The following is a 177,573-nucleotide window of genomic DNA, read 5'->3' as shown; positions in this document are numbered from 1 at the left end:
AGGTCGGCCCAGTCGGCGCGGATGGTCATCTCCGCGATCCCGGTATGACCGATCGACCTCTCATCGAGGGTGACGTGGCGGTGTTCGAGGGCTTCGAGGGATTCTGCTTCGACTTGTTCGGCGTGCAGGAGGAGCATCGCTTCGTCGATGAGGCGGTCGAGGGTGATCAACCCTGCGGTGTCGGCGAGGGGGGCGATGGCACGGTCGACGTGGGCGATGACGTCTCTGGGTGCGCCGAGGACGGCGCCCGCGATGCGCCGGGCCCGCCACACCGGGACCTTCCCGGCCACTACTTTTGCGTGGACCCTCGGCATGCGGTGTCGGATCACGAGGCAGTCCCGCAGGAACGCCTTCCCGGCTGCGGTGGACATCGCGTTCGCTGTGGCGAAGGGTGCGGCGGCGGACCAGGTGATGGGGGGGATCCCGAACCACTGCACCTCATCGAGGTCACCGATGACCGGGGACCCGTCGCCCATCGGCTCACCCGGGACATAGGAAGCTCGTGGCGCCTTCCAGGACTGGTCGCCGGGGGTCTCGGGGTGGGCGTGGGCCCACGCGATCGCGAGGTGGAACATCCGCAACCCGGCGGCGTTCTCTGCAGCTTTGGTGGCCCGGATCTGGTCGATCAGGTTGGTGGGTGTGGGCGCGTCATCGCCGACCTGATGGGGGTCGATGATGGCGCCGGCTGTCATGCATCTAGTGTAGTCGAAGAGACGTTCGCTTGACAAGCGCGGGAAGTAGGGCGGGACGCCGGTCTCGATGCGGAGCTGGGCGGGTTGGGCCATCTCGGAGCCGCGGTCCCAGGTGATCGACCTACGCAGGCTTAGCGGCAGCGTCGCGATCATCTCGGTCAGGCTCGTCCGAGCCATCTGAGCGGTGTGACGCCCCGGCGCCGCACCGTCCTCGACCTCAGCAGGGCGTGCCCGAATCGTGATGGCCGCGGTGATGCCCAACGTGGCGCGTTTCGCCCGCCCTGTCTGGGGTTTACGCGCCTGGCGGCCACTGCGTAGGTGCGCGGTCAGCTCCCGTTTGAGCTCACCCTCGGTCTGGATGAACAACGACTGGCAGATCGCCTCGTGACACACGCGCATCCGCCGGTTCCTCGCGAACAGTCCGGGCAGCTTCTTCGAGGTCTGCTCCGGCGAGTGGTCCAGGCGCCGCGCCTTCGGCCGGCGTGCCTTCACCGTTGTAGGGCCGCTGGTAACCCTGACCGCCACCACGCGCGATCCTCGCCTGTGGGGACCGCGTCCCAGGCGCGGAGAAGCTCCGCGCCAGCTCACCCTCATCCTGAGGACGACTGACGACCTATCCCGGCCACGCTGTGCAGTGTGCACAGGTGACGTGTCCCATTACTGGGCGTCGTTCCCTTTTGGACGGGCGTGACGCCTGTCACTCTTGGGGCAGCGTGTCGCACGTACCTCGGGGTCCACCTCGAGGCGACGCGCATCCATGGGGTGTACATGTCTTTCTCATCGTTCGACAACGCGCACAGCACGCCCGACACCGCGACGGCCGCTGCCGGTCTCGGGCGTCGATCGTTCCTGGGCTACGTCTTGGCGGGCAGCACGCTCGTCGTGGCCGCCGACCTGACGCTCGCGCGCCCGGCGCGCGGCGCCGTTCCCTCCGGGGTGCAGATCCCGGAGCTCTACGACCTCGAGGACCTGCAGACCGACTCCGCAGCCCCGACCTCGCAGCTCATCACGGTCACCATCAACCGTGACGGCACGGCGTCCTTCGCCCTGCCTCGCAGCGAGGTCGGTCAGGGCATCCTCACCTCCACGACGATGATCCTGGCCGAGGAGCTCGACCTGCCGATGAACAAGGTCAAGGTCACCTTGGCGCCGGCCCGGCCCGAGCTGCTGCTCAACCAGCTGACCGGTGGATCGAACTCGACGTTCTCGACCTACACGCCCATCCGCGTCGCCGGTGCGCTCGCGCGGCAGAAGCTGCTCGAGGCGGCCGCGATCCTCTTCGGCACCACCGCCGACCGGTTGACCACGACCGGCGGCGTGATCAGTGACGGTCTCGGCAACAACGCGACGTACGGCGAGCTCGCCTCGTCTGCGGCCAGCCAGGTCGTCGAGGCGGTGGAGGTGGTGCTGCGCCCGCCGAGCGACTTCACGGTCATCGGGAAGCCGAAGAACCGGCTCGACGCCCGCGACGCGGTCACCGGCAAGAAGAAGTTCACCACCGACCTCGACGTGCCCGGTGCCCTGCCGACGATGGTCTGCCGTGCCCCGGAGCACCAGGGCACGCCCAAGAAGCTCAACAACTTGGCGCGCATCCTGAAGATGGACGGCGTCACCCACGTCGCCGTCGTCCCCACGGGCGTGGCCGTCCGGGCGCGCACCTTCGGTCAGTGCATCGACGCCATCCGTGAGATGGACGTCGAGTGGAACCCCGGCACCGTGTCGGGCGAGTCCGACAGCACCATCCTGGCCAAGCTGCGCGGGCAGGAGCTGCCCATGGTCGTGCCCAACGTGCCGATCCTGGCCGAGACGGTCGAGACCAACGTCGCGTTCGCGTTCCGCAGCAGCGCTGCGCTCGAGACCTACTCCGCGATTGCGGACGTCCGTGACGATCGCGCCACTATCTGGGCAGGCCTGAAGGTCCCGATCCTGGCCCAGCAGCGCGTGGCCGAGGCGGTCGGCCTGGCCCAGGACCAGGTCAAGGTCAACGTGATCACGTCCGGCGGCTCGTTCGGCCACAAGCTGTTCGGCGACCACGCCATCGAGGCTGCGACCATCTCCAAGGCGATGGGCAAGCCGGTCAAGCTGATGTGGCACCGCGCCGACGAGCCACGCCAGGGCAGGCTGCACCCGATGGCGACCTCGCGGGTGCGGGCCACGGTCCTCAACGGCCAGGTGCTCAGCTTCGAGCAGCGCCACACCAGCGTGACGTCCGACTTCAGCCACGGCCTCGGCGAGATGATCACCTCCCAGGCCGACGAGCTCGATCCCCTCGGGCTGGGCGGGCTCAGCTTCGCCGAGTCGATCTTCACCCTCACCCAGGAGCTGCCCTACAACTTCGGCGTCTTGACCCAGCTGCTCAACGAGCCCCTGGAGTTCGAGGACAAGTTCAGCACCGGCTCCATGCGCAACATCTACTCACCCGACGTGTGCACCGCCGCCGAGCTGACGATCGACCAGATCGCCAAGAAGGTCGGCAAGGACCCGTTGGAGTTCCGCATGGAGTTCCTCAAGAGCGAGCGGGTCAAGACGGCGCTGCGCAAGGTCGCCAAGGAGGGCAACTGGGGCCGCCCGATGCCCAAGGGCACGGCCCAGGGCATCGCCATCCACAAGGAGTACAAGGGTTGCACCGCGGTGCTCGTCGAGATCGACTGCCGCCCTCAGACCGTCAACCGCGACCTCGGCAAGGAGACGGTCACCGGGCCCCGCGTCACGAAGGTCGTCGTCGCCGTCGACACCGGGCTGGTCATCAACCCGCGTGGTCTCGAGGCCCAGATGCAGGGCGGGGCTATGGACGGCATCGCCATGACGTTGACCGCGTCGTGCCACCTGCGCGACGGCCGCTTCCTCGAGGCCAGCTGGGACAACTACTTCTACACGCGCCAGTGGAACGTGCCGAAGGACATCGAGGTGCACATCATCAAGTCCGACTCCGACACCCCCGGTGGGGCCGGAGAGGCGGCGGTGGGTTCCACGGCTGCTGCCGTGGCATGCGCCTACGTGCGGGCCACCGGGAAGATGCCGGCGTACTTCCCGATCAACCACGGCCAGATCTCGTTCAAGCCCAAGTCGTTCATCCCTCCCGTGCCGCCCTCGCCGACCAACGGCCTCAAGCTCACCCGCTGAGGAAGAAGAGAGACAGACCATGCCCAAGCAGACCTTCATCCTCAACGGCAAGCCCGTCACCGTCAACGTCAACGACGACGTCCGCGTCCTGTGGGTCCTGCGTGACCTGCTCGGTGTCACCGGCCCCAAGTACGGCTGCGGCATCAACGTGTGCAAGGCGTGCACGTCCCACATCAACGGCAAGGCCTTCAACCCCTGCGCCGTCCGGGTCGGCGACCTCAAGCCCAAGGACCGCGTCACCACCATCGAGGGCCTCAACGAGACCGTCGGCAAGGACCTGCACCCGATGCAGAAGGCTTGGCTCGACCAGGATGTGTCCCAGTGCGGCTACTGCCAGCCCGGCCAGATCATGGCCGCGGTGGCGCTGGTCAAGAAGGTCCGTCGGGAAGGCCGCGAGATCCGCGACTCCGACCTCGACCAGATCCGCAACATCTGTCGCTGCGGGACCTATTTCCGCATCCGCGAAGCCATCGAGCAGGGCGCCCGCAACATGCGCTGACCTGCGCGACCCCCTAAGCCGCCTGTTCGCCTTAAGTCACTACAAACAGTAGACTTGGGGAGTGGCTACCTCCTCACCGACCTCACCCACTTCACTCTCCGCCCCTCACGCGCCCGCGACCCGGGTCGCGGTGATCGGTGGGGGAGCGAGTGGGGTCCTCACCGCGATCAACCTGCTCACCATCCCTGGTGGTGAGCAGGTCGCGGTGACGATCCACGAGGCCAGCGGCATCCTCGGCCGTGGGATCGCCTACGGCACGTGCGACCCCCGGCACCTGCTCAACGTCCGGGCACGGCACATGAGCGCGTGGACCGACGTACCCTCCGACCTGCTGGAGTGGGCCGCCCGCACGGGTCGCGACGTCGACCCGCAGGGCTTCCTGCCCCGTCGTGACTTCGCCGCCTACCTCCAGGACACCCTGGCCTCGGTGGCCGACCACCGACTCACCGTCCGGGCCGGACGCGTCGACGACATCGTGCCGCTCGACGGCGGGGGCTACGAGGTCCACGCCTCCGGCACGGTGTCGGTGACCGACTCGGTGGTGCTCGCCTACGGCAACCAGGAGCCCCGCGCCCTGGTCGTCGACGGTGACGTGCTGCCGCCGGCCTCCTGGCACGTGGCCAACCCGTGGGACCTCGCGGCGCTGCACCTGCTGCCCGGCGACTCCACCGCCGTCTTCGTGGGGACCGGTCTGACGGCGATCGACACCGCGATCACCTTCCTCGAGGAACACCCCTCGCGCCGCGTGGTGATGGTGAGCCGTCACGGCTTCCTGCCCGAGACCCACGTGGGCCAGCAGTCCACGGCCTGGGTCAGCCCCACGATCACGGGTCCTCTCGACGCGGACAGGCTGGCCGCCTTCTTCGGTGAGCAGGTCGTGGCCGCGCAGGCCCAGGGTGTCGACTGGCGCGCGGTGGTGGACGGACTGCGCCCCCAGACGCAGGCGGCCTGGCAACTGCTCGACCTCGACGAGCGACGTCGGTTCCTGGAGAAGCACGCGCGCCACTGGGAGGTTCGCCGGCACCGGATGGCGCCCGAGGTGGCGGCCCGGCTCGAGGACTACCAGGCGGAGGGGCGCCTCGTTGTCCTCGCCGGAGGCGTCCACCGGGTGGTCGACCGCGGCGAGCGTTGCGAGGTCCACATCGGCCAGGGCCACGCCCCCGTCGTGGCCGACGCGCTGGTCAACTGCACCGGGCCGTCCACCGATATCAGCCGCAGCGGGGACCCTTTGCTGCTCGCGCTGCGCGAGCGGGGGATCGCCTCGCCGGACCCGCTCTGCCTGGGCCTCTCGACGACGACCGACGGCGCGCTCCTGGACCCGCACGGCCAGCTCGTTGCGGGGTTCTACGCCGTGGGACCACCGCGCAAGGGCACCTTGTGGGAGTCGACGGCCATTCCGGAGATCCGCACGCAGGCGGCCGAGGTGGCGCGGGCTCAGGTGGCCTTGCTGCCGCTCAGGGTGTTCGCGACCGGGAGGTAGACCCGCACGGTCGTCCCCACGAGGTACGACGACTCGAGCTCGATCCTGCCCCCGTCCTTCGGTCCTGGCCGGTCCGCTCAGGCGGCGGCCGGGAGCCGCACGGTGAACGTGCTGCCGTGACCGAGCTCGGAGGTCACGGTGATGCTGCCGTGGTGACGCTCGACGATCCTGGCCGCGATGGCCAGTCCGAGCCCCGTGCCCGGCTGGGCGCGGGCGTTGGGGTCGGCCGACCGGAAGAACTCGGTGAACAGCTGTTCCTGGTCCTCGGCGGAGATGCCGATGCCCTGGTCGCGGCAGGTGAGGACGATCTCGGCGCCGTCGCGGTGGACCGAGAGCGAGACCGTCGTGTCCGCGGGGCTGTACTTCACGGCGTTGCTGAGCAGGTTGGTCAACAGGCAGTCGATCTCCTCGGCGTCGCCGTCAGCGACCATCGCCTCGAGGGGCAGATCGAGCTCGACGCGAACCCGGCCGCGGCTGGCGGAGATGGCGGTGAGGTCGCGCACGTCCTCCACGATCGGCTGGAGGTGGACCGGCGCGGGGACGATCGGCTGGTCGGGGTCGCCGACCTTGGAGAGCAGCAACAGGTCGTCGATCACGCGCTGGAGGCGTCGGGCAGCACGGCCGATCGCGGACACCGAGTTGTGGCTCGCCGGGCTGAGCTCCGGGGCGCCGTCGAGCATCTCGAGGTGTCCGACGATGGCCGTGAGCGGGTTCTTCAGCTCGTGCGACACCGTCGCGATCAGCTGCCCCTTGTAGAGGTCGAGCGCGGTGAGCTCGGCCACCAGCCGGTGCTCGTGGGCGAAGGTGCGTGCGTTGAGGATCGCGCGACCGAGATCGTGGCCGATGTCGAGAGCGGCGGCGGCCTCGGTCGATGTCCAGGCCGGCTGGCCCTCGTTGCGGGTCAGCACCAGGTTGCCGACGCAGGTGGAGCCGGCCCCGAGAGGAACGAAGAGGAGGTAGTCCACCCCGATGCGCTCCATGAAGGGGGTGATCTGGTCGTACTGCTCCTGGGTCAGCACCCCGAGCGAGGTGGGGTGGCGCTCGAGCACGACCGACTGCTGCAGCGCCCACAGCTGGTGCGCGGACGTCTCGGCCATCTCGATCAGCCCGTCCGGGAGCCAGATGTCGGCACCCTGGGCACTGTGCAGGGCGCCGGTGCTCAGGCCCGCCTCGTCGAAGGTCTGGACCCAGCTCCCGCCAGCGCGGAACCCGTGGGTGAGCGCCTCGCCGCACTGGGCCAGGAGGTCGTCGACGTGCAGCTGCACGCTGGCGTTGCGCACGATCTCGCGCGCCGCCGTGGCCAGTCGGATCTGCTCCGAGAGAGCCTGCCGCTCGAGCGCGACCAGGACGGCGCGCTCGGCCTGCGCGGCATAGCGCTCCAGCAGCGTGCGCTGGTCGCTATCGGGCCGCCGGCCGTTGACCGGCAGGTCGATCGAGAGCAGGCCTACGATCTCGCCGGAGGCGTCGCGCAGCGGGGCGACGAGGAGGTCCAGGGCCTGCCAGGCGTCGGGATCGTCGCTGGGTTCGAGGTCGGGCACCCAGCCCCAGTCGGCGGTGTCGGCCGGCGCGCGCTCGCTGGGCACGAACTTGAAGCGTCCCCAGTCGTCCGCGACGGCGAGTTCCTGGTGGATGACCTCCATGGGCGTCACCGCGTTGATGAGACGCTCACGGGCTGACTCGCTGCCCGCGACCGCGACCGCGCGGAGGCTGTCGTCGCGCACCACGCTGAGGATCGCGACCTGGAAGCCGACCATCTCGGTGACGCCCTCGGCGATCAGCTGGAGGGCGTCGCGGGAGAGGGCATCGGCCCACGCCGCGCGGACGTCGATCACGGGGACCTGCTGGGCCTCGAGAGCCATCTCACCTCGCAGTCTTTACTTTGGCTCCGGTCACCTTACGACCGGCGTCACCCATCGGGGCGGGGATCTTCTAGAATCATCGCGTGCCCTACCTCAGCAGCAGTGGCCAGAGACGCGGCGGTGACGGGCGTCTGACCGCGGCGCTCGACCCGCACGACCAGGGACCGCAGGACGCCTGCGGCGTCTTCGGCGTCTGGGCGCCCGGTGAGGACGTCGCCAAGCTGACCTACTTCGGGCTCTATGCCCTCCAGCACCGTGGTCAGGAGTCGGCCGGCATCGCGGTGAGCAACGGCCGTCAGATCCTGGTCTACAAGGACATGGGCCTGGTCTCCCAGGTCTTCGACGAGACCACCCTCGACTCGCTCAAGGGCCACCTCGCGATCGGCCACTCGCGCTACTCCACGACCGGGGCGAGCACCTGGCAGAACGCCCAGCCGACCTTCCGCCCGACCGTCGACGGCTCGATCGCCCTGGGACACAACGGCAACCTGATCAACACCCACGACCTGGCTGCGCTCGTCGATGCGCTCCCCGCCGACCCCGGCGAGCTGGACCTGCACGCCCGCAACGTGGAGTCCTCCACCAACGACACCGGCCTCGTGACGGCCCTCCTGGCCCACCACCCCGACACCAGCCTCGAGCAGCGCGCGCTCGAGGTGCTGCCGCTGCTCCAGGGCGCGTTCTCGTTCGTCTGGATGAACGAGAACACCCTCTACGCCGCCCGCGACCCGCAGGGCATCCGACCGCTCGTGCTCGGTCGCCTCGACCGCGGCTGGGTGGTCGCCTCCGAGGACGCCGCGCTCGCCACCATCGGCGCCAGCGTGGTGCGCGAGGTCGAGCCCGGCGAGATGCTCGTCATCGACGACCAGGGCCTGCGCTCCCACACCTTCGCCCAGCCCGACCCCAAGGGCTGCGTGTTCGAGTACGTCTACCTCGCCCGCCCCGACGCGACGATCGCCGGTCGCAGCGTGCACGAGACGCGCGTCGAGATGGGTCGCGAGCTGGCCCGGCAGTTCCGCGTCGAGGCCGACCTGGTGATCCCGGTTCCCGAGTCCGGCACCCCGGCCGCTGCCGGCTACGCCGAGGAGAGCGGGATCCCCTTCGGTCAGGGCTTCGTCAAGAACGCCTACGTCGGTCGCACGTTCATCCAGCCCAGCCAGACGTTGCGCCAGCTCGGCATCCGGCTCAAGCTCAATGCCCTGGACCACATGATCCGGGGCAAGAAGATCGTCGTGGTCGACGACTCCATCGTGCGCGGCAACACCCAGCGCGCCCAGGTGCGGATGCTGCGCGAGGCCGGAGCCCTGGAGGTCCACGTCCGGATCTCCAGCCCGCCGGTCAAGTGGCCCTGCTTCTACGGCATCGACTTCGCGACCCGGGCCGAGCTGATCGCCAACGGGCTCACCCCCGAGGAGATCGCCGCCAGTGTCGGCGCCGACAGCCTCGGCTACATCTCCCTCGACGGGATGATCGAGTCCACCAAGCAGGAGAAGACCAGGCTCTGCACCGCCTGCTTCACCGGCGACTACCCCATCGAGCTGCCCGACGAGAGCCTCCTCGGCAAGCACCTGCTCGAGGCGACGTTGAAGTCGCCGACGCTGGGCAAGGCGCTGCCCGTCCTCAACAACCCCTGATCGGGAGCAACCTGTGAGCGAGACCCCCTCCACCCACGTCGGCAACGCCTACGCCGCGGCCGGCGTGAGCATCGAAGCGGCCGACACCGCGATCGAGCTGATGAAGGTCTGGGTCGAGAAGGCCCGCCGGCCCGAGATGATCGGCGGGCTCGGCGGCTTCGCCGGGCTCTTCGACGCCAGCGCCCTGACGTCGTACAAGCGACCCCTGCTGGCGACCTCGACCGACGGGGTCGGCACCAAGGTCGCCATCGCGCAGGCGATGGACGTCCACGACACCATCGGTTACGACCTGGTCGGCATGGTCGTCGACGACCTCGTCGTGTGCGGGGCCGAGCCGCTCTTCATGACCGACTACATCGCCTGCGGCCGGGTGGTCCCCGAGCGCATCGCGGCCATCGTCAAGGGCATCGCCGAGGCCTGTGTCGAGGCCGGCTGCGCGCTCATCGGCGGTGAGACCGCCGAGCACCCCGGCCTGCTGGAGCCCGACGACTACGACGTCGCCGGCGCCACCACCGGCGTCGTCGAGGCCGACAAGCTGCTCGGCCCCGGCCGGGTGCGGCCCGGGGACGCGGTCATCGCGATGGAGGCGAGCGGGCTGCACTCCAACGGCTTCTCGCTGGTGCGTCACGTGCTCCTCAAGACCGCCGGGTGGGAGCTGGACCGCGACGTCCCCGAGCTGGGCCGCACCCTCGGCGCGGAGCTGCTCGAGCCGACCCGGATCTACGCCAAGGCCTGCCTGGCCCTCGCCGACCAGGTCGAGGTCCATGCCATGTCGCACGTGACCGGCGGTGGCCTCGCCGCCAACCTCGCCAGGGTCATGCCCGAGGAGCTCATGGCGACCCTCGAGCGCGGCACCTGGACGCCCCAGCCCATCTTCGACGTCGTACGCCGCGTGGGTGCGCTCTCGCAGGCCGACCTGGAGATGACGCTCAACTGCGGCGTCGGCATGGTCGCGATCACTGCGCCGGCCGCGATGGACCGCGCCATCGAGGTGCTGGCCGGCTTCGGCATCCGCGCCTGGGTGGTCGGGGAGGTCTCCGTCGACCCCGAGCAGCGGGGTCGGGTCGTGCTGGAGGGCCAGCACCCGGGCTGGTGAGAGGCGATTTCGCCCAGGGCGTACCCCGAAACGCCGCGATATTGACCCTCGACGTGCGGGAACACCCAGCCAGCAGGTAGCGTTGCCCTCACGAGAAATCTTTGAGACAGCCCGGGAGCCATGGTGCCCCGGCCGACTTGCGAGGGGGCTGACCCTATGGGGCGCGGCCGAGCTAAAGCCAAGCAGACCAAGGTCGCTCGCGACCTGAAGTACCGGACGCACGACACGGACTTCGGGGCGCTGGCCAGCGAACTGCACGGCGGTGAGAACAGTCAGACCGACGAAGTCGATCCCGAGGTGCTCGAGAAGTGGTCCGACGTCATCGAGCCGACACGACGAGACTGAACCTCCGCTGACACACGGGGGCCCCCCGGCCAGGCCGGGGGACCCTCTGTGTCTGTTTGCGGGCTCGGGCCGAACCGGTGCTCAGGCGCCCAGCCAGATCCCCCGGAGGCGACCCACGTCGCGCATCCGCCGCTCGGCCAACCGGTCCGCAGCGATGGCGGGCGGCACGCCGTCGGAGGCGGCGAGCTCGAAGACGCGCAGCGTCGTGTCGAAGATGCCCCCCGCGCGTTGCTGGGCCCGGTCGAAGGAGAAGCCCTCGAGCTCGTCGGCGACCTGGATCAACCCGCCGGCGTTGACGCAGTAGTCCGGCGCGTAGAGCACCCCGCGGTCCTCCAGCGACTTCTCGATGCCGGGATGGGCGAGCTGGTTGTTGGAGGCGCCGCACACGATGCGGGCAGACAGGACATCGAGCACGGCATCGTCGAGCGCGCCACCCATCGCGCACGGGGCGTAGACGTCGAGCGCACTCGTGACCAGGTCCTGCGTGGAGCCGACCACGGTGACGCCGGGCAGCTCGTCGCGCACGCGCTCGAGTGCGGCGGTGGCGACGTCGGTCACGACCACCTGGGCGCCGTCCTCGACGAGGTGGCGCGCGAGGTGGCGTCCGACCTTCCCGACGCCGGCGATCCCGACGGTGCGACCGGCCAGCGAGTCGGAGCCCCACGCGACGGTGGAGGCGGCCCGCATGCCCTGGAACACGCCGTACGCCGTGAGGACCGAGCTGTCGCCTGCCCCACCGTGGGCGGTGGTGCGGCCCGTGACGAAGTCGCACTCGCGGGCGATGTGGTCCATGTCGGCCGAGAACGTGCCGACGTCGCAGGCGGTGTAGTAACGGCCGCCGAGCGACTGGACGAAGCGGCCGTAGGCGCGCAGCAGGGCCTCACCCTTGAGCGCGGCGGGGTCGCCGATGATGACGGCCTTGCCGCCGCCGAGGTCCAGGCCCGCGAGCGCGGCCTTGTAGGACATGCCGCGTGACAGGTCGAGCACGTCGCGCACAGCATCGGCCGTGCTGGCGTAGGGGAAGAAGCGGGTGCCGCCGAGAGCCGGGCCGAGGGCCGTCGAGTGAATCGCGATGATCGCTCGGAGGCCGGTCGCCGCGTCGCGTGCAAAGACGACCTGCTCGTGCTCGGAGCCGAGGTCGAAGACGTCGACCGAGGGGGCTGCAGACATGGGTGATGTCCTCATTCGTGTGTCGCGGGCCGCGTGGGTGTGGCGGCCCTGGGGCGGTGAGCCACAGGGGTGGCGCGGCTCACAGCCAGCGTAACGCTGGTGGTGCGCTTCTCCGTGGTCGTCGGGTGTCGGGGTGGTGGCGCGGGTGGCTGTTCGGGCGGCGGGGTGGTGGCGCGCGCCGAAGGACGCTCAGACCAGCGTGGTGATCACGTAGGCGACACCGAAGGCGGCGACGAAGGCGAGCAGGCTGATCAAGGCGGTCGTCCAGGTCGTCCCGCGGCTGGCCGGGACCACCTCGCGGGGGCGGTCGGGAAGCTGCCAGAGAGTCAGCTGCTCCTGGGCGCCGGCGGGGGCAGGGACGGCGGCGCGGAGGGCGGCGACGTAGGAAGCGACGTCGGGCCACCGGTCCTCGGGGTCGGGCTCGAGGGCCCGGAGCAGGACGTCGTCGACCGCGGTCGGCAGGTCGACGAGCGTGGAGGGCGCCGGGGGCAGGGTGGCGTGCATGAGCTCACCGAGGGTGCCGGTGCGGACCAGGCGGCCGGTGAGCAGCTGGTAGGTGACGGCTGCGAGCGCGTGCACGTCGGCGCGCACGTCCACGCCGATCCCGGTGGCCTGCTCGGGCGCCATGTAGGACGGGGTGCCGACCACCTGGGTCAGCCCCGAAGCGTGCAGCAGTGCCTTGGCGACGCCGAGGTCGGCCACCAGGATCCGGTCGCCGGCGCTGCCGCCGCTGCGGACCAGGAGGTTCTGCGGCTTGATGTCGCGGTGGACCACCCCGTGCTCGTGCAGCACCGAGAGGCCGGCGCCGGCCTGGCGCACCATGTCGACGGCGGTGGCCAGTGGGGGAAGGCTGTCGCGCTCGAGCACGTCGCCGAGCGAGCCGAGGTCGGCATAGGTCATGACGAAGTAGGGCGTCCCGTCGGCCTCGCCGACGTCGTAGACCCGCACGATGTGGTCGGAGTCGGCGCGTCGCAGGATCCGCGCCTCCTCGAGGAAGCGTTCGCGGACGTCGAGCCGCTGCGCCCAGTTCTCCGCGAGCGCCTTCACCGCGACGTCGGACTGCAGCTCCTCGTCGTGGTAGAGCCAGACCGTGGCGAACCCGCCCACCCCGAGCCGCTCCACCTGCTGGAGTCGTCCGAGACGTTCCGGGAGGGCCATGGTGGGTAGTGTGCCGCAGGTGATCTCGGAGGACGGTGGCCCCACGCTCGAGGAGCTCGCCACGCGTGCGGCAGCGGGCGACCGCGCCGCCCTCGAGGAGCTGCTGGCCGAGATCCAGCCTCGCGTACGACGGATCTGCGGGCGGATGCTCATCTATCCGGAGGACGCGGAGGAGGCGACCCAGGACGCGCTGCTCCTCGTGGCGACCAAGATCGGGGGGTTCGCCGGACGGAGCAAGTTCACCACGTGGCTGCACGCGGTCGCGTCCAACAGCGCCCGGTCGACCTACCGCACCCTCAAGCGACGGGCCGCGGAGCGGCCCACCGACGACCTGCCGGCCACGCCCGACCCGCGCACCACCAGCGTGATCGCGGGCAGCCGGCTCGACCTGCTCGACGCGTTGGAGATCCTCGGGGCCGACCGCCCCGAGCTGGTGGAGCCGTTGGTGCTGCGCGACGTGCAGCAGCTGGACTACAACGAGATCGCCCGGCTGCTCGACGTGCCGCTCGGCACGGTCAAGTCCCGCATCCACTCCGCCCGCCACGCGGTGCGACCGTTGCTCGCCGTCCACGACTGACGCCGGCACCCGGAGCGCGAGGCACGTCAGGTCCCGACGCGGACCAGGGCGTCGACGCCGGCCACGACGGCTTGGGCGAGCCCGTCGACCAGCGAGCCGATGCCCTCGACCGAGCCGGTCTCGGCGTAGGCCTCGATCGCGGCGGCGGCGGCCCCCACCTGGGTGAGGCCCAGGTTGAGCGCGCTGCCCTTGAGCTGGTGGGCGCTGGCCATCGCCCGCTCGGCGTCGCTGTCCGCGACCGCCGTGCGGATCTCGGCGAGGGTCAGGTCGATGCGGGACAGGAAGGACAGCCGGGTGCGCTCGAAGAAGGTCACCCCGTCCTTGACGAGCTCGGTGAGCATCTCGACCCGCTCCAGGTCCAGCACGGGGTCGACCGTCGGGGCCGAGCTGTCGGACTCGGCCACGGGAGTGCTGCTGGAGCGGGTGGCCGGGACCCAGCGGAAGATCGCCCGGGCCAGCTGGGGCGGGTCGACCGGCTTGGTGAGGAAGTCGTCCATGCCGGCGGCCAGGCAGCGCTCACGTTCGCCCTCGAGCGCGGAGGCGGTCATCGCGATGATCGGCACGCGCATGTCGCTCTCGCGGGCCCGGATCGCCCGGGTGGCGTCGTAGCCGTCGAGCAGCGGCATCCGGCAGTCCATCAGCACGACGTCGAAGCCGTGCTCGCCCTCGAGTCGGTCGACCGCCTCGACGCCGTTGCCGGCGACCTCCACCCGGCAGCCCAGGCTCTCGAGCAGGCCGGTGGCCACGAGCTGGTTGACCGCGTTGTCCTCCACGACGAGCACGCTCACGCCCATCGGGGGCGCGCTGCGCGTGTGCCGCGGAGCACGCGCCGGGGCCTCGCCCACGACGGCGAGCAGCAGCGCGTCGTAGAGGTCGGAGTGCTTGATCGGCTTGGTCAGCGTGGCGGTGATGCCGGCCGCGCGAGCCTGCGACTCCGAGACCGGTTGGTCGCGGGTCAGCAGCAGGAGGGGCGGCGGGCTGTCCAGGCTCGCTCGCAGGCGGGCCGCGAGCGCCAGTCCGTCGACGGCGTCGAGCGTGAGGTCGAGCAGCACCACGTCGAAGGGCAGGCGGGCTGCGGCGGCGGACAGCGCCTGCGCCAGTGCCTCCTCGGCGGTCGCGACGGCGACGACGGAGCCCTGCCAGGCGACCAGCTGCTCGCGCAGCACGGTGCGCGAGGTGGTGTTGTCGTCGACGACGAGGATGCGGCGCCCGCGCAGCGGGTACGTCGACGCGGACACCTGGTCGGGCTGGTCGGACCGGGCGTGGCCCAGGCGTGCGGTGAACCAGAAGGTACTGCCTTCCCCGGGGGTGCTCTCCAGGCCGATCTCGCCGCCCAGTGCGTGCACCAGCTGCTGGGAGATCGCGAGCCCGAGGCCCGTGCCGCCGTGCTGCCGGGTGGTGGAGCGGTCGGCCTGGGTGAAGGCGTCGAAGAGCCCGACGCGCTCGGCCTCGGAGATGCCGAGGCCCGTGTCATTGACCTCGACGCGGAGCACCAGGCCGTCGTCGTCCTCCTCGACGACGCGGGCCTGGATCGCCACCTCTCCGGAGTCGGTGAACTTCACGGCGTTGGAGCCGAGGTTCGTGAGGATCTGCCCGAGACGCACCGAGTCGCCGCTGACCAGCACCGGGACGTCGGGGTGGCAGGCCACCACGAGCTCGAGGCCCTTCTCGTGCGCGGGGCCGGCGAGGACGGCGGCCGTCTGCTCGAAGACCGAGCGGATGTCGATGTCCTCGGCCTCCAGCTCGAGCTTGCCGCTCTCGATCTTGGACAGGTCGAGGATGTCGTTGATGAGCCCGAGCAGGGTGAGCCCCGCGCCGCGCAGCGCCTCGGCCAGGCGACGCTGACGGTCGTCGAGGTCGGTGCGCAGCAGCAGGTCGTTGAGGCCGATGACGCCGTTCATCGGGGTGCGGATCTCGTGGCTCATCGTCGCGAGGAACTCCGACTTGAGCCGCGAGGCCTCCATGGCGGCATCACGCGCGGCGGCGAGCTCCTCGGCGTTGCGCTCGCGCTCGGCGACCCGGCTCAGCTGGTCGACGATCTGGAGGATGAGCTCCTGGGACTCTTCATCGGGGGGCACCTCGTCGGCGAGGAGCTGGATGACGCACACGCACTCCTCCCCGACCAGGACCGGGACGGCGACGACGGTGTGGGTGTCCTCGCGGGTGGGAGCCGGGGCGAGCTGGACGGTTCCTGACGTGCAGCACCTCTCGGCCAGCGCGAGGTCGGGCTCGGGCAACCAGGTGTCGCTCTGCAGGGGCAGGGCCAGGGGGACGAGGTCTCCGGTCGCCTCGTCACGCACCATGACGCAGATGGGGTCCCAGCCGCTGTTGCCCGTGAGCGTCCCGGCCGCGCTCTCGAGCGCCTCGGCCAGGTTGGACGAGCTGTTGGCTGCCTCGGCCATCTGCTGGAGCAGGTGCAGTCGACGGGTGGCCTCGGCGGCCACTTGGTCGGCCCGGATCAGGTCGGTGATGTCCTGCGCGGTGCCGTTCATCCGCAGCGGCGCCCCGTCGAGCCCGCGGTGCACGATGCCGAGCCCGCGCAGCCAGCGGTGCTCCCCGTCCTGGCGCACGATCCGCCCCTCCCAGGCGAAGTCGTCGCCCTGCGCGAAGCACGCGCGGATCGTCTCCTCGACCCGCGGCCGGTCCTCGGGGTGCAAGAAGTCGAGGAACGTGTCGTACGTCGCGGCGAACTCGCCCGCGACCAGGCCGTAGATGCGGTAGAGCTCGTCGGACCACCAGATCGTGTCGGTGCCGACGGTCCACTCCCAGCTGCCGAGGTGGGCGAGCGACTGGGCGGCGGCGAGCTGGTGCTCGCGGTCCTGGAGGGTGTCGAGGAGCAGCTTGCGCTGGGTGTACTCGGAGATGCGGTGCAGCCAGCTGCGCACCTCCCCGTCCGGGTCACGCAGCGGGGTCCAGCTGACCAGGACCCAGACGGGGGTCCCGTCGGGCCGCAGCATCAGCGCCTCGAGGTTCTGCTGGCCCGGGTGACCGGACCTCATGTCGTCGAGGTGGGCCGCCAGCTGGACGCGGCCGTCGTCGTCGAGCACGTCCGCGCAGAGGAGGCCGACCAGCTCCGGCTCGCGACGTCCGAGGATCGTGGCTAGCCGGGCATTGCCGAAGAGGGTGCGACCCTCGGCGTCGAGGATCCACAGACCGTCCGGGCTTTGCTCGACGATGCTGCGATGCAGCGACCCCGTGTCGTGCATGGCTCCCCTCCCGTCGCTCCCGGTCAGCCCGACGACGAGCCTGCGCGGCGGCGGTGCCGAGTCGCTGTCAGGCCTTGCTGGTCGGCCTTGGTGACATTACGGGAAGCCGCAGGACGAAGGTGGCACCTTGACCGAGGTCGGAGTCGACCGACACGGTGCCACCGTGCCGCTCGACGATCTGCCGCACGATCGCCAGCCCGAGGCCCACCCCGGGCGCGGCGGCAGTCCCCGGCGCGCGGTGGAAGGGCGCGAAGATGGCCGCGTGCTGCTCCGGAGCGATGCCCGGACCGTGGTCGGAGACTGACAGGACCACGGTCGGTCCCTCGTCCACGACGGCGATCTCGACCTGCTCACCCTCAGGGGAGAACTTGAGGGCGTTGGTGACGAGGTTGTCGAGCATGCGCTCGAGCTTGATGGCGTCGCCGTCGACCTTGACGGCCGGTGTGTTCCTGTCGAAGGACACGGCGTTGCCGAGGAGCCGGTAGCGCGAGCTCACCGAGTCGACCAGGGCGACGAGATCGACCGGCGCCAGGACCAAGGAGGACGCCCCGACGTCCATGCTCTGGAGCAGCTCGTCGGTCAGACCCGTCATCATCTCCGCCGAGTGGGCGATGCGATCGACGAGGTGGCGCTGCTGCTCGGTGAGGTTGGGCTCGTCGAGCAGGAACTCGGCGAAGCCCGCGACCGCCTGGAGCGGCGTGAGGAGGTCGTGGGCCACCATCCCCAGGACGTTCTGGGTCTCCGCCAGCTCGTGGCGGGTGCGCGCCAACGCCTGGGCCGTGCGCCGCTGGAGGACACCGTAGTCGTTGTTGATGCGACTCATCTCGTCCAGGAGAGCCTGCTCCTGTGCCCCCTCAGTGGGCGGCATCGTGTGCTCCCACGAGGCGCTCGCACAGCGCGACGGTGCTGCGGGCGTCGCTCGCCGTGCCGTCGGCACCGACCGCCTTCCCCAGGGCAGGGGCGACGAGGAACGGGCGGCCGCCGACGATGATCCGGGCGTGGGCAGAACGCGGGTCGGCGCGGAGGTGGCCGATCATGGACCGGACCGCGGAGACCTGGCCGGGCATCGAGGCGGAGATGGCCACGATGTCGGCGTGCTGCTCGGCCACGTTCGCGAGGAGGTCCTCGACGGAGCTCGCCGCGCCCAGGTAGGTCGTCCCCCAGCCCTCGTGCTCGAGGAGGTCGACGACCATGCGCAGACCGACCTCGTGCAGGCTGCCCGGCGCGTGGACGGCGACGAGGTGACGTCGGCGGTCACGACCGGTGAAGAGGTAGGGGTAGAGGTCGGCCATCACCATCTGGGTCACGGCAGTGCAGTAGTGCTCCTGGGCGACCGAGATCTCACCGAGCTCCCAGAGTCGTCCGACCTCTCGCTGGGCGGCCTCGAGCACGTCGACCAGGATGTCGCCGAGGTCGGTCCCGTCGCTGAGGGCGGACGCGACCAGCTCGCGCGCCTGCTCCCGGTCGACGGCGAGCACGCGGCCGAGGTAGGCGCGGGCCAGCGGGCACAGCGGTGTGGGGCCGACGCCGTGGGTGTCCTCGTCGCCGGCTCGGCGCGCCAGGCAACGGTCCACCAGGTCTTCGACGGCGCCCGGGGACGCACCCTGCGCTGCGACCTGACGACCGATGGCGTGAGCAACGTCGCGGGTGTCGACGTGCGACACCTTCAGGGCCGACAACCGTGCCGTCTGGAAGCCCAGGAAGTCCTCGAACAGCTCGTCGTGACCGCTGGTCAGCGCCACCTCCAGGGCGCTGAGCCCGCCTGCGACGAGGTCGGTCAGCTCCGCGCTGGGCTCGAGGCCCAGGGCCTCGAGGACCATCCGGGCCAGGCGTGCGTCGAGCCCCAGGTCGACCAAGCCGGGGATGTGCCTTGGGGTCATGACCTGACAATAGTCGCCGCTGGAGGGGAACACCCGAGGCAAACGTCCCGGCCGGGCAGGGGTGCTCAGCGCGGCGCGCGGGCGAACACGACCCGGCCGTGACTGCCGTAGCCCACCAACCGCCCACCGTGGGGCCGGCCATCGAAACCGATCATCAGCCAGCCGTCGTCCTCCTCGAGGAGGGTGGGCCACGGGATGTTGGCGGGGTACGGCGCGTCCAGCGCGCCGACCTCGGCGAGCCGTCGGTCGGCCGGCAGGTCGGGGTGGAGGTCGAGCACGGGATAGCGCCGACGTTGGCCTGCCCGGCCGTCTCGTCCATCGCTCGCGAGGACCTGCCAGCGCCCGTCCGCGCCGTCGAGCCGGGCCAGGACCGGCCCCTCGGTCGCACGCCGGTCGGATGCGGCGCCCAGCAGCGTGAGGTCGTCGAGGCTGGGACCGCCCGCGAGGACGGGGTGGAACCGGAAGAACCGGCGGGCGCTGACGTAGGCGACCAACCAGCCCTCGTCGGTGCGCACCAGGTGCGGGTCCCAGACCCCCACCGAGCGCAGCCCGGTGGTCGGCAGGGCCAAGGCCCGCGTGTCGAGGACGTGCCTGCCGCGGGTGAGGTCGACCCTGGTCTCGGCGAGCGTGACCCCGACGGAGGCGTCGGGTGCGCTCTTGTCGAAGTCTCCCCACGTGCTGGTCGTCAGGAGCCACCGGCTGTGGTCGCCACGGGTGTCGCGGAGCAGGTGGCTGGCGTGGTCCCCGAAGACCCCCGGTCGGTCGGGTCGTCGGAAGAACAGGTCGCTGCGGTGCTCGAGGGCGAGGGTGCGCGGGTCGAGCGACCAGACCGAGGTGTGGGCGGTGTCGAAGAAGCCCGGCCCGGCGCTGGTCGCGGTCAGCAGGACGTGCTCGCCGTCGGGACCGTCCTCGCGCCACGGTGACCCGTCGGCGTGGCTGACCACGCGCAGGTCACGCAGCCCGAGCTGGCCGAAGGCGCCGGCGCGCACCTCGCCGACGGTGCCGGTGACGTGGTGGACCAGCCCGGCGAGCCAGGCCTCGTCGCGGGTGTCGACACGGTCCAGGAGGTCCAGGCGGCCCCGCACCGTCCACCCGGAGTCCGGCGCCCCTCCCTCCCGGGTGAGGACCGACAGGTGGGTGCCCGTCAGCGCCAGGCCCACGGTCGTCACCGGAGCCTCGGGGTGGCTGCTGCGCCGACTCTGGTGCCGGGTGGTCCGTGACCCGGTGGTCACCGTCAGGCCCAGTGTGCCGTCGTACGTGCCGGTGAGGGTGACCTCGCCACTGACCAGGCTCAGGCTCACGGGACTGGTGCCGGTCACGTTGGCCTCGACGGCGACCGAGGGGGCGAGCGGCGCGGTGAGGTCGGTGCCCGGCTGGACCAGCGCGACGGGGCGCGCGTGGCCGACCGTCTCGAAGCGCTGCATCACCCGCTCATCCTGTCGGACACATCAACCTGTCCGCTCGGCGCGGCCGGGTCACGTGAGCCGCGACGCACCCTGCGAGCGCTTACCGTGGGGGGCGTCGGGGCACCGGGCTGGTGGTCGCGCGTGCGGCCGCGACGAACGGGGTGGGACATGCAGGTGCTCGTGACCGGAGCGACGGGCTTCGTGGGGTCGGCGCTGACGCAGGCGCTGGTCGACGGGGGTCACCAGGTGCAGGCGATGACGCGCCGTCCCGACGACTACGAGGGCCCCGGCACGCCGGTAGCCGGCGACATGTCGGACGAGACCAGCCTGCGTCAGGCCCTCGCGGGCGTCGACGTGGCCTACTACCTGATCCACTCGCTGTCCTCGAAGGACTTCGAGGAGGAGGACGCGGCCGGTGCTACCGCCTTCGGTGCGGCTGCCGCGGCTCAGGGCGTGGGGCAGATCGTCTATCTCGGGGGTCTCGGTGACGAGGCGGACGGCCTGTCGCCGCACCTGCGGTCGCGCCGCGAGGTCGAGGCGCTGCTGGGGGCGGACGGGGTGCCGGTCACCGTGCTGCGTGCCGCGATCGTCGTCGGCCGCGGGGGGATCTCGTGGGAGATGACCCGACAGCTCGTGGACCGGCTGCCGCTGCTCGTGGCCCCCTCGTGGGCCCAGACGCGCACGCAGCCGATCGCCCTGGCCGACGCCGTGACCTACCTCGTCGGTGTGCTCGACGAGCCCCGGGCTCTGGGTCGGGTCTTCGAGATCGGCGGCGCCGACGTCGTGACCTACGAGGACATGCTGGTCCGCGCGGCGAAGATCCAGAACGGCGCCGACGTGGCCCTCGTGTCCGTGCCCCTGCCGGAGAACGACCTGGTGGACGCCGTGGTGGCCAGGGCGTCGTCGTACGGGCTGGCGGCGCTGACGGAGGTCGACGTCGACACGGCCAAGAACCTCATCGAGTCGATGAGCACCGAGGTCGTGGTCTCTGACGACGCGATCTCCGGGGTCGTCGACCTCCAGCCGATGGGCTACGACGAGATGGTGCGCGTCGCGCTCGGCGACCGGGGGCGCGAGGGCCAGGCCGTTTGAGCGACCTACATCTCTTCCTTGGGGCAGTCGGGCACCCCGGAGGTCGACTGGTAGACGTGGCCGTAGGCGTGGCCTACCACTCCGGCCATGCAGAGGAGTGGTCCGAGAGTGTGCTGACAGGTGGGTGCTCTCATGGGGTGCCTCCGTGGGGGGAACGTGTCCTTCCCATCGGCAGACGGGCTCGGCTCCTGAGCCGCTGAGGGTCGCCGTCAGCCGGCCCGCACCTGCGCCACGGCGATCGGGTGGTCGGTGATGCGGCGCACCTCGGAGTCCTCGAGGTAGCCGAAACCGGTCCAGGTCAGCGCCGGCGACCCGAAGATCCAGTCGATGCGGGCGCGCGGTGGGCGGCAGCCGCCGACGACCGAGCCGCCGTTGGCGGCGGTGAGGCCGGTGCCGAGGGCGAGGTCGCAGAAGATCTCGCCCTTCTCGTTCATGTCGCCGGTGACGACCACCGGCAGACCGGTGGTCTGGAGGTCACGGATCTGCGCGACCAGCAGCGCCGTGGCTGCGTTGCGCTCGCCCTCCGCGTCGCGCCTGGGGCGTCGCGGGGAGAGGTGCACGTTGATGAACCAGACCTGCTGGCCCGAGGCCTTGTGCTGGAGCAGGACCACCGCCTGGGCGCGCTGCTGGCCGACGAACGGGATCGTGAAGGTCGTGGCTGCCAGGACGTCCCAGGTGTCCACGCGCCACATGATCGCCTGGGGCACCGAGGTCCCGCGCTGGCCCAGGGGTGGGTACGACGTGAACGCGCCGCCGGTCGCCGCCATCACGGTCGCCAGCTGGTCGACCTGGATCTCCTGGAGCCCCACCACGTCGAAGCCACGTCGCACCACCAGCTCGCTGGCCCACCGGGCACGGGTCACCCCGTCGGCCCAGCCGGAGCCGCGCGGGGTGTGGTTGGAGCCGAGCACGTTGAAGGACGCGACGGTGAAGTCGGCAGCCGCCGGCAGCGGTGTCGGAGGGAGCACGGGGAGTGCTGCCGGCGGCGGTTGGACGACCTGCTCGATGAGTGGCTGGAGAAGCGCGGGCTCGACGGGCTCGACGACGGGCGGGGTCGGCGGCGTTGCTCGTCGGCTGGAGCGCGAGGGCTGGGCCGCACGGTCGTCCTGCTCCGCCCGCTCCGCCCGCTCCGCCCGCTCCGCCGGCTCCGCGCCGAGGTGCAGGGTCGCCCCGGTGCCACCCGGCTCGACCGGGAGGGTGCCGGCGGTCGCCGCGGGCGGGCCCGCGACCCCCACGACCCCCACGAGGAGCGCGAGGAGGCACCCGGCCGCCGCCGTACGTCGCCCGGCACCCAGCACCCGCCACCCCCACCACCATCGTCCTCGGATCTCTCGTCAGGACCCTCGATCGGCCGCGGCGCCCGGCTCCTGAGCACTCCGAGGTGGGGAGAAGCGCTCATCCGCTGGGGTCGTCGGGTTAGCGTCGGGGTCGCCCCGTCCTGTCCGCCTGTCCCTTCGAAGGTCCCGAGGAGGTGCGTGTGTCGCGTCGCGAGCCCCACGAGAACGTCGCCACCGTGCTGGTCGACCCGGCAGCGCTGCGTGACCTCGAGCTCGACCTGGTGACGCTGGACCTGTGGGTGTGGCCGGTCGCCACGGCGCCGATCTACCCCGACGGCCCACGTGCGGCCTTCCAGCTGCGACGTCGCCTCGTCGAGGCGCGCCTCGGCGCCTGGGACCTCGCTGCCGACTGGACGCCGGTGTGGATCTCCTTCGGGGACGGCTGGCGCCGCGGCGACGAGCCCCTGCCCTGGGCCGCGCACGTCGCCCTCTACGACACCCTCGAGCACCATGCGGACCACGTCCGCTACCGCCGCGGCCTCGGCGGCGTCCCGCGGCTCTCGGTCGCCCACGAGACCGAGCCGCGCTAGTGGACCCCGAGGTGGGTGCCGCCCCCACCCAGCCCGACCGCCCCTTCAACCTGCGCCCGAGCCGTCGCCCGACCTTGGTGCGGGTGTTGCTTGCGCTGCTGCTCGGCGGCGGGATGCTGGTCGTCCTGAACGCACCTGTCTGGTTCTTCATGCACGCGTCCGCGTCGAGGTGGCAGGACGACCGTGAGGTCGTTGTGTCGGTCGCCGAGGACACTCGCTGCCGCGTCGGACCTCCACCGGGCGAGCCGACGACGTGCACGGGCGCTTGGTCCGGGGGCGACGGCGACGTCAGCAACCGCTACGGCGGTCCGCCGCCGGTTCCCGGCGAGCGGGTCGAGGCACGCGAGGTCGGTGACGACCTGGCCCTGACCGGCTATCACCCGGTGCTGCTCGGCTGGGCCCTCGTGGCGCCCTACCTCGCCGTGGTGGGCGCCGGGGGTGCCGCCGTGGCCGTTGCCGGGCTGCGGGTGCTGGACCCGCGCTGGTGGAGCCTGCGGACCGATCTGCCGTCGGCCTGAGACCGGGTGTCAGCGACCCGTGGGCACCAGCCCGCTACGGTCGAGGACGTCGTGACCCACCCGATCCTGGAGGCCCCGTGCCCGACCGTCGTGCCCCTCGCGGGGTCCGCTCCCTGCCCAACGCGCTGGCCCGCGGCCGCGAGCGCGTGACCGGTGTCCTCGGGCAGCGCTTCCCGACGGTCGCGGTCACCGGCATGACCGGGGTGGGCAAGACCGAGCTCGTCGACCACCTGTGCGGCCGCCCGTCCGGGAGCGGTACGCCGGAGGCCGGCTCGGCGGTCCTCGAGCGGCGCGTGCGCCGCGGGGCACGACTGACGGGATTCCGCTTCCGGGTCGTGCCCGGGGACAATGCCGCGACCCGGCTCGGGGCGCTCGACGACGTCTTCCACGACGACCCCGTCGACGGGGTGCTGCACGTGGTGGCCAACGGTCACGCCACGGGGCGGCGACCGGCCGGCACGAGCGGGCGCGCCGACGTCACCCGGGAGCAGCAGCTCGCTGCCGAGCTCGAGGACTGGACGGTCACGGCCCACCGGATCGCCTCGATGGCCGTGCGCCGCTCGCGCCCCACGTGGCTGGTCGTGGTCGTCACCAAGGTCGATCTCTACGCCGACGACATCGACGCGGTCGTGCGCTCCTACTCACCCGGCAGCGGCACGCCCTTCGGGGACCGGCTCGACGAGCTCCGTGCGCTGGCGGGCGGTGCCAACCTCTCGATCGACGTGCTGCCTGCGTGCAGCCACCTCGACAGCGACGCGGGCGGGGTGACCCGCAAGGACCGCGACCGCTACCTCGCGGCACTCGAGACGCGGATGGCGCAGCTCTCCGGCCACGTCTGAGGGGGTGCGCACGTGACCGTGGACACGTGGATCCGTTGTGCTCCAGAGGCCTCCGGCACGCAGTAAGCCCCTTCTCGAGAGGTCACCGATGAGACTGCGACGCCCCACGATCCTGGCCGCCGGCATCGCTGCTGCCGGCCCACTGCGCGTCGACCTGACCTCCCACGGTTGCGGGGTCGAGGTCCCCACGCTGGGCAAGCGCAACTCGGCGGGCCCGCGACCGGTGCCGTGGGTGTCGGTGGTGCAGGAGGTGACCGGCACGAAGCGGCTGCCCCGGGCGCAGCTGCTGAGCGGTGACCTGCGCAACGTCAGGAGCCTGCGCGTCGACGCCGGCGCGGCGTGCCTGCGACCTGGCATGTCCTACCGCATCCGAAGCGACGGACCCGCCGTCCTCCGCCTCCCGACCGTCGGCGTGGTCGCGCTGCGCCGAGGGATGAACACCGGCACGGTCTGATCACAGAGAGCGGCGTGACTGGTCAGGAGACGCGGTGGTCGAGGATCGAGTCGGGTAGGCCCTCGCCGTCGAAGCAAAGCGCCCCGGTCTCGTCGCCGCGCTCGTTCGCTGCGCCGACGCAGTAGGTCTTGCCCTCCACCTGCACGCTGAGCGAGGTCGTTCCCGGGCTGAGCACGACATCCTGGCCGCCGAGGACCTGACGGCCGTCCTCGGTCAGGGCGAACTCCAAGGGCGCGCCCGCGAGCTGGATCTGCTCCCACTCCAGCTGTGCCACGGCAAGCACGTCCTCATACATGGGGCGTTGCCAGTCTGTACGACGATCGAGCGCCGCGGCAACGAGGCCGAGGGCGACCATGAGGCCCAGCGCCAGGACGACGACGCCGAGTGCGGCCGCGCGTGCGTTCGCGGGGCTGGGTGGTGGCCTGGTCTCCGGATCGAGGTCGTCCATGGCAGGGAGTCTGACAAACCTGTCCGTGACGGCTCGACGGGCCCGCGTCAGACCGCCTCGCGGTGGTCGACCGCCCACGCGTGGACGAGCGCGAGGTACTCCGCGGGCGCCTCCATCATCAGCGCGTGCCGCCGGTCGTCGAGGACGTGGCCGCACCAGTCGCGACGACGGGCGAGCACCTGGCGCAGCACCTTCGCGGGCACGAGTGCGTCGGCGGTCCCGCCGAGGATCAAGGTGGGTGCCTCGACGGCGTCGATCGCCCGCAGCACCCGACCGGGGGACGCCCAGAGGACGGCGATGGAGCGCAGCGCGCTCAGCAGCGCCTTGCGACGTGACGCCACGACGACCTGGTCGTCGTCGGCGTACTCCTGCGCCATCAGGTCGATGAGCTCCGGACGCACCCCGTCGGGCTCGGAGAAGATCAGCCGCATCAGGTGCCGGTTGCGGCGCTCGTCGAGAAGACCACCGGCGCCGACCACCCCCAGGGCCGCGGCCGACACCGACGACACGGCGATCGGCACCATGCCCTCGAGGGTCGCCCGGGCCGGCATGAGCAGCTTCAGCGGCGAGGTCGGAGGCAGGGCGGGGGAGACCAGCACCAGGAGGGACACCCGCTCGGGTTGTTGCGCGGCGAGGAGCGTCGCGACCAGCCCGCCCATCGAGTTGCCGTGCAGGGCGAAGCTCGTCCAGCCGAGCGCGTCGGCGACGTCGAGCACGAACCGCACGTAGGCGTCCACGGTCAGCGGCTCGTCCTCCAGGGCGGTCGTCCGGCCGAAGCCGGGCAGGTCCACGGCCACGACGGGCCCGGTCGCGCTGAGCCCGCTCATCACCTCGACCCAGGTCACGGCCGAGGCACCGAGCCCGTGGACGAGCAGCTGCGGCTCGGTCCCGGCGGCTACGGAAGGGCCCGGAGCCCGCAGGATCCGCACCTCGCGACCGCGCACCTCGAGCACCTCGTCGACCACGCCGGGCCACGTGGGACCGATCCCTGCATCATGTTCCATACCTTCAGTATGGGGCGGGAGCGGCGGGAGACCTCCACCCCGCAGGGTGGCCGGCTCGAGCCAGCGGAGGGACACGGCGAAGGCCCCCGCCGGACTCCGGCGAGGGCCTTCTTGCAGGTCGAGGACCTGCGGTGCTGGTGGGCAGGGGCGGGATCGAACCGCCGACCTATCACTTTTCAGGCGATCGCTCATACCAACTGAGCTACCTGCCCAAGCGTCGCACAGCCTACAGGAGCCCCAGGGGGCCCACGAAAGCGAGGCGACGCGTGACGCGCGTCACTTCAGGGCCGCTGGGACGTTGAGCATCCCATGAGCCAACCGCGCGGCCGTCGTACGACGCTGCTCCCTGTCCTCGTGCTCCTCCTAGTCGGCGTCCTGGCCGCGTGTGGGTCGCGGATCCATCCCGAGACGGTCGCCCAGCTCGAGGGCGGGTCGGTGGCCGTGCCCGGGCAGGCCGAGGGCGGGACCGCGGCCGGCGCCGTGGGGGGCGACACGACCGGCACGCCCGGGTCCTCGCCGCTCCCGGGCGCGCCCGGGGCCGTGCCGGAGGCCGGAGCTCCGCTCGCCGAGACCGACCGCACCGGCGGCGGCGAGACCGGGAGCGACGGCGGGGCGACTGCTCCCACGGGGGAGAACGCGGCTGGCGGCGGGGGAGCGGCGGGGGGCTGCGAGGGCTTCGCCAACCAGACCGGCATCACCGACACCACGATCACCATCGCCAACGCCTCGGACATCTCGGGCCCCGTCCCGGGTCTGTTCCAGGCCGGCCAGGACGCGGTGCGCGCCTACGCGGCCTACTTCAACGCCACGTCCGACGTCTGCGGGCGCAAGCTCGAGGTGCTGCAGCTCGACAGCCGCACCGACGCGGCGGCCGATCAGCTGGCCTACACGAAGGCGTGCGACGAGGCCTTCGCCGCGGTCGGGTCGATGTCGGCCTTCGACTCCGGGGGCGCCGCGACCGCGCAGGGCTGCGGCCTGCCGGACCTCCGGGCGGCCGCCGCCTCCCTGGAGCGCTCGCGGTGCGCCACCTGCTTCGGCGCGCTCTCGCTCAAGGCCAACGAGTTCGAGAATGCCGTTCCCGACTGGGTGATGGCCAACTACCCCGATGCGGCGAAGAAGGCTGCCTACGTCTGGATCAACGCCGGCGCCGTGCCCGCCAACGCCAACTACCAGGCCGACGCGATGGAGAAGCGCGGCCTGGACTTCATCATCCGTCAGGGCATCGACATCTCGGAGTTCAACTACGCCCCCTACGTCCAGGAGCTGAAGGACGCCGGGGTCGAGTACGTCCAGTTCCTCGGCTCGTCGTCCCACTCGGTGCGGATGGCCCAGGCCATGCAGCAGCAGGGCTACAAGCCGGACCTGTTCATGATGTCGCAGCCGATGTACGAGCAGGGCTACATCTCCCAGGCGGGCGAGGCCGCGGAGGGCACCCACATCTTCATCACCCACGTGCCGTTCGAGGAGGCCTCGACCAACCCCGAGGTGTCGCTCTACCTCGCCTGGCTCCAGCAGGCCAGTCCGGGCGCCGAGCCCACGTCGTACGGCCTCTTCGCCTGGTCGGCCGCACGCCTCTTCGTCGAGCAGGCCACCGCCCTCGGCGGCAAGCTCACGCGCCCGGCGCTGATCGCGAGCCTCAAGCAGGTGAAGGACTGGACGGCCAACGACGCGCACGGGCCGCAGAACGTGGGCGCCAAGCGCACCGGGGAGTGCTGGCGCTTCATCAAGGTCGAGGGTGGGCGCTGGACGGCTGCCGGCGCACGGGACTACTCCTGCCGCGGCACCACCGTCGTGCCCGAGTGACGCCCGCCCCGGAGCAGGGCCGGGGGATCCGGCTTTGGAGCGCGCTCGCGCTCGGCCCTATGCTGTCCCGGCAGTCTGGCCCCCATCGTCTAGCGGCCTAGGACGTCGCCCTTTCACGGCGGTAGCACGGGTTCGAATCCCGTTGGGGGTGCTCCACCCGCACCAGTCGCTGGATCCGATCCCGGATTGGGAGGTGCCGAGGGGGATGGGTTAGAGTTCCAGCGCTCCGGCAGTGCCGGACAAAACGCATCATCTAGGCCCCGTAGCGCAGTTGGTTAGCGCGCCGCCCTGTCACGGCGGAGGCCGCGGGTTCGAGTCCCGTCGGGGTCGCAGAGTAGTTCCAGAGAAAGCGCAGGTCAGCGGCCTGCGCTTCTCTGCATTTCGGGCCAGAATGGGCGTTCTGGTCACAGAGTGGTCACGAGAGGTCTGGGCACTCACGTTGCGACCTCCGAAGCGGCCTTGCGCATCGCCGCCAGCAGGGCGGCCGCGCTGGCCTGCATCTTCTGGTCCACGTGGCTGTAGATCCCAAGCGTGACCGACACGTGGCTGTGGCCGAGCGCCTCCTGGACCACCTTCGGGTTGATGCCCGCTTCGAGCGCCAGCGTGGCGTAGGTGTGGCGGAGGTCGTGCAGACGGATGTGGGGAAGTCCTGCTCGGCGGAAGATTCGGCCGAACTGCTCGGTGATGCGAGTCGGACTGACGGACTGCCCGTCCTCCTGGGCCGTCACCAGGTCGTCGTCCACGTAGCCGGCGCCCAGGGCCAGCTTCTCCTCGTTCTGGCGTGCCTTGTGGCTGCGGAGGAGCGCCACGGTCTCGGTGTCGATGGAGACGACGCGCTTGCCGGCCTTCGTCTTGGGAGAGGACCACATCTTGCCGCCCTCGCCGGTGAGGAGAGCGCGCTGGACCTTGACCTGCTGCTTCTCGAGGTCGATGTCGGACCATCGCAGCCCGAGGGCCTCGCCGCGGCGCATGCCGGTGGTGCCGAGGATCCACCACGCTGCGGCGTGGCGGTGGTCGCGGGCGACCTCGAGGAAGGTGTGGAGCTGGCCCGCGGTCCAGGTGTTCATCTCGGGCGAGACGCTGGGCCTGGGCGGGTCCGATGCCTCGACCGGGTTGCGGGAGACGGCCTGCCAGCGCATGGCGTCGCGGAAGGCGCGGTGCAAGATGGTGGCGATGTTCCTCACGGTCGTCGCGCCGAGGGCCTCGTACGTGCCGTCACCGGCCAGGAGGAGTGCGTAGTGGATGTTCAACGCCGGACCGTCCACCTGCTGCAGCTTCATCCCTCCGATCGCGCGCTCGATGATGTGGCGACGCAGCATTCGCCGGTACGCCTGGAAGGTCAGAGGCTTGATGGTGTGCTCGATGGCCGGCAGCCAGGTCGTGGTGAGGAACTCGGCCAGGGTTTGGTTCTGCGGGGCGACGTACGTCAGCGTGCCGAGCGTGCCGAGGGTGCGGGTCAGCTCGGCCTGGGCCTCGCGCCTGGTCTTGAAGCCGCGCCGGCGGGTCTGCTTCCGCTTCACCTTGCCGTTGGCGTCGAGGTCGCGGCTGGGGACGTCAATGATGAAGAACCAGCTGCCGTTCGCTGACTGCTTGACGCTGCCGCGTCGTCCGGTGGTGCTCACGGTGTCTCCTTCTCCTTGAAGCGGTCGAGCTCGGCCTGGGCCGCCTCGATGAGGTGCTGCTTGCCGGTGGCCTTGGCCCGTGACAGGCGCATGGCCAGGCGGCGATACTCGCGCCGATCGGGCCTCTGCTGGTAGGACTCCCGGGCGAGGTCCGCGCAGTCGAAGCCGGGGCAGCGGCGCGATGGCCGGCCCGCCCGCACGGGGACGAAGAGGCGCTCGCAGACGTCGCACCGGACGAGGCCCGGGCGCCCTTGGGTGTAGGCCGACACCGCCTCCATGTCGGCGCGGCTGAACGGGTTGCTGAAGGTGTGGACCGCGAGTCTCAGACGCTGTTTGTCGTCCCAGCGGTGCTGGAAATCGACACCGTCGAGCCGGATAGCGGTGCTCTGCGTGTCCTTCTGTTTGGCATGCGTATCGACGAGCTGCTCGATCCGAGCGCGCAGCTGTTCCGTAGCGCTATCGAGCGACCCCGCCAGCCCGCTCTCATCGAGCCGACGGGCGAGGTCCTCGATGTCGACCCTCGTTGCTCGGCCCCGTTGCCAGCGCTCCGACGCCGGCCCAGCGAAGGGTGACTCGGGCATGCCTAGGGGGTAAATCTGCTGGGCTTGCGCGAAGGCCTCCTCGTCCGTCTGGAATCCCGCGTCTGCCTTCAACTGGGCTCTGATCGCCGGCTCGAGCACCGCGCCGACCGTGTTCGCGTCACGTGAGAAGGCGTAGAGGCTCTCTGCCGAACCCCAGTCCACCCGCAACAGGATCGGGAGCACGCCCTCGACCGTGCCCTGCGTGCCCCGGAGCTGCAGATCGGGCAGCACGATCGTGAGCTGCGGTGCCGTGAAATCAAAAGTCATGGGGTTTCCCTGTAGACGCGGGGTTAGCCGAGTGAGATCGTGTACTAGATAGTTCAAGAGCAACAGTTACACGGAGGAACCATGACACCAACGAGGGCCCGGGTCAAGCGCCAGGTCGACGACGATCGTTCTTTGATCCTCCGCCTGACCAGCCGCCCCTCCGTGACGCTGAGCGACATCGCGCGAGAAGCCAGGTGCTCGCCGACCTTCGTCAGTGCCTGCGCCCACGGGAGAAGCCGGGCGACCCCCCGCGTTCGCGAGGCAGCAGAGCGTCTTCTTGGCGTGCCGGCCGACGAGCTCTTCCCCGCGTGGCCGCGCTCATGACCAACGAACCGCTTCGCATCCCCGACCCGCGCGACAAGCCGTGGCTGACCGTCGCTGAACTCTGCGCGATCACCGGCGAGGGAGAGAAGACGATCCGGGCCGCGCTTGCGGCTGGCCAGCTCCCCTGTCTCGACGTCGGTCGCTTCAAGCGGATCCCCACCGCTGCGCTGCTGGCCGTGCTCGGCATCGAGCCCACGGCGCCCACGAGCGCACCGGAGGCGTGGGCCTCGGTGCACCCCCTGCCGGGTGTCGGCGGTCCCTAACACTTCGCGGCCGGGTCGATCTGCCCTCGACCTTGGACCCGGCCGCGGAAACCAGCGTGGGCGCCTCTCGCCAGAGACGCCCACGGACAGATCGAAGCCCTCACCACGAAGGAGATCCACATCCCATGATGGATGAAGCAAGGTCGACCATCAACGCATCACCCGAGGTCACGCGGTGACCGGCCAGATCCCAGGCCACCCAACGGCAGCGAGCAGCGAGCACGACGCGCGAGGCATCGCCACCGAAGCTCTGGTCGCGCGGTTCCGCGTAATGCTCGACCAACAGGACCGCAAGCCGCTGAAGACGCTGAGCCCTACGGGCAATGACTGCGCCGGCGGGCAGATGCTCCTGCAGCACCGTGCTCGGATCGAGGCCAACGACCTCACTGCCTGCCCTCACATCGAGGTGAAAGGTCAGGAGTCCTACTTCTGGATGGCCAGCATCCCCACCGCCTACCTGTGCGCCGGGTGCCTCACGACAGCTCCGCGCCCGATCGACTGCGACCACTGCCACGGACGCTCCGGCGCGCTCGAGCGCTACACCCTCAACGTGGGCGGTCGCGCGGTGCACGTCTCCTTCCTCTGCCCCACCTGCGCCACGGCCGAAGAGGCGGCGAAGTCGTCGTGACCACCACGCCTCGCCTCGTCGAGCCGGCCGCGCGCACCGCCTGCCCTCACCCGGTGTCAGGGGACTGCGACGTCCACGGGTGCCCGTTCTGCAGGGACCTCGCCGAGCAGCTCCCCTGGATCGACCCGTGCCAGACCTGCGTCCAGCTGCGTGACGCCTCGACGCAGGCCTTCATCGCCGCCAACCCGCCGCTGGCCTGCGAGCTCGCCAACTGCCTGCACTGCCGCACCTGCGGGGCCTGCTCCGAGAGCGGCAAGGTCTGCGGAGTCTGCGGGCTCTGCTCACACCACAACGATGAGGCCGACGAGTGCGTCACCTGGCGCGAGAACGGCGCCGGCGGCGACGTGCCCGTCTTCGCGCACACCTACCTCGACCCGCGCTCGCGTCGATGGTTCCGCGCCGAGCAGGCGCTCCCACCGCACGTCGCGGCCTACTACGCCGCCCTCCAGGAGGGGCCCTTGCCGACGCCGGCCATGACGCGCACCGACCACCTCGAGCGCACGGCGTGCCTGATCTTCCCCGGGGAACGCTGCTTCGCCTGCGGCCCCGACGCCCACCGCCACCTCGACCTGGTGCTCACCCACCTCGAGCGAGTGCGCACGTGGTGAGCCTGCTCGAGACCGCGCTGGCCTTCCACGCCGCCGGCTGCTGCGTCATCCCGGCTGCCGTCGACGGAACCAAGCGGCCAGCGATCGGCTGGAAGCAGTTCCAAGCACAGCGCCCCGACCCTGAGCAGCTCAGCACCTGGTTCTCCGGTCCGTCGTACGACGGTCTCGGCGTCGTGACGGGCTCGATCTCCGGTGGCCTGGAGATGCTCGAGCTCGAAGGGCGCGCCGTGCCGCTGCTCCAGGCGCTCAGCGACGCCATGGACGCCGCGGGCCTTGCGCTCGTGTGGCGCCGCATCACGGCTGGCTATCTCGAGCAGTCTCCCTCCGGAGGGCTCCACTGGCTCTACCGCGTCGCCGATGGCCCAGTGGCTGGCAACGCGAAGCTGGCGCGCCGGCCGGGGGAGGTCCCCGGCACCGTCGCTGTGCTCATCGAGACGCGCGGCCAGGGCGGGTTCACCGTCGTCGCACCGTCGTACGGGCGCACCCACCCCACTGGACAGCCGTGGGCGGTCCTGGCCGGCACCCCAGGCTCGATCCCCACGGTCACGGCTCAGGAGCGCGACGCCATCCACGCTGTCGCGGCGTCGCTCGACCAGATGCCCGCGCCCGTCGCCGCTCAGCCGCGCGCACCGGCTGGCGTGGTCGGGGGCAGACCGGGCGACGACTTCAACGCCCGCACGACGTGGGAGGAACTGCTGGAGCCTCACGGGTGGCAGCGGGGCTCCGCCTTCCCCGACGGAGGGTGGGAATGGACACGGCCTGGCAAGGATCGGCGTGACGGAGCGTCAGCGACCACGGGGCGCAACGACGCGGACAACCTCTACGTCTTCTCGAGCTCGACGATCTTCGAGACCGAGAAGGCCTACGACAAGTTCGGCGCCTACGCGCTGCTCGAGCACGGTGGCGACCTCAGGGCCGCCGCCCGTGCGCTCGGGGCTCAGGGGTACGGCGACCCGATCGACGAGCACGCCGCGAGCCGCCGCGAGGCCGACGGGTGGGCCGCGCTCGGTCTGTCGCCGCCATCCGGTGGCACGTCCCTCGACCAGCTCTACGTCGCCCCGCCGACCGGGGAGTACTTCAGCGCCAAGGGCGCGCTCCAGGCGGCGACCCTCGCTACCGACGTCATCGGCGGCGGGCCGCTGCGGATCGGGCGCGACGACCTCATGTGGTCCTACGCCCAGGGCGTCTGGGTGGCGGACAAGCACGCCGTGCGCAACCGCTCCACCGTGCTGCTCGGCGAGCGCTTCCGCACCGGGCACGCGAGCACTGCCGAGGCCATCGTGCGCGCCCGTGTCGACGCCATCGCATGCGACCCGGTCCCGGAGTTCGTCAACTTCGCCAACGGGCTGCTCGACTGGCGCTCGGGGCAACTCTTCGCCCACACGCCGGACGTGCCGACCACGGTGCAGTTGCCCATCGCCTACGACGCCGACGCGCAGTGTCCTGCCTTCGAGGCCTTCGTCGAGCAGATCGTCCCGCCTGACGTCGTCAGCACGGTGTGGGAGCTCGTCGGATACCTCATGTACTCCGGCAACCCGCTGCATAAGGCGGTCATGCTCACGGGCACTGGCCGCAACGGCAAGGGCACCTTCCTGCGAGCGCTCCTGGCGCTGCTGGGTCGCCGCAACGTCACCACCGTCGGCCTCCACGACCTGGTCAACACCCGCTTCGCCACCGCCTCGCTCTACGGCAAGCTGGCCAACATCGCGGGCGACATCGACGCCGGTTACCTCGAGAACACCGCGACCTTCAAGGCCATCACCGGCGGCGACACGATCTCGGCCGAGCACAAGGGCCGCGACCGCTTCGACTTCACGCCCTGGGCCGTGCCCGTCTTCAGCGCCAACAAGATCCCGGCCAGCGCAGACACCACCGTCGGCTACCTGTCGCGCTGGCTCGTGGTGCCGTTCCCCAACAGCTTCGCGGGGCGCGAGGACCGCCGTCTCGACACCACTCTGACCAGCCCCGCCGAGCTGCAGGGCATCGCGGCCCGCGGCCTTCGCGCGCTGCCCGGGCTGCTCAGCCGCGGCAACTTCGAGGTGACCGAGTCCGGCCAGGCAGCACACCAGGAGTTCGAGCGCCGCGTCGACCAGGTCCGCACCTGGCTCTCGGACTGCTGCGAGGTCCAGGCCGACCTCCCACACGTGGCACGCGCCGACCTCTACGAGGCGTACAAGCGCTGGGCCGCGCGCGACGGGCACCGCCCGGTCCGGGCGACCGACTTCTACGACCGCCTCCAGAGCGCCGGCCCCGTGCCGGCGACCATCAAGGGGTCCCGCGGGTTCAAGGGCGTGCGGGTCATCGACAGCGGCTGGGCGGTCCTTCACACCGGCGTCGTCCAACTGCCCCGCGCTGGGGTGCAGGTCGGATGAGCGTGGCCGTCGACGAGACCCGGCTGGGGTGCAGAGGGTGCAGGCCGGAGCAACTGCGATCGGGGGCTATGGGCAAAATCGGGGCTCCGAGGCCCGTACCTGCACCCCGTACCTGCACCCCAGCGAAATGGGGTCTGACCTGCACGGATGCAACTGTGACCGGTTCTCAGGGTGCAGAGGGTGCAGGTAAACCCCAACCCCCTACATACGCGCGCGCCCGCGTATGCGCAGGTATGGGGGTAGCCAGACCTGCACCCTCTGCACCCCAGGGGCGGCTGCCCGTCCGGGCATCGTGCCCTCAGTCGGCGTCGTCCCTGTGCCCGGCCATGGCCCTGCCTGCTGGCGAATCCTCCGTCGGCGGCGACACCCACCAGGCCGAGGAGGCCCCCAGATGACACAGCGACCGAGCGAGGAGGCCATGCAGTCAGGGCCGCCCGAGCGACCCCATGCGATTGTCCGTGACGGCCACGTACGACAGTGCGCCGCTCGGACCCGGTCGGGGGCACGCTGCCGGTCCTTCGCTGTGGAGGGCATGCGGGTGTGCCGGATGCACGGCGGGTCGTCCCCGCAGGCGCGCGCAGCCGCCGCACGTCGCCGGGCCGAAGCCCAAGCCGAAGCGCTGCTGGCCGTGGTCTGGGATCCCGAGGCCGCGCCGGTCACCAATCCCGTTGAGGCCCTCCTACTGCTGGCCGGCAAGCTGCGCCATGCCACGGACGTGCTGGGCGCCCGGCTCGACGGGGAGCTCGACGGCACTACCGCCCTGGCCTGGGTGCGGGTTATGCGCGAGCTGCGCCAGGCCTTGGAGGGCATCGAGCGTCTCGACCTCCACTCGAAGCAGATCGCCATCGCGGAGGATCAGGGCCGCCTCCTGGCCGGCGTCGTTCGGGCGGTGCTCGATCGGCTCGGACTGAGCGACGAGCAACGGGCCCTCTCGCTCGTCGTGGTGCCGCAGGAGTTCCGTGCCCTGGGCGAGCCGCAGAGCGGGCAGGGTCGGTGAGCGCGTGATGGGCGAGGGCGCCGCGCAGGAGCAGGAGACCGCCGCCATCGTGCTGCAGGCCTACGACCTCCTCGAAATGTCCATGACCGCGCCGACGGGGCCCGATGCGATCCGCGCCGTCCGGTCCGAGCTCGAGGTCTTGCCACGGGAGAAGCTGCTGCAGGTCGCGCTGGCCATCACCGTGGAGGCGACCAACGTGCTGACGCACAGCGCCGACCGACCTCGCTTCCTCCGCCGTCTGCAGCACTTCCGGCTCGAGGCCAGGTGGAGGGCGTCATGAGGTTGAAGGCGTGTGACCAGGCTGTGACCATCAAGCCGCTGACCTGCGGCAATGGGTCGTCCACGGGGCTTGTAGTCCCGTCGGGGTGGGTCCTGTGAGGGGCGTCCCGACGCAGGGCGTCAGCCTTCTCGGGCTGCGCCGCGGCGACCAGTGGCCGAGGCACCGGCACCGCGCCCGGCTGCAGCGACAGGTCCGCGCTCACCTTGCGCGTGAGCGGGCCCGTGCTCGGCGTCGTCGCGCCTCGGTGAAGGGCGACTCGTCGTGACCGGAGTGCTGGAGGGGTCAGCCGCCGAGCTGCTTCAGCGCCTCAGCGGCCAACACCTCGCCGCCTCCGCTGGCCGTACCTCCGAGGAAGCCGATCATGAGCTGGAACGCGGCGGCTCGCCAGCGGCCGGCTCGCTCGGTGTCTCCCCGCTGCTGAGCCCGACCCGCCTGCATGGCCATCGCGCCGCCGAGCTCGAGCGCCACCTGCCGCACAGCCTCGTGCCCGTACTTCTCGACGTTGTCCACCACCATGCGCGCCTTCAGCAGCAAGGTGTGGAGGTACTGCCTGACGTCGGCCGGAAGGTCGCTGCTGGCGTCGTCGACCAGTTCGATGGCCTGTTCGAGGACGTCGGACAGGTTGCGTCGGTCGGCTTCGGTGAGTGCGACGTGGCCGGTGGTGTTGATGATCAGGCCGAGCGCCTCGAGAAGGTTGATGTCTCCGTCGGTGCAGACCTGGCGGGTCCCGTTCCCTTGAGTCACCTTGCCCCAGGGGATGGTGGCGAAGTTGACGCCGGCGTACCACCGGGGCAGTGCAGCCGTGAACATGTCGACGTTGATGCGGACGGCATCCATGCCCTGCAGCGTGTAGTCGACGGTCCTGACGAGGTCGCAGACCCGACTGTGCTCACGCCAGGCGTCGAGGTCCTCTTGGCCGCTGAACCCCCGTCGAGCTTCGGGCGTTTCTGCGGAGGGCGTCGCGAATTCGCGCAGCGCGGAGGCGAGCAGGTAGGCCGCGTTGGTCATGGGTGCTCCAGGTGGTCGAGGTGAGCGTCACCGTAGCCGCGGCGGCCGACACCGGCGGCCGGTTCCTTGCAGGCACCGGCGATTGGCCGTCGTGGGTGGTGCCGAGGCGGGCGCTGGGGGAGTGGGCTGACCTGCAGGACGCCGTCAGCGTCCTGGTCGGCGGGCCGGCGTGTCGACGCGAGCCGGAGTTGTGGTGGGCGACCCCGCGGACGAGCGAGGGGGTCGATGCCCAAGCGGAGGCAGCGGCGGCGTGCTCGTGGTGTCCCGCGCGGCTCGAGTGCCTGTCGTACGCCCTGGCCGCTAACGAGCGCGAGGGCGTCTGGGGTGGTCGCACGGCCGCCGAGCGGAGGTGTGCGGCGTGACCTACCGCCCGAGGCCCTACCTGCCGGCCGTGATCGGCCCACGCGTCAGCTTGCGCATCGTCAGGCACTTCGGGATCGAGCTCGAGCACCTCGCACGAGAACTCGCGCGGAGCCCCGACCCGGACGCGCGCGACGACGCAGCCGAGATCCATGCAGGGATTGCCCAGATGGTCGAGTCGGCGCGGCAGTGGCGAGAGCGACAGGCCCCGACTTCCGTCGACGGAAGTGCGGAAGTTCCGTCGACGTCGGGTGGGTCAGAGTCGACTCGTCCTCCTGGATCCGGTGTCACCACCGGTGAGGTGGCCGAGCAGTTCGGCATCACGGCGAGACAGGTGCGGTACCTGGTCGCGGCGGGTCGTCTGGTCGGCCACCGGCGGGGGAGGACGTGGGTCATCGACGAGGCGTCGGTGGCGTTGTACATCGAGGCCAGGAGACCGGCATGACGGACAAGAAGACCCCCTTCGGCAGAGTCGTGACCCAGCAGGACCTCGACGAGGCCCAGGGCATCACGACTAGGACCCCGTGGGGCCGTCCCCTGCAAGAGGCCGGCGCGGCGATGACCATGGCCGGCGGCGCTGTCGCACCCAAGCCGCCGCTCGTGAAGCCGACCGTCGAAGACTTTCGTGCCGTCGGCCTCAACGCGATCGACGCCGCCGGGGCCGCGGCGGGGCTGAGCGAGGGGAAGTTCCTGTCTTTCGAGGACGCGTGCCTGTCGACGGTGATCTTCAAGCCGTCGTCGAAGTCGCGCACCCTCGACGAGTCCGCGATGCGTGATCGGGCCCGCCGCTTCATGGCGCCTGCCGGCGACTGACCGGACGGCGCGGACATGCTGAGCGAGACCTGGAGGCGCCGCCGACGCGACGTCCTCCGCTTCGTCACCAGGGCTCCGGCCCCAGGCTTCGTGCGCGTCGACAAGGACGACCACATCCACACGCTGACCGCTGCTCTGCGAGCCACTGAGCTCGAGGCCGAGCGCGACACCCAGGAGGCCAGCCTTCGTGGTCTCCATGCCGAGGCTGCTGCCCGGGCCAGGGGGCTGCGTGCGGCGGCGCTGCTGGTCGAGAGGACCCGCGGGACCGAGGTCGTCTTCAACGAGCTCGAGGTGGCCGGTCTCATGGCGGATCTGCCGGCCAGGGCTGACGCCCTGCTCGACCAGGACGCGTTCCTCGCTGCCCTCGACGAGCACATCTGGACCCGGCGCCTGAGCGCCATCACCACCAACGCCTGAGGAGGCGCCCGACCATGAGCACCGACACCATCACCCTGGATCAGATCGACAGCGTCGCTCCCGAGGAGGCCGTGACGGCCGCTGCAGCCGCTGTTCAGGACGCCCGCCGCGTCCAGGCCCAGTGGGAGGCCAAGGAGTCGGCTGCACGGGCCGAGCTCGAGAGCGTCCAGGCCCAGGCCGCTGAGGCCCTGCTCGAGGACCCCAGTGCGGAGGAAGCCCTCGCGACATCGATCACGCAGTTGACGGCCCGGGTCGAGATCGTGCACCGGGCCGCGGTGGCGCACCGCCCCCGGGTCGCGGCCGCGGAGACGGCGTGGCTCCAGGCGCAGGCCGCCTTGTTCGCGACGGCGATCCCGCCCCTCGAAGACGAGCTGCGCCAGCACGAGACCAAGACCGCCCGGCTGCTGAAGCAGCTCGAGGACCACGAGGGCGTCTACGTCCCGGAGGCCGATCTGCGTTGGGCCCTTGCCCCGGTGGATCGGCCGAAGTCGTGGAAGGTCCCGAAGAGCCGGCCGATCCACGCGTCGCTCACCCTGGCGCGTCGGCAGCACCGGATCCTGTGCGAGCTCGCGGCCGGCGTAGATCCCGCCCCGCTCCTCGTCGAGTGGCGCGTGGGCTCGGAGATCTACCCCGAGTGCATCATGGGGCCCGACGCCCTGGTCCCGGTGCCGGCGTTCCTGCAGCGGGTCCAGCAGCGGGTCCAGCAGGCCCAGGACGTGATCGTGGGGCTCGAGCAGGCCCGCGACGAGCTGCCCGGTCGGATCGCTGACCTCGAGCGGCAAGAGGCGCAGATGCAGCCCCGTGAGGGGAAGTTCGTGGTGCTGCCTCAACTGCGCGAGCGACTGCGGGCCATCGACGACGAGATCTCCGCGGCGCGCGAGCACCTCGACGCTCTCGCGCCGGCACCGGCGTCCGTGAAGGACTGAGGCGCGCCGTGGGCATCAGCATCGACACCTCCGAGCTACGGGAGCTCGCGGTCACCCTGCGCGCTTCCTCAGGACGCGTCGGCGCTCAGGCCGCATCCGCGCTGCGGCGTACGGCGTACGCCATCGAGGCCGACGCCAAGGCCTTGGCGCCCGTCGACACGGGCAACCTGCGCAGCAGCATCGACACCGACATCGTCGGCGACGGCCGCCACGGGGCCATGACCGCCGAGATCGGCCCTTCGGCCGACTACGCCCCCTACGTCGAGTTCGGCACCAGTGTCTCGGCCGGTCAGGCGTTCATGGGGCCGGCGTTCGAGCGCCAGGTGCCCGGCTTCGAGAAGGCGATCGAGCAGATCGTCGACAACATCCTGTGACCCAGGGCAGTGAGGATCTGAGATGAGCGCACAAGCACGCTCCGTCGTCGTGAAGCTCTCCATGGAGAGCTCGCAGCTGATCGCGGGCATGAAAGCCGCAGAGGCAGCCGTGGTGTCCGGGACCAAGGGCATGGAGCGGGCGACGATGTCGCAGGCCCGGGCCGTGGAGAACCTCGGGAACAAGGCCGGGATGATCGGCGCTGGTGCCGCGCTGGCGCTTGGTGCGTCCGCGAAGGCGGCCATGGACTGGGAGTCCCAGTTCGCTGGGGTCGAGAAGACCGTGGATGGCACGGTCGAGCAGATTTCGCAGCTCGAGGGTGAGTTGCGGAACCTGGCGAAGACGATGCCCGCCACTCACGAGGAGATTGCCGGCGTCGCGGAGGCCGCGGGTCAGCTCGGTGTGGCTCGTGAGGACATCGCGGACTTCACCGACACGATGATCCAGCTCGGCGAGGCCACTGGCGGCCTGCTGACCGCTGAGCAGGCGGCAACGGACATCGCGCAGATCGCCAACGTCATGGGCACGAGCACGGCCGAGGTGGACAACTTCGGGTCGGCCCTCGTCGCGCTCGGCAACGACGGTGCCTCCACCGAGGCGCAGATCCTGTCCATGGCGCAGCGCATCGCCGGTGCTGGTGCGCAGATCGGGCTCGCGGAGTCCGACATTCTCGCGATCGCGAACGCCGCGGCGTCCATGGGCATCGAGGCGGAGGCCGGCGGGTCGGCGATCTCGCGGGTCTTCACCGACATGGCTAAGGCCACCAAGCAGGGTGGCGCGGACCTGGAGCAGTTCGCGGGTGTGGCTGGGATGAGCGCCTCTGAGTTCGTACGGGCTTTCGGGGAGGACCCGGCTCAGGCGTTCGCGGCGTTCACGGCTGGTCTGAACGAGATAAATGCGTCGGGTGGGGACGTGTTCACGACCCTCGACGGGCTTGGCCTGTCGGATGTCCGTGTGTCTCAGGCGTTGCTCGGCATGGCTGCCTCGGGTGACCTGCTGACCGACTCTCTGGCTCTGGGTGCTGACGCGTGGTCGGAGAACAGTGCGCTGGCGGACGAGTTCGCGAAGCGGATGGACACGACGGGTGCTGATGTCCAGAAGGCGTGGAACAACGTGCGTGACGCCGGGATCGACGCCGGTGCGGCTCTGCTGCCGGTGCTGTCCGAGGTCTCGGACAAGGTCTCGACCGTGGCCCAGGCGTTCGGGTCCCTGCCCGACCCCGTGCAGGGGGTCGTGACGAAGATGCTCGCGCTGACCGCGATCACCGGCGGCGGACTGTGGTTCGGTGCAAAGGTCATCGGAGCGGTCACCGACACCCGCGAGGCCATCAAGGGTCTCGGCACCGAGTCCGGCACCGCCGGCTCCAAGCTGCGGGCCCTGTCGATCGCTACCACGGTCGCGGTTGGGCTCTACGCCCTCGACGAAGCCCTAGACGCGATCGCGGAGTCCACCGACCGGGCGGTACCCGGCGTGGAAGGCCTGACGAACAACCTCCTCAACATGGGCAAGGCCGAGGCTATGAAGGCCCTCGCCCAGGACTTTGGTGACCTCGGCGCCGCGATCAGCGCCCTCGACGACCCGGGGATCATGGCGGACATCGCCGGGTTCTACGACTCGATCCCCCTCGGCCTCGGTGGCCTGGCTGACAACGTGATCCCTGGTCTGCAGTCCACGAAGCAGGAGTCCAGGGAGGCCGCGGCCTCCATCAAGGCCCTCGACGAGGCCCTCGCCGGGATCGTGGCCGCAGGGGCACCGGATCAGGCTGCTGACGCGCTCGAGGGGCTGGCTGGCGCCTACCAGCTCACCGAGTCTGAGCAGGCCAACCTCCTGAAGCTGCTCCCGGACTACCGCGAGGCCCTCGACGCAGAGGCGAACGCATTGATCTTGGCCGGGGACGCCGCAGGCGGAGCGACCGCGCCTACCGGTGAGCTCGCTGACGTGACCGCCGCGCTCGGCAACGAGGCGGGGCTCACCAAGGACGAGATCAAGGGCCTGGTCGACCAGATGGAACGCCAGCGTGACGCTGCCCTGGCTGCGTTCGATGCCGAGACGCAGTATCGCGAGGCGCTGAAGGCGGCTCGAGAGCAGGCTGACAAGAACCAGGCTGGGATCAAGGGCTCCTCGGAGGCCGCGTTGGAGAACCGCCGGCAGCTGTCGGGGCTGGCCGCGGCGTGGAACAACCAGTCGGCGGCGGTGAAGAACAACCGGCAGGAGTTCCACCAGGCCCGCGAGGCTTTCATCGACACCGCCATGGACATGGGGGTCTCCGAGGACGCAGCGCGGCGCCTGGCCAAGAGCGTCCTAGACATCCCGAAGGCCCGCGCGATCGCGATCGAAGCGAAGACCGAAGCCGCTGAGGCCAGGGTCGCAGCGCTCAAGGCGAAGATCGAGGCGCTACGCGACAAGACCGTCACGGTCACCGTGCGGCACCAGGAGTCGGGCACTGCCGACAACGCCCCCTTCGTGTCCGGAGCCGGCGTACGGCCGCGGTCGCAGCTCGCTGCCGGTGGGCCCATCGCGGGCCCGGTCCGTGAAGCCCCCCTCCCTCTCGAGCTGGAAGAAGCCACACTGTGACCCTCATCGGATTCGCCACCTACGGCGACCGCGCCGAGCTGATCACCGACACGCTGTCGTACGCCTCCAACCTCAGCTCGCTGGGGTACTGCACCAAGCACCACACCATCCCGCACCTCGACGCAGTCGTCATGACGCGCGGTGACAGTGCCTTCAGCACCTACGCCACCACCGGCACCCTGACCGTGTCCCAGGACGTCGACGACTTCGACCAGCTCGTCGAGCAGGCTCCAGCCCTCCTCCGCGCCCTGTGGGGTCACCACACCGATGACGAGCACCTGCGCATGGCGTCCTCCACGCTGTACCTGATGGGCTACTCGCCGGAGCAGAAGAAGTTCACGGCGCACATGTTCTTCTCTGACCAGGACTTCAAGCACGTGCGGGTCCACGGCTCTCTCGTCATGCCGAGCCCCTGGGACTTCGCGCCGTCTGGCTATGAGATGCGTCTGCTGAAGGACTCGACCAGACCCCATCGTCAGTCCCTCGAGTCGCGACTGGTGCTGGCGGAGCGGTGGCGGGTGAAGCCCGTGCTGCCGAGACCCTCGTCGGTCGACGAGTGGCGCGCCCTGGCGATCTCCGTGCGCGAGCAGCGCACCCTCAACCCCTTCTTCACGATCCTCGTCGGCGGCCAGGTGATGCACTGCCTCGTCGAGCGCGGCCGATCAGTCACGACCTCGATCCATACCTTCGACGACACCGGCGACGAACTCGGCAAGATGGTCAACGGCACGTGCCACCCTGCGTCCCAGAAGGCCCCCTGCTGGTGCGGAAGCGGGCTGTCGTTCCGTGACTGCCATCTGGCTGCGTACTTCGCCGAGGGTCACACCTGCGACTGCCAGAGCGGTCGCAGCTTCGAGGACTGCTGCAGGGTGCCCGACTCCGAGATGCCGAACGCCAACGCGTAGGGGGCCCGGCCCGGCTCAGTCATCGAGGCCGGGTTCTCGCGTGGCCGCCGACACTCAGGCCGGGCGTGCGCTGCGCGCGTAGGCCAGAGCCTCGTCGGCGCCCCGAGCCGTGGTCATCTCCTGGGCCGCCAAAGCGACGGCGGCACGCAGAACGCCCGGAAGCCGCGTTAGGTCCAGGTCCGCCAACGCGCGCTCCAGGTCGTCACCGCGGTCCTCCAGGACCATCGTGACGAGCTCGAACGCAGTGAAGGTGTTCTCGATCATGAATTGCGCGGGATCGTAATTCTCGGCCATGCGCGCATCATGCCCCACGCCCCGGCGGATCAGGAGGCGGCCGAGTCCCCGTCGATAGTCCGGCCGCCCGAGTGGGTTGACATCCCGTGATGGAATCGGACCTTCGCAAGGGCTGCCCGGAATGGGGTAGTCCGTGGCATTCTTGGGAGAGGTGGCGCCAGTGCCGTACTGGCAACGTCACCCGAAGAAGGAGATCGAAGCTCTACTCGGTGAGTTCCACGAGTCGGGATGGAAGATCCTGAATCCTCCGAGGTACTACACAGTGAGGTGTCCCTGCGGTGATCACCAGAGATCGATTCACCTCACGCCCAGCGACCCGAACTACGTCAAGAACGCCTACCGGTGGCTCCGCCGCCAGGACTGCATGAAGGGAGAAGCGACATGATGATCGGAACCGAATCTAAGTGGCGAATGGTTGCTCTCCCCGGGGAGACGCGTGACGACATCCGCGACTCCTGCGACCGCGTCATGGAGGCACTGCTGGACATCGAAGAGCAGGAAGGGCGTGTTCACAGCGCCGCTGTGTCCCTAGACCTCGGTCAGATGCGACTCACGATCGAGATCGCGGTAGACGCCGAGACGATCGACGAGGCCGTAGCGATCGTTGATGACGCCACCTCTCGAGCGATGAGCGCAGGCGGACACCGACCTGGCGATCCGGCGGAGTACCCGGAGCTTGTCGAGAAGCACGCAGAGGTCCTCGTCCCGGCCTAGGCCGCCCTGCCGCGCGAGTGGTCGGTGGCGTCGGGGCGGATGTCGTCGCCGGTGAAGGTGCCGTTGCGGCGCTTCCCGGGGCCCCACCCGGCGCGTGGCCAGGTGGGGCGGTGTCCCCCGTTCGGTAGCGGGCTGGCTACGTCTCGCCGGGGGCATCCCAGAGATCCCACAGCGTCAGCCCCAGCAGGTGCACCGCGAGGTGGTCGGCCGTCCACACGGTGACCGTGCCGTCCTCGCGTGCCCGCTCCAGGGCTTTCTGGGCGGCTGACCCATGCTCGACCCCGCAGGCGGCGTCTCCGCCCCGCAGAGCGATCTGGCGGAGCAGGGGTTCGGCAGACACCCGGCGTGGGCCGGCGGTCCGCCGCCGGATGCCGGGCCGCCGTGGCTGCGCCAGGTACGCGTCGAGCGAGGCGCCGTCGATCAGCCACCGGCCATCGACCTGCACGGCCTCGACCCGTCCGGTTCGGGCTAGCTCGAGGATCCGTGACTTCACCCGTCCGGCGTAGGCCACCGCCTCGCTGATCGTGAGGGTCACCGGGGTCCTGGCCGCCGCCCACCCGGCGTTGGTGAGCGCGTAGTCGATCGGCTGCTCGTCCTCCCAGGTGCTCATCTGAGCATCCCCTCGACGTCGGCACCGTTCGGCAGGAGCCACACCAAGAACTCGTTGGTCCCCTCCGTGACCCGCGCGTCGGGCTGCAGCTTGTACCCCTTCACCCCGACCCGCTCGGCGGCGTACACCGCCCCGCACGACACCATCCAGCCCGCGTTCTCCATCACCCGCCGCTCCTGAGCAGCCGACTGCCCAGCGAACATCACCAGACTGCCGCCCTCGTCGTCCGTGGTGCTGTTCCAGGCCAACAGTCCGCCGATCTCGTGGTCAGCCATGCAGGCCTGTCGGAGGTCCTTGGACGCGAACGGAATGCGGGGGCGAGCGGCGTCGTACAGGCGTACGTCGCGCAGCAGGGACGCCTCGGCGGCCAGGTCGCGCCACGTGTGGCTCGCCATGACCGCGGCGGCCGGCGCACCCTCGACGGTCCCGAGGAGCTCCTGGATCGTGTCCGCGAGGTGCCGTGCCGATCCCAGCTCGATGCCCTCCTCCAGCTGGGAGAGGCCGTACAGGTAGGGCTGGCCGCTGCGGGTGCCGGTGGTGACCGCGATGTCGGCGCCGTCGACGTCGACGACGCGGGTGGCGCACCAGCCGCCATCTCCGTCGGGGTCCTGGTGCCGCTCGCACCACGGCGTGCACGGGGTCTGCTTGACCTGGGCGACCAGGTCGTCGATGCCGGAGCGGATGGTCTCGCGCAGCGTGGCCCACTGCTCCTCGCCGAGGCCGTCGGGTCGGGGGACGCGGATCGCGTCGCCCTCGTCGACGGTGGCCGGGTCGACCCGCGTTGCGGGCCAGGTGATGGTGCGCTTCGGAAGCGGCTCGTCACCGTCGCGGTGGCCGACGTGGCGGTCGTGACGCCACGGGTTCTTCACCAGGGCGCACGTGACCGCCTCGCTCGGATGCTCGGCACCACACAGCTCGTGATCGACACCCCCGAGCGAGATGGTGCTCGGGGTAGCGCTCTTGGGCGCACGGGTAGTACGTTCTGTCTCAGACATTGCTTTCCCTTCCGGGAACCTGACCCTCTGGAGCGCCAACTCCAGGGGGTTTCTTCATGTCCGGGGAGAGCGCCAACCCTCCGCGCGGACCTGGTGAACGGTGCGGGACGCGTCCCGTCGCGAGCGCCGAACTAGCCCAGGTGCCCCTCGCTCTCGTCGTCGACAACAGCTCGTCGTCGGGTGGGACCACCTACGCCTCGGCGTGTGAGGCGCAGATGGTGGTCGCGGTCCAGGAGGTCCTGGAGCTCGGCGCCTTCAAGGTGCGCGCTCGGCAGGCCCCGACCGAGCCGGATGAGGTCTTCGAGCTCGTCGACGCTAAAGGGGGCGCCGGGATGCCAGGCGGCTTCGGCCTGCTCGCGAGGGGTCATCTGTGCGATGGCCATCTGAGAGAAGGCCAAGGCCTGGCCGGCGGCGTCGATGCACTCGTCTCGGGTCGGCATCACCAACCCGCCCAGCCGTACGTCGTGCTGAAGACCGCCCCGCGCGCGAGCTCGACGCGCTCCCGGTGCGGGTGCTTGTTGTCGACGTACGTGACCGGGTTGAAGCACGACGCGCCGACCGCCGCCCAGCAGCGCTCGCACTCCACGTCGAGCGGCGTGGCCACCGGGCCCTCATCGACAGCGTCGGGGTGCGTCAGGGAATTGATGAGGTCCGACTCCCACGATCCGGGCCGGGCGTCGGTCAGCGCCATGCCCCGCGGCAGCCGGCGCGTCGCCTCGGTGCACGCGGCGCCGAGAAGGTCGCCGATGTCCACACCGCCACGGGCAGCGTTGGCCAGGAGGCCGGCGAGGACCTCGACGAGGTCGGTGGCCACGAGGTGGTCGACGGCCTGGCCGAGCTGCTGCCACGCGGCTGCGTCCATCGAGGTGGGACGCAGGATGACGATGGTCTCGACCTCCTGGCCACCTGCTTCGAGGTGCGCGCCCCGCTCGACGCTCGGCCTGGTGACCGCGGCCTCGGCTGAGAGCGGGTCGTGGGTGGTGGCGCTCATGTGGGTGGTCCCTTCCGGTTGGAGATGACGCCGAACGGTTGTCCCGGCGCTGGTCACGCAAGTGGTCACGGCCCGGGGGCTATCGGCGGAAGCGCGGGGCTACGAACCCTCTTCGTGTTGGGGTCGTCCACGCCTGGGCGGCACCTCAAGGGGGCCGGGGGCACCTGGCGGCTACGTGCGCCGCCGAAGTTCGAGTCCCGTCGGGGTCGCACAAGCAGCAGAGACAGCACGTCCCGGACCACCAGGTCCGGGACGTGCTGTCGTTTCCGGGCCTGCCCGGGTGGCGGGCACAATGGCCGGATGCCCGTCGAGATGGACCCCGAGCGCTTCGACGAGCTCGTCGACCGTGCGCTCGACGGCATCCCCGAGGAGCTGGCCGCGCTGGTCCACAACGTCGTGGTCCTCGTCGAGGACGAGCCGCCGGCTCACGAGCCGGCCGACCTCCTGGGTCTCTACGACGGCGTCGCGCTGACCGCGCGCGACGGGACGATGGGCGTCGAGCTCCCTGACCGGATCTTCATCTTCCGCGGCCCCCTGCTCGACATGTGCGCCGACGAGGCCGAGCTGGTCGAGGAGGTCCGGATCACCGTCGTGCACGAGGTGGCCCACCACTTCGGCATCGACGACGAGCGGCTGCACCAGCTCGGCTACGCCTGACCGACCCAGAAGCCCAGCCCGCACGCGCCGAGGGACACCAGCACCGTCACAGCGGCGTAGAGCGCGCCGCGGCGGCCCAGGGTGTGCGTCTGCACAGCGAAGGCGCTGTAGGTCGTCAGGCCGCCGCAGAAGCCCGTCCCCAGCAACGCCAGCAGCGGCTCGGTCAAGGACAGGGCTGTGAAGAGGCCGAGCAGGAACGAGCCCACCACGTTGACCAGGAAGGTGCCGAAGGGCAGGGCGCGGTCGAGGTGGTGGCCGACCAGGAACCGCAGGGTCGCGCCGACGGCGCCACCCACGGCGACCAGCAACACGGTCACCGGTCACCGTCCTCGACGGCGATCGCCCGCTGCTCGGCTGCGGTCGACCAGTGCCCGGCGATCGCCACCGCCACCAGCGCGGTCCCCAGCGTCCCCAGGAGGTACGCCGCTGCGAGGGCGGGGCGCCCCTGGTCCAGCAGGCTGCGTCCCTGCTCGGAGGTCGCGGAGAGGGTCGTGTAGCCGCCGAGGACGCCCGGCCCGAGGGCGACCGCGAGCGTCCGGGACCGTCGGACGGGAGCGAGCGCGGGCAGCAGGGCCAGCGCGAAGGCCCCGGAGACATTGATGGCGAAGGTCGTCCACGGGAAGCCGTCGCCGTCGGGGACCAGCTCGCCCAGGGCGTAGCGGAGCACGACGCCCACCGCCCCGCCGAGCGCCACCGCACCGATCAGGCGCGGCGGCAGGGGAGTCACGAGACGCTAGTCTGCCTGAGCTGCTGCGCGCTGGGCTCGCGCCACGGCAGGGGGTCCTCGCCGCTGGTCTGGCGGACGAGCTCACCGAGGAACCACTCCTGGAAGCGTTGCTGGTCCGGGGTGCGGGCCAGCGAGAGCAGGCGTTCCTCGCGGCAGAAGGCGTCGGCGAGGTCGAGCAACTCGATGAAGCGCCCCACGGTCGTCGCTGACTCGGTGTCCATCACGACATGGATGTCGGTGCTCGTCTGGCCGACCGCGAGCGCCGCCTCGATCTGCCCCGCACCCATCCCCTCGCGCAGGGGCTGCTCCAGGCTGCCGAACAGGTCGGAGAGGTTCTTGGCGAGCGGGTAGTCGGACTCGTGGGCCAGCGCGAGCAGCCGGACCTCGCGGCGCAGCTCACGGTAGTGGCGCTGGAAGGCGATGTAGGAGGTGAGCGGGACCTCGTGGATGTCGAACTCGACGAGGTCCTGGCCCGCGAGCTGCTCGCGCGGGCCCTCGAGGATGCCGGTGATGGTGCCCTCGATGCCGTCACCGTCGGCGAAGCCGGTCGCGGGGTTGAACCAGACGACCTTGCCGTCGTCCTCGAGCTCGGCTCCCCAGGCGTCGGCGCTGCGGGCGACGATGCTCAGCCCTCGCCCGAAGGTCAGCAGCAGGTCGTCCTCGTCGATCGGCTCGGTGCTGGACGGGAGCGTCGGCGGGGTCGTCGACCCGTCGCGGACCTCGACGCGAGGATGCTCCAGGGTGCCGCGCACGCGCACCTGGATCGGCGAGGCTCCGTGGAGGAGGGCGTTGGTGACCAGCTCCGAGACGCCGAGCTCCGCGCACTCGATGAGGTCGTCGCGGCCGATGTCAGCACATGTGTCGACCACCCAGCGGCGTGCATCTTGCACGCCCCGGGGCCCAGTGCCCAAGGACAGGGCTGGCCGGTTCAACGGCAACGAATTCTCCGACGTCAACGGGACAGGGTGGAGCAACTGTCGGCTGATTACCCCGGGCGTCGTGGGACCAAACCTGATGTCGTTGAATTTTCCTCACTCCACCCAGGTGGTCCAGCCATGTGACACAGACGACGGAAGCCGGGATTGGTCAGTGTTGTTGCGTCACTGGACAATGACTACGAGGACCCACCGACCCCCGGGAGCAGCCCATGAGCACCGAGACCAGCAGTGCACGCCACCAGGTCGTGGTGATCGGGTCCGGCTTCGGGGGGCTGTTCGGCACCAAGGCCCTGCGGCGCACCGACGTGGACGTCACGATGGTCGCCAAGACGACCCATCACCTCTTCCAGCCCCTGCTCTACCAGGTGGCCACGGGCATCCTCTCCGAGGGCGAGATCGCCCCCCCGACCCGCGAGGTCCTCAGCAGTCAGAAGAACGTCCAGGTGCTCCTGGGCGAGGTCACCGGCATCGACCTGCAGAAGCGCGTCGTCACTTCGCACGTCCTCGGTCGCGAGCACGTCCACCCCTACGACTCGCTGATCGTCGCCGCCGGCGCGGGCCAGTCCTACTTCGGCAACGACCAGTTCGCTGAATACGCCCCCGGCATGAAGAGCATCGACGACGCCCTCGAGCTGCGCGGCCGCATCTTCGGCGCCTTCGAGATGGCCGAGCTCGGCGCCAAGCGTGGCGACAACGTCGACCACCTCCTGACGTTCGTGGTCGTCGGCGCCGGCCCGACCGGCGTGGAGATGGCCGGCCAGATCGCCGAGCTCGCCCACCGCACCCTCAAGCGCGACTTCCGTGCCATCAACACCCGCACCGCCCGCGTCGTCCTCCTCGACGCCGCCCCGCAGGTGCTGCCGCCGTTCGGCGCCAAGCTCGGCGACTGGACCGCTCGCGAGCTCGAGAAGCTCGGCGTCGAGGTGCAGCTCGGCGCGATGGTGACCGATGTCGACGAGCGCGGCCTCGAGGTGAAATACAAGGACGGCCGCGTCGAGCGCCTCAACACCGTCACCAAGATCTGGGCCGCGGGCGTGCAGGCCAGCTCGCTCGGGCAGACCCTGGCGGAGCAGACCGGTGCTCCCCTCGACCGCGCCGGCCGGATCGGCGTCAACCCCGACCTGACGCTGCCCGGTCACCCCGAGGTGTTCGTCGTCGGCGACATGATCGCCCTCGACAACCTCCCCGGCGTGGCCCAGGTGGCCATCCAGGGCGCCAAGTACGCCGCCAAGGAGATCGACAACCGACTCAAGGGCAAGCCCGCCCAGGCGCCGTTCCGCTACTTCGACAAGGGCTCCATGGCGATCATCAGCCGCTTCCGCGCGGTCGCGATGGTCGGCCGGCTGCGTCTGACGGGCGTCACCGCCTGGCTGATGTGGCTCGCCGTGCACCTCGTCTACATCACCGGCTTCAAGAACCGCGTCACCGCGGTCCTGCACTGGTTCGTCTCGTTCCTGGGGCGCGGTCGCTCCGAGCGCACGACGACCGAGCAGCAGATCTTCGCCCGGGCAGCCCTCAGCCGGCTCCGAGGGGGCGCGACCGACCTCGTGTCCGCGCCTGGGGCCTACGACACCGCACGCCAGGTGCTCGACGAGAGCCGCCGCCACGAGCTGGAGGTGCAGGCCCTCGAAGAGGCCCGGCTCACCGACTCGGGTGCGCGTGGGGTCAAGCACCCCGCCAGCAGCTGAGCCGGACGGCTCGAAGTCCCCGGGCTACTCGAAGTAGCTGGGGGTCGGCTTGTCGGGGTCCTGGCGCTCAAGCGCTGCTCGGGCCCACCGCGGCAGGATGAAGACCCCCTCCGCCTCGACCGTCACGCCCTCGGGGCCGATGATGTGGCCCTTGGCCCAGGTCTTGATGCCCTCGCTGCGCTCGATCCAGGACTCCGCCCGCAGGTCGCCCAGCGGCGTGCCCCGGCGGTAGACCAGCGTCAAGGTCCCGGTCATGCCCGGTTTGCCGCCGGCGCCGGCCGCCTCGCCGAGCATCTGGTCCAGGAGCAGCGCCGAGACGCCGCCGTGCACGAGCCCGGGCGGACCCTCGTAGGCCGCGCCCAGGTGGAAGTCCGACCAGGCCCGGCCGGTGTCGTCGTGGTCGATCACCAGCGGGGGAGCCGCGCCGTTGCGCAGCCCCACGACCGTGTTGCCCCACGGCCGTCCGCGGCCCTCGGCGCCGAACCGCACGCCGTACGGGCCGTCCAGCTGGCTGGTGCGCAGGCGGGACACGATCGCCTCGATCTCGCCCTGCGCTCGTCGGATCTCGTCGTCGTCGACGGTGGTGCGGATGGCCACGTCCACCAGCTCACGCACCGACTGGGCGAAGGGGCCGTAGAGCGCCTTCTGGCGTTCCACCTCCTCGAGGTCGAGGTCGTCCTTGACGTATCCGGTCACGGGCGGAGTCTAGAACACGTTCCAGTTTTTCGTGGTGCACAGAATCCGGTGGCCAGTGCCCCGGGGCGGTTTGGTGCAATCAGGACATGACCGAGCTCGTCACCCCCGATGTCCGCTGGCACGCCTCCTGGGCGGCGGCGATGCTGGAGTTCGGCACCGACTACCCGCACGGCTCCGGCCTCGGCGACCCCGCGCCGGCGTACGACGAGCAGGGCTGTGCCGCCTACGCCGCGTGGTTGCGCTCCGCGGCCGGCACCCCGATCCGCCAGGACTGGGTGGCCTGCTCGTTCTCCTGGATCACCGACGGTCGCGAGGTCGTCGGGTTCCTGGCGCTGCGCCACGTGCTCAACGACTGGTTGCTCCAGGAGGGAGGCCACATCGGCTACTCCGTGCGGCCCTCGCGGCGACGGGAGGGGCACGCCTCACGGGCGCTGGTGCTCGCCCTGGACGAGGCGGCCGCACTCGGCATCGAGCATGCCCTGGTCACCTGCGACGAGGACAACGAGGGCTCACGGGGCACGATCGAGGGCGCCGGTGGGCGCCACGAGGACTCCCGCAACGGCAAGCGACGCTATTGGCTGCCGACCGACGACGTCAGTCGGTCCGCTCCGGACGGTGGCGACGCAGCACGGTCGTGAACTCGGCCGGGTCGACCATGGAGGAGTCGATCACGAACGGCGACATCCCTCGGCGCAGGAAGAGCACCTTCCAGCCGCGCTTGCCGGCCGTGCCGACCACCTCGATCGGGGTGTAGGGGCTGTCCAGGTCGAAGACGAAGCGCCCCGCGGGCCCGAGCACCTCGAGCTGGCCGTTGGTCACGCTGAGCCGCGGCGCGGACGAGCCGGCCCGCAGGGCCCACAGCACGAGGGTGAGCGCGCCGAGGGTGGCGGCGACGGCGATCGTGTTGGTCGTGCGGACGTCGTAGGCCTCGTAGCCGGCAAGGGCCGTCGCGGCGAGGGACGCGAGCAGCAGGAGCCCGACCAAGCGGCGAGCGCCCGTGCGGGGTTTGAACACCACGTTGCCGCTGCCGTTGCCGCCCGTGAACGCCGTCCCGGGTGTCGCCGGGGTCGCGGGAGTCGCCGGCGGGGGAGTGGTCGGGGGTGGGGTGCGCACGGCGGGGATGCTGGCCTGCACGAGCGTGACCCGGGGTGGGGAGGAGTCCTCCCCGGTGGTGGGCGCGGGCGCGGGCCTCGCCCGGCGCAGGCGTCGGGCAAGGCGGATGACCGGCGAGCCGCTCGACCAGCTCAAGGGCTCCTCGGGCGGTGCCGCGGGTGCCCCGGGTGCCGCGGGTGCCCCGGGTGCCCCGGGTGCCCCGGGTGCCCCGGGTGCCTCGGGTGTCGTGACGGCGACGGCGACGGTGCTGGCGACCGCGGCGGTGGCCTGGTGCGCCACGCGCGCTTCCTCGGCGAGCCGCACGGCCAGGGCCACCTGCTCGGCCTCGAGCGCCGCGTCGGGGGTGGCCGGGCCGACCGCCGGCCGGGTCTCGGTGGCGCCGCCCTCGTGGTGGGAGAGCCATCGGTCGAACAGCTCGCCGGCAGGCTCGCCACTCGACGGTGTCGGGTCCTCCATGGCAGTCAAAACTACGCCTCCGATCGGGTTCGCGAGGGACTTTGCGCAGCTCGGAGGCGTAGTGGGCCCAGGGCAGTGCTGCGGGTGACGCGGCTCCGACGTGCGACGAGCCCCGGCCTCGGGCCGGGGCTCGTCGTGGGTCGGAGGGCGATCAGCTGGTGTAGTCCTTGACGCACTGGTCGAACGGGTCGTCGCTCTTGAGGATGTTGTCGACGTAGCCGTCGAGGGTGCACTGGACGATCGCTTGGGCGAGGGTGAGGATGTTGTCGACGGGCTCGACCTGGGTCGAGGGCAGCGGGGGGACGCTGACCGAGGGCAGCGGGACCGGGTTCTCCTCGGGGACGGGGAGCGGGTTGTCGCCGCCGCCGTTGTCGCCGCCGGTGCTGCCGCCGTTGTCGGGGGCGGGTTGGTCGGTCTCGGGTGCGGAGGGGGTGGTGGACCCGCCGGAGGGCTCGGGCTTGATGTTGCCGGTGTTGCCGCCGCCGTTGCCGCCGCCATTGCCGGGTGCGGTGTAGCCGGGGTCGGGGACGATGTAGCCGGCCGCGGTGGTGGAGTTGGGCACCGAGGTGTAGTCGCCGGACATGTAGTTCTCCATGATGGAGAGCACGAGGTCGACGTAGGACTGGGAGTGGTTGTACCGGTAGACCGAGGCGCGCTGGCCGGTCAGGGTCGCAAGGTCGTCGTTGCCGGAGCAGAGGTAGACCGCGGTCGCCAGGGCGGCGTCGTCGATGTCCTGGGGGTTGCGTTGGGCGTCGCCGTCGGCGTCCACGCCGACGACCGACCAGGTCGAGGGGATGAACTGCATCGGGCCGACGGCGCGGTCGAAGACCTGGTCGTTGTCGTAGAGGCCGGCGTCGGTGTCGCGGATGACGGCGGTGTTGTTCTTGCCGTTGAGCGCGATGCCGTAGATGCCGGGGGTGGCGATGCCGTCGTTGTTCAGGGCGTTGCCGGCGTAGCGGCCGTGGTCGGACTCGACGCGGCCGATGGCGGCGACGAGCTGCCAGGACAGGTTGCAGGTCTTGTCGGCGGAGTTGATGACCGTCTCGGCGCGCTGGTAGGCGGCGAGCGCGGCGGAGGGGATGCCGTTGGTGGAGGAGGTCGCGATGATCTGTGCGGTGTTGCCGCCGGCCCCGCCGCCGAGCTGGCCACCGCTGACGGAGGCCGGAGCCTCGATCGCCTCGGTCGGCACGCTCGTGCCGTCGGGCAGCGAGGTGGACTCGGTGGTGGTCGGTGCAGAGACCGTGGTGGTCGGACCGACGCCGGCGAGGCTGGCGGTCCAGGCGGCCGACAGCAGTGCGAGCGGCAGGATCGCCGTTGCTTTCTGCGTGCGGCCAAAGCGTTTGGCGGACATGGACATCTCCCCTGTAGTTGCAGCCATGCTTCCCACCGGCCGGCTGTGCTAACCCAACGAATCGTGTCACGGTCAAGTTACGGCCGGAGGGTAAATCGTCGTGCTGGAACGCGAAGGTAGTAGGCGTGACCCATGGTACGTGACCGTGGTGTGCGTCACACGATCGCGCTCAGCAGTCGGGCGCGGATGCTGCCCGCTGGGGTCCCTCGGCGACAATGATCCGGTGACCACGGCCGACCCTGCACCCACGTCCGGCGCCCTCTTCGCGAGGGCCAAGGCGGTGACGCCCGGCGGGGTCAACTCCCCGGTCCGGGCCTTCGATGCGGTCGGCGGGACCCCGCGCTTCATCCGCTCCGCGACCGGCGCCTGGCTGACCGACGTCGACGGCGTCGACTACGTCGACCTGATCTGCTCCTGGGGGCCGATGCTCCTGGGCCACGCGCACCCCGAGGTCGTGGCAGCCGTGACCGCCGCGGTCGCGCGGGGCACGTCGTACGGCACCCCGACGGAGCCCGAGGTCATGCTGGCCGAGGAGATCGTCGACCGCACCCCGGTCGACAAGGTCCGCTTCGTCTCCTCCGGCACCGAGGCCACCATGTCGGCGATCCGGCTGGCGCGTGGCTTCACCGGGCGCGACGTCGTGGTGAAGTTCGCCGGTTGCTACCACGGTCACGTCGACTCGCTGCTGGCCTCCGCCGGCTCGGGCCTGGCGACCTTCGCGGTGCCCGGCACGCCCGGTGTGCCGGAGTCGTCGACCGCCCTGACGCTGGTCCTGCCCTACAACGACCGGGCTGCGGTCGAGGCCGCGTTCGCCGAGCACGGTGATCGGATCGCCTGCCTCATCACCGAGGCCGCCGCCGGCAACATGGGTGTCGTCCCTCCCGGGCCCGGCTTCAACGGCTTCCTCGCCGACATCTGCACCCGGCACGGGGCGCTGTTCGTCACCGACGAGGTGATGACCGGCTTCCGGGCCTCGCGCACCGGCTACTGGGGAATCGACGGCGCCGTCGAGGGCTGGACCCCCGACCTGATGACCTTCGGCAAGGTGATGGGCGGTGGCTTCCCGGCCGCGGCCTTCGGCGGTCGCGCCGACGTGATGTCCCACCTGGCGCCCGAAGGCCCCGTCTACCAGGCCGGCACCCTCTCGGGGAACCCGATCGCCACCACGGCCGGCCTCACGACGCTGCGCCTGGCGACCGACGAGGTCTACACCCACATCACGTCCGTGGGCGACGTCATCAAGCAGGCGACCACCGACGCGCTGACGGCTGCAGGCGCGCCGCACGTCGTGCAGTCCGCCGGCACGATGTTCTCCGTCTTCTTCACCGACCCCGCCGACGGCCCGGTGCGTGACTTCGCGGCCGCCTCCCGCACCGACGGTGTGGCCTACGCCGCCTTCTTCCACGCGATGCTGGAGCGAGGTGTCTACCTGCCGCCGTCGGCGTACGAGGCGTGGTTCCTGTCCTCCGCCCATGACGACCGGGCGATCCAGACCGTCCTGGACGCCCTGCCCCACGCCGCGAGCGCAGCCGCTGCTGCCGGAGGAGCCCGATGAGCCAGATCCCCGACACGATCGTCCACCTCATGCGCCACGGCGAGGTGCACAACCCTGACGGCGTGCTCTATGGCCGTCGTGACGGCTTCCACCTCTCCGAGCTCGGCAAGCAGATGGCCGAGAAGGTCGCCGACACGATCAAGGACCGCGACATCGTGCACCTGCGCGTCTCGCCGCTCGAACGGGCGCAGGAGACCGCTGCGCCGCTGGCGCTCCTGCGGGGACTCGACATGACCATCGACGAGCGGATCATCGAGTCGACGAACGTCTTCGAGGGCAAGCGCTTCGGGCAGGGCGACGGCACGCTGAAGAAGCCGAAGAACTGGAAGTACCTCTACAACCCGTGGAAGCCCTCGTGGGGAGAGCCCTACGCCGACATCGTGGCCAGGATGATGGCCGGGGTGCACGACGCGCGCATCGCCGCGACCGGCCACGAGGCCGTGCTGGTCTCGCACCAGCTGCCCATCTGGACCACGCGCCTGCACGTCGAGAAGCGCTCGTTCCTCCATGACCCGCGCAAGCGTCAGTGCACGCTGACCTCGCTCACGTCCTTCCACTTCGTCGGCGACCGGCTGACCCAGGTCTCCTACAGCGAGCCCGCGGGTGACCTGATCCCGACCGGGGACAAGAAGGCGCCGTTCTCCGCCGGGGGAGCGCCCGAGGAGAAGCGGCCCTGACATGACGCCTCCGACGGCCCCTGCCCACGCTGCGCGCCCCGTCCAACGACGGGCAGCGGTGCTGCTCGTCGTCCTGCTGGTGGCCTCCGGCTGCTCGAGCTTGCGCGGGACCGGGGACGGCGGCTACGTCGAGCAGAGCGGTGCCATCGCGCAGATCGCGGTCGAGGACCGTGAGGAGCCGATCGAGCTGGCCGGCGACACCCTCGAGGGGGAGCCGCTCGACGTGGCCGACCTGCGGGGCGAGGTTGTCGTCGTGAACGTCTGGGGCTCCTGGTGCCCGCCGTGCCGCACGGAGGTGCCGTTCCTCGTCGAGGCGGACGAGGAGCTCGACGTGCCGTTCGTGGGGGTCAACATCCGCGAGGAGGTCGCGCCCGCGCTGGCCTTCGAGCGGAAGTCCGGCATCGAGTACCCCTCGATCCACGACCAGGCGAGCGAGGCCCTGCTGGGCCTGGGGCGCTTCGCGCCGCGCTCCCCTCCCGTCACGATCGTGCTCGACCGCGAGGGCCGCGTCGCCGCGGTCGTCGCCGGCGCCCTCACCTCGGCCCTGACACTGACCGAGCTGGTCGAGGAGGTGCAGGCCGAGGATGGGTGACTGGTTCCAGACCCAGGCCGCGAGCGGCTCCCTCGCGCTGGCCGTGCCCGTCGCGCTGGTCGCGGGGCTGGTGTCGTTCTTCTCGCCGTGCGTGATCCCGCTGCTGCCCGGCTACCTCTCCTACGCCACCGGGCTCTCCGGCGCCGACCTCGCCTCCGGTGAGGGCGACGCCCACCGGGGCCGGATGTTCCTCGGCTCGGTGCTGTTCGTGCTCGGCTTCGCGCTGGTCTTCGTCAGCATCGGTGCGGCCACGGGGGCGGTCGGCTTCTGGCTGCGCACCTGGCAGCGCGAGATCACCGTGGTGCTCGGCGTGCTCACCATCGTCTTCGGGCTGGCCTTCGCAGGTCTGATCCCGTTCCTCCAGCGCGAGTGGCGGGTGCACAAGGTCCCAGCCGTCGGGCTGGCTGCGGCCCCCTTCCTCGGCATTCTCTTCGGCCTCGGCTGGACGCCCTGCATCGGCCCCACGCTGGGCGCCATCTCGACCCTGTCGATCAACGAGGCGACCGCCGGTCGTGGCGCGCTGCTCGCGGCGATCTACGCACTCGGCCTCGGCTTGCCGTTCATCCTGCTGGGTCTGGCGTACACCCGTGCCCTGGGCGCGATCGCCTTCGTCCGGCGGCACCAGGCGTGGGTCACCCGCTTCGGTGGACTCATGCTGGTCGTGGTCGGCCTCCTGCTCGTGAGCGGGCTCTGGGACAGCGCCGTGACCTGGATCCAGGTCCGGCTGATCAGCGACTTCGAGGTGAGTGTGTGAGCGCCGACAAGCCCACCGGCGCCGACCTGAACCCGCGTGAGCTGGGTCGTTGGCTGTGGCGCCAGCTCACCTCGATGCGCACGGCGCTGATCCTGCTGCTGATGCTCGCACTGGCGGCCGTGCCCGGCTCGGTGATCCCGCAGGAGGGCGTCGACTCCCTCAAGACCTCGCGCTGGCAAGCCGACCACCCGACGCTGACGCCGGTCTACGAGAAGCTCAGCCTCTTCTCGGTCTACGACTCGCCGTGGTTCAGCGCGATCTACATCCTGCTGATGGTCTCGCTCGTGGGCTGCATCATCCCGCGGACCTTCGTCTACCTCCGCGCCATCCGGACCCCCCCGCCCATTGCCCCCCGCAACCTGACCCGCCTGCCCGACCACGCGTCGTACGACAGCGACGCGAGCGTGGAGGAGGTGCTCCAGCGCGCACGCGAGGTGCTCAAGGGGCGCGGCTACCGGCTGCGGCCGGCCGAGAACGGCTCCGACTACGTCAGCGCCGAGCGCGGCTACCTGCGCGAGGTCGGCAACCTGGTCTTCCACCTGTCGGTCGTGGTGGTGCTGGTGGGCTTCGCGCTGGGCAGCCTCTTCGGCTTCCGAGGCGGTGCCGTGATCGCGCAGGGCTCGACCTTCGCCAACACCATCAGCCAGTACGACGACTTCGAGCCGGGCTCGCTGTTCTCGGCCGACCAGATGGACCCGTTCGTCTTCTCCTTCGACTCCTTCGACGTCGAGTGGCAGCGCACCAACCGTGGCGTCCTGGCGCGGGCGTTCGACGCCGGACTGACCTACACCGACGAGCCGGGCGCCGAGGAGCAGTTCTACGACCTGCGGGTCAACCACCCGCTGAGCATCGGCGACACCGACGTCTTCCTGATCGGCCACGGTTATGCCCCGGTCATCACCGTGACCGACGGTGACGGCAACGAGGTCTACAGCGGGCCCACGCCGTTCCTTCCCCAGGACCAGAGCTTCCTGTCCTTCGGCGTCGTGAAGTCACCCGACGCGCAGCCCGGGCAGATCGGCCTCGAAGGGCTCCTCTACCCGACCTTCGAGCTGGTCGAGGGCAACCCGCTGACGATCTACCCCGACGACCTCAACCCGTTGCTGTCGTTGTCGGTCTACACCGGCGACCTCGGCCTCGACGTGCCGACGTCCCAGTCGGTCTACGTGCTCGACAAGGCCAACGCGACGCAGGTGCTCGACAACGAGGGGAAGCCTCTGCGGCTGGACCTGTCGATCGGGGAGACCGCGACCCTGCCCGACGGTCTCGGCACCGTCACCTTCGACAGCGTCCAGCCCTGGACCCGCATCCAGTTCAGCCAGACGCCCGGCAAGGAGATCGCCCTGGTCGGCGTCGTGCTGGCGCTGATCGGCATGTGCGGGTCGCTGTTCATCCGGCCCCGCCGGGTCTGGGTGCGGGCTCGGGCCGGCTCCCACCAGGACGGCAGTGTCACCATGGTCGAGGTTGCAGCCCTCGACCGCTCCGGCGGCGGGGGCGACGTGGCCCCGGTGCTGGAGGAGATCGTGGACGAGCTGCGCTCCGCACCACCCCGAGTCGAGGAGAAGCAATGACCAACGCCGCGTGGGAGACCCTCAGCGACCAGGCGATCGGCGTGAGCGGGGTCGTCTACTTCCTCGCCCTGCTGGCGCACCTCGTCGAGTGGTCGTCGCTGCGGGGCACCGTCCCGGTCGACGCCGCCGCGGCGTCCTCCACCCGCTCCCGTGCGGCGGTCGGCGCCGTCGCCGTCGCCACCGGGCCCACGGAGGGAGCCGGCAGCGGCACGGAGGAGTCCCGCCAGCGGGTCGCCCTCTTCGGCCGCCTGGGGCTGCTGCTCACGATGATCGCGGCCGTGGTCCACCTGACCTCCCTCGTGGGTCGCGGCATGGCCGCCGACCCCAACCGGGTGCCCTGGGGCAACATGTATGAGTTCACCCTCTCCGGCACGTTCGTCGTGACGCTGATGTACCTCGTGCTCTACCGCCGCTTCGCGCTGTCGTGGATGGCTCCGATCGTGGTGGCCTTCGTGCTGTCGATGCTGATGGTCGCGGTGATCTGGCTGCACAGTGCGGTCACCCCGCTGACCGAGGCACTCAACTCGTACTGGCTCGTGATCCACGTCGTCGCGGCCGTGATCGCCACCGGTGCGTTCACGCTGGGCGGCATGACCTCGGCGATGTGGCTGGTCAAGAACCGCAAGGGTGACATCGCCACCGGGCCGCTCGCGCGGGTGCCCTCGCTCGCCACCCTGGACCGGGTCTCCTACCGGATCCACGCCTTCGGCTTCCCTGTCTGGACCTTTGCGGTCCTGATCACCGGACCGATCTGGGCGCACGAGGCGTGGTCGTCCTACTGGAACTGGGACCCCAAGGAGGTGTGGGCATTCATCACCTGGGTGGTCTACGCCGCCTACCTGCACGCCCGCTCGACCGCGGGGTGGAAGGGCAAGAACGCCGCGATCCTGGCCCTCGTCGGGCTGGCGACGTTGTGGTTCAACTTCATCGGGATCAACTTCTTCTCCACCACCAGCCAGCACTCCTACGCCGACAGCGCCCCGTCGGTCGTGCAGCCGGTCGGCCAGCCGGTCGGCCAGCCGGTCGGCCAGCGCTAGCTGGTGGAGGGACCCGTCTCGGGGTCGTCGGCGTCCTTGCGACGGCGCTTGCGCTCCAGGTCGCGCAGGAAGTCCTCGTCGTCGTCGGGCGCGACCATGCGCGGTGGTGGCTGGGGGCGACGCGGACGCTTCACCTGCGGTCGCCCGCCACCACCCCCGGCGCTGCGCTGCTGCAGGAGACGGACGACGTAGTAGGTCGCCAGGGCGAACACGACGACGAAGAGCAGGAACTTGAGCACCCCTCCAGAGTAGGGGCCTAGTGGTCACGAACTACCCTGGCGGTGTGAAGGAGTTCCTCGTCTACACCGCCCTGCGTCTCGCCCTCTTCGTCGGATCGTTCGCGATCGTCTTCGGGGTGTGGGCCGCGCTGTCCGACCAGGTGAACGTCACGTGGGTCGTCGTGATCGCTTTCGTCGCCAGTGGGATCGGTTCCTACTTCCTCCTCAACCGCCAGCGCGAGGCCTTTGCCCGCCGCGTCGACGACCGGGCACGGGCGGCCTCGACCCGGCTCGCCGAGATGAAGGCCAAGGAGGACGCCGAGGACGCCCAGGACGAGGCGTCCGCCGACCGTCCCTGAGGAGCACCCCGCGAGGCTCAGTCCTTGCGACGGTTGAGCTGGCGGTTCACCCGCCCCTCGGACTGGCCGAGGATCCTGGCGAGGAGTGGCACGCGCATCTTGTAGGCGACGAACGCGGCGGCCACGAGCAGGACGAGGATCAGGAACCACATGTCCTCGACCCTACGTCGGGCCCCGCAGTGCCGCTCGGCTCAGCTGCGGAGGACGAGTGCGGCCGCGACGAGTGCGGCCCAGACCAGCTCGGCGAGGCCGGTCTGCTGCAGCACCGGGATCAGGTCGGGCCCGGTGGCGCCGTCCGTCACGGTGCGCACCGCGGGCAGCGCCACGGCGAGGAATGCCAGCGCGACCAGTGCCCACCAGGTCGTGGCGCCCGCGACCGCCACCACGGCGACCGCGGCGGCGAGGACGAGCAGCAGGTAGAGCGCGCGGGTGCGGCCGTCGCCGAGCCGTACGGCGAGCGTGCGCTTGCCCGCTGCGGTGTCGGTGGGGATGTCGCGCAGGTTGTTGACGACGAGGATCGCGCAGGCCAGCGCCCCGACGCCGATCCCGGCGTAGAGGGCCGGCCAGACCCAGGTCTCGGTCTGGACGTAGGTCGTGCCGATGACGGCGACCAGTCCGAAGAACACGAAGACCATGACCTCGCCCAGGCCGAGGTAGCCGTAGGGAGTGGACCCGCCGGTGTAGTACCAGGCGGCGACCACGGACACCGCGCCCACGGCGACCAGCCACCAGGCGGTGCTGGCGGCGAGGACCAGCCCGGCCACGCCCGCGACACCGAACGCGAGGAACGCGGCCCGCTTGACCGCGGCCGGGGTCGCGGCGCCCGAGCCGACTAGGCGCATCGGGCCGACCCGGTCGTCGTCGGTGCCGCGGATGCCGTCGGAGTAGTCATTGGCGTAGTTGACGGCCACCTGGAGCGCGAGGCTCACCACCAGGGCGAGGAGGGCCTTCCACCAGACGCCTTGCCACTCGTCCCACGCTCCGGCGTACGCCGCCACGCCGGTGCCGGCGAGGACGGGCGCGACCGCAGCGGGGAGGGTGCGCGGGCGCGCGCCGGCGAGCCAGTCAGCGGAGGTAGCCACGGGGAACGATTCTGCCTTGGGCGGGCGCGGGTCAGCGGCTCGGGTCGAGGTCGTGCTTCACGAGGAAGCGCTGGGCGGCACGGCTGGCCGGGTGGATGCCGATCGTGGCAGCGATGACGATGCCGGCGATCACCAGCCAGCCGTAGGAGCCCCAGCTGATCGCGAGGAACGTGTAGAGGGCGGGCGCCCAGACGTAGCCGAGCGTGCCGCCGAGGTTGCCGGCGCCCTGGTACTCGCCCCTCCGGTCAGGGTCGGAGAGCTCGGACTCGAAGGCCCAGCTGGCCGCCGAGAGGTAGAGCTCCGCACCGGTCACGGTGATGTGGCCCAGCCAGATCAGCGCGATCGTGAGCGCCCCGACGGTGTCGTGGGTGATCAGCGTGATGACGCACGAGGCGACGAAGAAGACCGAGCTGATGCGGGCGGCCTTCAGGGCCGTCGCCACGTCCTTGACGCCCCGGGACGCCGCCATCGGCAGGAAGATGCACATGACGGTGTTGGTGCCGAAGAGCAGCGCGAGCAGCACCCGCGGAGCATCGGTCTCCTCGACCAGCCACAGCGGGATGACGATCTGGAGCAGCACCTGGTTGGTGCTCAGGACGCCGGTGAAGAACGACGTGGCCAGGAACCCGCGGTTGCGCAGCGCGCCGGGCACCTCGCCGGGGGCGTCGCCCTCGAGCGCTCCCTCGACGGCCACCTCGAGCACGTTGGGGCGCTCACGGTGGGCCGCCTTTGGCAGGCGCGAGATCCAGAACGCGTTGACGGCGATGAGAGCAGCGGTCAGCCAGGGCAGCGCCCGGATCACGGTGTCGTTGTCGAAGGCGAGCGCGAAGCCGCCGAGGGCGGCGCCGAGGGTGAAACCGAGGTTGAGGGCGGAGTACATGTAGGCCTGCGACTGCACCCGCTCCAGGCGCGGCAGCACGTCGAGGATGTAGGCGCCCCTCCCGGCGCCGCCGGCACTGTTGACGACCTCGAGCACGATGCTCATGGCGAGGAAGGCGGCGAAGCCGTCGATGAAGGGCCAGACGGTGTACATCGCCGCGGTGCCCACGGCGCCCAGGCACCAGGTGTTCTGCGGTCCGATCCGGTCGGCCAGCTTGCCCGCGGGGACGGCGACGACGAACGACACGACCCCGGCCAGGGTGATGCCGAGCCCGACCTGGGCGGCCGAGAGCCCGACGATCTGGGTGAAGAAGACGGCGCTCGCCGTCATGAACGTGCCGTCGCCGATCGCGTAGAGCACCGACTGGACCGACAGCTTGCCGGCCAGGGGCGAGGGGGGCTTCAACGTCGCGATCACCGAGGACACGACCAGCATGGAATCACGCCGGACTAGCGTGGGCCACATGGTTAACGGCGAGGCCACGGTCTCCGCGCAGGTTGCGGCACAGGTCGCCGCTTTGGGGAGGTGGCTGGACGCGCCGGAGGAGCCCGCTCCCTGGGTCGTCGAGACCTCCGGGTCGACGGGGCGACCCAAGCGCGTGCAGCTCTCCCGCCGGGCGGTCCTGGCCTCCGTGCAGGCCACCGAGCGCCGCCTCGGGGGGCGTGGACGGTGGGTGCTGGCGCTGCCCCCGTCGTACGTCGCGGGGTTGCAGGTCATCTGCCGGTCGTTGGTGGCAGGTCACTGGCCCCTGCTGCTCGACGCGACGGCGCCGCGGTGGCCGCACGACGACACCTGGTTCACCTCGTTGGTGCCCACCCAGCTCCTGAGGGTGCTCGAGGACCCCGAGCAGGTGGCCGCGCTGCGCACCGCCCACACCGTGCTGCTCGGCGGCGGCCCGATGGATCCTGCGCTGCGCGCTCGTGCCGAGGCCGAGGGGCTGCGGGTCGTGGCGACCTACGGCATGGCGGAGACCGCCGGCGGTTGCGTCTACGACGGGATGCCGCTCGACGAGGTGGCGCTCGCCCTCGGTGACGGCGGACGGATCAGGATCGGCGGACCGACGGTGTTCGACGGCTACGAGGACGATCCCGTGCAGACCGCCGAGGTGCTGGTGGACGGCTGGTTCCTCACCTCCGACGCGGGCCGCATCGACCAGGACGGACGGCTCCGCGTGCTCGGTCGACTCGACGACATGGTGGTCAGCGGCGGCGTCAACGTCCCGGCGGCCGCGGTGGCCGCACGGCTGCGGTCGCACCCGGAGGTCGCTGCCGCGGAGGTGCTCGGCGTGCCCGACGAGGAGTGGGGCTCGAGGGTCGTGGCCTTCGTGGTCGGCCGCGTCTCCGTGGCGGACGTCCGCGACTTCGTGGCCGCCGTGCATCCGCGCTCGTGGGCCCCCCGACAGGTCGTCGCGCTCGACGCGCTGCCGCTGCTGCCCAATGGCAAGACCGACCGCCTCGCGCTGCGGGAGCTGGCCGGTGCTTGAGGTCTTCAGCATCCCGATGCGCACCCGCTTCCGCGGGATCACCGTCCGCGAGGGCGTGCTGGTGCGCGACCCGGAGGGGTCCGGGGCGTGGGGCGAGTGGAGCCCCTTCCTGGACTACGGCGCGGAGGTCGCGGAGCCGTGGCTGCGCTGCGCCGAGGAGGCCGCTGCCGGGGACTGGCCCGCGCCGGTGCGGCACCTGGTGCCGGTCAACGTGACCGTTCCCGCTGTCGGACCCGAGCAGGCCCACGCGATCGTGAAGGCCGGTGGATGCACGACGGCCAAGGTCAAGGTCGCGGAGCCGGGCCAGACGTTGGCCGACGACGAGGCCAGGTTGGAGGCGGTGCGCGACGCGCTCGGTCCCTCCGGTGCGGTGCGCATCGATGCCAACGGCGCCTGGTCGGTCGACGAGGCCGTCACAGCCATCGGGCTGCTGGACCGGGCGTCCGGCGGTCTCGAGTACGCCGAGCAGCCGGTCGCGAGCGTCGAGGACCTCGCACTCGTGAGACGGCGGGTCGGTGTCCTGATCGCCGCCGACGAGTCGATCCGGCGCGCTGCCGACCCTTACCGGGTGCGCGACCTCGAGGCCGCGGACATCGCCGTCCTCAAGGTGCAGCCGCTGGGCGGTGTGCGGGCCTGCCTGCGGATCGCCGAGGACATCGGGCTGCCGGTCGTGGTCTCGTCGGCCCTCGAGACCTCGGTCGGCATCGCCGCCGGCGTCGCCCTGGCGGCCGCGCTGCCCGCGCTGCCCTACGCCTGTGGGCTCGCGACCGTCCAGCTCTTCCACGGTGACGTCGTGGTCGACTCCTTGCTCCCGGTCGGTGGCAACTTGTCGGTGGGGGCGCCGCTGGTCGACGAAGGCCTGCTCGCGGGCCTCCGAGCCGAGCCGGAGCGCGTGGCCTGCTGGGAGGCCCGCCTCGCCGAGGTCCGTGCGCTGCGGCAGGATCGCCCGTCGTGAACCCCTCGACCCAGCTGGCGCGTGCCGTCGTCTCGGCCCTGGTCAGGGCGGGGGTCTGCGAAGTCGTGGTCTCGCCGGGCTCGCGCAACGCCCCACTGTCCTTCGCCGCCCTCGCCGCGGCGTCGGCGGGTGCCGTGCGGCTGCACACCCGCATCGACGAGCGCAGCGCCGGCTTCCTGGCCCTGGGCCTGACCCGCAGCCACGCCCGCGCCGCCGTCGTGTGCACGTCGGGCACCGCCGTCGCCAACCTGCACCCCGCGGTCCTCGAGGCCGCCCACGCCGGGGTGCCGATCGTCGTCGTCACCGCCGACCGACCCGGGCGCCTCCGCGGCACCGATGCCAACCAGACCACCGACCAGGTCGGCATCTTCGGCCGACTGGTCCCGACCCACGACCTGGCGGCTGGTGGCGCGCTGCCGGAGCTCGACGTCGACGGGCCGTTGCACCTCAACCTCCAGCTCGACGACCCGTTGCTGCCTGACGACGACCGCGCCGACGACGGCTGGGTGCCGGCCGCCGTGGCTCCGGCCGGGCGCCGGGCGCAGGGGGCCGAGGTCACGCCGGTTGAGCTGCCGCTCGGTCCGCGCACGGTCGTCGTGGCCGGTGACGACGCCGCCCAGGGCGCCCGTCGGGTCGCCGAGGCCGCGAGGTGGCCGTTGCTCGCCGAGCCCACGAGCGGCTCCCGCACCGGTGAGAACGCCCTGCGCTGCTACCGCCTGCTCCTGGACTCCGACCTGGGTCGCAGCATCGAACGTGTGGTCGTGCTAGGTCACCCGACGCTCTCGCGGCCGGTGACCCGGCTGCTGGGGAGAGCCGAGGTGGAAGTGGTCTCGGTGCGCTCGCGGGGGGTGTGGGCACAGCGGCCCTACGCGGTGGCGCTCGAGGTGGGCGGAGTCTCGGTGACGGGCGTGGACGACCCTGCCTGGCTGGCGCGCTGGCTCGAGGCGGATCGCGACGTCGCGCGAAGGCTCGACGCGCTGCTGGTCGCCGAGGCCGATCTCACGCCCTACGAGGTGGCGGGGGTGGTGAGCCGCGCCCTCGCCCCGGGAGACCAGCTCGTCGTCGGCGCCTCCAGCCCGATCCGCGACCTCGACCTGATGGTCCGGCCCTACCCGGTCGGCAGCCGGCGCAAGACCATCGCCAACCGCGGCCTCGCCGGCATCGACGGGACGATCTCCACCGCGATCGGAGCGGCGTTGGGCCGGGAGACGCCCGGCCGGACGATCGCGCTTATGGGCGACGTGACCTTCCTGCACGACAGCAACGGGCTGGTCCTCGGGCCCCACGAGCCGCGACCCGACCTCACGATCGTGGTCGTCAACGACGACGGCGGCTCGATCTTCACCATGCTCGAGCAGGGGGCGCCCGAGCATGCGGCCGGCTTCGAGCGCCTCTTCGGGACCCCCCACGGCGTGGACCTCGCCTCGCTCTGTGCCGCCACCCGCACGCCGCACTGGCGCGTCGAGAGCCTGCCCGAGCTCGAGCAGGCGCTCTCCTCGCCGAACGGCGGGATCGAGGTCGTCGAGGTGCGCGTGAGACGCGACAACCGGCGCGAGCTCGATGCCCGGATCCGCGCGCTCGGGGACTGAGGGCTCGGGGCTGAGCGGGGCCCACCTGAGCCGCCACCGCGGTCGATCGGGAATCAATCCGGCCCCGTCGGCGATGATGGCCGTGTGGAGATTGCCTTCTTCCTCGTCGCGCTGAGCGTCGGGGTCCTCGCCGTGACGGCGCTCGCGGAACGGATCGACGTGCCGCCACCCCTGCTGCTGATCGCGGTGGGCGTCGCGGCGTCGTACGCCCCGGGCATGCCGGAGGTGCACCTCGAGGCCGAGGTGGTGCTCCTGGGCCTGCTGCCGCCGCTGCTCTACGCGACCGCGATCCAGACGTCACTGGTCGACTTCAACGCCAACCGTCGCTCGATCCTGTTGCTCTCGGTCGGCCTGGTCGTCTTCACCACCGCCGGGATCGGGGCGCTCGTGCACGTCCTGATCCCCGGCATCGGCTGGCCGGCGGCGTTCGCGATCGGTGCCGTGGTCGCGCCGCCCGACGCCGTGGCCGCGACCGCCATCGCGCGTCGCATCGGGCTGCCGCGCAGGATCGTCACGATCCTGGAGGGCGAGTCGCTGCTCAACGACGCGACCGCGTTGGTGTCGCTGCGCACGGCCATCGCCGCGGGCGGGCTGGGCATCAGCACCATGGAGGTCGCCGAGGACTTCCTGGTCGCCGCCGGTGGCGGGGTGCTGGTCGGCTTCGGCCTCTTCGTGCTGGTGGCCAAGCTGCGCAAGCAGGTCACCGATCCGCTGATGGACACCGCGATCTCGCTCGTCGTGCCGTTCGCGGCCTACATCCTCGCCGAGGAGATCCACGCCTCCGGCGTCATCTCCGTCGTCATCGTGGGCCTCCTGCTCGGCCACCAGGCGCCTGTCCTCCAGACCGCGCAGTCGCGCATCGCCGAGCGGATGAACTGGCGGACGATCGCCTTCGTCCTGGAGAACACCGTCTTCCTGCTCATCGGTCTCCAGGCCAAGTGGCTCTTCGAGGACGTGGGGGAGAGCGAGCTCAGCACCGGTCGGATCGTCGCGGTCTGTGCGGCCACTCTCGCCGGCGTCATCGTGCTGCGGATGGTCTGGGTCTTCATGGCCCGCTACCTGCTGGTGCGCCCCGGACCGGACCGCGCCACCGGCCAGGTCCCGCCATGGCCCTACACCTTCATCCTCGGCTGGGCCGGCATGCGGGGAGTGGTCACGCTCGCGGCCGCGTTCATCATCGACGAGGACACCGAGCACCGCGAGGTGCTGCTGCTCATCGCCTTTACCGTCGTGGCCGGCACGCTCTTCATCCAGGGCCTGACCCTGCCGTGGCTGGCCCGGCGCTTCCGGGTGCCCTCGCCCGACCCGATGGACGACGCGCTGGCCCGCGCGACCCTGCTGCAGCAGGCGTCCAAGGCAGGGTTCGAGGCCGTCGAGAAGCTGGATTACGACGACCCGCACGGCATCGTCGACCTGGTCCGGCAGCGCATCGACCAGCGCAACTTCGCGGCCTGGGAGCGCCTCGGCACGACCGCGGAGGAGGAGACACCCAGCGAGCTCTACGCCCGCATCCGGTTGGCGATGCTCGCGGCCGAGCGGAGCCGGATCCTGGAGATCCGCTCGTCGGGCACCGTCGCCTCCGAGGTCGTTGCCGACGTGCTCGCGATGCTGGACATCGAGGAGTCGATGATCGACAACGCCATCCACGAGCGCGAGGACATCCGCGGCGTCAGCGTGCCGCGCGCTCCCGGCGACCAGTGCGACGAGCTGCTCGCCCACCCGGTCGCCGAGACCGTCCACGACGGCACCTGCGCCCGCTGCCTGGAGGACGGGACCCGGTGGGTGGCCCTGCGCCAGTGCCTCGAGTGCGGGCACGTCGGGTGCTGCGACTCCTCCCCGGGCCAGCACGCCACCGAGCACTTCCACGAGACCACCCACCCGGTCATGCAGTCCGGAGAGCCGGGCGAGGACTGGCGCTGGTGCTTCCTGCACCACCTCACCGCCTGAGGAGCTAGCGGCCGGCGAGCACGTGCTCCAGGGTGCGGGGCTCGTGCCCGGCCACCTGTCGTACGTCGTCGGAGAGGGCGGCCAGCGACCCGTCCGCGATCGCGGTGTAGGTGCTCACCCACGCGTCGAGCTGCCACTGCGCAGCGCCGTACTGCTCACGCCGCCAGGCGTAGGCCGCCTCCACGGACTCGTCCTCGAAGCGCATCTCCGTGCCGGTCGCTGGCCCCACCCGGGCGGCGACCTCGGTCAGGGTCAGGGCCTCCGGCCCGCAGAGGGTGTACGTCGCCCCGGCATGTGCGCCCGGATCGCGGAGGACGGCGGCGGCCACGTCGGCGACGTCCGCGCGGGCGACCGCGGCGACGGCGCCCGAGCCGGCGGGGCCGCGGATGACCCCGTCCTCGTCGGCGAAGAGGGGCAGCACGTCGAGGTAGAAGTTGTCGCGGAGCAGGGTGAACGCCATGCCCGACGCGCGGACCGCGGCCTCGGCGTCGTGGTGGTCGCGGCCGAGCGTGAACACGGCGTCGGGGGAGGCCCCGGCAAACGACGTGTAGACCACGTGGCCGACCCCTGCGTCGGCGGCGGCGCCGATGAACGTGTGGTGCTGCTCGCGCCGGACCTCGGACTCGGCCGCCGAGACCATGAAGAGCACCTCGACGCCCTCCAGCGCCGACCGGGCCGCCGGGGCGTCGTCGTAGGCGCAGGTACGCACCTCGCACCCCAGGTCAGGGGCCCGCGACGGGTCGCGCACGACGAGGCGCGGCGTGAGGTCCGCCAGCTGGCGCGCGACGAGGCCACCGAGCGCGCCGGTCGACCCCGTCACGGCCAGCCGGGTGCTCACGTGCCGGCCCTCAGCATGCGCACGTGGAGCCCCTCGTCGTGCTCGTCGCGGGTGCCGTCGAGACGGAAGCCCTGGCGCTCGTAGAACCGGATCGACCGCTCGTTGCCGGCCAGCACCCACAGGTAGGCGGCGCGGTCGCCGATGGCCTCGCTGAACAGCGCGTAGCCCAGACCGCTGCCCCACAGCCGGGCCCGCACGTAGAGCGCCCACAGCTCGAGCTCGGTGTCGACGTCGGCGTCGCGCCCCGGCCCGGAGGAGGCGAAGCCGACCAGCCCCTCGCCGTCCTCCGCCACGAGCGTGTCGTGGTTGTCGGTGAGGATCGTGCGCCACCGCTCGACGCGGTCCTCGACCTCGTCGTGGCGGTCGTCGAGGATCGACTGCGGCATCAGGCCGGTGTAGGCGTCGTCCCAGACGTCGAGGTGCAGGTGTGCCAGCGCCTCGGCGTCCGCCGGTGTCGCACGGCGTACGACGGGCGGGCTCGAGGTGGTCATGGCGCGAGTCTAGGTACGGGGGTCGGGGTGCGGGGGCTGGGTAGTGTGCCGGGCATGCGGATCACGAAGCTCGGGCATGCCTGCGTGCGCATCGAGCACGACGGCGCGGTCGTCGTCCTCGACCCCGGCGTCTTCACCGAGGCGGAGGCCGTGGACGGCGCGACCGCCGTGCTGATCACCCACGAGCACCCCGACCACTACCTGCCCGCCCACCTGCGCGCCTGCGACGCCCCGGTCTTCACCGTCGCCGCCGTCGCGGCCCGCATCCGCGAGGACGCGCCCGACCTGCTCGAGCGCGTCACGGTCGTCGGGCCCGAGGAACGCTTCGACGTCGGGGTGCCCGTTCGGGCCGTCGGCGAGCTCCACGCGGTCATCCATCCGGACTACCCGCGGTTCTCCAACAGCGGCTACGTGTTGAGCCTCGGCGACACCTCGGTCTACCACCCGGGCGACGCGCTGACCCTGCCCGGTCAGCCGGTCGACCTGCTCCTCGCACCGGTCTCCGCCCCCTGGCTCAAGATGTCCGAGGCAGTCGACTTCGTCCGCGCCGTCGGCGCCCCGCGCTCGCTCGGCATCCACGACCGTGTCTACTCCGAGGCGGGGCTCGCCATGGTCCAGACGCACATGGGCAACCTGCTGCCCGAGGTCCAGGAGTTCCTCCGGCTCGCGGACGGCGCCGACCTGTAGGTCGTCGACCGGGGGGTCAGACGGGGTCAGACCCCGCCCAACGCGTCACGCACCGGCACGAACTTCGCCTGGGCCTCCGCCAGCTCGGCCTCGGGGTCGGAGTCGGCGACGATGCCGCACCCGGCGAAGAGCCGGATGCCGTCCTCCTCGACAGAGGCCGCGCGCAGGGCGATGCCCCACTCGCCGTCGCCCCGGGCGTCCATCCAGCCGACCGGTCCGGCGTAGCGCCCGCGATCCATGCCCTCGATCTCGGTGATCAGCCGGGTCGCCACGTCGGTGGGGGTGCCGCCGACTGCGGCGGAGGGATGGAGGGCCTCGGCCAGCCGCAGCGAGGAGACGGTCGCGGCGTCGTGGACCACGCCGTTGACGTCGGTCGCGAGGTGCATGACGTTGGGCAGGTGCAGGACGAACGGCGCCTCGGGCACGTTCATCGACGAGCAGTGCGGCTCGAGGGCGTCGGCGACCGACCGGACGGCGTACTCGTGCTCCTCGAGGTCCTTCGACGAGCGCGCCAGCGTCGCGGCGAGCGCGAGGTCGCGCTCGTCGTCACCCGTGCGCCGGATGGTCCCGGCCAGCACCCGCGAGGTGACCAGGCCGCGCTCGCGGCGCAGCAGCATCTCGGGGGTCGCGCCGAACATGCCGTCGACGTGGAAGGTCCAGCACATCGGGTAGGACTCGGTGAGGCGGTGCATCGGCCAGCGCACGTCGATGGGCTCGCTGGCGCGAGCCAGGAGGTCGCGCGCGAGGACGACCTTCTCCAGGTCGCCGGCACTGATCCGGGCGACGGCGTCCGCCACCGCCGACATCCACTCCTCGCTGTTGAGGGCCCCGTCGGAGAAGCTGACGGTGACCGGCGCCCGTGGGGGTTCGGCGACCGCGATCCTGGGCGCCTCGGCGGGGAGCCCGGTCGTCGAGATCGTCGTCAGCCAGGCACGGTCGCCTCGCCGACCGACCACGACCGACGGCAGCACCAGGACCGAGTCGCCGGGCAGCTCGCCGAACGCGAAGGTGCCGAAGCAGACCGGACCGGTCCCGGGTTCACCGACCTCGTCGAGGACCTCGGCGCGGACGATCGTCTCGCTCCACCACTTGTCGGCGTCAGAGAAGCGGGTCGGCCCGCTGGTGCGCAGCACGGCGGCCTCACCCCAGCCGACCAGCCCCTCACCGCGACGCAACCACGCGACCGGGTGGTCGGGGGGGAGGAGCGACACCAGGGACGTCGCGGCGTCCAGGTCGATCGAGACGGTGCGCGCGACCAGCGAGGGGGTCGGCCCACCCGGGGTCGCAGCGTTCGTCACGCCACGAGCCTACCGAGCGCATTGGCCTGCCGAGCCGGACCGTGGGTAACGTCACCGCGTGACCGCGACCTCATCTCGTCCCTCGTCCTCCCCGTCCCCGGCCGTGCTGGGGGTCCTCGTCGGCCTCGTGCTCCTCGTCGCCGTGGTGGCCTTCGCCGTGCTGCTGCCGCGCGCGCACGGCAGCGTCGACACCGACCTGCCCAGGACCCTCCCGGGCGGACTGACCGCCACGGACGTCCTCGACGACTCCCAGGCAGACCCCGCGGCGGCCCAGGAGTTCGCTGACCAGCAGCGCGAACTCATGGCCTCCGCCGAGGACCGGCTGGAGGCCGTCTACGACGTCCCCGCCCACGCCCGCACCTACCAGGACCCCGAGCGCGGGGCACAGGTGACGGTGATGGTCGTCGAGCAGGCGGCCGGGCCGTTCGTGCCCGACGGCCCGCCGGTCGACCCCTCGCTGCTGGGCAACGCCCGCAACCAGACCGACCTCGTCGAGGTCGGCGACGGCACCTGCTCCCTGATCTGGCAGCAGCCCGTCCCGGCGGGCGAGCCGATCACGGAGCCGGACCCGCAGGCGGTCAAGTGCCAGGTGGGGGGCGAGGACAGCACCTACCAGCTGATCGGCGTCGGGATCACCGCCCAGGAAGCCGTCGAGCTCCTCGAGGGCCTCCTCGGCTGACGCCCACGACAGGCTCAGGAGCGGTAGACGATCACGACGTCGCCGACCTCGACCTGGTCGTAGAGCCAGGCGATCGCGTCGTAGTCGCGCACGTTGACGCAGCCGTGCGAGGCGCCGGCGTAGCCGACCGCGGCGAAGTCGGGGGAGTAGTGCACGGCCTGCCCGCCCGAGAAGAACATCGCGAACGGCATCGAGGTGTCGAAGAGGCTGGACACGTGGTCGCGGCTCTTCGACTGCACCGAGAACGTGCCCTCCCGGGTCGGGGTCGCCGAGCCGCCGAAGCGGGTGTCGGCGGTGCGCAGCACCTCGCCGTCGACGACCCAGCGCAGCGTGCTGCTGGTCTTGTCGACGCACAGCGCGCGCCCGGTCAGGCACCGCGGGTCCAGGGCTCCCGGCACGTTCCCACCGAGCTGGTTGGTCAGCTCTGCCTCGATCGGCTCGCTCGTCATCCCCAGCAACCGGTCGATGGTGCGCCGGTCGACCTCGCCGGTGACCGGGACCTCCCGCTTGGCCTGGAAACCGCGCACGGCCTCGGTGGTGAGGTCGCCGTAGAAGCCGGTCACGTCGGCGCCGAACCAGTCGATCTGGCGCAGCCGGGCCTGCAAGTCGCGCACCTCGTCGCTCTCGTCGCCGGGGGACAGCAGGGCCGGGCCCGGCTGGAGCTCGGGCTCGGGGGTCGGCTCCACCGGCTCGGTCGGCTCGGTCGGTCCGGTCGGCTCGGTCGGCTCCACGGGCACGATCGGTGCGGTTACAGCCGGGGTCGGCGCTGAGGAGTCCGACCAGCGGTGGGTGGCCCAGGCGACGCCGTACGCCGCTCCGGAGAGCAGGGCGGCGACGACCACGATCAGCGTGAGGCGGCGGACGAGTGACATGGCGTTTCCCTTGGTCTGTGGGTGGTTCGACACCCAGGTGACGCCGTCCGGGCCCTCCGGGTTGCGACGACGCGCGGGGAATCTCGAGCCGAGACCAGGTCGTGACCGGCTCCAGGACACGACCGAGGCCCCCGTACGCTCTGCGCGTGGCCCGTGCTGAGCTCGACAAGCAACCGACCGACGTCCGTCGGATGTTCGACGCGGTCGCGCGCCGCTATGACGTCACCAACGACGTCCTCTCCCTCGGCCAGGACCGCCGCTGGCGCCGCGACGTCATCGACGCCGTCGACCCGCAGTTCGGCGAGATGGTTCTCGACCTCGCCGCCGGCACCGGGACGTCGAGCCAGCCCTTCGCCGACCGCGGTGCGCGCGTCGTGCCCTGCGACTTCTCGCTCGGCATGCTCCGCGTCGGCAAGCAGTCCTTCCCGCACCTGCCGTTCACGGCCGGCGACGGCACGCAGCTGCCGTTCGCCGACGACACCTTCGACGCGGTGACGATCTCCTTCGGACTGCGCAACATCGTCGACCCTGCCGCGGGCCTCGCCGAGATGCGTCGCGTCACCAAGCCCGGTGGTCGACTGGTCGTCTGCGAGTTCAGCCACCCGACGTGGTCGCCGTTCCGCACGGTCTACATCGAGTACCTCATGAAGGCGCTGCCCCCGGTCGCCCGCGCGGTCTCGTCGTCACCGGACGCCTACGTCTACCTCGCCGAGTCGATCCGCGCCTGGCCCGACCAGGAGGCCCTGGCCACCATGATCGGCGAGGCCGGTTGGCTCGCGCCCGAGTGGCGCAACGTCACGGGCGGCATCGTCGCGCTGCACCGCGCCACCGCCTGAGGTCGGCCCGGGGTCGGCCCGAGTCAGGTCGACGCGAGCAGCAGCAGCGCGAGGCTGACCTCGACGGCGGCGCCGAACACGTCGCCCGCGACCCCGCCGAAACGCTTCGCCGCCCGGCGGACGAGCCAGGCCACCGCGAGCAGCGCCACCGCGGCGCAGACGACGGCGCGCCACCAGGGCAGGTCGTTCACCTCCATGACGACCCCGAGCACGGCGGTAAGCACCACCCAGCAGGCCACGGCGACGCCCGGCGCGATCGTGCCGACGTACGTCGCCGCCAGGCCGGTGTCCCGTGCCGCCGGGACGCCGCGCACCGACATCACCACGGTGACGCCGCGGGAGACGCAGACCAGCGTGCCGGCGAGCAACGGCCCCCACGCGAGCCCCAGGAGCGCGGTCAGCGCACCGATCTGGATGCCGAGGACGAGCACGAGGGCGGACGCCCCGGCGGGCCCTGCGTCGCCCCGCTTCATCACCTCCAGCGACCGCTCGGCGTCGTAGGAGCAGGTCAGGGCGTCGGCGGTGTCGGAGAGCCCGTCGAGGTGGAAGGCGCGGCTGCCGAGGGCCAGGGCGGCGATGGCGGTCGCCGCCACCGCGATCGGCGCCAGGTCGAGCTCGCGCCCGCCCCAGCACACCAGGGCGACCATCAGGCCGAGCGGCAGGACGGCGAGCGGCGCCACGATCATGCCCGGCACGGTGACCGAGCGGTCGACCTTGCTGGGCGGTCGGACCGGGATGGCGGTGAGCGTGCCGACCGAGAAGCGCACCACGTCCATGATCACGGCGTGAGGCTAGCGACCCACTCCGACGCCTGCACGTCGGGCCCGAATTAGGGGACGCCTTCATGACATAAATGCCCGGGCGGGAAGGGGTCTCGCGGGTCCCGGACCTGGGTGTGACCTGGCTGCCGTGGAGTGGCAGGATGTGGGCTGCGCCACCTCGTGATTCGCTTCACAAAGTCACAATCGCGGAGTCCGACGGCGCCGAGACACGGAAGGAGCGCTGGGATGGAGCTCTACACACCAGTGCTGGCACTGGCCCTCCTCGCGGCGTTGTTCGCCGTCGGGTCCGTCGCCATGAGTGCGTTCATCGGGCCCGCGCGCTACAACCGCGCCAAGCTCGACTCCTACGAGTGCGGCATCGAGCCCACGCCGCAGCCCGTCGGCGGCGGCCGCTTCCCGGTGAAGTACTTCATCACCGCGATGCTCTTCATCGTCTTCGACATCGAGATCATCTTCCTCTACCCGTGGGCGGTCCACTTCGACGCGATGGAGATCTTCGGGCTCGTCGAGATGGTCATCTTCATCGCCACCGTCTTCGTCGCCTACGCCTACGTATGGCGACGCGGCGGCCTCGAATGGGATTGAACGCCGCCATGCACGCACATTGCCTGCGTTGTCGTCGGTCGACGGCCGCTCCGCTGCGCTCCGCCGATGGCCGCCTTCCCTCCTCCGCCTTGGAACTGCACGCGCCTGACGACGTTCAACCGCTGGTCCAGAGAGGAACGACCTGATGGGTATCGAAGAGAAGCTCCCGAGTGGTGTCCTGCTGACGACCGTCGAGGGCGTCGCCGGCTACATGCGCAAGGCGTCGTTCTGGCCCGCCACCTTCGGCCTGGCCTGCTGCGCCATCGAGATGATGACCAGCGGTGGCCCCAAGTACGACCTCGCGCGCTTCGGCATGGAGGTCTTCCGCGCCAGCCCGCGCCAGGCCGACCTGATGATCGTCGCGGGCCGCGTCAGCAACAAGATGGCGCCCGTCCTGCGCCAGATCTACGACCAGATGGCCGAGCCCAAGTGGGTGCTGGCGATGGGCGTCTGCGCCAGCAGCGGCGGCATGTTCAACAACTACGCGATCGTGCAGGGCGTCGACCACGTCGTGCCCGTCGACATGTACCTTCCGGGCTGCCCGCCGCGCCCTGAGATGCTCATCGACGCGATCCTCAAGCTCCACGACCAGGTGCAGGCCACCAAGCTGGGCGCCAACCGACTGGCCCAGATCGAGGACCTCGAGTCCGAGGCGCTGCGTGCACTCCCGACGTCCGACATGAGAGGGCAGCTGCGGTGAGCGAGACTCCTCAGAACCAGTCCGGCCCCGACCAGCCCGCCGTCGAGCAGTCCCCCGAGAACGTCCCGGCCGAGACCGGTGAGGTCACCGCGGTCGGTGCCCGCACCGGCATGTTCGGCGCCACCGGCACCGGCGACACCAGCGGCTACGGCGGCCTCGTCGCCCCGATCGTCTATCCCGCCCCGGCCCAGCGCCCCTTCGGTGGGTGGTACGACGAGGTGGCCGACGCCCTCGAGGGCACGGTCGGCAACGTCGTCATCCACCGTGGCGAGATCACCTTCCACGTCCGCCGGGAGGATCTCGTCTCGGTCGCCCAGCACCTGCGCGACGCACCACAGCTGCGCTTCGAGCTGTGCACCGGCGTGAGCGGCGTGCACTACCCCGACGACCGGGGCAACGAGATGCACGCGGTCTACCACCTGCTCTCGATGACCCACAACCGTCGGATCCGCCTCGAGGTCAGCGTTGCCGACGCCGACGCGCACATCCCCTCGCTGGTGGCGATCTACCCCACCAACGACTGGCACGAGCGCGAGACCTACGACATGTTCGGGATCATCTTCGACGGTCATCCCGCACTCACGCGCATCCTCATGCCCGACGACTGGCCGGGCCACCCGCAGCGCAAGGACTACCCCTTGGGCGGCATCCCCGTGGAGTACAAGGGCGGCAGCATCCCGCCTCCCGACGAGCGGAGGTCTTACAGCTAATGACACACGACATGTACGCCGGCACCAGCGAGACGACCGAGGGCAAGGTCTTCACCGTCACCGGCCAGGACTGGGACTCGATCGTCGAGGGTCTCGCCGAGGACGTCGACGAGCGCATCGTCGTCAACATGGGTCCGCAGCACCCCTCCACGCACGGGGTGCTGCGCCTGATCCTGGAGCTCGATGGTGAGACGGTCACCGAGGCCCGCTGCGGCATCGGCTACCTCCACACCGGCATCGAGAAGAACATGGAGTACCGCTCCTGGGTGCAGGGCACCACCTTCGTCACCCGGATGGACTACCTCAGCCCGTTCTTCAACGAGGCAACCTACTGCCTGGGCGTCGAGCGGCTCCTGGACATCGAGGACCAGGTCCCCGAGAAGGCCAACGTCATGCGGGTGCTCCTCATGGAGCTCAACCGCATCTCCTCCCACCTGGTCTGCATCGCGACCGGAGGCATGGAGATCGGCGCCCTGACGGTCATGACGATCGGTTTCCGCGAGCGCGAGCTGGTGCTCGACCTCTTCGAGCTCATCACCGGGCTGCGCATGAACCACGCGTTCATCCGCCCCGGTGGCGTCGCGCAGGACCTGCCCCCCGGTGCGCTCGACGAGATCCGCGCGTTCGTCGCGCTGATGAAGAAGCGGCTGCCCGAATACGCAGCGCTCTGCAACGCCAACCCGATCTTCCGGGCCCGGCTCGACGGCGTCGGCCACCTCGACCTCGAGGGCGTCATGGCACTGGGCATCACCGGCCCCGTGCTCCGCAGCACCGGCTATCCCTGGGACTTGCGCAAGACCCAGCCCTACTGCGGCTACGAGGACTACGACTTCGACGTCCAGACGTGGGACACGTGCGATGCCTACGGACGCTTCCGCATCCGCCTCGCCGAGATGTGGGAGTCGCTCAAGCTCGTGGAGCAGGCCGCCGAGCGGCTCGCCGGCCTCGAGGGGGCGCCGGTCATGGTCGCCGACAAGAAGATCGCCTGGCCCAGCCAGCTCGCGATCGGCAGCGACGGAATGGGCAACAGCCTCGACCACATCCGCCACATCATGGGCGAGTCCATGGAGGGCCTGATCCACCACTTCAAGCTGGTGACCGAAGGTTTTCGGGTCCCCCCCGGGCAGGCCTACGTGCCGATCGAGTCGCCGCGCGGCGAGCTCGGCGCCCACGTGGTCTCCGACGGCGGCACGAGACCCTTCCGCACGCACTTCCGCGACCCGTCCTTCACCAACCTCCAGGCGACCAGCGTGATGAGCGAGGGCGGCATGATCGCGGACGTCATCGTGGCCATCGCCTCCATCGATCCCGTGATGGGAGGCGTCGACCGATGATCGACGAGACCACCTACGCCGAGCTCCGCGAGATCGCGGCCCGCTACCCCGAGAAGCGATCGGGGCTGCTGCCGATGCTTCACCTCGTGCAGTCGGCCAGCGGCCGTGTGACACCCGAGGGCATCGAGGCCTGTGCCGAGATCCTCGACATCACCGCCGCCGAGGTGAGCGGCGTCGCGACCTTCTACACGATGTACAAGCGCAAGCCGGTCGGCGACTACCACGTCGGCGTCTGCACCAACACGCTCTGCGCGGTCATGGGCGGCGACCTGATCTTCGACCGGCTCAAGCAGCACCTGGACGTCGGCAACGACGAGACCACGCAGCGACGCCCGGAGGACCAGGCCAGCATCACCCTCGAGCACGTCGAGTGCAACGCGGCCTGCGACTACGCCCCGGTGATGATGGTCAACTGGGAGTTCATGGACAACATGACCGTCCAGTCCGCCACGCAGCTCGTCGACGACCTGCGCGCCGGCACCGAGGTCCACTCCACCCGCGGCCCCAAGCTGTGCACCTGGCGCGAGGCCGAGCGGGTGCTGGCCGGCTTCCCCGACGGACTCGCCGACGAGGGCCCTTCGGCGGGTCCCGCCAGCCTGGTCGGTCGCGAGATCGCCCGCCAGCGCGGCTGGACCGCCCCGTCCTCCGACGCCTCGGGCTCCGCGCCCGCCGTCGCCCAGACCAAGGTCGAGGCGGTCCAGCAGGCCGACACCTCGCGCGCCGAGACCGAGACCGAGCAGGAGAAGGCCGATGACTGATGTGTTGACGCCCGTCCTCACGAACAACTGGGGCGACGAGCGCAGCTGGACGCTCGAGGCCTACGAGGCCCAGGGCGGCTACGGCGCGCTGACGAAGGCGCTCGCCATGGCGCCCGGCGACGTCATCACCGCGGTCAAGGACTCCGGCCTGCGCGGTCGCGGTGGTGCCGGCTTCCCGACCGGGATGAAGTGGAGCTTCATCCCGCAGGACAACCCCAAGCCGAAGTACCTCGTCGTCAACGCCGACGAGTCGGAGCCGGGCACCTGCAAGGACATGCCGCTGATGATGGCGACGCCCCACACGCTCGTCGAGGGCGTGATCATCAGCTCCTACGCCATCCGGGCCCACACCGCCTTCATCTACATCCGCGGCGAGGTCCTCCACGTCATCCGCCGGGTGCAGGCCGCCGTGACCGAGGCCTACGCCGCCGGCCACCTCGGCAAGGACATCCACGGCACCGGCTACGACCTCGACGTCGTCGTCCACGCCGGAGCCGGCGCCTACATCTGTGGCGAGGAGACCGCCCTGCTGGAGGGTCTCGAGGGGCGTCGCGGCCAACCGCGCCTGCGCCCGCCGTTCCCTGCGGTCGCCGGCCTCTACGCGAGCCCGACGGTCATCAACAACGTCGAGTCCATCGCCTCCGTGCCCAGCATCATCGAGCACGGCGCCGAGTGGTTCGCCTCGATGGGCACCGAGAAGTCCAAGGGCTATGGCATCTTCTCGCTCTCGGGACATGTCAAGACCCCGGGCCAGTACGAAGCCCCGCTCGGCATCACGCTGCGAGAGCTGATCGACCTGGCCGGCGGCATGCGCGACGGCCACGAGCTGAAGTTCTGGACCCCCGGCGGGTCCAGCACGCCGCTGCTGACCAAGGAGCACCTCGACGTCCCGCTCGACTTCGAGGGTGTCGGTGCCGCGGGCTCGATGCTCGGCACGCGCGCGCTCCAGCTCTTCGACGAGACGACGTGCGTGCTGCGCGCCGTGCTGCGTTGGACCGAGTTCTACAAGCACGAGTCCTGCGGCAAGTGCACCCCGTGCCGGGAGGGCACGTGGTGGCTGGTGCAGACCCTCGCCGCCCTCGAGAAGGGCCAGGGGAGCGAGAGCGACCTGGAGCTGCTCCTCGACCAGTGCGACAACATCCTCGGCCGCTCCTTCTGCGCCCTCGCCGACGGGGCGACGAGCCCCATCTCCAGCTCGATCCAGTACTTCCGCGACGAGTACCTCGCCCACCTCACCCACGGTGGCTGCCCGTTCGACCCGGCCGCCTCGACCCTCTTCGCCGCTGAGGGAGCCTCCGCATGACGCAGACCAACCACCGGGCCAACGACAGGACCCCCGAGAAGGTGGAGGTCGAGCTGGTCTCGGTCACCATCGACGGCATCCAGGTCAGCGTCCCCAAGGACACCCTGGTGATCCGGGCCGCCGAGCAGGTCGGCGTCCAGATCCCGCGGTTCTGTGACCACCCGTTGCTCGCGCCCGTCGGCGCGTGCCGCCAGTGCCTGGTCGAGGTGCCCGACGCGGGCAACGGCCGCGGCTTCCCCAAGCCGCAGGCCTCATGCACGCTGCCGGTCGCCGAGGGCATGGTCGTCAGCACCCAGGCGACCAGCGAGGTGGCCGACAAGGCGCAGCAGGGCATCATGGAGTTCCTGCTCATCAACCACCCGCTCGACTGCCCGGTCTGCGACAAGGGTGGCGAGTGCCCCCTGCAGAACCAGGCGATGTCCAACGGGCGCGGTGAGTCCCGCTTCTCGGCGGCCGGTGGCATCAAGCGCACCTACCCCAAGCCGATCAACATCTCCGCCCAGGTCCTGCTCGACCGCGAACGCTGCGTCCTGTGCGCCCGCTGCACGCGGTTCTCCGAGCAGATCGCCGGGGACCCCTTCATCGCGCTGATCGAGCGCGGCGCCCTCCAGCAGGTCGGGATCTACGAGAAGGAGCCACTGCAGAGCTACTTCTCGGGCAACACCATCCAGATCTGCCCGGTCGGCGCCCTCACCTCCGCCGAATACCGCTTCCGCTCGCGCCCCTTCGACCTGGTCTCGACGCCCTCCGTCGCGGAGCACGACTCCTGTGGCTCGGCCATCCGCGTCGACCACCGCCGTGGCAAGGTCATGCGTCGCCTCGCGGGCAACGACCCCGAGGTCAACGAGGAGTGGATCACCGACAAGGACCGCTTCGCGTTCACCTACGCCACCGAGGCCGACCGGCTCACCTACCCGCAGGTGCGTGACGAGGACGGCTCGCTGCGACCCGCGTCCTGGCCCGAGGCCTTCGCCGTCGCGGCCCGCGGCCTGCGAGCTGCCGGCCCTGCGGCCGTGCTGCTGGGTGGACGGCACACGGCCGAGGATGCCTACGCCTACAGCAAGTTCGCCCGTGTCGCGCTCGGCACCAACGACATCGACTTCCGCGCGCGCCCGCACTCCGCCGAGGAGGCACAGTTCCTCGCCTCCCAGGTGGTGCTCACCGCGCCCGGGGGCGGCGGGGTCACGTACGCCGACCTGGAGACCGCCCCCACGGTCGTGCTGGTCGGCCTCGAGCCCGAGGACGAGGCCGGCGCGATCTTCCTGCGTCTGCGCAAGGCCGCCGAGGCCGGTCGCAGCCGGGTGCTCGCCATCGCGCCCTTCAGCACGCGCGGCCTGCACAAGATGCGCGGGACGCTGATCCCGACCGTGCCCGGCCAGGAGCCGGCCGCACTGGACTCCCTGCTCGGCCACGCCGACCACGGCATCGACGCGGCCAGCGTGATCCTGGTGGGTGAGCGCCTCGCCACCGTGCCCGGTGCCCTGTCCGCTGCTGCCGCTCTCGCCGGCAAGTCCGGTGCCCGGCTGGCCTGGGTCCCGCGACGCGCGGGAGACCGCGGTGCGGTCGAGACCGGCTGCCTGCCCAACCTGCTGCCCGGTGGCCGCCCGGTCGCCGACGCGTCCGCACGCGTCGACGTCGCCACCTCGTGGGGCGTCGACTCGCTGCCCGACAGCGAGGGACGCGACGCGTCCGCCATCGTCACGGCGCTCGTCGCCGGTGAGCTCGGCGGCCTGGTCGTCGGGGGCGTCGACCCTGACGACACCGCTGACCCCGATGCCACGCGAGCGGCGATCGAGGCAGCCGGCTTCGTCGTGGCCCTCGAGCTGCGCGAGACCGAGGTGACCCGGGCCGCCGACGTCGTCTTCCCGGTCTCCACCGTCACCGACAAGGCCGGCATGTTCGTCACCTGGGAGGGCCGTCCGCGGACCTTCGACGCGGTGTTCAGCAACCCCAAGGCGTTGCCCGACCTGCGCGTCCTCGCCGGCATCGCCGAGGAGCTGGGCGCACCGCTCGGCTTCCGCAACGTCGCCGAGGCGCGCGTCCAGATGACCGACCTCGGCCCCTGGGACGGTGCCCGCGCGGCCGCCCCGACCGTCGCCGCGACCGTTGCGACGACCGGTGACCTGGACACCGGCCTCGCGCTGGCGTCCTGGAAGCAGATGCTTGACCGCGGCTCGCTCCAGGACGGCGACAAGCACCTGGCCGCCACGGCGCGGCCGACGGTCGCCCGCGTCGGGCGGACGGTCTTCGACGCCATCGGTCCGACGATCACCGTGACCGGTGACCGTGGGTCCGTCACGTTGCCGGCCGTGGTGGCCGACGACATCGTCGACGGGGTCGTGTGGCTGCCGGCCAACTCGTTCGGCAACGGTGTCCTGGCCGACGTGGCCTCGCCCGGATCCCGCGTCACCGTCAAGGGAGGCACCCCGTGACCAGCACCATCCTCGGCCAACTCGTCCCACTGGCGGCTGACGACCTCAGCGCCTTCGGCCAGGACCCGTGGTGGCTCGTCGTCATCAAGGCGGTGCTGATCTTCGTGGTCCTGGTGCTCCTGACGTTGTTCAACATCTGGTGGGAGCGTCGCGTCGTGGCCCGGATGCAGCACCGCATCGGCCCCAACGTCAATGGCCCCTTCGGTCTCCTGCAGTCCCTGGCCGACGGCGTGAAGCTGGCCCTGAAGGAGGACCTCGTCCCGAAGGCCGCCGACAAGGTGGTCTTCCTCCTCGCACCGATCCTCGCGGTCGTGCCGGCCTTCGTGACGTTCAGCGTGATCCCCTTCGGCCCCGAGGTCGGGGTGCCGTTCTCCGACCGGACGACTCCCCTGCAGCTCACCGACATGCCCGTCGCGGTGCTGTTCGTGATGGCGATCGCCTCGATCGGCATCTATGGCATCGTCCTCGGTGGCTGGTCCAGCGGATCGACGTACTCGCTCCTGGGCGGTCTGCGCTCGAGCGCCCAGATGATCTCCTACGAGGTCGCGATGGGTCTCGCGCTGGTCGCGGTGTTCCTCTACGCGGGCTCGATGTCGACCTCGGCCATCGTCGATGCCCAGAAGGACCTCTGGTTCGGGCTGATCCTGGTGCCGTCCTTCGTCATCTACCTCATCGCGATGGTGGGGGAGACCAACCGTGCGCCCTTCGACCTCCCCGAGGCCGAGGGAGAGCTCGTCGGAGGCTTCCACACCGAGTACTCCTCGCTGAAGTTCGCGCTGTTCTTCCTCGCCGAGTACATCAACATGGCGACCGTCTCTGCGCTCGCCACGACCCTGTTCCTCGGTGGGTGGCGTGCACCGTTCTGGATCGACGAGGTCTGGGCAGGCGCCAACGAGGGCTACGTCCCGCTGATCTGGTTCTTCGGCAAGATGCTCTTCTTCGTCTTCGGGTTCATCTGGCTGCGGGGATCGCTGCCGCGGTTGCGCTACGACCAGTTCATGGCCTTCGGGTGGAAGCGACTCATCCCGATCGCCCTCGTGTGGATCATCGCCGTGGCGACGATCCGCGTCGTCTCGCTCAACGACGGCGTCGACCGCCGCTACCTGCTGATCGGCATCGGCGTGCTCGCGGCCGGCTTCCTGCTGCTCTTCCTCTTCGGTGCGGCCGACGAAGCCGACGAGGACCAGCCCTACACGCAGCCCGAGGCGACACCCGGTGGCTTCCCGGTGCCGACCATGCCGGCCGGCGGACCCGTGCGCGGCGCCGCAGCCCCCCTCACCTTCGACACCCCGATCTCGAGCCCCGCCGGAGCCGGCGCGGGCAAGGAGGCACACGCTGATGGCTGAGTCCAAAGGCATGAAGGAACAGTTCTGGGACCCCGTCGCGGGTTTCGGCGTCACCTTCCGCACCATGTTCAGGAAGGTGGTCACCGAGCAGTACCCCTTCGAGAAGATGCCCACGGCTCCTCGTTTCCACGGCCGTCACCAGCTCAACCGGTGGCCCGACGGGTTGGAGAAGTGCATCGGCTGCGAGCTGTGCGCCTGGGCCTGCCCGGCGGACGCGATCTACGTCGAGGGCGACGCCAACTCCGATGCTCCCGACGGGGAGCGGTTCAGCCCCGGTGAGCGCTACGGCCGCGTCTACCAGATCAACTACCTGCGCTGCATCCTCTGCGGCCTCTGCATCGAGGCGTGTCCGACCCGCGCCCTGACGATGACCAACGAGTACGAGCTGGCCGACAACAACCGTGCCGACCTGATCTACGAGAAGAGCGACCTCCTCGCGCCCCTGCTGCCGGGCATGGAGCAGCCGCCGCACGCGATGCTCCTCGGCGACGACGCGGAGACCTACTACCGCGGCGAGTTCGCGGCCCCCGCCCCGGGTGCCGGCTCCGCCGCGCCGTCCGGCGACGAGGTGTCGTCGTGATCGCCTTCTGGGTGCTGGCCCCTGTCATGGTCCTCGCCGCCCTCGGCATCCTCTTCGTGCGCAAGGCGGTGCACGCGGCCCTGCTCCTGGCGGTCGTGATGATCAGCCTCGCCATCCTCTACGCCGTGCTCGAGGCGCCGTTCCTGTTCGCGGTGCAGATCATCGTCTACACCGGCGCCATCTTGATGCTCTTCCTCTTCGTCGTGATGCTCGTTGGTGTCGACGCCTCCGACTCGGTCGTCGAGACCATCCGGGGCCAGCGCGTCATGGCGGTCGTCGGCGGCCTGCTGCTCGGGCTGGTGCTGGTCATCGGCCTGGGCCAGATCACGCTCGGCACGGCCGTGGGCCTCGACGAGGCCAACGACGGTGGCAACATCCAGGGTCTTGCCAACATTCTCTTCTCCCGCTACGTCTTCGCCTTCGAGACCACCAGTGCGTTGCTCATCACCGCAGCCGTGGGCGCGATGGTGCTGGCGCACCGTGAGCGGCTCACCCCCAAGGCCGGGCAGGCCGAGACGGCCGCCCAGCGCGTGCGCGACTACGCCGACAAGGGCCTGCACCTCGGGCCCCTGCCCGCGCCCGGTGTGTTCGCCCGTCACAACGCGGTCGACACCCCGGCCCTGCTGCCCGACGGCACGGCCTCGTCCGCCTCGATCTCGCGCGTCCTCGCCGCCCGCGGCACGGTGCGGTCCGCTCCGGCGCTCGCCCACGACATCGAGGGCGTGCAGCGCTCGTTGGCCGGCGAGACCGAGCGGCACGACCTGCACAGCAACGACGACCAGCCGAGGGAGCCCGGGCATGAATGAATACATCGTCCTCTCGGCGATCCTGTTCACCATCGGCTGCGTCGGGGTCCTGACCCGGCGCAACGCCATCGTGGTCTTCATGTGCGTCGAGCTCATGCTCAACGCCTCCAACCTGGCGCTCGTGACCTTCGCCAAGCAGCACGGCAACCTCGACGGGCAGATCGCGGCCTTCTTCGTCATGGTCGTCGCCGCCGCCGAGGTCGTGGTCGGGCTCGCGATCATCATGTCCATCTTCCGGACCCGCCGGTCGGCCTCGGTCGATGACGCCAGCCTGCTGAAGCTCTGAGAGGCTCGACAACCAGATGTACGCATTGACTGAGTCCGTCCACATCCCGGTGGTCGACCCCGCGCAGGCCGACGGGATCTTCTCCCTGATGTGGTTGGTCATCGGGCTGCCGCTCCTCGGCGCCGTGATCCTCCTGCTCGGCGGTCGCCGCACCGACCGCTGGGGACACCTGCTCGGCACCGCCACGGCGCTCGGCTCCTTCGTCGTCAGCCTCCTGATGTTCATCACGCTCCTCGGACGCGGCGAGGAGGAGCGACAGATCGGCCAGCACCTCTACGACTGGATCCAGGTCGGCGGCCTCGACGTCGGCATGGACCTGCTCTACGACCCGCTGTCAGCGCTGTTCCTGCTGCTGATCACGGGGGTCGGCACGCTGATCCACGTCTATTCCATCGGCTACATGGAGCACGACCCCCGCCGCCGCCGGTTCTTCGCCTACCTCAACCTCTTCGTCGCAGCGATGCTGATGCTGGTCCTCTCGGAGAACTATGTCGGCCTCTTCCTCGGCTGGGAGGGCGTGGGTCTCGCCTCCTACCTGCTGATCGGGTTCTGGCAGCACAAGCCCAGCGCGGCTGCTGCCGCCAAGAAGGCGTTCGTCATGAACCGGGTCGGCGACATGGGGTTGTCGTTGGCGATCTTCCTGATGTTCCTCACCTTCGGCACGACGAGCTTCTCGGGCATCAGCGCGGCCTCCTCCGGCGCGACCGAGAGCACCCTCAACGCCGTCGGACTCCTCCTCCTCCTCGGCGCCTGCGGCAAGTCCGCCCAGGTCCCGCTGCAGGCGTGGCTCCTCGACGCCATGGAGGGCCCGACCCCGGTCTCGGCGCTGATCCACGCAGCCACCATGGTCACCGCCGGTGTCTATCTCGTGGTGCGCTCCAACTTCATCTTCGAGCTTGCGCCTGTCGCCCAGACCACCGTCGTGGTCGTCGCGGTCGTGACGCTGCTCTGGGGTGCGGTGCTCGGCTGCGCCAAGGACGACATCAAGAAGGCGCTCGCCGGCTCCACGATGAGCCAGATCGGCTACATGATGCTGGGTGCGGGTCTGGGAGGCGTCGGCTACGCGTTCGCGATCTTCCACCTCCTCACGCACGGCTTCTTCAAGGCCAACATGTTCCTCGGCGCCGGATCGGTCATGCACGGCATGAACGACGACGTCGACATGCGTCGCTACGGCGCGGTGCGTCACGCGATGCCGGTGACGTTCCTGACCTTCGCCATGGGCTACCTCGCCATCATCGGGTTCCCCGGCTTCTCGGGCTTCTGGTCCAAGGACAAGCTCATCGAGACGGCCCTCGCCGAGAACGTCTTCGTCGGCCTCGCCGCCCTCGTGGGAGCCGGCGTCACGGGCTTCTACATGACCCGGCTGATGCTGATGACCTTCTTCACCGAGAAGCGCTGGAAGGCCGACGTGCACCCGCACGAGTCACCGTCCACCATGACGATCCCGCTGGTCGTGCTCGCCGCGCTCTCGGTCCTCGGCGGCGTCCTGCTGCTGGGTGACTGGATCGTGGAGTGGCTCGTCCCGGTCGTCGGTGAGGGCGAGCACCACGAGCCCCCGATCCCGGCGCTGGCGGTCACCGTCCTCGCGACCCTCACGGCCGCCATCGGTGTCGCCACCGCGTGGTTCCTCGTCGGCAAGCGCGAGATCGCGCTCACGCCGCCCCAGGACGTCTCCTTCGCCACCCGCGCTGCGCGCGCCGACCTCTACGGCGACGCCATCAACGAGGCTGTCGTCGTCAACCCCGGCCGACGTCTCGTGCGCGGCCTGCTCACCTTCGACCGATCCGGCGCCGATGGCGTCTTCACCGGCGGCGCCTCGGCGGTGTCGGGGATCGGTGGCCAGCTCCGGAAGATCCAGAACGGTTTCGTGCGCTCCTATGCCCTCTCTGTCCTCGCCGGCGTCCTGCTGGTCGTCCTCGCGCTGCTGGCGGTGAACCTGTCGTGAACGAGTTCCCCTGGCTCACCCTGCTGGTCGTCGCCCCGCTCGTCGGAGCCCTGGTCGTCGCCTTCGCGCCCGCCACGCTGACCAAGCAGCTCGCGATCGGCTTCGGCCTGCTCACGCTCGCACTCGGCGTCGCCATCGCCGTCCAGTACGACGTGGACGGCGGCATGCAGCTCCAGGAGCAGCACACCTGGATCGAGGCGTTCGGCGTCAACTACGCCCTCGGCGTCGACGGCCTCGGCCTGCTGATGATCCTGCTGACCGTGCTGCTGGTCCCTGTCGTCATGGTCGCCGGCTGGTTCGACGGCGACGACGGCGACACCAAGGCGTTCTTCGCCTGGGCGCTGGCGCTGGAGGCCATGTCCCTCGCGGTCTTCTGCGCCACGGACGTGTTCCTCTTCTACGTCGTCTTCGAGGTCACGCTGATCCCGGCCTACTTCCTCATCGGCGGCTTCGGTCGCGCGGGCCGGGCCGCGGCCGCGGTCAAGTTCCTCATGTTCCAGCTGGCCGGTGGGCTGATCCTGCTGGCCTCGGTCATCGGGCTCTACGTCGTCTCCGCCCAGCAGGGCGAGCCGTCCTACCTGCTCTCGGACCTCTCTCAGCTCGAGATGTCCCAGAACGCCGAGCGCTGGCTCTTCGCCGGCTTCTTCATCGCCTTCGCGATCAAGGCACCGCTCTTCCCGGTGCACACCTGGCTCGCGGACACCACCGAGAAGGCCACCCCGGGCACGAGCGTGCTGCTGGTCTGCATCCTCGACAAGATCGGCACCTTCGGGATGCTGCGCTTCTGCCTCGGGATGTTCCCCGAGGCCTCGCAGTGGGCCACACCGCTGGTCATGGTCCTGGCGCTCGTCTCGATCGTCTACGGCGCCCTGGTCGCGATCGGCCAGGACGACGTCCTGCGCCTTATCGGCCTCACCTCGCTGAGCCACTTCGGCTTCATCACCCTCGGCATCTTCGCGCTGAGCAGCCAGGGCGGCACCGGCTCGATCCTCTACATGGTCAACCACGGCCTCGGCACCGCCGCGCTCTTCCTGCTCGCGGGTTACGTGATCCGTCGCCGGGGCACGACGCTGATCAGCGAGATGGCGGGCATCGAGAAGGCCACCCCGATCCTCGCCGGTCTGTTCCTGGTCGCGGGTCTCGCGACCCTCGGACTGCCAGGCTTGAGCCCGTTCGTCTCCGAGTTCCTCGTGCTGCTCTCGGCCTTCGACTACCACTGGTACGTCGGCGCGATCGCCGTCACGGGCATCGTGCTGTCCGCCATCTACGTCCTCTGGATGTACCAGCGCGTGATGACCGGTCCGACGCCGACCGGCGTCGAGGGAACCCCCGACATCGGCAAGCGCGAGCTGGGCGCGATCGCTCCGCTGATGCTGGCGCTGGTGCTCTTCGGCTTCTACCCGATGCCGCTGCTCGACGTCGCCAACCCGACGATCGACTCGCTGATGGCCTACGTCGGCGTCAGCGACGCGCCGCCCGACGTACCTGCGGGCTCCGTCCCTGACCACGCTGCCACGGAAGGAGGCGAGGGCTGATGGACTTCGTCAAGCCCACCATCGAGTACGCCGAGCTCTGGCCGCTGCTCCTCGTCTTCGGCGTCGCGGCGGCGGGGGTCCTCGTCGAGGCCTTCCTGCCTCGTGAGCGTCGCCGCGTCGTCCAGGTCGTCCTCGCCCTCGGGGGTCTCGCGGCGGCGCTCGTCGGCACCGTCGTGGTCGGCACCGGCCTGACCTCCCTCGGCGACGGAGCCGCGCGCGGCCTCCTCGGGGTCGAGGGAACCCTGGTCATCGACGGTCCGACCGTCTACCTGTGGGGCCTGGTCCTCGTGTTCTCGATCGCCGGCGTCGCGCTCTTCGCCGAGCGTCGGCTCGAGGGAGGGGTCTCGGCGTTCGCCGGCCAGGCGGCTGCGCTGCCCGGCACCGAGGCAGAGCGTCAGGCCTCCACCCAGGGCCTGGACCACACCGAGGTCTACCCCCTGATGATGTTCGCGGTGGGCGGCATGATGCTGTTCCCGGCTTCCAACGACCTGCTGACGATGTTCGTCGCGCTCGAGGTGCTCTCGCTCCCGCTCTACCTGCTCTGCGGGCTGGCGCGTCGTCGTCGGCTGCTCAGCCAGGAGGCGGCGCTGAAGTACTTCCTGCTCGGCGCGTTCTCGTCCGGCTTCTTCCTCTACGGGGTCGCCCTGGTCTACGGCTTCGCCGGCTCGATGCAGTTCGGCGCGATCAACGAGGCGGTCCGCAACGACGCCGACAACGAGGCGCTGCTGCTCATCGGCATGGGCATGCTGGCCGTCGGCCTGTTCTTCAAGGTCGGTGCGGTGCCGTTCCAGTCGTGGGTGCCGGACGTCTACCAGGGCGCGCCCACCGCGGTCACCGCCTGGATGTCGGCCGCCACCAAGGTCGCTGCCTTCGGCGCCCTGCTGCGCCTCTTCTACGTCGCCTTCGGTTCCGACCGCTGGTCGTGGCAGCCGATGCTCTGGGTCGTCGCGATCCTGACGATGCTGATCGGCGCCGTTCTCGCGGTCGTCCAGACCGACGTCAAGCGGATGCTGGCCTACTCCTCGATCGCGCACACGGGCTTCGTGCTCACGGGGGTCCTCGGGCTGCAGGCGAGCAGCGACCTCGCCGTCGGACAGGTGACCTCGCTCGAGGCCGTGCTGTTCTACCTCACCACCTACGGCTTCGCGAGCGTCGGTGCCTTCGCGATCGTCACGATGGTCCGTGACTCCGGGGGCGAGTCCACCTCGTTCCCGCGCTGGGCGGGGCTGGGCCGTCGCTCGCCGCTGGTCGCCGCCGCCTTCGCGTTCTTCCTGCTCTCGATGGCCGGCATCCCGCTGACCGCCGGGTTCGTGGGCAAGTGGGCGGTCTTCACCGTGGCGATGTCGGCCGGCGCCTGGCCGGTCGTGCTGGTCGCCATCGCGTCGAGCATCATCGCGGTCTACTTCTACATCCGCCACATCCGACTGATGTTCTTCTCCGAGCCGGACGGCGAGGTGGCCTCGGTCACCACGCCGTCGCTGCTGACCTCGGTCACGGTGGGGGTGTGCGTGCTCGCGACCTTGTTCCTGGGCGTCCTGCCCGGCCCGGTGCTCGACCTCGTGACCCAGGCAGGACAATTCATCAGGTGAGGTCGATCCTGCCCAGTCCCGCAGAGCTGGCGCTGCCCATCACCGACGAGGGGTTGGCGGCCCGGCTGCGTGAGCGCATGACCGTCGTCGAGAGCGCCCTGTTCGAGCACTCCCAGAGCCGTGCGCCCTACGTCACCGAGGCCGCGCGCCACCTGCTGTCCGCGGGCGGCAAGCGGTTCCGGCCGCTCCTGGTCCTGCTCGCGGCGGAGGCAGGTGACCACCCGGAGAGCGACGAGGTGGTCACGGCGGCCTGCGTTGTGGAGATCACCCACGTCGGCTCGCTCTACCACGACGACGTCATGGACGAGGCCGACCTGCGCCGTGGTGCCGACTCGGCCAACTCCCGCTTCGACAACCTGGTCGCGATCCTCACCGGGGACTTCCTCTTCGCCAAGTCCTCCGAGCTGACGGCGCGCCTCGGGGCCGACGCGGTCCGCATCCAGGCCGAGACCTTCACGCGCCTGGTCGAGGGACAGATCCTCGAGACGGTCCCTCCGGCACCCGGCGACGACCCGCTTCAGCACTACCTGGACGTGGTGGCCGGCAAGACGGGCTCCCTGATCGCCACGTCGGCGCGCTACGGAGCCCGCTTCGGTGGTGCCAGCCGCGAGGTCGAGGACGCGTTGACCGCCTACGGCGAGATCGTCGGGTCGGCCTTCCAGCTCTCCGACGACATCCTCGACGTCGCCTCCGAGTCCGACGAGTCCGGCAAGACCCCGGGCACCGACCTGCGCGAGGGCGTGCCCACCCTGCCCAGCCTGATGGCCCGTGCGTCGACCGACCCGGCCGACGCGCGCCTGATCGAGCTGTTGGACGCCGACCTCACCGACGACGTCCTCCACGCGGAGGCGCTGGACCTCCTGCGCAGGCATCCTGCGATGGAGGAGGCTCGCGCCTACGTCGTGGCCCAGGCGGAGGAGGCCAAGAGCCACCTGGCGGTCCTGCCCGAGGGCTCGGTCCGCAGTGCCCTCGAGGCCTTCGCCGACATCGTGGCCGTGCGCTCCGCCTGAGGGTCCGCCACCTCAGGCGGCGGTCGCGCCGGCCACGCTGAGGACAAGCTGGCGACGACGGTGGCGCAGGGCGTCCCAGGTGAACATCGCCAAGGCGACCCACACCAGCGCGAAGCCGATCCACCGACCCGTCGGCATGTCCTCGCCGAAGTAGAAGACGCCGAAGCCGAACTGCAGCACCGGCGCGAGGTACTGCAGCAGCCCGATCGTCACCATCGGGATGCGGGTGGCCGCCGCGCCGAAGCAGATGAGCGGCACCGCGGTGACCAGGCCGGTCGTGACCAGGAGGGCCGCGTGGCCCGCTCCCTCGGTGCCGAAGCTGGAGGCGCCCGTGGCGACCAGCCATCCGACGTACGCGAGGGCGAACGGTGTGACCAGCATGGTCTCGAAGGCGAGACCCTCGACAGCGCCGACGTCGGCTGTCTTCTTGGCCAGGCCGTAGGTGCCGAACGAGAAGGCCAGGGCCAGGGCGAGCCAGGGCAACCGGCCGTAGTCGAGGGTCAGCACCACGACGGCGATCAGCCCGACGCCCATGGCCGCCCACTGGGGTCGTCGCAGCCGCTCGCCGAGGAGGACGACGCCCATGAGGACTGTGACCAACGGGTTGATGAAGTAGCCCAGGGAGGTCTCGACGACCCGGCCGTTGTTGACGCCCCAGATGTAGAGCGCCCAGTTGGACGTCACGGTCACGGCCGAGAGGGCGAGGAGCCCGAGCAGGCGCCGATTCGTCAGGAAGGCCCGCAGGTGCGTCGTACGCCGCAGCACGAGCACCAGCAAGCCCATGGTGATTGACGACCAGAGGACGCGATGGGCCAGGATCTCGGCGGCTCCGGCGGGCTCCAGGAGCGGCCAGTAGAGCGGGAAGAGTCCCCAGAGCAGGTAGGCCGAGGCGCCGAGCAGCAATCCCTTCCGCGACTCCGGCACCCGGCGAGCATAGGCTGCGGTCCATGGCGACTTGGCAGGCGATGACGGTGCTCGGCCTGGCGATGCTCCTCTCGATGGGACTATCGGGCCCCACGGGAGCAGCAGAGCCGCAGACCTTCACCGAGCAGGCCCGTCGGGTCGACGGGAGCAACTACCTCGTCGGGCGCGTGACCCCCGACGCCTCGGAGCGGCTGGTCCGCTACCAGCGCCGGCTCTGCGCGACCTGTGCCTGGAAGCCCTACGAGACCGTGCGCACCGACGCCGACGGCCGCTTCCGGATCCGCATCGCGTTCCCCCGCACGGTCAAGCCCACGTGGCGCTACCGGGGCTACGTCGCCGGCACGGCGACGCACGACCGGACCGAGGGACGCGTGTGGCTCGCGTGTGCCCGCGAGACATGTCGTCCCTAGCGGTTTAGCAGTGGGTCCGGGGGGATAGGTAATGAGCGTCGGTCCCCATCCCTAGGAGAATCCCCCATGCGGTCATCGTCCCGCCTCATCGCCTCGTTCCTTGCCATCTTCGCGCTCGGCGCCCTGTCCCTCGCGGGCACCGCCTCCGCCGACGTGTCCGAGAAGGCCCGCCAGCCGCACAAGATCATCAACCTGAAGGCCGGCGAGTACGGCAACACCGGCAAGTTCTTCGCCAAGGGTCAGGTCACGACCTACAAGAACAAGTTCGTCAAGCTCCAGAAGAAGAAGTGCGACAAGTGCTCCTACAAGCCGGTCTCGCAGAAGAAGACCACGGGCACCGGCAAGTTCCTCTTCAACTTCGATGGTCCGCGTGGCAGCTGCTTCCGCGTCCTCGTCCCCGGCACCTCGCAGTACAAGCCGGCCTACCGTCCCGTGGGTTGCATCGTCCCTGCCTGACCGACACCACCCCCTGACACCGCACGAGGGCCCTGCCGTCCGGCAGGGCCCTCGTACGTCGTCGTGCAGGTGGGTGCGAGCCTCAGACGATGGTCCAGGTGTCGCCGCCGTTGACGAGGGCGGTGAGGCGCTCGGTGGGGTCGCCGGGGGCGGCGTCCTTGGCGGAGCTGATCTGGGCACGGGTCTGGTCGTCGTAGGTCGGGCGCTCGACCTGGCGGAAGATCCCGATGGGTGACTGGTTGAGGTAGCCGGAGTCGGTGAGTCGGCTGATCGCGAACGCGGTGGAGGGGTCGGGGTTGTGGGCGTCGTGGACCAGCAGGGCGTCGGGGGCGACGTCGGCGGTCAGGACCACCTTGACGCCACCGGTCTCGTGGTCGCGGATCAGGCCCTTGGCGCCGTGGCCCTCGTCGTCGCGGGTGCCGAAGGTGATGGCCTTCCCGTGCTCGAGCGGGATGATCGCGTCGGCCTTGGTGTCGTTGTCCTTGATCGCGTCGAACGCGCCGTCGTTGAAGATCGGGCAGTTCTGGTAGATCTCGACGAACGAGGTGCCGCGGTGGGCGGCGGCGGCCGACAGCACGGCGGTGAGGTGCTTGCGGTCGGAGTCGATGGTGCGGGCCACGAAGGACCCTTCGGCGCCGAGGGCGAGCGAGACGGGGTTGAAGGGGTGGTCGACCGATCCCATGGGGGTCGACTTGGTGATCTTGCCTGCTTCGGAGGTGGGGGAGTACTGGCCCTTGGTGAGGCCGTAGATCCGGTTGTTGAACAGCAGGATCGTCATGTTGACGTTGCGGCGCAGCGCGTGGATGAGGTGGTTGCCGCCGATGGAGAGCGCGTCCCCGTCGCCGGTGACGACCCACACGGAGAGGTCTTCGCGAGCGGTGGCGATGCCGGTCGCGATCGAGGGCGCACGTCCGTGGATGGAGTGCATGCCGTAGGTGTCGAGGTAGTAGGGGAAGCGTGAGGAGCAGCCGATGCCGGAGACGAAGACGATGTTCTCGCGGCGCAGGCCGAGCTGGGGCAGGAAGCCCTGCACGGCCTTGAGGACGGCGTAGTCGCCGCAGCCGGGGCACCAGCGGACCTCCTGGTCGGAGGTGTACTCCTTGCCGGTCTGGGGGGTGTCGTTGGTGGGGACCAGGTCAACGCCGGAGCGCAGCCCCGGGAACGGCAGCTTCTCGGTCGTGCTCACGAGCTCGCCTCCTCGGCGATCGGGGTCAGGTCGACGGTGATGCCCTCGGCGTCGGCGACGAGCGCGCCGATGGCGTCGGCGAGGTCGGCGGCCTTGAGGGGCAGCCCGCGGACCATGTTGTAGCCGACGGCGTCGACGAGGTACTTGCCGCGCAGCAGCAGGGAGAGCTGGCCGAGGTTCATCTCGGGGACGAGGACCTTGTCGTAGCGGGCGAGGATCTCGCCGAGGTCCTTCGGGAACGGGTTGAGGTGGCGCAGGTGGACCTGGGCCACGTGGTAGCCGGCCTTGCGCACGCGGCGGCAGCCGGCACCGATCGGGCCGTAGGTCGAGCCCCAGCCGATGACGAGGACCTTGGCCTCACCGGTGGGGTCGTCGACCTGCAGCGGGGGCAGGGACTCAGCGATCCGGTCGACCTTGGCCTGGCGGGTGCGGACCATGAGGTCGTGGTTGGCCGGCTCGTAGGAGATGTTGCCGTGACCGTCGCCCTTCTCGAGGCCGCCGATGCGGTGCTCGAGACCGGGGGTGCCGGGGATCGCCCAGGGGCGCGCGAGGGTCTCCTCGTCGCGCAGGTAGGGCCAGAACTCCTCGGTCGTGGTGTCCTCGGCGCCGTCCTTGCCCTTCTTGGTCACCGTCTTGTTGCGCTCGGTGGCGAACTTCGGGTCGATGGTGGGGAGGTCCTCGATGTCGGGGATCCGCCAGGGCTCGGATCCGTTGGCGAGGTAGCCGTCGGAGAGGAGCATGACGGGGGTGCGGTAGGTGATCGCGATCCGCGCTGCCTCGACAGCGGCGTCGAAGCAGTCTCCCGGCGACTGCGGCGCGATGATCGGGACCGGGGCCTCGCCGTTGCGGCCGTACATGGCCTGGAGCAGGTCGGACTGCTCGGTCTTGGTGGGCAGCCCCGTCGAGGGACCACCGCGCTGGACGTTGATGACGAGCAGCGGCAGCTCGGTCATCACGGCCAGGCCGATGAACTCACCCTTGAGCGCGATGCCCGGCCCCGAGGTCGTGGTGATGCCGAGCTGGCCGGAGAAGGACGCGCCGATGGCGGCGCCGATCCCCGAGATCTCGTCCTCGGCCTGGAACGTCGTGACGCCGAAGGACTTGTGCTTGCTGAGCTCGTGGAGGATGTCGGAGGCCGGGGTGATCGGGTAGGACCCGAGGAACAACGGCAGCCCGGACTGCACGCCGGCGGCGACGAGGCCGTAGGACAGGGCGAGGTTGCCGGTGATGTTGCGGTAGGTGCCCGGCGCCATGGGGGCGGGCTTGATCTCGTACTGGACCACGAACGTCTCGGTGGTCTCCCCGAAGTTCCAGCCGGACTTGAACGCCGTGATGTTGGCGTCGCGGATGGCCGGGACCTTCGCGAACCGCTTGGACAAGAACGCGGTGGTGGACTCGGTGGGGCGCCCGTACATCCAGGACAGCAACCCGAGGGCGAACATGTTCTTCGCGCGGGCGGCGTCCTTGCGGGACAGGCCGAACTCCTTGACGGCCTCGACGGTCATGCCGGTGAGGTCGAGCGGGAACACCGAGAACTCACCCAACGCGTCGTTCGCGTCGCCGAGGAAGTCGAGCGGGTTGGTGTCGTAGCCGGCCTTGGTGAGGTTGCGGGCGGTGAAGTCGTGGGTGTCCACGATGATCTGCGCACCCTTGGGCAGGTCGCCCAAGTTGGCCCTCAACGCAGCCGGGTTCATCGCGACCAGCACGTCGGGGGCATCGCCCGCGGTGAGGATGTCGTGGTCGGCGAAGTGGACCTGGAACGACGAGACGCCCGGCAGCGTGCCCTGAGGGGCGCGGATCTCGGCGGGGAAGTTGGGCAGCGTCACCAGGTCGTTGCCGAACACCGCTGACTCCTGGGTGAACCGGTCACCCGTGAGCTGCATCCCGTCACCGGAGTCGCCCGCGAACCGGATGATCACCCGATCGAGCTGCTTGACCTGCTTGGACACCCTCGCCCACCTTCGTCACGTCGTTCGTTGCTGCCCCGGATCGTATCCGGAGGATCGCCAAAACTGGAACACGTTCCAGTTTGACCGGTAGTCCGGTCGCGACCTTCACGATAGTCCGCCCTCGTGGGCAGCGCGGGCCGTCTCCCCGTCTGGACCAGTGAGTCGCGACACGGCCCGGATATTCGCTTTTAAGCACTTAACCTGATTATTCTGCTCGACATTAGTGACAACGATGCCGGCAACCTCGTCCGGCAGCCAACGAAAGAGTGAAGTCATGAAGAAGACGATCAAGGCCGCGGTGGCTGCTTCTGTCACCGGGGTGCTGGCCTTGACCGGGTGCTCTGTTGCGGGTGGCAGCAGCGATTCCGGTGAGACGGTCACTGTCAATGCGTTCTCCGTGATGGAGGCGGCCAACGAGCCCGTCTTCGACGATTTCGAGGGCACCGCCGACGGTGCCGACGTGACGTTCCAGACGTCGTACGGCGCCTCGGGTGACCAGAGCCGCGCGGTCGTCGCCGGCGCGGACGCCGACGTCGTCCACTACAGCCTCGAGACTGATGTCACGCGCCTCGTGGGTGAGGGACTGGTCGCCGAGGACTGGAAGGACAACGCCACCAACGGCATCGCCACGTCCTCGGTCGTGGTGTTCGTGGTCCGCAAGGGAAACCCCGACGGCATCGAGACGTGGGACGACATCGTCGAGCCCGGCGTCGAGATCATCACGCCCAACCCCGGTTCGTCCGGCTCGGCCCGCTGGAACATTCTGGCGGCCTGGGCGCACATCACCGGCAACGGTGGCAGCGAGGAGGAGGCCCGTGCCTTCACCACCTCCCTGCTCAACAACACGATCGCCCTGCCCGGCAGCGGTCGCGAGGCGACCACCGCCTTCACCGACGGCTCCGGCGACGTCCTCCTCTCCTACGAGAACGAGGCGATCCTGGCCAAGCAGAACGGTGCCGACATCGACTACGTCGTCCCGCCGGACACGCTCCTCATCGAGAACCCGGCCACCGTCACGGTCGACGCGGACGAGACCGCGCAGGCGTTCCTCGAGTTCATGACCTCGCCCGAGGCCCAGGCCGACTACGCCCAGTCGGGCTTCCGTCCGGTCGTCGACGGCGTCGAGATCGAGGACGTCGAGGGCGCCAACGACCCGGCCGACCCGTTCCCGACCCCACAGACGCTGTTCACGATCGACGACACCTTCAACGGGTGGGGCGAGGCCGCGGACCTCTACTTCGGTGACGGCGAGGAGGACAACCCGCTCGGCATCATCACCGAGCTCCAGCAGACGACCGGTCAGGTCGGCGAGGAATGACCTCCGCCCTGATCGGTGCGAGTGCTGCAGCCGGGCCGGCGTCCCCCGAGGGACGCCGGCCGCGGCGTGTCCGCCGCACGACGCCACACAACACGCTGACCAGGGGCGCCGGCCTCGGGCTCGGCGTGGCCATGATCTGGTTCAGCCTGCTGGTCCTGATCCCGCTCACCGCCGTCATTGCCGCCGCCGGGCAGGGTGGCTGGTCGGGCTACTTCGACGTCCTGCGCAACGACCAGACGTGGGCCGCGGTCACGCTGACGGTCTCCCAGGCCCTGGTCGTGACCCTGGTCAACATCGTGATCGGCTCGATCATCGCCTGGGTGCTGGTGCGCGACGACTTCTGGGGGAAGCGGCTGCTCGACGTCATCATCGACGTGCCGTTCGCCCTGCCGACGATCGTGGCGGGACTGGTGCTGCTCTCGCTCTACGGGCCCAACAGCCCATTGGGGCTGCACTGGGCCTTCACGCCCAACGCCGTGACCCTGGCGCTGGCCTTCGTGACGTTGCCCTTCATCGTGCGCACGGTCCAGCCGGTCCTCGAGGAGCTGGAGGCCGACGTCGAGGAGGCCGCCGCCTCCCTGGGCGCGAGCCGCGCCACCATCGTGCGCCGGATCATCCTGCCGAGCCTGGCGCCGGCCATCGCGGCGGGTGCGGCGCTGTCCTTCGCGCGCGCGATCTCGGAGTATGGCTCGCTGGTGCTGCTGAGCGGCAACCGGCCCTTCCAGACCGAGGTCGTCTCGGTGCGGGTGCTGACCTTCATCGAGAACGGCAACAACCAGTCAGCCGCCGCGCTCGCCTCGATCATGCTCGCGGTCGCGCTGGTCGTGATCGTCGCGCTCGACGTCGTCCAGCGGAGGGTGGCCCGCCGTGGTTGACGTCTCCACCCCCACCAAGTGGCTGCTGCGGCTGGTGGCCGTCGGCTACGTCTTCTTCCTCGTGGCCTGGCCGGTCGGCCTGGTCGTGCAGCAGACCTTCAGCAACGGCCTCACCAACCTGACCGATGCCCTGAGTGACGAGCAGGTCATCGGGGCCCTCCAGCTGACGCTCATGGTCGCCCTGTGGGCCGTGGTCATCAACCTGGTCTTCGGTGTGGGGATCTCGCTGTTGCTGGTGCGCTTCGAGTTCCCTGGCAAGAGGGTGCTCTCGGCGCTCATCGACCTCCCCCTCTCGGTGTCGCCGGTCGTGGTCGGCCTTGCGCTGCTCCTGGTCTACAACGGGCGCGACGGCTGGATCGGGCCCGCTGCTGAGAGTCGTGGCCTCCAGATCATCTTCGACTCGCCCGGCATGATCATGGCGACCTGCTTCGTGGCCCTGCCGCTGATCATCCGCGAGGTCGTCCCCGTCCTCCACGAGATCGGTGACGACCAGGAGCAGGCGGCACGCAGCCTCGGCGCCAGCACCCGGCAGACCTTCTGGCGGATCACCCTGCCCAGCATCAAGTGGGCGGTCGTCTACGGCGTCGTGCTGAGCCTGGCGCGCAGCCTCGGCGAGTTCGGCGCCGTGAAGATCGTCTCCGGCAACATCACCGGGCAGACCCAGACCGCGACGCTCGTGGTCGAGGCGAAATACCAGAACTTCCAGCAGGAGACGGCCTACGCGACGTCGTTCCTGCTGATCGTGGTGAGCATCGCCGCGTTGGTCGTCGTCGCCTTCCTGCGCCCCAAGCGCGCTCACTGACCCTCTCCCACCACGAACCGACCACCAAGGAACCCCTCATGAGCATCGATGTCTCAGGTGTCACCAAGAAGTTCGGCGACTTCGTCGCCCTCGACGACGTGTCCGTCTCCCTGCCCACCGGCCAGCTGACGGCCCTGCTCGGCCCGTCGGGGGGTGGCAAGTCGACCCTCCTGCGGATCATCGCCGGCCTCGACCGCGCCGACACCGGCACGGTCAGCATCGAGGGCACCGACGCCACCCGGCTGCCGGCCCAGAAACGCAACGTCGGCTTCGTCTTCCAGCACTACGCGGTCTTCAAGCACATGACCGTGGCCAAGAACGTCGCCTTCGGCCTCGAGATCCGCAAGCGGCCCAAGGCCGAGATCGAGCACCGGGTCGATGAGCTGCTCAAGCTCGTCCATCTCTCGCAGTTCTCCCACCGGCTGCCCTCGCAGCTCTCCGGCGGCCAGCGCCAGCGCATGGCCCTCGCGCGGGCGCTGGCCGTCGAGCCGAAGGTGCTCCTGCTCGACGAGCCCTTCGGCGCTCTCGACGCCAAGGTGCGCAAGGAGCTGCGTGACTGGTTGCGGCGCCTGCATGACGAGGTGCACGTGACCACGGTGTTCGTCACCCACGACCAGGAGGAGGCCCTCGAGGTCGCCGACGAGATCGTGGTGATCAACGAGGGCCGCGTCGAACAGATCGGCAGCCCCGACCAGCTCTACGATGAGCCGGCCAACGACTTCGTCATGGGCTTCCTCGGCGAGGTCACCCAGCTCGGCGACATCCGCCTGCGCCCCCACGACATCGAGGTGTCGGCCACGCCGGGCAGCGCCGGCGCGCTCTCCGGGCGGATCACGCGCTTGCTGCGCGTCGGCTTCGAGGTGCGCCTCACGGTGAGCACTGCGGGCGGTGAGGTGACCGTCGTACTCACGAGGACGCACGCGCGCCAGCTCGGTCTGGTCGAGGGCTCCCACGTCTGGCTCACGGCCGCATCGGGCGCCACCACGGTGCCGGCGATGGTGGCCGTCTGAGTCGTAGGAGTGCTCGGGCTCTGGCTGTCGTGTCGCGGGCGTACGACGGCGGCGGCCGTAGCCGCGGCCACCTCAGCGGTAGTTGGTGAACTGGACCGCGAAGTCCCAGTCCTCGCCGCGCACCAGCGCCTGGACGGCCTGGAGGTCGTCGCGCTTCTTGGAGGAGACGCGCAGCTCGTCGCCCTGGATCTGCGCCTTGACGCCCTTGGGACCCTCGTCACGGATCAGCTTGGAGATCTTCTTGGCGTCCTCGGTGGTGATGCCCTCCTTGAGGGTGATGCCGATCTTGGAGACCGTGCCCGACTGGCGTGGCTCGGAGGGATCGATCACCTTCAGGCTGACATCACGCTTGATCAGCTTGCCCTGGAAGACGTCGAGGACGGCCGAGGCGCGGTCGTCGGCCGAGGCGGTGATCTCGATCGCCTCGTCGCCCTGCCACTCGATCGTCGCTCCGGTGCCCTTGAAGTCGAACCGGGTCGCGATCTCCCGCGCCGTCTGGCCCAGCGCGTTGTCGACCTCCTGGCGGTCGTACTTGCTCACGATGTCGAAGGACGAGTCGCCCATCTGAGATCACCTGCTCCTAAGTCTGTGCGCTTTTTCGCGAGCGGATGTCGCTGCGCTATTGTTTCGCCTCGTTGCCGCCCGACCAAACACCGGGCGCGCGACGACCCCGGCAGGTTGCCCGAGCGGCCAATGGGAACGGACTGTAAATCCGTCGGCTTATGCCTACGCAGGTTCGAATCCTGCACCTGCCACTGACGCCCCAGCATCGCGATCCGATGCGGGGGCGTCTGTCGTGAGGGACGAAGCCGGCTTTGGGTTCAGTGTGATCTACATCAAATCCGGGCCGGGCGCGACACCGAATAGGGAGTGGCGGCCACCGGTGGTCGCCTGCTCCCTCTCCCGGAAGGCTCTCCCATGCGACTCCCATCTCCCTCGATGTTCGTGTCGATCGCGGCACTCGTCGTGGCCGCCAGCGGCACCTCCTACGCCGTCGCCACGATCGGCTCCGCCGACATCCGCAACGGCTCGATCCTGCCGGTGGACATCAAGGACAACCGGCTCAAGACCAACGACATCATGGACGGCGGACTCCTGGCCCGCGACTTCCGCGAGGGCCAGTTGCCCCAGGGTGCGCAGGGTGTTCCCGGCGTTCAGGGCCCCGCGGGTGCCGATGGTGCAGGTCGTTGGCTCCTCGTCGACCGCAACGGTGCGATCGTGGCCCAGTCGGGGGGCTTCGAGATCCACACCGCCTACGACATCGTCAACAACTCCGGTGCTCCGGTCCCGGCCGGTGCGCTGGGCAATGTCTACATCGAGTCCAACGAGGACCTCAGCAACAACGGGATCGTCGTCTCGATAGCACTGCAGAACCAGTTCGAGCAGAACAACAACGCCAACGTGAACGGCCGCGCGCTTGGTCCTGACGCCAACCCGGAGTTCTCCGGTGAGATCACCGGCAGCCAGTGCGCCGTCGCGGGTGCGGTCGCGTGTGCCCCTGCCGGGGCCAACATGCCTGAATACCTTGTGGTGAGCCCCCGCATGAGTGACGGCAGCGTGACCCAGACGGGCGCGATCCCGGCGGACCCGGCCAACCCCAACACGCACAAGCGCTTCTACGTCATCATCACCGGCGACTCGAGCGACTTCGTGGCTCCCACGAACTGAGACATCCAGCGTCCTCACGACGCCCCGGACCGCTCGCGGTCCGGGGCCGTCTGCTGTTCCAGGACGCCGGTGAGTCTCAGGCGTGCGGCTTGTGGCTCTCGCCGTCGATGTTGAACGGCGAGTTCTTGCGCGACAGGAGCTCGCGGCGCTCCTCGGGGCTCAGCGCCTCGACCTGGGCGATCACGTCCGAGGGGTAGCCCTGGATCTCGGGCGCCTGCGCGAGCGGCACGATCGTGTGCACGACCCGATCGGCGTAGAGGTGCATCATCGTGAACGCCTGGTGCCCGTCGACGCCCGACACGAAGCGCTGCACCGGTGCCGGGTCGGAGGTGTAGCAGGAGGCCGACGCCACGCTGACCGGGACGCCGGCGAACTGCGAGTAGGTCGAGAAGTGGAAGTGACCACCGACGATCGAGCGGACGTCGGTGCCGCGGACGACCTCGGCGAGACGGTCCTGCTCCACCAGCTCGATGATCTCGGCGGCGCGCAGCATCGGCAGCGGGATCGGCGGGTGGTGCATGGCGAGCACGGTGCCGTGCTCGGCCGGGGTGGCCAGGACGTCGCGCAGCCAGGCGAGCTGGCTGTCCTCGAGCTCGCCGTGGTGGTAGCCGGGCACGCTGGTGTCGAGCGCGACGACGCGGAGCCCCGCGACGTCGTAGACCCGGTCCTGCGGGGCGTCGGAAGCCTGGCCGAACAGCCCCTCGGCGTACTCCGCTCGCTCGTCGTGGTTGCCCATCACCCAGACCACCTGCGCGCCCATGGCCGCAGCGGCCGGCTCCACGAGCTCGCGCAACCGGGCGTACGCCGCCGGCTCGGCCTTGTCGGCCAGGTCTCCGGTGAAGACCAGCACCTGCGGCGGCGGGTCGACGTGGGTGAGCCGATCGAGGGCCAGCACGAGCCCAGCCTCGGGGTCCACGACGCCGTACTGGAGCACACCACCGGCCAGGAGGTGAGGGTCGCTGAGGTGAGCGATGACGTGGGTCGGTGGCGCGTGCTGTCCGAGCTGGAGGTGCATCCGGTCAGGGTAGGGCCGCGGCGACGCGCGTCAGGTGCGTTCGAGGTAGAACACCGGGATCAGTCGCGTCGTGCGCTCCTCGTACTTGGCGAAGTTGGGCCACGTGGCCAGCATGACCTGCCAGACCCTGGCCCGCTCCTCGCCCTCGACCTCGCGCGCAGTGACCTCCTGCTCGCGGCCGGTGTAGCGGATCGTCGCGGTCGCGGTGGCCCGCAGGTTGTTGACCCACAACGGCATGTCCGGCCCGCCGAAGTAGGAGCCGGCGATCAGCCAGCCGCCGGCGTGGGGGACGCACAGCAGTGGCGTCGTGCGGGGGATGCCGCTCTTGCGGCCGGCCACGGTGAGCATCAGGTTGGGCAGACCAGCGATGTCGAGGATCGTCACCCGACCCTGGGTCGCGCGCTGCAGCGTCTTGTCGGTCCAGACGACCTGGGGGAGCAGCTTCGGCATCCAAGTGAGGGCGCCGATGCGCACGGCGAGCGGAGTGAGGAGACCCATGGGGAAAATGTAGGGCAGCCGCGGCGTCGCCGATGGTTCGTCTGCGGTTCAGGAGCACGCCGCCGTCTCCTCGCCGACGGTCCCTAGCGTGCATCCGTGCTGTCCCGTGGCTTCGTCGGTTCCCTCCTGGTGCTCCTGGGCGGCCTGGTGGTGTCGACGCTGCCCCGGTCCTCCCCGGTGATGGACTGGGACCTCCTCGGCGCGCTCCGCGGTGAGGAGGCCGGTCGGATGGCCGGCCTCACGCTCGTGCTGCTCGGCCTCGGCCTCCTCGCGGGCCAGTGGCTCTCGCTGTGCCGCCACGTCGCCCTCGCGCGCGGCCACGACCGCGACGACGCGCTCGCGCTGGTGCGACATGCCACGGTGGTCTGGGCAGCGCCGCTGGTGCTCGCGCCTCCGCTGTTCTCGCGTGACGGCTGGTCCTACGCCGCCCAGGGGATGCTCGCCCACGTCGGCCTCTCGCCCTACGAGCACGGGCCGTCGGTGCTGCGGGGCCCCGTCGTCGAGGCGGTCGACCCGCGCTGGCTGGACACGATCGCGCCCTACGGGCCGGTCCCGCTCGCGCTGGGGGGCCTGGCGGCCGGCGAGACCGGCAACCCGTGGGTCCTCGTCGTCGGACACCGCGTCGTCGCCCTGCTCGGCCTCGCGCTCCTCGCCTGGGCGGTGCCGCGGCTGGCGCAGTGGCGTGGGGTCGACCCGGCCCTCGCGTCGGCCGTCGTGCTCGCCTCACCCCTGATGCTCGCCCACGGTGTGGGGGGCCTGCACAACGACCTGCTGATGGTGGGCCTGATGGCCGCCGCGCTCGTCCTCGCCGTCGAGCACACCTGGTGGCTCGGCGTCCTCGTCGGCGGTCTGGCGGCCGCGGTCAAGGTGCCGGGTGGGCTGGTCTGCGTCGCGATCGTCCTGGTCTCGCTCCCGGTGGGCACCCCCCTCGCTGCACGCGTACGACGCCTGGCCGGCGCGGCCGCGCTCGCGCTCGGCATGGTGGCCGGCCTCGGCGTGCTGACCGGCCTGGGCGTCGGTTGGGTCCACGGCCTGACCGTCCCCGGGACGGTCAACACCCCGCTCTCGGTGACGACCCTCCTCGGTGGCGCGATCGACTGGACTGCCGCGGTGATCGGGCTGGACCTGGGACCTGCGACGTTCCTGGGGCTGGTGCGGGGGCTCGGCTCGCTGATCACCGTGGGGGTGATCCTCCACGTCGCCCTGCGCGGCCGCACGGGCTCGCGACCCGAGGCGCTGCACGGACTGGCCGTGATGGTCGGCGCGACGGTGCTGCTCGGCCCGGTCGTCCACCTCTGGTACCTGTTGTGGGTGGTTCCGTTCCTGGCGGTGCTGCGCCTCTCGCGGCTCGGCATGGTCGGGCTCCTGGCCACCGCGACCGTCGCGGGCCTGGTGGCGCCCCTGGACTCCTCGCTGCACGGCGCCTACCTGGCCATCGTCCTGGGCAGCATGCTCGTGGCCTGCCTGCTGCCGGTCCTGCTGCTCACCTCGCGGGCCCGGGACCGGCTCGAGCGGATCGTCGGGGCGGTCTGGCCACCTGCCGCGCCGACGCCGACGCCGACGCCGGCCCCGACGCCGGCCCCGGCCCGAGGCTCAGGCAGGAAGCCCCAACGCCTGGTCGGTGAGGTCGGCGTGCACGCCGAGCATCCGCTCCACCGAGCGTGACCACGGGAACTGTTCGGCCCGGTGCCGCGCGGCCGCTCGCCGTTGACGCTCGGGGCGGTCGACGATGCGGAGGACGGCGTCGGCCAGTGCGCCGGGGTCCGGGGTGCCCCAGGCGCCGGACTGGCGGTCCACGAGCTCGCGGGCACCGCCCCGGTCGGCGGTGACGACGGGCGTCCCGCTGGCCAGCGCCTCGAGCACCGCGAGGCCGAACGTCTCGCCGGGACAGACCGACAGCGCGACGTCGGCGGAGGCGATCGCCCGGCTCAGCTCGGCGCGGCCCTCGACATAGCCGCGGAAGTGCACCGGAGCACTGCCGGCGAGGACGCGCAGCTCGTCGAGGTGCGGTCCGTCGCCGAAGACGTCGAGCCGCACCGCCAGCCCGCGCCGGTGCAGCTCCACCGCGGTGGCCACCGCCAGGTGCGGTGACTTCTCCCGGGAGAGACGCCCGACGTGGGCCAGTCGCAGCACGTCACCGCGTGCGGGTCCCTCGTGCGGCCGGAACGTCGCCAGGTCGACGCCGAGCGGGACACGTCGGATGGGGCAGCCCGCGGCGTCGGCGACGACGCGGAACTCGCCCTCGGCGTAGCGCGACGTGACGACGACGGCGTCGAAGGAGCGGACCAGCACCCGGTTGAGCAGCTTGATCGACGCCTTGGCGCTGACGTCCAGGCCGGTGCGCAGAGCCAGCATGTCGTCGAGGCGCTCGTGCGAGATCAGGACACTGCCCACGTCGCGGCGGCGGGCCCAGCGGGCGACCGGGAGCAGGGTGAGCTTGTCGCTGAGCTCGACCGAGGTCGGCCGCCAGCGCTCGAGCACGTCGATCACGCGCCACGGCTCGACGATCAGGCGGTAGCCGCTGCCCACGCGCGGCGCCCGCACCTGGACGACGTCGCCGTGCTCGGTGCTGGTCACGGCGTCGACGGGACCGGGGATGACCAGGAGCCGTTCCGCCCCGGCGGCGACGTAGCCGCGGCCGAGGGCGTCGACGGCGTGCTTCATGCCGCCGGAGGCGGGACCGATGAAGTTGGCGAGCTGGGCGATGCGCACTTCCCGACCCTGCCGCGCGCCGGTGAACGCGCCGTGAGCCTGGCACGACCTCCGGCCGAACGGGTGCCGATCAGGTCACCCGCCTGCGGGCTCGATCCGACCGACGACCTCACCCAGGGTGATCCGGCCCCCGGAGGTGCCGGGGGCGGAGTAGCGCAGGACCACCTCGTCGCCGTCCTCGAGGAAGGTGCGGCCTCCCGCGAAGGGCTCCGTGCCGCCCCAGGAGAGCTCGAGGAGGGAGCCGCGCTGCTCCGGCTCGGGCCCGCTGATGGTCCCCGAGGCGAAGAGGTCACCCGTGCGCAGCGAGGCGCCGTTGGAGGTCAGGTGCGCCAGCATCTGCGCCGGCGACCAGTACATCGAGGAGTACGGCGGGCGGCTGACGACCTCGCCGTCCAGCAGCACCTCCACGTCGATGTCGAGGCCGCGGGCCCGGTCGGGCGCGAGGTGGTCGAGCGGTCGTGGTTCCTGGCCCGGCAGGTCGGTCCACGCGGCCTCGAGCGCCGCCAGCGGCGTCACCCAGTGCGAGATCGAGGTGGCGAACGACTTGCCGAGGAACGGCCCGAGCGGGACGTACTCCCAGGCCTGGATGTCGCGGGCCGACCAGTCGTTGAGCCCCACCACGCCGAAGACGTGTCGCGCGAAGTCGTCGTGCGCCACGGTGCTGCCGAGTGCGGAGCCCACCCCCACCACGAACCCCAGCTCCGCCTCGAGGTCGAGGCGTCGGCTCGGCCCGAACGTCGCGTCGCCGAGCTGGCCGCTGGGCCGCACCACCGACGTCCCGCTGGGCACGACCGTCCCGGCCCGCCCGTGGTAGCCCACCGGCAGGTGTCGCCAGTTGGGCAGCAGCGGCTCCTGGCCGGGGCGGAAGATCGCTCCGACGTTGGTGGCGTGGTGCAGCGAGGCGTAGAAGTCGACGTAGTCGGCCACCTCGAACGGCAGGTGCAGGCGCACCGCGCCGACGGCGTACGACGGGGGGTCGGCGCTCTGCGCCAGCGCGGTGACCTCGGCGCGGGTCGCGGCCCAGGCAGGCGGACCGAGCGCCATGAAGGCGTTGAGCGACGGCTCGGCGAAGCACGGCCGGCCGGTCGCGGCGTGCAGGTCGATCACGCGGTCGCCGAGGCGGACCCCGACCCGCGGGGAGTCGTTGTCGACGGAGAAGATCCCGTAGGGAAGGTGGTCGAGGCCGAAGCCGCTGGACGCGCTCACGGGACCAGCCCCAGGGTGCGGAGCTCGGCGAGGGTCGCGACGACGTCCTGCGCTCCGATCGACGTCACCCAGCGTCGTACGCCGGTCAGGTTGGCGGCGGCCAGGGCAGCACCGTCGCGCGACCCCAGCGTCGCGACGACCTCGTCGCGGGACGCCCCGTCGAAGGCGAGGCGAGTGGCCACCAGCAGGGGGAGCGGGCCGGGGCCGCCCCCGCTGCAGCGGAACGGGGTCTCCCGGTCGAGGGCCGCGTCGGTCCAGGCGGCCAGGAGTGCGGGGGAGGCGCCGTCGGGGCGCAGCGTCAGCCGCAGCTCGGCGGCGGCGACCTCGTCGGCCGCGGCCAGCCACCCGTGGGTCGGCTCGTCGGCGGGCAGCTCGACGTGGACCGGCACGTCCTCGCCCAGCACGCCCTCGGCGCGCGCCACGTCGACGGCTGCCACGACGCGGCGGGCATTGCCGGCGAGGTCGTCGGGGTCGCGCAGGGCGACCTCGAGCCCGACCACCGTCAGTCCCAGCCGGGACGCCAGCCCGGCCGGCCCCGCGACCTGTCCGGCGCCGCCGGTCACGACGAGGTGCAGCGGTGCTGTCGACCCGCGCAGGAGCGGCAGGTCGGTGTCGCGGACGACCAGGGCCCGCAGCGAGGGATGGGGTGGTGCCGTCGCGCCCGGCAGGGCCAGGGGCGCCTCGTCGTCGAGGAGGGCGGACCAGACGGGTTCCGGGTGCGAGGCCACGGGGCTACTCTAACGAGACGTCAGATAACGGACGCTGGCGTCCGATAAACGATCATGAAGCCGAGCAGCCCGGAGGATCGATGGCCCACTACCGCCACGTCGGCGAGGTGCCGCCGAAGCGGCACACGCAGTTCCGTGACCCCGACGGCAACCTCTACTACGAGGAGCTGATGGGGGAGGAGGGCTTCTCCTCGGACTCCTCCCTGCTCTACCACCGCGGTGTCCCCTCGGCGATCGTCGCCTGCGAGGTCTGGGAGCTGCGCGACCAGACCCGCACGCCCAACCACCCCCTCAAGCCGCGCCACCTCAGGCTGCACGACCTCGAGACCGACACCTGCCCCGTCACCGGCCGACGGCTGGTGCTCGGCAACAACGACGTGCGCATCGGCTACGTGGTCACGGGCACCGGACCCTCGCCGCTCTACCGCAACGCGATCGGCGACGAGTGCGTCTACGTCGAGTCCGGCACCGGCACCGTCGAGACGGTGTTCGGGGTGCTCGCCTTCCGCGCCGGCGACTACGTCGTCATCCCGCGAGCGACGACGCATCGCTGGGTCCCGGCCGAGCCGAGCCGGCTCTACGCGATCGAGGCCAACAGCCACGTCGGCCCACCCAAGCGCTACCTCTCCAAGCACGGGCAGCTGCTCGAGCACGCGCCCTACTGCGAGCGCGACCTGCACGGCCCGACCGACGTCCACCTGGCCGAGGGCACCGACACCACCGACACCACCGACGTGGAGGTGCTGGTCAAGCACCGCACGAGCGCCGGCGTCGTCGGCACCCGGATGACCTACGCGACGCACCCGTTCGACGTGGTCGGGTGGGACGGCTGCCTCTACCCCTACACGTTCAACATCGACGACTACATGCCGATCACCGGCAAGATCCACCAGCCCCCGCCGGTCCACCAGGTCTTCGAGGGGTGGAACTTCGTGATCTGCAACTTCCTGCCCCGCAAGGTCGACTACCACCCGCTGGCGGTCCCGGTGCCCTACTACCACTCCAACGTCGACTCCGACGAGGTGATGTTCTACGTCGGCGGCGACTACGAGGCGCGCAAGGGATCGGGCATCGGCATCGGCTCGATCTCGCTGCACCCGGGCGGGCACGCGCACGGGCCGCAGCCATCAGCCATCGAGGCCTCGCTCGGAGCGGAGTACTTCGAGGAGTCGGCCGTCATGGTCGACACCTTCGCGCCCCTCGACCTCGGCGAGGCGGGGCTCGCGGCGGAGGACCCGGCGTACGCCTGGAGCTGGGCGGGCCGGGTCCTCTCCTGAGACAGGTGACAGCGATCAGGGAGCGACCGGCTGACCCGTGAGGTGCTTGTAGGTGTAGGCCGTGCCGATCAGGGAGACCGGGATGGCGACGATCAGGCCGACGCCGCACAGGATCGCGCCGACCAGGATGATCACGTAGCTGACGATCGACCAGACGAGGGCGCTGCCGAGGTTGTCCTTGACGAAGGTGACGCTCGCCTTGATGGCGTCCATCGGCTCCATGTCCTTGTCCAGCAGGAAGTACAAGGCGTACTGCAGGAAGAACGCCGCGACGATGCCCGGCAGGATGCACAGCAGGAAGCCGACGAAGATGATCACGCTGGAGATCACGCTGGTGATGATGACCGGCCCGATCCTGTCGGTCTTGAACACCTCGGACATGGTGAACGGGCGTCCCTCGGTGATGCTGAGGGCGCCACGGATGATGCCGGCGCCGATGATCTGGTAGACCACGAAGAAGAGCAGTGAGCTGATGGCGGTGGCCACGAGGGAGATGACGAAGCCGCTTCCGACGTCGCACTGGAAGAACCCGTTGGAGTCGGTGTAGCACTCGGGGTCCTGGACCAGGACGTTGCGGATGACGGCACCGATGATCTGGAAGATCACGATCCCGCCGAAGACCACCAGGCCGGCGATGATGATCTGGCCGACATTGGCCTGGAACTTGGCCCAGCCGTAGCTGATCGCGGAGCCCACGTCCCAGCCCGACGCGCCCTGGGGCGGCGCGCCGTAGCCACCCGGAGGGGGTGCGCCGTAGCCACCCGGAGGGGGCGGAGGGGCGGCGCCGTAGCCGCCGGCGGGGGGCGGCGGGGGCGGCGGGGGAGTGCCGTCGCCGCCCAAGGGCGGCTGCTCGGGCGGGATACCGCCCGGAGGTCCGTAGTTCGACATGGGGACTCCTTCGTTGCGCCGCCGGGCCGGGATGGCGCGGGCTCGGCTCGAAACTAGCGTCTGCGGAGCGCCTCGGACAGTGGTGCTACGTACTGTTGTCCGAGCAGGTCAGGATGGGTACATGAGCTTCATGGGACGACGAGCACCGCAGAAGGACATCGACGAGTCAGAGCTCGAGGTCGGGGGGACCGCCCACGCGGCGGCCGGGCCGACGGCCGTGGCCGTGTCGATGAAGCGCTCGATCGAGCAGATGGGCGTGCGCCGCACGGCGCAGACGTTGCTCAAGCTCAACCAGGCCGACGGGTTCGACTGCCAGGGCTGCGCCTGGCCCGATCCCGACCCGTCGCACCGGCACACCGCCGAGTTCTGCGAGAACGGGGCGAAGGCGGTCACCGAGGAGGCGACGCTGCGTCGCGTCACGCCGGCCTTCTTCGCCGAGCACCCGATGGCGGACCTGGCCGAGAAGACCGACTACTGGCTCGGGCAGCAGGGGCGGATCACCGAGCCGATGGTGTTGCGTGACGGCGCGACCCACTACGAGGCCATCTCGTGGGACGGCGCCTTCGACCTCATCGGGCGTCAGCTCAACGGCCTCGCGTCACCGGACGAGGCGATCTTCTACACGTCGGGCAGGACCTCCAACGAGGCGGCGTTCGCCTACCAGCTCTTTGTGCGTGCCTTCGGCACCAACAACCTCCCCGACTGCTCCAACATGTGCCACGAGTCGACCTCGGTCGGTCTCGCCGAGGTGATCGGCATCGGCAAGGCGTCGGTCACCTTCGACGACGTCCACCACGCCGACCTGATCGTCATCGCCGGCCAGAACCCCGGCACCAACCACCCCCGGATGCTCACTGCTCTGGAGGAGGCCAAGGCCAACGGCACCAAGATCATCGCGATCAACCCGCTCAAGGAAGCGGGCCTGGTGCGCTTCAAGAACCCCCAGAACGTCCGCGGTGTCCTCGGCAACGGCACCGGCATGGCCGACCTGCACCTGGCCGTCCGGATCAACGGCGACCTCGCGCTCTTCCAGGCGATCAGCTCGCTGCTGCTGGAGTGGGGAGAGCTCGACGAGGACTTCATCGAGCAGCACACCTTCGGCTTCGAGGACTACGCCGCACATCTGCGCCGGCTCGACTGGGACCTCGTGCTCGCCTCGACCGGCTTGGCCCGCGACGAGATCGAGCAGGCGGCGCGCATGATCGCCGCCTCGGAGAAGACGATCTACTGCTGGGCGATGGGCATCACGCAGCACAAGAACGCCGTGGCCACCGTGAAGGAGATCGCCAACCTCTCCTTCCTGCGCGGGGACATCGGCAAGCCCGGCGCCGGGCTCTTCCCGGTGCGCGGCCACTCCAACGTGCAGGGAGACCGCACGATGGGGATCTGGGAGCGCGCGCCGGAGCACTTCCTCGACGCGATCCGCGCCGAGTTCGGCTTCGAGCCACCGCGCGAGCACGGCCACGACGCGGTCGCGGCCATCAAGGCCCTGCGCGACGGCAGGGCGAAGTTCTTCTTCGGCATGGGCGGCAACTTCGTCGCAGCAGCACCGGACACCGGGGTCACCGAGGACGCTTTCCGCAAGGCGGAGCTCACCGTGCACGTCTCCACCAAGCTCAACCGCTCCCACGTGGTCACCGGCAAGCAGGCGCTGATCCTCCCGGCGCTCGGTCGCAGCGAAAAGGACCTCACTGGTGGAGGGGCGCCGCAGCGGGTCACGGTCGAGGACTCGCTGTGCTCGGTGCACTCCTCGGTCGGCCCGCTCGAGCCGGCGTCGGCGCACCTGCGCTCCGAGGTCGACATCGTCTGCTCGATGGCCCAGGCCACGATCGGTGACCGTTATGGCATCCCGTGGTCGGCCTTCCGTGACGACTACAGCGAGATCCGCCACCGGATCGCCCGCGTGGTGCCCGGCTGCGCCGCCTACGACGAGAAGGTCGCGCAGCCCGGTGGCTTCGTGCTGCCGCACCCGCCGCGGGACACCCGCACCTTCCCGACGGCGAAGGACCGGGCGATCTTCACCTGCACGCCGACCTCGGTGCTGCACGTGCCCGAGGGCCGGTTGCTGCTGCAGACGATGCGCTCGCACGACCAGTTCAACACGACGATCTACGGTCTCGACGACCGCTACCGCGGCATCAAGAACGGCCGCCGCGTCGTCTTCGTCAACCCCGACGACATCGTGTCGCTGGGGCTCGAGGAGGGCCAGATGGTCGACATCATCAGCGAGTGGGAGGACGGTGTCGAGCGTCAGGCGCCGCGTTTCCGGGTGGTCTCCTACGACACTCCCCGCGGCTGCACGGGTGCCTACTACCCCGAGACCAATCCGCTGGTGCCGCTGGACTCCAAGGCCGACGGCAGCAACCAGCCGGCCTACAAGTCCGTGGTCGTGCGCCTGGTCCCGGCCGATGGGGGGCCGGCGGGTCCGATCGGGGGCGTGGGGGCCGGTGCCGTCGCTGGTGGTGAGGGCGACGAGCCGAAGCGGAGCCCCCAACCCACGCACCTCTCCTGAGACCGCCGGCCGCTGCGGCAGGATGGGGCCGTGAGCAACCCCGAGCGCGACCCCGCCGAGCTGATCTGCGCGGCGGGCGTCGCCGACGGCGTCGAGGTCATGACGCCGCGCGACGTGCCGCTGGGCGGTCCCCGCGCCATGACCGTACGGCGCACCCTGCCGCAGCGTCAGCGCTCGCTGATCGGCGCGTGGTGCTTCGTGGACCACTACGGGCCCGACGACGTGGGTCACACCGGCGAGATCGAGCACCGTGACAGCGCCGGCCACCACGCGATGGTGCGGCCGGGCGAGGTCAACCTGATGACCTCCGGGCACGGCATCAGCCACTCCGAGATGTCGACCCCCGGGACCACGACCCTGCACAGGCCCCAGCTCTGGGTGGCCCTGCCCGCCGCGGCCCGCGACACCGCGCCCGCGTTCGCCCACCACGCGCCGACCCCCGTGACGGGTGGAGGCTGGGAGGCGAGGGTCTTCCTCGGCTCCCTGCTCGGCGACACGTCGCCGGTCGAGACCGCGACCCCGCTGCTCGGCGCGGAGCTGGTCCTCGCCGCCCGCACGACGCTCGACCTCGCAGTCGACCCGTCCTACGAGCTGGGGCTGCTGGTCGACCAGGGCCGCGTCGAGGTCGCGGGCACGGCTGCCGCGGCCCACGACCTGGTCTACGTGCCGCCCGGTCGCACCGACGTCCGGCTGGTCGCCGGGGACGAGCCGGTCCGCGCCCTGCTGCTGGGCGGTCCGCCGTTCGGCGAGTCGATCGTCATGTGGTGGAACTTCGTGGGCCGAAGCCACGAGGAGATCGTCGGCTTCCGCGAGGAGTGGCAGGCGCAGGTCACCGACGCCGGACTCGTCGACGGCCGGTTCGGCATGCCTGCCGGCGATGCCAACGCGCCGATCCCGGCACCCCCGATGCCGCACGTGCGGCTGAAGGAACGTCGCTGATGGGACCGGTGCTGGGCGAGGACGGGGTGCTGCGCTGCCCGTGGGCAGGTGGCCCGGGCGTCATGCGGGACTACCACGACACCGAGTGGGGCCGGCGCGTCGACGGCGAGGCCGGCTACCTCGAGCGGCTGACCCTCGAGGCCTTCCAGTCGGGCCTGTCCTGGTCGACGATCCTCCACAAGCGCGAGGCGTTCCGTGAGGTCTTCGTCGGCTTCGACGCCGAGACCGTCGCCGACTTCGACGAGGGCGACGTGGAGCGGCTCATGACCGAGGTCCGGATCGTGCGCAACCGCCGCAAGATCGAGGCGGCGGTCGCCAACGCCCGCGCGACGCTCGCACTGCGCGACGACGTCGGGCTCGAGGCGTTCGTCCTGGGCTTCGCGCCCGAGGTTCCCCCGGCGCCGGAGGACACCGACCAGCAGGCCACGACCTCGGCCGAGTCCGTGGCGCTCTCCAAGGCCCTCAAGAAACGCGGCTTCGCGTTCGTCGGGCCGACCACGATGTATGCCCTGTGCGAGGCGATCGGCGTCTTCGACCCCCACCTGGTCGGGTGCCACCGTCAGGGCGTCGCTTGATCACCGGTCTGACCTGGCTCCTGGCCTGTCAGCTCGTCGGCGAGGTCCTGGTCCGGCTGCTCGACGTCCGGGTCCCCGGACCGGTCGTCGGGATGCTGCTGCTCTTCGTGGTCCTCCGGGCCAGGTCGGTCGGCGACGACGCCGCCGTCGTACGAGCCGGCCAGGCGCTGCTGCGCCACCTCCAGCTGCTCTTCATCCCGGCCGGGGTCGGGGTGGTGGCCTACGCCGCCGTCATCCGCGACAACCTGTTGCCGCTCGCCGTGGCCCTGGTGGGCTCCTGGCTGCTGGCGCTCGCTGCGGTCGGCTGGACCACGACCCTGCTGGAGCGCTGGCTGCCCGGCGAGCGGGCCCGATGAGCGAGACCTGGGAGTGGCTGCTCACCTCGCCGCTCTCCATGCTCCTGCTGACCCTCCTGGCCTACCGGGTCGGCCGTCAGGTGCAGACGTGGACGGGGGGCCACGCGCTGGCCCAGCCGGTCCTCGTCGCGATCCTGCTGGTGGCGCCCGTCCTCACGTTCCTCGACATCGACTACACCGACTACCGCGCCGGCGCCGAGCTGATCGCCTTCATGCTCGGCCCGGCCACCGTTGCCCTCGCCATCCCGTTGCACCGTCAGGCCCACCGTCTGCGTGGCTTCGTGGTCCCGATGCTCGTCGCCGTGCTGCTGGGTGCCGCGGTGTCGATCACGAGCGCGGTCCTGCTGGTGCAGGTCCTCGGCGGCGGCGACGTCCTCGCCCGCACGACGGCACCCAAGGCCGCCACGGCCCCGGTCGCGATCGCGCTGGCCGAGAGCGCCGGTGGCATCTCGGCGCTCGCGGCGGTGCTGGCGATCCTCGCCGGGATCCTCGGCGCCGTCGCGGGACCGGCCGTCCTCACGGTGCTGAGGGTCCGCGACCACCGGGCGCGCGGTCTCGCCCAGGGGGCTGTCTCCCACGGCATCGGGGCATCGAGGATGCTCGCCGACCATGAGACCGAGGGTGCCTTCGCCGGGCTCTCCATGGGGCTGACTGCCCTCGCGATGAGCATCCTGCTCCCGCTGCTGCTCGCCGTCCTGCTCTGAGACGCCGCCGGTCCGGACAACCGTCGGTGAACGCGCCCCCGCCGGTACCTTGAGGGCCATGAACCGTGTCCACGCCTTCTCCGACGACGCCCTGGGGGAGCTCGACGCAGTCGGGCTCGTCGAGGCCCTGCACGCAGGCGAGGTGTCCGCCCCCGAGGTCGTCGAGGCGGCCGTCTCCCGCGTAGAGCGCGTCGACCCCGACCTCAACGCCGTGGCCTACCGGGCCTTCGAGCGTGCCCGCCTCGAGGCCAGGGACCCGCACGCCGGGTTCTTCTCGGGGGTGCCGACCCTGATCAAGGACAACGTGGCCGTCGAGGGGATGCCGACCCAGGAGGGCACCGACTCCTACGTCGGGCGACCGCAGCCGCGCGACGGCGACTTCGCCCGGATGTTCCGCGCCACCGGCCTGGTCCTCCTGGGCAAGACGCAGCTCTCGGAGTACGGCTTCTCGGGTGCGGCCGAGCACCCCCGGCTCGGCGCGGTGCGCTCGCCGTGGTCGACCGACCACGTCGCAGGTGCCTCGTCGGCAGGGTCGGCCGCCCTGGTCGCGGCCGGGGCCGTCCCGATCGCGCACGCCAACGACGGTGGCGGCTCCATCCGCATCCCTGCGGCCGTCAACGGCCTGGTCGGGCTCAAGCCGACGAGGGACCGGACCGCCCAGGACAAGCTGATGCGGGACATGCCGATCCGGATCGTCTCCGACGGCGTGGTCACCCGCTCGGTGCGCGACACGGCAGCGTTCTTCCGCGAGTCCGAGAAGGTCTACCGGGCCCTGGAGATGCCGCCGATCGGCGACGTCCGTCGGCCTGGCAAGCGCCGTCTGCGCGTGGCCCTCAACACCGCCGGCATGGGGATGGCCGCGAGTCCCGAGGTCGCCGCACTGACCGAGCAGGTGGCAGCCTCCCTGGAGGCCCTGGGACACCGTGTGGAGCCGGTCGAGGCGCTGATGGTGCCCGACTCCTTCAGCGAGGACTTCCTGCTCTACTGGTCGATGCTGGCGATGTTCCTCGTCCGCACCGGGCGTCGCCGCCACGGACGCACCTGGGCCCCGCAGAACCTCGACAACCTCACGCTCGGGCTCGACCGACACTGTCGTCGCAACCTGCACCGCCTGCCCGGCACCATCCGACGACTCAAGGCCACCAAGCAGCTTTCAGTCGCGTTCCACCAGCACCACGACGTCGTCCTCACACCCACGCTCGCGACCCGGACGCCAGAGGTCGGGCACCTCGACCCGACCCAGGACTACGACACGATCATGGACCGGCTGATGGCGTGGGTGGCCTTCACCCCGCTGCAGAACGTCACCGGTGACCCGGCGATCTCGCTGCCCCTGGCGACCACCGCGGAGGGTCTCCCCCAGGGGATGATGTTCGGCGCCGGAGCAGGCCGCGAGGCCACGCTCCTCGAGCTCGCCTACGAGCTGGAGGAGGCCTTTCCCTGGGCCCGGATCCAGGACTGACAGGGTCCCCGGAAACGGCTCGAGGGGCCGATTTCCCCCACGGCAGGACCTCTTGTACAGTTCTCCGTCGTTGCCCCTTTAGCTCAGACGGCAGAGCGTCTCCATGGTAAGGAGAAGGTCTACGGTTCGATTCCGTAAAGGGGCTCTGGGTCCAGGGCTCCACCAGAGCTCGCCCCACCCCATGGCGGGGTAGCTCAGGTGGTTAGAGCACACGACTCATAATCGTGGTGTCGCGGGTTCGAGTCCCGCCCTCGCTACGCACGAACAACTGCACTTCGACGAAGGACTTCCCGTGGCCAGCAAGAGCTCCGATGTTCGCCCCAAGATCACGCTCGCGTGCGTGGACTGCAAGGAGCGCAACTACATCACCAAGAAGAACCGTCGCAACGACCCGGACCGCCTCGAGCTGGCGAAGTTCTGCCCGCGCTGCCGCACCCACAAGGCGCACCGCGAGACTCGCTGACGTTGCACACCCGCCGGCTCACCCACGGTGAGCCGGTGTGACCCGACCCGCCGCACCCGTGCGGCGGGTTCGTGCGTTTCGAGACAGCCGACGCTCCGCACTAGGTTGGTCCCATGCCAGTCGACCAGTCCCTCGTCGGGCGCACCTTCCCCCCGACGCCGCCACGCGCGGTCTCGGAGGAGCAGGTCCGTGACTTCGTCCTCGCCACCGGAGGCTCGTCCTACGCCGGCGGGGCGGCGCCGGCGACGTTCCCCATCGTGCTCGCCTTCGATGCCATGAACGCGTTCCTCGAGGCCGAGCAGGTCGACCTCTTCCGCATCGTCCACGGGGAGCAGAAGTTCGCCTACGAGCGCCCGGTCTTCCCCGGTGACGTGCTCTGCGCGACCCTGACCGTCGCGAGCCTGCGCCAGATCGCCGGCAACGACATCATCGGCACGACCAGCGTCGTGACGGACGGCGCCGGCGCCGTCGTCTGCTCCACCAGCGCCACCCTCGTGCACCGGGGGGCGGCGTCATGAGCCTGCCGACCCGCACCTTCACGATCACCCGCGCCGACCTGGTCCGCTATGCCGCGGCCAGTGGTGACCACAACCCCATCCACCAGGACGAGTCGGTCGCCGTGAGCGTCGGGCTGCCCGGGGTGATCGCCCACGGGATGTACACCATGGCGCTCGCCGCCCGCGCCGTCGACGAGTGGTTCCCCGGGGCCGAGGTCGTCAGCCTCGGCTGCAAGTTCACCAACCCCGTCGTCGTCCCCGCCGACGGTGGGGTCGACCTCGTGGTTGCCGGCGAGGTCAAGAGCGTGGACGACGGGCTCACCACGGTCGCCCTCACCGTCACCTGCGAGGGCCAGAAGGTGCTCGGCATGCCCAAGGCCGTCGTCCGTGCCTGACCAGACCCTGCTCGCCGACCACACCACGCTCCACCTCGGCGGCCCCGCGCGTCGCTTCGTGGTCGCGCGCACCGAGGCCGAGCTGGTCGCCGCCGTACGACGGGCCGACGAGGTCGGCGAGCCGCTCCTGGTCCTCGGGGGTGGCAGCAACCTCGTCGTGGGTGACGCAGGCTTCGACGGCACGGTCGTGCAGGTCGCCACGACGGGCGTGCTCCCGGACGTGGAGGGCGACGACGCCTCGTGCGGCGGGGTGCTCGTGACGGTGGCCGCGGGCGAGTCCTGGGACGCCCTGGTGGCAACTGCCGTCGAGCGGGGCTGGGTCGGCATCGAGGCCCTCTCAGGCATTCCCGGGTCGGTGGGCGCGACCCCGATCCAGAACGTCGGTGCCTATGGCCAGGAGGTCTCGCAGACCGTCGCGTCAGTGCGGGTGTGGGACCGCACGCTCCACGGCGTGCGCACGTTCGCCAACGCCGACTGCGACTTCGCCTACCGCCACTCCCGCTTCAAGGCCGACCCCGGCCGCCAGGTCGTGTTGAGCGTGACCTTCCAGCTCGCCCAGGGCACGCTGGGCGCCCCCGTGGGCTATGCCGAGCTCGCCCGCACGCTCGGCGTCGAGCCCGGGCAGCGCGCCCCGCTGGCCGCCTGCCGTGAGGCCGTCCTGGGCCTGCGTCGCGGCAAGGGCATGGTGCTCGACGAGGCCGACCACGACACCTGGAGCGCCGGGTCGTTCTTCACCAACCCCGTGGTCGCGCCCGAGGTCGTCCCTGAGGGGGCACCCGCCTGGCCCGTGGACGGCGGGGTCAAGACCAGCGCCGCCTGGCTGATCGAGCACGCGGGGTTCGGCAAGGGCTACGGCAGTGGTGCGGTCGCAGTCTCCGGCAAGCACACCCTGGCCCTCACCAACCGGGGAGGCGCGACGACCGAGGACCTGCTGGGCCTCGCGCGCGAGGTCCGCGACGGGGTCGAGGCGCGCTTCGGCATCCGGCTGGTCAACGAGCCTGTGCTGCTCGGGTGCGTCCTGTGAGGCAACCGGTGACGGGTGCGGTCAGTACATCCCGCCGTCGTAGGACCCGTCCCAGTCGGTGGTGACGACGAAGACCACGACCGCGATGACCAGCAGCACCGCCAGCACCGTGGCCACGATGCCGGTCACCAGACCGGCGACGGCCTGTCCGCGGTTGCCGAAGTAGCCCGGGTGCCGGTCGATCTCGCGCCGGGCCTTGACCCCGGTCCAGATAGCGAAGGGTCCGGTGAGCATGCCCGGGGGGGTGATGCAGCAGAAGGGCGTGGCCAGGATCGAGACCACGGCGATGATCCCCAGCACCATCGAGGTCGTGGCGGTGCTGTTCTTCTGGACGATCGAGTACCCCGGAGCCGCATAGCCGTAGGGCGGCTGCTCGCCCCCGGCGCTCGGGTCGTACGACGGCCACTGCTGGCCCTGGGAGGCGAACGGCTGCGTCTCGTCCGGCTCGGGCGGTCCCTGGTTGGCCACGGGAAGGATCTTCCCAGGTGGTGTCGGGGGCAAACGGCGGCCGACCCTGCGGCGATCCTCAGGAGACGTCCGCGGCCAGCCACGCGTCGACGTCGGCCAGCGCGTCGGCCAGGACGTCGGACGGGGCGCAGGAGGCGCGCAGCGACATCCGGCCGAGCTCGGCGAGCTCGACGTCGGTGAGCTCGTGGGCCGCACGCATCGTGGCGTACTGAGCGGCCAGCTGCGACCCGAAGAGCAGCGGGTCGTCGGCGCCGAGCGCGACCGTCGCCCCCGCAGCCATGAGCGTCGGCAATGGCACCGAGGTGAGGTCGGAGTAGACGCCGAGCGCGACGTTGGAGACCGGGCAGACCTCCAGGGCCACCCCCGCCTCGACGATCCGGTCCAGCAGCGCCGGGTCCTCGGCGGCCCGCACGCCATGGCCCAGGCGACGCGCGTGCAGCGAGTCCAGGCAGGTGCGGATGCTGTCAGGCCCGAGCAGCTCGCCGCCGTGGGGCGCCAGCAGCAGCCCGGCCCGCTCGGCGATGGCGAAGGCGCCGGCGAAGTCGGCCGTGGAGCCACGTCGCTCGTCGTTGGAGAGCCCGAAGCCGACCACCCCGCGCCCGGCGTACTGGGCAGCGAGGCGCGCCAGCGTGCGCGCGTCGAGCGGGTGCCGGGTGCGGTTCGCGGCGATCACGACAGCCATGCCGAGCCCGGTCTCCCGGGAGGCGTCGCGCACCGCGTCGAGCACCAGGTCGGTGAAGGCGGTGATCCCGCCGAAGCGCGCTGCGTAGCCGCTCGGGTCGACCTGGATCTCCAGCCACCGCCCGCCGTCGCGGACGTCGTCCTCGGCAGCCTCCAGCACCAGCCGTCGTACGTCGAGCTCCGTGCGCAGGACGGAGCGCGCGACGTCGTAGAGGCGCTGGAAGCGGAACCAGCCCTTCTCGTCGGTGGCCCGGAGCTGCGGCGGCCACTCCGAGACCAACGAGTCGGGCAGGACGATGCCGTCGCGCTCGGCCAGCTCGAGCAGCGTCCGGTGCCGCATGGAGCCGGTGAAGTGCAGGTGCAGGTGGGCCTTCGGCAGGGTCCGGAGGTCCCGCGGCTCGGTCAGGAGAAGAGCTTCTGCAGGCGGGTGATGCCCTCGGCGATGTCGTCGTCGCCCAACGCGTAGGACAGCCGCAGGTAGCCGGGGGACCCGAAGGCCTCGCCGGGCACGACCGCGACCTCGCTGGCGTCGAGGATGTAGTCGGCGAGCTCGGCCGACGTCTCGATCAGCCGACCGCCGTGCTCCTTGCCGAGCAGGCCCTTGACCGACGGGTAGGCGTAGAACGCACCGCCGGGCATCGGGCAGAGGACGCCGTCGATCTCGTTGAGCATCGACACGATGGTCTTGCGACGACGATCGAAGGCCACCTTCATCTCGTCCACGGCCGAGAGGTCGCCCTCCAGCGCTGCGATCGCAGCACGCTGGGAGACGTTGGCGACGTTGGACGTCGCGTGCGACTGCAAGTTGGTCGCAGCCTTGACCAGGTCGACGGGGCCGACCATCCAACCGACGCGCCAGCCGGTCATCGCGTAGGTCTTGGCGACGCCGTTGACGATGACGCAGTGGTCCACCAGGTCGGGGCACAGCACCGGCATCGACCCCGTGTCCGTGGTCGATCCATCGTCGGCGTCGTAGACGAGGTGCTCGTAGATCTCGTCGGTGAGCACCCACAGGTCGTGGTCCTCGACCCACTGCCCGATCGCGCGGATCTCGTCGGAGGAGTAGATCGCGCCGGTCGGGTTGGACGGCGAGACGAAGAGCAGCACCTTGGTGCGGTCCGTGCGGGCGGCCTCGAGCTGCTCGACGGTGACCTTGTAGTCCTGGGTCTCGTCGGCGAGCACCTCGACGGTGACGCCTCCGGCCAGCTGGATGGACTCCGGGTAGGTGGTCCAGTAGGGCGCAGGCACGATGACCTCGTCGCCCGGGTCGATCATCGCGGCGAAGGCGGCGTAGATCGCCTGCTTGCCGCCGTTGGTCACCAGCACCTGGTTGGCGGCGATCTCGAGGCCGCTGTCGCGCTTGGTCTTCGCGACGATGGCCTTCTTGAGCTCGGGCAGGCCGCCGGCCGGGGTGTAGCGGTGGTTCCTGGGATCGCGGCAGGCCTCGACGGCCGCCTCGACGATGTAGTCGGGAGTGGGGAAGTCCGGCTCGCCGGCGCCGAAGCCGATCACGGGCCGCCCCTCGGCCTTGAGCGCCTTGGCCTTCGCGTCGACCTTCAGCGTCGCCGACTCGGCGATCGCGCCGATGCGGCGGGACACCCGGTGGTCGCGCGGGTTGGCGGCGCCGGTGGAGGTGGTGGGGGCGGAGGAGGCGTCAGACATGGCGTCATCGTAGAGGCGTTTGGACGCAGGCTTCGACTTGCCCGTAGACTCCACGTTTGGTGGTTTCCCCCAGGCTTTTGCGCGCCCGGACCCCGGGTGCGAACAGGCGGGGTCGACCGCGGAGGGCACTAGCTCAACTGGTAGAGCATCGGTCTCCAAAACCGAAGGTTGGGGGTTCAAGCCCCTCGTGCCCTGCGAACAGCGTGGACGCAGGATCTGGCAAGACCTCCGGGCCGCACGGCCCGGTCGGACGAAGGAAGAGGTGAGGGTGTGTCGGACAGCAAGGCAGTCGGGGGTCCCCGCGACAGCAAGGCCGAGAAGCGCACCAGCATCCCGACGTTCTACCGCCAGGTCGTGGCGGAGCTGCGCAAGGTCGTCTACCCGACCCAGGAGCAGTTGGTCACGTACTTCTTCGTGGTCATGGTGTTCGTGATCTTCATGATGGCGCTCGTCTCGGCCCTCGACCTCGGACTCGGCAAGCTCGCCTTCGCCGTGTTCACGGGCGGGTCCGACCTCTGAGCAGGTCCGGCGCGGAGCATCCGCGCCGGGACCGCGCACTACGGGCCTCCGGGCCAACCAACGCAAGGTGATGGAGCAACACGTGTCGGAGCAGTACGAGTCGGTCGAGACCGAGGGCACCCCGGAGGAGGAACTCCTGGACGCCGTCCCCGAGGACGCGCCTGAGGGCACCGCCCCCGAAGACGTCGCCACGGACGACGACGCCGTCGACGCCGAGCTGGCCGTCGAGCCCGTCGCCGACGAGCTCGCTGCCGCTGAGGAGGTGCTCGACGACGCGGTCGCCGAGACCGTCGAGGCCGGCGTCGACATCGAGGACGCCGTGCTGGCGTCCGACGACGAGGACGCCGTCGAGGCTGCCGAGGACGCCGAGGCCGACGCCGCCGAGGAGGACCTCGACCCGCTCGAGGTCTTCCGCGAAGAGCTGTGGGCCAAGCCCGGCGACTGGTACGTCGTGCACACCTACTCCGGCATGGAGAACCGGGTGAAGTCCAACCTGGAGAACCGGATCATCTCCTTGAACATGGAGGAGTACATCCACGAGATCGTGGTCCCCATCGAGGACGTCGTCGAGATCAAGAACGGCCAGCGCCGCACCCGCACCAAGCCGTCCCTGCCGGGCTACGTGCTGGTCCGCATGGACCTCACCGACGAGTCCTGGTCGACGGTGCGGCACACGCCGTCGGTCACCGGTTTCGTGGGCCACAGCCACCAGCCCGTGCCGTTGAGCATGGCCGAGGTCGAGAACATGCTGGCCCCCTCCGTGATTGCCAAGGCCGAGGCAGAGGCCGCCGCCGCCGGCACACCCGTCAAGGGTGGTTCCACCACCGCCAAGAAGGCGATCGAGGTCGCCGACTTCGACATCTCCGACTCGGTGATGGTCGTCGACGGTCCGTTCGCCACGCTGCACGCGACGATCACCGAGATCAATGCCGAGGCACAGAGGGTCAAGGCCCTCGTCGAGATCTTCGGCCGGGAGACCCCGGTCGAGCTGAGCTTCAGCCAGATCCAGAAGGTCTGAGCTCACCCGCACGACCTGCACCAACGCACGACCGCAACACCCAGGTGGCAGATGTCTGCCCGGCGCGCCGGGCACGACCTCGAGATGACCACGAAGACGCAAGCACAAAGGATCCATTGAAATGCCTCCCAAGAAGAAGATCGCCGCACTGGTCAAGGTGCAGCTCCAGGCCGGCGCCGCGACCCCGGCCCCGCCCGTCGGCACGGCCCTCGGCCCCCACGGCGTCAACATCATGGAATTCTGCAAGGCCTACAACGCCCAGACCGAGTCCATGCGTGGCAACGTCGTCCCCGTCGAGATCACCATCTACGAGGACCGTTCCTTCACCTTCATCACCAAGACCCCGCCGGCCGCTGAGCTCATCAAGAAGGCTGCCGGTCTCAAGAAGGGCTCTGGTGTCCCGCACAAGGAGAAGGTCGGCAAGCTGACCAAGGACCAGGTCCGCGAGATCGCCACGACCAAGCTGCCCGACCTCAACGCCAACGACATCGACGCCGCGATGAAGATCGTCGAGGGCACCGCTCGTTCCATGGGCGTCACGACCGACTGACGTCACTGCGGTCGCACTCGCGACCGCATCCCAGCACCACAGCACCTGTGGCAGGGCCGCGCTGGCCCACGTAGACCACACCTGGACACAGAGAAGAGAACCAGACATGCAGCGCAGCAAGACCTACCGTGCGGCGACCGAGACGTTCGACCAGGACGAGCTCTACGCCCCGCTGGCCGCGATCAAGATCGCGAAGTCCTCGAGCAAGAAGAAGTTCGACGAGACCGTCGACGTCGTCATGCGTCTCGGCGTCGACCCCCGCAAGGCTGACCAGATGGTCCGCGGCACCGTCAACCTGCCGCACGGCACGGGCAAGACCGCCCGTGTCCTCGTGTTCGCCAACGGTGACAAGGCCGACGCCGCCCGCGAGGCCGGCGCCGACGTCGTCGGTGGCGACGAGCTGATCGAGAAGGTCAACGGCGGCTGGCTCGACTTCGACGCCGTCGTCGCGACGCCCGACATGATGGGCAAGGTCGGTCGGCTCGGCCGCGTGCTCGGCCCCCGCGGCCTCATGCCCAACCCCAAGACCGGCACCGTGACGCCCGATGTCGCCAAAGCCGTGACAGACATCAAGGGCGGCAAGATCGAGTTCCGCGTGGACCGTCACGCCAACCTGCACTTCATCATCGGCAAGGCGTCCTTCTCCGAGGCGCAGCTCGCGGAGAACTACGCCGCTGCCCTCGAGGAGGTGCTGCGTCTCAAGCCGGCCAGCTCCAAGGGCCGCTACCTCAAGAAGGTCACCGTCTCCACGACCATGGGCCCCGGCGTCCAGGTCGACCCCAACCGCACGCGCAACGTCGCGTCGGAGGACGAGGGCCAGGCCTGACCCGACCGCTTCACCACCGACCCGCCCGGACCTCTGGGCGGGTCGGTGGCATTTGAGAGGGTCTTGGTGCGGGATCCCACGGCAGGCACCACGAGGGCCGGGCGATTTGGTCCTGGTCCGGGGCCACCGTAGAGTTCGCACCTGAATCCAGAGACCGCCGGTTGTCCGGCTGCATCAGCAGTCAGACCGAAGGTTCCGCAGCGATGTGGACGGCCAGCGCAGGTGAGCAGTGCATGACCCGCAGCCCCGGCCGCGAAGTCCACGCCCTGAGCTCCTGCGCTCAGGGCGTCCGTCATTTGAGGCGGACCCAGCGCGGCGGTCTCCAGTCCGGAAGGAGACCCATGGCGCGGGCAGACAGGGAAGCCGCCGTCGCGGAGATCGTTGACTCGTTCAACGACTCCGCTGGCGCCGTGCTGACCGAGTACCGCGGTCTCACCGTCAAGGAGCTGCAGAACCTGCGCCGCTCCCTCGGTGAGAACGCCAACTACGCCGTGGTCAAGAACACGCTGGCCAAGATCGCCGCCAATCAGGTGGGCATCTCCGGCTTCGACGACCTGCTGACCGGCCCGACCGCGATCGCCTTCATCAAGGGCGACGTCGTCGAGGCGGCCAAGGGTCTGCGTGACTTTGCCAAGGCCAACCCCACCCTTGTCATCAAGGGTGGAGTCCTGGACGGCAACATCCTCGACGCGAAGGAGATCGGCAAGCTCGCCGACCTCGAGTCGCGCGAGGTGCTCCTGGGCAAGATGGCGGGCGCCATGCTCGCTTCTCTCAGCCAGGCCGTCTACCTGCTCAACGCCCCCCTCGCCCAGGTTGCCCGGCTCGCCGGCGCACTCCAGGCGAAGGCAGAGCAGGACCCCTCGATCCTCGCAGGTGGTGCCCCCGTGGAGCCTGACTCCGCGCCGGCCGCCGCTGAGGAGGCCCCGAAGGCAGCTGCTGCTGACGAGGCCCCCACCGACGAGGCTGACGCCTCCGACGAGGGCGAAGCCACCGAGTCCTGATCCAGGACCTCGGCACCCACCACCTGAAACCCGGTCCACCGCGCTGCGGTGGACCACCGAATGGAAGGAAACGCCACCATGGCGAAGCTCAGCACTGACGAGCTGCTCGACGCGTTCAAGGAAATGACCCTCATCGAGCTCTCCGAGTTCGTGAAGCAGTTCGAGGAGACCTTCGGCGTGACCGCCGCTGCTCCCGTCGCTGTTGCCGCTGCTCCTGCTGCCGGCGGCGGCGCCGGTGGCGAGGAGGCCGCTGTGCAGGATGAGTTCGACGTCATCCTCGAGGCTGCCGGCGAGAAGAAGATCAACGTCATCAAGGAGGTGCGCGCCCTGACCTCCCTCGGACTCAAGGAGGCCAAGGAGCTGGTCGAGGCCGCGCCCAAGGCTGTTGTCGAGAAGGTCGACAAGGCCGCTGCGGAGAAGGCGAAGGAGGCCCTCGAGGCCGTCGGCGCCACCGTCACGCTCAAGTGACCCGCAGGGTCGTGCGCGGCTGATCCCCCAGCAGATCGACGCTCGCGCACGGGCCAGCACCATGCACACCATGCACACCAGGCGGTCACCCCACACGGGGTGGCCGCCTGCTGTGCGCTCTCAGGTGACGTCGGTTACCTTTGCGCCAGGTCATACCCAGGGTCACAGGTACATCTCGCCAACCGTCCAGACGGTGACGCGGGGCACAATGTTGCGTAACCTCACCGCGGTAGCACCGTTGTTACTGGCGAGTGGGGTTGCGCTGAAGCACGGCGCGGCCATGACCCGTGCACTGGTTCGGGGTCGAGGGGAGAGAGACGACATGGGCGTAGAGATCAAGGTCAACGACCTCACAAAGTCCTTTGGCAAGCAGCTGATCTGGGGCGATGTGTCGCTGACGATCCCTGCTGGTGAGATCTGCGTGATGCTGGGGCCCTCGGGCACGGGCAAGTCGGTCTTCCTGAAGACCCTGATCGGGCTGCTGAAGCCCGACAAGGGCTCGATCATCATCGAGGGCACCGACATCGCGAGCTGCTCGGAGAAGGAGCTCTACGAGATCCGCAAGCTCTTCGGCGTGCTGTTCCAGGACGGCGCGATGTTCGGCTCGATGAACCTCTACGACAACGTGGCGTTCCCGTTGCGCGAGCACACGAAGAAGTCCGAGTCCGAGGTCCGCGACATCGTCATGGAGAAGATGGACCTGGTGGGTCTGCTCGGTGCCGAGGACAAGCTCCCCGGTGAGATCTCCGGCGGCATGCGCAAGCGCGCTGGCCTGGCCCGTGCCCTGGTCCTCGACCCCGAGATCGTCCTGTTCGACGAGCCCGACTCGGGTCTGGACCCGGTCCGCACGTCGTTCCTCAACCAGCTGATCATCGACCTCAACGCGCAGATCGACGCGACGTTCCTGATCGTGACCCACGACGTCAACACCGCCCGCACCGTGCCCGACAACATCGGCCTGCTCTACCACAAGCACCTGGCGATGTTCGGCCCCCGCGAGATGCTGCTGAGCTCCGAGGAGCCGGTGGTGCGCCAGTTCCTCAACGCCCAGCGGGTCGGCCCGATCGGGATGTCGGAGGAGAAGGACGCCGACGAGCTCGCGGCCGAGGAGGGCCAGGAGCTTCCGCCGCTGCCGCCGATCCCGTTCCAGCAGGAGCCGTCCAACGGCGTCCCGCGTCGCAGCCAGCGCGAGCCCGGGGCATGGTGCCGCGACAACGGCGTCACGCCTCCTCCGGGCTCGTTCGAGGAAAACATGTCCATGACCATCGGAAGCTGACGGGGGGACTCAGACCTCGTGGCATCCACAGCGACCAGGGTCCTCGCCCCAGTCGGCGCCGCAGGCAAGCTCTTTGCCTTCGGTCTCGACGTCGGGCGGGCTCTCTTCAAACGCCCCTTCCAGCTGCGCGAGTTCCTGCAGCAGGCTTGGTTCATCGCGTCCGTCACCATCATCCCGACGGCGCTCGTCGCCATCCCCTTCGGCGCGGTCATCGCGTTGCAGGTCGGTGGGCTCATCAAGCAGTTCGGTGCGCAGTCGTTCACCGGCTCCGCCTCGGTGCTGGCGGTGGTCCAGCAGGCCGGTCCGATCGCGACCGCCCTGTTGATCGCGGGCGCAGGCGGCTCCGCCATCGCCGCAGACCTCGGCGCGCGCAAGATCCGCGAGGAGCTCGATGCGATGATGGTGCTCGGCATCGACCCGATCCAGCGGCTCGTCGTCCCCCGCGTGCTCGCTTGCATGCTCGTCGCGTTCTTCCTCAACGGCATGGTGACCGTCGTCGGAGTAGCCGGCGGCTACGTCTTCAACGTCGTGCTCCAGGACGGCACCCCGGGCGCCTACCTGGCCAGCTTCACCGCGCTCGCGCAGCTGCCCGACCTGTGGGTGGGTCTCCTCAAGGCCCTGGTCTTCGGGTTCATCGCCGCGATCGTCGCCTCCTACAAGGGCATGAACGCCGGCGGCGGGCCCAAGGGTGTGGGTGACGCGGTCAACGAGTCGGTCGTCATCACGTTCCTGATGCTGTTCGTCGTCAACTTCGTGATGAGCACGATCTACCTCCAAGTCATCCCACCGAAGACGGGTTGACGACCATGGCCAACATCAAGTCCGTCTACGAGAAGCCCCTGGGATCGCTCAACGACCTCGGCGGTCAGCTCGCGTTCTACCTCGGCGTCCTGCGCGCCATTCCGCGCTCGATCAAGCGCTATCCCAAGGAGATCCTGCGGATCCTGGCCGAGGTCACCCTCGGCTCCGGGTCCCTGGCTGTCATCGGCGGCACCGTCGGCGTGATCGCCGGCATGACCTTCTTCACCGGCGCGCAGGTCGGGCTCTCGGGCTACGCCGCGCTCAACCAGCTCGGCACGGCGGCGTTCTCCGGCTTCGTCTCCGCCTACTTCAACACCCGCGAGATCGCACCGCTGGTCGCAGGCATCGCGCTGGCGGCCACCGTGGGCTGCGGCTTCACCGCCCAGCTCGGCGCCATGCGGATCTCCGAGGAGGTTGACGCCCTCGAGACGATGGCCATCCCCTCGATGCCCTTCCTCGTCGCGACCCGTGTCGTGGGTGGCCTCATCGCCATCGTCCCGCTCTACGTCGTGGGACTGCTGTCGTCCTACTTCGCGAGCAGGTTGATCGTCACGCAGTTCTACGGGCAGAGCGCGGGCACCTACGACTACTACTTCAACGCCTTCCTGCCACCGGGCGACGTCCTGTGGTCCTTCGGGAAGGTGCTGGTCTTCGCGGTCGTCGTCATCCTGATCCACTGCTACCACGGCTACAACGCCTCCGGCGGTCCGGCCGGGGTCGGCGTGGCCGTGGGCCGGGCGGTGCGCACGAGCATCGTCGCCATCAACGTCATCGACCTGTTCCTGTCGATGGCCATCTGGGGCACCACCACAACCGTCAGACTGGCGGGATGAGCGGATGAAGATCCTGAAGAACTACAAGCTGTTGGGCGTGGCGTTCCTGGCGCTGCTGATCCTGGGCGTCTATGCCACCTACTCCATCTTCACCAAGAAGTACGTCGACTACGACGAGGTGACGCTGCAGACCTCATCGATCGGCCTGCAGCTCCCCTCGCGAGCCGACGTCAAGATCCGCGGCGTCATCGTGGGCGAGGTCCTCGAGTTCGACACGGTCTCGGAGGGCGCCGAGCTGACTCTCGGCATCTTCCCGGAGGAGATGGACACGATCCCGGCCAACGTGACCGGCGCGATCATCCCCAAGACCCTGTTCGGTGAGAAATATGTCAGCCTCGAGATCCCCCAGAGCGGCCCTGAGGGCCAGCTCGCCGAGGACGCGGTGATCAGCCGGACCCTCGTCAGCACCGAGGTCGAGCAGGTGCTCTCCGACCTCTACCCGCTGCTGCGCGCTGTCCAGCCCGCCGACATCAACATGACACTCAACGCCCTGGCCACGGCGCTGGAGGGACGCGGCAACGCCATCGGGGAGAACCTCGAGACCGTCGACGCCTATCTCAAGCGGCTCAACCCCCAGATCCCAGGCCTCGTCGAGGACCTGCGTCTGACCGCCCAGGTCTCCGACATCTACAGCGACGTGCTGCCCGAGGTGGCGCAGATCCTGGAGAACACGATCACGACCACCGGCACCCTCGAAGACCGCTCCGCCAAGCTCAGCGCACTGTTCACCGATGTTGCCTCGTTCTCCGACACCGCTCGCACGTTCCTGGACGACAACGGTGACAACATCACGCGACTCGGCCAGGTCAGTGCCCCCCAACTGAGGGTGCTGGCACGTTACTCGCCAGAGTTCCCCTGCCTCACCGCCGGCATCGTGAAGGCCGGCAAGCTCCAGGCCGAGGCCTTCCGTGGCTTCACCTTGCACATCGTGCTGGAGACGCTGCCACGCCAGCCGCGTCCCTACAACACGAACGACAAGCCGCGGGTCGCCACGGACCGTGGTCCGACCTGCCTCAATCTCCCGAACCCGCCTTGGACCCAGGAGAACCCGCTCAAACGGCAGCCTGACTTCGACGACGGCGTGGACGAGCCGACCGGCAAGGGGACCTCTCGCGTGACACCCGGTTACTACTACTTCGACGGCGCCGGAGAGCCCGGGAGCTCCGAGGAGTCCGCGCTGCTCAAGGAGCTCATGGGCCCCGGCTTCGGCGTGCCCGCCGCGGAGGTCTCCGACCTCAGCGTCCTGCTCGTGGGTCCGCTGGCCCGTGGCGCGGAAGTGAGTCTCCGCTGATGGCCCTCCTCGACAAGCGCACCCTCAACGACCTGATCAAGCTCGTGATCTTCATCGTGGTCACCACGCTCGCCACCGGGGTGCTGATCGTGACGATCGGCAACCTGTCCTTCCAGGGCTCGCGCGACTACCAGGCGGAGTTCGTCGACGCGACGGGTGTCGTCAAGGGTGACGACGTCCGCATCGCCGGCGTCAGGGTCGGCACCGTCAGCGACGTCGCGATCATCGACCGCAACCGCGCGATGGTCTCCTTCAGCGTCGAGGAGACCACGATGCTCAACGAGGCCACCACGGCGACGATCCGTTACCGCAACCTCGTGGGACAGCGCTACATCGCCCTGGACCAGCAGGTCGGCGATGCCGAGGTGCTCCAGGAGGGCGACACGATCCCGGTCGATCAGACCGCCCCGGCGCTGGACCTCACCGTCCTCTTCAACGGGTTCAAGCCGCTCTTCGAGGCCCTCTCACCCGACGACCTCAACAAGCTCTCCTACGAGGTCGTCCAGGTCTTCCAGGGCGAGGGCGGGACGCTCGAGAGCCTGCTGAGCAACACGGCGTCGATCACCTCCACGCTGGCCGCGCGCGACCAGGTGATCGGGGACCTGATCACCAACCTCAACACCGTGCTCGACAACTTGGCCGACCGCGATGACCAGCTCAGCGACCTGATCACGACCTTCCGCACCTTCGTCGCAGGGCTCAACGAGGACCGCGAGGCGATCTTGGGCTCGCTCGACCAGATCTCGGCGCTGTCGGTGGAGACGGCCGGACTGGTCGAGGGCATCCGGCCCCCCTTCGTCGAGGACATCAAGCAGCTGCGCCGGTTCGCGACCAACGTCGCCCGCGGCAAGGGTGAGCTCGACCGGGCTCTCCAGGTGCTTCCGATCAAGCTCGAGAAGGTCGGTCGCACCGCGATCTACGGGTCGTTCTTCAACTTCTACCTCTGCAACTTCCAGGGCAAGATCCGACTGCCCGGCAACCTCAGCGTTCCCGTCAACTTCGACACGGCCGCAGCAAGGTGTGATCTGGGATGAAGCCCTTCCGCGAGCGCAATCCGGTGATCATCGGGGCGGCGAGCATCACGGTCCTGGTGCTCCTGCTGATCGCCGCCTTCCGTGCCCAGGATCTCCCGCTGATCGGTGGGGGCGACACCTACTACGCCGCCTTCAGCGAGGCCGGGGGGCTCAAGGCCAACGACGAGGTCCGCATCGCGGGCGTCCGCGTCGGCAAGGTCGAGGACGTCGAGATCGAGGACGGTCACGTGCGGGTGACCTTCCGGGTCAAGACCGACTCCGAGTTCGGCGAGCTCACGCAGGCCGCCATCAAGATCAAGACCCTCCTCGGGGCGATGTTCATCTCCCTGGAGCCCGCGGGCGAGGGTCAGCTCGAGGACGGCTCCGAGATCCCGCTCGAGCGCACGAGCTCGCCGTTCGACGTGGTCGACGCCTTCTCCGGCCTGGCCGAGACCTCGGCCGAGATCGACACCGACCAGCTCGCCAAGTCGATGACGACGCTGGCCGACCTGACGCGCAACACGCCCGAGGAGTTCCGCTCGGCGCTCGACGGCGTCTCGGCCCTCTCGCGGACCATCGCCTCGCGCGACGACCAGATCAACTCGCTGCTGACCAATCTCGACCGGGTCTCCACGGTGCTCGACGATCGGGACCAGGACATCATCGCCCTGATGGAGGACGGCGATGTCCTGTTCCGGGCCTTGGTGGCCCGCCGCGACTCGGTGCACGACCTGCTGGTCTCGACCACGAAGATCTCCCGGGAGCTGACCCTGCTCGTCGAGCAGACACGCTCGGACCTCAAGCCCGCTCTGCTCAAGCTCGAAGAGGTCGTGGACGTGCTCAACAAGAACGAGGACAACCTCGACAACAGCCTGCGCCTGATGGCGCCGTTCTACCGGGTCTTCGCCAACACCCTGGGCAACGGGCCCTGGTTCGACACCTACATCCAGAACATTCCTCCCGTGGGAGGGCCGCGACTGTGAAGACCGTGCAGAAGTTCATCGGACCCCTGCTCGTGGTCGCCCTCGTGGTTGCCGCTGTGCTGACGTTGATCGGGGGAGAGGAGCGCAAGACGCTCACGGCCCACTTCCCCCGCGCGATCTCGATCTATGAGGGGAGCGAGGTCCGCGTCCTCGGCGTCCCGATCGGCACCGTCGACACCGTCACCCCCTCCGGCACGGACGTGGTGGTCACCATGAGCTATGACGCCGATGTCAAGATCCCCACCGATGCCGAGGCCCTCATCATCGCGCCCTCGATTGTGGGTGACCGCTACATCCAGTTGACCCCGGTCTACACGAAGGGTGACGTGCTGGCCGACAACACCGAGCTCGACGCGGGGCGCACGGCCGTGCCCCTGGAGCTGGACCAGATCTACTCCAGCCTCGACCGCCTCAACCTGGCGCTGGGACCCGACGGTGCCAACAAGAGGGGCGCCCTGACCGACCTGCTCGAGACCACGGCCGCCAACTTCGGCGGTGAGGGTGCTCAGTTCAACCAGACCATCAAGGACTTCGCCACCTTCAGCGCCACCTTGGACAACAACAAGGAGGAGCTGTTCGGCTCCGCCGAGCAGCTCGGCAAGTTCATCGAGACGCTCGCCGACAACGACGCGACGGTCCGCCGCTTCAACACCTCGCTCAGTTCGGTCTCGACCCTGTTGGCGGGAGAGCGGCAGGAGCTGGCCGCCTCGTTGCGCAACCTCGGTGTCGCGCTGGGACAGGTCGGCACCTTCGTCCGGGAGAACCGTGAGGTCCTGGGGCGCAACATCACCAAGATCAACCGGGTCGCCAAGGTCCTGGTCAAGCAGCGTGGGGCCCTTGACGAGGTGCTGAGCGCTGCCCCGCTGGCGCTCAACAACCTGGCGCTGACCTACAACCCCGACGCCGGCACGTTGGACACCAACGCCAACATCGGAGAGCTCATCAACCAGATCGAGTCCGACCCCGCGACCCTGTTGTGCGGCTTCGTCAACAATGCGGACCCGAGCGGGGAGCTGTGCGACCTGATCGAGACGCTGCCGCTGCCCCGCACCGGCCCGTTCGGCGCCGGCACCGGGTCGTCCTACGGCGCCCAGTACGACCTCACCCTCGGTGGACTCGTGGAGGCGACCCGATGAAGGCCAAGATGCGGCTCCTGGTCGCCCTGCTCTTCGGCTCGCTCGCTCTGAGCGCGTGCGAATTCGACGTCTACAGCCTGCCGCTGCCCGGTGGCACCGACGTCGGCGACAACGCCATCACGGTCGACGTGATGTTCCGCGACGTGCTCGACCTGGTGCCGCAGTCGACCGTCAAGGTCAACGACGTCAGCGTCGGGCAGGTCAAGAGGGTCGAGCTGGACGGTCAGGTGGCCAGGGTGACCATCGAGCTGCGCGGTGACACCGAGCTTCCCGACGACGCCGTGGCCGAGATCAGGCAGACCAGCCTGCTGGGCGAGAAGTTCGTCTCGCTCAAGGCTCCCGAAGGTGGCGGCTCCGGCGATCTCGCGACCGGCGACGTCATCCCGCTCGAGCGCAGTGGCAACAACCCGGAGATCGAGGAGGTGCTCGGTGCGTTGAGCCTGCTCCTCAACGGCGGTGGCGTGGCCCAGCTCAAGACGATCACCCAGGAGCTCAACCTGGCACTGGAGGGTCGTGAGGACAGCGCCAAGTCCGTCCTCACCCAGATCGACCTGCTCGTGGGCCAGCTGGACGACAACAAGGCCGACATCGTAGACGCCATCGAGGGGCTGAACCGGCTCTCGCTGTCGGCGCGACGCCAGCAGGGCACGATCAACTCCGCACTCGAGGAGCTGCCCAGTGCCCTGACCTCCCTCGACGCCCAGCGCGGGGACCTGGTCAAGATGCTGCAGGCCCTCAACAACCTCGGCGATGTCGGGGTCCGGGTGATTCAGGAGTCCAAGGACGTCACGATCGCATCGTTCCGTCAGCTCCAGCCGGTGCTGACCGAGCTCGCCAACTCCGGTGACAACTTCGTCGACGCCTTCAACGTCTTCTTGACCTATCCGTTCGTCGACGAGGTCGTGGGCCGGGACCCGCAGGTGGCGCGCAATCTCCACATGGGTGACTACACCAACCTTTCGGTCACGCTCGACCTGGACTTCACCGGCGACAACGGCCTGCCCGACGTGCCCGGTATCCCCTGCTTCCCTCTGAGCGAGATCCCCGACGACATCCCGCTCGAGGAGCTCCTGGACCTGCCCAACCTCTGCGAGGGCGCCTCCAACGCGATCACGGCCTGCTTGAACGATCCCTCGGTGGCCAACTGTGAAGGGCTGCCTGCTGCACTCATCGACGCGGTCTGCGAATCCAGCGGGCTGCCGCTCCCGGGGCTGTGTGGCAGTGGCGGAGGTGGCGGCGGAGGAGGCGGCCTGCCCGGTCTGCCTGAGCTCCCAGGACTACCCGGAGGTGGCCTCGGCGGGCTCCTCGGAGCGGGACGCGCCGGCTTCGGGGCGCAGCAGGAGCCGGGCCAAGCAGGAGGAGCCACGATGGGACAGCTCATGGAGGCCTATGACCCTGCGCTGGTGTCGCTCCTGGTGCCGGGGATGGTGATCCGATGATCACCCGTCGCACCAAGCTGCAGCTGCTGGTCTTCGTGCTCATCACCCTGCTCGGCGTGACCTACGTCGGCGCCCGCTACGCCAAGCTCGACCGGCTGTTCATCGACGACACCTACACCGTGGTCGCGCACTTCCCCGAGTCCGGAGGAATCTTCGCCGGTGCCGAGGTCAACTATCGCGGGGTGAAGATCGGCCGGGTCGGCGAGCTGGTGCTCACCGACGAGGGGGTCGACGTGCACCTGGAGGTCGAGAAGACCTTCGATGCCATCCCTGCTGACACGATCGCCATCGTGGGCAACCGCTCGGCCGTCGGCGAGCAGTACGTCGAGCTCCAGCCCAACGTCGACGAGGCGCCGTTCCTGCGGGACGCCTCCGAGATCGACGAGGCGGACACCCGCACCCCGGTCTCCACCAACCAGCTGCTGACCAACCTCTCCAACACGGTCTCGTCGGTCGACCAGGAGGCCTTGCGCATCACGGTCAGCGAGTTCGGGGACGCGTTCGCAGGCGCGGGTGAGGACCTCGAGACGATCATCGACTCGGGCAACTCCTTCATCGAGGTCGCCAACCAGAACTTCGACGTCACCGACCGACTGATCGAGGACAGCAACGTGGTGCTGCGGGGACAGCTCGCCTCCGAGAGCGCGCTGCGGACCTTTGCCAGCCAGCTGGCACTGTTCAGCGAGACCCTCGCCGGCGCGGACGGTGACCTGCGCACGGTCATCGACACCGGCTCGGCCACAGCAACCCAGCTGCGGACCTTCCTTGAGCAGAACCGCGTCGAGCTGGGTGACCTGATCAACAACCTGGTCACGACGGGTGAGGTGGTCGTCAAGCGCCTGCCGGGCATCGCGCAGGTCCTCAGCATCTACCCCTATGTCGTCGAGGGTGGGTTCACCGTCGTCGCGAAGTCGCCGGACACCGGCCTCTTCGACGCGCACTTCGGGATGATCATCACCGACACCCCGGTGTGCCACCGTGGCTATGAGGGCACCGACACCCGTCCGCCGCAGGATGGGAGCAACCGCCCGATGAACGAGGAAGCTCGCTGCAGCGAGCCGCCCGCCATGAGCAACCCGCGTGGCTCTCAGAACGCGCCGAGCCGGGTGGCCCCGGTCATCGCGTCCTACGACGAGGAGACCGGCAAGCTGACCTGGGGCGACCGGGCGTCCCGTGCTGCGACCTCGACCGGTAGCGTGGCCCCGCCGACGTTGGGAGAGGAGTCGTGGAAGTGGCTGTACCTTCAGCCCCTGATGGCACCCCAGGGGTGACATCGAGCGTGACTTCCACACCCGACTCCGCAGCTCCGGGCTCGCGTCTGCTGCGTGCGCTGGTTCCCGCTCTGGTGCTCGTCATCGTCGGCTGCGTGGGGTCCCTGGTCTACCTGGCCGGGTCCCGCTCGGCGGAGGGTGCGTCCTTCGGCGACCGCGTCGGCTCGGTCTTCAAGGGGGACACCTCGCAGGCCCGCGAGCGCGAGGTGGCGATGTCGCAGGCCAAGCAGTTCGTCCTGCGCCTCAACAACTACGGCCCGCAGCTCCTCGACGAGAACAACGCGATGCCCGAGTATCGCGAGCTCGTCACCGAGGTCATCACACCCAAGTTCGCCACGGACTTCGAGAAGAACGCCGCCCTCGCCGAGCAGACCGTGGCCCAGGCCGGGGTCGGCCGTACCGGTGAGGTCTTCTCCACCGGCACATCAGCGATCGACGCCGACTCGGCAAAGGTCCTGGTGGCCGGCTCCTTCACCAACTCCTACCCCAACCCGCAGGCCCCGGAGGAGCGCATCGACACCGACTCGTTGCCCTTCCGGTTCGAGGTGTCGTTGAAGAAGATCGACGGCGAGTGGCTCGTCGACGACTTCGTGCCGCTGACCGGCGAGGATGAGGAGCCCCAGCAGTGAGTCCGCATTGGTACGACCTGCTCGACGTCGACCGGACCGCCTCCTCCGAGAGGATCCGCTCGGCCTGGAAGTCCTCCATCGCCGACCTGGACCCGAGCGACCGACGCTTCCGCGTGCTCAACGAGGCTGCCGAGATCCTGCTCGACCCCGATCGTCGGGCTGCCTACGACGCCACGCTGGCCGAGGAGGAGGTGGAGGAGGAACAGGTCGAGGGGGAGCCTGAGCAGGAGACCGTCGGGGCACTGCCCGCCACCCACGAGCCAGCCGGTCGTCAGGGCAATCGCATCGCCCTCGTCGCGCTCCTGGCCGTGGTGGCCATCGCCGTCGTCTGCGTCACCATCTTCGCCTGGACCCGGCCGGGGCCGATCGACGAAGGTCCCGCGCTGGCGGCGGCCGAGGCCGCGGTGTTCCCCGTGCTGTCCTACGACTACCGGACGCTGGACGAGGACGCCGAGGCGGCCAAGTCCTACATGACGAGGGACTTTGCCAAGAGCTACGACGAGACATTCACGCTCCTGCAGGAGAACGCGGCGCGCACGAAGACGGTCGTCCGGGTCGACAACGTCGTCGCCAACTCGGTGGTGCGCTCGAGCGAGGGTCGAGTCGACGTGCTCCTCTTCGTCAACCGCTCCCGGAGCAACGCTGCGCAGGAGGACACGTTCCGCGACCAGGTGACGATGCAGATGCGTCTCGTCGACGGCACGTGGCTCCTCGACGGTCTCGTGACGACGCCGGCCGCGGCCTGATCAAGGCGCCGAAGCTCCCGTTCGTCCACACCGCGCCGCCGCGGTGCTTGACCTGACGGGCTGCGCAGCGGATGATCCTCGGCAACGCTCGTCGGTTCGGCGCATGCAGGTCTTGTTGTGCGCCCATATTTGTTGTATGGTGGCGCATTGCGCCTGCCCTCAAATACTCGTCAGCCTGCCCGGTGGCTGAACCTGTGGTGGTCCGGCGCCATTCTCAGAGCCACACGTCGAAGGACAACTCTTGGCCGCGCGCAGCACCTCCGCCACCTCCGGTTCAACCAGTTCCCGCCGCATCTCTTTCGCAAAGATCAAGGAGCCTCTCGAGGTTCCCCAGCTCCTTTCTCTCCAGACCGACGCCTTCGACTGGCTGATCGGCAACGAGAAGTGGGATGCCGTCGTCGAGCGTCGCCGCTCCGAGGGTGAGGACGTCTCCAGCAAGTCCGGTCTGACCGAGATCTTCGAGGAGATCTCCCCGATCGAGGACTTCTCCGAGACGATGTCCCTCGCCTTCGAGAGCCCGGTCTTCTACGACCCCAAGTACACGGTCGATGAGTGCAAGGAGAAGGACTTCACCTACTCCGCTCCGCTCTACGTCTCGGCGGAGTTCACCAACAACGACACCGGTGAGATCAAGGGTCAGACGGTCTTCATGGGCGATTTCCCGCTCATGACGCCCAAGGGCACCTTCGTCATCAACGGCACCGAGCGCGTCGTCGTCTCGCAGCTCGTCCGCTCGCCGGGCGTCTACTTCGAGCGCACCGCCGACAAGACGTCCGACAAGGACATCTACACCGCCAAGCTGATCCCCTCGCGCGGAGCCTGGCTCGAGTTCGAGATCGACAAGCGCGACCTGGTCGGTGTCCGCCTCGACCGCAAGCGCAAGCAGAACATCACGGTCCTGCTCAAGGCCCTCCAGGCCGTCGCCGAGGACATCGGCGAGGACTACGACTACGACGCTGTCATGGCCGACCTGCGCCAGTTCGAGTCGATCCAGCTGACCGAGGAGAAGGACCACACCCAGGGTCCCGACGACGCTCTGCTCGACATCTATCGCAAGCTGCGTCCCGGCGAGCCCCCCACCCGTGAGGCCGCGCTGACGCTGTTGAAGAACTACTACTTCAACCCCAAGCGCTACGACCTGGCCAAGGTCGGTCGCTACAAGATCAACAAGAAGCTCGGCCTGCTCGAGGCCTTCGACCACCAGACGCTGACCATCGCCGACGTCGTCGCGGCCATCAAGTACATCGTGGCCCTGCACGACGGTCGTGAGCAGCTCGAGACGCCCCAGGGCGCCCTCGACATCGGTGCCGACGACATCGACCACTTCGGCAACCGCCGGATGCGCACCGTGGGCGAGCTCATCCAGAACCAGCTCCGCACAGGTCTGGCCCGCATGGAGCGCGTGGTCCGTGAGCGGATGACGACCCAGGACGTCGAGGCGATCACGCCGCAGTCGCTGATCAACATCCGACCCGTGGTGGCGGCGCTGAAGGAGTTCTTCGGCACCTCGCAGCTCTCGCAGTTCATGGACCAGACGAACCCGATCTCCGGCCTGACGCACAAGCGTCGACTGTCGGCTCTCGGGCCCGGCGGTCTGTCCCGTGACCGCGCCGGCATGGAGGTCCGTGACGTCCACCCGTCGCACTATGGCCGCATGTGCCCGATCGAGACGCCGGAAGGCCCCAACATCGGCCTGATCGGGTCGCTGGCCTCCTACGGCCGCATCAACCCGTTCGGCTTCGTCGAGACGCCCTACCGCAAGGTCGAGAACGGTCACGTCACCGAGAAGATCGACTACCTCACCGCTGACGACGAGGACCGCTACGTCATCGCGCAGGCCAACGCGGCCCTCGACGACAACGACACCTTCGTCGAGGAGCGGGTGCTGGTCCGCCAGCGCCGCGGCGAGGTCTCCGAGATCCTCGCGGGCGAGGTCGACTACATGGACGTCTCGCCGCGCCAGATGGTCTCCGTCGCGACCGCCCTGATCCCCTTCCTCGAGCACGACGACGCCAACCGCGCGCTCATGGGCGCCAACATGCAGCGCCAGGCCGTGCCGCTCATCGTGAGCGACTCGCCCCTGGTCGGCACCGGCATCGAGTACCGCGCGGCGGTCGACGCCGGCGACGTGGTCGTGGCCGTCAAGGCCGGTGTGGTCAAGGAGGTCTCCGCCGACGTCATCGAGGCGATGAACGACGACGGCACCTACTCGACGTACAAGCTGGCGAAGTTCAAGCGCTCGAACCAGGGCACCTGCATCAACCAGCGGCCCCTGGTCGCCGACGGTGACCGGCTCGAGATCGGCACGCCGATCGCCGACGGTCCGTGCACCGACAAGGCGGAGATGGCGCTGGGCACCAACCTGCTCGTCGCCTTCATGCCCTGGCAGGGTCACAACTACGAGGACGCGATCATCCTGAGCCAGCGTCTGGTCCAGGAGGACGTCCTCACCTCGATCCACATCGAGGAGCACGAGGTCGACGCCCGCGACACCAAGCTCGGCCCCGAGGAGATCACCCGGGACATCCCCAACGTCTCCGAGGAGATGCTGGCCGACCTCGACGAGCGCGGCATCATCCGCATCGGCGCCGAGGTCACCACCGGTGACATCCTCGTCGGCAAGGTGACGCCCAAGGGCGAGACCGAGCTGACCCCGGAGGAGCGTCTGCTCCGCGCGATCTTCGGCGAGAAGGCGCGCGAGGTGCGCGACACCTCGATGAAGGTGCCGCACGGTGAGTCCGGCACAGTCATCGGCGTGCGCGTCTTCGACCGTGAGGACGGCGACGAGCTGCCCCCCGGCGTCAACCAGCTGGTCCGCGTCTACGTGGCGCAGAAGCGCAAGATCTCGGTGGGCGACAAGCTCGCCGGTCGTCACGGCAACAAGGGCGTCATCGCGAAGATCCTGCCGATCGAGGACATGCCGTTCATGGAGGACGGCACCCCGGTCGACGTGGTCCTCAACCCGCTGGGCGTCCCGCGACGGATGAACATCGGTCAGATCCTCGAGCTCCACCTCGGCTGGCTCGCCAAGCAGGGCTGGGACCTCGACTTCATGGAGGACAAGTCCGACGCCGACTGGAAGCAGCGGCTGATCAAGATCCACGCGGACAAGGCGGCGCCCAACACCAAGGTGGCGACACCGGTGTTCGACGGTGCCCGCGAGGACGAGATCACTGGTCTGTTGGGCGCCACCACGCCCAACCGTGACGGCGTGCGGCTGATCGGCGACACCGGCAAGGCCAACCTGTTCGACGGCCGCTCCGGTGAGCCCTTCGCCGACCCGGTGGCCGTGGGCTACATGTACATCCTGAAGCTCCACCACCTCGTCGACGACAAGATCCACGCACGCTCGACCGGCCCCTACTCGATGATCACGCAGCAGCCCCTGGGCGGCAAGGCCCAGTTCGGCGGCCAGCGGTTCGGCGAGATGGAGGTCTGGGCGATGGAGGCCTACGGTGCCGCCTACGCGCTTCAGGAGCTGCTCACGATCAAGTCCGACGACGTGCCTGGTCGCGTCAAGGTCTACGAGGCGATCGTCAAGGGCGAGAACATCCCCGACTCCGGCATCCCCGAGTCCTTCAAGGTGCTCGTCAAGGAGATGCAGTCGCTCTGCCTGAATGTCGAGGTCCTGAGCCAGGACGGTTCGCAGATCGAGCTGCGCGACGCCGAGGAAGACGTCTTCCGCGCCGCCGAGGAGCTCGGCATCGACCTGTCTCGTCGCGAGCCCAGCTCCGTCGAAGAAGTCTGAGGTGTGAGGCCGCCCGCCTGAGGCGGGCGGCCTGCCCTCGGTCCGCACCTTTTTTCTAGCTTTCAAACGAAGGACAAAAGCCATCGTGCTCGACGTGAACTTCTTCGACCAGCTCAAGATCGGCCTGGCCACCGCGGACGACATCCGTACGTGGAGCCATGGCGAGGTCAAGAAGCCGGAGACCATCAACTACCGCACGCTCAAGCCTGAGCGTGACGGTCTCTTCTGCGAGAAGATCTTCGGCCCCACCCGGGACTGGGAGTGCTACTGCGGCAAATACAAGCGCGTGCGCTTCAAGGGCATCATCTGCGAGCGCTGCGGCGTCGAGGTGACCCGCTCCAAGGTGCGCCGTGAGCGCATGGGCCACATCGAGCTCGCCGCTCCCGTGACCCACATCTGGTACTTCAAGGGTGTCCCTTCGCGACTGGGCTACCTGCTCGACCTGGCGCCGAAGGACCTCGAGAAGGTCATCTACTTCGCCGCCTACATGATCACCGCCGTCGACGAGGACTCCCGCCACCGCGACCTGTCCTCGCTCGAGGGCAAGGTCGGCCTGGAGCGGGAACGTCTCGAGAAGCGTCGCGACTCCACCCTCGAGGACCGCATGAAGAAGCTCGAGGAGGACATGGCGACCCTCGAGGCCGAGGGCGCCAAGGCCGACGCCCGCCGCAAGGTGCGTGACGGTGCCGAGCGCGAGATGAAGCAGGTCCGGGACCGTGCCCAGCGCGAGATCGACCGGCTCGACGAGGTGTGGAACACCTTCAAGTCCCTCAAGGTCCAGGACCTCATGGGCGATGAGCTGCTCTACCGCGAGATGAAGAACTGGTTCGGCAAGTACTTCGAGGGCCACATGGGCGCCATGGCGATCCAGAAGCGCCTGGAGTCCTTCGACATCGAGGCCGAGGTGGAGTCGCTGCGCGACACGATCGCCAACGGCAAGGGCCAGAAGAAGGTCCGCGCCCTCAAGCGACTCAAGGTCGTCGACGCGTTCCGCAAGACCGGCAACAAGCCCCAGGGCATGGTCCTGGATGCGGTCCCGGTCATCCCGCCGGACCTGCGGCCGATGGTCCAGCTCGACGGCGGCCGTTTCGCCACCTCCGACCTGAACGACCTCTACCGTCGCGTCATCAACCGCAACAACCGGCTCAAGCGACTGCTCGACCTGGGCGCGCCCGAGATCATCGTCAACAACGAGAAGCGGATGCTCCAGGAGGCCGTCGACTCGCTGTTCGACAACGGTCGTCGTGGTCGCCCCGTGACCGGTCCGGGCAACCGCCCGCTGAAGTCGCTCTCCGACATGCTCAAGGGCAAGCAGGGTCGCTTCCGCCAGAACCTGCTCGGCAAGCGCGTCGACTACTCGGGTCGTTCGGTCATCGTCTCGGGCCCCCAGCTCAAGCTGCACCAGTGCGGTCTGCCCAAGCAGATGGCGCTCGAGCTGTTCAAGCCGTTCGTGATGAAGCGCCTCGTCGATCTGTCGCACGCGCAGAACATCAAGTCGGCCAAGCGCATGGTCGAGCGTGCCCGTCCGGTCGTGTGGGACGTCCTCGAAGAGGTCATCACCGAGCACCCCGTGCTGCTCAACCGTGCGCCCACGCTGCACCGCCTCGGCATCCAGGCCTTCGAGCCCCAGCTGATCGAGGGCAAGGCCATCCAGATCCACCCGCTCGTCTGCACGGCGTTCAACGCCGACTTCGACGGTGACCAGATGGCGGTGCACCTGCCGCTGTCGGCCGAGGCCCAGGCCGAGGCTCGGATCCTGATGCTCTCGACCAACAACATCCTGAAGCCCTCTGACGGCCGTCCGGTGACCATGCCCACCCAGGACATGATCATCGGCCTGTTCTTCCTGACGACCGACCGTGAGGACGAGCCGGGCGCCGGTCGTGCGTTCTCCTCACCGGCCGAGGCGATCATGGCCTACGACAAGGGTGAGATCTCGGTCCAGAGCAAGGTCAAGATCCGCTTCAACGACATCGTCCCGCCGCTGGAGATGGACCTGGGCTCGGAGTGGGAGGAGGGCCAGTCGCTAACCGTCGACACCACGCTGGGTCGCGCCCTCTTCAACGACACGCTGCCGGCCGACTACCCCTTCGTGAACTACGAAGTGGGCAAGAAGGCCCTGGGCGCGATCGTCAACGACCTGGCGGAGCGCTACACCAAGGTCGAGGTCGCTGCCTCGCTCGACGCCCTCAAGGACACCGGCTTCGCCTGGGCCACCCGCTCCGGTGTCACGGTCTCGATCGACGACGTCACGACGCCGACCAACAAGATCGAGATCCTCTCGCGCTTCGAGGAGCAGGCCGCCAAGGTCCAGAAGCAGTTCGAGCGCGGTCTGGTCACCGACGACGAGCGTCGCCAGGAGCTCATCGAGATTTGGACGGAGGCCTCCAAGGAGGTCGGAGACGCGATGGAGGCCACCTTCGAGCGTTCCAACCCGATCTACATGATGGTCGACTCCGGCGCGTCCGGAAACATGAACCAGATCCGTCAGGTCGGCGCCATGCGTGGCCTGGTGGCCAACCCGAAGGGCGAGATCATCCCGCGCCCGATCAAGGCCAACTTCCGTGAGGGCCTCTCGGTGCTCGAGTACTTCATCTCGACCCACGGTGCCCGCAAGGGTCTGGCCGACACGGCGCTGCGCACCGCCGACTCGGGTTACCTGACCCGTCGCCTGGTGGACGTGTCGCAGGACGTCATCATCCGTGAGGACGACTGTGGCACCGAGCGTGGCCTGCCCAAGGTCATCGGTGTCAAGGGCGAGGACGGGGTCGTGCGCAAGGACGACAACGCCGAGACCTCGGCCTACGCCCGCTCGGCGTCCAGCGAGGTCACCCACCCCGAGACCGGCGACGTGCTGGTCGAGGCCGGCGGCGACCTCGGTGACGTCAAGATCGGTGAGCTCGTGGCAGCCGGCGTCGAGGTCGTCAAGGTGCGCTCCGTGCTGACCTGTGACGCCAAGACCGGCACCTGCGCCAAGTGCTACGGCCGCTCGCTGGCCACCGGCAAGCTGGTCGACATCGGTGAGGCGGTCGGCATCATCGCCGCCCAGTCGATCGGTGAGCCCGGCACGCAGCTGACCATGCGCACGTTCCACACCGGTGGTGTGGCCTCGGCCGACGACATCACGCAGGGCCTGCCCCGCGTGGTCGAGCTCTTCGAGGCCCGCTCGCCCAAGGGTCGGACCCCGATCTCGGAGTCCGCTGGTCGTGTGGAGATCGAGGACACCGACAAGTCCCGCAAGGTGCTCGTCACCCCGGACGACGGCTCGGAGGTGCAGGAGTACCCCGTGTCGAAGCGCTCGCGCCTCAACGTCGAGGACGGCGAGCACATCGAGGTCGGGCACCACCTGACGTCCGGTACGCCGGACCCCCAGGATGTGCTGCGCATCCTCGGCGTCCGCAAGGCGCAGGAGCACCTCGTGGACGAGGTCCAGGCTGTCTACCGCAGCCAGGGCGTGTCGATCCACGACAAGCACATCGAGATCATCGTGCGTCAGATGCTGCGTCGCGTCACGGTCATCGAGTCGGGCGAGACGAACCTGCTCCCCTCCGACCTGGTCGATCGCACCCGCTTCGAGGAGGAGAACCGTCGGGTCGTCTCCGAGGGCGGGAAGCCGGCCTCGGGTCGTCCGGTCCTCATGGGCATCACGAAGGCCTCGCTCGCGACCGAGTCGTGGCTGTCCGCTGCCTCCTTCCAGGAGACCACCCGCGTCCTCACCGACGCGGCCATCCACGGACGCTCCGACTCGCTGCGCGGCCTGAAGGAGAACGTGATCATCGGCAAGCTCATCCCGGCCGGCACCGGCCTGGAGCGCTACCGCAACATCCGGGTGGAGCCCACCGAGGAGGCGCGCGCCGCGGCCTACTCCGTCACGGGCTACGACTCCTACGACTACGAGTTCGGCAACGCCGGCTCCGGTCAGGCTGTTGCGCTGGACGACTTCGACTTCGGGTCCTACCAGAACTGAGCGCGAGCAGAGCAAGGCCCGCCCACGCTTGCGTGGGCGGGCCTTGCTGCGTCGAGATCCAGTGCGGATCGGGGGAGAGCCGCCTGCGACCGCCTGCGACATCGCGCCGACTCGGCGGACCTGATGCATCCCGGTTACCGCCTGAATGGGACAATCGGGGGGTGAGCAGCGCATCCGCCCAGACCGACGTGCTCGTCGTCGGCGCCGGCCCCGCCGGATCGGCCGCAGCAGCCTGGGCAGCCCGGGGTGGGGCCGAGGTCGTGCTGGCCGACGCGGCGGTGTTCCCGCGCGACAAGACCTGCGGCGACGGGCTCACGCCTCGCGCCACCGGCGAGCTGATGAAGCTCGGCCTGGAGGACTGGCTACGGGCCCACACGGTCAACCAGGGCCTGCGCGCCCACGGGTTCGGCCAGACCCTGCTGCTGCCGTGGCCGGGTGGCAACCTGCCCTCCTGGGGCAGCGCGGTGCCCCGCACGGAGCTCGACGACCATCTGCGCACCACCGCGATCAAGTCCGGCGCGACCGCGATCGACGGCGTCCGTGCCGTCGACGTACGACGCGAGGGCGATCGGGTTGCTGCTGTCGTCTTCGAGCGCGGTGGCCGCGACGGCGAACTCGTCGAGATCACCTGCCGCCGGCTCGTGGTGGCCGACGGCGTCCGCTCACCGCTAGGCAAGGTGCTGGGCCGCGAGTGGCACCGCGACACCGTCTACGGCGTGGCCGGTCGCGCCTACATGGACTCGACTCGCGCCGACGACCCCTGGATCAGCTCGCACCTGGAGCTGCGCGGCGAGGACGGCGGGATCCTCTCCGGCTACGGCTGGCTCTTCCCGTTGGGCGACGGTCAGGTCAACGTCGGCGTCGGCACGCTGGCGACCGCGAAGCGTCCTGCGAACATCGCGATCAAGCCCCTGATGTCCTTCTACGCCGACGAGCGTCGTGAGGAGTTCGGCCTGTCGGGCGAGCTGCGGATGCCGACGTCGGCGCTGCTGCCGATGGGCGGCGCCGTCTCGGGGGTCGCCGGCCGCAACTGGGCACTCATCGGCGATGCTGCCGGCTGCGTCAACCCGCTCAACGGGGAGGGCATCGACTACGGCCTCGAGACCGGGCGCTTCATCGCGCAGATGATGACCGAGACCGACGACCTCACCGAGTCGTGGCCGGCGATGCTGCGCGAGCACTACGGCGAGTCGTTCTCGGTCGCGCGCCGCTTGGCCGGGTTCGTCACCGTGCCCCGGCTGCTGCCCGCGCTGGGCCCGGCCGGCATGCGCTCCGATTGGTTGATGACGCTGGCGCTGCGCTGGATGGGCAACCTGGTGACCGACGAGGACCGCGACCGCTCCGCGCGGGTCTGGCGCTGGGCCGGTCGTCGCTCGCTGGCGCTCGACCACCGGCCGCCGTTCACGTGAGCGGGACGCGCGAGCCGTGGTACGCCGCCACGATCGCGCTCGGCAAGGTTGCGCTGCGCGCGCTGCAGGTCACCACGCGCTGGGAGGGTGACGAGCACGTCCCGGCCTCGGGTCCGGTGGTGCTGGCGGCCACCCACGTGTCCTTCCCCGACTTCGTCTTCATCGGCCGCTCCCTGCTCGACAGCGGCAGACGGGTTCGCTTCATGTGCCGTCACGAGATCTGGGACGCGCCGGTCGCCGGGCGCGCGATGGAGCGGATGGGCCACATCCCCGTCGACCGGCAGGCCCCAGCGGCGGCGTACCTCCAGGCGCGGCGGCTGCTGGGCGAGGGGGAGGCCGTGTGCGTGTTCCCCGAGGGAGGGATCTCTGCGGCCTACACGACCCGGGCCCTGATGCCCGGCGCGGTCGCCCTGGCACGTGAGTGCGGCGCGCCCCTGGTCCCCGTCTGGCTGTGGGGCAGCCATCGGCTGTGGCCCCAGAAGCGGTCCCTCGAGGACTCGTTGCCCCGGCCGGACCTGACCCGCGGGCGTCTGGTCGACGTGAGGTTCGGGGCGCCGATGCACGTGGCGCCGGACGCGGACCTCGTCGAGTCGACGCGTGAACTCGGGCGTCGGCTGCACCAGGGGCTCGAGACGTTGCAGCGCCTTCCCGAGCACCGGCCGCGCCCGGGGGAGCGTGCGCCGTGGTATCCCGCACACCTGGGCGGGCACGCGGTGGAGCGTGAGGCCTCGTTCCTGCTGGACGGAATGCCCCGGTCGGCCGTGTCGCCGACCTGGGGGCCGGGCGCCGCGGACCGGGGAGTCGTAGATTGACGCCCATGCGGGAGCAGATGCAGCGGGTCGCCGCCTATGCGGTGATCCTGCGTGACGGCGAGATCCTGCTCAGCCGGTTGGCGCCGCGCCTAGCCCGTGAGGAGCTGTGGACGCTGCCCGGTGGCGGGCTCGATCACGGCGAGGACCCGCGCCACGCGGTCGTGCGCGAGGTCTACGAGGAGACCGGGCTCGCGGTGACCATCGGCTCGACGGCGCACACCTTCTCCTTCCACCAGCCCGAGGCCTGGCGCAAGGGGCGCCGCGCCGACGCCCACAACCTGCGCATCGTCTACGACGGGTGGGTGCCGGTCGACGCGCCGCCCCCGCGCGTCGTGGAGGTCGACGGCTCGACCGTCGACGCGGCCTGGCACCCGGTCGCCGCCGTGCTGGCCGGCACGATCCCGACCGTGGGACTGGTCAAGGAAGCACTGGCGGCCCACGAGCCGGCCCGGCTCCAGCGCACGGCTGCCTACGCCCTGCTGGTGTGCGACGACGCGGTGTTGCTCACCCGGGTGTCCCCGCGCGGCTTCCACACCGGGCGGTGGGCGTTGCCCGGAGGTGGGATCGACCAAGGGGAGATGCCACGCGCCGCCGTGCTTCGCGAGGTGCGGGAGGAGACCGGTCTGACCTGCGTGGTCGGTGAGGTGCTCGCCGTCGACGACGAGCGGATCCGGGGGACCGCCCCCTCGGGGCGGGACGAGGAGTTCCATGCCATCGGGATCGTCTTCAGCGCCACCCTGCCCGACGGTGCCGACCTCGCCGACCTCGCGGTCGAGGAGGGCGGCACCACCGACGCCGCGGCCTGGGTGTCGCTGGCCGAGGTCGGGTCCGGTGCCGTGCCGGTCGTGCCCCTGGTGCGCGCCGCCCTCGCCGCACGGGAGGCGGTCACCGCGCGTAGTGGGCCGCCGCCACCTCGCACACGTTGAGCCGTGGGTCGGGGTTGTTGACGACGTCATAGCTCGACACCAGCAGCCAGCGCTCGGCCTCGCCCACCCGCAGGCGCAGGCGCAACGTCCCGTTGCGCGGCATCGGCACGGGGCCGAGCGTCGCCGGCACCGTCTCGCCCCAGGCATAGGTGCGGGTGGCGACGTGGTCCTCGACCCACCCCTCGCCGGTGACCCGCTCGACGTAGAGGTCGGCGTCGGGGGCGGCGGGCGTGATGCTGAGGGTCTGCGCGGCACCGGTGGGGTCGACCTCGTCGCGGCACTCCAGGGTGAGGTCGCCGAAGCCGGGGATCGAGGTGGTCTGGCGGTCGTGACCGACCGCGTCGGCCGAGCCGCGCCAGGTGATGCCCGCGCGGGTGTCGAGCTGTGTCGTGACGACGGCGTCGATGCGGCAGGAGCGGTAGTCGGCCGGGTGGCGGAATCCGTTCCAGAACCACGTGAGCTCGAAGGACGTGACGGGCTTGGGCGCGAATGCCGTGCCCGGCAGGTTGCGCCCCGGACGCTGGCTGATGATCCCGTTGATGGTGCCCGAGGAGTAGTTCTCGATGGGCGTGCGCTGGTTGAGGCCCTCGGCCGCGTAGTAGCCCGTGCCACCTGTGCCGTCGTCGAGGGCGTGGGCCCAGCGGTAGATCCGGGGTGTCTTCACCGCGACCACGTTGTGCTCGTTCTTCACCTCGAACTTCTGCAGCCACATCTGGGTCTCGAGGCCGCGGTCCTCGGTGTGCAGCCGGATCATCGTCGCGTTGCCCTTGCAGATGAGCGCGAGCTCCCCGATGCCCGGGACGACGGCGTTCTTGGAGTAGACCTTGCGCTGCGTCGAGGGGTCCCACGAGACCGTCAGGTGCTGCACCAGGCTGCGTGGGGTCGAGGAGCTGCGGACCGGCGACACTGCGGGGGCGTGGCGCTCCGCTGCGGCTCCCGGTGCGGCGAGCAGCCCGGGGGCCCCCACGAGCAGCAGGGCGAGCAGGGCCGGCAGCAGCCGGCGGACGGGTCCGCGCATGACGCTAGTACGGCGCGACGGCGAGCTCGCACAGGTTCAGCCGCGCGTTGCCGTTGTTGGTGACGTAGTAAGAGGAGGCGATGAATCGTCGCTCGATCCCACCGACGCTGAAGAAGAGACGCACCATCCCGTTGCGGGGCACCGGGATCGGCCCGACCTTGCCGGTCTCGGGGTCGAACCCCTTGGAGAACGGGTCGACGTGGTCGTCGACGTCGCCCTCGCCGGTCACGGTCTCGGCGTAGACGCTCGCGTTGTCGACGTCGGGGACCAGGCTGATCGACTGGATGCCGCCGCCGCCGTCGTCGTTGGTGCCGCAGCGCACGTTGAGCTGGCCGATCGAGGGCAGCCGGGACGACTGGAGCACGTTGTCGACCGCGTCGGCCTCCCCGTGCCAGTTGACGCCGAGGCGGGTCGGGAAGGTCGTCTTGAAGACCGCGTCGAACTGGCAGAAGCGATATTCCGCCGGGTGGTGGAAGCCGTTCCAGTACCAGTTGAGGCGGAACGACGTCACGGGCGCCATCGGTGCCCCTGCGGCGGGCTGGTGGCGGCCCGGTCGCTGGCTGATGATGCCGTCGACGTAGCCCGACGAGTAGTTCTCGATGGGGAAGACCTGGTTGAGGCCCTCGTGGGCGAAGGACCCGGTGCCGCCGGTGCCGTCGTCGAACGCGTGGGCGTAGCGGTAGATGCGCACCGTCTTGGTCGCCACCACGTTGCGCTGGTCCTTGACCTCGTGCTTGGCCAGCCACATCTGGGTCTCGGCCGAGCGGTCGGTCGCGAAGAGCCGGATCATGGTCGTGTTGGGCCTGCAGACCAGCGTGACCTCACCGATGCCGGGGATGGTCGCCGACGTGGTCTGGACCGGCTCCTTCCACCCGCCACTCCACTTGAGCGTGACCTTCTGCACCCGTCGTACGGCGGTGCTCGTCGCCCGTGCCGCCAGTCGCGGGGCCGGACCGGTCGAGGCGCTCCCGATGCGTGCGGTCTCGTCGCCACGAAGAGCTGCGGGGTCCGCGCCGGCCCACGCGGTCGTGGTCCCGACCGTCGCCAGGGCGGTCGTCAGGATTGCGACGACCAGGGTGGCGGCGCGGGACACGACGGTCATCGAGCCGGCTTCTCCTCGGGCTGCTGCGCAGGCGCCTGCGTGGTGATCTCTTCGTCGGGGCTGACCAGGATCACCGGGGTCTCGCCCTGCAACCAGCTGTTCTGGAGCGTGATGATGTTGCTCGGCAGCGCGACCAGACGGGCATCGGCGGCGAGCTTCTCCGACTGGTTGACGTAGAACGTCAGGAACTCGTTGACCTCGCGGCGCTGCAGCGACCGGGTGGTGGTCGTGATCAGCAGCTGGCGGGCGAGCGGGTACTCACCGCTGACGATCGTGCGCTGGCTGGGGAAGATGCAGTTGAGCTCCCCGTCGGGCATCGTGATCTCGAAGGGCCGCAGCTGGTCCTCGTAGAGCTCGTAGTAGCTGAACCGGAAGAACGCCACGTTGCCGCGGGTCCCATCGATGACCCGCTTGGCGTCGCGGGCCAGGCCGTAGAGCTCCAGCGCAGTAGCCCGGCGCTCCTCGACGCGGCTCTTGGCGGCCCGGGCTGCGTCTCGGGCGACGATGGCGTCAGCCAGGCGGCGCTGGTCGCGAGCCTTGTCCGCAGGCGACCGCTTGTCGCGGATCCCCTTCTCCACCTCAGCCTTGGCGGCCCTGACCTCGGCGGCCGCGTCCCGCAGGACCTGCCAGGCAACCGCGAGCTGGCTGTTGAGCTCGGTGCGCTTGCGGGCGCGCTCGGGGAACCGGTCGGCGAGCGCGTGTTCGCGGGTGTCGCCGACGACCCAGATCCGGGCGCCGTTGTCGGAGTCGAAGGCCTGGTAGTCGGACCGGAGGTTGGTCAAGCTCGGCTCCGGGGCGTCGAGGACGTAGCGGCCGAAGAACCCGAAGGCGTTGTTGTCCGGGGTCGGACCACCGGTCTCGAGGCGCACGTCGTCCAGCCCGAGCTGGGCCCAGCTGGTCACGGGCGAGCCGGCGCGGAAGATGTCCTGGACCTGCGCCGTGGTCAGGCAGTCGCCGCCGACGTCGGTCTCGGACTTGATGGCCAGCACGACGGCGTCGGCCGCCACCTGGAACTGCACGACGTCCAGCCCGACGGCGCGGCACGCGTCCCACTCGGCGCGGCTGATGGGACGCGAGGAGTCGACCAGGTCGATCTCGCCCGCGCACAGACGTTGGAAGGCCCGGTCCTCACCGGTCTCCGCGAAGGTGACGTCGGTGGTGCTCGCGTTGAACTCATAGCGCCTGGCCGCCTCGGCCGTCAGCGAACCGCTGGAGCCTTCGATGTCGACGACGCCTCCAGGACGGCTCGGCAGCTCGGCGTTGCGCTTGTTGATGAGCTCCTGCTCGTCGGTGTTCTGCCGGTAGCGGGCGGCCTCCTGCTGGGCGACGGTGTCGGTCGCCTCCGGCGTCTGGTCCGAGCAGGCGCTCAGGGCCAGCCCGACCGCCACCAGCAGACCGACGAGTGCCTGTGGTCGAAGGGTGCTGCGCATCACTGGGCTCCCTGGCTGGACGTGCTTCTGGTCGGGCTGGTGACGAGGCCGTTCTCGTCCACGCTGTCCTCCGGGGGGTACTCGTAGCGCTTGCCGAGCCTGACGACCTCGAAGTCGTCGAGGTGCAGCCCCTGGAGCTCGTTGCCGTTGAGGTACGTCGACGTGACGTCCCGCTGGGCGTAGAGGGTCGGGACCGCAGCCCGGTCGACGACGATCGCGCCGTAGGTGCGCAGGGCCGCGACGATGGCGTCGGCGTAGCGACGCTGCTGTGCGGTCATCTTGATCGGCTTCTGGGTCAGCGGGTCCACCGGGCGGGGCGGGACGACGTCGGCCTTGAGGCGGATCCGGGCGCCCTCGGGGATCGAGCGCTCGTTGCCGTTGCCGTCGGTCGAGGACGCGGGCTGGACGAACCAGTTGGCCGCGGGGCCGGGGAGGCTGATCGCCAGCGCGTGGTCGATCAGTCCGGCCTCGAGCTCGTCGGGGCTGATCAGCCCCGCGAACAGGGGCAGTCCGGACCCGCGCGCGCTGACCACCTGGGGCGCACCGAAGCCGGCTCCGTTGAGGTCCCACTCCCGCATGAAGTGGTAGGAGATGCTGCCGTCGGCCTCGCGGCGCGCGCGCCACAGGTCGTAGGCCACCGAGCTGTTGGTGTCGAAGATCGTGTACCACCCGTCGTAGCGCGGGTCGGGATCCACGTCGGCGGGGATGTCGAGCACCACCGTGTCGTCCCCGTCGCCGCACTTGACCTGGCGGCACACCACGTCCGTGGGCTCACCGCCGGCCACGACCGCCGTGGTCCAGGCCTCGGTGTTGATGTAGACGCCCTCGGAGATCTCCCGGTCGCACAGGCGCAGGGCGTTGCCGGCATCGGCCTCCTCGCAGACTCCGACCCGGATCTTGGCGAGCCGGATCATCTCAGCGGAGGCGGGGTCGAGCTCGTTGTCGTCGATCCGGTTGTTCCACGGGGACCTCTCGCTGAAGAACCGCTGCTCGGTGACGAGCGTGCCGCCCTCGCCGGTGACCGGGTCGATCGTGACCTCGGACCCGGGGACGGCGCTGGGGTCGCTGGTCGAGCGGCCGGACGGCGTCTCGTCGTCGCCGCCACAGCCGGCCAGGGCGAGCGCCCCCACCAAGGTGAGAGAGGTCAGGGCCTGGCGGCTTCGCCGACGGCGTCCGGGGACCTGGCTCGTCATGACGGCGAGGAGGGGTCGTGGGCCATGCTCGCCTCGGCGGCGGAGGTCTCGATGGACTCGGCGAACCGGGAGAAGGACGCGCTGATCTCGCCGAGGAGTTGGCCCTCGGCAGCGGAACCCGCGTCCCCGCCGGTGCGCATCCGGGCAGCCGTGATGATGGCGTGCGCCTCGCGCCGGGCATGCAGGCGGATCAGCTCGGCGTCGAGCTCCGCCTGAGCCGTCACCAGCTCGCAGCGGCGGGCGGTCTCGAGCTCGACGGCCTCGAGAAGACGCACGTGGGCGTCACCGGCGCGCTGCATGCGGTCGATGACGGTGGCGGCGATCTCCTCGACCGAGACGGCCAGGTGCGGCAGCTCCTTGGCCAGCGAGTCCGCCGGCGGCAGTGCAGCAAGGGATACGTCGACGGGCTTGATCTCGACGGCGACCGGCTCGGCCTCGACGGCGACGGGCTTGATCTCGACGACGACGGGCTCGGTCTCGACGACGACGGGCTCGGTCTCGACGACCGGCGCCGGGCGGGGCGAGGGGCGTCGTACGGGCCGGGCGGCGGGCGTCGTGAGGGCCTCGGGCTCGACTGGGGTGCCCTCCTCATCGGTCACGAGGGGCGCGGTGAAGTCGATGCGGCCGATGCGCTCGTCCGTGGTGCTCTTCGCCAGGATGTCGTCGATCGACGGCGGCGGCGTGATGGTCTGGCCCGGGTAGGTGGTCACTGGTCTGCCGCCTCGACGGGAGTGGTGGTGATGCCTTGTCCGGGGATGGACAGGGCGGCTGGGTCCTGGTCGCCGAGCGAGTCGGCGCCGCGACGGAAGCCGGAGGGCACGCTGACCAGGACGTAGCGCTCCGTGCGGTAGGCCTCGGTGAGGAAGGCGTTGCTGCCGTCGACGGCGTCCTCGTAGAGGTTGCTGAGCAGGTCAGCGGAGGAGTTGGTCGAGAGCAGCATGTAGTCGACGTGCGCCGCGGGGTCCTTGGCCGCCGCGAGCCAGGGGCCGTCGGACTTGTCCACGCGGTCGAAGAACAGCGCCGGGTCACCGGTGAGGAGGATGACCGCCGACGTCTGCGCGTTGTCGGTGAGGATCGAGCTGTTGAGGGTCACGTTGTCCTTGATCCACCTCGCCATCGCCTGCTCGGAGACATAGCCGACGGTGGAGCCGTCCGGCGTGGTGGCCCCCTCCTGCGACTGGCGGGTCGAGACCGCTGCAGCGAACGTGGACTCCAGGCCCTGGTACTTGTAGGTCTTCATCGCCTGGAAGGTCCACGGGATGCTGATGATCAGCCCGGCCACCAGCAGGGCGCTCACGAGCGTGGCGCCCTCCCCTGCGGAGCGGGCCAGCCAGATCGCGCCGATCATCGAGAACAGCAGGATCGGCAGGGCATTGCGCATGACCATCGGCGAGTCGGTGATCTTGAGGGCGACCGAGAGCGCCGGGACGATGATCGAGAGGAAGAGGATCACCGCGAGCCACAGCGCGAGCCCGTTGCGACGGGCGATGCCGGCGAAGACCAGTGCCGGGAGCACGACGATCGCGATCGGTGCGCCGTAGAGGACCAACCGCCCGGTGTACTCCAGCAGCTCGACGGCCGAGAAGCTCTCCAGCCCGCCCGAGGAGGCTGAGTCACTGCTGGCCGTGATCCAGTTGAAGGGCTTGAGCACCAGGATCAGGTTGAAGGCCGACCACAGCGCGATCACGTAGACCGTCGGGGCGGCGAACCCCACCGTGGTGCCCTCGATCTCGGTGCCGTCAGCGCCGAGCCGGGCGAGGATCGCCCCGACCATGATGGCGCTGACCACGAACCACAGCAGGCTGCTGTAGCCCGAGAGTGCGGCGATGGCGAAGGCCAGGCCCGCGATCATCACGAAGCGGATGTCGGCGGTGACGTACCACGCGAAGAGCGCGCCCAGGGCGGCCACCACGAAGGTCAGCCACATGAAGTGGCGGGCCCCGCTGGCGGCGTACAGGGCGACGAGCGGGTTGAGCCCGAAGGCGACCAGGACGACGACCCGCAGCGGGGCGAGGACCTGCGCGCGGCGCATCATCGTGTTGAAGGTGACCATCGTGAAGGCGGCGAAGACGGCTGAGGCCAGGGGCACCACGATGAGCGAGCTGGCCAGCGCGGGGACGACCGTCAGCGGCGAGATCAGCAGGATCGTCAGCGGCGGGTAGTCGAAGCCGACCGAGGAGAGCTTGGGCGGGTCGTTGTGCCAGATCATCAGGGCCCGGTTGAACCGGTCGAGGGTCTCGAAGCCCACCACGTGCATGTCGACGACGAGCCAGTAGCCGAACCAGGCGTAGGCGACCAGGAACAGTCCGAACACCAGGGCGCTCTCCCACCAGCGGCGGGGGATGTCGTCCGGACGACGGCCGACCGACTGGACGACCCCGGACAGACGCTCGCGGTTGGTGACGACCTCGACCGTGGTGACCGTGGTGACGGTGGGCTCGGGCTGGCTCAGCTGGGCGGTCATGACGACCCCTCGTCGAGGCCGTGCTCGGTCTTCTCCCAGTAGAAGGGGTTGGTGAAGAGCTGGATGAAGCCCTTCCAGGCCGCCCAGCTCATCAAGCCCCAGTAGAGCGGCGAGAGCAGGGCGGTGCGGGTGATGCCGAACTCTCCGCGCTGGAGGCTGCCGGCGACGTTGAGGTAGACGAAGATGAAGTTGCCGATGAAGAGCATCGCGCTCGCGGCGTAGAACACGATGCCCGGGAAGAGCTGCTCGATGAAGCCCCACTGGGTGAGGACGTAGAGCGTGGTGAGCCCCCAGAAGATCGGGTTCATCAGCAGGACGAACGCCGAGCCCATGGTCAGGTTGAAGCTCATGAAGCCACGCAGGCCGGTCTGCGAGAGCAGGCCGATCGGATTGCGCATGTGGACCAGCCAGGTCTGGTAGTAGCCCTTGTTCCAGCGCGAGCGCTGGCGGATCCAGTTGCCGACGTTGGAGTTGGCCTCCTCCAGCGTGGTGGAGTCGATCATCGCCGTGCGGTAGCCCTCGCGGTGCAGGCGGATGCCCAGGTCGGCGTCCTCGGTGACGTTGAACGGGTCCCAGGCGCCGAGCTCACGCAGGGTCGAGGTGATGAAGTGGTTGGACGTGCCGCCCAGCGGGATCGGCGACTCCGCGGCGCCCATCGCGGGCAGCACCAGCTCGAAGTGCATCGAGTACTCGTTGGCGAACCAGGCGGTCAGCAGGTTCTGGTCCTGGTTGAAGTGGTTGAGCTTGGCCTGGATGCACACGACGTTGGACGGCACGTGGTCGAAGGCGAGGAGGGCCTTCTTCAGCTGGTCCGGGTCGGGGCGGTCCTCGGCGTCGAAGATGACGCAGTAGGCGCCCGTGGAGAGCTGCAGCCCGTAGTTGCAGGCCTTGGGCTTGGTCTTGGGCAGGCTGTCGGGGACGACCACGAGGTGGAAGTGCGGCGGCAGCTGCAGGGAGACGATCTTGTCGATGGTCTCGTCGTCGTCCTCCTCGCAGAGCAGCTTCACGTCGAGACGGGTGCGCGGGTAGTCCAGCGCGTTGATGTCGCGCACCAGCCGCTGCACGATGCCCGCCTCCTTGTAGAGGGGGACGAGGATCGTGTAGACGGGCAGGTGCCGCTCGTCTATCGCGGCGATCTCGGCATCGGTCACGTCCGTCTCCAGGTGCGTGCCGAGGGCGCGAAGCGTGAGGCGGAACTTGTAGACCGACACGATCAGGTAGATGAAGCTGCAGAAGCCGACGATCCCGATCAGGGTGTTGACCGGCCAGATGACCCCGCACAGCACGAGTGCGACGACCGTCATGACCAGCACGGCCTTCTGGGTGCCGGTGATGACGACGTGGGCCGACGACTCGGGCCGGCTCTCCATCAGGCCGCGGGTCGAGATCTCGGCGTAGTGCACGCTGTGGACCTGCTGGATGAGCTGGTCGAGCTCGGTGCGGTTGGCGAGGAGCTGACGGAACGACGATCCCAGGGCCGCCTGGACCTCGGTGACGTCGTCGTCGGCCAGCGGACGCGCCACCGCGAGCAGGACGACATCCTCGCTCTCGGCGACCGGGATGGCCTGGAGTCGGAGGGCGAGGGGCTCAGGCAGGCGCCGGGCCACCTTGAGGTCGGGCTCGAAGTCGCCCAGACCGACGCGCTGCAGCTGGTGCAGCTCGGACAGCGCGGCGACCAGCACGTCCTCGGAGATCGCCTGGTGGGAGACCAGGATGTCGCCGAGCGGGTCGCCCGTGCGGGCGTACTCCAACATTGCGCGCCGCAGCTGCTCTGCCGTGACCAGCCCGCTGCGGGTGAGCATCTGGGCCATCTGCATCCGCGCCCGACGGGCCTCGGGGGTCTCGACCTCGGACTCGACGGGAGGGTAGGCCTCGTCGATCGCAGCCACGATCTCGTTGACGGTGTGGCGCACCAGCAGCACGGGTCGGTCGACGCGCTCGGCGACGACCTGCTCGGTGATGGCGTCCTCGGCGTCGGCCGCAGCGACCAGCACGCTGCCGTCCACCACGGCGTACGGAAGGACCCGGAAGGTGCGACAGATCCCCTCGGGGATGAGGTGGCGAACGTCGGCATCGACGCCGTCGCCGATGCGCGTCGTGGTGCGGGTCTGGGAGGTCGTCACTGGGCGCCCGCTCCGAAGCCCTGTGCGGCCTGGCCGGAGCCGGCCGGGGAACCCGGGCCGGAGGACGTGGTGCGGTTCGCGCGCGGGCGCATCACGGTGTAGGCGAGGAAGGCCAGCAGCAGCGCGATGAGGGGGGCGATCAGGAAGGCCAGGAACACGACGGCGAAGATGATCAGCGTCAGCAGGACACCGACGGTGGCGGCTCCGACCGACTTCCCGGCGGGTCGTGACGCTGACGTTTGAACGGTCATGTGCGCACTCCCCCTGGATATCACCGACGCGCGCTGTGCCCCATGGCGTCGGAGTGTTCCCGGCTATCGTCTCGAACTCGCTCCTACGCCGGACCCACGACGGGGTAACAGTTGTCTGTTACCGAGAGGGCTGCGACCAGCCCTTTGTGTAGAACTCGTGAAGAATGACTGCACCTGTTCGCCGTACGGCGTGGGGGTGCGCCCACTTCCACGGATGAGTGACAACGGGTCGTTGTCGTGGGCCGCCCACGCCCACAACAGCACGCCGACGTGGTGGCGCCTGGCCCAGGTGAGGTACGGCGCCAGGTCGCGACCGCGCGGGTCCCCGGGACGCAGGTCGGTGGTCACCACGGGCACCAGGTCGGCGAGCGGCGCGACGACGGCGTCCCAGCACCGGACGTCTGCGCAGGAGCCTGCACCGTCCACGTGGAACGCCGCGACGAGCTGGTCGTCGTCGGGCGCGAGCTCTCTCCAGTGGGTGAGGTCGGTGCCGTCGTCGAGCCCCGGGAGCAGGATCGGCTGTCGGGCGCCGGCGTCGCGGATGGTCCGCACGATGCGGTCCATGCCCTGCGCGGGGAAGGTCAGGCCTCCGTTGGTCGGGGTCTCACCGTCCTCGACGGGCGCCTCGCAGCCGCCGTCGCGCCAGCAGAGCCAGCTCGGGTCGAAGACGCGACGACCGGCTGTGTCCGTGCGCGACCCGGGTGAGTCGAAGGCCTCGAAGATGACCGAGGGGTGGTCGCGGAAGGCGGTGGCCACCGACGACCAGAACACCAGCGACTCGGAGTCGGGCATCGCCAGGCTGCCGTACTCGTCGGCCCCCATGCGCTTGCGGCTGTGCAGGTCGAGGACGACCACCAGACCGGCCCGGTTGAGGGTGTCGACGAACCCGCCGACGGCGGAGCGGTAGTCGCGCACCGTGCGCTCGTCCTGGGCGTCGCTGACTGGCGCGCCACGTGTCCCGAGCCAGCAGTCCTGGTTGAGGGGGAGGCGCACGGTCGTGGCACCCCAGGACGCCATCGCCTCGGCCTCCCGAGCGGCCGGGTCGGCGCCGGGCAGCAGGTCGAGCGTGGAGAGTCCCCAGCCCTGGGCGCAGGCATACTCGAAGCTGCTCCAGGTGACACCTCGAGGCACGAACTCACGGCCGGTGCGGCTGTCGACGAGACGCTGCTGGGCCACGACGGGGCGGGGTGCGGGGACACCCACGGCGTCCCGGCCGGCGCCGGTGTCGGCCAGGGTGAGTGCTGCGGCACCACCACCGAGACCGAGCAGGAGAACGGCGGGCAGTAGCCAGCGCCACGCGCGCCGTGCACCTGTCGCTCGTGTCGGGACGTGCCCGGGCGACGCCAGCGTCATGGAAAGCCCCTCTCTCCGCGTGCATGGTAGGCCGCGACGCTCGGTTGATGGGGCCTCTTGGATATCTTGACCGTGTGACCGAGACCGTCTTCACCTATGCCTCACCCGCGCTCAAGTTCGGATCGGGGGCGTCGGCGGAGATCGGCCACGACCTGGCCGGCTGGGGCGCGCGGAGGGTCCTGCTGGTCACCGACCCCGGTGTCGCCGCCACGGGCCACCCCGCGCGCATCGCCGAGCAGATGGCCGGCTTCGACCTCGACGTCACGACCTACGACGGAGCGCGGGTCGAGCCGACGGATGAGTCTCTCGACGCGGCCATCGCGTTCGCCCGCGACGCCGGTCCCTTCGACGCGATCGTGGCCGTGGGTGGCGGCTCGGCCATCGACACTGCCAAGGCCGTCAACCTGCTGACCACCAACCCCGGTGAGCTGATGGACTACATCAACGCTCCCGTGGGCAAGGCCCGGGCGCCGATCAACCCCCTGCTGCCGCTGGTGGCCGTGCCCACCACGACCGGCACCGGCAGCGAGAGCACCACCATCTGCGTGCTCGACGTGCTGGCGCTGAAGGTCAAGACCGGCATCAGCCATGCGCTGCTGCGACCGCGCCTGGCCGTGGTCGACCCGTCGCTCACGCTGACGCAGCCGACGATGGTCACGGCGGCGTCGGGCATGGACATTCTGTGCCACGCGCTGGAGAGCTACACCGCGCGCTGGTACGCCGACTTCGATGCCAAGCGCCCCGAGCAGCGGGTGCCCTACTGCGGCGCCAACCCGGTCGCCGACGTCTGGTCGGAGAAGGCGCTCTCGATGCTGGCCGCCTCCTTCCGTGCCGCGGTGCGTGACGGCTCCGACACGGTCGCGCGCGAGCAGATGGCGCTGGCCGCCACCTTCGCGGGCCTGGGCTTCGGCAACGCCGGTGTCCACATCCCGCACGCCAACGCCTACCCGATCGCCGGCCGGGTGCGCACCTTCCGCCCCGAGGGCTACCCCGACGACGAGGCGATCGTGCCGCACGGGATGGCCGTCTCGTTGACCGCGCCCGAGGCGTTCCGCTTCACCTTCGACGCCGCCCCCGAGCGGCACCTCCACGCGGCGCGCCTCCTCGAGCCGGACGTGCCCGGCGCCGGGCCCGACGTGCTGCCCGGGGTGCTCGCCCGGCTGATGCGCGACATCGGCATCCCCAACGGGCTCGGTGAGGTCGGCTACGGCGAGGGTGACGTCGGGGACCTCGTCGCCGGGTCGCTCCAGCAGCAGCGGTTGCTCGCCACGGCGCCCAAGCCGGTGACCGACGAGGACCTCGAGGCCGTCTTCCTAGGATCGATGGAGCACTGGTGAGCGCTCCTGACCTCGTCGCCGAGCTCCGGCGGCGCGGCGTCACCGACGTCGACGACTCCGTGCTCGCGCGTGCCCTCTACTCCTCCGATGCCTCGCTCTACCGGGTCGTGCCGCAGGTCGTCGCGCGACCGCGTCATCAGGACGAGCTGGCGGCGATCCTCGAGGTCTCCCGCGCCGCGTCGGTGCCGCTGACCATGCGCGGGGCCGGCACGTCCATCGCAGGCAACGCGGTCGGGTCCGGGATCGTGGTCGACGTCGCGCGCCACCTCCACCGGATCGTCGGCATCGACCCCGAGGCGCGCACGGCCCGGGTGGAGCCCGGGGTCGTGCACGCCGACCTGCAGGCGGCGGCCGCGCCCCACGGGCTGCGATTCGGGCCGGACCCATCCACCCACACCCGCTGCACGATCGGCGGGATGATCGGCAACAACGCCTGCGGCTCCCGGGCCCTGGGCTACGGTCGCACCTCCGACAACGTGGTCGATCTCGACGTCCTGTTCGGCACCGGCGAGACCGACGTGTCGGCTCGCCTGGCCGGGCTGACCGACGCCCACCTCGCCCACGTGCGCACCAGCTTCGGTCAGTTCTCACGCCAGGTCAGCGGCTACGGCATGGAGCAGCTGCTGCCCGAGCACGGTCGCCGCGTCGACCGGCTGATGGCGGGCTCCGAGGGCACCCTCGGCCTGGTCCGCGAGGCGACGGTCTCGCTGGTCGCCGACGAGGCTCGCCACCTGCTGGTGCTGGGCTACCCGTCGATGATCGAGGCCGCCGACGCCGTGCCCGCGCTGCTCGCTGCCGAGGACCGTGGTGGGCCCACGGACTCCGGTGCGCGCCTGGTGGCGTGCGAGGGGATCGACGCCCGGATCGTCGACCTGGTCCGCGCCCGTCGTCCGGTGGCCGAGCTCCCGGCCGGGGCCGGCTGGCTCTTCGTCGAGGTCTCGGGCCCGGAGTCCGAGGCGCTGCTCGGACGGCTCGCCGGGGTCGCCGGCGCGCTCGGCTCCCGCCGGGTGAGCGACGCGGCCGAGGCCGCCGACCTGTGGCGCATCCGGGAGGACGGCGCCGGCCTCGCGGCTCGTAGCCTCCGGACCCCGGCCTACTCCGGCTGGGAGGACGCCGCGGTCCCGCCGGCTCGGCTCGGCGCCTGGTTGCGCGACTTCGACGAGCTGCTGCGCGAGCACGGCCTCGACGGCGTGCCCTACGGCCACTTCGGTGACGGGTGCGTGCACGTGCGCATCGACTTCCCCTTCCACGATGGCGAGAGGGGCCGCGCGGTCTTCCGTGACTTCCTCACCGCGAGCGCGCTCAAGCTGCGAGAGCACGGCGGCTCCCTCTCGGGGGAGCACGGCGACGGTCGGGCCCGCTCCGAGCTGCTGCCCCTGATGTACGACGCCGAGTCGATCGCGCTCTTCGGTGCGGTCAAGGCGATCTGCGACCCCGAGAACCTGCTGAACCCCGGGGTGCTCGTGGCTCCGGCGCCGTTCGACGCCGACCTGCGTCCGGGACGGCCGCGGCTGCCGGTGGTGCCGCTGCTGGCGATGACCCACGACGGTGGGTCCTTCGGCGACGCCGTCCACCGCTGCACCGGTGTCGGGAAGTGTGTCGCCTCCTCGACGATCGGCGTGATGTGCCCGTCCTTCCAGGCGACCCGTGACGAGAAGGACTCCACCCGCGGTCGGGCCCGGGTGCTCCAGGAGGCCCTCGACGGCACCCTCGTCGAGGGGCTCGCCGACCCGGCGGTCCACGAGGCGCTCGACCTGTGCCTGTCCTGCAAGGGCTGCGCGTCGGACTGTCCGACCGGCGTCGACATGGCGACCTACAAGGCCGAGGTGCTGCACCAGACCTATCGCGGCAAGCGCCGGCCGCGCAGCCACTACACGCTCGGCCGGCTGCCGATGTGGGCCGACAAGGCTGCTCCGTTCGCCGGGGTCGCCAACCGGCTGATGAAGCTGGGGGCGGTCGCCCGGCTCGCCAAGGCCACGGCCGGCATCGACCAGCGTCGCTCGATCCCGTCCTTCGCCGCCACGACCCTGCGCCGGTCCGTGCGGTCGCAGGGCGGAGCCGGCACCCCCGACGTGTGGATCTGGGCCGACTCGTTCACCGACCACTTCCACCCCGCGTCCGGCACGGCCGCGATCGAGGTGCTGGCGGCGGCCGGGCTGACCGCGCGGGTGATCCCCGACGATGCCTGCTGCGCACTGACCTGGGTGACCACCGGGCAGCTGGACCGTGCCCGGACGATCATGGGCCGCACGGTCGCCGCGCTGGCGCCGTACGTCGCCTCCGGCGTGCCGGTCCTGGGCCTGGAGCCGTCGTGCCTGGCCACGCTGCGCAGCGACGCCGTGGAGCTCAGCGACGACCCGCGGGCCGCCGACGTCGCCGGCGGGGTGCTCACGCTGGCCGAGCTGTGGGAGCGGCTCGCGTGGCCGTTGCCGGACCTCACCGGCGTCGAGGTCGTGGCGCAGCCGCACTGCCACCACGCGTCGGTGCTCGGCTGGGAGGCCGATGCGCGGTTGCTGACGACTGCCGGTGCGACGGTGACGAAGGTCGCCGGGTGCTGCGGCCTGGCCGGCAACTTCGGCATGGAGCAGGGCCACTACGAGGTGTCGGTCGCCATCGCGGAGACGAACCTGCTGCCGGCGGTGCGTTCCGCCCCCGACGCGGTCGTGCTGGCCGACGGGCTGTCCTGCCGGGTCCAGCTCGACGACCTCGCAGGCGTCCCGGCGATGCACCTGGCGGAGCTGCTGGCTTCTAGGATCGTCCGGTGAACCCACGCGCCCGACGACTGGTCATCCCGGTGGCCCTGGTGGGGCTGCTCCTGCTCGTCGTGGTCGCGTCGGTGATGAGCCGGTGAGCGAGCCGCTGCTGCGGGTCCTGACCCGCATGCGCGCCCACGTGCTCGATCCCGGGACCTTCGTCCGGGCGGTCGGGTCGGGGCGCCAGAAGGGCCAGGGCGTGCCGCGCTGGCGTCGCGTCGAGCTGCGCTACGTCGACCTGAAGGCCGGGCCGCACCTGCAGGTCGTGGCCTACGACGACACCCAGGCCCACACGTCCAACCACGCCGTCGGGGACGCAGCACGCGACGCGGTCGACGGGCTGCTCGAGGAGCCCTTCGGCAACTGGCACGTCGAGACCACGACCGAGAGCCATCAGGTGCGGGTCACCAAGAAGCTCGAGGCGATGGTCCACACGAGCCCCCGCACGGAGACCGCTGAGGTCGACCGCGGCCACGACCGCGACAAGGACCGACTCCTGCGAGAGGACGACCCGGTCTTCGTGGCACTCGGGCTCAGCGACGCCGACGGCCGGATGAAGCCGAGCCGCCAGGCGAAATACCGCCAGGTCGAGGAGTTCCTCCGGCTGCTGGACTCGTCGGTCACCGACGCCATCGACAAGGGCCACCTGCGTCGGCCCACCCCAGCGGACCCGCTACGGATCGCCGACCTGGGGTGCGGGAACGCCTACCTCACCTTCGCCGCGGAGCGCTTCCTCACCGGGGTCCGGGGGATGCCCGTCCGGCTGACGGGGGTCGACGTGAGGGAGCAGTCGCGCGACCACAACAACGCGATCGCCGTAGGGCTGGGGGTGGCCGCGCACTTCGTCGTGGGCTCCATCACCGGCGTCGAGCTCGAGGAAGCACCGGAGGTGGTGCTCGCCCTGCACGCCTGCGACACCGCGACCGACGAGGCCCTCGCCCGGGCCGTGGGGTGGCAGTCCAGCCTGGTGCTGGCCGCCCCGTGCTGCCACCACGACATCGCCGCCCAGCTGCGCAAGGTGCCGACGCCGGCGCCCTACGCCATGCTCACGCGCCACGGCATCCTGCGCGAACGACTGGCCGACACGATGACCGACGGACTGCGGGCCACGCTCATGCGCACGCAGGGCTACCGGGTCGACGTCATGCAGTTCGTCGAGAGCAAGCACACGCCCCGCAACACGCTGTTGCGCGCCGTGCGCTCGGGCGGTCCGGTCACGGGCGGCAGCGTCCGCGACGACTACGACGAGCTCGTGTCGACGTGGGGCATCACGCCCCGGCTGGCGGGGCTGCTGGAGCTGCTGGAGCGATGATGCTCCTGCTCGAACGCCTGCTGACGGGCGCCATGGTGGTGCCCTTCGCGCTGGGGGCGGCCTCGGTGCCGGCGCAGGAGCGCGAGGTGGAGCTCACCTTCACCGACGAGCGGATCGTGGAGTCCAGCGGCCTGGTCGTGCAGCCGGACGGGCTCTTCGTGACCGTCAACGACTCCGGTGACGAGGGCAGGCTCTTCGCGGTGGCGGCCAACGACGGCGGGGGCGACACCGTCGGCGTCTCCACCTGGGGCGAGGCCACGGACGTCGAGGCGCTCGCGCCCTGGGACCGCGACGAGGTCCTGGTCGGCGACATCGGTGACAACGCAGGCGAGCGCGACTCGGTGAGCGTGCTGCGGGTCCCGGTGCAGCGCAGAGACCAGGCCTTCGAGGCGGAGACGTTCGAGCTGACCTACAGCGGCGGTCCCCGCGATGCCGAGACACTGCTGGTGCACCCGGTCACGCGGCGGGTCTACGTCGCGTCCAAGGAGATCTTCGGAGGCACCCTCTTCGCCGCGCCGGAGAACCTCAGCACCAGCTCGGTCAACCGGCTCGAGCCGGTGGGACCGGTGCTCTCGATCGCCACCGACGGCGCCTTCTTCCCCGACGGCAAGCACCTGGTGCTCCGCGACTACGGTCGTGCGGTCGTCTACGCATTCCCCTCGCTGGAGCGGGTCGCCGAGATCGAGCTGCCCGAGCAGGACCAGGGCGAGGGGCTGGCCGTCGACCGCGACGGCGAGGTCTTCGTCAGCACCGAGGGTCAGTTCACCGCCGTGCTCCACGTGACGCTCCCGGCGCTGCTGCGCACGGTCGTGACCCCTGATGCCGTCACGGGTCCACCCGCCAGCGAGTCGGAGGCTCCGTTCCCGGGGATCCAGAGCCGCGAGGGTGTCGAGCTGCCCGAGACCACGTCGACCGACCGCCCGTTCTGGCCGTGGTTCCTCACCGGTTGGCTCGGGCTCGGCGCGATCGTGGTGCTGATGTTCTCGCTGCGCCGGCGCTAGACCCTTCGGGGTGATCCGTGCGTGGCGCGATCCGCCCTAGGGTCACCGGGTGCCCCGTCTGCGCCGTACGTCGCCCGACCAGCTCGGCTGGACCCGCCGCCGCGCCGGACGCGGGTTCGTCTACCTCGACCAGGCGGGTGGCCGGCTCCCCGACGAGGCTGCCCAGCGCGTGCGCGACCTGGTGATCCCGCCGGCCTGGCAGGACGTCTGGGTCACGCCGCACGACAACGGGCACCTCCAGGCCGTGGGGACCGACGAGGCAGGGCGCCGCCAGTACCTCTACCACCCGGCCTGGCGCGAGCGGCGTGACGCCGAGAAGTTCGACCGGATGGTGGAGTTCGGCCGGGCGCTGGTGAAGGCCCGTGAGCTGGTGCTCACCGACCTCGGGCGCGAGGGTATGCCGATGCAGCGGGCATGCGCGGTCGCCGTACGGCTGCTGGACCTGGGCTACTTCCGCATCGGCAACGACATCTACGCCGACACCAACGGCAGCTTCGGCCTGACGACGCTGGAGCGTCGCCACGTGAAGCGGCACCAGGACGCGCTGGTCTTCCGCTTCGTCGGCAAGTCCGGCGTGGACCACCGCGTCGAGATCGACGACGCTACGGTCATCGAGGCCGTCGACATCATGCGTCGGCGGCGAGGCAAGGACCTGCGCCTCCTGGCCTACCAGGAGGCGCGGGCGTGGCGCTCGGTGCTGCCCGACCTGGTCAACGACTACGTGCGCGAGAGCACCGGCCTCGAGGCGACGGCCAAGGACTTCCGCACCTGGCACGCCACCGTGCTCGCGGCGGCCGCGCTCGCCGAGACCGAGGAGCCGGGGGAGACCCAGGCATCACGCAAGCGCGCGGTCTCCGGTGCCATGAGGGAGGTCTCGGACTTCCTGGGCAACACCCCGACCCTGGCCCGATCGGCCTACGTCGACCCCCGCGTGGTCGAGGCCTACGAGGAGGGCCGGACGATCCGGGCGACCACGCGTCGTAGGTATGACACGACCGCCGGCCGGCAGGCCGCGCTCGAACGGGCCACGCTCAAGCTGATCAAGAAGCAGTGACCACGAAGTCGATGCAGGCCGTGAGGGCCTCGATGTCGGACGGGTCGACGGCGGGGTACATCGCGATGCGCAGCTGGTTGCGGCCGAGCTTGCGGTAAGGCTCGGTGTCGACGATCCCGTTAGCCCGTAGGGTCGCAGCGATCGCGGCGGCATCGATCGACTCGTCGAAGTCGATGGTGCCGATGACCAGCGAGCGGTGGCTGGGGTCCACGACGTACGGCGTGGTCCAGCTCGTCCGCTCCGCCCAGCCGTAGAGCGCGTCGGAGGAGGCGGTGGTGCGCTCGACCATGCCGGCCAGGCCGCCCTGGGCGTTCATCCAGTCCAGCTGCTCGGCCATCAGGAAGAGCGTCGCGACCGACGGGGTGTTGTAGGTCTGGTTCTTGCTGGAGTTGTCGATCGCCGTCGGGAGGTCGAAGAACGCCGGGATGTGGCGGTCGGTGGCAGCGATCTCGGCGGCGCGCTCGAGCGCGGCCGGCGACATCAGCGCGAGCCAGAGGCCACCGTCGGAGGCGAAGCACTTCTGGGGTGCGAAGTAGTAGCAGTCGACCTCGGTCGCGTCGAGTGGCAGGCCGCCCGCGCCCGAGGTCGCGTCGACGAGCACCAGGGCGTCGGAAGCAGTCGTGCCGGCGGGGCGCAGGACGGGCGCCATGACTGCCGTCGACGTCTCGTTGTGGGCCCAGGCATAGACGTCGATGCCGTCCTCGACGACCGGGTCGGGTCGCGATCCCGGGTCGCTGGAGATGACGCTCGGGTCCTCGAGCCACGGAGCGGCCTTGGCCGACGAGGCGAACTTGGAGGAGAACTCACCGAAGGTGAGGTGCTGGCTCTTGTCGCGGATCAGGCCGAAGGTCGCGATGTCCCAGAAGGCGGTGGCGCCGCCGTTGCCGAGCACGACCTCGTAGCCGTCGGGCAGCGAGAACAGCGACGCCAGCCCTTCGCGCACGCGACCGACGGTGTCGCGGACCGGTGCCTGACGGTGCGAGGTGCCCATCAGGGACGCGCCGGTCGCCGCCAGGGCGTCGAGGTGACCGGTCTGGATCTTCGACGGACCCGCGCCGAAACGGCCGTCGGCGGGCAGGAGGTCGGCGGGGATCTGGAGTGCGTCGGACACGAGGCAACCTTCCGAGTGGAGTCGGTGGTGGGTGCTGACGACGCTGTCAGGAGTGGCTCTAGTGTGTCAGCACGATTGCGCGCGGGATAAATCGGAGGCCTCCTGTGAACACGCCGCCTCTGCACGAGGACACCACGCTGCGTCTCGACCAGGTCGGCTACGGCCACCCGGACGCGACGCGGCTGATCGAGCAGGTCCAGGAGGAGTACGTCGTGCGCTACGGGGGACGCGACGAGTCGCCGGTCGACCCGCTGATGTTCGACCCACCGCACGGCACGTTCCTCGTGGGCTACCTCGACGAGGAGCCGGTGGCGACGGGGGCCTGGCGACGCTCGAGCGTCGAGGCGCTCGGCACGACCGAGACCTGCGAGATCAAGAGGATGTACGTCGTCCCCCTCGCCCGGGGCGCGGGACACGCCCGCACCGTGCTGTCCCGGCTGGAGGAGACCGCCCGCGCCGCCGGTGCCCGGGCGATGGTGCTCGAGACCGGCCTGGCCCAGCCGGAGGCGATCGCGCTCTACGAGTCGTCCGGCTACGTCACCGTGCCCGGCTTCGGGCACTACCGTGACTCCCCGATGAACCGCTGCCTGGCCAAACAGCTCGACTGAGCGGTCTAGACCCTGCGTCGCGTCCAGGTGAAGCTGCCGACCGGAGGCGCCCCGGCAGAGCACACTCGGCTCATCTACCTTCCCCGGGGAAAGGCCCCTCGTCATGCTCACTGACCCTCATGGGCTCCTGATCGAGACCCTGGAGCGGCTCGAGGGGTGCCTGCAGACCCGTGACCTGGACGGCGCGGTCGCCTGCTTCGTGCCCGACGGTGCGATCTTCGGCGAAGACCCGCTCGAGCAGGCCCACGGCACCGCCGAGCTGACACTGCTGCTGGCGGAGGTCCTCGAGCACCCGTTCTCTGTCGGCTGGGACGTCCACGAGACGTGGGTGCGCATCGTGGGTCAGACCGCGTGGTTCGTGGCCTCGGCCTCCCTGGTGCTGCGCGACGGCAAGCAGGAGGTCGGCCGCGAGCCGTTCCCCATGTCCGGCGTGCTGCGCGGGGGCGCCGGCTTCTTCCGCTTCGAGCTCTTCAACGGCACGCAGCCGCTGCTGCGACCCGGCCTGCGGCTGGTCGACGCCGTCGCCTGACCTCGCTCACCGAAGGCGCCGCGACAGATGTTCAGTCGGCCCACTCGGCCTTCCAGCCGTCGACCTCGTCGGCCTTGCGGGCGGCGGGCCCGGTGTAGATCGCCGAGGGGCGGATCAGGCGACCGGTGCGCTTCTGCTCGAGGATGTGCGCCGACCAGCCACCGGTGCGCGCACAGGTGAACATGGAGGTGAACATGTGCGGCGGCACCTCGGCGAAGTCGAGGACGATCGCGGCCCAGAACTCCACGTTGGTCTCGAGCACGCGGTCGGGACGACGCTCCCGCAGCTCGGCCAGCGCGGCCTGCTCGAGGGCCTCGGCGACGGCGTAGCGGGGAGCATTGAGCTCCTTCGCCGTACGACGGAGCACGCGCGCACGCGGGTCCTCCGCGCGGTAGACGCGGTGGCCGAAGCCCATGAGGCGCTCGCCCCGGTCGAGCAGGCCCTTGACGTAGGCCACGGCGTCGCCGGACTCCTCGACGTCGCTGATCATGCCGAGCACGCGGGACGGGGCCCCACCGTGCAGGGGGCCGCTCATCGCGCCGATCGCGCCGGAGAACGCGGCGGCCACGTCGGCGCCGGTCGAGGTGATGACACGGGCGGTGAAGGTGGAGGCGTTCATGCCGTGCTCGGCGGCCGACGACCAGTAGGCGTCGATCGCGTGCACGTGCTTCGGGTCGGCCTCCCCCTTCCAGCGGATCAGGAACTTCTCGGCCAGCGTGGTGCCCTGGTCGACGAGCTTCTGCGGGACGACCGGCTGCTGCAGGCCACGGGCCGACTGGGCGGCGTAGGAGAGCACCATGACGGCGACGCGGCTGAGGTCCTGGCGGGCCTGCTCGTCGGTGATGTCATAGGTCTGCCCGAAGCCGAAGGCGGGCGCGAGCATCGCGACCGCGGCCTGCACGTCGACGCGCACGTCGCCGGTGTGCACCGGCAGGTTGTAGGGCTCGGCGGGCGGGAGGCCCGGGTCGTAGGAGCCGTCGATCAGGAGGCCCCAGACGTTCTCGAACGGGACGCGGCCGACGAGGTCCTCGATGTCGACGCCGCGGTAGCGCAGGGCGGAGCCTTCTTTGTCCGGCTCGGCGATCTCGCTCTCGAAGGCGACGACGCCTTCCAGTCCGTGGTGAACCTCGGTCATGGTTGCGACTCCTTCGTCCGGCGCCCGAGGGTGTGGGCGCGCCGCAGGCATTCTGCCCCACGACATAGATTGCCCGACATGGGTGCCGAAAGTCAGGACGAGACCGACCTCGCATCGTTGCGCCGCGACTATGCCGCGGGAGGTCTGGACGAGGCCGATCTCGCGCCGGATCCGGTGACGATGTTCGAGCGCTGGTTCGCTGACGCCGTCGCCGGCGGGCTGCACGAGCCCAACGCGATGGTGGTTTCCACGGTGTCGGCGCAGGCCCGTCCGTCGTCCAGGACCGTGCTGCTGAAGGGGATCGGGCCCGACGGCTTCCGGTTCTACACTTCCCTCGGCTCGCGCAAGGGCACCGAGCTCGCGGCCAACGCGCACTGCGCGCTGCTGTTCCCGTGGCACGACCTCGAGCGTCAGGTGCGCGTGGAGGGGAGCGCCACCCTGGTCTCCCGCGACGACGTCGGCGCCTACTTCGCTTCCCGGCCCCGCGGCTCCCAGCTCGGCGCCTGGGCCTCGAGCCAGTCCACGCCGGTCGCCGACCGCGGCGCCCTCGAGTCGTCGTACGACGAGGCGGAGCTGCGGTTCCCCGGCGTGGTCCCGGTGCCCGACGGCTGGGGTGGCTACCTCGTGCGGCCCGAGGTCGTGGAGTTCTGGCAGGGGCGGACCGGCCGGCTGCACGACCGTCTCGTCTACCGCCGCTCGGGCGAGGGCTGGACGACGCAGCGGTTGGCGCCGTAGGCGAGCCAGGGTGGCCGCACCAATTGTGAGTGAGCGCTCACTCACGTAGTCTCATCGGCATGCCACCCCGCGCCCGCCCGCTCCCGCCCGACGCACGTCGCGCGGAGCTGACCGACGTGACGTTGCGGCTGCTGCGCGTGCACGGCCGGGCGGTGACGACGCGACAGATCGCCGAGGCCGCGGGAGTGGCGGAAGGCACGATCTTCCGGGTCTTCGACTCCAAGGACGAGCTCGTCGACGCCGCTCTCGCACGGGCCTTCGAGCCCGGTGACGTGGTCGCCCGCATCGAGGGCATCGACCGTGGCCAGCCGTTGCGCGGGCGCCTGGTCGACCTGGTGGCCCTGCTCCAGCAGCGCTTCCGCGCGACCTTCGACCTGATGCAGAAGGTCGAGCTCGTCGGACCGCCGCACCACCTGCACGACTCGGAGGAGGCCGACGCGTGGCGGGCGCGCCTCGAGGCGCTCCTCGCCGACGTCGTCGGTGACGGCAGGGACGGCAGTGACCAGCTGGCCGTGCCCGTGGACCACTTCGTCCACGTCCTGCGCCTGCTGACCTTCGCGGGCAGCCACCAGAAGATCGCCGACGGTCGGCTGCTCAGCCCCGACCAGGTGGTCGACACGCTCCTGCACGGCCTGGCACACCCCGACAGAGGGAGAGACTGATGCTGCTCCGGATCTTCCGCGACTACCTGCGGCCCTACCGTTCCTCGCTCGCGATCATCGTGGTGCTCCAGTTCGTCGGCACCGTCGCGATGCTCTACCTGCCCAGTCTCAACGCCGACATCATCGACAACGGCGTGGCCACCGGCGACACCGACTACATCGTGCGCGTCGGTGCGGTCATGCTCGCGGTCTCGCTGCTGCAGATCCTCTGCTCGGTCGTGGCCGTGTGGTTCTCCGCGCGCACCGCGATGGCATTCGGCCGCGACCTGCGCGCGGCCGTCTTCCACCAGGTCGGCTCCTACTCCGGCCGCGAGGTCGCGCAGTTCGGCGCACCGTCGCTGATCACCCGCAACACCAACGACGTCCAGCAGGTGCAGATGCTGGCGCTGATGACCTGCACGATGGCGGTGTCGGTCCCCATCATGATGGTCGGTGGGATCCTGATGGCGATGCGTGAGGACTTCGGGCTCTCGTGGCTGCTCGCGATCGTCGTGCCCGCGCTCTTCCTCTCCGTCGGGGTCGTCGTCTCCCAGATGGTGCCGAGCTTCCGCCTGGTCCAGGAGCGCATCGACTCGGTCAACCGGGTCCTGCGCGAGCAGATCACCGGCATCCGCGTGGTCCGCGCCTTCGTCCGCGAGCCCTACGAGACCAAGCGCTTCGCCAAGGCCAACGACGACCTGACCGAGGTCTCGGTGCGTGCCGGCCGCTGGATGGCCACCATGTTCCCGCTGGTCATGCTGGTCGTGAACGTCTCCAGCGTGGCGGTGATCTGGTTCGGCGGGCAGCGCGTCGAAGCCGGGCAGATGGAGGTCGGCGCACTGACCGCGTTCCTCAGCTACCTGATGCAGATCCTGATGTCGGTGATGATGGGGACGTTCATGTTGATGATGATCCCGCGCTCGGCGGTCTGTGCCGACCGGATCAGCGAGGTGCTGGCGACCGACTCCTCCGTGGTGCCTTCTCCGACGCCGGTCCGCGACATCACCGGCCGCGGTCGGCTCGAGCTCGACGGTGTCGGCTTCACGTATCCCGGTGCCGAGCAGCCGGTGCTGTGCGACGTCTCCTTCGACGTCCACGCCGGCCAGACGGTGGCCGTCATCGGCTCGACGGGCGCCGGCAAGTCCACGCTGGTCAACCTCGTGCCCCGGCTCTTCGACGCCACCGACGGCGAGGTCCGCGTCGACGGCGTGCCCGTGCGCGACCTCGACCCAGAAGTCCTCTGGTCGCGCATCGGCCTCGTGCCGCAGCGGGCCTTCCTCTTCACCGGGACCGTCGCCTCCAACCTGCGCCACGGCAAGCCCGAGGCCACCGACGCGGAGCTGTGGGAGGCGCTCGAGATCGCCCAGGCGCGCGACTTCGTCGAGGCGATGCCCGAAGGCCTGGCCGCCCCGATCGTCCAGGGCGGCACCAATGTCAGCGGTGGCCAGCGCCAGCGCCTGGCGATCGCCCGCGCGCTCGTACGACGCCCTGAGATCTATCTCTTCGACGACGCGTTCTCGGCGCTCGACCTGTCCACGGACGCCCGTCTCCGCGCGGCGCTGAAGCCGGTGACCCGCGACGCGACCGTCGTCCTGGTCGCGCAGCGGGTCTCCAGCATCCGCGACGCCGACCTGATCCTGGTGCTCGAGGACGGCCGAGTCGTCGGTCGTGGCACCCACGACGAGCTGCTCGACGACAACGTCACCTACCAGCAGATCGTGGCCTCCCAGCTCAGTGCGGAGGAGGCTGCGTGAGCGACACCAAGAGCACCATGAAGGAGACCGAGCGCATCGAGGCACCTGCGGGGGGCCCCGGCCGCGGCCCGATGGCGGGCGGACAGGTGGGCCAGAAGGCGATGACGTTCGGGCCGTCTGCCCAACGGATGGTCGCGCGGATGTCGCCCCAGAAGCACAAGGCGATCTCGGTCGTCGTGCTCGCGGTGGTCAGCGTGACGCTCATGGCGCTCGGCCCGCGGCTGCTCGGCGAGGCGACCGACCTGATCTTCGACGGCTACCTCGCGCAGCAGCCGATCGACTTCGACGGCGTCCGCGACGTGCTGCTCGCGGTGCTGGCGATCTACGCCGGGGCGTCCCTCCTCTCCTGGCTCCAGGGCTACCTGCTCAACGACGTCGTGCAGGGCACCGTGCGCCGGATGCGCTCCGACGTCGAGGACAAGGTCAACGCGCTGCCCCTGGAGTACTTCGACCGGCAGCCGCGCGGCGAGCTCCTCAGCCGCGTCACCAACGACATCGACAACGTCAGCCAGACCCTCCAGCAGACGATGAGCCAGCTGCTCACCTCGTTGCTGACCGTCCTGGCGGTGCTGTCGATGATGTTCTGGATCTCACCGACCCTGGCGCTGATCGCCCTGGTGTCGGTGCCGATCTCGATGTATCTCACGACCCGCATCATGAAGCGTTCGCAGAGCCAGTTCATCGCCCAGTGGCGTCGTACGGGCAAGCTCAACGCGCACATCGAGGAGACCTTCTCCGGCCACGCCCTGGTGACCGTCTTCGGGCGTCGTCCCGAGGTCGAGCGCACCTTCGCCGTCGAGAACGACGCGCTCTACGAGGCGTCGTTCCGCGCCCAGTTCGTCAGCGGGCTCATCATGCCGCTGATGATGTTCGTGGGGAACCTCAACTACGTCGTCATCGCCGTCGTCGGCGGAGTCCGCGTCGCAGGAGGGTCGTTGTCGCTCGGCGAGGTCCAGGCCTTCGTGCAGTACACCCGCCAGTTCACCCAGCCGCTCACCACGGTCGCGTCGATGATGAACCTGCTCCAGTCGGGCGTCGCGTCCGCGGAGCGCGTCTTCGAGCTGCTCGACGCCGACGAGCAGGTCCCCGACAGTGCGGTGCCGCACGAGGTGCGCGCCAGTCGGGGGGAGGTGGCGTTCGAGGACGTCGCGTTCTCCTACGACGCCGGCAGCCCGTTGATCCACGGGCTCTCGCTCGTCGCCCGACCCGGGCAGACGGTCGCGATCGTCGGCCCGACCGGTGCCGGCAAGACCACGCTGGTCAACCTCGTCATGCGCTTCTACGAGCTCGACGGTGGCCGGATCACCCTCGACGGCGTCGACATCACCGCGATGCCCCGCGCCGCCCTGCGCGGCCGGATCGGGATGGTGCTCCAGGACGCCTGGCTCTTCGGTGGCACCATCCGCGACAACATCGCCTACGGCCGCCCCGACGCCAGCGAGGACGAGATCCTCGAGGCCGCGCGTGCGACCTTCGTCGACAGGTTCGTCCACTCGCTGCCCGACGGCTACGACACGGTCATCGACGAGGACGGGGGCAACCTGTCGGCCGGCGAACGTCAGCTGGTCACCATCGCTCGCGCGTTCCTCTCCGACCCGGCGCTGCTGATCCTCGACGAGGCGACCTCCTCCGTCGACACCCGCACCGAGCTGCTGCTCCAGCAAGCGATGAGCGCGCTGCGCAGCGACCGCACGTCCTTCGTCATCGCCCACCGCCTCTCCACGATCCGCGACGCCGACCTGATCCTGGTCATGGAGGACGGCGCGATCGTCGAGCAGGGCACCCACGACGAGCTGCTCGCCACCGGGGGCGCCTACAGCAGGCTCTACCTGTCGCAGTTCGCGGCCGCGCTGGCGTGAGGGTGGGTGTTGCGGTGAGTGGGTGGTCGCTGACCCCGCACGGACCTACGCTCGGTGGATGACCCCGGTCGAGGTAGCGCGCTATGCGGAGTCGCTGCCGCTGGTCAAGCGAAAGGGGACCTCGACGCGCCCCGCGTGGTACGTCCACGACCGCCTGGTCGTGCGGCTGGACGACCCGAACACCGTGGTGATCCGGGTTCCCCTCAGCAGGCGGGAGTCGCTGCTCGAGACCTACCCGGACAGCTTCGGCGTGCCGCCGAGCATGGAGGCACATCACAAGGTCGAGGCCTACCTCGATCGGGCCGATCCGAGTGCCGTGCGCGCGGCCATCGACCTCGCCTGGGAGATGCAGCGTCGCTGACGGAATCGCTGTCCACAGATGTGCGTTCACCGCTTCCGGATGTCGGCGGGTTGTCATATAATCGTAGGTATGTTCGACCTCGGGATCGCTCACCTCAGCCAGATCGCCACCGCCCTGGCCGTGGTCCCGCGCGACCTGGACGACGCCGAGCGGATCGACCTGATCGCGACCCTCGAGCAGCTGAAGAACACCGCATGTGCGATCCAGGCGATCGCGGCGGTCGACTTCGACCGCTCCCAACGATCCGCCCAGGTCGAGGCGGGGGCGCCGGCCCGACGCGTCGGCGAAGGAGTCGCCGCGCAGCTCGGCCTCGCCCGGCACGAGTC

The 177,573-nt window shown here is 70.2% G+C and carries 171 protein-coding genes, 7 tRNA genes and 2 pseudogenes; 121 read left to right on the top strand and 59 right to left on the bottom strand.

The window, feature by feature from the left end:
• Positions 1–734: 734 nt before the first annotated feature.
• Positions 735–1,278, bottom strand: a pseudogene (locus BM204_RS23645) (transposase); the annotation flags it as partial.
• Between the two features lie 182 nt (positions 1,279–1,460).
• Here BM204_RS23645 and BM204_RS12020 point away from each other — a divergent pair.
• The 3 genes from BM204_RS12020 (at position 1,461) to BM204_RS12010 (ending at position 5,794) form a co-directional block, all read left to right on the top strand.
• A complete protein-coding gene (locus BM204_RS12020) occupies positions 1,461–3,815 on the top strand; it encodes a xanthine dehydrogenase family protein molybdopterin-binding subunit (RefSeq protein WP_091113562.1) in 2,355 nt (784 codons plus the stop codon).
• Positions 3,816–3,834: 19 nt separating this feature from the next.
• Positions 3,835–4,314, top strand: coding sequence for a (2Fe-2S)-binding protein (locus tag BM204_RS12015; protein WP_091113560.1), 480 nt, complete (start codon positions 3,835–3,837; stop codon positions 4,312–4,314).
• A 61-nt stretch (positions 4,315–4,375) separates the two neighbouring features.
• Entirely contained in the window at positions 4,376–5,794 is a 1,419-nt protein-coding gene (locus tag BM204_RS12010) for an FAD/NAD(P)-binding protein (protein WP_091113558.1), read from the top strand.
• A 77-nt stretch (positions 5,795–5,871) separates the two neighbouring features.
• Here the strand turns inward: BM204_RS12010 and BM204_RS12005 are convergent, their stop codons facing one another.
• Complete coding sequence (locus BM204_RS12005) at positions 5,872–7,653, bottom strand: sensor histidine kinase (RefSeq protein ID WP_091113555.1); 1,782 nt, start codon at positions 7,651–7,653, stop codon at positions 5,872–5,874.
• An 83-nt stretch (positions 7,654–7,736) separates the two neighbouring features.
• Here BM204_RS12005 and purF point away from each other — a divergent pair, with 83 nt between their 5' ends.
• From purF to BM204_RS11990, 3 genes are all read left to right on the top strand, one after another.
• Entirely contained in the window at positions 7,737–9,287 is a 1,551-nt protein-coding gene (purF, locus tag BM204_RS12000) for an amidophosphoribosyltransferase (protein WP_091113553.1), read from the top strand.
• A 13-nt stretch (positions 9,288–9,300) separates the two neighbouring features.
• The gene (purM, locus tag BM204_RS11995) at positions 9,301–10,383 is read left to right on the top strand and encodes a phosphoribosylformylglycinamidine cyclo-ligase (protein ID WP_091113551.1); all 1,083 of its coding nucleotides are present in this window, start codon (positions 9,301–9,303) and stop codon (positions 10,381–10,383) included.
• 156 nt (positions 10,384–10,539) lie between these two features.
• Positions 10,540–10,728, top strand: coding sequence for a DUF3073 domain-containing protein (locus tag BM204_RS11990; RefSeq protein WP_091113548.1), 189 nt, complete (start codon positions 10,540–10,542; stop codon positions 10,726–10,728).
• Between the two features lie 81 nt (positions 10,729–10,809).
• Here the strand turns inward: BM204_RS11990 and BM204_RS11985 are convergent, their stop codons facing one another.
• On the bottom strand, positions 10,810–11,898 hold the full coding sequence (locus BM204_RS11985) for a Leu/Phe/Val dehydrogenase (RefSeq protein ID WP_091113547.1): 1,089 nt from the start codon (positions 11,896–11,898) through the stop codon (positions 10,810–10,812).
• 189 nt (positions 11,899–12,087) lie between these two features.
• Positions 12,088–13,056: a serine/threonine-protein kinase gene (locus BM204_RS11980; protein ID WP_170259291.1), complete on the bottom strand. Its 969-nt coding sequence runs from the start codon at positions 13,054–13,056 to the stop codon at positions 12,088–12,090.
• Positions 13,057–13,075: 19 nt separating this feature from the next.
• On the opposite strand from BM204_RS11980, the gene BM204_RS11975 reads away from it, so the two are divergent.
• A complete protein-coding gene (locus BM204_RS11975; RefSeq protein ID WP_246166557.1) occupies positions 13,076–13,633 on the top strand; it encodes an RNA polymerase sigma factor in 558 nt (185 codons plus the stop codon).
• 26 nt (positions 13,634–13,659) lie between these two features.
• On the opposite strand, the gene BM204_RS11970 is transcribed toward BM204_RS11975, so the two are convergent.
• From BM204_RS11970 to BM204_RS11955, 4 genes are all read right to left on the bottom strand, one after another.
• The gene (locus tag BM204_RS11970) at positions 13,660–16,839 is read right to left on the bottom strand and encodes a hybrid sensor histidine kinase/response regulator (RefSeq protein WP_091113542.1); all 3,180 of its coding nucleotides are present in this window, start codon (positions 16,837–16,839) and stop codon (positions 13,660–13,662) included.
• A gap of 67 nt (positions 16,840–16,906) precedes the next feature.
• The gene (locus BM204_RS11965; protein ID WP_091113540.1) at positions 16,907–17,707 is read right to left on the bottom strand and encodes a sensor histidine kinase; all 801 of its coding nucleotides are present in this window, start codon (positions 17,705–17,707) and stop codon (positions 16,907–16,909) included.
• Positions 17,694–18,719, bottom strand: coding sequence for a cobalamin B12-binding domain-containing protein (locus BM204_RS11960; protein WP_091113537.1), 1,026 nt, complete (start codon positions 18,717–18,719; stop codon positions 17,694–17,696). The genes BM204_RS11965 and BM204_RS11960 overlap by 14 nt, the downstream gene beginning before the upstream one ends.
• 65 nt (positions 18,720–18,784) lie before the next feature.
• A complete protein-coding gene (locus BM204_RS11955) occupies positions 18,785–20,143 on the bottom strand; it encodes a hypothetical protein (protein ID WP_177223720.1) in 1,359 nt (452 codons plus the stop codon).
• Positions 20,144–20,293: 150 nt separating this feature from the next.
• Between BM204_RS11955 and BM204_RS11950 the strand changes: the two genes are divergently transcribed.
• Positions 20,294–21,217 carry an NAD(P)H-binding protein gene (locus BM204_RS11950; protein WP_091113532.1) on the top strand — a complete coding sequence of 308 codons (924 nt, stop codon included), beginning with the start codon at positions 20,294–20,296 and terminating at the stop codon, positions 21,215–21,217.
• A 209-nt stretch (positions 21,218–21,426) separates the two neighbouring features.
• On the opposite strand, the gene BM204_RS11945 is transcribed toward BM204_RS11950, so the two are convergent.
• Positions 21,427–22,515, bottom strand: coding sequence for an endonuclease/exonuclease/phosphatase family protein (locus BM204_RS11945; protein WP_170259290.1), 1,089 nt, complete (start codon positions 22,513–22,515; stop codon positions 21,427–21,429).
• 179 nt (positions 22,516–22,694) lie between these two features.
• On the opposite strand from BM204_RS11945, the gene BM204_RS11940 reads away from it, so the two are divergent.
• The 4 genes from BM204_RS11940 (at position 22,695) to BM204_RS11925 (ending at position 24,895) form a co-directional block, all read left to right on the top strand.
• The gene (locus BM204_RS11940; protein ID WP_091113527.1) at positions 22,695–23,084 is read left to right on the top strand and encodes a hypothetical protein; all 390 of its coding nucleotides are present in this window, start codon (positions 22,695–22,697) and stop codon (positions 23,082–23,084) included.
• An 11-nt stretch (positions 23,085–23,095) separates the two neighbouring features.
• Positions 23,096–23,602, top strand: coding sequence for a hypothetical protein (locus BM204_RS11935; RefSeq protein ID WP_143099748.1), 507 nt, complete (start codon positions 23,096–23,098; stop codon positions 23,600–23,602).
• Positions 23,603–23,679: 77 nt separating this feature from the next.
• A complete protein-coding gene (locus BM204_RS11930; protein WP_218031360.1) occupies positions 23,680–24,441 on the top strand; it encodes a GTPase domain-containing protein in 762 nt (253 codons plus the stop codon).
• An 88-nt stretch (positions 24,442–24,529) separates the two neighbouring features.
• Positions 24,530–24,895 carry a hypothetical protein gene (locus tag BM204_RS11925; protein WP_091113523.1) on the top strand — a complete coding sequence of 122 codons (366 nt, stop codon included), beginning with the start codon at positions 24,530–24,532 and terminating at the stop codon, positions 24,893–24,895.
• Between the two features lie 22 nt (positions 24,896–24,917).
• Here the strand turns inward: BM204_RS11925 and BM204_RS11920 are convergent, their stop codons facing one another.
• The 3 genes from BM204_RS11920 to BM204_RS11910 form a co-directional block, all read right to left on the bottom strand.
• Entirely contained in the window at positions 24,918–25,343 is a 426-nt protein-coding gene (locus tag BM204_RS11920; protein WP_091113521.1) for a hypothetical protein, read from the bottom strand.
• Between the two features lie 47 nt (positions 25,344–25,390).
• The gene (locus BM204_RS11915; protein ID WP_091113519.1) at positions 25,391–26,347 is read right to left on the bottom strand and encodes an alpha/beta fold hydrolase; all 957 of its coding nucleotides are present in this window, start codon (positions 26,345–26,347) and stop codon (positions 25,391–25,393) included.
• 135 nt (positions 26,348–26,482) lie between these two features.
• Positions 26,483–26,559 (bottom strand) — tRNA-Phe (locus BM204_RS11910).
• A 97-nt stretch (positions 26,560–26,656) separates the two neighbouring features.
• On the opposite strand from BM204_RS11910, the gene BM204_RS11905 reads away from it, so the two are divergent.
• The 3 genes from BM204_RS11905 to BM204_RS11895 all read left to right on the top strand — a co-directional run bounded on the left by BM204_RS11905 (position 26,657) and on the right by BM204_RS11895 (position 28,480).
• A complete protein-coding gene (locus BM204_RS11905) occupies positions 26,657–28,150 on the top strand; it encodes an ABC transporter substrate-binding protein (RefSeq protein ID WP_091113517.1) in 1,494 nt (497 codons plus the stop codon).
• A gap of 78 nt (positions 28,151–28,228) precedes the next feature.
• Positions 28,229–28,301: transfer RNA gene (locus BM204_RS11900), tRNA-Glu, on the top strand.
• Positions 28,302–28,406: 105 nt separating this feature from the next.
• Positions 28,407–28,480, top strand: a tRNA-Asp gene (locus BM204_RS11895).
• 104 nt (positions 28,481–28,584) lie between these two features.
• Here the strand turns inward: BM204_RS11895 and BM204_RS11890 are convergent.
• Complete coding sequence (locus BM204_RS11890) at positions 28,585–29,772, bottom strand: site-specific integrase (protein WP_143099747.1); 1,188 nt, start codon at positions 29,770–29,772, stop codon at positions 28,585–28,587.
• On the bottom strand, positions 29,769–30,620 hold the full coding sequence (locus tag BM204_RS22235; RefSeq protein WP_143099746.1) for a hypothetical protein: 852 nt from the start codon (positions 30,618–30,620) through the stop codon (positions 29,769–29,771). The genes BM204_RS11890 and BM204_RS22235 overlap by 4 nt, the downstream gene beginning before the upstream one ends.
• Positions 30,621–30,940: 320 nt before the next feature.
• Here BM204_RS22235 and BM204_RS11885 point away from each other — a divergent pair, with 320 nt between their 5' ends.
• From BM204_RS11885 to BM204_RS11865, 6 genes are all read left to right on the top strand, one after another.
• Positions 30,941–31,207, top strand: coding sequence for a helix-turn-helix domain-containing protein (locus BM204_RS11885; protein ID WP_143099745.1), 267 nt, complete (start codon positions 30,941–30,943; stop codon positions 31,205–31,207).
• A 271-nt stretch (positions 31,208–31,478) separates the two neighbouring features.
• Positions 31,479–31,835: a hypothetical protein gene (locus BM204_RS11880; RefSeq protein WP_143099744.1), complete on the top strand. Its 357-nt coding sequence runs from the start codon at positions 31,479–31,481 to the stop codon at positions 31,833–31,835.
• Entirely contained in the window at positions 31,832–32,443 is a 612-nt protein-coding gene (locus BM204_RS22230) for a hypothetical protein (RefSeq protein ID WP_143099743.1), read from the top strand. Before BM204_RS11880 ends, BM204_RS22230 begins: the two co-directional genes overlap by 4 nt.
• A complete protein-coding gene (locus tag BM204_RS11875; protein WP_170259289.1) occupies positions 32,440–34,815 on the top strand; it encodes a phage/plasmid primase, P4 family in 2,376 nt (791 codons plus the stop codon). The genes BM204_RS22230 and BM204_RS11875 overlap by 4 nt, the downstream gene beginning before the upstream one ends.
• A 391-nt stretch (positions 34,816–35,206) precedes the next feature.
• Positions 35,207–35,812, top strand: a complete 606-nt coding sequence (locus BM204_RS11870; RefSeq protein ID WP_143099741.1) for an HGGxSTG domain-containing protein — start codon at positions 35,207–35,209, stop codon at positions 35,810–35,812.
• Between the two features lie 7 nt (positions 35,813–35,819).
• The gene (locus tag BM204_RS11865; RefSeq protein ID WP_143099740.1) at positions 35,820–36,092 is read left to right on the top strand and encodes a hypothetical protein; all 273 of its coding nucleotides are present in this window, start codon (positions 35,820–35,822) and stop codon (positions 36,090–36,092) included.
• A gap of 282 nt (positions 36,093–36,374) precedes the next feature.
• Here the strand turns inward: BM204_RS11865 and BM204_RS11860 are convergent, their stop codons facing one another.
• The gene (locus tag BM204_RS11860) at positions 36,375–37,100 is read right to left on the bottom strand and encodes a hypothetical protein (protein ID WP_091113501.1); all 726 of its coding nucleotides are present in this window, start codon (positions 37,098–37,100) and stop codon (positions 36,375–36,377) included.
• 20 nt (positions 37,101–37,120) lie between these two features.
• Here BM204_RS11860 and BM204_RS22225 point away from each other — a divergent pair, with 20 nt between their 5' ends.
• Genes BM204_RS22225 through BM204_RS11820 form a run of 8 tightly spaced genes read left to right on the top strand, consistent with a single transcriptional unit; the run spans position 37,121 to position 43,467 of the window.
• On the top strand, positions 37,121–37,462 hold the full coding sequence (locus BM204_RS22225) for a WhiB family transcriptional regulator (protein WP_174813042.1): 342 nt from the start codon (positions 37,121–37,123) through the stop codon (positions 37,460–37,462).
• On the top strand, positions 37,459–37,905 hold the full coding sequence (locus tag BM204_RS22220; protein WP_143099739.1) for a helix-turn-helix domain-containing protein: 447 nt from the start codon (positions 37,459–37,461) through the stop codon (positions 37,903–37,905). The genes BM204_RS22225 and BM204_RS22220 overlap by 4 nt, the downstream gene beginning before the upstream one ends.
• Positions 37,902–38,273, top strand: a complete 372-nt coding sequence (locus BM204_RS11845; RefSeq protein ID WP_091113496.1) for a hypothetical protein — start codon at positions 37,902–37,904, stop codon at positions 38,271–38,273. Before BM204_RS22220 ends, BM204_RS11845 begins: the two co-directional genes overlap by 4 nt.
• A 15-nt stretch (positions 38,274–38,288) precedes the next feature.
• Positions 38,289–38,690, top strand: coding sequence for a hypothetical protein (locus BM204_RS11840; protein ID WP_091113494.1), 402 nt, complete (start codon positions 38,289–38,291; stop codon positions 38,688–38,690).
• Positions 38,691–38,704: 14 nt separating this feature from the next.
• On the top strand, positions 38,705–39,616 hold the full coding sequence (locus tag BM204_RS11835) for a hypothetical protein (RefSeq protein WP_091113492.1): 912 nt from the start codon (positions 38,705–38,707) through the stop codon (positions 39,614–39,616).
• A gap of 8 nt (positions 39,617–39,624) precedes the next feature.
• On the top strand, positions 39,625–39,990 hold the full coding sequence (locus BM204_RS11830) for an HK97-gp10 family putative phage morphogenesis protein (protein ID WP_170259288.1): 366 nt from the start codon (positions 39,625–39,627) through the stop codon (positions 39,988–39,990).
• A gap of 22 nt (positions 39,991–40,012) precedes the next feature.
• Positions 40,013–42,562 carry a phage tail tape measure protein gene (locus BM204_RS11825; protein ID WP_091113488.1) on the top strand — a complete coding sequence of 850 codons (2,550 nt, stop codon included), beginning with the start codon at positions 40,013–40,015 and terminating at the stop codon, positions 42,560–42,562.
• Positions 42,559–43,467: an SEC-C domain-containing protein gene (locus BM204_RS11820; RefSeq protein WP_091113485.1), complete on the top strand. Its 909-nt coding sequence runs from the start codon at positions 42,559–42,561 to the stop codon at positions 43,465–43,467. Before BM204_RS11825 ends, BM204_RS11820 begins: the two co-directional genes overlap by 4 nt.
• A 54-nt stretch (positions 43,468–43,521) precedes the next feature.
• On the opposite strand, the gene BM204_RS11815 is transcribed toward BM204_RS11820, so the two are convergent.
• The gene (locus BM204_RS11815) at positions 43,522–43,761 is read right to left on the bottom strand and encodes a hypothetical protein (RefSeq protein WP_091113483.1); all 240 of its coding nucleotides are present in this window, start codon (positions 43,759–43,761) and stop codon (positions 43,522–43,524) included.
• Positions 43,762–43,894: 133 nt separating this feature from the next.
• On the opposite strand from BM204_RS11815, the gene BM204_RS11810 reads away from it, so the two are divergent.
• Together BM204_RS11810 and BM204_RS11805 are read left to right on the top strand one after the other, a co-directional pair.
• Positions 43,895–44,146 (top strand): hypothetical protein, encoded by a 252-nt coding sequence (locus tag BM204_RS11810; RefSeq protein WP_218031242.1) that lies wholly within the window; start codon positions 43,895–43,897, stop codon positions 44,144–44,146.
• A complete protein-coding gene (locus tag BM204_RS11805) occupies positions 44,146–44,475 on the top strand; it encodes a hypothetical protein (protein WP_143099738.1) in 330 nt (109 codons plus the stop codon). The genes BM204_RS11810 and BM204_RS11805 overlap by 1 nt, the downstream gene beginning before the upstream one ends.
• Positions 44,476–44,611: 136 nt before the next feature.
• Here BM204_RS11805 and BM204_RS11800 read toward each other — a convergent pair whose 3' ends face one another.
• The 4 genes from BM204_RS11800 to BM204_RS11785 all read right to left on the bottom strand — a co-directional run bounded on the left by BM204_RS11800 (position 44,612) and on the right by BM204_RS11785 (position 47,071).
• On the bottom strand, positions 44,612–45,085 hold the full coding sequence (locus BM204_RS11800) for a helix-turn-helix domain-containing protein (protein WP_091113474.1): 474 nt from the start codon (positions 45,083–45,085) through the stop codon (positions 44,612–44,614).
• A complete protein-coding gene (locus BM204_RS11795; RefSeq protein ID WP_143099737.1) occupies positions 45,082–46,080 on the bottom strand; it encodes a hypothetical protein in 999 nt (332 codons plus the stop codon). Before BM204_RS11795 ends, BM204_RS11800 begins: the two co-directional genes overlap by 4 nt.
• A 131-nt stretch (positions 46,081–46,211) precedes the next feature.
• Positions 46,212–46,520 (bottom strand): hypothetical protein, encoded by a 309-nt coding sequence (locus BM204_RS11790; RefSeq protein ID WP_143099736.1) that lies wholly within the window; start codon positions 46,518–46,520, stop codon positions 46,212–46,214.
• Complete coding sequence (locus BM204_RS11785) at positions 46,520–47,071, bottom strand: zinc finger domain-containing protein (protein WP_091113467.1); 552 nt, start codon at positions 47,069–47,071, stop codon at positions 46,520–46,522. Before BM204_RS11785 ends, BM204_RS11790 begins: the two co-directional genes overlap by 1 nt.
• A gap of 300 nt (positions 47,072–47,371) precedes the next feature.
• Here BM204_RS11785 and BM204_RS11780 point away from each other — a divergent pair, with 300 nt between their 5' ends.
• Positions 47,372–47,728 (top strand): metallopeptidase family protein, encoded by a 357-nt coding sequence (locus BM204_RS11780; RefSeq protein ID WP_091113463.1) that lies wholly within the window; start codon positions 47,372–47,374, stop codon positions 47,726–47,728.
• Here the strand turns inward: BM204_RS11780 and BM204_RS11775 are convergent.
• Genes BM204_RS11775 through BM204_RS11765 form a run of 3 tightly spaced genes read right to left on the bottom strand, consistent with a single transcriptional unit; the run spans position 47,719 to position 49,345 of the window.
• Positions 47,719–48,045: a fluoride efflux transporter FluC gene (locus BM204_RS11775; protein WP_091113461.1), complete on the bottom strand. Its 327-nt coding sequence runs from the start codon at positions 48,043–48,045 to the stop codon at positions 47,719–47,721. The genes BM204_RS11780 and BM204_RS11775 overlap by 10 nt on opposite strands.
• Positions 48,042–48,455: a fluoride efflux transporter FluC gene (locus BM204_RS11770; protein WP_091113460.1), complete on the bottom strand. Its 414-nt coding sequence runs from the start codon at positions 48,453–48,455 to the stop codon at positions 48,042–48,044. The genes BM204_RS11775 and BM204_RS11770 overlap by 4 nt, the downstream gene beginning before the upstream one ends.
• Positions 48,452–49,345 (bottom strand): ATP-binding protein, encoded by an 894-nt coding sequence (locus tag BM204_RS11765; protein ID WP_246166258.1) that lies wholly within the window; start codon positions 49,343–49,345, stop codon positions 48,452–48,454. The genes BM204_RS11770 and BM204_RS11765 overlap by 4 nt, the downstream gene beginning before the upstream one ends.
• 257 nt (positions 49,346–49,602) lie before the next feature.
• Between BM204_RS11765 and BM204_RS11760 the strand changes: the two genes are divergently transcribed.
• Positions 49,603–51,081 carry an NAD(P)/FAD-dependent oxidoreductase gene (locus BM204_RS11760; RefSeq protein WP_091113455.1) on the top strand — a complete coding sequence of 493 codons (1,479 nt, stop codon included), beginning with the start codon at positions 49,603–49,605 and terminating at the stop codon, positions 51,079–51,081.
• Between the two features lie 24 nt (positions 51,082–51,105).
• On the opposite strand, the gene BM204_RS11755 is transcribed toward BM204_RS11760, so the two are convergent.
• A complete protein-coding gene (locus BM204_RS11755) occupies positions 51,106–51,777 on the bottom strand; it encodes a PaaI family thioesterase (protein ID WP_091113452.1) in 672 nt (223 codons plus the stop codon).
• Between the two features lie 86 nt (positions 51,778–51,863).
• Here BM204_RS11755 and BM204_RS11750 point away from each other — a divergent pair, with 86 nt between their 5' ends.
• Positions 51,864–52,415 (top strand): GNAT family N-acetyltransferase, encoded by a 552-nt coding sequence (locus tag BM204_RS11750; protein WP_091113449.1) that lies wholly within the window; start codon positions 51,864–51,866, stop codon positions 52,413–52,415.
• Here BM204_RS11750 and BM204_RS11745 read toward each other — a convergent pair.
• Positions 52,372–53,346, bottom strand: coding sequence for a hypothetical protein (locus tag BM204_RS11745; protein ID WP_170259175.1), 975 nt, complete (start codon positions 53,344–53,346; stop codon positions 52,372–52,374). The genes BM204_RS11750 and BM204_RS11745 overlap by 44 nt on opposite strands.
• Positions 53,347–53,497: 151 nt before the next feature.
• On the bottom strand, positions 53,498–54,697 hold the full coding sequence (locus tag BM204_RS11735; RefSeq protein ID WP_246166259.1) for a lytic transglycosylase domain-containing protein: 1,200 nt from the start codon (positions 54,695–54,697) through the stop codon (positions 53,498–53,500).
• 223 nt (positions 54,698–54,920) lie between these two features.
• On the opposite strand from BM204_RS11735, the gene hemL reads away from it, so the two are divergent.
• From hemL to ccsB, 6 genes are read left to right on the top strand one after another with little or no spacing between them, the layout of a single operon-like run.
• A complete protein-coding gene (gene hemL, locus BM204_RS11730; RefSeq protein ID WP_091113440.1) occupies positions 54,921–56,252 on the top strand; it encodes a glutamate-1-semialdehyde 2,1-aminomutase in 1,332 nt (443 codons plus the stop codon).
• The gene (locus BM204_RS11725) at positions 56,249–56,929 is read left to right on the top strand and encodes a histidine phosphatase family protein (protein ID WP_091113438.1); all 681 of its coding nucleotides are present in this window, start codon (positions 56,249–56,251) and stop codon (positions 56,927–56,929) included. The genes hemL and BM204_RS11725 overlap by 4 nt, the downstream gene beginning before the upstream one ends.
• A gap of 1 nt (position 56,930) precedes the next feature.
• Complete coding sequence (locus BM204_RS11720; RefSeq protein WP_091113435.1) at positions 56,931–57,521, top strand: TlpA family protein disulfide reductase; 591 nt, start codon at positions 56,931–56,933, stop codon at positions 57,519–57,521.
• Positions 57,514–58,275, top strand: coding sequence for a cytochrome c biogenesis CcdA family protein (locus BM204_RS11715; RefSeq protein WP_091113433.1), 762 nt, complete (start codon positions 57,514–57,516; stop codon positions 58,273–58,275). The genes BM204_RS11720 and BM204_RS11715 overlap by 8 nt, the downstream gene beginning before the upstream one ends.
• Positions 58,272–59,846, top strand: a complete 1,575-nt coding sequence (gene resB / locus BM204_RS11710) for a cytochrome c biogenesis protein ResB (protein WP_246166260.1) — start codon at positions 58,272–58,274, stop codon at positions 59,844–59,846. The genes BM204_RS11715 and resB overlap by 4 nt, the downstream gene beginning before the upstream one ends.
• Positions 59,843–60,883, top strand: a complete 1,041-nt coding sequence (gene ccsB, locus BM204_RS11705) for a c-type cytochrome biogenesis protein CcsB (protein ID WP_091113431.1) — start codon at positions 59,843–59,845, stop codon at positions 60,881–60,883. Before resB ends, ccsB begins: the two co-directional genes overlap by 4 nt.
• Here ccsB and BM204_RS11700 read toward each other — a convergent pair.
• On the bottom strand, positions 60,880–61,122 hold the full coding sequence (locus tag BM204_RS11700) for a hypothetical protein (RefSeq protein WP_091113428.1): 243 nt from the start codon (positions 61,120–61,122) through the stop codon (positions 60,880–60,882). The genes ccsB and BM204_RS11700 overlap by 4 nt on opposite strands.
• Before the next feature lie 44 nt (positions 61,123–61,166).
• Between BM204_RS11700 and BM204_RS11695 the strand changes: the two genes are divergently transcribed.
• Positions 61,167–61,460: a DUF4229 domain-containing protein gene (locus BM204_RS11695; protein WP_091113597.1), complete on the top strand. Its 294-nt coding sequence runs from the start codon at positions 61,167–61,169 to the stop codon at positions 61,458–61,460.
• 17 nt (positions 61,461–61,477) lie between these two features.
• Here BM204_RS11695 and BM204_RS23260 read toward each other — a convergent pair whose 3' ends face one another.
• The 3 genes from BM204_RS23260 to BM204_RS11685 are packed head-to-tail and all read right to left on the bottom strand — an operon-like array spanning position 61,478 to position 63,857.
• Positions 61,478–61,612, bottom strand: coding sequence for a hypothetical protein (locus BM204_RS23260; RefSeq protein ID WP_256215655.1), 135 nt, complete (start codon positions 61,610–61,612; stop codon positions 61,478–61,480).
• Between the two features lie 39 nt (positions 61,613–61,651).
• On the bottom strand, positions 61,652–62,542 hold the full coding sequence (locus BM204_RS11690) for a 1,4-dihydroxy-2-naphthoate polyprenyltransferase (protein ID WP_091113427.1): 891 nt from the start codon (positions 62,540–62,542) through the stop codon (positions 61,652–61,654).
• 31 nt (positions 62,543–62,573) lie between these two features.
• Positions 62,574–63,857 (bottom strand): MFS transporter, encoded by a 1,284-nt coding sequence (locus BM204_RS11685; protein ID WP_246166261.1) that lies wholly within the window; start codon positions 63,855–63,857, stop codon positions 62,574–62,576.
• 28 nt (positions 63,858–63,885) lie between these two features.
• Between BM204_RS11685 and BM204_RS11680 the strand changes: the two genes are divergently transcribed.
• From BM204_RS11680 to BM204_RS11665, 4 genes are all read left to right on the top strand, one after another.
• Complete coding sequence (locus BM204_RS11680) at positions 63,886–64,905, top strand: AMP-binding protein (protein ID WP_091113594.1); 1,020 nt, start codon at positions 63,886–63,888, stop codon at positions 64,903–64,905.
• Positions 64,859–65,860 carry an o-succinylbenzoate synthase gene (locus tag BM204_RS11675; RefSeq protein ID WP_091113424.1) on the top strand — a complete coding sequence of 334 codons (1,002 nt, stop codon included), beginning with the start codon at positions 64,859–64,861 and terminating at the stop codon, positions 65,858–65,860. Before BM204_RS11680 ends, BM204_RS11675 begins: the two co-directional genes overlap by 47 nt.
• Entirely contained in the window at positions 65,857–67,449 is a 1,593-nt protein-coding gene (gene menD, locus BM204_RS11670) for a 2-succinyl-5-enolpyruvyl-6-hydroxy-3-cyclohexene-1-carboxylic-acid synthase (RefSeq protein ID WP_091113423.1), read from the top strand. The genes BM204_RS11675 and menD overlap by 4 nt, the downstream gene beginning before the upstream one ends.
• Positions 67,450–67,533: 84 nt before the next feature.
• Positions 67,534–69,396, top strand: a complete 1,863-nt coding sequence (locus BM204_RS11665; RefSeq protein ID WP_091113420.1) for a Na+/H+ antiporter — start codon at positions 67,534–67,536, stop codon at positions 69,394–69,396.
• Between the two features lie 4 nt (positions 69,397–69,400).
• On the opposite strand, the gene BM204_RS11660 is transcribed toward BM204_RS11665, so the two are convergent.
• Positions 69,401–70,234, bottom strand: coding sequence for an NAD(P)H-binding protein (locus tag BM204_RS11660; protein ID WP_091113419.1), 834 nt, complete (start codon positions 70,232–70,234; stop codon positions 69,401–69,403).
• On the bottom strand, positions 70,231–70,725 hold the full coding sequence (locus BM204_RS11655) for a GNAT family N-acetyltransferase (protein ID WP_091113416.1): 495 nt from the start codon (positions 70,723–70,725) through the stop codon (positions 70,231–70,233). Before BM204_RS11655 ends, BM204_RS11660 begins: the two co-directional genes overlap by 4 nt.
• A gap of 54 nt (positions 70,726–70,779) precedes the next feature.
• On the opposite strand from BM204_RS11655, the gene BM204_RS11650 reads away from it, so the two are divergent.
• Positions 70,780–71,412 carry an MBL fold metallo-hydrolase gene (locus BM204_RS11650; protein WP_091113414.1) on the top strand — a complete coding sequence of 211 codons (633 nt, stop codon included), beginning with the start codon at positions 70,780–70,782 and terminating at the stop codon, positions 71,410–71,412.
• 26 nt (positions 71,413–71,438) lie between these two features.
• On the opposite strand, the gene BM204_RS11645 is transcribed toward BM204_RS11650, so the two are convergent.
• Complete coding sequence (locus BM204_RS11645) at positions 71,439–72,710, bottom strand: isochorismate synthase (RefSeq protein ID WP_091113411.1); 1,272 nt, start codon at positions 72,708–72,710, stop codon at positions 71,439–71,441.
• Between the two features lie 58 nt (positions 72,711–72,768).
• On the opposite strand from BM204_RS11645, the gene BM204_RS11640 reads away from it, so the two are divergent.
• Positions 72,769–73,389, top strand: a complete 621-nt coding sequence (locus BM204_RS11640) for a hypothetical protein (RefSeq protein WP_143099734.1) — start codon at positions 72,769–72,771, stop codon at positions 73,387–73,389.
• Between the two features lie 14 nt (positions 73,390–73,403).
• On the opposite strand, the gene BM204_RS11635 is transcribed toward BM204_RS11640, so the two are convergent.
• Positions 73,404–74,261, bottom strand: coding sequence for a L,D-transpeptidase family protein (locus tag BM204_RS11635; protein WP_091113407.1), 858 nt, complete (start codon positions 74,259–74,261; stop codon positions 73,404–73,406).
• 101 nt (positions 74,262–74,362) lie between these two features.
• On the opposite strand from BM204_RS11635, the gene BM204_RS11630 reads away from it, so the two are divergent.
• Positions 74,363–75,097, top strand: a complete 735-nt coding sequence (locus tag BM204_RS11630; RefSeq protein ID WP_371863259.1) for a demethylmenaquinone methyltransferase — start codon at positions 74,363–74,365, stop codon at positions 75,095–75,097.
• Between the two features lie 23 nt (positions 75,098–75,120).
• Here the strand turns inward: BM204_RS11630 and BM204_RS11625 are convergent, their stop codons facing one another.
• Positions 75,121–75,873, bottom strand: a complete 753-nt coding sequence (locus BM204_RS11625) for an adenosylcobinamide-GDP ribazoletransferase (RefSeq protein WP_091113592.1) — start codon at positions 75,871–75,873, stop codon at positions 75,121–75,123.
• Positions 75,874–76,104: 231 nt separating this feature from the next.
• On the opposite strand from BM204_RS11625, the gene BM204_RS11620 reads away from it, so the two are divergent.
• From BM204_RS11620 to BM204_RS11550, 15 genes are all read left to right on the top strand, one after another.
• On the top strand, positions 76,105–76,464 hold the full coding sequence (locus BM204_RS11620) for an NADH-quinone oxidoreductase subunit A (RefSeq protein ID WP_091113403.1): 360 nt from the start codon (positions 76,105–76,107) through the stop codon (positions 76,462–76,464).
• A gap of 145 nt (positions 76,465–76,609) precedes the next feature.
• Positions 76,610–77,164: a NuoB/complex I 20 kDa subunit family protein gene (locus BM204_RS11615; RefSeq protein ID WP_091113400.1), complete on the top strand. Its 555-nt coding sequence runs from the start codon at positions 76,610–76,612 to the stop codon at positions 77,162–77,164.
• On the top strand, positions 77,161–77,874 hold the full coding sequence (locus tag BM204_RS11610) for an NADH-quinone oxidoreductase subunit C (RefSeq protein WP_091113398.1): 714 nt from the start codon (positions 77,161–77,163) through the stop codon (positions 77,872–77,874). Before BM204_RS11615 ends, BM204_RS11610 begins: the two co-directional genes overlap by 4 nt.
• Positions 77,874–79,208 carry an NADH-quinone oxidoreductase subunit D gene (locus tag BM204_RS11605; RefSeq protein ID WP_091113396.1) on the top strand — a complete coding sequence of 445 codons (1,335 nt, stop codon included), beginning with the start codon at positions 77,874–77,876 and terminating at the stop codon, positions 79,206–79,208. Before BM204_RS11610 ends, BM204_RS11605 begins: the two co-directional genes overlap by 1 nt.
• Complete coding sequence (gene nuoE, locus BM204_RS11600; RefSeq protein WP_091113393.1) at positions 79,205–79,966, top strand: NADH-quinone oxidoreductase subunit NuoE; 762 nt, start codon at positions 79,205–79,207, stop codon at positions 79,964–79,966. The genes BM204_RS11605 and nuoE overlap by 4 nt, the downstream gene beginning before the upstream one ends.
• Positions 79,959–81,269 carry an NADH-quinone oxidoreductase subunit NuoF gene (nuoF, locus tag BM204_RS11595; RefSeq protein ID WP_091113391.1) on the top strand — a complete coding sequence of 437 codons (1,311 nt, stop codon included), beginning with the start codon at positions 79,959–79,961 and terminating at the stop codon, positions 81,267–81,269. Before nuoE ends, nuoF begins: the two co-directional genes overlap by 8 nt.
• Positions 81,266–83,701 carry an NADH-quinone oxidoreductase subunit G gene (locus tag BM204_RS11590; protein WP_091113389.1) on the top strand — a complete coding sequence of 812 codons (2,436 nt, stop codon included), beginning with the start codon at positions 81,266–81,268 and terminating at the stop codon, positions 83,699–83,701. The genes nuoF and BM204_RS11590 overlap by 4 nt, the downstream gene beginning before the upstream one ends.
• Positions 83,698–85,047 (top strand): NADH-quinone oxidoreductase subunit NuoH, encoded by a 1,350-nt coding sequence (gene nuoH, locus BM204_RS11585; RefSeq protein ID WP_091113386.1) that lies wholly within the window; start codon positions 83,698–83,700, stop codon positions 85,045–85,047. Before BM204_RS11590 ends, nuoH begins: the two co-directional genes overlap by 4 nt.
• The gene (gene nuoI / locus BM204_RS11580) at positions 85,040–85,627 is read left to right on the top strand and encodes an NADH-quinone oxidoreductase subunit NuoI (protein ID WP_091113384.1); all 588 of its coding nucleotides are present in this window, start codon (positions 85,040–85,042) and stop codon (positions 85,625–85,627) included. The genes nuoH and nuoI overlap by 8 nt, the downstream gene beginning before the upstream one ends.
• Complete coding sequence (locus BM204_RS11575) at positions 85,624–86,433, top strand: NADH-quinone oxidoreductase subunit J (RefSeq protein WP_091113381.1); 810 nt, start codon at positions 85,624–85,626, stop codon at positions 86,431–86,433. The genes nuoI and BM204_RS11575 overlap by 4 nt, the downstream gene beginning before the upstream one ends.
• Positions 86,426–86,719: an NADH-quinone oxidoreductase subunit NuoK gene (nuoK, locus tag BM204_RS11570; protein WP_091113380.1), complete on the top strand. Its 294-nt coding sequence runs from the start codon at positions 86,426–86,428 to the stop codon at positions 86,717–86,719. The genes BM204_RS11575 and nuoK overlap by 8 nt, the downstream gene beginning before the upstream one ends.
• Before the next feature lie 16 nt (positions 86,720–86,735).
• Positions 86,736–88,667, top strand: a complete 1,932-nt coding sequence (gene nuoL, locus BM204_RS11565) for an NADH-quinone oxidoreductase subunit L (RefSeq protein WP_091113377.1) — start codon at positions 86,736–86,738, stop codon at positions 88,665–88,667.
• Entirely contained in the window at positions 88,664–90,202 is a 1,539-nt protein-coding gene (locus tag BM204_RS11560) for an NADH-quinone oxidoreductase subunit M (protein WP_091113374.1), read from the top strand. Before nuoL ends, BM204_RS11560 begins: the two co-directional genes overlap by 4 nt.
• The gene (nuoN, locus tag BM204_RS11555; protein WP_091113372.1) at positions 90,202–91,791 is read left to right on the top strand and encodes an NADH-quinone oxidoreductase subunit NuoN; all 1,590 of its coding nucleotides are present in this window, start codon (positions 90,202–90,204) and stop codon (positions 91,789–91,791) included. Before BM204_RS11560 ends, nuoN begins: the two co-directional genes overlap by 1 nt.
• On the top strand, positions 91,788–92,801 hold the full coding sequence (locus BM204_RS11550) for a polyprenyl synthetase family protein (protein ID WP_371863260.1): 1,014 nt from the start codon (positions 91,788–91,790) through the stop codon (positions 92,799–92,801). The genes nuoN and BM204_RS11550 overlap by 4 nt, the downstream gene beginning before the upstream one ends.
• Before the next feature lie 12 nt (positions 92,802–92,813).
• On the opposite strand, the gene rarD is transcribed toward BM204_RS11550, so the two are convergent.
• Positions 92,814–93,725: an EamA family transporter RarD gene (rarD, locus tag BM204_RS11545; RefSeq protein ID WP_218031243.1), complete on the bottom strand. Its 912-nt coding sequence runs from the start codon at positions 93,723–93,725 to the stop codon at positions 92,814–92,816.
• A gap of 23 nt (positions 93,726–93,748) precedes the next feature.
• Between rarD and BM204_RS11540 the strand changes: the two genes are divergently transcribed.
• Positions 93,749–94,135: a hypothetical protein gene (locus BM204_RS11540; RefSeq protein WP_143099733.1), complete on the top strand. Its 387-nt coding sequence runs from the start codon at positions 93,749–93,751 to the stop codon at positions 94,133–94,135.
• Between the two features lie 66 nt (positions 94,136–94,201).
• Positions 94,202–94,591, top strand: a complete 390-nt coding sequence (locus BM204_RS11535; RefSeq protein WP_091113367.1) for a hypothetical protein — start codon at positions 94,202–94,204, stop codon at positions 94,589–94,591.
• Positions 94,592–94,673: 82 nt separating this feature from the next.
• On the opposite strand, the gene BM204_RS11530 is transcribed toward BM204_RS11535, so the two are convergent.
• Both BM204_RS11530 and BM204_RS11525 read right to left on the bottom strand, forming a co-directional pair.
• Positions 94,674–95,777: a 2-oxoacid:ferredoxin oxidoreductase subunit beta gene (locus tag BM204_RS11530; protein ID WP_371863261.1), complete on the bottom strand. Its 1,104-nt coding sequence runs from the start codon at positions 95,775–95,777 to the stop codon at positions 94,674–94,676.
• On the bottom strand, positions 95,774–97,726 hold the full coding sequence (locus BM204_RS11525) for a 2-oxoacid:acceptor oxidoreductase subunit alpha (protein WP_091113364.1): 1,953 nt from the start codon (positions 97,724–97,726) through the stop codon (positions 95,774–95,776). The genes BM204_RS11530 and BM204_RS11525 overlap by 4 nt, the downstream gene beginning before the upstream one ends.
• A 274-nt stretch (positions 97,727–98,000) precedes the next feature.
• On the opposite strand from BM204_RS11525, the gene BM204_RS11520 reads away from it, so the two are divergent.
• From BM204_RS11520 to BM204_RS11505, 4 genes are read left to right on the top strand one after another with little or no spacing between them, the layout of a single operon-like run.
• Complete coding sequence (locus BM204_RS11520; RefSeq protein ID WP_091113361.1) at positions 98,001–99,044, top strand: sulfate ABC transporter substrate-binding protein; 1,044 nt, start codon at positions 98,001–98,003, stop codon at positions 99,042–99,044.
• A complete protein-coding gene (gene cysT, locus BM204_RS11515) occupies positions 99,041–99,919 on the top strand; it encodes a sulfate ABC transporter permease subunit CysT (protein ID WP_091113360.1) in 879 nt (292 codons plus the stop codon). Before BM204_RS11520 ends, cysT begins: the two co-directional genes overlap by 4 nt.
• The gene (locus BM204_RS11510) at positions 99,912–100,721 is read left to right on the top strand and encodes a sulfate ABC transporter permease (protein WP_091113357.1); all 810 of its coding nucleotides are present in this window, start codon (positions 99,912–99,914) and stop codon (positions 100,719–100,721) included. Before cysT ends, BM204_RS11510 begins: the two co-directional genes overlap by 8 nt.
• Before the next feature lie 38 nt (positions 100,722–100,759).
• Positions 100,760–101,731, top strand: a complete 972-nt coding sequence (locus BM204_RS11505) for a sulfate/molybdate ABC transporter ATP-binding protein (protein WP_091113356.1) — start codon at positions 100,760–100,762, stop codon at positions 101,729–101,731.
• A gap of 72 nt (positions 101,732–101,803) precedes the next feature.
• Here the strand turns inward: BM204_RS11505 and BM204_RS11500 are convergent, their stop codons facing one another.
• Entirely contained in the window at positions 101,804–102,295 is a 492-nt protein-coding gene (locus BM204_RS11500) for a YajQ family cyclic di-GMP-binding protein (RefSeq protein ID WP_091113353.1), read from the bottom strand.
• A 108-nt stretch (positions 102,296–102,403) separates the two neighbouring features.
• Between BM204_RS11500 and BM204_RS11495 the strand changes: the two genes are divergently transcribed.
• Together BM204_RS11495 and BM204_RS11490 are read left to right on the top strand one after the other, a co-directional pair.
• Positions 102,404–102,486, top strand: a tRNA-Tyr gene (locus BM204_RS11495).
• A gap of 163 nt (positions 102,487–102,649) precedes the next feature.
• A complete protein-coding gene (locus BM204_RS11490; RefSeq protein WP_143099732.1) occupies positions 102,650–103,399 on the top strand; it encodes a hypothetical protein in 750 nt (249 codons plus the stop codon).
• Between the two features lie 76 nt (positions 103,400–103,475).
• On the opposite strand, the gene BM204_RS11485 is transcribed toward BM204_RS11490, so the two are convergent.
• A complete protein-coding gene (locus BM204_RS11485; protein WP_091113349.1) occupies positions 103,476–104,414 on the bottom strand; it encodes a metallophosphoesterase in 939 nt (312 codons plus the stop codon).
• A 30-nt stretch (positions 104,415–104,444) separates the two neighbouring features.
• Entirely contained in the window at positions 104,445–104,912 is a 468-nt protein-coding gene (locus tag BM204_RS11480) for a nitroreductase family deazaflavin-dependent oxidoreductase (protein WP_091113347.1), read from the bottom strand.
• A gap of 96 nt (positions 104,913–105,008) precedes the next feature.
• On the opposite strand from BM204_RS11480, the gene mptB reads away from it, so the two are divergent.
• Positions 105,009–106,577: a polyprenol phosphomannose-dependent alpha 1,6 mannosyltransferase MptB gene (gene mptB, locus BM204_RS11475; protein WP_091113345.1), complete on the top strand. Its 1,569-nt coding sequence runs from the start codon at positions 105,009–105,011 to the stop codon at positions 106,575–106,577.
• Here mptB and BM204_RS11470 read toward each other — a convergent pair.
• The 3 genes from BM204_RS11470 to BM204_RS11460 form a co-directional block, all read right to left on the bottom strand.
• Positions 106,506–107,576 (bottom strand): glycosyltransferase, encoded by a 1,071-nt coding sequence (locus BM204_RS11470; protein WP_091113582.1) that lies wholly within the window; start codon positions 107,574–107,576, stop codon positions 106,506–106,508. The genes mptB and BM204_RS11470 overlap by 72 nt on opposite strands.
• 123 nt (positions 107,577–107,699) lie before the next feature.
• Entirely contained in the window at positions 107,700–108,830 is a 1,131-nt protein-coding gene (gene fahA, locus BM204_RS11465) for a fumarylacetoacetase (protein WP_091113343.1), read from the bottom strand.
• Complete coding sequence (locus BM204_RS11460; RefSeq protein WP_091113340.1) at positions 108,827–109,558, bottom strand: hypothetical protein; 732 nt, start codon at positions 109,556–109,558, stop codon at positions 108,827–108,829. The genes fahA and BM204_RS11460 overlap by 4 nt, the downstream gene beginning before the upstream one ends.
• Positions 109,559–109,638: 80 nt before the next feature.
• Here BM204_RS11460 and BM204_RS11455 point away from each other — a divergent pair, with 80 nt between their 5' ends.
• Positions 109,639–110,835 (top strand): homogentisate 1,2-dioxygenase, encoded by a 1,197-nt coding sequence (locus BM204_RS11455; RefSeq protein WP_091113338.1) that lies wholly within the window; start codon positions 109,639–109,641, stop codon positions 110,833–110,835.
• Between the two features lie 15 nt (positions 110,836–110,850).
• Here BM204_RS11455 and BM204_RS22665 read toward each other — a convergent pair whose 3' ends face one another.
• Positions 110,851–111,723, bottom strand: a complete 873-nt coding sequence (locus BM204_RS22665) for a DUF7847 domain-containing protein (protein ID WP_170259173.1) — start codon at positions 111,721–111,723, stop codon at positions 110,851–110,853.
• 121 nt (positions 111,724–111,844) lie between these two features.
• On the opposite strand from BM204_RS22665, the gene BM204_RS11445 reads away from it, so the two are divergent.
• The 12 genes from BM204_RS11445 (at position 111,845) to BM204_RS11390 (ending at position 120,650) form a co-directional block, all read left to right on the top strand.
• Positions 111,845–114,235, top strand: a complete 2,391-nt coding sequence (locus BM204_RS11445; protein WP_307725911.1) for an FdhF/YdeP family oxidoreductase — start codon at positions 111,845–111,847, stop codon at positions 114,233–114,235.
• Between the two features lie 30 nt (positions 114,236–114,265).
• Positions 114,266–115,174 (top strand): pirin family protein, encoded by a 909-nt coding sequence (locus BM204_RS11440; RefSeq protein WP_091113331.1) that lies wholly within the window; start codon positions 114,266–114,268, stop codon positions 115,172–115,174.
• Positions 115,174–115,749, top strand: a complete 576-nt coding sequence (locus tag BM204_RS11435) for a DNA-3-methyladenine glycosylase I (RefSeq protein ID WP_091113329.1) — start codon at positions 115,174–115,176, stop codon at positions 115,747–115,749. Before BM204_RS11440 ends, BM204_RS11435 begins: the two co-directional genes overlap by 1 nt.
• Positions 115,746–116,105: a CidA/LrgA family protein gene (locus tag BM204_RS11430; RefSeq protein ID WP_091113327.1), complete on the top strand. Its 360-nt coding sequence runs from the start codon at positions 115,746–115,748 to the stop codon at positions 116,103–116,105. The genes BM204_RS11435 and BM204_RS11430 overlap by 4 nt, the downstream gene beginning before the upstream one ends.
• On the top strand, positions 116,102–116,809 hold the full coding sequence (locus tag BM204_RS11425) for an LrgB family protein (RefSeq protein WP_091113325.1): 708 nt from the start codon (positions 116,102–116,104) through the stop codon (positions 116,807–116,809). Before BM204_RS11430 ends, BM204_RS11425 begins: the two co-directional genes overlap by 4 nt.
• Positions 116,810–116,867: 58 nt before the next feature.
• Positions 116,868–118,271 (top strand): amidase, encoded by a 1,404-nt coding sequence (locus BM204_RS11420; RefSeq protein WP_091113323.1) that lies wholly within the window; start codon positions 116,868–116,870, stop codon positions 118,269–118,271.
• A 72-nt stretch (positions 118,272–118,343) separates the two neighbouring features.
• Positions 118,344–118,416 (top strand) — tRNA-Thr (locus BM204_RS11415).
• A gap of 38 nt (positions 118,417–118,454) precedes the next feature.
• Positions 118,455–118,528, top strand: a tRNA-Met gene (locus BM204_RS11410).
• 35 nt (positions 118,529–118,563) lie between these two features.
• Entirely contained in the window at positions 118,564–118,734 is a 171-nt protein-coding gene (rpmG, locus tag BM204_RS11405) for a 50S ribosomal protein L33 (RefSeq protein WP_170259177.1), read from the top strand.
• Between the two features lie 113 nt (positions 118,735–118,847).
• On the top strand, positions 118,848–119,252 hold the full coding sequence (locus BM204_RS11400; protein ID WP_091113318.1) for an FAS1-like dehydratase domain-containing protein: 405 nt from the start codon (positions 118,848–118,850) through the stop codon (positions 119,250–119,252).
• Complete coding sequence (locus tag BM204_RS11395) at positions 119,249–119,626, top strand: MaoC/PaaZ C-terminal domain-containing protein (RefSeq protein ID WP_091113317.1); 378 nt, start codon at positions 119,249–119,251, stop codon at positions 119,624–119,626. Before BM204_RS11400 ends, BM204_RS11395 begins: the two co-directional genes overlap by 4 nt.
• A complete protein-coding gene (locus tag BM204_RS11390; RefSeq protein WP_091113314.1) occupies positions 119,619–120,650 on the top strand; it encodes a UDP-N-acetylmuramate dehydrogenase in 1,032 nt (343 codons plus the stop codon). The genes BM204_RS11395 and BM204_RS11390 overlap by 8 nt, the downstream gene beginning before the upstream one ends.
• 21 nt (positions 120,651–120,671) lie before the next feature.
• On the opposite strand, the gene BM204_RS11385 is transcribed toward BM204_RS11390, so the two are convergent.
• The 3 genes from BM204_RS11385 to BM204_RS11375 are packed head-to-tail and all read right to left on the bottom strand — an operon-like array spanning position 120,672 to position 123,461.
• Positions 120,672–121,118, bottom strand: coding sequence for a DUF4190 domain-containing protein (locus BM204_RS11385; RefSeq protein ID WP_091113313.1), 447 nt, complete (start codon positions 121,116–121,118; stop codon positions 120,672–120,674).
• A gap of 58 nt (positions 121,119–121,176) precedes the next feature.
• Positions 121,177–122,205, bottom strand: a complete 1,029-nt coding sequence (locus tag BM204_RS11380; protein WP_091113577.1) for an adenosine deaminase — start codon at positions 122,203–122,205, stop codon at positions 121,177–121,179.
• Positions 122,202–123,461, bottom strand: a complete 1,260-nt coding sequence (locus tag BM204_RS11375; RefSeq protein WP_091113311.1) for a pyridoxal phosphate-dependent aminotransferase — start codon at positions 123,459–123,461, stop codon at positions 122,202–122,204. The genes BM204_RS11380 and BM204_RS11375 overlap by 4 nt, the downstream gene beginning before the upstream one ends.
• Before the next feature lie 122 nt (positions 123,462–123,583).
• On the opposite strand from BM204_RS11375, the gene BM204_RS11370 reads away from it, so the two are divergent.
• The 23 genes from BM204_RS11370 to BM204_RS11260 all read left to right on the top strand — a co-directional run bounded on the left by BM204_RS11370 (position 123,584) and on the right by BM204_RS11260 (position 150,123).
• Positions 123,584–123,656: transfer RNA gene (locus BM204_RS11370), tRNA-Trp, on the top strand.
• A gap of 75 nt (positions 123,657–123,731) precedes the next feature.
• Positions 123,732–123,980, top strand: coding sequence for a preprotein translocase subunit SecE (secE, locus tag BM204_RS11365; protein WP_091113308.1), 249 nt, complete (start codon positions 123,732–123,734; stop codon positions 123,978–123,980).
• A gap of 82 nt (positions 123,981–124,062) precedes the next feature.
• Positions 124,063–124,998 carry a transcription termination/antitermination protein NusG gene (gene nusG / locus BM204_RS11360; RefSeq protein WP_246166263.1) on the top strand — a complete coding sequence of 312 codons (936 nt, stop codon included), beginning with the start codon at positions 124,063–124,065 and terminating at the stop codon, positions 124,996–124,998.
• 121 nt (positions 124,999–125,119) lie between these two features.
• Positions 125,120–125,548, top strand: a complete 429-nt coding sequence (gene rplK, locus BM204_RS11355) for a 50S ribosomal protein L11 (protein WP_091113304.1) — start codon at positions 125,120–125,122, stop codon at positions 125,546–125,548.
• Positions 125,549–125,654: 106 nt separating this feature from the next.
• Complete coding sequence (gene rplA / locus BM204_RS11350; RefSeq protein WP_091113302.1) at positions 125,655–126,374, top strand: 50S ribosomal protein L1; 720 nt, start codon at positions 125,655–125,657, stop codon at positions 126,372–126,374.
• A gap of 341 nt (positions 126,375–126,715) precedes the next feature.
• Entirely contained in the window at positions 126,716–127,375 is a 660-nt protein-coding gene (gene rplJ, locus BM204_RS11345; protein ID WP_091113300.1) for a 50S ribosomal protein L10, read from the top strand.
• A 78-nt stretch (positions 127,376–127,453) separates the two neighbouring features.
• Complete coding sequence (gene rplL, locus BM204_RS11340; RefSeq protein ID WP_091113298.1) at positions 127,454–127,843, top strand: 50S ribosomal protein L7/L12; 390 nt, start codon at positions 127,454–127,456, stop codon at positions 127,841–127,843.
• Between the two features lie 322 nt (positions 127,844–128,165).
• Complete coding sequence (locus BM204_RS11335) at positions 128,166–129,119, top strand: ABC transporter ATP-binding protein (RefSeq protein ID WP_091113295.1); 954 nt, start codon at positions 128,166–128,168, stop codon at positions 129,117–129,119.
• Positions 129,120–129,137: 18 nt separating this feature from the next.
• A complete protein-coding gene (locus BM204_RS11330; protein WP_091113294.1) occupies positions 129,138–129,920 on the top strand; it encodes an MlaE family ABC transporter permease in 783 nt (260 codons plus the stop codon).
• 5 nt (positions 129,921–129,925) lie between these two features.
• On the top strand, positions 129,926–130,753 hold the full coding sequence (locus BM204_RS11325; RefSeq protein ID WP_091113292.1) for an MlaE family ABC transporter permease: 828 nt from the start codon (positions 129,926–129,928) through the stop codon (positions 130,751–130,753).
• Between the two features lie 4 nt (positions 130,754–130,757).
• Complete coding sequence (locus BM204_RS11320) at positions 130,758–132,044, top strand: MCE family protein (protein ID WP_091113289.1); 1,287 nt, start codon at positions 130,758–130,760, stop codon at positions 132,042–132,044.
• A complete protein-coding gene (locus tag BM204_RS11315) occupies positions 132,044–133,078 on the top strand; it encodes an MCE family protein (protein WP_091113288.1) in 1,035 nt (344 codons plus the stop codon). Before BM204_RS11320 ends, BM204_RS11315 begins: the two co-directional genes overlap by 1 nt.
• Positions 133,075–134,040 (top strand): MCE family protein, encoded by a 966-nt coding sequence (locus tag BM204_RS11310; protein ID WP_091113286.1) that lies wholly within the window; start codon positions 133,075–133,077, stop codon positions 134,038–134,040. The genes BM204_RS11315 and BM204_RS11310 overlap by 4 nt, the downstream gene beginning before the upstream one ends.
• Positions 134,037–135,176 carry an MCE family protein gene (locus tag BM204_RS11305; protein WP_246166264.1) on the top strand — a complete coding sequence of 380 codons (1,140 nt, stop codon included), beginning with the start codon at positions 134,037–134,039 and terminating at the stop codon, positions 135,174–135,176. The genes BM204_RS11310 and BM204_RS11305 overlap by 4 nt, the downstream gene beginning before the upstream one ends.
• Positions 135,173–136,615, top strand: coding sequence for an MCE family protein (locus BM204_RS11300; RefSeq protein WP_091113284.1), 1,443 nt, complete (start codon positions 135,173–135,175; stop codon positions 136,613–136,615). Before BM204_RS11305 ends, BM204_RS11300 begins: the two co-directional genes overlap by 4 nt.
• Entirely contained in the window at positions 136,612–137,886 is a 1,275-nt protein-coding gene (locus BM204_RS11295; RefSeq protein WP_091113282.1) for an MCE family protein, read from the top strand. The genes BM204_RS11300 and BM204_RS11295 overlap by 4 nt, the downstream gene beginning before the upstream one ends.
• Before the next feature lie 8 nt (positions 137,887–137,894).
• A complete protein-coding gene (locus tag BM204_RS11290) occupies positions 137,895–138,515 on the top strand; it encodes a hypothetical protein (protein WP_143099731.1) in 621 nt (206 codons plus the stop codon).
• Positions 138,512–139,261 (top strand): DnaJ domain-containing protein, encoded by a 750-nt coding sequence (locus tag BM204_RS11285; protein WP_091113279.1) that lies wholly within the window; start codon positions 138,512–138,514, stop codon positions 139,259–139,261. The genes BM204_RS11290 and BM204_RS11285 overlap by 4 nt, the downstream gene beginning before the upstream one ends.
• A 241-nt stretch (positions 139,262–139,502) precedes the next feature.
• The gene (rpoB, locus tag BM204_RS11280) at positions 139,503–143,009 is read left to right on the top strand and encodes a DNA-directed RNA polymerase subunit beta (protein WP_091113276.1); all 3,507 of its coding nucleotides are present in this window, start codon (positions 139,503–139,505) and stop codon (positions 143,007–143,009) included.
• An 85-nt stretch (positions 143,010–143,094) separates the two neighbouring features.
• On the top strand, positions 143,095–146,976 hold the full coding sequence (locus BM204_RS11275; protein WP_091113275.1) for a DNA-directed RNA polymerase subunit beta': 3,882 nt from the start codon (positions 143,095–143,097) through the stop codon (positions 146,974–146,976).
• 161 nt (positions 146,977–147,137) lie between these two features.
• Positions 147,138–148,385 (top strand): geranylgeranyl reductase family protein, encoded by a 1,248-nt coding sequence (locus BM204_RS11270; RefSeq protein WP_091113272.1) that lies wholly within the window; start codon positions 147,138–147,140, stop codon positions 148,383–148,385.
• Positions 148,382–149,197 (top strand): lysophospholipid acyltransferase family protein, encoded by an 816-nt coding sequence (locus BM204_RS11265; RefSeq protein WP_170259178.1) that lies wholly within the window; start codon positions 148,382–148,384, stop codon positions 149,195–149,197. The genes BM204_RS11270 and BM204_RS11265 overlap by 4 nt, the downstream gene beginning before the upstream one ends.
• A 5-nt stretch (positions 149,198–149,202) precedes the next feature.
• The gene (locus tag BM204_RS11260; RefSeq protein WP_091113267.1) at positions 149,203–150,123 is read left to right on the top strand and encodes an NUDIX hydrolase; all 921 of its coding nucleotides are present in this window, start codon (positions 149,203–149,205) and stop codon (positions 150,121–150,123) included.
• Here the strand turns inward: BM204_RS11260 and BM204_RS11255 are convergent.
• The 9 genes from BM204_RS11255 to BM204_RS11215 form a co-directional block, all read right to left on the bottom strand.
• Positions 150,083–151,141, bottom strand: a complete 1,059-nt coding sequence (locus BM204_RS11255; RefSeq protein ID WP_091113264.1) for a hypothetical protein — start codon at positions 151,139–151,141, stop codon at positions 150,083–150,085. The two genes, BM204_RS11260 and BM204_RS11255, sit on opposite strands and share 41 nt — an antisense overlap.
• A 4-nt stretch (positions 151,142–151,145) precedes the next feature.
• Positions 151,146–152,243: a hypothetical protein gene (locus tag BM204_RS11250; RefSeq protein WP_091113262.1), complete on the bottom strand. Its 1,098-nt coding sequence runs from the start codon at positions 152,241–152,243 to the stop codon at positions 151,146–151,148.
• Complete coding sequence (locus BM204_RS11245) at positions 152,240–153,673, bottom strand: substrate-binding domain-containing protein (protein ID WP_091113260.1); 1,434 nt, start codon at positions 153,671–153,673, stop codon at positions 152,240–152,242. Before BM204_RS11245 ends, BM204_RS11250 begins: the two co-directional genes overlap by 4 nt.
• On the bottom strand, positions 153,673–154,866 hold the full coding sequence (locus tag BM204_RS11240; protein ID WP_091113258.1) for a hypothetical protein: 1,194 nt from the start codon (positions 154,864–154,866) through the stop codon (positions 153,673–153,675). The genes BM204_RS11245 and BM204_RS11240 overlap by 1 nt, the downstream gene beginning before the upstream one ends.
• Entirely contained in the window at positions 154,863–155,576 is a 714-nt protein-coding gene (locus tag BM204_RS11235) for a hypothetical protein (RefSeq protein ID WP_091113256.1), read from the bottom strand. The genes BM204_RS11240 and BM204_RS11235 overlap by 4 nt, the downstream gene beginning before the upstream one ends.
• The gene (locus tag BM204_RS11230; protein WP_091113254.1) at positions 155,573–157,330 is read right to left on the bottom strand and encodes a hypothetical protein; all 1,758 of its coding nucleotides are present in this window, start codon (positions 157,328–157,330) and stop codon (positions 155,573–155,575) included. Before BM204_RS11230 ends, BM204_RS11235 begins: the two co-directional genes overlap by 4 nt.
• A complete protein-coding gene (locus BM204_RS11225; RefSeq protein ID WP_091113253.1) occupies positions 157,327–159,453 on the bottom strand; it encodes a glycosyltransferase in 2,127 nt (708 codons plus the stop codon). The genes BM204_RS11230 and BM204_RS11225 overlap by 4 nt, the downstream gene beginning before the upstream one ends.
• Positions 159,450–159,704, bottom strand: coding sequence for a hypothetical protein (locus BM204_RS11220; protein WP_091113250.1), 255 nt, complete (start codon positions 159,702–159,704; stop codon positions 159,450–159,452). Before BM204_RS11220 ends, BM204_RS11225 begins: the two co-directional genes overlap by 4 nt.
• 63 nt (positions 159,705–159,767) lie before the next feature.
• Positions 159,768–161,057 (bottom strand): cellulase family glycosylhydrolase, encoded by a 1,290-nt coding sequence (locus BM204_RS11215; protein WP_091113249.1) that lies wholly within the window; start codon positions 161,055–161,057, stop codon positions 159,768–159,770.
• Between the two features lie 74 nt (positions 161,058–161,131).
• Between BM204_RS11215 and BM204_RS11210 the strand changes: the two genes are divergently transcribed.
• From BM204_RS11210 to BM204_RS11190, 5 genes are all read left to right on the top strand, one after another.
• Positions 161,132–162,394, top strand: a complete 1,263-nt coding sequence (locus BM204_RS11210) for a hydroxyacid-oxoacid transhydrogenase (RefSeq protein ID WP_246166265.1) — start codon at positions 161,132–161,134, stop codon at positions 162,392–162,394.
• Positions 162,388–165,159, top strand: a complete 2,772-nt coding sequence (locus tag BM204_RS11205; RefSeq protein WP_091113245.1) for an FAD-binding and (Fe-S)-binding domain-containing protein — start codon at positions 162,388–162,390, stop codon at positions 165,157–165,159. Before BM204_RS11210 ends, BM204_RS11205 begins: the two co-directional genes overlap by 7 nt.
• 82 nt (positions 165,160–165,241) lie before the next feature.
• Positions 165,242–166,459, top strand: a complete 1,218-nt coding sequence (locus tag BM204_RS11200; protein ID WP_246166267.1) for a class I SAM-dependent methyltransferase — start codon at positions 165,242–165,244, stop codon at positions 166,457–166,459.
• The gene (locus BM204_RS11195; RefSeq protein ID WP_091113242.1) at positions 166,459–167,460 is read left to right on the top strand and encodes a hypothetical protein; all 1,002 of its coding nucleotides are present in this window, start codon (positions 166,459–166,461) and stop codon (positions 167,458–167,460) included. Before BM204_RS11200 ends, BM204_RS11195 begins: the two co-directional genes overlap by 1 nt.
• A gap of 49 nt (positions 167,461–167,509) precedes the next feature.
• The gene (locus tag BM204_RS11190) at positions 167,510–168,514 is read left to right on the top strand and encodes a DNA topoisomerase IB (protein WP_091113239.1); all 1,005 of its coding nucleotides are present in this window, start codon (positions 167,510–167,512) and stop codon (positions 168,512–168,514) included.
• On the opposite strand, the gene serC is transcribed toward BM204_RS11190, so the two are convergent.
• Positions 168,501–169,625 carry a phosphoserine transaminase gene (gene serC, locus BM204_RS11185; protein WP_091113238.1) on the bottom strand — a complete coding sequence of 375 codons (1,125 nt, stop codon included), beginning with the start codon at positions 169,623–169,625 and terminating at the stop codon, positions 168,501–168,503. The two genes, BM204_RS11190 and serC, sit on opposite strands and share 14 nt — an antisense overlap.
• A gap of 104 nt (positions 169,626–169,729) precedes the next feature.
• Here serC and BM204_RS11180 point away from each other — a divergent pair, with 104 nt between their 5' ends.
• Both BM204_RS11180 and BM204_RS11175 read left to right on the top strand, forming a co-directional pair.
• A complete protein-coding gene (locus tag BM204_RS11180) occupies positions 169,730–170,233 on the top strand; it encodes a GNAT family N-acetyltransferase (protein ID WP_246166268.1) in 504 nt (167 codons plus the stop codon).
• 103 nt (positions 170,234–170,336) lie between these two features.
• Complete coding sequence (locus tag BM204_RS11175) at positions 170,337–170,762, top strand: Cif family virulence factor (protein WP_091113235.1); 426 nt, start codon at positions 170,337–170,339, stop codon at positions 170,760–170,762.
• A gap of 31 nt (positions 170,763–170,793) precedes the next feature.
• Here the strand turns inward: BM204_RS11175 and BM204_RS11170 are convergent, their stop codons facing one another.
• Positions 170,794–171,897 (bottom strand): citrate synthase 2, encoded by a 1,104-nt coding sequence (locus BM204_RS11170; RefSeq protein ID WP_091113232.1) that lies wholly within the window; start codon positions 171,895–171,897, stop codon positions 170,794–170,796.
• A gap of 78 nt (positions 171,898–171,975) precedes the next feature.
• Here BM204_RS11170 and pdxH point away from each other — a divergent pair, with 78 nt between their 5' ends.
• The 6 genes and pseudogenes from pdxH to BM204_RS11140 all read left to right on the top strand — a co-directional run.
• Positions 171,976–172,632 (top strand): pyridoxamine 5'-phosphate oxidase, encoded by a 657-nt coding sequence (pdxH, locus tag BM204_RS11165; RefSeq protein WP_091113230.1) that lies wholly within the window; start codon positions 171,976–171,978, stop codon positions 172,630–172,632.
• A 59-nt stretch (positions 172,633–172,691) separates the two neighbouring features.
• Positions 172,692–173,294, top strand: coding sequence for a TetR/AcrR family transcriptional regulator (locus BM204_RS11160; RefSeq protein ID WP_091113228.1), 603 nt, complete (start codon positions 172,692–172,694; stop codon positions 173,292–173,294).
• Complete coding sequence (locus BM204_RS11155; protein WP_091113226.1) at positions 173,294–175,027, top strand: ABC transporter ATP-binding protein; 1,734 nt, start codon at positions 173,294–173,296, stop codon at positions 175,025–175,027. Before BM204_RS11160 ends, BM204_RS11155 begins: the two co-directional genes overlap by 1 nt.
• 17 nt (positions 175,028–175,044) lie before the next feature.
• Positions 175,045–176,886 carry an ABC transporter ATP-binding protein gene (locus BM204_RS11150; protein WP_091113567.1) on the top strand — a complete coding sequence of 614 codons (1,842 nt, stop codon included), beginning with the start codon at positions 175,045–175,047 and terminating at the stop codon, positions 176,884–176,886.
• A gap of 58 nt (positions 176,887–176,944) precedes the next feature.
• Entirely contained in the window at positions 176,945–177,247 is a 303-nt protein-coding gene (locus tag BM204_RS11145) for a hypothetical protein (RefSeq protein ID WP_091113564.1), read from the top strand.
• Between the two features lie 69 nt (positions 177,248–177,316).
• Positions 177,317–177,573: pseudogene (locus BM204_RS11140) on the top strand (hypothetical protein); the annotation flags it as partial.

Origin of the sequence: Nocardioides psychrotolerans, assembly GCF_900113685.1 — a bacterium.
Taxonomy (GTDB): domain Bacteria; phylum Actinomycetota; class Actinomycetes; order Propionibacteriales; family Nocardioidaceae; genus Nocardioides; species Nocardioides psychrotolerans.
Note: the sequence above shows the minus strand (reverse complement) of the source record. Positions and strands in the feature narration are given on the sequence as shown.

Excerpts from the sequence above, each read along its gene's own strand:
- BM204_RS11320 (WP_091113289.1), top strand. The coding sequence starts at position 130,758 with ATGAAGATCCTGAAGAACTACAAGCTGTTGGGCGTGGCGTTCCTGGCG.
- BM204_RS12005 (WP_091113555.1), bottom strand. The coding sequence starts at position 7,653 with ATGGCTCTCGAGGCCCAGCAGGTCCCCGTGATCGACGTCCGCGCGGCG.
- BM204_RS11195 (WP_091113242.1), top strand. The coding sequence starts at position 166,459 with ATGCTCCTGCTCGAACGCCTGCTGACGGGCGCCATGGTGGTGCCCTTC.
- BM204_RS11500 (WP_091113353.1), bottom strand. The coding sequence starts at position 102,295 with ATGGGCGACTCGTCCTTCGACATCGTGAGCAAGTACGACCGCCAGGAG.
- rplJ (WP_091113300.1), top strand. The coding sequence starts at position 126,716 with ATGGCGCGGGCAGACAGGGAAGCCGCCGTCGCGGAGATCGTTGACTCG.
- BM204_RS11300 (WP_091113284.1), top strand. The coding sequence starts at position 135,173 with ATGAAGGCCAAGATGCGGCTCCTGGTCGCCCTGCTCTTCGGCTCGCTC.
- BM204_RS11230 (WP_091113254.1), bottom strand. The coding sequence starts at position 157,330 with ATGACCGCCCAGCTGAGCCAGCCCGAGCCCACCGTCACCACGGTCACC.
- BM204_RS11425 (WP_091113325.1), top strand. The coding sequence starts at position 116,102 with ATGAGCGAGACCTGGGAGTGGCTGCTCACCTCGCCGCTCTCCATGCTC.
- BM204_RS11745 (WP_170259175.1), bottom strand. The coding sequence starts at position 53,346 with ATGGAGGACCCGACACCGTCGAGTGGCGAGCCTGCCGGCGAGCTGTTC.
- BM204_RS11485 (WP_091113349.1), bottom strand. The coding sequence starts at position 104,414 with ATGCACCTCCAGCTCGGACAGCACGCGCCACCGACCCACGTCATCGCT.
- BM204_RS11805 (WP_143099738.1), top strand. The coding sequence starts at position 44,146 with ATGATCGGAACCGAATCTAAGTGGCGAATGGTTGCTCTCCCCGGGGAG.
- BM204_RS11260 (WP_091113267.1), top strand. The coding sequence starts at position 149,203 with ATGCGGGAGCAGATGCAGCGGGTCGCCGCCTATGCGGTGATCCTGCGT.
- BM204_RS11655 (WP_091113416.1), bottom strand. The coding sequence starts at position 70,725 with ATGACCACCTCGAGCCCGCCCGTCGTACGCCGTGCGACACCGGCGGAC.
- BM204_RS11535 (WP_091113367.1), top strand. The coding sequence starts at position 94,202 with ATGCGGTCATCGTCCCGCCTCATCGCCTCGTTCCTTGCCATCTTCGCG.
- nuoE (WP_091113393.1), top strand. The coding sequence starts at position 79,205 with ATGATCGACGAGACCACCTACGCCGAGCTCCGCGAGATCGCGGCCCGC.
- BM204_RS12020 (WP_091113562.1), top strand. The coding sequence starts at position 1,461 with ATGTCTTTCTCATCGTTCGACAACGCGCACAGCACGCCCGACACCGCG.
- ccsB (WP_091113431.1), top strand. The coding sequence starts at position 59,843 with ATGACCAACGCCGCGTGGGAGACCCTCAGCGACCAGGCGATCGGCGTG.
- BM204_RS11860 (WP_091113501.1), bottom strand. The coding sequence starts at position 37,100 with ATGACCAACGCGGCCTACCTGCTCGCCTCCGCGCTGCGCGAATTCGCG.
- BM204_RS11295 (WP_091113282.1), top strand. The coding sequence starts at position 136,612 with ATGATCACCCGTCGCACCAAGCTGCAGCTGCTGGTCTTCGTGCTCATC.
- BM204_RS22235 (WP_143099746.1), bottom strand. The coding sequence starts at position 30,620 with ATGACTTTTGATTTCACGGCACCGCAGCTCACGATCGTGCTGCCCGAT.
- BM204_RS11170 (WP_091113232.1), bottom strand. The coding sequence starts at position 171,897 with ATGACCGAGGTTCACCACGGACTGGAAGGCGTCGTCGCCTTCGAGAGC.
- BM204_RS11470 (WP_091113582.1), bottom strand. The coding sequence starts at position 107,576 with ATGAAGCACGCCGTCGACGCCCTCGGCCGCGGCTACGTCGCCGCCGGG.
- BM204_RS11160 (WP_091113228.1), top strand. The coding sequence starts at position 172,692 with ATGCCACCCCGCGCCCGCCCGCTCCCGCCCGACGCACGTCGCGCGGAG.
- BM204_RS11335 (WP_091113295.1), top strand. The coding sequence starts at position 128,166 with ATGGGCGTAGAGATCAAGGTCAACGACCTCACAAAGTCCTTTGGCAAG.
- BM204_RS11990 (WP_091113548.1), top strand. The coding sequence starts at position 10,540 with ATGGGGCGCGGCCGAGCTAAAGCCAAGCAGACCAAGGTCGCTCGCGAC.
- nuoK (WP_091113380.1), top strand. The coding sequence starts at position 86,426 with ATGAATGAATACATCGTCCTCTCGGCGATCCTGTTCACCATCGGCTGC.
- BM204_RS22665 (WP_170259173.1), bottom strand. The coding sequence starts at position 111,723 with ATGTCGAACTACGGACCTCCGGGCGGTATCCCGCCCGAGCAGCCGCCC.
- BM204_RS11785 (WP_091113467.1), bottom strand. The coding sequence starts at position 47,071 with ATGAGCGCCACCACCCACGACCCGCTCTCAGCCGAGGCCGCGGTCACC.
- nuoI (WP_091113384.1), top strand. The coding sequence starts at position 85,040 with ATGGCTGAGTCCAAAGGCATGAAGGAACAGTTCTGGGACCCCGTCGCG.
- BM204_RS11720 (WP_091113435.1), top strand. The coding sequence starts at position 56,931 with ATGACGCCTCCGACGGCCCCTGCCCACGCTGCGCGCCCCGTCCAACGA.
- BM204_RS11825 (WP_091113488.1), top strand. The coding sequence starts at position 40,013 with ATGAGCGCACAAGCACGCTCCGTCGTCGTGAAGCTCTCCATGGAGAGC.
- BM204_RS11620 (WP_091113403.1), top strand. The coding sequence starts at position 76,105 with ATGGAGCTCTACACACCAGTGCTGGCACTGGCCCTCCTCGCGGCGTTG.
- BM204_RS11885 (WP_143099745.1), top strand. The coding sequence starts at position 30,941 with ATGACCAACGAACCGCTTCGCATCCCCGACCCGCGCGACAAGCCGTGG.
- BM204_RS11960 (WP_091113537.1), bottom strand. The coding sequence starts at position 18,719 with ATGACCCCAAGGCACATCCCCGGCTTGGTCGACCTGGGGCTCGACGCA.
- BM204_RS11845 (WP_091113496.1), top strand. The coding sequence starts at position 37,902 with ATGACGGACAAGAAGACCCCCTTCGGCAGAGTCGTGACCCAGCAGGAC.
- BM204_RS11650 (WP_091113414.1), top strand. The coding sequence starts at position 70,780 with ATGCGGATCACGAAGCTCGGGCATGCCTGCGTGCGCATCGAGCACGAC.
- BM204_RS11400 (WP_091113318.1), top strand. The coding sequence starts at position 118,848 with ATGCCAGTCGACCAGTCCCTCGTCGGGCGCACCTTCCCCCCGACGCCG.
- BM204_RS11625 (WP_091113592.1), bottom strand. The coding sequence starts at position 75,873 with ATGGACGTGGTGCGCTTCTCGGTCGGCACGCTCACCGCCATCCCGGTC.
- BM204_RS11490 (WP_143099732.1), top strand. The coding sequence starts at position 102,650 with ATGCGACTCCCATCTCCCTCGATGTTCGTGTCGATCGCGGCACTCGTC.
- BM204_RS11375 (WP_091113311.1), bottom strand. The coding sequence starts at position 123,461 with ATGTCTGACGCCTCCTCCGCCCCCACCACCTCCACCGGCGCCGCCAAC.
- BM204_RS11950 (WP_091113532.1), top strand. The coding sequence starts at position 20,294 with ATGCAGGTGCTCGTGACCGGAGCGACGGGCTTCGTGGGGTCGGCGCTG.
- BM204_RS11905 (WP_091113517.1), top strand. The coding sequence starts at position 26,657 with ATGAGCCAACCGCGCGGCCGTCGTACGACGCTGCTCCCTGTCCTCGTG.
- BM204_RS11835 (WP_091113492.1), top strand. The coding sequence starts at position 38,705 with ATGAGCACCGACACCATCACCCTGGATCAGATCGACAGCGTCGCTCCC.
- BM204_RS11250 (WP_091113262.1), bottom strand. The coding sequence starts at position 152,243 with ATGACCGTCGTGTCCCGCGCCGCCACCCTGGTCGTCGCAATCCTGACG.
- BM204_RS11760 (WP_091113455.1), top strand. The coding sequence starts at position 49,603 with ATGAGCACCGAGACCAGCAGTGCACGCCACCAGGTCGTGGTGATCGGG.
- BM204_RS12015 (WP_091113560.1), top strand. The coding sequence starts at position 3,835 with ATGCCCAAGCAGACCTTCATCCTCAACGGCAAGCCCGTCACCGTCAAC.
- BM204_RS11540 (WP_143099733.1), top strand. The coding sequence starts at position 93,749 with ATGGCGACTTGGCAGGCGATGACGGTGCTCGGCCTGGCGATGCTCCTC.
- BM204_RS11220 (WP_091113250.1), bottom strand. The coding sequence starts at position 159,704 with ATGACCGTTCAAACGTCAGCGTCACGACCCGCCGGGAAGTCGGTCGGA.
- BM204_RS11245 (WP_091113260.1), bottom strand. The coding sequence starts at position 153,673 with ATGCGCAGCACCCTTCGACCACAGGCACTCGTCGGTCTGCTGGTGGCG.
- BM204_RS11715 (WP_091113433.1), top strand. The coding sequence starts at position 57,514 with ATGGGTGACTGGTTCCAGACCCAGGCCGCGAGCGGCTCCCTCGCGCTG.
- rplK (WP_091113304.1), top strand. The coding sequence starts at position 125,120 with ATGCCTCCCAAGAAGAAGATCGCCGCACTGGTCAAGGTGCAGCTCCAG.
- BM204_RS11155 (WP_091113226.1), top strand. The coding sequence starts at position 173,294 with ATGCTGCTCCGGATCTTCCGCGACTACCTGCGGCCCTACCGTTCCTCG.
- BM204_RS11965 (WP_091113540.1), bottom strand. The coding sequence starts at position 17,707 with ATGCCGCCCACTGAGGGGGCACAGGAGCAGGCTCTCCTGGACGAGATG.
- BM204_RS11480 (WP_091113347.1), bottom strand. The coding sequence starts at position 104,912 with ATGGGTCTCCTCACTCCGCTCGCCGTGCGCATCGGCGCCCTCACTTGG.
- rplA (WP_091113302.1), top strand. The coding sequence starts at position 125,655 with ATGCAGCGCAGCAAGACCTACCGTGCGGCGACCGAGACGTTCGACCAG.
- BM204_RS11870 (WP_143099741.1), top strand. The coding sequence starts at position 35,207 with ATGACACAGCGACCGAGCGAGGAGGCCATGCAGTCAGGGCCGCCCGAG.
- BM204_RS11925 (WP_091113523.1), top strand. The coding sequence starts at position 24,530 with ATGAGACTGCGACGCCCCACGATCCTGGCCGCCGGCATCGCTGCTGCC.
- BM204_RS11815 (WP_091113483.1), bottom strand. The coding sequence starts at position 43,761 with ATGGCCGAGAATTACGATCCCGCGCAATTCATGATCGAGAACACCTTC.
- BM204_RS11240 (WP_091113258.1), bottom strand. The coding sequence starts at position 154,866 with ATGACGAGCCAGGTCCCCGGACGCCGTCGGCGAAGCCGCCAGGCCCTG.
- nuoF (WP_091113391.1), top strand. The coding sequence starts at position 79,959 with ATGACTGATGTGTTGACGCCCGTCCTCACGAACAACTGGGGCGACGAG.
- BM204_RS11395 (WP_091113317.1), top strand. The coding sequence starts at position 119,249 with ATGAGCCTGCCGACCCGCACCTTCACGATCACCCGCGCCGACCTGGTC.
- BM204_RS11255 (WP_091113264.1), bottom strand. The coding sequence starts at position 151,141 with ATGCGCGGACCCGTCCGCCGGCTGCTGCCGGCCCTGCTCGCCCTGCTG.
- BM204_RS11795 (WP_143099737.1), bottom strand. The coding sequence starts at position 46,080 with ATGTCTGAGACAGAACGTACTACCCGTGCGCCCAAGAGCGCTACCCCG.
- BM204_RS11865 (WP_143099740.1), top strand. The coding sequence starts at position 35,820 with ATGGGCGAGGGCGCCGCGCAGGAGCAGGAGACCGCCGCCATCGTGCTG.
- BM204_RS11725 (WP_091113438.1), top strand. The coding sequence starts at position 56,249 with ATGAGCCAGATCCCCGACACGATCGTCCACCTCATGCGCCACGGCGAG.
- BM204_RS11635 (WP_091113407.1), bottom strand. The coding sequence starts at position 74,261 with ATGTCACTCGTCCGCCGCCTCACGCTGATCGTGGTCGTCGCCGCCCTG.
- BM204_RS11685 (WP_246166261.1), bottom strand. The coding sequence starts at position 63,857 with ATGCTGGTCGTGTCCTCGGTGATCGCGACGTTGAAGCCCCCCTCGCCC.
- BM204_RS23260 (WP_256215655.1), bottom strand. The coding sequence starts at position 61,612 with ATGTGGTTCCTGATCCTCGTCCTGCTCGTGGCCGCCGCGTTCGTCGCC.
- BM204_RS11955 (WP_177223720.1), bottom strand. The coding sequence starts at position 20,143 with ATGCAGCGCTTCGAGACGGTCGGCCACGCGCGCCCCGTCGCGCTGGTC.
- BM204_RS11520 (WP_091113361.1), top strand. The coding sequence starts at position 98,001 with ATGAAGAAGACGATCAAGGCCGCGGTGGCTGCTTCTGTCACCGGGGTG.
- BM204_RS11615 (WP_091113400.1), top strand. The coding sequence starts at position 76,610 with ATGGGTATCGAAGAGAAGCTCCCGAGTGGTGTCCTGCTGACGACCGTC.
- BM204_RS11780 (WP_091113463.1), top strand. The coding sequence starts at position 47,372 with ATGCCCGTCGAGATGGACCCCGAGCGCTTCGACGAGCTCGTCGACCGT.
- BM204_RS11920 (WP_091113521.1), bottom strand. The coding sequence starts at position 25,343 with ATGGACGACCTCGATCCGGAGACCAGGCCACCACCCAGCCCCGCGAAC.
- BM204_RS11590 (WP_091113389.1), top strand. The coding sequence starts at position 81,266 with ATGACGCAGACCAACCACCGGGCCAACGACAGGACCCCCGAGAAGGTG.
- BM204_RS11445 (WP_307725911.1), top strand. The coding sequence starts at position 111,845 with ATGAGCTTCATGGGACGACGAGCACCGCAGAAGGACATCGACGAGTCA.
- pdxH (WP_091113230.1), top strand. The coding sequence starts at position 171,976 with ATGGGTGCCGAAAGTCAGGACGAGACCGACCTCGCATCGTTGCGCCGC.
- BM204_RS11880 (WP_143099744.1), top strand. The coding sequence starts at position 31,479 with ATGCTCGACCAACAGGACCGCAAGCCGCTGAAGACGCTGAGCCCTACG.
- BM204_RS11145 (WP_091113564.1), top strand. The coding sequence starts at position 176,945 with ATGACCCCGGTCGAGGTAGCGCGCTATGCGGAGTCGCTGCCGCTGGTC.
- BM204_RS11455 (WP_091113338.1), top strand. The coding sequence starts at position 109,639 with ATGGCCCACTACCGCCACGTCGGCGAGGTGCCGCCGAAGCGGCACACG.
- BM204_RS11800 (WP_091113474.1), bottom strand. The coding sequence starts at position 45,085 with ATGAGCACCTGGGAGGACGAGCAGCCGATCGACTACGCGCTCACCAAC.
- BM204_RS11840 (WP_091113494.1), top strand. The coding sequence starts at position 38,289 with ATGCTGAGCGAGACCTGGAGGCGCCGCCGACGCGACGTCCTCCGCTTC.
- BM204_RS11435 (WP_091113329.1), top strand. The coding sequence starts at position 115,174 with ATGGGACCGGTGCTGGGCGAGGACGGGGTGCTGCGCTGCCCGTGGGCA.
- BM204_RS11605 (WP_091113396.1), top strand. The coding sequence starts at position 77,874 with ATGACACACGACATGTACGCCGGCACCAGCGAGACGACCGAGGGCAAG.
- nuoL (WP_091113377.1), top strand. The coding sequence starts at position 86,736 with ATGTACGCATTGACTGAGTCCGTCCACATCCCGGTGGTCGACCCCGCG.
- BM204_RS11985 (WP_091113547.1), bottom strand. The coding sequence starts at position 11,898 with ATGTCTGCAGCCCCCTCGGTCGACGTCTTCGACCTCGGCTCCGAGCAC.
- BM204_RS11215 (WP_091113249.1), bottom strand. The coding sequence starts at position 161,057 with ATGACGCTGGCGTCGCCCGGGCACGTCCCGACACGAGCGACAGGTGCA.
- BM204_RS11505 (WP_091113356.1), top strand. The coding sequence starts at position 100,760 with ATGAGCATCGATGTCTCAGGTGTCACCAAGAAGTTCGGCGACTTCGTC.
- BM204_RS11980 (WP_170259291.1), bottom strand. The coding sequence starts at position 13,056 with ATGGCCCTCCCGGAACGTCTCGGACGACTCCAGCAGGTGGAGCGGCTC.
- BM204_RS11735 (WP_246166259.1), bottom strand. The coding sequence starts at position 54,697 with ATGTCCGCCAAACGCTTTGGCCGCACGCAGAAAGCAACGGCGATCCTG.
- BM204_RS11325 (WP_091113292.1), top strand. The coding sequence starts at position 129,926 with ATGGCCAACATCAAGTCCGTCTACGAGAAGCCCCTGGGATCGCTCAAC.
- rplL (WP_091113298.1), top strand. The coding sequence starts at position 127,454 with ATGGCGAAGCTCAGCACTGACGAGCTGCTCGACGCGTTCAAGGAAATG.
- BM204_RS11790 (WP_143099736.1), bottom strand. The coding sequence starts at position 46,520 with ATGCCGACCCGAGACGAGTGCATCGACGCCGCCGGCCAGGCCTTGGCC.
- nuoN (WP_091113372.1), top strand. The coding sequence starts at position 90,202 with ATGGACTTCGTCAAGCCCACCATCGAGTACGCCGAGCTCTGGCCGCTG.
- cysT (WP_091113360.1), top strand. The coding sequence starts at position 99,041 with ATGACCTCCGCCCTGATCGGTGCGAGTGCTGCAGCCGGGCCGGCGTCC.
- BM204_RS11675 (WP_091113424.1), top strand. The coding sequence starts at position 64,859 with ATGGCAAGACCGACCGCCTCGCGCTGCGGGAGCTGGCCGGTGCTTGAG.
- BM204_RS11315 (WP_091113288.1), top strand. The coding sequence starts at position 132,044 with ATGGCCCTCCTCGACAAGCGCACCCTCAACGACCTGATCAAGCTCGTG.
- BM204_RS11420 (WP_091113323.1), top strand. The coding sequence starts at position 116,868 with ATGAACCGTGTCCACGCCTTCTCCGACGACGCCCTGGGGGAGCTCGAC.
- BM204_RS11175 (WP_091113235.1), top strand. The coding sequence starts at position 170,337 with ATGCTCACTGACCCTCATGGGCTCCTGATCGAGACCCTGGAGCGGCTC.
- BM204_RS11680 (WP_091113594.1), top strand. The coding sequence starts at position 63,886 with ATGGTTAACGGCGAGGCCACGGTCTCCGCGCAGGTTGCGGCACAGGTC.
- BM204_RS11915 (WP_091113519.1), bottom strand. The coding sequence starts at position 26,347 with ATGGAACATGATGCAGGGATCGGTCCCACGTGGCCCGGCGTGGTCGAC.
- BM204_RS11310 (WP_091113286.1), top strand. The coding sequence starts at position 133,075 with ATGAAGCCCTTCCGCGAGCGCAATCCGGTGATCATCGGGGCGGCGAGC.
- BM204_RS11750 (WP_091113449.1), top strand. The coding sequence starts at position 51,864 with ATGACCGAGCTCGTCACCCCCGATGTCCGCTGGCACGCCTCCTGGGCG.
- BM204_RS11150 (WP_091113567.1), top strand. The coding sequence starts at position 175,045 with ATGAAGGAGACCGAGCGCATCGAGGCACCTGCGGGGGGCCCCGGCCGC.
- BM204_RS11970 (WP_091113542.1), bottom strand. The coding sequence starts at position 16,839 with ATGCACGACACGGGGTCGCTGCATCGCAGCATCGTCGAGCAAAGCCCG.